The organism is Sphingopyxis sp. Root1497, from assembly GCF_001427085.1.
Classification (GTDB): domain Bacteria; phylum Pseudomonadota; class Alphaproteobacteria; order Sphingomonadales; family Sphingomonadaceae; genus Sphingopyxis.
On the sequence record NZ_LMGF01000001.1, the window covers coordinates 57,672 to 281,410 of the forward strand.

Annotated in this window: 218 protein-coding genes and 1 tRNA gene (2 of these 219 cut by a window edge); 96 read left to right on the forward strand and 123 right to left on the reverse strand. The window is 66.3% G+C overall.

Annotated elements, in window-relative coordinates; translation table 11 throughout:
• Window positions 1-366, forward strand: partial view of an SRPBCC domain-containing protein gene (locus tag ASD67_RS00245; protein WP_056341588.1) — the 3' portion only. 102 nt of this gene lie to the left of the window's left edge; only the last 366 of its 468 coding nucleotides appear in the window; its start codon lies off the left edge, out of view; the stop codon is at window positions 364-366.
• A 40-nt stretch (window positions 367-406) separates the two neighbouring features.
• Here the strand turns inward: ASD67_RS00245 and ASD67_RS00250 are convergent, their stop codons facing one another.
• Window positions 407-856, reverse strand: a complete 450-nt coding sequence (locus ASD67_RS00250) for a hypothetical protein (RefSeq protein WP_056341589.1) — start codon at window positions 854-856, stop codon at window positions 407-409.
• Between the two features lie 212 nt (window positions 857-1,068).
• On the opposite strand from ASD67_RS00250, the gene ASD67_RS00255 reads away from it, so the two are divergent.
• From ASD67_RS00255 to ASD67_RS00275, 5 genes are all read left to right on the forward strand, one after another.
• Window positions 1,069-3,477, forward strand: coding sequence for a ligase-associated DNA damage response DEXH box helicase (locus tag ASD67_RS00255; protein ID WP_056341592.1), 2,409 nt, complete (start codon window positions 1,069-1,071; stop codon window positions 3,475-3,477).
• 243 nt (window positions 3,478-3,720) lie between these two features.
• A complete protein-coding gene (locus ASD67_RS00260; protein ID WP_056342811.1) occupies window positions 3,721-4,764 on the forward strand; it encodes a retroviral-like aspartic protease family protein in 1,044 nt (347 codons plus the stop codon).
• Window positions 4,765-4,839: 75 nt separating this feature from the next.
• Window positions 4,840-5,550: a ligase-associated DNA damage response endonuclease PdeM gene (gene pdeM, locus ASD67_RS00265; protein ID WP_056342812.1), complete on the forward strand. Its 711-nt coding sequence runs from the start codon at window positions 4,840-4,842 to the stop codon at window positions 5,548-5,550.
• Window positions 5,551-5,703: 153 nt separating this feature from the next.
• A complete protein-coding gene (locus tag ASD67_RS00270) occupies window positions 5,704-8,481 on the forward strand; it encodes a TonB-dependent receptor (protein WP_056341595.1) in 2,778 nt (925 codons plus the stop codon).
• Window positions 8,482-8,615: 134 nt separating this feature from the next.
• Window positions 8,616-11,354: a TonB-dependent receptor gene (locus tag ASD67_RS00275; RefSeq protein ID WP_082544742.1), complete on the forward strand. Its 2,739-nt coding sequence runs from the start codon at window positions 8,616-8,618 to the stop codon at window positions 11,352-11,354.
• Between the two features lie 208 nt (window positions 11,355-11,562).
• On the opposite strand, the gene holA is transcribed toward ASD67_RS00275, so the two are convergent.
• The 4 genes from holA to ASD67_RS00295 are packed head-to-tail and all read right to left on the reverse strand — an operon-like array spanning window position 11,563 to window position 16,200.
• The gene (gene holA / locus ASD67_RS00280; RefSeq protein ID WP_056341598.1) at window positions 11,563-12,588 is read right to left on the reverse strand and encodes a DNA polymerase III subunit delta; all 1,026 of its coding nucleotides are present in this window, start codon (window positions 12,586-12,588) and stop codon (window positions 11,563-11,565) included.
• Window positions 12,585-13,127: an LPS assembly lipoprotein LptE gene (gene lptE, locus ASD67_RS00285; protein ID WP_056341600.1), complete on the reverse strand. Its 543-nt coding sequence runs from the start codon at window positions 13,125-13,127 to the stop codon at window positions 12,585-12,587. The genes holA and lptE overlap by 4 nt, the downstream gene beginning before the upstream one ends.
• Before the next feature lies 1 nt (window position 13,128).
• A complete protein-coding gene (leuS, locus tag ASD67_RS00290; protein ID WP_056341604.1) occupies window positions 13,129-15,678 on the reverse strand; it encodes a leucine--tRNA ligase in 2,550 nt (849 codons plus the stop codon).
• 48 nt (window positions 15,679-15,726) lie between these two features.
• On the reverse strand, window positions 15,727-16,200 hold the full coding sequence (locus ASD67_RS00295) for a DUF3576 domain-containing protein (protein WP_056341608.1): 474 nt from the start codon (window positions 16,198-16,200) through the stop codon (window positions 15,727-15,729).
• A 265-nt stretch (window positions 16,201-16,465) separates the two neighbouring features.
• Between ASD67_RS00295 and ASD67_RS00300 the strand changes: the two genes are divergently transcribed.
• A complete protein-coding gene (locus ASD67_RS00300; protein WP_056341612.1) occupies window positions 16,466-17,179 on the forward strand; it encodes a hypothetical protein in 714 nt (237 codons plus the stop codon).
• 12 nt (window positions 17,180-17,191) lie between these two features.
• Here the strand turns inward: ASD67_RS00300 and ASD67_RS00305 are convergent, their stop codons facing one another.
• Entirely contained in the window at window positions 17,192-17,806 is a 615-nt protein-coding gene (locus ASD67_RS00305; RefSeq protein WP_056341615.1) for a thiamine phosphate synthase, read from the reverse strand.
• Between the two features lie 62 nt (window positions 17,807-17,868).
• Between ASD67_RS00305 and ASD67_RS00310 the strand changes: the two genes are divergently transcribed.
• From ASD67_RS00310 to ASD67_RS00320, 3 genes are all read left to right on the forward strand, one after another.
• A complete protein-coding gene (locus ASD67_RS00310; protein WP_056341618.1) occupies window positions 17,869-18,528 on the forward strand; it encodes a YggS family pyridoxal phosphate-dependent enzyme in 660 nt (219 codons plus the stop codon).
• A gap of 238 nt (window positions 18,529-18,766) precedes the next feature.
• Window positions 18,767-21,418 carry a DNA mismatch repair protein MutS gene (gene mutS, locus ASD67_RS00315; RefSeq protein ID WP_056341621.1) on the forward strand — a complete coding sequence of 884 codons (2,652 nt, stop codon included), beginning with the start codon at window positions 18,767-18,769 and terminating at the stop codon, window positions 21,416-21,418.
• Window positions 21,415-24,174, forward strand: coding sequence for a [protein-PII] uridylyltransferase (locus ASD67_RS00320; RefSeq protein WP_056341624.1), 2,760 nt, complete (start codon window positions 21,415-21,417; stop codon window positions 24,172-24,174). The genes mutS and ASD67_RS00320 overlap by 4 nt, the downstream gene beginning before the upstream one ends.
• On the opposite strand, the gene ASD67_RS00325 is transcribed toward ASD67_RS00320, so the two are convergent.
• Window positions 24,171-25,976, reverse strand: coding sequence for a diguanylate cyclase (locus ASD67_RS00325; protein WP_056341627.1), 1,806 nt, complete (start codon window positions 25,974-25,976; stop codon window positions 24,171-24,173). The two genes, ASD67_RS00320 and ASD67_RS00325, sit on opposite strands and share 4 nt — an antisense overlap.
• Window positions 25,977-26,065: 89 nt before the next feature.
• Between ASD67_RS00325 and ASD67_RS22845 the strand changes: the two genes are divergently transcribed.
• Together ASD67_RS22845 and ASD67_RS00330 are read left to right on the forward strand one after the other, a co-directional pair.
• Entirely contained in the window at window positions 26,066-26,359 is a 294-nt protein-coding gene (locus tag ASD67_RS22845) for a hypothetical protein (protein WP_162248522.1), read from the forward strand.
• Between the two features lie 55 nt (window positions 26,360-26,414).
• The gene (locus ASD67_RS00330; RefSeq protein WP_156377517.1) at window positions 26,415-28,631 is read left to right on the forward strand and encodes a KAP family P-loop NTPase fold protein; all 2,217 of its coding nucleotides are present in this window, start codon (window positions 26,415-26,417) and stop codon (window positions 28,629-28,631) included.
• A 17-nt stretch (window positions 28,632-28,648) separates the two neighbouring features.
• Here the strand turns inward: ASD67_RS00330 and pheT are convergent, their stop codons facing one another.
• From pheT to ASD67_RS00380, 10 genes are all read right to left on the reverse strand, one after another.
• Window positions 28,649-31,045, reverse strand: a complete 2,397-nt coding sequence (pheT, locus tag ASD67_RS00335; RefSeq protein WP_056341633.1) for a phenylalanine--tRNA ligase subunit beta — start codon at window positions 31,043-31,045, stop codon at window positions 28,649-28,651.
• The gene (pheS, locus tag ASD67_RS00340) at window positions 31,042-32,139 is read right to left on the reverse strand and encodes a phenylalanine--tRNA ligase subunit alpha (protein ID WP_056341635.1); all 1,098 of its coding nucleotides are present in this window, start codon (window positions 32,137-32,139) and stop codon (window positions 31,042-31,044) included. Before pheS ends, pheT begins: the two co-directional genes overlap by 4 nt.
• Before the next feature lie 97 nt (window positions 32,140-32,236).
• A complete protein-coding gene (locus ASD67_RS00345; RefSeq protein ID WP_056341638.1) occupies window positions 32,237-33,139 on the reverse strand; it encodes a helix-turn-helix domain-containing protein in 903 nt (300 codons plus the stop codon).
• 327 nt (window positions 33,140-33,466) lie between these two features.
• The gene (gene rplT, locus ASD67_RS00350; protein ID WP_056341641.1) at window positions 33,467-33,832 is read right to left on the reverse strand and encodes a 50S ribosomal protein L20; all 366 of its coding nucleotides are present in this window, start codon (window positions 33,830-33,832) and stop codon (window positions 33,467-33,469) included.
• Between the two features lie 13 nt (window positions 33,833-33,845).
• Window positions 33,846-34,049 (reverse strand): 50S ribosomal protein L35, encoded by a 204-nt coding sequence (gene rpmI, locus ASD67_RS00355; RefSeq protein WP_056341643.1) that lies wholly within the window; start codon window positions 34,047-34,049, stop codon window positions 33,846-33,848.
• 172 nt (window positions 34,050-34,221) lie between these two features.
• Window positions 34,222-34,797 (reverse strand): outer membrane beta-barrel protein, encoded by a 576-nt coding sequence (locus ASD67_RS00360; protein WP_235535536.1) that lies wholly within the window; start codon window positions 34,795-34,797, stop codon window positions 34,222-34,224.
• Between the two features lie 134 nt (window positions 34,798-34,931).
• The gene (gene hisN, locus ASD67_RS00365; RefSeq protein ID WP_056341650.1) at window positions 34,932-35,711 is read right to left on the reverse strand and encodes a histidinol-phosphatase; all 780 of its coding nucleotides are present in this window, start codon (window positions 35,709-35,711) and stop codon (window positions 34,932-34,934) included.
• A gap of 55 nt (window positions 35,712-35,766) precedes the next feature.
• Window positions 35,767-37,311 carry a phospholipase D family protein gene (locus ASD67_RS00370; RefSeq protein ID WP_056341654.1) on the reverse strand — a complete coding sequence of 515 codons (1,545 nt, stop codon included), beginning with the start codon at window positions 37,309-37,311 and terminating at the stop codon, window positions 35,767-35,769.
• Window positions 37,312-37,441: 130 nt separating this feature from the next.
• Window positions 37,442-38,377, reverse strand: a complete 936-nt coding sequence (locus ASD67_RS00375; protein WP_056341658.1) for a ribose-phosphate pyrophosphokinase — start codon at window positions 38,375-38,377, stop codon at window positions 37,442-37,444.
• A gap of 69 nt (window positions 38,378-38,446) precedes the next feature.
• Window positions 38,447-39,232, reverse strand: coding sequence for a LytTR family DNA-binding domain-containing protein (locus ASD67_RS00380; protein ID WP_056341661.1), 786 nt, complete (start codon window positions 39,230-39,232; stop codon window positions 38,447-38,449).
• Window positions 39,233-39,382: 150 nt separating this feature from the next.
• On the opposite strand from ASD67_RS00380, the gene ASD67_RS23295 reads away from it, so the two are divergent.
• Together ASD67_RS23295 and ASD67_RS00390 are read left to right on the forward strand one after the other, a co-directional pair.
• The gene (locus tag ASD67_RS23295) at window positions 39,383-39,883 is read left to right on the forward strand and encodes a DUF2306 domain-containing protein (RefSeq protein ID WP_162248524.1); all 501 of its coding nucleotides are present in this window, start codon (window positions 39,383-39,385) and stop codon (window positions 39,881-39,883) included.
• Window positions 39,884-39,914: 31 nt separating this feature from the next.
• Window positions 39,915-41,573 carry an NAD+ synthase gene (locus ASD67_RS00390; protein WP_056341665.1) on the forward strand — a complete coding sequence of 553 codons (1,659 nt, stop codon included), beginning with the start codon at window positions 39,915-39,917 and terminating at the stop codon, window positions 41,571-41,573.
• Here ASD67_RS00390 and ASD67_RS00395 read toward each other — a convergent pair.
• Entirely contained in the window at window positions 41,570-42,778 is a 1,209-nt protein-coding gene (locus ASD67_RS00395) for a GGDEF domain-containing protein (RefSeq protein WP_082544744.1), read from the reverse strand. The genes ASD67_RS00390 and ASD67_RS00395 overlap by 4 nt on opposite strands.
• Before the next feature lie 106 nt (window positions 42,779-42,884).
• On the opposite strand from ASD67_RS00395, the gene gltX reads away from it, so the two are divergent.
• The 3 genes from gltX to rpmG all read left to right on the forward strand — a co-directional run bounded on the left by gltX (window position 42,885) and on the right by rpmG (window position 45,451).
• Window positions 42,885-44,195: a glutamate--tRNA ligase gene (gene gltX / locus ASD67_RS00400; RefSeq protein WP_056341671.1), complete on the forward strand. Its 1,311-nt coding sequence runs from the start codon at window positions 42,885-42,887 to the stop codon at window positions 44,193-44,195.
• Between the two features lie 143 nt (window positions 44,196-44,338).
• Window positions 44,339-45,067, forward strand: a complete 729-nt coding sequence (locus ASD67_RS00405; protein WP_056341673.1) for an energy transducer TonB — start codon at window positions 44,339-44,341, stop codon at window positions 45,065-45,067.
• A gap of 216 nt (window positions 45,068-45,283) precedes the next feature.
• Window positions 45,284-45,451, forward strand: a complete 168-nt coding sequence (gene rpmG, locus ASD67_RS00410; protein ID WP_056341677.1) for a 50S ribosomal protein L33 — start codon at window positions 45,284-45,286, stop codon at window positions 45,449-45,451.
• 122 nt (window positions 45,452-45,573) lie between these two features.
• Here the strand turns inward: rpmG and ASD67_RS00415 are convergent, their stop codons facing one another.
• Both ASD67_RS00415 and ASD67_RS00420 read right to left on the reverse strand, forming a co-directional pair.
• Window positions 45,574-45,972 carry a DUF7919 family protein gene (locus tag ASD67_RS00415; RefSeq protein ID WP_056341680.1) on the reverse strand — a complete coding sequence of 133 codons (399 nt, stop codon included), beginning with the start codon at window positions 45,970-45,972 and terminating at the stop codon, window positions 45,574-45,576.
• Window positions 45,973-46,334: 362 nt separating this feature from the next.
• Window positions 46,335-46,820 carry an Lrp/AsnC family transcriptional regulator gene (locus tag ASD67_RS00420; RefSeq protein WP_056342818.1) on the reverse strand — a complete coding sequence of 162 codons (486 nt, stop codon included), beginning with the start codon at window positions 46,818-46,820 and terminating at the stop codon, window positions 46,335-46,337.
• 135 nt (window positions 46,821-46,955) lie between these two features.
• Here ASD67_RS00420 and ASD67_RS22850 point away from each other — a divergent pair, with 135 nt between their 5' ends.
• Window positions 46,956-47,093, forward strand: coding sequence for a hypothetical protein (locus ASD67_RS22850; protein ID WP_156377518.1), 138 nt, complete (start codon window positions 46,956-46,958; stop codon window positions 47,091-47,093).
• Between the two features lie 38 nt (window positions 47,094-47,131).
• Here the strand turns inward: ASD67_RS22850 and ASD67_RS00425 are convergent, their stop codons facing one another.
• Window positions 47,132-47,473: a hypothetical protein gene (locus ASD67_RS00425; RefSeq protein ID WP_156377519.1), complete on the reverse strand. Its 342-nt coding sequence runs from the start codon at window positions 47,471-47,473 to the stop codon at window positions 47,132-47,134.
• 18 nt (window positions 47,474-47,491) lie between these two features.
• A complete protein-coding gene (locus ASD67_RS00430) occupies window positions 47,492-47,854 on the reverse strand; it encodes a response regulator (protein ID WP_056341685.1) in 363 nt (120 codons plus the stop codon).
• An 89-nt stretch (window positions 47,855-47,943) separates the two neighbouring features.
• Here ASD67_RS00430 and ASD67_RS00435 point away from each other — a divergent pair, with 89 nt between their 5' ends.
• Genes ASD67_RS00435 through ASD67_RS00450 form a run of 4 tightly spaced genes read left to right on the forward strand, consistent with a single transcriptional unit; the run spans window position 47,944 to window position 50,489 of the window.
• Complete coding sequence (locus ASD67_RS00435) at window positions 47,944-48,216, forward strand: DUF3572 domain-containing protein (protein ID WP_056341688.1); 273 nt, start codon at window positions 47,944-47,946, stop codon at window positions 48,214-48,216.
• The gene (locus ASD67_RS00440) at window positions 48,213-48,854 is read left to right on the forward strand and encodes a hypothetical protein (RefSeq protein ID WP_056341691.1); all 642 of its coding nucleotides are present in this window, start codon (window positions 48,213-48,215) and stop codon (window positions 48,852-48,854) included. Before ASD67_RS00435 ends, ASD67_RS00440 begins: the two co-directional genes overlap by 4 nt.
• Window positions 48,855-48,864: 10 nt before the next feature.
• The gene (locus ASD67_RS00445; protein ID WP_056341695.1) at window positions 48,865-49,329 is read left to right on the forward strand and encodes a RidA family protein; all 465 of its coding nucleotides are present in this window, start codon (window positions 48,865-48,867) and stop codon (window positions 49,327-49,329) included.
• Between the two features lie 8 nt (window positions 49,330-49,337).
• A complete protein-coding gene (locus ASD67_RS00450) occupies window positions 49,338-50,489 on the forward strand; it encodes a GNAT family N-acetyltransferase (protein ID WP_056341696.1) in 1,152 nt (383 codons plus the stop codon).
• Here the strand turns inward: ASD67_RS00450 and ASD67_RS00455 are convergent.
• Both ASD67_RS00455 and panC read right to left on the reverse strand, forming a co-directional pair.
• Window positions 50,486-50,800: a sel1 repeat family protein gene (locus tag ASD67_RS00455; RefSeq protein WP_056341699.1), complete on the reverse strand. Its 315-nt coding sequence runs from the start codon at window positions 50,798-50,800 to the stop codon at window positions 50,486-50,488. The genes ASD67_RS00450 and ASD67_RS00455 overlap by 4 nt on opposite strands.
• 251 nt (window positions 50,801-51,051) lie before the next feature.
• Complete coding sequence (panC, locus tag ASD67_RS00460) at window positions 51,052-51,891, reverse strand: pantoate--beta-alanine ligase (RefSeq protein ID WP_056341701.1); 840 nt, start codon at window positions 51,889-51,891, stop codon at window positions 51,052-51,054.
• A gap of 83 nt (window positions 51,892-51,974) precedes the next feature.
• On the opposite strand from panC, the gene ASD67_RS00465 reads away from it, so the two are divergent.
• The 7 genes from ASD67_RS00465 to ASD67_RS00495 all read left to right on the forward strand — a co-directional run bounded on the left by ASD67_RS00465 (window position 51,975) and on the right by ASD67_RS00495 (window position 58,845).
• On the forward strand, window positions 51,975-52,784 hold the full coding sequence (locus ASD67_RS00465; RefSeq protein ID WP_056341704.1) for a division plane positioning ATPase MipZ: 810 nt from the start codon (window positions 51,975-51,977) through the stop codon (window positions 52,782-52,784).
• A gap of 30 nt (window positions 52,785-52,814) precedes the next feature.
• On the forward strand, window positions 52,815-54,203 hold the full coding sequence (gene pgmG, locus ASD67_RS00470) for a phosphoglucomutase/phosphomannomutase PgmG (protein WP_056341707.1): 1,389 nt from the start codon (window positions 52,815-52,817) through the stop codon (window positions 54,201-54,203).
• 88 nt (window positions 54,204-54,291) lie between these two features.
• Window positions 54,292-55,107 (forward strand): LPS export ABC transporter ATP-binding protein, encoded by an 816-nt coding sequence (gene lptB, locus ASD67_RS00475; RefSeq protein ID WP_056341710.1) that lies wholly within the window; start codon window positions 54,292-54,294, stop codon window positions 55,105-55,107.
• A gap of 144 nt (window positions 55,108-55,251) precedes the next feature.
• A complete protein-coding gene (gene rpoN / locus ASD67_RS00480; protein ID WP_056341712.1) occupies window positions 55,252-56,709 on the forward strand; it encodes an RNA polymerase factor sigma-54 in 1,458 nt (485 codons plus the stop codon).
• A 191-nt stretch (window positions 56,710-56,900) separates the two neighbouring features.
• Window positions 56,901-57,917 carry a UDP-glucose 4-epimerase GalE gene (galE, locus tag ASD67_RS00485; RefSeq protein ID WP_056341715.1) on the forward strand — a complete coding sequence of 339 codons (1,017 nt, stop codon included), beginning with the start codon at window positions 56,901-56,903 and terminating at the stop codon, window positions 57,915-57,917.
• 87 nt (window positions 57,918-58,004) lie between these two features.
• On the forward strand, window positions 58,005-58,130 hold the full coding sequence (ykgO, locus tag ASD67_RS00490) for a type B 50S ribosomal protein L36 (RefSeq protein ID WP_003046794.1): 126 nt from the start codon (window positions 58,005-58,007) through the stop codon (window positions 58,128-58,130).
• A gap of 97 nt (window positions 58,131-58,227) precedes the next feature.
• Entirely contained in the window at window positions 58,228-58,845 is a 618-nt protein-coding gene (locus tag ASD67_RS00495) for an HAD family hydrolase (RefSeq protein ID WP_056341718.1), read from the forward strand.
• A 4-nt stretch (window positions 58,846-58,849) separates the two neighbouring features.
• Here the strand turns inward: ASD67_RS00495 and ASD67_RS00500 are convergent, their stop codons facing one another.
• Window positions 58,850-59,245, reverse strand: a complete 396-nt coding sequence (locus ASD67_RS00500; protein WP_056341720.1) for a hypothetical protein — start codon at window positions 59,243-59,245, stop codon at window positions 58,850-58,852.
• A complete protein-coding gene (locus tag ASD67_RS00505) occupies window positions 59,245-61,398 on the reverse strand; it encodes a S9 family peptidase (RefSeq protein ID WP_082544745.1) in 2,154 nt (717 codons plus the stop codon). The genes ASD67_RS00500 and ASD67_RS00505 overlap by 1 nt, the downstream gene beginning before the upstream one ends.
• 82 nt (window positions 61,399-61,480) lie before the next feature.
• Here ASD67_RS00505 and ASD67_RS00510 point away from each other — a divergent pair, with 82 nt between their 5' ends.
• The 6 genes from ASD67_RS00510 to ASD67_RS00535 all read left to right on the forward strand — a co-directional run bounded on the left by ASD67_RS00510 (window position 61,481) and on the right by ASD67_RS00535 (window position 66,541).
• Entirely contained in the window at window positions 61,481-63,307 is a 1,827-nt protein-coding gene (locus ASD67_RS00510; protein WP_056341723.1) for an aminopeptidase P family protein, read from the forward strand.
• A gap of 2 nt (window positions 63,308-63,309) precedes the next feature.
• On the forward strand, window positions 63,310-63,765 hold the full coding sequence (locus ASD67_RS00515; RefSeq protein ID WP_056341726.1) for an acyl-CoA thioesterase: 456 nt from the start codon (window positions 63,310-63,312) through the stop codon (window positions 63,763-63,765).
• 280 nt (window positions 63,766-64,045) lie between these two features.
• Window positions 64,046-64,546 (forward strand): hypothetical protein, encoded by a 501-nt coding sequence (locus ASD67_RS00520; RefSeq protein WP_235535514.1) that lies wholly within the window; start codon window positions 64,046-64,048, stop codon window positions 64,544-64,546.
• A gap of 32 nt (window positions 64,547-64,578) precedes the next feature.
• Window positions 64,579-65,526 carry a bifunctional diaminohydroxyphosphoribosylaminopyrimidine deaminase/5-amino-6-(5-phosphoribosylamino)uracil reductase RibD gene (gene ribD / locus ASD67_RS00525; RefSeq protein WP_056342823.1) on the forward strand — a complete coding sequence of 316 codons (948 nt, stop codon included), beginning with the start codon at window positions 64,579-64,581 and terminating at the stop codon, window positions 65,524-65,526.
• 5 nt (window positions 65,527-65,531) lie between these two features.
• Window positions 65,532-66,158 (forward strand): riboflavin synthase, encoded by a 627-nt coding sequence (locus ASD67_RS00530; protein ID WP_056341732.1) that lies wholly within the window; start codon window positions 65,532-65,534, stop codon window positions 66,156-66,158.
• Window positions 66,155-66,541, forward strand: coding sequence for a hypothetical protein (locus ASD67_RS00535; protein ID WP_056341735.1), 387 nt, complete (start codon window positions 66,155-66,157; stop codon window positions 66,539-66,541). The genes ASD67_RS00530 and ASD67_RS00535 overlap by 4 nt, the downstream gene beginning before the upstream one ends.
• On the opposite strand, the gene ASD67_RS00540 is transcribed toward ASD67_RS00535, so the two are convergent.
• From ASD67_RS00540 to ASD67_RS00565, 6 genes are read right to left on the reverse strand one after another with little or no spacing between them, the layout of a single operon-like run.
• The gene (locus ASD67_RS00540) at window positions 66,538-67,008 is read right to left on the reverse strand and encodes an MmcB family DNA repair protein (protein ID WP_056341737.1); all 471 of its coding nucleotides are present in this window, start codon (window positions 67,006-67,008) and stop codon (window positions 66,538-66,540) included. The two genes, ASD67_RS00535 and ASD67_RS00540, sit on opposite strands and share 4 nt — an antisense overlap.
• 11 nt (window positions 67,009-67,019) lie before the next feature.
• Window positions 67,020-67,583, reverse strand: a complete 564-nt coding sequence (gene ssb, locus ASD67_RS00545; RefSeq protein ID WP_056341740.1) for a single-stranded DNA-binding protein — start codon at window positions 67,581-67,583, stop codon at window positions 67,020-67,022.
• Between the two features lie 31 nt (window positions 67,584-67,614).
• Complete coding sequence (feoB, locus tag ASD67_RS00550; protein WP_056341744.1) at window positions 67,615-69,480, reverse strand: ferrous iron transporter B; 1,866 nt, start codon at window positions 69,478-69,480, stop codon at window positions 67,615-67,617.
• The gene (locus ASD67_RS00555; RefSeq protein WP_056341746.1) at window positions 69,477-69,743 is read right to left on the reverse strand and encodes a FeoA family protein; all 267 of its coding nucleotides are present in this window, start codon (window positions 69,741-69,743) and stop codon (window positions 69,477-69,479) included. Before ASD67_RS00555 ends, feoB begins: the two co-directional genes overlap by 4 nt.
• Window positions 69,744-69,784: 41 nt before the next feature.
• A complete protein-coding gene (locus ASD67_RS00560) occupies window positions 69,785-70,456 on the reverse strand; it encodes a COQ9 family protein (RefSeq protein ID WP_056341750.1) in 672 nt (223 codons plus the stop codon).
• Complete coding sequence (locus tag ASD67_RS00565; protein WP_056341753.1) at window positions 70,456-71,343, reverse strand: DMT family transporter; 888 nt, start codon at window positions 71,341-71,343, stop codon at window positions 70,456-70,458. Before ASD67_RS00565 ends, ASD67_RS00560 begins: the two co-directional genes overlap by 1 nt.
• Before the next feature lie 141 nt (window positions 71,344-71,484).
• Here ASD67_RS00565 and ASD67_RS00570 point away from each other — a divergent pair, with 141 nt between their 5' ends.
• Window positions 71,485-72,570: an alkene reductase gene (locus tag ASD67_RS00570; protein ID WP_056341756.1), complete on the forward strand. Its 1,086-nt coding sequence runs from the start codon at window positions 71,485-71,487 to the stop codon at window positions 72,568-72,570.
• 49 nt (window positions 72,571-72,619) lie between these two features.
• Here the strand turns inward: ASD67_RS00570 and ASD67_RS23395 are convergent, their stop codons facing one another.
• The 4 genes from ASD67_RS23395 to ASD67_RS00590 form a co-directional block, all read right to left on the reverse strand.
• Window positions 72,620-73,291 (reverse strand): hypothetical protein, encoded by a 672-nt coding sequence (locus ASD67_RS23395; RefSeq protein WP_056341759.1) that lies wholly within the window; start codon window positions 73,289-73,291, stop codon window positions 72,620-72,622.
• Window positions 73,284-73,709 carry a 6,7-dimethyl-8-ribityllumazine synthase gene (gene ribH, locus ASD67_RS00580; RefSeq protein WP_056341762.1) on the reverse strand — a complete coding sequence of 142 codons (426 nt, stop codon included), beginning with the start codon at window positions 73,707-73,709 and terminating at the stop codon, window positions 73,284-73,286. The genes ASD67_RS23395 and ribH overlap by 8 nt, the downstream gene beginning before the upstream one ends.
• Window positions 73,709-74,986, reverse strand: a complete 1,278-nt coding sequence (ribB, locus tag ASD67_RS00585; RefSeq protein ID WP_056342825.1) for a 3,4-dihydroxy-2-butanone-4-phosphate synthase — start codon at window positions 74,984-74,986, stop codon at window positions 73,709-73,711. The genes ribH and ribB overlap by 1 nt, the downstream gene beginning before the upstream one ends.
• Before the next feature lie 64 nt (window positions 74,987-75,050).
• Window positions 75,051-75,671 carry an ankyrin repeat domain-containing protein gene (locus tag ASD67_RS00590; RefSeq protein ID WP_056341765.1) on the reverse strand — a complete coding sequence of 207 codons (621 nt, stop codon included), beginning with the start codon at window positions 75,669-75,671 and terminating at the stop codon, window positions 75,051-75,053.
• 95 nt (window positions 75,672-75,766) lie between these two features.
• Between ASD67_RS00590 and ASD67_RS00595 the strand changes: the two genes are divergently transcribed.
• From ASD67_RS00595 to ASD67_RS00605, 3 genes are read left to right on the forward strand one after another with little or no spacing between them, the layout of a single operon-like run.
• Entirely contained in the window at window positions 75,767-76,414 is a 648-nt protein-coding gene (locus tag ASD67_RS00595) for an SCO family protein (RefSeq protein ID WP_056341769.1), read from the forward strand.
• The gene (locus tag ASD67_RS00600) at window positions 76,402-76,848 is read left to right on the forward strand and encodes a YcgN family cysteine cluster protein (RefSeq protein WP_056341772.1); all 447 of its coding nucleotides are present in this window, start codon (window positions 76,402-76,404) and stop codon (window positions 76,846-76,848) included. The genes ASD67_RS00595 and ASD67_RS00600 overlap by 13 nt, the downstream gene beginning before the upstream one ends.
• A complete protein-coding gene (locus ASD67_RS00605) occupies window positions 76,838-77,569 on the forward strand; it encodes a M48 family metallopeptidase (protein ID WP_235535516.1) in 732 nt (243 codons plus the stop codon). Before ASD67_RS00600 ends, ASD67_RS00605 begins: the two co-directional genes overlap by 11 nt.
• On the opposite strand, the gene ASD67_RS00610 is transcribed toward ASD67_RS00605, so the two are convergent.
• The 5 genes from ASD67_RS00610 to ASD67_RS00630 all read right to left on the reverse strand — a co-directional run bounded on the left by ASD67_RS00610 (window position 77,566) and on the right by ASD67_RS00630 (window position 83,189).
• Window positions 77,566-79,755 carry a PBP1A family penicillin-binding protein gene (locus ASD67_RS00610; protein WP_082544746.1) on the reverse strand — a complete coding sequence of 730 codons (2,190 nt, stop codon included), beginning with the start codon at window positions 79,753-79,755 and terminating at the stop codon, window positions 77,566-77,568. The genes ASD67_RS00605 and ASD67_RS00610 overlap by 4 nt on opposite strands.
• A 71-nt stretch (window positions 79,756-79,826) precedes the next feature.
• The gene (msrB, locus tag ASD67_RS00615; RefSeq protein WP_056341775.1) at window positions 79,827-80,234 is read right to left on the reverse strand and encodes a peptide-methionine (R)-S-oxide reductase MsrB; all 408 of its coding nucleotides are present in this window, start codon (window positions 80,232-80,234) and stop codon (window positions 79,827-79,829) included.
• A 92-nt stretch (window positions 80,235-80,326) separates the two neighbouring features.
• Complete coding sequence (locus tag ASD67_RS00620) at window positions 80,327-81,415, reverse strand: NAD(P)/FAD-dependent oxidoreductase (protein ID WP_056341778.1); 1,089 nt, start codon at window positions 81,413-81,415, stop codon at window positions 80,327-80,329.
• The gene (locus ASD67_RS00625; protein WP_056341781.1) at window positions 81,412-82,125 is read right to left on the reverse strand and encodes a methyltransferase domain-containing protein; all 714 of its coding nucleotides are present in this window, start codon (window positions 82,123-82,125) and stop codon (window positions 81,412-81,414) included. The genes ASD67_RS00620 and ASD67_RS00625 overlap by 4 nt, the downstream gene beginning before the upstream one ends.
• Window positions 82,122-83,189, reverse strand: coding sequence for a type III polyketide synthase (locus tag ASD67_RS00630; RefSeq protein ID WP_056342832.1), 1,068 nt, complete (start codon window positions 83,187-83,189; stop codon window positions 82,122-82,124). The genes ASD67_RS00625 and ASD67_RS00630 overlap by 4 nt, the downstream gene beginning before the upstream one ends.
• 101 nt (window positions 83,190-83,290) lie before the next feature.
• Here ASD67_RS00630 and ASD67_RS00635 point away from each other — a divergent pair, with 101 nt between their 5' ends.
• Window positions 83,291-83,806 carry a DUF4402 domain-containing protein gene (locus ASD67_RS00635; RefSeq protein ID WP_056341784.1) on the forward strand — a complete coding sequence of 172 codons (516 nt, stop codon included), beginning with the start codon at window positions 83,291-83,293 and terminating at the stop codon, window positions 83,804-83,806.
• A gap of 308 nt (window positions 83,807-84,114) precedes the next feature.
• A complete protein-coding gene (locus ASD67_RS00640) occupies window positions 84,115-86,379 on the forward strand; it encodes an NADP-dependent malic enzyme (protein WP_056341786.1) in 2,265 nt (754 codons plus the stop codon).
• A 100-nt stretch (window positions 86,380-86,479) separates the two neighbouring features.
• Here ASD67_RS00640 and ASD67_RS00645 read toward each other — a convergent pair whose 3' ends face one another.
• Window positions 86,480-86,974, reverse strand: coding sequence for an outer membrane protein assembly factor BamE (locus tag ASD67_RS00645; protein ID WP_056341789.1), 495 nt, complete (start codon window positions 86,972-86,974; stop codon window positions 86,480-86,482).
• 183 nt (window positions 86,975-87,157) lie between these two features.
• On the opposite strand from ASD67_RS00645, the gene ASD67_RS00650 reads away from it, so the two are divergent.
• Complete coding sequence (locus tag ASD67_RS00650; RefSeq protein ID WP_056341792.1) at window positions 87,158-87,685, forward strand: ubiquinol-cytochrome C chaperone family protein; 528 nt, start codon at window positions 87,158-87,160, stop codon at window positions 87,683-87,685.
• Entirely contained in the window at window positions 87,682-88,206 is a 525-nt protein-coding gene (locus tag ASD67_RS00655; RefSeq protein WP_056341794.1) for a YceD family protein, read from the forward strand. Before ASD67_RS00650 ends, ASD67_RS00655 begins: the two co-directional genes overlap by 4 nt.
• Window positions 88,207-88,210: 4 nt before the next feature.
• On the opposite strand, the gene ASD67_RS00660 is transcribed toward ASD67_RS00655, so the two are convergent.
• The 29 genes from ASD67_RS00660 to rpsL form a co-directional block, all read right to left on the reverse strand.
• Window positions 88,211-88,921 (reverse strand): hypothetical protein, encoded by a 711-nt coding sequence (locus tag ASD67_RS00660; protein WP_056341797.1) that lies wholly within the window; start codon window positions 88,919-88,921, stop codon window positions 88,211-88,213.
• A gap of 123 nt (window positions 88,922-89,044) precedes the next feature.
• On the reverse strand, window positions 89,045-89,710 hold the full coding sequence (locus ASD67_RS00665) for an adenylate kinase (RefSeq protein WP_056341800.1): 666 nt from the start codon (window positions 89,708-89,710) through the stop codon (window positions 89,045-89,047).
• A gap of 48 nt (window positions 89,711-89,758) precedes the next feature.
• Complete coding sequence (gene secY, locus ASD67_RS00670; RefSeq protein WP_056341803.1) at window positions 89,759-91,132, reverse strand: preprotein translocase subunit SecY; 1,374 nt, start codon at window positions 91,130-91,132, stop codon at window positions 89,759-89,761.
• Between the two features lie 145 nt (window positions 91,133-91,277).
• Entirely contained in the window at window positions 91,278-91,805 is a 528-nt protein-coding gene (gene rplO, locus ASD67_RS00675; RefSeq protein WP_082544747.1) for a 50S ribosomal protein L15, read from the reverse strand.
• Window positions 91,806-91,858: 53 nt separating this feature from the next.
• Complete coding sequence (locus tag ASD67_RS00680; RefSeq protein WP_056341806.1) at window positions 91,859-92,065, reverse strand: DUF1737 domain-containing protein; 207 nt, start codon at window positions 92,063-92,065, stop codon at window positions 91,859-91,861.
• 6 nt (window positions 92,066-92,071) lie between these two features.
• Window positions 92,072-92,257 (reverse strand): 50S ribosomal protein L30, encoded by a 186-nt coding sequence (gene rpmD / locus ASD67_RS00685; RefSeq protein ID WP_056341809.1) that lies wholly within the window; start codon window positions 92,255-92,257, stop codon window positions 92,072-92,074.
• Between the two features lie 4 nt (window positions 92,258-92,261).
• Window positions 92,262-92,978 (reverse strand): 30S ribosomal protein S5, encoded by a 717-nt coding sequence (gene rpsE, locus ASD67_RS00690; protein WP_056341813.1) that lies wholly within the window; start codon window positions 92,976-92,978, stop codon window positions 92,262-92,264.
• 1 nt (window position 92,979) lies between these two features.
• On the reverse strand, window positions 92,980-93,333 hold the full coding sequence (gene rplR, locus ASD67_RS00695; RefSeq protein ID WP_056341815.1) for a 50S ribosomal protein L18: 354 nt from the start codon (window positions 93,331-93,333) through the stop codon (window positions 92,980-92,982).
• Window positions 93,334-93,336: 3 nt separating this feature from the next.
• Window positions 93,337-93,870: a 50S ribosomal protein L6 gene (gene rplF, locus ASD67_RS00700; RefSeq protein WP_056341818.1), complete on the reverse strand. Its 534-nt coding sequence runs from the start codon at window positions 93,868-93,870 to the stop codon at window positions 93,337-93,339.
• Window positions 93,870-94,274: a 30S ribosomal protein S8 gene (gene rpsH / locus ASD67_RS00705; RefSeq protein WP_037556380.1), complete on the reverse strand. Its 405-nt coding sequence runs from the start codon at window positions 94,272-94,274 to the stop codon at window positions 93,870-93,872. The genes rplF and rpsH overlap by 1 nt, the downstream gene beginning before the upstream one ends.
• 12 nt (window positions 94,275-94,286) lie before the next feature.
• Window positions 94,287-94,592 (reverse strand): 30S ribosomal protein S14, encoded by a 306-nt coding sequence (rpsN, locus tag ASD67_RS00710; protein WP_056341822.1) that lies wholly within the window; start codon window positions 94,590-94,592, stop codon window positions 94,287-94,289.
• Window positions 94,593-94,642: 50 nt separating this feature from the next.
• Window positions 94,643-95,221 carry a 50S ribosomal protein L5 gene (gene rplE, locus ASD67_RS00715; RefSeq protein WP_082544748.1) on the reverse strand — a complete coding sequence of 193 codons (579 nt, stop codon included), beginning with the start codon at window positions 95,219-95,221 and terminating at the stop codon, window positions 94,643-94,645.
• A complete protein-coding gene (gene rplX / locus ASD67_RS00720; RefSeq protein WP_056341827.1) occupies window positions 95,214-95,534 on the reverse strand; it encodes a 50S ribosomal protein L24 in 321 nt (106 codons plus the stop codon). Before rplX ends, rplE begins: the two co-directional genes overlap by 8 nt.
• Before the next feature lie 2 nt (window positions 95,535-95,536).
• On the reverse strand, window positions 95,537-95,905 hold the full coding sequence (gene rplN / locus ASD67_RS00725; protein ID WP_056341829.1) for a 50S ribosomal protein L14: 369 nt from the start codon (window positions 95,903-95,905) through the stop codon (window positions 95,537-95,539).
• 60 nt (window positions 95,906-95,965) lie between these two features.
• Window positions 95,966-96,235 carry a 30S ribosomal protein S17 gene (gene rpsQ, locus ASD67_RS00730; RefSeq protein ID WP_056341832.1) on the reverse strand — a complete coding sequence of 90 codons (270 nt, stop codon included), beginning with the start codon at window positions 96,233-96,235 and terminating at the stop codon, window positions 95,966-95,968.
• A gap of 11 nt (window positions 96,236-96,246) precedes the next feature.
• Window positions 96,247-96,450: a 50S ribosomal protein L29 gene (rpmC, locus tag ASD67_RS00735; RefSeq protein ID WP_037515654.1), complete on the reverse strand. Its 204-nt coding sequence runs from the start codon at window positions 96,448-96,450 to the stop codon at window positions 96,247-96,249.
• 4 nt (window positions 96,451-96,454) lie between these two features.
• A complete protein-coding gene (gene rplP / locus ASD67_RS00740) occupies window positions 96,455-96,886 on the reverse strand; it encodes a 50S ribosomal protein L16 (protein WP_056341835.1) in 432 nt (143 codons plus the stop codon).
• An 11-nt stretch (window positions 96,887-96,897) separates the two neighbouring features.
• Complete coding sequence (gene rpsC / locus ASD67_RS00745) at window positions 96,898-97,605, reverse strand: 30S ribosomal protein S3 (protein WP_056341838.1); 708 nt, start codon at window positions 97,603-97,605, stop codon at window positions 96,898-96,900.
• 1 nt (window position 97,606) lies between these two features.
• Window positions 97,607-97,987, reverse strand: coding sequence for a 50S ribosomal protein L22 (gene rplV / locus ASD67_RS00750; RefSeq protein WP_056341841.1), 381 nt, complete (start codon window positions 97,985-97,987; stop codon window positions 97,607-97,609).
• Window positions 97,987-98,262 carry a 30S ribosomal protein S19 gene (gene rpsS / locus ASD67_RS00755; RefSeq protein ID WP_037556370.1) on the reverse strand — a complete coding sequence of 92 codons (276 nt, stop codon included), beginning with the start codon at window positions 98,260-98,262 and terminating at the stop codon, window positions 97,987-97,989. Before rpsS ends, rplV begins: the two co-directional genes overlap by 1 nt.
• Window positions 98,263-98,265: 3 nt before the next feature.
• The gene (gene rplB / locus ASD67_RS00760) at window positions 98,266-99,102 is read right to left on the reverse strand and encodes a 50S ribosomal protein L2 (protein ID WP_056341845.1); all 837 of its coding nucleotides are present in this window, start codon (window positions 99,100-99,102) and stop codon (window positions 98,266-98,268) included.
• A gap of 21 nt (window positions 99,103-99,123) precedes the next feature.
• Window positions 99,124-99,432, reverse strand: coding sequence for a 50S ribosomal protein L23 (locus ASD67_RS00765; protein ID WP_056341848.1), 309 nt, complete (start codon window positions 99,430-99,432; stop codon window positions 99,124-99,126).
• Entirely contained in the window at window positions 99,425-100,051 is a 627-nt protein-coding gene (gene rplD, locus ASD67_RS00770) for a 50S ribosomal protein L4 (protein ID WP_056341851.1), read from the reverse strand. Before rplD ends, ASD67_RS00765 begins: the two co-directional genes overlap by 8 nt.
• Window positions 100,052-100,053: 2 nt before the next feature.
• Complete coding sequence (rplC, locus tag ASD67_RS00775; protein ID WP_056341854.1) at window positions 100,054-100,833, reverse strand: 50S ribosomal protein L3; 780 nt, start codon at window positions 100,831-100,833, stop codon at window positions 100,054-100,056.
• Window positions 100,834-101,134: 301 nt separating this feature from the next.
• Entirely contained in the window at window positions 101,135-101,446 is a 312-nt protein-coding gene (gene rpsJ, locus ASD67_RS00780) for a 30S ribosomal protein S10 (RefSeq protein ID WP_003042199.1), read from the reverse strand.
• Window positions 101,447-101,594: 148 nt separating this feature from the next.
• Window positions 101,595-102,785, reverse strand: a complete 1,191-nt coding sequence (gene tuf / locus ASD67_RS00785) for an elongation factor Tu (RefSeq protein ID WP_056341856.1) — start codon at window positions 102,783-102,785, stop codon at window positions 101,595-101,597.
• 118 nt (window positions 102,786-102,903) lie between these two features.
• The gene (gene fusA / locus ASD67_RS00790) at window positions 102,904-104,997 is read right to left on the reverse strand and encodes an elongation factor G (RefSeq protein ID WP_056341859.1); all 2,094 of its coding nucleotides are present in this window, start codon (window positions 104,995-104,997) and stop codon (window positions 102,904-102,906) included.
• A 110-nt stretch (window positions 104,998-105,107) separates the two neighbouring features.
• Entirely contained in the window at window positions 105,108-105,578 is a 471-nt protein-coding gene (gene rpsG, locus ASD67_RS00795) for a 30S ribosomal protein S7 (protein WP_056341861.1), read from the reverse strand.
• Window positions 105,579-105,650: 72 nt separating this feature from the next.
• Complete coding sequence (gene rpsL, locus ASD67_RS00800; protein ID WP_037515637.1) at window positions 105,651-106,022, reverse strand: 30S ribosomal protein S12; 372 nt, start codon at window positions 106,020-106,022, stop codon at window positions 105,651-105,653.
• Between the two features lie 260 nt (window positions 106,023-106,282).
• On the opposite strand from rpsL, the gene ASD67_RS00805 reads away from it, so the two are divergent.
• On the forward strand, window positions 106,283-106,828 hold the full coding sequence (locus tag ASD67_RS00805) for a DNA-deoxyinosine glycosylase (RefSeq protein WP_235535519.1): 546 nt from the start codon (window positions 106,283-106,285) through the stop codon (window positions 106,826-106,828).
• A 39-nt stretch (window positions 106,829-106,867) separates the two neighbouring features.
• Here ASD67_RS00805 and ASD67_RS00810 read toward each other — a convergent pair whose 3' ends face one another.
• Together ASD67_RS00810 and ASD67_RS00815 are read right to left on the reverse strand one after the other, a co-directional pair.
• Window positions 106,868-107,605, reverse strand: a complete 738-nt coding sequence (locus tag ASD67_RS00810; protein WP_056341864.1) for a hypothetical protein — start codon at window positions 107,603-107,605, stop codon at window positions 106,868-106,870.
• A gap of 54 nt (window positions 107,606-107,659) precedes the next feature.
• Window positions 107,660-108,955 (reverse strand): metal-dependent hydrolase family protein, encoded by a 1,296-nt coding sequence (locus tag ASD67_RS00815; protein ID WP_056341868.1) that lies wholly within the window; start codon window positions 108,953-108,955, stop codon window positions 107,660-107,662.
• 153 nt (window positions 108,956-109,108) lie between these two features.
• Here ASD67_RS00815 and ASD67_RS00820 point away from each other — a divergent pair, with 153 nt between their 5' ends.
• Window positions 109,109-109,786, forward strand: a complete 678-nt coding sequence (locus tag ASD67_RS00820) for a pyrimidine 5'-nucleotidase (protein WP_056342845.1) — start codon at window positions 109,109-109,111, stop codon at window positions 109,784-109,786.
• Window positions 109,783-110,625 (forward strand): 2,3,4,5-tetrahydropyridine-2,6-dicarboxylate N-succinyltransferase, encoded by an 843-nt coding sequence (dapD, locus tag ASD67_RS00825; RefSeq protein ID WP_056341871.1) that lies wholly within the window; start codon window positions 109,783-109,785, stop codon window positions 110,623-110,625. Before ASD67_RS00820 ends, dapD begins: the two co-directional genes overlap by 4 nt.
• Here the strand turns inward: dapD and ASD67_RS00830 are convergent.
• Window positions 110,603-112,651 carry a DUF3857 domain-containing protein gene (locus ASD67_RS00830; RefSeq protein ID WP_235535520.1) on the reverse strand — a complete coding sequence of 683 codons (2,049 nt, stop codon included), beginning with the start codon at window positions 112,649-112,651 and terminating at the stop codon, window positions 110,603-110,605. The two genes, dapD and ASD67_RS00830, sit on opposite strands and share 23 nt — an antisense overlap.
• 192 nt (window positions 112,652-112,843) lie before the next feature.
• Here ASD67_RS00830 and ASD67_RS00835 point away from each other — a divergent pair, with 192 nt between their 5' ends.
• On the forward strand, window positions 112,844-114,937 hold the full coding sequence (locus tag ASD67_RS00835; protein ID WP_156377521.1) for a Plug domain-containing protein: 2,094 nt from the start codon (window positions 112,844-112,846) through the stop codon (window positions 114,935-114,937).
• A 103-nt stretch (window positions 114,938-115,040) separates the two neighbouring features.
• Here ASD67_RS00835 and gpmA read toward each other — a convergent pair whose 3' ends face one another.
• Window positions 115,041-115,727 (reverse strand): 2,3-diphosphoglycerate-dependent phosphoglycerate mutase, encoded by a 687-nt coding sequence (gene gpmA / locus ASD67_RS00840; protein ID WP_056341877.1) that lies wholly within the window; start codon window positions 115,725-115,727, stop codon window positions 115,041-115,043.
• Window positions 115,728-115,912: 185 nt separating this feature from the next.
• On the opposite strand from gpmA, the gene ASD67_RS00845 reads away from it, so the two are divergent.
• Window positions 115,913-116,368: an Hsp20 family protein gene (locus ASD67_RS00845; RefSeq protein WP_056341880.1), complete on the forward strand. Its 456-nt coding sequence runs from the start codon at window positions 115,913-115,915 to the stop codon at window positions 116,366-116,368.
• A gap of 274 nt (window positions 116,369-116,642) precedes the next feature.
• Here ASD67_RS00845 and ASD67_RS00850 read toward each other — a convergent pair whose 3' ends face one another.
• From ASD67_RS00850 to ASD67_RS00905, 12 genes are all read right to left on the reverse strand, one after another.
• Window positions 116,643-117,116: a GNAT family N-acetyltransferase gene (locus tag ASD67_RS00850; RefSeq protein ID WP_056341885.1), complete on the reverse strand. Its 474-nt coding sequence runs from the start codon at window positions 117,114-117,116 to the stop codon at window positions 116,643-116,645.
• Window positions 117,116-118,237 (reverse strand): M14 family metallopeptidase, encoded by a 1,122-nt coding sequence (locus tag ASD67_RS00855; protein WP_056341888.1) that lies wholly within the window; start codon window positions 118,235-118,237, stop codon window positions 117,116-117,118. The genes ASD67_RS00850 and ASD67_RS00855 overlap by 1 nt, the downstream gene beginning before the upstream one ends.
• Window positions 118,234-118,845, reverse strand: coding sequence for a DUF4136 domain-containing protein (locus tag ASD67_RS00860; RefSeq protein WP_056342851.1), 612 nt, complete (start codon window positions 118,843-118,845; stop codon window positions 118,234-118,236). Before ASD67_RS00860 ends, ASD67_RS00855 begins: the two co-directional genes overlap by 4 nt.
• A 69-nt stretch (window positions 118,846-118,914) precedes the next feature.
• The gene (locus tag ASD67_RS00865; protein ID WP_056341892.1) at window positions 118,915-119,577 is read right to left on the reverse strand and encodes a cell wall hydrolase; all 663 of its coding nucleotides are present in this window, start codon (window positions 119,575-119,577) and stop codon (window positions 118,915-118,917) included.
• Between the two features lie 193 nt (window positions 119,578-119,770).
• A complete protein-coding gene (locus ASD67_RS00870) occupies window positions 119,771-120,109 on the reverse strand; it encodes a DUF1491 family protein (protein WP_056341893.1) in 339 nt (112 codons plus the stop codon).
• A 27-nt stretch (window positions 120,110-120,136) separates the two neighbouring features.
• Window positions 120,137-120,601: a PTS sugar transporter subunit IIA gene (locus ASD67_RS00875; protein ID WP_056342854.1), complete on the reverse strand. Its 465-nt coding sequence runs from the start codon at window positions 120,599-120,601 to the stop codon at window positions 120,137-120,139.
• Between the two features lie 158 nt (window positions 120,602-120,759).
• Complete coding sequence (hpf, locus tag ASD67_RS00880) at window positions 120,760-121,332, reverse strand: ribosome hibernation-promoting factor, HPF/YfiA family (protein WP_056341896.1); 573 nt, start codon at window positions 121,330-121,332, stop codon at window positions 120,760-120,762.
• Between the two features lie 44 nt (window positions 121,333-121,376).
• Complete coding sequence (gene dnaQ / locus ASD67_RS00885) at window positions 121,377-122,081, reverse strand: DNA polymerase III subunit epsilon (protein WP_056342857.1); 705 nt, start codon at window positions 122,079-122,081, stop codon at window positions 121,377-121,379.
• 19 nt (window positions 122,082-122,100) lie between these two features.
• Window positions 122,101-122,724 (reverse strand): dephospho-CoA kinase, encoded by a 624-nt coding sequence (gene coaE / locus ASD67_RS00890; RefSeq protein WP_056341898.1) that lies wholly within the window; start codon window positions 122,722-122,724, stop codon window positions 122,101-122,103.
• On the reverse strand, window positions 122,721-123,539 hold the full coding sequence (aroE, locus tag ASD67_RS00895; RefSeq protein WP_056342860.1) for a shikimate dehydrogenase: 819 nt from the start codon (window positions 123,537-123,539) through the stop codon (window positions 122,721-122,723). The genes coaE and aroE overlap by 4 nt, the downstream gene beginning before the upstream one ends.
• Window positions 123,536-124,132 carry a Maf family protein gene (locus ASD67_RS00900; RefSeq protein WP_082544749.1) on the reverse strand — a complete coding sequence of 199 codons (597 nt, stop codon included), beginning with the start codon at window positions 124,130-124,132 and terminating at the stop codon, window positions 123,536-123,538. Before ASD67_RS00900 ends, aroE begins: the two co-directional genes overlap by 4 nt.
• On the reverse strand, window positions 124,129-124,941 hold the full coding sequence (locus ASD67_RS00905; protein WP_056341901.1) for a pyruvate, water dikinase regulatory protein: 813 nt from the start codon (window positions 124,939-124,941) through the stop codon (window positions 124,129-124,131). The genes ASD67_RS00900 and ASD67_RS00905 overlap by 4 nt, the downstream gene beginning before the upstream one ends.
• Before the next feature lie 338 nt (window positions 124,942-125,279).
• On the opposite strand from ASD67_RS00905, the gene hemE reads away from it, so the two are divergent.
• The 6 genes from hemE to ASD67_RS00935 all read left to right on the forward strand — a co-directional run bounded on the left by hemE (window position 125,280) and on the right by ASD67_RS00935 (window position 129,728).
• Window positions 125,280-126,302 carry a uroporphyrinogen decarboxylase gene (gene hemE, locus ASD67_RS00910; protein WP_056341904.1) on the forward strand — a complete coding sequence of 341 codons (1,023 nt, stop codon included), beginning with the start codon at window positions 125,280-125,282 and terminating at the stop codon, window positions 126,300-126,302.
• Between the two features lie 2 nt (window positions 126,303-126,304).
• Complete coding sequence (locus ASD67_RS00915) at window positions 126,305-126,754, forward strand: CopD family protein (RefSeq protein ID WP_056341907.1); 450 nt, start codon at window positions 126,305-126,307, stop codon at window positions 126,752-126,754.
• Between the two features lie 193 nt (window positions 126,755-126,947).
• On the forward strand, window positions 126,948-128,204 hold the full coding sequence (gene rho / locus ASD67_RS00920; protein ID WP_056341910.1) for a transcription termination factor Rho: 1,257 nt from the start codon (window positions 126,948-126,950) through the stop codon (window positions 128,202-128,204).
• 12 nt (window positions 128,205-128,216) lie between these two features.
• A complete protein-coding gene (locus ASD67_RS00925) occupies window positions 128,217-128,510 on the forward strand; it encodes an antibiotic biosynthesis monooxygenase family protein (RefSeq protein WP_056341912.1) in 294 nt (97 codons plus the stop codon).
• On the forward strand, window positions 128,510-129,238 hold the full coding sequence (locus ASD67_RS00930) for a YjbE family putative metal transport protein (RefSeq protein ID WP_056342864.1): 729 nt from the start codon (window positions 128,510-128,512) through the stop codon (window positions 129,236-129,238). The genes ASD67_RS00925 and ASD67_RS00930 overlap by 1 nt, the downstream gene beginning before the upstream one ends.
• An 88-nt stretch (window positions 129,239-129,326) precedes the next feature.
• The gene (locus tag ASD67_RS00935; protein ID WP_056341915.1) at window positions 129,327-129,728 is read left to right on the forward strand and encodes a DUF1489 family protein; all 402 of its coding nucleotides are present in this window, start codon (window positions 129,327-129,329) and stop codon (window positions 129,726-129,728) included.
• Here the strand turns inward: ASD67_RS00935 and ASD67_RS00940 are convergent.
• Genes ASD67_RS00940 through ASD67_RS00950 form a run of 3 tightly spaced genes read right to left on the reverse strand, consistent with a single transcriptional unit; the run spans window position 129,725 to window position 132,409 of the window.
• On the reverse strand, window positions 129,725-131,311 hold the full coding sequence (locus tag ASD67_RS00940) for an FMN-binding glutamate synthase family protein (protein ID WP_056341920.1): 1,587 nt from the start codon (window positions 131,309-131,311) through the stop codon (window positions 129,725-129,727). The two genes, ASD67_RS00935 and ASD67_RS00940, sit on opposite strands and share 4 nt — an antisense overlap.
• A 4-nt stretch (window positions 131,312-131,315) precedes the next feature.
• A complete protein-coding gene (locus ASD67_RS00945) occupies window positions 131,316-131,714 on the reverse strand; it encodes a nuclear transport factor 2 family protein (protein ID WP_056341922.1) in 399 nt (132 codons plus the stop codon).
• Window positions 131,711-132,409 carry a dienelactone hydrolase family protein gene (locus ASD67_RS00950; RefSeq protein ID WP_056341924.1) on the reverse strand — a complete coding sequence of 233 codons (699 nt, stop codon included), beginning with the start codon at window positions 132,407-132,409 and terminating at the stop codon, window positions 131,711-131,713. Before ASD67_RS00950 ends, ASD67_RS00945 begins: the two co-directional genes overlap by 4 nt.
• Window positions 132,410-132,518: 109 nt before the next feature.
• Here ASD67_RS00950 and ASD67_RS00955 point away from each other — a divergent pair, with 109 nt between their 5' ends.
• The 3 genes from ASD67_RS00955 (at window position 132,519) to mnmG (ending at window position 136,228) form a co-directional block, all read left to right on the forward strand.
• A complete protein-coding gene (locus tag ASD67_RS00955; protein ID WP_056341926.1) occupies window positions 132,519-132,818 on the forward strand; it encodes a DUF6489 family protein in 300 nt (99 codons plus the stop codon).
• A gap of 23 nt (window positions 132,819-132,841) precedes the next feature.
• Window positions 132,842-134,146 carry a tRNA uridine-5-carboxymethylaminomethyl(34) synthesis GTPase MnmE gene (gene mnmE / locus ASD67_RS00960; RefSeq protein ID WP_268797895.1) on the forward strand — a complete coding sequence of 435 codons (1,305 nt, stop codon included), beginning with the start codon at window positions 132,842-132,844 and terminating at the stop codon, window positions 134,144-134,146.
• 210 nt (window positions 134,147-134,356) lie between these two features.
• Window positions 134,357-136,228 (forward strand): tRNA uridine-5-carboxymethylaminomethyl(34) synthesis enzyme MnmG, encoded by a 1,872-nt coding sequence (gene mnmG / locus ASD67_RS00965; RefSeq protein ID WP_056341932.1) that lies wholly within the window; start codon window positions 134,357-134,359, stop codon window positions 136,226-136,228.
• A 55-nt stretch (window positions 136,229-136,283) separates the two neighbouring features.
• Here mnmG and ASD67_RS22505 read toward each other — a convergent pair whose 3' ends face one another.
• Window positions 136,284-137,099 carry an ATP-grasp domain-containing protein gene (locus ASD67_RS22505; protein ID WP_082544750.1) on the reverse strand — a complete coding sequence of 272 codons (816 nt, stop codon included), beginning with the start codon at window positions 137,097-137,099 and terminating at the stop codon, window positions 136,284-136,286.
• Between the two features lie 301 nt (window positions 137,100-137,400).
• Here ASD67_RS22505 and rsmG point away from each other — a divergent pair, with 301 nt between their 5' ends.
• From rsmG to ASD67_RS00995, 6 genes are all read left to right on the forward strand, one after another.
• On the forward strand, window positions 137,401-138,060 hold the full coding sequence (gene rsmG / locus ASD67_RS00970) for a 16S rRNA (guanine(527)-N(7))-methyltransferase RsmG (RefSeq protein WP_156377522.1): 660 nt from the start codon (window positions 137,401-137,403) through the stop codon (window positions 138,058-138,060).
• A complete protein-coding gene (locus tag ASD67_RS00975; RefSeq protein ID WP_056341935.1) occupies window positions 138,057-138,839 on the forward strand; it encodes a ParA family protein in 783 nt (260 codons plus the stop codon). Before rsmG ends, ASD67_RS00975 begins: the two co-directional genes overlap by 4 nt.
• Window positions 138,840-139,799 carry a ParB/RepB/Spo0J family partition protein gene (locus ASD67_RS00980; RefSeq protein ID WP_056341938.1) on the forward strand — a complete coding sequence of 320 codons (960 nt, stop codon included), beginning with the start codon at window positions 138,840-138,842 and terminating at the stop codon, window positions 139,797-139,799.
• A gap of 369 nt (window positions 139,800-140,168) precedes the next feature.
• On the forward strand, window positions 140,169-140,666 hold the full coding sequence (locus ASD67_RS00985; RefSeq protein ID WP_056341941.1) for a DUF4402 domain-containing protein: 498 nt from the start codon (window positions 140,169-140,171) through the stop codon (window positions 140,664-140,666).
• A gap of 251 nt (window positions 140,667-140,917) precedes the next feature.
• Window positions 140,918-141,745, forward strand: coding sequence for a fimbrial biogenesis chaperone (locus tag ASD67_RS00990; protein WP_056341945.1), 828 nt, complete (start codon window positions 140,918-140,920; stop codon window positions 141,743-141,745).
• A 31-nt stretch (window positions 141,746-141,776) separates the two neighbouring features.
• Window positions 141,777-144,563: an MSCRAMM family protein gene (locus ASD67_RS00995; protein ID WP_156377523.1), complete on the forward strand. Its 2,787-nt coding sequence runs from the start codon at window positions 141,777-141,779 to the stop codon at window positions 144,561-144,563.
• Window positions 144,564-144,590: 27 nt separating this feature from the next.
• Here ASD67_RS00995 and ASD67_RS01000 read toward each other — a convergent pair whose 3' ends face one another.
• The gene (locus ASD67_RS01000; RefSeq protein ID WP_056341947.1) at window positions 144,591-147,824 is read right to left on the reverse strand and encodes a CHAT domain-containing tetratricopeptide repeat protein; all 3,234 of its coding nucleotides are present in this window, start codon (window positions 147,822-147,824) and stop codon (window positions 144,591-144,593) included.
• A gap of 146 nt (window positions 147,825-147,970) precedes the next feature.
• Between ASD67_RS01000 and ASD67_RS01005 the strand changes: the two genes are divergently transcribed.
• From ASD67_RS01005 to ASD67_RS01015, 3 genes are read left to right on the forward strand one after another with little or no spacing between them, the layout of a single operon-like run.
• The gene (locus ASD67_RS01005; RefSeq protein ID WP_056341950.1) at window positions 147,971-149,506 is read left to right on the forward strand and encodes an NAD(P)/FAD-dependent oxidoreductase; all 1,536 of its coding nucleotides are present in this window, start codon (window positions 147,971-147,973) and stop codon (window positions 149,504-149,506) included.
• The gene (locus ASD67_RS01010) at window positions 149,506-149,943 is read left to right on the forward strand and encodes a GtrA family protein (protein WP_056341951.1); all 438 of its coding nucleotides are present in this window, start codon (window positions 149,506-149,508) and stop codon (window positions 149,941-149,943) included. Before ASD67_RS01005 ends, ASD67_RS01010 begins: the two co-directional genes overlap by 1 nt.
• 6 nt (window positions 149,944-149,949) lie before the next feature.
• Window positions 149,950-151,746, forward strand: coding sequence for a hypothetical protein (locus tag ASD67_RS01015; protein WP_056341954.1), 1,797 nt, complete (start codon window positions 149,950-149,952; stop codon window positions 151,744-151,746).
• Here the strand turns inward: ASD67_RS01015 and msrB (ASD67_RS01020) are convergent.
• The 4 genes from msrB (ASD67_RS01020) to ASD67_RS01035 all read right to left on the reverse strand — a co-directional run bounded on the left by msrB (ASD67_RS01020) (window position 151,727) and on the right by ASD67_RS01035 (window position 155,846).
• Window positions 151,727-152,215 carry a peptide-methionine (R)-S-oxide reductase MsrB gene (msrB, locus tag ASD67_RS01020; protein WP_056341957.1) on the reverse strand — a complete coding sequence of 163 codons (489 nt, stop codon included), beginning with the start codon at window positions 152,213-152,215 and terminating at the stop codon, window positions 151,727-151,729. The two genes, ASD67_RS01015 and msrB (ASD67_RS01020), sit on opposite strands and share 20 nt — an antisense overlap.
• A gap of 56 nt (window positions 152,216-152,271) precedes the next feature.
• Window positions 152,272-153,528, reverse strand: a complete 1,257-nt coding sequence (locus ASD67_RS01025) for a cytochrome P450 (protein ID WP_056341960.1) — start codon at window positions 153,526-153,528, stop codon at window positions 152,272-152,274.
• Window positions 153,529-153,597: 69 nt separating this feature from the next.
• Window positions 153,598-154,884, reverse strand: coding sequence for an ABC transporter permease (locus ASD67_RS01030; RefSeq protein ID WP_056341963.1), 1,287 nt, complete (start codon window positions 154,882-154,884; stop codon window positions 153,598-153,600).
• Window positions 154,881-155,846 (reverse strand): ABC transporter ATP-binding protein, encoded by a 966-nt coding sequence (locus ASD67_RS01035; protein WP_200937962.1) that lies wholly within the window; start codon window positions 155,844-155,846, stop codon window positions 154,881-154,883. The genes ASD67_RS01030 and ASD67_RS01035 overlap by 4 nt, the downstream gene beginning before the upstream one ends.
• A gap of 69 nt (window positions 155,847-155,915) precedes the next feature.
• Here ASD67_RS01035 and queG point away from each other — a divergent pair, with 69 nt between their 5' ends.
• Complete coding sequence (gene queG, locus ASD67_RS01040) at window positions 155,916-156,968, forward strand: tRNA epoxyqueuosine(34) reductase QueG (RefSeq protein WP_056341966.1); 1,053 nt, start codon at window positions 155,916-155,918, stop codon at window positions 156,966-156,968.
• Between the two features lie 7 nt (window positions 156,969-156,975).
• Here queG and ASD67_RS01045 read toward each other — a convergent pair whose 3' ends face one another.
• A complete protein-coding gene (locus ASD67_RS01045; RefSeq protein WP_056341969.1) occupies window positions 156,976-157,344 on the reverse strand; it encodes a hypothetical protein in 369 nt (122 codons plus the stop codon).
• Complete coding sequence (locus ASD67_RS01050) at window positions 157,341-158,021, reverse strand: EI24 domain-containing protein (RefSeq protein WP_056341973.1); 681 nt, start codon at window positions 158,019-158,021, stop codon at window positions 157,341-157,343. Before ASD67_RS01050 ends, ASD67_RS01045 begins: the two co-directional genes overlap by 4 nt.
• A 110-nt stretch (window positions 158,022-158,131) precedes the next feature.
• On the opposite strand from ASD67_RS01050, the gene ASD67_RS01055 reads away from it, so the two are divergent.
• Together ASD67_RS01055 and ASD67_RS01060 are read left to right on the forward strand one after the other, a co-directional pair.
• Window positions 158,132-159,130 (forward strand): adenosine kinase, encoded by a 999-nt coding sequence (locus ASD67_RS01055; protein WP_056341976.1) that lies wholly within the window; start codon window positions 158,132-158,134, stop codon window positions 159,128-159,130.
• A gap of 56 nt (window positions 159,131-159,186) precedes the next feature.
• Window positions 159,187-159,444: a hypothetical protein gene (locus tag ASD67_RS01060; RefSeq protein ID WP_056341981.1), complete on the forward strand. Its 258-nt coding sequence runs from the start codon at window positions 159,187-159,189 to the stop codon at window positions 159,442-159,444.
• A 3-nt stretch (window positions 159,445-159,447) separates the two neighbouring features.
• Here the strand turns inward: ASD67_RS01060 and ASD67_RS01065 are convergent, their stop codons facing one another.
• The 3 genes from ASD67_RS01065 to tsaD all read right to left on the reverse strand — a co-directional run bounded on the left by ASD67_RS01065 (window position 159,448) and on the right by tsaD (window position 163,122).
• A complete protein-coding gene (locus tag ASD67_RS01065) occupies window positions 159,448-161,007 on the reverse strand; it encodes a lipopolysaccharide biosynthesis protein (RefSeq protein WP_056341985.1) in 1,560 nt (519 codons plus the stop codon).
• 76 nt (window positions 161,008-161,083) lie between these two features.
• Complete coding sequence (locus ASD67_RS01070) at window positions 161,084-162,076, reverse strand: NAD(P)H-dependent glycerol-3-phosphate dehydrogenase (RefSeq protein ID WP_056341986.1); 993 nt, start codon at window positions 162,074-162,076, stop codon at window positions 161,084-161,086.
• Window positions 162,077-162,087: 11 nt separating this feature from the next.
• Complete coding sequence (gene tsaD, locus ASD67_RS01075) at window positions 162,088-163,122, reverse strand: tRNA (adenosine(37)-N6)-threonylcarbamoyltransferase complex transferase subunit TsaD (RefSeq protein WP_056341989.1); 1,035 nt, start codon at window positions 163,120-163,122, stop codon at window positions 162,088-162,090.
• A 63-nt stretch (window positions 163,123-163,185) separates the two neighbouring features.
• Here tsaD and hemC point away from each other — a divergent pair, with 63 nt between their 5' ends.
• Genes hemC through ASD67_RS01100 form a run of 5 tightly spaced genes read left to right on the forward strand, consistent with a single transcriptional unit; the run spans window position 163,186 to window position 168,115 of the window.
• Window positions 163,186-164,133: a hydroxymethylbilane synthase gene (gene hemC, locus ASD67_RS01080; protein ID WP_056341994.1), complete on the forward strand. Its 948-nt coding sequence runs from the start codon at window positions 163,186-163,188 to the stop codon at window positions 164,131-164,133.
• Complete coding sequence (locus ASD67_RS01085) at window positions 164,130-164,813, forward strand: uroporphyrinogen-III synthase (protein WP_056341995.1); 684 nt, start codon at window positions 164,130-164,132, stop codon at window positions 164,811-164,813. The genes hemC and ASD67_RS01085 overlap by 4 nt, the downstream gene beginning before the upstream one ends.
• A gap of 19 nt (window positions 164,814-164,832) precedes the next feature.
• Window positions 164,833-165,750, forward strand: coding sequence for a hypothetical protein (locus tag ASD67_RS01090; RefSeq protein WP_056341998.1), 918 nt, complete (start codon window positions 164,833-164,835; stop codon window positions 165,748-165,750).
• A 48-nt stretch (window positions 165,751-165,798) separates the two neighbouring features.
• Entirely contained in the window at window positions 165,799-167,001 is a 1,203-nt protein-coding gene (locus ASD67_RS01095) for an acyl-CoA dehydrogenase (protein WP_056342002.1), read from the forward strand.
• Window positions 166,994-168,115 (forward strand): CaiB/BaiF CoA transferase family protein, encoded by a 1,122-nt coding sequence (locus tag ASD67_RS01100; RefSeq protein WP_056342004.1) that lies wholly within the window; start codon window positions 166,994-166,996, stop codon window positions 168,113-168,115. The genes ASD67_RS01095 and ASD67_RS01100 overlap by 8 nt, the downstream gene beginning before the upstream one ends.
• Window positions 168,116-168,169: 54 nt before the next feature.
• Here the strand turns inward: ASD67_RS01100 and ASD67_RS01105 are convergent, their stop codons facing one another.
• Window positions 168,170-170,518, reverse strand: a complete 2,349-nt coding sequence (locus ASD67_RS01105) for a TonB-dependent receptor (RefSeq protein WP_056342008.1) — start codon at window positions 170,516-170,518, stop codon at window positions 168,170-168,172.
• 208 nt (window positions 170,519-170,726) lie between these two features.
• Between ASD67_RS01105 and ASD67_RS01110 the strand changes: the two genes are divergently transcribed.
• On the forward strand, window positions 170,727-171,362 hold the full coding sequence (locus tag ASD67_RS01110; protein ID WP_056342011.1) for a TetR/AcrR family transcriptional regulator: 636 nt from the start codon (window positions 170,727-170,729) through the stop codon (window positions 171,360-171,362).
• Window positions 171,363-171,467: 105 nt separating this feature from the next.
• On the opposite strand, the gene metW is transcribed toward ASD67_RS01110, so the two are convergent.
• Window positions 171,468-172,055, reverse strand: a complete 588-nt coding sequence (gene metW / locus ASD67_RS01115; protein WP_056342013.1) for a methionine biosynthesis protein MetW — start codon at window positions 172,053-172,055, stop codon at window positions 171,468-171,470.
• Window positions 172,055-173,176, reverse strand: coding sequence for a homoserine O-acetyltransferase MetX (gene metX / locus ASD67_RS01120; protein WP_056342016.1), 1,122 nt, complete (start codon window positions 173,174-173,176; stop codon window positions 172,055-172,057). Before metX ends, metW begins: the two co-directional genes overlap by 1 nt.
• A 79-nt stretch (window positions 173,177-173,255) precedes the next feature.
• On the opposite strand from metX, the gene hisC reads away from it, so the two are divergent.
• Complete coding sequence (gene hisC / locus ASD67_RS01125; protein WP_056342019.1) at window positions 173,256-174,371, forward strand: histidinol-phosphate transaminase; 1,116 nt, start codon at window positions 173,256-173,258, stop codon at window positions 174,369-174,371.
• Window positions 174,372-174,376: 5 nt separating this feature from the next.
• On the forward strand, window positions 174,377-175,285 hold the full coding sequence (locus ASD67_RS01130; protein WP_056342022.1) for a prephenate/arogenate dehydrogenase family protein: 909 nt from the start codon (window positions 174,377-174,379) through the stop codon (window positions 175,283-175,285).
• A gap of 27 nt (window positions 175,286-175,312) precedes the next feature.
• Here the strand turns inward: ASD67_RS01130 and ASD67_RS01135 are convergent, their stop codons facing one another.
• The 4 genes from ASD67_RS01135 to ftsE are packed head-to-tail and all read right to left on the reverse strand — an operon-like array spanning window position 175,313 to window position 178,224.
• Entirely contained in the window at window positions 175,313-176,044 is a 732-nt protein-coding gene (locus ASD67_RS01135) for a lysophospholipid acyltransferase family protein (RefSeq protein WP_056342025.1), read from the reverse strand.
• 11 nt (window positions 176,045-176,055) lie between these two features.
• Window positions 176,056-176,586, reverse strand: a complete 531-nt coding sequence (locus tag ASD67_RS01140; protein WP_056342029.1) for a YdcF family protein — start codon at window positions 176,584-176,586, stop codon at window positions 176,056-176,058.
• Window positions 176,583-177,488: a cell division protein FtsX gene (locus tag ASD67_RS01145; RefSeq protein ID WP_056342032.1), complete on the reverse strand. Its 906-nt coding sequence runs from the start codon at window positions 177,486-177,488 to the stop codon at window positions 176,583-176,585. Before ASD67_RS01145 ends, ASD67_RS01140 begins: the two co-directional genes overlap by 4 nt.
• Window positions 177,489-177,492: 4 nt before the next feature.
• A complete protein-coding gene (ftsE, locus tag ASD67_RS01150) occupies window positions 177,493-178,224 on the reverse strand; it encodes a cell division ATP-binding protein FtsE (RefSeq protein WP_056342035.1) in 732 nt (243 codons plus the stop codon).
• Window positions 178,225-178,393: 169 nt separating this feature from the next.
• Here ftsE and ASD67_RS01155 point away from each other — a divergent pair, with 169 nt between their 5' ends.
• Window positions 178,394-179,182, forward strand: coding sequence for a zinc-ribbon domain-containing protein (locus ASD67_RS01155; RefSeq protein ID WP_056342038.1), 789 nt, complete (start codon window positions 178,394-178,396; stop codon window positions 179,180-179,182).
• A gap of 130 nt (window positions 179,183-179,312) precedes the next feature.
• Here the strand turns inward: ASD67_RS01155 and ASD67_RS01160 are convergent, their stop codons facing one another.
• On the reverse strand, window positions 179,313-180,350 hold the full coding sequence (locus ASD67_RS01160; protein ID WP_056342041.1) for a YeiH family protein: 1,038 nt from the start codon (window positions 180,348-180,350) through the stop codon (window positions 179,313-179,315).
• Between the two features lie 130 nt (window positions 180,351-180,480).
• Here ASD67_RS01160 and ASD67_RS01165 point away from each other — a divergent pair.
• Together ASD67_RS01165 and ASD67_RS01170 are read left to right on the forward strand one after the other, a co-directional pair.
• Window positions 180,481-180,557, forward strand: a tRNA-Arg gene (locus ASD67_RS01165).
• 230 nt (window positions 180,558-180,787) lie between these two features.
• Window positions 180,788-181,891 carry an acyl-CoA dehydrogenase family protein gene (locus ASD67_RS01170; protein ID WP_056342044.1) on the forward strand — a complete coding sequence of 368 codons (1,104 nt, stop codon included), beginning with the start codon at window positions 180,788-180,790 and terminating at the stop codon, window positions 181,889-181,891.
• On the opposite strand, the gene ASD67_RS01175 is transcribed toward ASD67_RS01170, so the two are convergent.
• The 6 genes from ASD67_RS01175 to ASD67_RS01200 form a co-directional block, all read right to left on the reverse strand.
• Complete coding sequence (locus ASD67_RS01175; RefSeq protein ID WP_156377525.1) at window positions 181,866-182,537, reverse strand: TetR/AcrR family transcriptional regulator; 672 nt, start codon at window positions 182,535-182,537, stop codon at window positions 181,866-181,868. The two genes, ASD67_RS01170 and ASD67_RS01175, sit on opposite strands and share 26 nt — an antisense overlap.
• 87 nt (window positions 182,538-182,624) lie before the next feature.
• Window positions 182,625-183,809, reverse strand: coding sequence for an acyl-CoA dehydrogenase family protein (locus ASD67_RS01180; protein WP_056342050.1), 1,185 nt, complete (start codon window positions 183,807-183,809; stop codon window positions 182,625-182,627).
• A gap of 10 nt (window positions 183,810-183,819) precedes the next feature.
• Entirely contained in the window at window positions 183,820-184,728 is a 909-nt protein-coding gene (locus ASD67_RS01185) for an NAD(P)-dependent oxidoreductase (protein ID WP_082544753.1), read from the reverse strand.
• Complete coding sequence (locus ASD67_RS01190) at window positions 184,725-185,042, reverse strand: 2Fe-2S iron-sulfur cluster-binding protein (protein ID WP_056342055.1); 318 nt, start codon at window positions 185,040-185,042, stop codon at window positions 184,725-184,727. The genes ASD67_RS01185 and ASD67_RS01190 overlap by 4 nt, the downstream gene beginning before the upstream one ends.
• Entirely contained in the window at window positions 185,042-186,286 is a 1,245-nt protein-coding gene (locus ASD67_RS01195; protein WP_056342058.1) for a cytochrome P450, read from the reverse strand. The genes ASD67_RS01190 and ASD67_RS01195 overlap by 1 nt, the downstream gene beginning before the upstream one ends.
• Window positions 186,286-187,107, reverse strand: coding sequence for an enoyl-CoA hydratase/isomerase family protein (locus tag ASD67_RS01200; protein WP_327196995.1), 822 nt, complete (start codon window positions 187,105-187,107; stop codon window positions 186,286-186,288). Before ASD67_RS01200 ends, ASD67_RS01195 begins: the two co-directional genes overlap by 1 nt.
• Before the next feature lie 111 nt (window positions 187,108-187,218).
• Between ASD67_RS01200 and ASD67_RS01205 the strand changes: the two genes are divergently transcribed.
• From ASD67_RS01205 to ASD67_RS01225, 5 genes are read left to right on the forward strand one after another with little or no spacing between them, the layout of a single operon-like run.
• A complete protein-coding gene (locus tag ASD67_RS01205) occupies window positions 187,219-188,679 on the forward strand; it encodes an alpha/beta fold hydrolase (RefSeq protein ID WP_235535521.1) in 1,461 nt (486 codons plus the stop codon).
• A gap of 18 nt (window positions 188,680-188,697) precedes the next feature.
• Entirely contained in the window at window positions 188,698-190,176 is a 1,479-nt protein-coding gene (locus tag ASD67_RS01210; protein WP_056342061.1) for an acyl-CoA reductase, read from the forward strand.
• Window positions 190,173-191,183 carry an SDR family NAD(P)-dependent oxidoreductase gene (locus tag ASD67_RS01215; RefSeq protein ID WP_056342064.1) on the forward strand — a complete coding sequence of 337 codons (1,011 nt, stop codon included), beginning with the start codon at window positions 190,173-190,175 and terminating at the stop codon, window positions 191,181-191,183. The genes ASD67_RS01210 and ASD67_RS01215 overlap by 4 nt, the downstream gene beginning before the upstream one ends.
• A complete protein-coding gene (locus tag ASD67_RS01220) occupies window positions 191,180-192,727 on the forward strand; it encodes a class I adenylate-forming enzyme family protein (RefSeq protein WP_056342067.1) in 1,548 nt (515 codons plus the stop codon). The genes ASD67_RS01215 and ASD67_RS01220 overlap by 4 nt, the downstream gene beginning before the upstream one ends.
• A gap of 11 nt (window positions 192,728-192,738) precedes the next feature.
• Window positions 192,739-193,917: an aromatic ring-hydroxylating oxygenase subunit alpha gene (locus ASD67_RS01225; protein WP_200937963.1), complete on the forward strand. Its 1,179-nt coding sequence runs from the start codon at window positions 192,739-192,741 to the stop codon at window positions 193,915-193,917.
• Between the two features lie 20 nt (window positions 193,918-193,937).
• Here ASD67_RS01225 and ASD67_RS01230 read toward each other — a convergent pair whose 3' ends face one another.
• Window positions 193,938-196,148 (reverse strand): molybdopterin-containing oxidoreductase family protein, encoded by a 2,211-nt coding sequence (locus ASD67_RS01230; RefSeq protein WP_082544755.1) that lies wholly within the window; start codon window positions 196,146-196,148, stop codon window positions 193,938-193,940.
• Between the two features lie 171 nt (window positions 196,149-196,319).
• Here ASD67_RS01230 and ASD67_RS01235 point away from each other — a divergent pair, with 171 nt between their 5' ends.
• The 8 genes from ASD67_RS01235 (at window position 196,320) to ASD67_RS01270 (ending at window position 208,256) form a co-directional block, all read left to right on the forward strand.
• The gene (locus ASD67_RS01235) at window positions 196,320-197,945 is read left to right on the forward strand and encodes a GMC family oxidoreductase (RefSeq protein ID WP_056342076.1); all 1,626 of its coding nucleotides are present in this window, start codon (window positions 196,320-196,322) and stop codon (window positions 197,943-197,945) included.
• A 43-nt stretch (window positions 197,946-197,988) separates the two neighbouring features.
• Window positions 197,989-200,415, forward strand: a complete 2,427-nt coding sequence (locus ASD67_RS01240) for a TonB-dependent receptor (protein WP_082544756.1) — start codon at window positions 197,989-197,991, stop codon at window positions 200,413-200,415.
• Window positions 200,416-200,477: 62 nt separating this feature from the next.
• Window positions 200,478-201,644, forward strand: coding sequence for an NADH:flavin oxidoreductase (locus tag ASD67_RS01245; RefSeq protein WP_235535523.1), 1,167 nt, complete (start codon window positions 200,478-200,480; stop codon window positions 201,642-201,644).
• 30 nt (window positions 201,645-201,674) lie between these two features.
• Window positions 201,675-203,102 (forward strand): hypothetical protein, encoded by a 1,428-nt coding sequence (locus ASD67_RS01250; RefSeq protein ID WP_056342082.1) that lies wholly within the window; start codon window positions 201,675-201,677, stop codon window positions 203,100-203,102.
• A gap of 32 nt (window positions 203,103-203,134) precedes the next feature.
• A complete protein-coding gene (locus ASD67_RS01255) occupies window positions 203,135-204,613 on the forward strand; it encodes an acyl-CoA reductase (protein ID WP_056342085.1) in 1,479 nt (492 codons plus the stop codon).
• Between the two features lie 29 nt (window positions 204,614-204,642).
• Window positions 204,643-205,872 carry a cytochrome P450 gene (locus ASD67_RS01260; protein WP_056342088.1) on the forward strand — a complete coding sequence of 410 codons (1,230 nt, stop codon included), beginning with the start codon at window positions 204,643-204,645 and terminating at the stop codon, window positions 205,870-205,872.
• 3 nt (window positions 205,873-205,875) lie between these two features.
• A complete protein-coding gene (locus ASD67_RS01265) occupies window positions 205,876-207,315 on the forward strand; it encodes an aldehyde dehydrogenase family protein (RefSeq protein WP_056342091.1) in 1,440 nt (479 codons plus the stop codon).
• Complete coding sequence (locus ASD67_RS01270; RefSeq protein WP_056342094.1) at window positions 207,312-208,256, forward strand: NAD-dependent epimerase/dehydratase family protein; 945 nt, start codon at window positions 207,312-207,314, stop codon at window positions 208,254-208,256. The genes ASD67_RS01265 and ASD67_RS01270 overlap by 4 nt, the downstream gene beginning before the upstream one ends.
• Before the next feature lie 16 nt (window positions 208,257-208,272).
• On the opposite strand, the gene ASD67_RS01275 is transcribed toward ASD67_RS01270, so the two are convergent.
• Both ASD67_RS01275 and ASD67_RS01280 read right to left on the reverse strand, forming a co-directional pair.
• The gene (locus tag ASD67_RS01275; RefSeq protein ID WP_056342097.1) at window positions 208,273-209,505 is read right to left on the reverse strand and encodes an MFS transporter; all 1,233 of its coding nucleotides are present in this window, start codon (window positions 209,503-209,505) and stop codon (window positions 208,273-208,275) included.
• A 138-nt stretch (window positions 209,506-209,643) separates the two neighbouring features.
• Complete coding sequence (locus ASD67_RS01280) at window positions 209,644-211,824, reverse strand: molybdopterin-containing oxidoreductase family protein (protein WP_056342100.1); 2,181 nt, start codon at window positions 211,822-211,824, stop codon at window positions 209,644-209,646.
• A gap of 298 nt (window positions 211,825-212,122) precedes the next feature.
• On the opposite strand from ASD67_RS01280, the gene ASD67_RS22510 reads away from it, so the two are divergent.
• From ASD67_RS22510 to ASD67_RS01295, 3 genes are read left to right on the forward strand one after another with little or no spacing between them, the layout of a single operon-like run.
• Window positions 212,123-214,231, forward strand: coding sequence for a glycoside hydrolase family 5 protein (locus tag ASD67_RS22510; protein WP_235535524.1), 2,109 nt, complete (start codon window positions 212,123-212,125; stop codon window positions 214,229-214,231).
• Window positions 214,228-215,124 carry an aldose 1-epimerase gene (locus tag ASD67_RS01290; protein WP_082544758.1) on the forward strand — a complete coding sequence of 299 codons (897 nt, stop codon included), beginning with the start codon at window positions 214,228-214,230 and terminating at the stop codon, window positions 215,122-215,124. The genes ASD67_RS22510 and ASD67_RS01290 overlap by 4 nt, the downstream gene beginning before the upstream one ends.
• Window positions 215,121-216,620 carry a tryptophan halogenase family protein gene (locus ASD67_RS01295; protein ID WP_056342108.1) on the forward strand — a complete coding sequence of 500 codons (1,500 nt, stop codon included), beginning with the start codon at window positions 215,121-215,123 and terminating at the stop codon, window positions 216,618-216,620. Before ASD67_RS01290 ends, ASD67_RS01295 begins: the two co-directional genes overlap by 4 nt.
• On the opposite strand, the gene ASD67_RS01300 is transcribed toward ASD67_RS01295, so the two are convergent.
• The 5 genes in view from ASD67_RS01300 to ASD67_RS01320 are tightly spaced (at most 7 nt apart) and all read right to left on the reverse strand, a layout consistent with a single transcriptional unit that may run on beyond the window.
• Complete coding sequence (locus ASD67_RS01300; RefSeq protein WP_056342109.1) at window positions 216,617-217,636, reverse strand: cupin-like domain-containing protein; 1,020 nt, start codon at window positions 217,634-217,636, stop codon at window positions 216,617-216,619. The genes ASD67_RS01295 and ASD67_RS01300 overlap by 4 nt on opposite strands.
• Window positions 217,633-220,131 carry a glycoside hydrolase family 3 protein gene (locus ASD67_RS01305; RefSeq protein ID WP_056342112.1) on the reverse strand — a complete coding sequence of 833 codons (2,499 nt, stop codon included), beginning with the start codon at window positions 220,129-220,131 and terminating at the stop codon, window positions 217,633-217,635. The genes ASD67_RS01300 and ASD67_RS01305 overlap by 4 nt, the downstream gene beginning before the upstream one ends.
• Before the next feature lie 7 nt (window positions 220,132-220,138).
• Window positions 220,139-221,404, reverse strand: a complete 1,266-nt coding sequence (locus ASD67_RS01310; protein ID WP_056342115.1) for a tryptophan 7-halogenase — start codon at window positions 221,402-221,404, stop codon at window positions 220,139-220,141.
• A complete protein-coding gene (locus ASD67_RS01315) occupies window positions 221,401-222,912 on the reverse strand; it encodes a tryptophan halogenase family protein (RefSeq protein ID WP_156377526.1) in 1,512 nt (503 codons plus the stop codon). The genes ASD67_RS01310 and ASD67_RS01315 overlap by 4 nt, the downstream gene beginning before the upstream one ends.
• Window positions 222,909-223,739, reverse strand: partial view of a glycoside hydrolase family 43 protein gene (locus tag ASD67_RS01320; RefSeq protein ID WP_056342884.1) — the 3' portion only. 831 nt of this gene lie beyond the right edge of the window; the window shows 831 of its 1,662 coding nt (coding positions 832-1,662); the start codon falls outside the window, past its right edge; it ends in the stop codon at window positions 222,909-222,911. The genes ASD67_RS01315 and ASD67_RS01320 overlap by 4 nt, the downstream gene beginning before the upstream one ends.

The following is a 223,739-nucleotide window of genomic DNA, read 5'->3' on the forward strand; positions in this document are numbered from 1 at the left end:
CTGTTCGAAGTGTCGCGAAAGGGCGACGGCGCATTGCGGTTCGACCCCGCGGGTCCCGAGGGGCGGCTGGTCACGCGCTTCGCCGACGGCACCGAGTGGGAAATCGGACGCGTGAGCTGCTGGTTGCCGGGCGAACGGCTGGGCTTCGGCTGGCGGTTGCCGAGTTTCCGCGCCGATCAGACGACCGAGGTCGAGGTGCGGTTCGAGGCGGTCGGCGCCGAGACACGCGTGACCGTCGAGCATCGCGGCTGGGATACGATCCCGCAGAAACATGTCGCACGCCACGGGTTCGAACTGATGCTGTTCCAGCGGCGGCTGGGCGAGCATTGGCGCGGGTTGCTGGGGGCGATGGGGGCGCGGGTCTGAGGTGATCCTCCCCCTCCCCGTTCCGGGGAGGAGCGCTCAGCTATTGCGTCCCCGCCTGCGCCTGCGCCTTGGCCAGGGTTTCGATCGTCCGGTCGGCGCTCGCGAAGAGTTCGGGTTGGCGCTCGCGGAAGCCGGCGCAGGTGGCGATGTCGGCGGCGAAGACGTCGGTCTTGCCCTCGGCGCGCGCGAGCACGGCATCCGAATTGGCGATGGCGTTTTCGGCCTCGAACAAGGTTTTCAGCGTCTTGGCGTCAAACTTGTCGTCGGGCTTGTTCTCGGCGAGCGCGAGCATGATCATATAATATTGCAGGAAATGGCGCCCCGCGGTCAGCTGGGCCTCGCTGTCCTTCGGCGCGCGTTCGCTGGTGACCTGATAGACCGCGGCGCAGCGGAGCATGCCCGCGAGCTTCATCATCGGTTCTTCGGCGGCGACCGGCAACGGGGCGAGCAGCGCCGCAGCGCTGGTGACCGCGAGTATCGATTTAACCATGAGCATCCTTCCAACGGATGCGACCCCGGGCGGATTTATCGCGGGTTTCGGGACGGATGTCGATGGCCATCTCCCCCTCCCGCTTGCGGGAGGGGTTAGGGGAGGGGCTGTCGAGGTTGGCGCGCGGAAGGAACAAGCCCTCCCCCGGGCCCTCCCGCAAGCGGGAGGGGAGAAAGCTTGCCCCTCACCCGTCGGCACGCCACATCTCTCCAATGCTGCTCCCGCAAATCTTCACCGACTGGTTCGCCGCGCGCGGGTGGCGGGTGCGGCGGCATCAGGCCGATATGCTGGCCGCTGCCACACGCGGCGAGCATGCCTTGCTCGTCGCCGCGACGGGGGCGGGGAAGACGCTGGCGGGGTTTTTGCCGACGCTCGTCGATCTCGCTGCCAATCCGTCGGACCGGCTCCACACGCTCTATGTGTCGCCGCTGAAAGCGCTCGCCGCCGACGTCGAACGCAATTTGATCGGCCCGATCACCGACATGGACCTGCCGATCAGCGTCGAAAGCCGCAGCGGCGACACCAGTTCGGACAAAAAGGCGCGGCAGCGCAGCCGGCCGCCGAACATATTGCTCACCACCCCCGAATCACTGTCGCTGCTGCTGAGCTATCCCGACAGCTTCAACATGTTCGCCGACCTCAAGACGGTGGTGATCGACGAGATCCACGCCTTTGCGCCGGGCAAGCGCGGCGACCTGCTGAGCCTGTCGCTCGCGCGGCTGCAGGCGATCGCGCCCGCGATGCGCCGCGTCGGGCTGTCGGCGACGATCGCCGATCCGGTCCAATATGCCGGCTGGCTGGCCCCCGACAGCCGCGCCGATACGGTGACGGTGATCGAGGGCGAGGCGGGGGCCGACCCGGACATATCGATCCTGCTGCCCGAGGGTGCGGTGCCCTGGTCGGGGCATTCGGGGCGTTATGCGGTGCATCAGGTGATGGCCGAGGTGGCGAGAAACCGCACCACGATCATCTTCTGCAACACCCGCGGACTCGCCGAGCTGATCTTTCAGGACTTGTGGAAGGTCAACGACCTCGGGCTGCCGATCGCGATCCACCATGGCAGCCTCGACCGCGAGGCCCGCCAGCGCGCCGAGACGGCGATGGCCGAAGGGCGGCTCCGCGCGCTGGTCGCGACGTCGAGCCTCGATCTGGGACTCGACTGGGGCGATGTCGATTGCGTGATCCAGATGGGGGCGCCGAAGGGGTCGTCGCGGCTGCTCCAGCGGATCGGGCGCGCCAATCACCGGCTCGACGAACCGAGCAAGGCGCTGATCGTGCCGGGCAACCGCTTCGAATATCTGGAGGCGCAGGCGGCGCTCGACGCCGTCGAGGCGGGCGAGCGCGACGCCGACCGCTTCCGCCCCGGCGCGCTCGACGTGCTGGCGCAGCATGTGATGGCGCTCGCCTGCGCCGCGCCCTTCGCCGAAGACGCGCTGCTTGAGGAGATCCGCTCGGCAGCGCCGTATCGCTGGGTCAATGCCACGACCTTTTCGCGGCTGCTCGGCTTCGTTCGCGACGGGGGTTATGCGCTCAAAAGCTATGACCGGTTTCGGCGCCTCGCGCCCGACGGGCAAGGACGCTGGCGCATCGCGCATCCCAAGCTGGCGGCGCAGCACCGGCTCAACGCCGGGATCATCGTCGACGCGCCGACGCTCGACGTGCGGTTCAAGAACGGGCGCAGATTGGGCAGCGTCGAGGAATATTTCGCGAGCACGCTGACGCCGGGCGACACCTTCGCCTTCGCCGGATTGAGCCTCGAGGTCGAATCGATCCGCGACACCGACCTTTATGTCCGCGCGACGACGCGGCCGGCGCGCATCCCCTCCTATGTCGGCGCGCGCATGGCATTGACGACGCGGCTCGCCGACCGGGTGCGCGGCTTCCTCGCCGATCCGGCGAGCTGGGTCCGTTTTCCCGACGACGTGCGCACCTGGCTCGAAATGCAGGCGTATCGGTCGGTGTTGCCACGCCCCGGCGAACTGCTGGTCGAAACCTTCCCGCACGAGGAGCATCATTATCTGGTCGTCTATCCGTTCGAGGGGTGGAACGCGCACCAGTCGCTCGGCATGCTGATTTCGAAGCGCATGGAGCGCGCGGGGTTGCAGCCTTTGGGCTTCGTCGCGTCGGACTATGCGCTGGCGATCTGGTCGCTGAAGCCGGTGATCGACCCCGCCGCGCTGTTCGACGCCGCGATATTGGAGGACGAGTTTGTCGAATGGGTCGAGGGCTCGCACCTCCTGAAGCGCGCGTTCCGCGAGGTCGCGGTGATCGGCGGGCTGATCGAACGCCAGCATCCGGGCAAGCGCAAGACCGGCAAGCAGGTGACCTTTTCGACCGACCTGATCTTCGACGTGCTGCGCAAATATGAACCCGACCATCTGTTGCTCGAAGCGGCGTGGGCCGATGCGCGCGAGCGGCTGACCGATGTCGCGCGGCTGGGCGACCTGCTCGACCGCGCGGCGGGGACGATGCTGCACAAGGATTTGCCACGGATCAGCCCGCTGGCGGTGCCGGTGCTGGTGCTGATCGGGCGCGAAAATGTCGCCGCCGCCGACCTCGACGATGCGTTGCTGGGCGAGCTGGCGGATGAACTGGCCGCGGCGGCGATGGGGGACGCGTAGCGAGACGGGATGTCCGAGCGGGACGGGACAACAATCCCGTTCGTGTCGAGCAAAGTCGAGACACCCATCGGTAGCGCACGCCTTTGGGGTGTCTCGACTTTGCTCGACACGAACGGAAATATGGGCAGGCTTGGATACCCCGAACCGCCCATCACCGCACCATCCGTCCGCGCACCGCACCCCGCTTGCCGCGCACCGCCGACAGGCGTAGACTGGCGGCATAACATAATGAGGATGCCCGCGATGACCCATGTTCTCAGCCGGCCTATGATCTGGACGCTGCTGCTGTCCGCCCCGGCGCTGCTCGGCGCGAGCCAGCCGCCGGTCGCACCGCCGCCCGCGCCGGCGCCGGCCTCGACCCCCGCCGATCCGCTGGCCCAGCCGGTGACGAGCGCCGAGGTCACCCCTTTCATCCAGCCGTTCGACCTCGACGCGACGCGGCGCATGTCGGTGAAGGTGATGGTCGGCGGCAAGGGGCCGTTTTCCTTCCTCGTCGACACCGGCGCCGAGCGCACGATCATCGCGCGCGAACTCGCCGACCGGCTGGGGCTGGTCGAGGGCGGCAAGCTGCGCATGGCGACGATCGGCGGGTCGGCGACGGTCCCCAGCTTTCGCGTCGCGGCGCTGTCGATGACCGACCTGCAGATGACCGCGTTCGACGCCCCCTCCTTTTTCGGCCGCCATCTTGGGGCCGCGGGGCTGATCGGGGTCGACATGCTCGAGGACCGGCGCATCCTGATCGATTTTCGCAAGGAGAGCATGGAGATCCTGGAAACGCGCAAGCGCGCGCGGCCGATCATCCGCGACGACGACGCGATCGTCGTCACCGCGCGCAATTCGGCGGGGCGGCTGATCCTGTCCGACGCGCGGCTCGACGGCAAACGCATCGACGTGATCGTCGACACCGGCGCGCAGACGAGCGTCGGCAACCTGGCGCTGCAGAAACTGGTCGCGGCCCGGCGCGCGAACCGCCTGCCCTTCCTGTCGACCACGCTCGGCGCGGTGACCGGCGAGGCGGTGCCCGCGACGCGCACCGCGATCAAGCGCATCATCATCAACGGCATGGACGTCAACGACTTGCCGGTGAGCTTCGCCGACAGCCAGGCATTCCGCGCACTGGGCCTGCAGGAGCGGCCGGCGCTGCTGCTCGGCATGGACAGCCTGGCGCTGTTCGACCGGGTCGAGATCGATTTCCCGAACAAGCGCATCGTGTTCGACCTGCCCGATGGCGCGAGCCGCGCGACGGGGCAGCGCTTCGCCGCCAATTTCGCGAAGCCGGCGAGTTAGGACCGAAGCCTCCATTCGCCGCGAGCATGAGAACATATGCTGGACGCCGGTGACGGGCGGCGCCATAGCGGCGCCATGCCCGCCGCGCCCCTGCTCGATTTTGCCGGTCACCGGTTCGTGCCGCTCGCCGGGCGCGCGCTGTTCTGGCCGCGCCATGGGGCGCTGATCGTCGCCGACCTGCATCTGGAAAAGGCGAGCTGGTACGCGACGCACGGCCAGCCGTTGCCGCCCTATGACAGCCACGACACGCTCGACCGGCTGGCACGGCTGGTCACCGAGACCGGCGCGCGCGCGCTGTGGTGCCTGGGCGACAGTTTCCACGACCGCGCCGCCGCCGAACGGGTCGCGCCCGCGGTCGCCGAGCGGTTGCGCCGCCAGACGGGGGCGGTGCCGCTGACCTGGATCGCGGGCAATCACGATGGCCTGTCGGGCGGCGCCTGGGGCGGCACCATCGCCGAAGAGATCGAGGTCGACGGCATCGTCCTGCGCCACCAGTGCGAAGCGGGCGAGACCCGCCCCGAGATATCGGGGCATTTCCATCCCAAGCTGCGGCTGACCCTGCGCGGCCGGGCGGTGTCGCGGCCATGCTTCGCGGGCGACGCGCAGCGGCTGATTCTGCCCGCCTTCGGCAGCCTGACCGGCGGACTCGATGTCGGCGACAGCGCCATCGCGGCGAATTTCGCGGGCGATTATCGCGCGATGCTGGTCGCCGACGGAAAATTGCTGTCGCTGCGCTGTGGCAATCCTGCCACCGATGACGTTACGGCAATGCCGGGCCGCGCCTGATCGCCCGCCGGACGGGGCTTTGCCGCCTGTGGCCGAAAAGCCGCACTTGCCGAAAACATGACGCAAATGCGCCGCCTCGGCTGGATCGGGGGCGCAATTTGCGTATGCTCGCCTCCTAATAAAAACAACGAAATGTTGAGAGGAGTGCCCAATATGAAATCCTATACCCATTGTGCTGCCCGCCTGCTTCGCACGAGTGCGCTCGGCGCCTCGCTGGCGATCGTCGGCATGGCGGTGCCGGCCTTTGCGCAGGACACCGCCACCGACACGGCGACCGCCGACGACAGCAGCAACAGCGAAATCGTCGTCACCGCGCAGGGACGCGCACAACGCCTCGCCGACGTGCCGGTCGCGATCTCGGCGGTGAACGCCGAGGCGCTGCAGAACAGCGGCGCGAACGACATCCGCCAGCTCAACCAGGTCGCGCCGTCGCTGCTCGTGTCCTCGACCGGTTCGGAAGCCAATGGTTCGGCGCGTATCCGCGGCATCGGCACCGTCGGCGACAACCCCGGGCTCGAAAGCTCGGTCCCGGTGTTCATCGACGGCGTCTATCGCTCGCGTTCGGGCATCGGCCTCAACGAACTCGGCGAAATCGACCGCGTCGAAGTCCAGCGCGGCCCGCAGGGCACGCTCGGCGGCCGCAACTCGTCGGCGGGCCTGATCAGCATCTATTCGAAAAAGCCCGATTTCACCTTCGGCGCCACCGCCGAGGCGACCTATGGCAATTATGACTATTTCCGCCTCGGCGGCAGCGTCACCGGCCCGATCAGCGACACCATCGCGGCGCGCCTCGACGGCATCTGGGTCAAGCGCGACGGTTTCTATCGCGACACCACGAACAACACCGACGTCAACGACCGCGACCGCTATTTCCTGCGCGGGCAACTGCTGTTCGAACCGACCGACGCGCTGTCGATCCGGCTGATCGCCGACTATACCTATCGCGACGAGAAATGCTGCGGCGCGACCTATGTCGACAGCGCGGTCAACACCGCGGTCGGCAACCTCAACAATCCGTCGGTGCCGCTGTCGCCGCTGCAGTCCAATGGCAACAACATCATCAACGTGCTGCGCGACCTCGGCCAGCCGCTCGCGGCGTTCAGCCAGCGTTACGACCGCAACCTGTCGGTCAGCCCGGGCCGCAGCTATGCCGGCAAGACCAAGGATTACGGCTTTTCGGGCCAGATCGACTATGATCTGGGCGGCGCGACGCTGACCTCGATCACCGGCTATCGCCAATATCGGTCGAGCCAGGCCGGCGACGTCGATTATGGCGTGGTCGACATCCTCTATCGCGATCCCGACGACGACGCCTATCGCCAGTTCCACACCTTCACGCAGGAACTGCGCCTGCAGGGCGAGGCGTTCGACGGCAAGCTCGACTGGCTGGTCGGCGGCTTCTACGCCAATGAAAAGCTGACCGTCCGCGATAACCTGCGCTTCGGCAGCCAGTACGGCCGGTTCGCCACCTGCCGCGTCATTTCGGGCGGCGGCCTCGCGGCGCTTTATTCGGCGGCGAGCCCGTTGTGTGTTGCTCCGGGTGTCGGTCCGGCGACGATCGCGGGGGCGAGCGGCGGCGGCCAGACCGGCACCGACATTGTCGCGGCGTTCACCGCGCTCGACGGGCTGAACAACCGCGGCTCGATCAACGACCGCTATTATCAGAATGGCAAGAACTGGGCGTTGTTCACGCACAATATCTTCCACATCACCGATACGATCGATTTCACCTTCGGCATCCGCTACACCAACGACAAGAAGAAGTTCAACGCGAGCTTCACCAATGACAACACCGCCTGCACCACGGTCCAGGGCCTGGTGCTCGACGATCTGGTCAGCACCACGACCAACGCCACCGCCAAGGCGCTGGCGGGCGCGCTGATCGGCCTCAGCTGTCAGGGCAATTCGACCGCCGAACTCAATGGCGTGTCGATCAACAGCAAGCGCGCCGAGGACGAGTTCACCGGCACCGCGATCCTGTCGTGGAAACCCGTCGACGACCTCCTCACCTACGCAAGCTATTCGCGCGGCTATAAGGCGGGCGGCTTCAACCTCGACCGTTCGGCGCTGAAATCGCCGATCGTGCCGTTCGGCGGCCAGGCGGGCGCGCAGGCACTGGTGAACAACCTGCAGTTCGACCCCGAAAAGGTCGACAGCTATGAACTGGGCGCCAAATATTCGGCGGGCGGGTTCAACGTCGGCGTTTCGCTGTTCCGGTCGGATTTCAGCAGCTTCCAGCTGAACACCTTCAACGGCACGGTCTTCCTGGTCCAGAACATCAACGGCTGCGAGGCCGATCTGGCCGGCGGCGACCGCGACCAGAGCGCCGCGACCGGCGTCTGCGCGTCGGACAAGGTGAGCTGGGGCGTGCGCGCCGAAGGCTTCGAACTCGAATCCTCGTTCGCGCTGGCCAGCGATTTCCGGCTGGCCGCGGGGGTGACCTATTCGAAGACCAAATATCGCAGCAACCTGGTCGGCACCAACGCCGGCGGGCCGCTCGACCCCGCGCTGCGCTTGCTGCCCGGCGACAATCTGTCGAACGCGCCCGAACTGGTCGGCACCGCGAGCATGACCTGGACCCCCGAACTCGGCAGCGGCGGGCTGACCGGCCTCGTCTATATCGATGGCCGTGCGACGAGCGGGTACAACACCGGTTCCGACCTGTTCCCGCAGAAGGAGCAGGAAAGCTACACCGTGTTCAACGCCCGCCTCGGCGTGCGCGGCCCCGACGAGAAGTGGGCGGTCGAATTCTGGGCGCAGAATCTGCTCAACGCCAAATATGCCCAGGTCGCGTTCAACTCGCCCTTCCAGGCGGGCACGACCTCGGCACCGTTCAACGACGCGGGCGGTTTCCCCGGCGGGCGCCAGATCTTCTCGCAGTTCCTGGCCGAACCGCGGACCTATGGCCTGACGCTGCGCGGCAAGTTCTAGACCGCAAACTTCCTGATTTCAGGAGCTTGAGAGCCGCCCGCATCCCACCGGATGCGGGCGGTTTTCGTTGTGGATTCCCCGCTGGAATTTGTTATCATCCCTGAGAATAAAATAAGCCTTGTGGGAGGATGACGATGAAAAAGAGTGACGGGAGAATTGCGCGCTTTGCCCGTGGCAGCGCGCAGGGCGTGGCGCTTGCGGTCGCCCTCGCAGCGACACCGGCCTGGGCGCAGGATGTCGCGCCGCAGGGCGCCGAGGTCCCCGACGACGGCACGATCATCGTGACCGCGACGCGGCGCAGCGAACTCTTGTCCGACGTGCCGATCGCGGTGTCGGCGGTGTCGGGCGAGACGCTCGAAAAGACCGGCGCCACCGACGTCCGCGCGCTGGGACAGGTCGCGCCGTCGCTGCTGGTGTCGGGCGCGACCAGCGAGGTCAATTTCTCCGCGCGCATTCGCGGTATCGGTACGGTCGGCGAGAACCCCGGCCTCGAAAGCTCGGTCGGGCTGTTCATCGACGGCGTCTATCGCAGCCGCACCGGGGTCGGCCTGTCCGAACTCGGCGATATCGAGCGCGTCGAGGTGCTGCGCGGGCCGCAGGGCACCCTGTTCGGGCGCAACTCGACCGCAGGCCTGATCAACATCGTCACCAAGGGACCCGACCTCAGCGGCTTCGGCGCCAAGGGGTCGGTGAGTTACGGCAATTATGATTATTGGCGCGTCGACGGGATGATCAACGCGCCGCTCGGCGACAAGGCGGCGGTGCGCGTCGATGGCGTCTGGCAGAAGCGCGACGGTTTCATCAAGAATGTCACCGCGGGCGAACCAGATATCAACGACCGCGATCGCTGGCTGGTCAAGGGCCAGTTGCTGCTCGAGCCGACCGAGAGCGTGAAATTCCGGCTGATCGCCGATTACAGCCAGCGCAACGAAAATTGCTGCGGCGGCGTGCTGCTCAATCCGGTACGCAACCTGACGCGCGGCGCCGACGGTTTCCCGGTCGCCTCGCCCAATACGCTGCTGCCGCTGCTGCAATTTCTGGGCGCCAACCATCAGGTCGCACCGGCGGGCACCAGCTTCATCCGCCAACAGGCGACCACCCCGGGCGTCTCCTATCGGTCCGACACCAAGGACTGGGGCGTGTCGGGCGAACTCAACTGGGAGCTGGGCGCCGCGACGCTGACCTCGATCACCGCCTATCGCGACTATAAGAATGCGCAGGGGCAGGATGCCGATTTCAGCGCGCTCGACATCTTGCGCCGCACCGACCTCGACCGCCGGTTCCGGCTGTTCACGCAGGAGCTGCGGCTGCAGGGCGAGGCGTTCGACGGGCGGCTCGATTGGCTGGTCGGCGGCTATTATGCCAACGAGAAACTCGATGTCGACGACGACATCGTCTATGGCGCCGACTATCAGCGCTACGCCAACTGCCTCGCCGCCGCGAGCCTCGCGCCGACCTTGCTCAACCCCGCATCGGCGACCTGTTCGAACCTGCCCGCTGCCTCCTTCCCCGGTTTCCAGGGGATTGCGGCGCTGCTCGGCGCGGCGCCGCTCAACAACACCGGCAACAACGGATCGACCTTCCACCAGCGCAGCAGCAACTATGCGCTGTTCACGCACAACAGCTTCGACATCGTCGAGGATGTGCTGACGCTGACCGTCGGGGCGCGTTACACCCACGAACGCAAGACGCTGGCGGGCGATGCCAATTTCACCAACACGCTGTGTCCGGCGATCGTCAATTCGCCGCTGCAGGCGCTGGCCAGCCTCGCCTGCGTGATCAACGGCACCGCCCCCGACATCGTCAAGGGTGCCCCGGGGACGAAGTTCAGCGAGGGCCAGTGGACCGGCACCGCGGTGCTGAGCTGGAAACCCGATCCCGACTGGCTGGTCTATGCCTCGGCCTCGAAGGGGTACAAGGCGGGGGGCTTCAACCTCGACTATTCGGCGCTCGACCGGCCGTGCAGCACGACCGCGGGCTCAGCCGCGCAAAATGCCGCCTGCACCACCGCGCTGGCACGCCCCGCCAACACGCCGGGCAACGGCCGCCCCGAGGCGAGCGACCTGCAGTTCGCGAGCGAGAAGGTCGATGCCTATGAACTGGGCGTCAAATGGGATGGCCCGGGCATCGACATCAACGTCGCCGCCTTCTGGCAGGAATATAGCAATTATCAGCTCAACACCTTCAACGGCATCAATTTCGAGGTGACGAATATCCAGGCGTGCAAGGACGATCTGGGGACCGGGCCGATCGACAACAGCGCGGTCACCGGCGGCTGCGCGTCGGACCGGCTGACCCCCGGCGTCGTCGCCAAGGGCCTCGAGATCGAGACCTTCATCCGCCCGGCGCGCTATCTGTCGGTCAATATGGGGCTGACCTATGTCGACACCCTCTATCGCCGCAACCTCGTCGGTACCGGCGGCCGCCCGCTGTCGCCGGTGCTGTTTCAGCTGCCGGGACGCGGGGTGTCGAACGCCGCCAAATATGTCGCGACCGCGGGGATCAGCTGGACCCCGCCGATCGGCAATTCGGGGTTGAGCGGGCTGGTCTATCTCGACACCCGCCTGCAGAGCGACACCAACACCGGCTCGAACCTCGACATCGAGAAAGAACAGGACGGGTTCGCGGTGTTCAACGGCCGCATCGGCATCTTCGGTCCCGACCGGCGCTGGGGCGTCGAGCTGTGGGGGCAGAATCTGCTCAACCGCAAATATTACCAGATCGGCGCCGACATGCCGCTGCAGGGGTCGAACGGCTTCCGCTCGGTCGCGGCGCCCGCGGCGCTCGGCTTCCCCGCCACCGCGAACAAATTGTTCGTCGGTTTCCCGGGCGAGCCGCGCACCTATGGCGTGACGCTGCGCGGGCAATTTTAGCGACGCTCTCTCCCCCCTCCCCTGGCGGGAGGGGCGGGAGGTCCGCCGCGGCCGGGCACTGCCGCGGCGGACCCTCCCCAAGGGGAATAATATCCTCCCTGTGGCGAAGCCATGGGGAGGTGGCAGCGGCGGAACCGCTGACGGAGGGGCAATGGCGCTACGTCGTCGCCCCTCCACCNCGTGACAGGGAGGATTTTACCGACGCCGCTCAGCGCGCCCGTGCCGCCTGATGCGCGATGTCGGTGACGAGTTTGCGGAACAACACGCCGCCCGCGGTGCCCGACGCCTTGAGGCTGCGTTCGCAGTCGAGCAGCCGGCTCATCAGCCGCGCGATGCGCACCGAATCCCAGATATGAAGCTGCGCGGTGACCGCGCCCTGTTCCTTCCAGAACACGCCGCTGCTCCGCGCCGACACGACGGTCGCGGGGTGCGCGCCGGCATCGACCTCGGCGCGCAGCCGCGCCAATTGCGTGGCGCGGATCGCGAGGGCGCGGATGATCCGGATTTCGGCGACCCCGACCGCGGCGGCGGTGGCGAACATCGCGGGGAGATCGCCGACCTTGCCGCCGAGCGCGGTGTTGATCACCTCGCTGACGTCCTCTTCGTGCGTCGCGGCGCCCAAGGCGGCGATGTCGGCGGCGGTGACCTGGCGCTGGCGGTCGCGGCCGGCGTCGAGGTAGAGCGCGATCTTTTCGAGCTCGCGGCGCATCAGCGCCTGGTCACCCGAGACGAGGTCGATCAGCAATTGCGCCTCGGCATTGCCGAGCCGCAGCCCTTCGCCTTCCGCCGCGCTCATCGCGATGCCGACCAGCGCGCGGCGGTCGGGCTGATAGCAGATGGCGGCAACGCCATGGTCCGAGCCTTCGACGAGCTTGACCAGTTTCGACTTGGCGGTGACCGAGGCGCCGGTGGCGATCACCGGGTTGATCGCGCTGTCGGCGGCGAGCAGCGCCTCGACCGCGGCGAGGCTGTCGTCGCCGCTACCCAGGATGTCGAGCCGGATCACCCGCGCGCCGGCGAAGAGCGACATCGACGCGGCCTCGGCAGCCAGCAAGGACGGATCCTGCGACATTTGCGACGAGGTGAGGTCGAGCCGTTCGGCCTCCTTGCCGGCAAGCCCGGTCAGCCGCGTGGCGAGGGCTCCCATCGTCGCATCGTCGGGGCCGGTGAGGAGAATGAAGCGGTGGTCGAGCCGCGATACCCGTTCGAGTTCGGCGGGTTTGACGCTCTTCATTGCCCGCCGGGGGCGGGCGGCGCGTCGGACATCCGGCCACCGCCGCGATCGGCGAAGACCGCGAGGCGGGCGACGATCTGGTCGGCCACCGCCGACGAGAGGCGTTCAAGCGCGGTCGATTCGGCGGCGATCGTCGCATATTCGCTGCCGACGACGTCGATCCCCGAATCGGAAAAGGCAGTCGCGTCGAGCAGCACTTCGCCGCTCGCCGCATCGACGAGCTGGTAGCGCGCGCGCAGGGTGCGGCGTTCGCGGGTCACCGCATCGTCGGCGCGGACGCCGAAACCGGTGATGCTGTCCTCGAGCCGGACGTCGAGGCGCAGGCGCTTGCCCGCGCCCTGCCCGTTCTGCGCCGCGACGAGCCGGTCGCGCAGCGCGTTGCGGACGAGCCAGCCCTGATGCCCCTCGATCGGCGCGACATCGACGTCGGCAAGGATCGTCGCCACCGCCCCGTCGCTGCCGCTCGCATAGAGCGGGCGCAGGCCGCAACCGCCAAGGAGCAGCGAGGCGGCGACGAGGGGGGCGAGCAGCTTGCGCATATCAGGGTACGATATTCACCAAACGGTCGGGGACCACAATCACCTTCTTCGGCGACGCACCGGCGAGCAGTTCGACGATGCGCGGGCGCGCGAGCGCCGCGGCTTCGGTCGCTTCCTTGTCGAGACCCTTCGCGATCGTCATCGTATCGCGCAGCTTGCCCGCCATCTGGATCGCGATCGTCACCTCGTCATCGACGAGAAGTGCCGGATCGGCGTGCGGCCATGCGGCGTCGGCGATCATCGCGGTGGTGCGCCGGCCTTCCGGCAGCGCCGCCCAGGCTTCCTCGGCGAGGTGCGGCAGCATCGGTGCGACGAGCAGGATCAGGGTGCGGCACGCTTCGGCGCGGGTCGCCGAGGGGGCGGCCTTTTCGACGTCGTTGGCGAGGGCGTGGATTTTCGCGACCGCCTTGTTGAAGCCGAGCGCCTCGATGTCGGCGGCGACGCCGGCGATCGCCTGGTGCAGCTTGCGCGCGAGACCCTTGTCCTCGGCGCCGTCGCCGATATTTTCGGTGTCGCCGAACAGACGCCACAGGCGCTGGACGAAACGCCAGGCGCCCTCGATGCCCGCCTCGCTCCAAGGCAGGTCGCGTTCGGGCGGGCTGTCGGAGAGCATGAACCAGCGCGCCGCGTCGGCGCCATATTGGTCGAGGATGGCATCGGGATCGACGACATTCTTCTTCGACTTCGACATCTTGATCACGCGGCCGACATCGACCCGCGCGCCATCGGATTCGAGCGTCGCACCCTCGGCGCTGCGGCTGATCTCGTCGGGAGTGAAGTAGAGCGGCGGCAAGCCTTCGCCCTGATCGCGGCTATAGGTTTCGTGCGTCACCATGCCCTGCGTGAACAGGCTGGCGAACGGCTCCTTGATGTCGATCATCCCCAGCTTGTTGAGCGCGCGCGTCCAGAAGCGCGCGTAGAGCAGGTGGAGGATCGCATGCTCGATGCCGCCGATATACTGGTCGACGGGCAGCCAGCGGCGGATCACCTCGGGATCGAACGGCTTGTCCGACGGCGCCGAGGCGAAGCGCAGGAAATACCAGGAGGAATCGACGAAGGTGTCGAGCGTGTCGGTTTCGCGCACCGCTTCGCCGCCGCACGACGGGCAGGCGACATGTTTCCACGTCGGATGGCGATCGAGCGGATTGCCGGGGACCGAGAAATCGGCGTCCTCGGGCAGCACGACGGGAAGCTGCGCTTTCGGCACCGGGACCAGGCCGCAGGCGTCGCAATGGATGAAGGGGATCGGGGTGCCCCAGTAGCGCTGGCGCGAGACGCCCCAGTCGCGCAGGCGCCACACGGTCGTGCCCTTGCCCCAGCCCTCATGCTCGGCGCGCGCGACGATCGCGGCCTTGGCCTCGTCGATCGTCATGCCGTCGAGGAAGTGGCTGTTCACCAGCTTGCCGGGGCCGGTGTAGGCCTCGTCGCCGCTGAAATGCTGCGCGGTCTCGTCGCCATCGGCGATCACGCGGAGGACCGGCAGTTCGTACTTTCTCGCGAAATCGAGGTCGCGCTGGTCGTGCGCCGGGCAGCCGAAGATCGCGCCGGTGCCATAATCCATCAGCACATAGTTCACGACCCAGACGGGCAGGTGCAGCGCGGGGTCGAGCGGATGCTCGACCGCGAGGCCGGTATCGAAGCCGAGCTTTTCAGCGGTGTCGATCTGCTCGGCGGCGGTGCCCTGACGGCGGCATTCCTCGATGAAGGCGGCCAGCTCGGGCGCGTCCTTCGCCAGCTTCTCGGCAAGCGGATGGTCGGGCGAGATCGCCGCGAAGCTCGCGCCATAGAGCGTGTCGGGGCGCGTCGTGAAGACGTCGAAGCCCGGCGCGCCGCCAGCAAGCTTGAAGCTGAATTCCAGCCCCTGCGACTTGCCGATCCAGTTTTCCTGCATCAGCCGCACCTTGTCGGGCCAGCTGTCGAGGCTGCCGAGGCCGTCGAGCAGTTCCTCGGCGAAGTCGGTGATCTTCAAAAACCACTGCGACAGTTTCTTTTTCTCGACGAGCGCGCCCGAACGCCAGCCGCGGCCGTCGATCACCTGCTCGTTGGCGAGCACGGTCAGGTCGACGGGGTCCCAGTTGACGTAGCTGTGCTTGCGCGTGACGAGGCCGTGCGCGAACAGGTCGAGGAACAAGGCCTGTTCCTGGCCGTAATAATCGGGCTCGCAGGTCGCGAGTTCGCGGCTCCAGTCGATCGCGAGACCGAGGCGCTTCAGCTGGCCGCGCATCGAGGCGATATTGTCGCGGGTCCAGCCGCCGGGGTGGACGCCCTTTTCCATCGCCGCATTTTCCGCCGGCATGCCGAAGGCGTCCCAGCCCATCGGGTGGAGGACGTCGTGCCCGGTCATCCGCTTGAAGCGCGCAAGCACGTCGCCCATCGCATAGTTGCGGACATGCCCCATGTGGATGCGCCCCGAGGGATAGGGGAACATCTCGAGGATATAGGCCTTGGGCTTGTCCGCCGTCTCGGTCGTGGCAAAGCTGTTCGCGGCCTCCCACGCCGCCTGCCAGCGGGCATCGGCGGCGAGGGCGCCAAAGCGCGGTTCGCGGGTCATTCGTTTTTACCCCGTTGATGTCTGTCGGCGCGTATCCGCGCCGGGTTATTAGCCCTCGAAGGCCGAACGGCGCAGGTCGCGAGCGCGGGTGAGGATGATTTCCTCGAGCTTCTGGACCGTCGCCGCCTGAACCGGCGCGTCGACCCAAGTGCCGCCCTGCGCGACCTGGCGCGAGGCGGCGACGCGCAGCGCGTCGGCGCGCAGATCGCGGTCGAGGATCGACACGGTGACCTTCATCCGCTCGTTCGGGTTGCCGGGGTTGGCGTACCAGTCGGTGATGATGACGCCGCCCGACGAATCGGCCTGAAGCAGCGGCATGAACGACAGCGCGTCGAGGCTAGCGCGCCACAGATAGGAGTTCACGCCGATCGTCGTGACCTGCGACGCAGCGAGGTCGGCACGCGGCCGTTCTTTGCCACCGCACGCCGAAAGGCCGAGCGCCGCGACCCCGAGGAGCGCGAGCGTGGCCGAACGGCGACCGAGCGTGGCGCCGAACTTGGCAGGGACGGAAAGCTGGAACATGCCGGAACACCTTATACATCGGGCGCGGGCGACCGCCGCGCTTGCTGGATTTCCAGCGTCTCTATCGCCGTTGCCGCGCGGCGGCAAGCGCGGCAATCGGCTTGTTCGCGGCGTTCATCGGGGAGACAGCTTGGCGTCGCACTGTGGTGATCGCGCAACAGCCCCGCGAAATATGGGGCATAAAGAATTGCTTTCTCGCGAATCACTGGAAAAGTCGGTGCGTTCGGCCTATCTGATGAGGGTACTGGGGTTGGAGTCGCAGACAATGCCGCGCAGCAAGCGCCATTTCTGGAAAGCAGGGGTCGTCGTTTTGGCGACGGTTTCGCTTGCCCTGCCCCCCGCCCTCGCCGCGATGAGCCGCGCCGACCGCATCCGCGAAACAAGCCTGTCGGAAACCCTGCTGGGGCAATTCACCCCCGCTTCGGGCGATCCGCGCCTGATCGCACGCTATGCCAAGGTCTCGGCCGATGCCCGCAGCAACTTCAGCTTCACCCCCGCGCTGACCGACGAGAATCGTCAGAACCGCGCGATCACCGTGGTGATTCGCGCCCGCGACGACGCCTCGAGCGCCGCGATGACCTCGGCGCTGGTGCAGGGCCGCAAGGCCCCCGTCGCGATCACGCCCGTCGCCTACAATCTCGGCGCTTCGGTCGGGTTCGAGAAATTCGTGACCCCGACGCTGCCGCGCGGCATCGACCTGCGCAACCTGCCGCAGGCGAAGGCGCCCGAGCAGAATGAAAAGAAGTCGCGCTTCGCGACGCGCATGCTGGCACGCCCGAGCGATCCCGCCGGCGCGACCGATCGCCTGACCGCGCCGGGCGACGACCAGGCCGTCGATGTCGTCAGCAGCTATCGCCTGACCAAGAACATCGATGTCACCGCCGGGGTGCGGTACAAGAGCGAGGACAGTGTCCAGCCGCTGACCGACACCCGCCGCGACAGCCAGGCGGTATATGTGGGCACCGCGTTCCGCTTCTAACGCTGGCGCCTTCTAACTCCGGCGCTTCACCGCTTTTTCCAACCAATGATCGATCGCCGCCCACCCGGGGGGGATTTCGTGCGCGCTCGCTCGATGGAGCGCACGCGCGCGGGCGGGGGTCATGCCGCCGAGCGCGATCGCTTGCGCCTTGGCGAGCCGCGCAAGGCGCAGCCATGCGGCAGGGCCGAGCGCCGGGGCGCCGGGATGCGAGCGCGTTGGGTGCAGCGGCGAGACAAAGGCGAGGTCGGCGCGCGCGCGGCGCGCGGTGCGGGCTTCGCGGGGGTCGTGGACGGGCATCGAGACGATCAGGCCGAGGCGGCGCGCCTGCGGCGCATGCTTGGCGTGATGCCGGCGCAGGTGAACGCCGCCGGCGCCCCAGCGCCGCGCCAGTGCGGGTGGCCCAGCGAGCAGCAACAGGAGGCTGCGGGTTTTGGCGATTCGCGCGAGGTGGCGGACCAGCCGCCAGCGATCGCCCGGCGCGCGGTCGTCGTCGCGGATGACGATGCCGCTTCCCGGCGGCAGCGCGGCGGCGGCGGCGAGCACCGCATCGCCGAGCCGCGCATCGGTGAACAGCCAGCGCTGCGGCAGTCGGCCCGATGGTCTTGAGAAGGGGTGGCGCCGGGGCATCGGCTTTTCTATAGGCGCGTCGCCGCCGCGCGCAACGCGTGGGCGCCAGCGAAGGATCGGACATGGACAGTGCAGCGCAGCGATTGGCCGGGGTCGAAGCGGGAATCGCCGCCGCTGCGGCGCGTGCGGGACGCAAAGCGAGCGACGTCCAGCTGATCGCGGTGTCGAAGACGCACGACGCTTCGACGATTCGCCCGCTGATCGCCGCCGGACAGCGCCATTTCGGCGAGAATCGCGTCCAGGAAGCAGCGGGCAAATGGCCCGAACTGCGCGGCGGAACGTCCGATATCGTGCTCCACCTGATCGGGCAGCTGCAATCGAACAAGGCCGAGGAAGCCGTCGCGCTGTTCGACGCGATCCACTCGGTCGACCGGCCGTCGCTGGTCACCGCGCTGGCACGGGCGTGCGAGAAGGCGGGCGGGCAGCCCCTGCTGTTCGTGCAGGTGAATATCGGCGACGAGGAACAGAAGGGCGGCTGCGCGGTCGCCGACCTGCCCGCGCTGCTGGCGCAGGCGACCGACGCCGGGCTGAAAATCGACGGGCTGATGGCGATCCCGCCCGCCGATGTCGCACCGACCCCCTATTTCGCGCTGCTCGACGAACTCGCCGAGCGTCACGGCCTGCCGCTGCGCTCGATGGGCATGAGCGGCGATTACGAGAGCGCGGTGATGCTCGGCGCGACGCACGTGCGCGTGGGGACCGCGCTGTTCGGCGCGAGGTAAACGCCCCCTCTTTGGGGGCAGCAAACGACCGGTTGCGACCGATTGCCGCCCTATTCTTCATCGTCACCCCGGACTTGATCCGGGGTCCCGCTTGAGGTCGAAGTCTGCGGATGCTTCAAAAAGTGGGATCCCGGATCAAGTCCGGGATGACGAAATGGGGTGGGCAGCTTCCCACCCCAAAGCCGACATTCGCTACCCGCGCCTTGCCATGCGCCCCCCAATCACTAATCAGGGCGCGATGTCCGCAACCGCCGCCCTTTCCGCCGCCAAGCCCTCCGCCCCGACACCGATGATGGCGCAATATTGGTCGCTCAAGGAAAAGGCGGGCGATTGCCTGCTCTTCTATCGCATGGGCGACTTCTTCGAACTCTTCTTCGACGATGCCAAGGCTGCCGCCGCGACGCTCGACATCGCATTGACGTCGCGCGGCGAACATGGCGGCGAACCGGTGCCGATGTGCGGCGTGCCGGTGCATGCCGCCGAATCCTATCTCGCGCGGTTGATCCGCGCCGGGCACCGCGTCGCGATCGCCGAACAGGTCGAAAGCCCCGCCGAGGCCAAGGCGCGCGGCGGGTCGAAGGCGCTCGTCGCGCGCGCGATCGTGCGCTTCGTCACCGCGGGTACGCTCACCGAGGAAAGCCTGCTCGAAGGGCGCAGCGCCAACCGGCTCGCGGCGCTCGCCGAGGTCGGCAGCGAGGGCGAGGTCGCGATCGCCGCCGCCGATATCTCGACCGGGCGGTTCGAGGTCGTCGCGGTGCGCCGCGAGGCGGTCGACGCCGAACTCGCCCGCCTCGCGCCGTCCGAACTGCTGGTCAGCGAAGCCGTTGGCGAGCTTCCGGCGTGGAGCGTGCGGCAGGTGGTGCGCCGGCCGACATCGGACTTTTCGAGCGGCGCGGCGGAAAAGCGTCTCATGACGCTGTTCGGCGTCCAGACGCTCGACGGTTTCGGCCAGTTCAGCCGCGGCGAGATCGCCGCGATGGGCGCCATCGCCGCCTATCTCGACCATGTCGGCACCGGCACGACCGTCTTCCTCCAGCCGCCGGTGCGGCACCTCGCGTCGGGGCGCATGGCGATCGACGCGGCGACGCGCGAAAGCCTTGAACTCGTCCGCACCATGGCGGGGTCGCGCGACGGCAGCCTGCTCGGCACGATCGACCGCACGGTCACCGCCGCCGGCGCGCGCCTGCTCGCCGACGATCTGGCGAGTCCGCTCACCGACAAGGACGCGATCCTCGACCGGCTCGACCTCGTCGACGCCTTCGCGCGCGATGCGCTGTGGCGCGGCGAACTCCGCAGCGACCTGCGCGCGCTGCCCGACGCCGGGCGCGCGCTCGGCCGCCTCGTCGCGGGGCGTGGCGGGCCGCGCGACCTCGCCCAGCTGCGCGATGCGCTCGGCGGCGCGCGCGTCTTGCGCGAACGGCTCGGCCGCCGGACCGACCTGCCGCCCTTGCTCGCCCGCCTGCTTCCCGGCCTCGACGGCCATGGCGCACTCGTCGACGAACTCAGCCGCGCCTTGATCGAAACCCCGCCGGTCGACGCCGCGCAGGGCGGTTATGTCGCCGAGGGCTATGACCATGCGCTCGACGCGCTGCGCGAAACCGCGCGCGACGGGCGCAAGGCGATCGCCGCGCTCGAGGCCGATTATCGCGACCGCACCGGCATCGCCGCGCTGAAGATCCGCCACAATGGTGTGCTCGGCTATCATGTCGAGGTGCCCGCGAAGCACGCCGACGCGCTGATGGCGCCCGAATCGGGCTTCACCCATCGCCAGACCCTCGCCGGGGTGGTGCGCTTCAATTCGTCGGACCTGCACGAGGCGGCGAGCCGGGTGACGCAGGCGGGCGTCCATGCGATCGCCGCCGAGGCCGCGCATCTCGAGGCGCTGACCGATGCTGCGACCGCGCGGCGCGAGGCGATCGCCGCCTCGTGCGACGTTCTCGCACGGCTCGACGTCGCCGCCGCGCTCGCCGACCATGCGATGAGCCACAATTGGTGCCGCCCCGACCTCGCCGACACCCCGTGCCTCGACGTCACCGGCGGCCGCCACCCGGTGGTCGAGGCGGCGCTGGCCAAGGCGGGCGAACGCTTCGTCCCCAACGATCTGTCGCTGGCGGAGGCCGATCGGCTCTGGCTCGTCACCGGGCCGAACATGGGCGGTAAATCGACCTTCCTGCGCCAGAATGCGCTGATCGTCGTCCTCGCGCAGGCGGGGGGCTTCGTCCCCGCGGCTTCGGCGAGGCTCGGCCTCGTCGACCGCCTCTTCAGCCGCGTCGGCGCCAGCGACAATCTCGCGCGCGGGCGCTCGACCTTCATGGTCGAAATGGTCGAAACCGCCGCGATCCTCGCGCAGGCGACCCCGCAAAGCTTCGTCATCTTGGACGAGGTCGGGCGCGGCACCTCGACCTATGACGGGCTCGCGCTCGCTTGGGCGGTGGTCGAGGCGGTGCACGAAGTGAACAAGTGCCGCTGCCTGTTCGCGACCCATTATCACGAACTCACCCGCCTCGCCGAAAGCCTCGACGCGCTGTCGCTCCACCATGTCCGCGCGCGAGAATGGCAGGGCGACCTTGTCCTCCTCCACGAGCTCGCCGACGGCCCCGCCGACCGCAGCTACGGCCTCGCGGTCGCGCGCCTCGCGGGCGTCTCGCCCAAGGTGGTGAAGCGCGCCGAAGCGGTGCTCGCGAAGCTTGAAGCCGGACGCGAAAAGACCGGCGGCCTCGCCGCGGGGCTCGACGACCTGCCGCTGTTCGCCGCGACGCTTGCCGCTGAACCCGCGCCGGTGAAGGATGCGCTGCGCGAGGCGCTCGCAAGCATCGATCCCGACGCGCTCACCCCGCGCGAGGCGCTCGACGCGCTCTACCGGCTCAAGGCGACCGGGGGCGAGGTATGAGCGATATCTTCGCGCATCTCGACGGCCGCCGCGCGATCATCGATCGCCGCGCGCTCGCCGAGCGGCTCGAGGCCGTCGCCGCCGAGACCAGCGATACCGGCAAGCGCCGGCGCGCGCTCGTCGACCTGCTCAAGGTCTCGCTCGAGGAAGGGCGCGCCGAAATCGCCCGCCGCCTGCTCGAAGCGCCCTCGTCGGGCCGCCTCGCCGCCAGCGCGACCGCCTTCCTGATCGACCAGATCATCCGCCTGTCCTATGATTTCACCGTCGATCATCTCTATCCCGCCGGCAATCGTTCAGCGGGCGAGCGTATCACCATCATCGCGGTCGGCGGTTATGGCCGCGCCGAAATGGCGCCGTACAGCGACATCGACATCGGCTTCCTCACCCCGTTCAAGCAGACGAGCTGGACCGAACAGGTGATCGAGGCGCAGCTCTACACGCTCTGGGACCTCGGGCTGAAGGTCGGCCATTCGTCGCGCTCGATCGACGAGATGGTGCGCGCGGCGAAGGACGATCTCACGATCCGCACCGCGTTGCTCGAAGGGCGCTTCATCTGGGGCGACCGCGATCTTTACGATCAGGCCTCGGCGCGCTTCGATGCCGAGGTCGTCGCGGGCAACGCGCGGAGCTTCGTGGCCGAAAAGCTCGCCGAGCGTGACGAACGGCACAAGCGCATGGGCGATTCGCGCTATGTCGTCGAACCCAATGTGAAGGAAGGCAAGGGGGGGCTGCGCGACCTCCACACGCTGTTCTGGATCGGCAAGTTCATCCACCGCGTGCGCACTGTCCCCGAACTCGTCGACGCGGGGCTGCTCTCGACCCGCGAGCTTCGGCAATTCGCGCGCGCCGAGAATTTCCTGCTCGCGGTGCGTTGCCACCTCCACACGCTCGCGGGGCGCGCCGAGGACCGGCTGACCTTCGATTTCCAGCCCGAGATCGCGCGCCGCATGCATTTCGCCGAGCGCCCGGGCAAGAGCGCGGTCGAGCGCTTCATGCAGCTCTATTTCATCCATGCGAAAAGCGTCGGCGACGTCACCGGCACCTTTCTCGCCCATCTCGACGACCAGCTCGCGGCGCGCGGGCGGCGCTTCCTGCCGACGATCCGCCGCCGCCCGGGCCGGCTCAACGGCTTCGTGCTCGACCGCGGCCGCCTCGCGCTGCCGACGGACGATTTCTTTCAGGCCGACCCGGTACGCCTGATCGAAATCTTCGCGCTCGCCGACAAATATGGCCTAGAAATCCACCCGCAGGCGATGCGCCAGGCGCGCCACGATGCCAAGCTGATCGACGCGCGCGGGGTGCGGCGCATCGCGCGCGCGAACGCGCTGTTCCTCGACGTGCTGACGTCCCCGCGCGATCCCGAAACGGTGCTGCGCTGGATGAACGAGGCGGGGGTGTTCGGCCGCTTCGTGCCCGACTTCGGCCGCGTCGTCGCGCAGATGCAGTTCGACATGTATCATCACTACACCGTCGACGAACATACGATCCGTGCGATCGGGCTGCTCGCCGACATCGAGCAGAACCGGCTCGGCGACGACCATCCGCTGTCGACCGCGATCATGGACCAGATCCATTCGCGCCGGACCATCTATGTCGCGGTGCTGCTCCACGACATCGCCAAGGGGCGCGGCGGCGACCATAGCGTGCTCGGCGCCGAACTCGCGCTGCGCGTCTGTCCGCGGCTGGGACTCAGCGAGGCCGAGACCGAGACCGTCTCGTGGCTCGTGCGCCATCACCTGCTGATGTCGGCGACCGCGTTCAAGCGCGACCTCGCCGATTTCAAGACGATCCTCGATTTCGCCGGGCAGGTGCAAAGCCCCGAACGCCTCCGCCTGCTCCTCGTGCTCACCGTCGTCGACATCCGCGCCGTCGGCCCCGGGGTGTGGAACAGCTGGAAACGGCAATTGCTCACCGAGCTGTTCGACGCCGCCGAGGAAGTGCTGCGCCTCGGCCACAAGCAAAAGGGCCGCGAACAGCGGATCGCGAACAAGAAAGAGGATGCGCAGGCGCTGCTCGGCCTCGACGAGAAGAGCTTTGCCCGGCTCGCGAAGCGCCTCCCCGAAAGTTACTGGATCGCCGAACCGGTCGAGGTCATCGCCGCCAACTTGCGCCATATGCAGCAGGCGGGCGATACCCCGCTGCACATCGCGGCCGTCCCCGATCAGGATCGCGGCGCGACGCTGGTGATGGTGCTCGCCGCCGACCATCCGGGGCTTTTTTATCGCATCGCGGGGGGCATCCACCTTGCCGGCGGCAACATCATCGACGCGCGCATCCACACGACGCGCGACGGCCTCGCGCTCGACAATTTCCTCGTCCAGGACCCGCTCGGGCGCCCCTTCGCCGAGGCGGGGCAGATCGACCGCCTGACCCGCGCGATCGAGGACGCGCTCGCCAACCGCCACAAATTGCTTCCGAAACTCGAGGCGCGCGCGCTCCCCCGCGCCCGCGCCGAGGCGTTCCGCATCGCCCCCAATGTCTTCGTCGACAATAAGGCCTCGAACCGCTTCACGGTGATCGAGGTCAACGCGCAGGACCGTCCCGCGCTGCTCAATCAGCTCGCCTATGCGCTCTTCCAGTCGAAGGTGACGGTGCACAGCGCGCATGTCGCGACCTATGGCGAACGCGCGGTCGATACCTTTTACGTGACCGACCTGATCGGCGACAAGATCGACAGCGCGGCGCGGGTGAAGTCGCTCGAGAAACGCCTGCTCGAAGCCGCGGGCAGCGGCAGCGAGGAAGCGGTCGCAGCCTAGAGCGCCGCGGCCTTGCGGACCTGCGCCACTTCCACCCGGTCGCGCCCCAGCGCCTTGGCGCGGAGCAGCGCGGCATCGGCGGTCGGAATGAGGCGCGAAAAATCGCAATGCAGTGGCGCCACCGCCAGGCCGATCGACACCGACAGGCCGCCCGGCTCGCCGCCGGCATGCGCGAGTTCGATCGTCGCGATGCGGTCGCGGATGTCCTGCGCGCGCTCCGCCGCCTGTTCGGGCGACAGCGCGGGCAACAGCAACAGAAACTCTTCGCCGCCATAGCGAAAGGCGAACTCCGGCTCGCGCGTGACATTGGCCAGCACCCGCCCGACCGCGCGCAGCACCGCGTCGCCCGCCTCATGGCCATGGACGTCGTTGAAGCGCTTGAAATGGTCGACGTCGATCATCAGGCAGCTCAGCGGCTCGCCGTCGCGCACGGCCTGCGCGATCTGCGTTTCCAGCACATGGCCCAGCTGCCGGCGGTTGGCTAGCCCGGTCAGCGGGTCGGCCATCGCCATTTCGCGCAGCGAATCGCGCAGCTGTAGATTGGCGATGGCGAGGCCGATATTCTCGGCAAGCATGTCGAAATAGATCAGCTGCGCCGCGCCGCGGTTCGCCGCGCCCGCGGGCATTTCGAAATAGAGCAGGCCCAAAGTCTCGCGCTGCGCCATCAGCGGCAGGCACAGGCTGTCGACCGGCGCCTCGGCGTTCCAGTCGATGTGGTCGCACGGCACGTCGACATGGTCGCCCGCCGGGCGATGACGCAGGCCGCGCCGCAGCGCCCAGCAAGACGTCGCCGAAAACTGCGCGCTCGATCGCACCGGGCCCAGCCAGCTGCACGCCTCGACCACCAGCTTGCTCTGCTGGTCGAGCAGATAGAGCCGTCCCGGAAGGTCGGGGACGATCTCGGGAATGAAGCGCCGGACGACCTCTTTCAGGTCGTGCAGCGTGTCGCTTCCCTGCATGCGCTGGGTCATCCGCGACAACAGGTCGCGCATCGACCGGTCGGCGTCGCGCTCGACCTCGAGCCGCTGGCGTTCGATGCCGTTTTCGCGAAACAGGCGGATCGCCTGCGCCATGTCGCCGATTTCGTCGATATGTTCGACCGTAGGCGGTTCGGCGGCGAAATCCTGCACCGCCAGCCGGTTGACGACGTCGCTCAGCCTGACGACCGGGTGCAGCACGCGGCGTTTGAAGACGAAATAGAGCACGCACAGGACGAGCAGCGCGGTGAGCGCCAGCACGACCTCCGAAATCCGCTTCCACAGGATCGACACCTCGGTCGCGTCGGCGACCCGTTCCTCGATGCGGCTGTCGAGCTGGTCCTGGAACCGCTGGACCTCCAGTTCGGACCGGTCGAGCTGCCGCTCATATTCGGGGCCGAACAAAATCTGGCGCGCGGTCGCGGCATCGCCGCGCTCCTGCGCCGCCAGCGCGGTTTCCTGTTCGTCGTGCAGCGTATCGGCGAGCGCGATCGCCTTTTTCAGCGCATCGAGCTCGCTCGCCGACGCCCCGGCGTCGCCGATGTGGCGAATCCGCTGCTCGACGCTCGCCAGCGCGGCCACCTCGCTGCGATAGCCGGCCAGATAGGTCGGATCGCCCGTGTTGACATATTGCCGTGCGCGGTCGCTCAACCGATAGATTTCGTCGCCCAGCGTGCCGGTGGCCCGGTCGAGCCGATAGCGTTGCTCGACCGCCTCGCGCTCGCGCTCCTGCGCGTTCGACGCAAAGATCATCGTCGTGCTCGACACGATCGTCAGCAGGACGGTCGCGCCATAGGCCCAGTTGGTGATTGTCGCCAAGCGCATGAGCGGACCCTAGGGCGGTAATCCTTGGGACGAGGTTAACTGCAGTGGGGTGCGCTGCCGCCCGGCCTCTTGGCATCGCCGCCGACGTCTTGATCGGAAACAAGGCCTCGAACCGCTTCACCGCTATCGAGATCCGTCCCGCGCTATTGAGCCAACTCGCCTATGCGCTGTTCCAGTCGAAGGTGACGGTGCACAGCGCGCGTGAAGTTGCCGGAGAAGCGCTTGCTGGAGGCAGCGGTGAATGGGAGCGAGGAAGGGGTCGCGGTTTAAAGAAAACGGCTTTGCGTGGCGGAAGGGAATTCGCGCCGAGCTACGCGGCTAGTAGTATTGCACCGAACCTGCAAAGCGGACGCCCAACTATCAGGTATTTTTCACTGATTTGACTTTCTTCAGAAAAGCGTTTGCTTTGGCGCAATTGTCAATTGAAGGGTGACCATTGTGGCTGACAATATTGCGACCGGTGCAGGAATCCGTGGAGACCGTATATTGCGGGACGGAGACCCAGATAGGCTCGGGTTCGAAGCCCTCGCTAGGCGGCTCGCAATGATTCTTACAAATCCGACCATCGGAGATAGTTTAGTCGTAGGCCTTGAAGGCCGTTGGGGTTCCGGAAAGTCAAGCCTCCTACGTAAGATCGAAAACGAACTTGACGAGATTCGGGCCGATTACCCCCATAGTCTCGTCCACTTCCGTCCTTGGCTTATTGGGAGCCGAGACGCCCTACTCGCCGCTCTTTTTGACGACCTGTCGGTAGCAATAGACAGCATTGAGGCGGATCGTGGCGATGCATCGCGCTCAACGAAGGCCAAAGCCACTAAGGCGATAAACGCGACCCGTGACTTTGCGGCGGCACTCGGGAAGCTTGGCGGCGTCATAGAGCTTGCGGGTACTGCCACCGCTCTTGGGCCGCTGGCTGCTGCGGGCAAATGGGTGAAGGAACTGGGTGGAGCTGCAAGGCGCGACCAAGCTGCAAAGTCTCTTTCGACGCTGAAAGTCGATTTAGCGAAAGCTCTCGAAGCCCTCGGTCATCGCATCATCGTCACGATCGACGATCTCGACCGTCTTGAGCCATCGGAGACACTCGAAGTTCTCCGTTTGGCCCGTTCTGTCGCTGACCTGCCCAACGTCGTCTATCTCATCTGTTATGATAGCGAAGTGATTGCGCGGAACATCAAGCATGCGGCAAACGTGGATGATGGTCACGCATTTCTAGAGAAGGTGGTTCAGCTGACGATCATGGTTCCTCAGCCTGAGACATTCCAACTTCGATACTGGTTCGCAGAGGAGTTGAACGCACTTTGCGGAGATCTGAGCGACGAAGCCCGCACGCGGCTCCGTACAGTCGCCGATCAGGAGGGAGGAAAGCAGCTTCGTACTCCGCGTGCGGTTAATCGCGCACTTGATGCGGTCAGGCTGCTTTGGCCGCCGCTTCGAGAGGTCGGTCTCGATTTTGTGGACCTTGTATGGCTACAATTGATTAAGGACGCGAACCCGCGGCTTTACCGTTGGATTGAGGAATACTGCGCCACTGCGGCGGAAATTGCGATCGGTGCTGGGCGTGTAGACGAAGAGGACCGCACAGACATGCTACAGTCGTTGCTGGCGTGCGTGGAACCCGGATATTTTGACGATATCCACTACCGGTATAATTTCGCTGAGCAATTGCCTGGTCTCGATGTGAATTATGCAAAAGACGAGGGTATCTTTACGCTCTTTACGCGCTTCACGGGAAGGGAACGAGATCGAGCGATCGCATCACGCCGGTTGATGAGCCCAGATCATTATCGCTACTACTTTGCTCTTTCGAATCCTTCACATGCGCTACTGCAAGCTGACTATGACCGTTTCTGGGCCGCTGTTGCCTCAGGTTCGAACGGGACGGCCGCGCTGATCCTTGAGTACCATTGCACATCAACCAATCGACCGATGGGCAAGGCCGATATGTTGTTCGACCGAATCGGTGGAGCTGAAGGACGTGACTTGGTTCCTGCTGAAGCGGAGCACCTGCTCATTGCGCTCTCGAATGTCTTGGACGAGGCTTATCGCAAACGACCGTTCGACATCGGATGGGTTTTCTCGCTCTGGGATCGAGCAGAGCGCCTCGTGCCAAAACTGTTGGCGTCCCTTGATGCCGAGGAACGCCGCGCTCGCGTGATCGACACGGTTTTTCGCTATGGGAAGGCGATCTCTTGGGTCTCAAGCCTCTATAGGCACGACATCTTCTATCAGGGCAAGTTCGGGGACGAAAAGAAGCCGCCCTCAGAATGGCTCTTCACGAGCGAAGAGTTGGAACGCATTTCGCAAATCATGAATCAACGATTTGAGCAGTTGACGCTTGATGAATTTCTCCTAGCCATCGAGGCTCGGCGCATGCTGTTCACGTGGGTTCAGGGGGGTGGCGGCGACGCTGCAAAGGAATTCATTGATATCCACTTATCTAACAACGACAGCTTTTTGCGAATTCTCGAAACGCTAAGGTCTGTCGTGTCGACAAGCGACGGTCAGTTTTATGTTATAAAACGAAGCAATCTAGGAGATTTTCTCGACTATCAAACGGCGCGGGAGCGAGTCTCTGCCTTAGCAAAGATTCCAAGTGATCTGCAGAAACTGGCTGGAACCATTCTAACGGCGTTTGAAGAGGGCGAGAACTACTAAGCAGTGTCCACTTAGGATTACCCCCGCAATACCGCCCCCACCTTCGCCGCAGCAGCCACCACCTTATCCGCAATCGCCTTCAGCTCGGCCTCGGCAAAACTTTTCTCCGCCGGTTGCAACACGACTTCGACCGCCAGGCTGACCTGACCCTCGGGCACACCCTGGCCGGCGAAGCGGTCGAACAGGCGTGCGTCGGTGATGACCGCCTTGTCGGCGCCCTTGACCGCGCGCACCAGTTCGCCCGCCGCAAGGCTGTCGGGCGCGAGGAAGGCGAAGTCGCGGCGCACCGGCTGCAGCGCGGGCGGGGTGAAGGCGCTGCGCGCCGGGCCGCTCGCGCGCTTCGCGGGGATCGCGTCGAGGAAGATCTGCACCGCCATCACCGCGCCATCGACGTCATAATGCCGTGCGAGCGAAGGATGCAGCGCGCCGAATTCGGCGAGCACCGCCTTGGGGCCGAGGCGCAAGGTCGCGGCCTGCCCCGGGTGCCAGATGCCGGCCTCGGCGACGGGCTCCATCACCTGCAACCGGTCGGTCGGCGCGCCGGCGGCGTCGAGCAACGCCAGCGCCGCGGCCTTGGCGTCATAGGCGTCGAAGGGCTGCGCCTTGCCCGCCTGCCAGCCGCGCTCGCTGCGGTTGCCCGCCATCACGATGCACAAGGTCGGATGCTCGGCATCGCTCAGGTACCGGCGTCCGATCTCGAACAACCGGATGCTGTCGACGCCGCGATTCTGGTTGCGCGCCGCAGCGGCGAGCAGCCCGGGCAGCAGCGACGGACGCATGACCTTGAGCTCTTCGCTGATCGGATTGGCGAGGCTCCACGCGCCGCCACCGAAGGGCGCGGCCTCGCGGTCGGACACGAAGCTCCACGTTACCGCCTCATGATAGCCGGCGGCCGCCGCGGCGCGGCGCAGGCGGCGTTCGAGCAACTGGTCGGGGGTCGCGGTCGGCTTGGCGACGCCATCGACACGCGGCAGCGCGACCGATTCGACCGCGTCGAACCCGGTGATGCGCGTGACCTCTTCGACGATGTCGGGCGCGGCGTCGACGTCGCGGCGCCAGCTCGGCACCGCGATGCGCCAGGGAGTGCCTTCGGTCACGCCGAAGCCCAGCGATTCGAGGATCGCGCGCTGTGTCGCGGGTTCGATCGCAATGCCGCCGAGCGTCGCCGACAGCGCGGGGTCGTAATCGACCGTCTTTTCGGCGGCGGGCGGGGTGCCCGCACGCGTCACTTCCGACGGGGTGCCACCGCAGATCGCGAGGATATGGCCGGTGACGATCGCGGTCGCATCGTCGAGGAAGGCGGGGTCGACCCCGCGCTCGAACCGGCTGCGCGCGTCGCTGGTCAGGCCGAGCGCCTGTCCGGTCAGCGCGATGCGTTCGGGGGTGAAATAGGCGATCTCCAGCAGCACGTCGGTCGTCGTCTCGCTGCACCCGCTATGCTCGCCGCCCATGATGCCCGCGATGTCGTGGACGCCGCTGTCGTCGGCGATCACCGTCATCGTGTCGGTCAGGACATAGTCCTTGCCGTTCAAGGCGGTGACGGTCTCGCCTTGCTTTGCGCGGCGCGCGGTCAGCCCGCCGCTGAGCTGCGCGCGGTCATAGACATGGCTCGGCCGGCCGAGATCGAGCATCACATAGTTGGTGATGTCGACGAGCGCCGAGATCGAGCGCTGGCCGACCGCTTCCAAGCGGCGGCGCATCCATTCGGGGGTGGCGACGCGGTTGTCGACGCCGGCGATGGTGCGGCCATAGAAAGCGGGACAGCCTTCCGCGTCGTTCGTCGCGATCGGCGTCGCGATGGCGCCCGCCCCCGCGATGACTGGCACGTCGAGCGGCTTCAGCGTGCCGAGCCCGGCGGCGGCGAGGTCGCGCGCGATGCCGCGCACCCCCATGCAATCCTGCCGGTTGGGGGTGATCGAAATGTCGATCACCGGCTCGCCCGCGCCACTGTAATCGGCGAAGGCGGTGCCGATGGGGGCATCGGCGGGCAATTCGATGATCCCGTCATGATCGTCGCCGAGTTCGAGCTCGCGCGTCGAGCACATCATGCCGTTCGATTCGACCCCGCGCACCGCGGCGACCTTCAATTCCATGCCGTTCGCGGGCACGACCGCACCGGGCAGGCCGAGCACGCCGACGAGGCCGGCGCGCGCGTTGGGGGCGCCGCACACGACGGTCAGCGGCGCGCCGCCGTTGATGTCGGGGCCGGCCTCGACGGTCAGCACCTGCAATTTGTCGGCCTGCGGATGTTTTTCGGCGGTCAGCACGCGTGCGACGCGGAAACCGGTCAGCTTCTCGGCCGGATTCTCGATGCCTTCGACCTCATGGCCGATGCGGTTGAGGGTGGCGAAGACATCGGCGACGGTCGCGGAGGTTTCGAGATGGACCTTCAGCCAGTCGAGGGTGATCTTCATGCCGAAATCCCCCCGCTGAGCGTCGGGACCGACAGTGCGCCGAACCCGTAGTGCGACAGCCAGCGGAGGTCGCCGTCGAAGAAGGCGCGGAGGTCGTCCATGCCATATTTGAGCATCGCGAGCCGGTCGACCCCAACCCCGAAGGCGAAGCCCTGCCACACGTCGGGATCGAGCCCGCAGTTCGCGATCACGCGGCGGTTGACCATGCCGCTGCCGAGCAGCTCCATCCACGCATGGCCTTCGTCGTCGCCGTTGCCGCCGACGATGCGGCGGCCCTTTTCCTGTTTATAGCCGACATCGACCTCGGCCGAGGGTTCGGTGAAGGGGAAATAGCTCGGGCGCAGGCGGAGCACGATATCGTCGCGCTCGAAATAGGCCTTGAGGAAGGTTTCGAGCGTCCATTTGAGGTGCCCCATATGGATACCGCGGTCGATAACGAGACCTTCGACCTGGTGGAACATCGGGGTGTGCGTCGCGTCGCTGTCGCTGCGATAGACACGCCCGGGGGCTATGATCCTGATCGGCGGTTCTTTTTCCATCATCGTGCGAATCTGCACCGGCGACGTATGCGTCCGCAGCAACATCCGCTGCGCGGCACCTTCGCCAACTTCGGGAAAATAGAAGGTGTCATGCATCGCCCGCGCCGGATGCGTCTCGGGAATATTGAGCGCGGTGAAATTGTGCCAGTCGTCCTCGATCTCGGGCCCGGTCGCGACCGCGAAGCCCATGTCGGCGAAGATTTCGGCAAGCTCGTCCATCACCTGGCTCACCGGATGCACGCTGCCGCGCGCGGCGGCGCCGGCGGGAAGCGTCATGTCGAGGCGTTCGTTCGCGAGCTTCGTTTCGAGCGCCGCGCCCTCAAGCGCGTCCTTGCGCGCGGCGAGCGCGGCGGTCACCGCCTCGCGCAGCGTGTGGATCTGCGGGCCGACCGTCTGGCGCTCCTCGGGGGTCATGCCGCCGAGCGTCTTGAGCAGGCCGGTGACGCTGCCCGCCTTGCCGAGCGCGGCGACGCGCAGCGCCTCGAGCGCGCCCACATCGGTCGCGGCCTCGATCGCGCCGGTCAGCTCGGCCTGCATAGCCTGGTAATCGCTCATGGTCGTTTGTCCTGCGGCGGCGGAAATGCCGCGCTTTACTGCGGCGCCGCTTGCACCGAACGGGCGGCGCGGGTCAACCCCGAAGGGCCGGTTCCGGCTAGTTTCCGGGCTTGTGCAGCCCCTGTACGGCGGCTCCGATCGCGGCTGCGCGCGCGCGGGCGGCGGCACCGAGGATCGGCTTGGGGCGCGCGGCATAGGCGCGTGGACTCATCCCCATGAAGCGTTGGAAATCGCGCGTGAACTGCGCCTGGTCGTAATAATGATAATCGAGCGTATCGATCCACGCCATCGACGGGTCGAGCATGAAGCGCGCGAGGCTGCGCAGGAAGCGCTGGCGGCGTAGCAGCAATTTGGGCGGGAAACCGAAAGCGCGGCGGCTCAGCCGCTCGACCGAGCGTTCGGACAGGCCGAGCTTGTCGGCCAGTTCGGCGACGCTGCCGAGATCGTCGTCGATCAGCGCGCCGTGCGCGGCAAGGATCGCGGGATCGTCGCGCGGCGCACCGTCCAGCAGGCCGGTGAAATGATCGTCGATCGCCTGCGCTGCGGCTTCGACGTCGTTGGCCTGCCGCAATTTTCCGGCCAGCGGGGCGAGCGCGGCAAAGGCGGGGTGCGCGGCGCCATCGACGAAGCGGTCGGCCATCTCCTCGGCCGGAATCGCAAAGAATTTCGCCCAGCCCGCCGGCAGGATGCCGATCCCCCAGGTGCGCATGCTGCCGACCGAGAAATAGGTCGCCTTGCTGGTCGGACCGGTGACGTTGAAATTCGGCGCAGGCACCACCGGATCGTTCCCGATCGCGCTCAACGTCGTGTCGCCCTCTATGAAGCGCATGTTCGCCCATTCGGGGTGCAGATAATCCTCGATGCGCACACCCGCCGGCGCCTCGACCTCGGTCAGATAGATGATGCTCGAATAGGGCCGAAGCGCCGCGGACACGGGAAAAAAGCGCGTCGCCACGCGCACGTCGGTGCCTTGCCCCGAATGACTGGTCTCATCCGTCATGACGCCGCACCCTTCGCACCTATGCGAAAAAAAACAACAGGCTAAGCGATTCCTTTGTCGGGTTTTTACAATTCTTCCGCGGCGCGCGACCGCATATGTCGCGGCAAGGAACATCTTCCACCGGCCGGCGGCTTTCTGCGACCCACGGCTTTTCGGTTCGGAGGGAGGGGGGCGGTGCGTCGTTTACGATCATCGTCGGAACGGCGCGAGGGGCAACCTTCGCGCCGTTTCTGTTTGTGACGGCCCGCCGGCAAATGGTGCGGGCACGAAAAAGGGCGGCCCCTCGCGGGACCGCCCTTTTGTCTTTGTCGCGATGAAGCCCGGGGCTCAGGCCGCCTTGGGCAGTGCCGCCTTCGCCTGCGCGATGATCGCGGCGAACACGCCGCCTTCGTTCATCGCCAGGTCGGCCATGACCTTGCGGTCGAGGTCGACACCCGCCAGCTTCACGCCGTGCATGAACTGCGAATAGGTCAGGCCTTCGGCGCGAACCGCGGCGTTGATACGCTGGATCCACAGGGCGCGGAAGTTCCGCTTTTTGACCTTACGGTCGCGATAAGCGTATTGGCCGGCCTTTTCGACCGCCTGCTTGGCAACGCGAATGGTGTTCTTGCGACGGCCGTAATAGCCCTTCGCCTGTTCCAATACGCGTTTGTGCTTGGCGCGCGTGGTGACGCCGCGTTTGATGCGTGACATGGCTTAGCGCTCCTTACTTCAGGCCGTAGGGCGCCCAGAGGCGCACATGGGCCACATCCGAATCGCTCAGCACGCTGGTGCCGCGGTTGGTGCGGATATATTTGGCATTGTGGTTGATCAGGCGGTGGCGCTTGCCGGCGACGCCGTGCTTCACCTTGCCCGAGGCGGTGAATTTGAAGCGCTTCTTCACACCGCTCTTGGTCTTCAGCTTGGGCATTTTGGTCTCCTTTGGAAGTCCGTTTGCGTAGCGGCATGGCAGCCCTTTCAGCCAGCCGTTACAATCGGAAGCGGCGCGCCTAGAAGGATTCGCCCGGAAATGCAAGCCTTGCGGTCCATTCCCATGAAAGAACGGGCCGCCGTTTCCGGCGCCCCGTTCCGTCCCGCCATGCTCAGAAGCGGACGCCGAGCGCGACGCCAGCGTGGCGACGCTGGAAATTGATGCCGCCGATGCGGCCATTGTCGCCATAGCCGAATTCGACGCGGCCATAGAATTGCTCGCCGAAACCATGTTCATAGCCGACCGCGCCCTGGAAACCCGAGCCGCTTTCGGTGGCGCGCAGCGCGCCGCTCTGCGCTTCGACGCGCAGCTTGGCATAGCCGACCTTGCCATAGATCTGGCCCTTCGACCCGATCGCATAGCCGAGGTGCAGGCCGGCGCCGAGATTATCCTTGACCTTCAGCGTGTCGATGCCGTCGCTGGCCTCGACCGACGATTTTTCGAAGGTGACATAGGGGCCAACCACGAACGACGAGCCGACGGCGACGTCGAAGCCCGCTTCGCCGCCCCACGCGACCGCGCTGCCGACCTTGTAGACATCGTTGTTCTGGGCGATGCTGCTGACCGTCGGCGTTTCATAGACGGCGCGCGCTTCGATACGGAAACCCGCCTTGGCATTGCCTGCATCGTCTTCCTGCGCGAACGCGGGCGAAGCAAAGCCGGCCGCGAGGATCGCAGCCACAATCATATTTTTCACGAAATACCCCCTGTTTAGAAGACGCTGGGTTCAGCGTCGCGGGGGCGATTAGCCGTTTGGGCGACAGAGTAAAGCGACATTGCGTTCGCAATGCCAACGGCCTGCGAAGGCGATGGCCGCTCGCCTCAATGGTGGCAGGCGAGTCCCTCGACCACATCCTCGAGCCGCGCCGGATCGCCAAGCGCGATGACACGGCCCTCGCTCTCGCTGTGGAGCGGGTCTCCGTTCCAGTCGCACATCGTCCCGCCTGCGCCCTCGACGACGGGGACCAGCGCGGCAAAGTCGTGAAGCTTCAACCCGGCCTCGACCACCAGATCGATATGGCCGCTGCTCAGCAGCCCGTAATTGTAGCAGTCGCCGCCAAAGACCATGCGCTTGTGCGCGGTCTGCGCCGCCAGCGCCATGAAATGCTCGCCGTCATGGTCGCTGAAATATTGCGGGCCCGTCGTCGCGAGCACCGCGTCGGACAGGTTGCGGCAGCTGCGCGTGCGCGCTGGTTTGCCGTTGAACAGGGTCGGCTGTCCCATTGCCCCCACCCAGCGTTCGCCCGCGATCGGCTGGTCGATGATGCCCAGCACGGGCCATCCGTCTTGCAGCAGCGCGATCAGCGTGCCGAAGATCGGCCGGCCGGCCATGAAGCTGACGGTGCCGTCGATCGGGTCGAGCACCCACTGGCGCGATGCGCCGGGACGCTCGGCGCCATATTCCTCGCCGATGATGCCATCGCGCGGCGCTTCGGCGTCGAGCAGACGGCGCATTGCGGTCTCGGCCGTGCGGTCGGCCTCGGTGACGGGCGATGCGTCGGCCTTGGCCTCATGCTGATAGGCAGAACGGAACAGCGGGCGGATCGCGGCGCCGGCAGCGTCGGCGAGGCGGTTGGCGAGGGCAATGTCTTCGGCGCGCATGGGGGCTCCAATGGAGTGGCAATCAACGGCCAATGCCATGCCTGCCGGTGCGAGGCTAGAGCAGCCAGTCGATCGGCAGGTGCGACAGCAGCCACACGGCGGTGCGGTTCCACGCCGTGGTTCCCGGTTCGGTGGCCAGGATGCTTTGCCGCCCGCCGGTGGATATGCCCCATTGCAATGTGCCTTCCGGCGACAGCGTCACGGCGTAGCTGTGATCAGGCAAGCGTGCGCGCAGCCCGTCGGCGACCAGCCCGGACAGATAGGGGCTGTCGATCAGGAAGCCCATTTCGCAATTGAGTTCGGCCGACCGCGGATCGAAATTGAACGAACCGACGAACAGCAGCCGGCGATCGACGACGAAGGTCTTGGCGTGCAGGCTTTCGCCGCCGCCGCTAAAGCGGGTCGCGCTGTGGGGGCTTTCTTCGGCATGTCCTTTGGGACCGGGCCGGACCTCGAACAACCGAACACCGGCTTCGAGCAGGGGCATGCGCTTCTTGACATAGCCGGCGTGGACCAGCGGGACGTCGGTTACCGCGAAGCTGTTGGTCACCACAAGCGTATCGACCTTGCGCTGCGCGAGGCCGGTGAGCAGGTCGGTCCCGGACCCGGCAGGCACGAAATAGCCTGAAACCAGATCGAAGCTGCCCTGCGCGCCGGCGATTACCGGTTTCAACCGGTTGATCAGCAGCGATTCGGGCGGTTCGGCCCCGAGCGCCTTTGCCGGGTCGTCGCTGAACAACCGGACGTCGGTCCATTGCCAGTTCAGCGTCTGGGTCATCGCATCCCGAATGAAGGCGGTCGCCGCGATGGCCGCGCGATATTGCCGTCCGCGTTCGCTGTCCGATTCGGGTGGGTCGCGCAGCGCCGGCATCGGCTCGCCGCCATCGGCGGCGATCAGCAATTCGGCCGGATAAGCCGACCGGCTGTTCCAATAGCGGTCGAATTGCGCCGACACCTCGGGCAGCACCGCGCCGATCGCCAGCGCATCCATGTCGATGAACAAGCCGTCCTGTTCGGCGCCGAAATATTCGTCGCCGACATTGCGCCCGCCGACGATCGTTACCGCGCCGTCGATGGTCAGCGACTTGTTGTGCATCCGCCGGTTGAGGCGTGGAAAGGCGAAGAGGTAATTGGCCGCGCGGACCGACCGCAGGGTCAGCGGGTTGAACAATCGCACCTCGATATGCGGATGGGCGTTCGCGCCGGCCAGCATCGGGTCGAGTCCGGCCGTGGTGTTATCATCGATCAGCAGGCGGACGTGGACGCCGCGGTCGGCCGTCCTGACCAGTTCGGCGAGTAGAATGCGCCCCGACAGGTCGTTGTTCCAAATATAATATTGCAGGTCGACCGACCGTTCGGCGGCGCGGATCATCTCGACCCGCGCGGCAAAGGCGTCGAGCGCATCGGGCAGCAAATAGATGCCGCTTTGTCCCGGGTGCCGCGCCGACACCGGGGCGATCGCCGCCGCGATCGGCGTGCCCTGCCCGTCGAGGGCCGCGCTGGCGCGCCGGCCGTCGAGCGACGGGAGCGGGAATGCCGCCCACAGTGCGAGGGCCAGCAATGCAAAGCTTCCGGTCGCGAAAACCAGCGACGTCAACATGCGTCGCAAGAGCCTTTTCCGGCGCGATGACCGCTGTTCAGGAATTTTGTCATCGCCGTGCCCCATGTCGTGCCTTCCTCGCGCCAAGTCTGGGCGCAAAGCGGGGGCAAGGCAATCCGGCGGTCGCGCCTCAGTCGAACAGGCTGCTGACCGAGCTTTCGTCGGCGATGCGCTTGATCGCCTCACCGAGCAACGGCGCAACGGTCAGCGCGCGGACCTTGCCGCTGTCGTTGACCGCGTCGGTCGGCTGGATCGAATCGGTGATCACCAGTTCGGTGAGCTCGCTCGCATCGACGCGCGCGACCGCACCGCCCGACAGCACACCGTGGGTGCAATAGGCGACGACACCCTCGGCGCCCGCCGCCTTCAGCGCGGCGGCGGCGTTGCACAAAGTGCCCGCCGAATCGACGATATCGTCGATCAGGATGCAGAAACGCCCCTTCACGTCGCCGATGATGTTCATGACTTCCGATTCGCCGGCGCGTTCGCGGCGCTTGTCGACGATCGCCAGAGGAGCGTTGTCGAGCCGTTTGGCGAGCGCGCGGGCGCGCACCACGCCGCCGACGTCGGGCGACACGACCATCAGATTCTTGCCTGCGAAGCGCGCCTGGATGTCGGCGCTCATCACCGGTGCAGCATAGAGATTGTCGGTCGGGATATCGAAGAAGCCCTGGATCTGCCCGGCGTGCAGGTCGATCGCGAGCACCCGGTCGGCGCCCGATGTGGTGATCAGATTGGCGACGAGCTTGGCCGAGATCGGGGTGCGCGGGCCGGGTTTGCGATCCTGGCGGGCATAGCCGAAATAGGGAACGACCGCGGTGATGCGCTTCGCCGAGGCGCGGCGCAGCGCGTCGTTGATGATCAACAGTTCCATCAGATTGTCGTTCGCGGGGTAATTGGTCGGCTGGACGACGAAGACATCCTGACCGCGGACATTTTCGTGGATTTCGACGAACACTTCCTCGTCGGCGAAGCGCCGGACGCTGGTGTCGGTCAGCGGCAGTTCCAGATAGTCGGCGATGGCGCGCGCCAGCGGCAGGTTGCTGTTGCCGGAGATCAGTTTCATGGGGTGCGACGCCCTTTCGCGCGGGAATGATGCGCGGCCCTTAGCCAGCCGGGGCGCGAAGGGGAAGACCTAAAGCCACCCCGCCGCGCGCAACGCGGGCATCATATCGCGCGCGACCGGTGCTTCGTGGCCACCTTTCAGGACGATCACCGCGGTGCGGCCTTCGCGGCGCACGCTTTCGACCGCGTCCCTGGCGACCCACCAGCTGCGGTGAATACGCAGGCCGTCGGCGTCGCCGAGCCGATCGATCGCGTCGCGCATCCGCATCAGCACCATCTCCTCGCAGCCTTCGCCGATGATGCGAACATAATGATCCTCGCCCTTCAGCGCGCGCACCGGGCCGAAACCGGGTGGCAGCAGCAAGGCGGCGGCGACTGGTTCGGGTGGCGACGGCGCGGGCCCGGGAACAGGGGCTGCAGCCAACGGCGGCCCCGCCAACGCAGGGGGCGCCTCGGATGCTGCCGCATCGCGTCGGAAGACCGCGCCCATCGCGATCGAGACGACCGCCGAGACGACCCATATATAGAGGTACATCGTCCAGAAGCCCGGCCAGCGCAGCGCCGCGGCGAAATCCATGCGCATCGCCATCATCGTGATGATCAGCGTCAGCGGCACGCTCGCGACGACGAGCGCGAGCAAAGTGCCGGCAAAGCGCGGCATCCCGGTGGCTTCGCACAGCCAGCGGGCGACCACGCCGGTCGGGCGAAACAGCGCATAGCCGGCGAGCAACCAGATCACCCAGCTCAGCATCCGCTGCGCCGGCGGTGCGCCGAATGTGCCGAAGGGGCCGAGCAGCCCGATCAGCAGCCCGAGCGCCACCATCACCAGCAATTCAATCGTCAGCCTTTTCGCCATGTCGCGTCTTGTGTCTGCCATTTCACGAAGCGTCAATCGGCGAAGCAGCCTGTTTTGCGAAGAAATCCGCCGTTTTTGCGAAGCCCTGCTTGCCCGCGAACGGCGCCGAGGCAGGGACAGGGCATCGTATCGACCAACGGGGATTTCATCATGACCGCTCTCGCCGCCAAGCCCGCCCGCGCTGCCAACCTGCGCCGCATCGCCATCACCGCGCTCATCGTGCTGGGGGCGATCGTCGCGGCGGTGCTCGTCCGCTCCTTCACCGGGACATCGGACTATCGCACCCCGGCCTGGGCCGTCCAGCTCCACCTCGCGACGGTGATCCCGGCGCTGCCGCTCGGCGCCTGGCTGCTGTGGCGTCCGGCCAAGGGCGACGCGGCGCACCGCATCGGCGGGCGCGTCTGGGCACTGCTGATGATCGTCACCGCGATCGACAGCTTCTGGATCCGTACGATCACCGGCGGCATCGGCCCGATCCACCTCTTTTCAGTGCTGACGCTGGTGCAGCTGCCGCGTGCGATCTGGTTCGCGCAGAGCGGCCAGATCGATCGCCACCTCAAGACGATGCGCGGCGTCTATTTCGGGCTGCTCGCCGCCGGCTTCTTCGCCATGGCGCCGGGCCGGACATTGTGGATGCTCGTCTTCGGTTGAAATCGGAACGGTTCGGCCTAAACCGCAGGGCATGACCCAGCAGCTCTCGATCGTCCTTTCCCAGATGACGCAGGTCGTCGGTGACCTTGCCGCCAACGCCGACGCGATGCGTGCCGTTCGCGCGCGGCACCCGCAGGCCGACCTGCTCCTCTATCCCGAGCTGCAGCTGATCGGCTATCCGCCCGAGGATCTGGTGCTCAAGCCCGCACTCGCCGAGCGGGCGGCAAAAATCCTCGCCGAACTGGCCGCCGAGACCGCCGACGGTGGCCCCGCGATGCTCGTCGGCTCGGTCGAAAGAGACGGCGATGCGCTCTACAATATTGTCGCGCTGCTCGACGGGGGCCGCGTGGTCGCGACGCGGCGCAAGCATGAACTGCCCAATTACGGCACCTTCGATGAGAAACGCGTTTTCGCGCCCGGCCCGCTGCCCGATGTGGTCGAGTGGCGCGGGATCAAGCTCGGCCTGCCGATCTGCGAGGACGGCTGGCTGCCCAAGGTGTCGGCGCATCTCGCCGCGCAGGGCGCCGAGCTGCTGATCTCGGTCAACGGAAGCCCCTATGAAATCGATAAGGACGACCGCCGGCTGACGCAGGTTTTCGCGGGCCGCGTCGCCGAGACCGGCCTGCCGCTGATCTTCCTCAACCGCATCGGCGGGCAGGACGAGCTTGTCTTCGACGGCTGCTCCTTCGTGTTGAATGCCGATGGCGCGACCGCGCACCGGCTGACCGACTGGGAGGAAGAAGAGCGCGTTACGCACTGGATCAAGGGCGCGGACGGCTGGGCGTGCGACACCGGCGCGATCGCCGAGTGGGAAGCGCATCCCGCCGACATATACAGCGCGATGATCCTGTCCCTGCGCGACTATGTCGAGCGCAACCGCTTCCCTGGCGTCGTGCTCGGCCTGTCGGGCGGGATCGATTCGGCGATCTGCGCCGCGATCGCCGCCGACGCGCTCGGTCCCGACAAAGTGTGGTGCGTGATGCTGCCGAGCCGCTTCACCAGCCAGGAAAGTCTCGACGATGCCACTGGCTGCGCGGCGATGATCGGCTGCCGTCTCGACACCATATCGATCGCCCCGGCGGTCGATGCCTTCGACACGATGCTGTCGGACAGTTTCGCCGACGCGGCTGTCGACACCACCGAGGAAAATGTCCAGTCGCGCATTCGCGGCGTTACGCTGATGGCGCTCAGCAACAAATTTGGTCCGATGCTGCTGACCACGGGCAACAAGAGCGAGATGAGCGTCGGTTATGCGACGATCTATGGTGACATGGCGGGCGGGTATAATCCGCTGAAGGACGCGTATAAGATGACGGTCTTCGCGGCGGCGAAATGGCGCAACGCCCATGTGCCGCGCCTGTCGCGCAACCCGGTGACCCCGGTGATGCCCGAGACCATCATCACCAAGCCGCCGAGCGCCGAACTGCGCCCCGACCAGAAGGACGAGGACAGCCTGCCCGCCTATCCAGATCTCGACCGGATGCTCCACATGCTGGTCGAGGAGGAAAAGAGCGTCGACGATGTCGTCGCGAAATATGGCTTCGACCGCGATGCGGTGGTCCGGATCGAGCGGCTGCTGTCGATCGCCGAATATAAGCGGCGCCAGGCGCCGCCGGGGGTCAAATTGTCGACGCGCAACTTCGGGCGCGACCGCCGTTATCCGATCACCCACGGTTTCCGCACGGCTTAGCGGCGTGCTTTTCGCGATCGTCGTGGCCGGGTCGCCGCAGCGAGCGGCGCCAGCGGGCTGACCGTCGCGGTCGGCGCGGTGTCGCGCTGCGGCTTGGCGGCATAGAGCGCTTCGTCAGCGCTGCGCATCAGATCGAGCAGCGAGGCGCCGTCGTCGGGCGCACGCGCCAGTCCCGCGCTGGCACCGATGCGAATCGGCTGGCCGTCGATTGGGAAGGGCGCGGCAAGTGCGGCGAGCAGCGCGCTTGCCCGCACATCGAGCGCTTCCGCCCCGCAACCGGGAAGCCATATCGCGAATTCGTCGCCGCCGACGCGCGCGACGGTCGCCGCTTCGCCCGCCTGCGCGCGCAGCCGCCCGCCGATCGCGATCAGCAACAGATCGCCTGCGGCGTGGCCGTGGCGGTCGTTGACCGGCTTGAAGCCGTCGAGATCGATCAGGACCAGCGCCGCCCCGGCACCGCCCGCGGCGAAAAATTCCTCCGCGGCCATATGGAGCGCGCGGCGGTTGGCGAGCCCGGTCAGCGGGTCGGTCATCGCCTGGCGTTGCAGCCGGCGGCGCAGCATCAGCATCTCGACCTGCTGGCTATGCTGGTCGAGCACCAGCCGGACGAGGAACGCCGCGGCGAGCAGCGTGATCGCGACCGCGATCAGGTCCATCCAGTTGCCCGCGACGATCAGCAGCGCGACCACGGGGCCGATTCCCGCCGCCATCACCGACAATGTCGCGCCGCGCACCGGGGCGAGGCAAAAGGCGGTGGTCAGCGTGCCCATCACCACGAACATCGGATAATAGGAGCGCTGGCCGGGGACCGACAGCCACCAGCTCGACGCCGCCCAGACGCTGCACAGCGCGGCGATCGGCATGGCGATCAGGAACATCCGGCCGATCAGGCGGTGCGCGGCGGCGGCGCTCATCGGCGCGGTGCGGCGGCGCAGCCAGTGGACCAGCCGGATCGCGGCGACCCCGACCGCGGCCAGCGGCATGCCATAGCGGACCAGCCAAGGCGCCTCGTCGCCGGTCGCGAGCGCCGGCGCGTCGCCCGCGGTGGCGATCATCGCGGTGAGGATCACCGCGATCATCACCGAATAGAGGATCGGGACGAGCACCCGAAGCCGCGCGACGCGTGCCAGCGCCAGCTCGTCGGCAATCGCCGCCGGCACGCGCGGCCACAGCCGCGTCCGCCATCCTGTGGTTCCGCCCTCCATGACGAGAGGTGCTACGCAGAAAGCGGAAAGAAGCGGTTAAGCCTGACCGCGCGGCAGGCGAAGTTGGGGTCGCCATGCGGGGCGCGATGGCGCTATAGGCGCGCGCATGACCGTGATCACCCGCTTTGCCCCCTCGCCGACGGGCCATCTCCATGTCGGCAATGTCCGCACCGCGCTCCACAACTGGATGTGGGCGCGCAAAGCTGGCGGGCGCTTCCTGCTGCGCATCGACGACACCGACCGCGAACGGTCGAAGGAAGACTATGTCGCGGGCATTCGCGCCGATCTCGCCTGGCTCGGGCTCGATATCGACGGCGAGAAGCGCCAGTCGGCTCGCTTCGATCTCTATGAGCGTGAATTCGACCGGCTGAAGGACGCGGGGCGCGTCTATGCCTGTTACGAGACCCCCGAGGAACTCGACATCCGCCGCAAGGTGCTGCTCTCGCGCGGGCTGCCGCCGGTGTATGAGCGCAAGCCCGCCGACGCCCCGGTTCCCGAAGGCTTGACGCCGCACTGGCGGTTCCGGCTCGACCATGATGCGATGATCGCATGGACCGACATGGTCCGCGGCGACCAGAGTTTCGACCCGAAATCGATGTCCGACCCGGTGGTGCGCCGCGCCGACGGCAGCTGGCTCTATCTGCTGCCGAGCGTGATCGACGATATCGCGATGGGCATTTCGCACGTCGTGCGCGGCGAGGACCATGTGTCGAACACCGCGGCGCAGATCCAGATGTTCGCGGCGCTCGGCGCGGCTCCGCCCGCTTTCGCGCATGAGGCGCTGCTCGTCGGGACCGAGGGCAAATTGTCGAAGCGGCTGGGCTCGCTCGGGATGGATGGCTTGCGCAAACAGGGGATCGAGCCGGCCGCGCTCGTCGCGCTGCTCGCGCGTCTCGGCACCAGCGACCCGGTCGAGCCGGTCACCGACGCCGCGCCGCTGGTCGAAACGATCGACTTCGCCCATTTCGGCCGCGCCCCGGCGCGTTTCGACGAGGCCGAGCTGGCGCTGATCAACCAGAAGATCGTCCACCAGCTGGGTCATGACGCGGTTGCCGACCGCCTGCCCGCGGTGATCGACGCCGCGCGCTGGCACGCGATTCGCCCGAATCTGATGACCGTCGCCGAGGCGGCCGACTGGGTGGCAGTGTTCGACGGTCCGCTCGTTACGGCGTCCGCTGACGACGCCGACCGCGCGGTGCTTGCCGCCGCCGCCGCCGCGGCGCCCGCCATCGACTGGGGCGCCGATCCCTGGCACGCGCTCACCAATGCGGTGAAGGCGGCGACCGGGGCGAAGGGTCGCGCGCTGTTCCTGCCGCTGCGCCGCGCGCTCACCGGCCGCGACCATGGCCCCGACATGGGCGAACTGCTGCCGCTGATCGCGAAGGACCAGGCGATCGTGCGGCTTTCCGCGGCCTGAACCCCCCGGTATCCGGCGATGATCCGCTTGCCGACCTCTCCGCTTGACAATCACGGGTATGTTATAATATCACATTCCTGCGACCAGGCCGGATAGCAGCACAAGCGCGGCGGCCCCGGGTCGGTTCGGCAAGGAGAGAGGCCATGACCCTGATACCGTTGATATCCGCCGCCCTGTCGCCACGCTCGGCGATGGCGGCATCCGCCGGTGGCTCGCTGCTGCAGCGCGGCAGTTATAATCCCGGCGCCGGCCATCGTCCGTTCGCCGCGGTCTTCGCGGTCGGGGTGCCGATCGCGCTGCTCACCGTCGTGGCGCTGACCCCGATGATTTCGGTGATCACCGAAAAACCCGGGCCCACCACCGTCATCTCGATCCCGATCGAAAAGCCGCTCCCGCCGCCGCCGGCACCCGATCCGGCGCCGCAGCAGAAGCAGCAGCAAACGCCGCTCACCACGACCCCGACGGAACTGCCGCCGATCGCGCAGACTCCGATCTTTGTGCCGGAACAGATTTACGTGCCGCCGGCGGGAACGGGAACGGGACCTTCGATCCCCTATGATCCGCCCGTGCCGCCCATGCCCAAGCTGGTCCTCGCGCAGCTCGACCAGCGCCACCTCGCCAATTTCCAGCCCGATTATCCGGCGCGCGAACAGCGCGAAGGGATCGAGGGTGTTGCCAAAGTGCGGGTGCTGATCGGCAGCGACGGCAAGGTGAAGCAGGTCGAACTGGTCAGCACCGACAGCCCCGGCTTTTTTGATGCGACGAAGCGCCGTGCGCTCGCCAAATGGCGCTTCAAGCCCGCGACGCGCGGCGGCGTGGCCGAGGAAAGCTGGAAGGAGATGACGGTGCGTTTCGAGATCCGCAACGCCTGACGTCTCTCCCGGGCGGGCGGCGGTCGGCCTCCTGACACTGGCCGTCGCTCGTTCGTTTCGCTTGACACAAGCGCCGAATCCCGTCAGAGGCGCGCGCTTATCGGGGGCGGCGTGCTTGCGCGCTGCCCTGTCGTTTTTCACACATCAGTCGGGGTCTTCGCCCCGCGCGCCGCGACCGCCCGCCGGTTTCTGCGTCACTATTCGAGGAACAGGGCCATGGCCAAGCCGACGACCGTCAAGATCAAGCTCGTGAGCACCGCCGACACCGGCTTCTTCTATGTCACCAAGAAGAACCCGCGCACGATGACCGACAAGATGGCGCAGCGCAAATATGACCCCGTCGTGCGCAAGCATGTCGAGTTCAAGGAAGCCAAGATCAAGTGAGGCGTTTCCCCGTGCGTTGAAAGCGCGCGGGTCGGAAATGCGTCATCCCGGTGAAAGCCGGGATCCAGAGGGCGGCCTTTGCGCCGCCCTTTTTCGTGCGCTGCCGCCGCTTGCCTCGTTGCCTAGCGAGCGGCCATTAGCGCGTCGATGAAGGCTTGCGGCGGCGCATAATGATGCGCCACCACATAATGGTGGATCAGCGCCGGCGCGACATAGGTCAGCCCGCCCTGCCCCTCGACCCAGATTTCGCCATTGCCCCGGGTTTCCCGGGGCGAGTCGAGCATCGGAATACCCCCCGGCGACAGGATGGTGGGTGGGTGGGGGCAGAAGTCGCAGAGATGGCTGCCGCGATAGAGGTTGATCGGATCGGCCGCGATCTTCGCCAGCGCCGCGACGAACGCCGCGTCCGGCACCGCCGTAGCGATCGCGTGATCCGAACAGAGCCAGCCGATATTGAGAATCGCGGGGTCGGGTTCGGCGCCGCCATACACGAAGGGGGTCAGGTCGGGATAATAGGCCATGCGCCGTCCTAGAAGGAAAACCGATGGCGCGCCGCGCTTTTTTGCGCGTGTGCGAAGGGCGTTTTTGGGGAGGCTATTTCGTATAGACGGAGGCGGCGGTCTGCCCATAACGCTTCGTTGAAGGCCGACAGGGCGGGATTTTTGGTTTCGCGCAAAGGCGCAAAGATGTTGGTTTGTGGCCGCACGGTCGCCTGTCCATCTTCGCCGCGTCCGGCGCAGCGTAAAGGGAATGGAGCCGCTTCGCGGTCATCGCGACATCTTCGCGCCTTTGCGTCTTTGCGTCTTTGCGTCTTTGCGCGAAAAAATCTTACCGACGTCCGCGGCACGGCAATCCGCTCCTGCTGGCGCGCCGCGTCTTCTCGTCACCCCTCGCGCAAAGGGCGCCGTGCGATGTCGTTTTCGATGATGTTGCGGATCGCGATCATCGTCGTGAACGAATGCACCCCCTTGTCCTCGCCGAGCGCGCGGCGGGTGAAGCGGTCATAGTCCTCCATCGTGCCGACCTGAACCTTGAGCAGGAAGTCGTCGTCGCCGGTCACGTCCCACGCGCCGGTGATTTCGGGGTGATGGACGATCTCGCGCGCGAAATTGTCCATCGTCTGCGGCCCCGCCTGCTGCATCTGGACGAGCACATGCATCGTCAGCGCCGAGCCGGTCAGCGCCGGGTCGACCACCGCGATATCGGCGACGATCACCTTTTCCTCGCGCAGTCGCCGCAGGCGGCGCAACACCGCCGACAGCGACAGCCCGACCTTGTCGGCGAGGATCCGGGCGGGCTGGAGATTATCCTCGCGCACCAGCGCGAGCAGGCGGCGGTCGAAACGGTCGAGATCGGGTATTTTTCGCATGATTCCCATTATAATGCGAAAATTGGTCGTTCATATGGTCAATTTCGGCGCCAATCGGCACCGCCCCGGGACTAGAAGAATCGCGTCCGGGCCGCTCTCCCCCTCCCTTGCAGGCCCGGGCACAGGAGATATCCCATGGCTAACCACACCACCGAATCGAACTGGATCAACCGGTTGCTCGCCGCCGTGATCGACACCTCGGCGACCGCCGTGGCGGTTCATTATGCCGCGCCTTGGAATCGGCTGCAGGGCAAGCCCGCCGATCGCAACTAGTCGTCCGTTCATGGCGAGCCTGGCCGTGGCCGGGCTCGCTACTCCATCGGCAGGATCGGATTGCGACGGCGTCGCTTGAATCGGACCACTGCCACATAGCCTGCGGCGATCGTCGGCATCGCCCAGTAAAGCGCGAATAGCCCCCACGCATAGGCGCCGCCGACTTCCAGCAACCGTTCGCTATGTCCCATTTTTGTGAGCAGGCAGCCGCGTCGGCGGCACTCGAAGCCGAAGGCCTCGGGCCAGCCGAGCTTGGCGGAGAGCCAAGTCTCGAGCGCTACAAAGGCGAGGATGAACGCAAGGGTCGCTCCCATAATCGTCCAGAAGCGTAGTGGCCCCAGCGCCGCGTAAGCATCTTTCAGATCAGAAAATTTGCTCACGCCGCAAACTCCGTCGCGTCAGGCAAAAACCCCGACGCTCTCGATGAACTTGATCACCGAAATCGGCTTCGAGACATAGGCCTCGGCCCCCGCGGCGCGGATCTGGTCCTCGTCGCCTTTGCCCGCATAGGCGGTGACCGCCATGATCGGCACCGCGCGCAAGGTCAGGTCGGCCTTCATCTGGCCGATCAGTTCGAGCCCGCTGACATGCGGCAACTGGATGTCCATGATGATCAGGTCGGGCGACACCTCATGCGCCCTTGCCAGCGCATCGCGCCCGTCGCGCACCGGATGGGCGTTATAGCCATGGGCGTTGAGCAGGTCGCAGAACAGGCGCAGGTTGAGTTCATTATCCTCGACGACCAATATGGTCTTGCCCATGATATTTCACGTCCCCACCTTGCGTTCGGCGCCGGTTTAGGCGAATCGGCGCGGCGATACAATTGCCTCCCGCGAAAGGGAAAACCGACTTGCACGATGCCGACGAAGCGCTGGCGCTGAGCGCGCTGGGCTGGATCCTGACCGACGAGCCGCGCGCCGAACGGCTGCTCGCGCTCACCGGCCTGGCGCCCGACGACTTGCGCGAATCGCTCGGTGAACGCTCGACGCTCGCCGCGATCCTGTCGTTCCTGACCGCGCATGAGGCCGACCTTGTCGCCTGCGCGGTGGGGCTCGACCGGAAACCCGAAGACATCGCCGCCGCCGCCCATCGCCTGTCCGGCGACGAAAGGATCGAGATATGAACCGCCCGCTCGTCATCACCGATTGCGACGAGGTGCTGATGCACATGGTCGTCCCCTTCGCGCAGTGGGTCGACCAGGAACATGGCGTGCTCTTCCGCATCGAGGACGCGAGTTTCGCCGGAGCGCTCAAGCGCAAGGAATGCGGCACGCCGCTCGAGGCCGCCGAGGTGTGGCCCTTGCTCGACGGTTTCTTCACCACCGAAATGACGCGCCAATATCCGATTCCCGGCGCGCTCGCCGCGATGGCGGAGATCGCCAGGCACGCCGATATCGTCGTGCTCACCAATGTCGGCCCCGAACATCAGCAGCGCCGTATCGACCAGCTCGCGCTGCACGATTTCCACGCCCCCGTCATCGGCAGCCGCGGCGGCAAGGGCGAACCGGTGCGCCGCCTGATCGAGGAATATCAACCCTCGGTCGCGGTGTTCATCGACGACCTTAGCGGGCATCACACGTCGGTGGCGGAGGTCGCGCCCGAGGTCTGGCGGCTTCATCTGGTTGGCGAACCCGCGATCGCCGACAAGATCGCGCCGTCGAAACATGCCCATGCCCGCATCGACAATTGGACCGAGGCGCAGGACTGGATATTGGCGCGCCTCGCCGAAAACACTCCCGCCCCCGCCCCGCTCGCCGTATAAGGACAACGTCATGGATATCGCCGCAAAGCTCGCCGATCTCGGCCTCGAACTGCCCAAGGCCGCCGCGCCCGTCGCCGCCTATGTGCCCGTCGTCGAACAAGGCGGCCTGCTCTATGTCAGCGGCCAGCTTCCGTTCAACGACGGCAAAGTCGTCACCGGCCGCCTCGGCGCCGACGTCGATGTCGCGGGCGGTTACGACGCCGCACGCCGCTGCGCGCTGATGCTGCTCGCGCAGATCGGCAACGCTCTCGACGGCGACTGGTCGCGGATAGAGAAAGTCGTGAAGCTCGGCGTGTTCGTGAACAGCACGCCCGATTTCACCGACCAGGCCAAGGTCGCGAACGGCGCGTCCGAACTGTTCGAATCGCTCTTCGCCGACGCCGGCCGCCACGCCCGCGCGGCGGTCGGCGTCGCGGTGCTGCCACTCGGCGCCGCGGTCGAGGCCGACGCGATCGTCGCGGTGCGGCCGGCCTAAGGGCTGGCATGGCCGAAGCCGACCCGCCCGCGCGCACCATCTCGCTCGGCACCGGTGTCGATGCGATCGAGGCTGCGGCGTGGGATGCGCTCCACGACGGCGGCAACCCCTTCGTCGGCCACGCCTTTCTGTCGCTGCTCGAACGATCGGGCAGCGTCGGGCCGGGCACCGGCTGGCAGGCGGCGCCGTTGCTCGTCGAGGATGAGGCGGGGACGTTGCTCGCCGCGGCGCCCGCCTATCTCAAGACCCACAGCCAGGGCGAATATGTCTTCGACCATGCGTGGGCCGATGCCTGGGCACGCGCCGGCGGCGATTATTATCCCAAGTTGCAGATCGCGGCGCCCTTCACCCCGGTGCCGGGGCCGCGCCTGTTGTCGCAGAATCGCGACGACGCGCTGCTGCTGATTCGCGCCGCCGAGGCGGTGGTGCGCCAGAACGGCCTGTCATCGGCGCACGCGACCTTCGTCGCGCCCGACCAGATGCGGTTGTTCGAGGAGGCGGGCTGGCTCGTCCGCCGCGACATCCAGTTTCATTTCGCCAATGCCGGTTATGCCGGCTTCGACGATTTCCTTGCGACGCTGACCTCGGCGAAGCGCAAGCAGCTACGCAAGGAGCGCGCCCGCGCCGTCGAGGGTCTCAGAATCGAGGAGTTCACCGGCGCCGCGATCCGCCCCGAGCATTGGGACGCGATGTGGCTCTTCTATCAGGACACCGGCGCGCGCAAATGGGGCCAGCCCTATCTGACGCGCGAAGCGTTCGACCTGATGGGGGCGCAGATGGCGGACGATATCATTCTCGTCCTTGCCTATGACGCGAGCGACCGGCCGCTGGCCGGCGCGATGCATTTCATCGGCGCCGACACACTCTACGGGCGTTACTGGGGCTGCGTCGTCGACATCCCCTATCTGCATTTCGAACTATGCTATTACCGCGCGATCGATATCGCGATCGAACGCGGGCTTGGGCGGGTCGAGGCGGGTGCGCAGGGCGGGCACAAGCTCGCGCGCGGCTATGGCCCGGTCGCGACCTGGTCGGCGCATTATATCGCCGATCCGGGCTTCCGGCGCGCGGTCGCCGATTATCTGGAAACGGAACGCCGTGCCGAGGAAGCCGAAATGGACTGGCTCGAGGGGCATATGCCCTTCAGGCGAAAGGACTAGGCCGCAAACCGCCGGGCGGCCGGGCGGCGCGCGGTTTCGTCGAGCCAGGCGCGCGCCTGGCGCTGGGCTTCGGCGATTTCGTCGCGGCTCATTTCGTCGGACAGGTCGGCGCGGCATTGCTGGCCTTCCTTGTTGCCGCCGAGCGCCGCGAGGTTGAACCATTTATGCGCCTGGATCAGGTCGACATCGACCCCGCCGCTGCCGGTCGAAAAGGCGATCCCCAGATCGAAATAGGCATTGGCGTCGCCGCGGGCGGCATCGAGCAAGCGGCTTTCGATCAGATATTGCGCAGACTTCAGACTGTTGGCCATGATAACCCCCTGTCGCTTCCCCCCACAGGAAGCTTCGGGCCCCAACCTTGCGGATCATGGTCAACAAAGCGTTAACGACGATCAGACTTTTTCGGGGATAAAGGGAATGATTGGCGGGAAACTGACATTTTTCTTGCGAGGATTTGTGAAAGACCTGTCGCCCCCGCGCAGGTGGGGGCCGCCATCGGTCTACGCAGCGTCGTTGTAAAAAACCTTCAGCGGCCCCCGCCTGCGCGGGGGCGACGGATGGTTTAGCCGACCGGATAATTGTCGATCAGCCGCGTCTTGCCGATTCGCGCCGCCGCCAGAAGCCGCGCGGGGGTGCGGAAAACCGGCAATCTTTCAAGGCTGTCGGCGTCGGCGAGCGCGACATAGTCGACGCTGTCGAACCCGCCCGCGACGATCGCCGCTTCGGCTGCGGCCAGCGCCGCGCCGACATCGGCGCCGCCGGCGATCCCCGCCGCGGCGGCTTTCAGCGCGTCGGGAAAGGCGGTTGCCGCCGCGCGCTGGTCTTCGCTGAGATAGGCGTTGCGCGACGACAGCGCGAGCCCGTCGCGATCGCGCGCGATCGGCGCGCCCAATATGTCGAGCTTGAAATCGAGGTCGCGCGCCATGCGGCGGATGATCGCGAGCTGTTGCCAGTCCTTCTCGCCGAAGATCGCGACGTCGGCGCGCACCTGGTTGAACAATTTGGCGACGATAGTGGCGACCCCGTCGAAATGCCCCGGCCGCGCCGCGCCGCAATAATCGCCGCCCAGTTCGGCGACCTCGATATGGGTGCTGTGCCCGCCGGGATACATGACCGCGACGTCGGGCGCCCACAGCAGCGCGACACCCGCGTCGGCGAGCAGCGCGGCGTCGCGCGCCTCGTCGCGCGGGTAGGCGGCGAAATCCTCGTTGGGGCCGAACTGGGTCGGGTTGACGAAGATCGACACCACGACATGGTCGGCGACGCGTTTTCCCATCCGCACCAGCGACAGGTGGCCGTCGTGCAGCGCCCCCATGGTGGGGACCAGCGCGACGCTTTTTCCGTCCCGTTTCAGGGCGTCGACCGCGCGGTGCAAGGTGGCGATGTCACGGATGATTTGCACGGCTGCCCCGCCTCCGATAATGGCGGCTGAGACGCCACCCCATGCGGCCCCCATGCGCCGCCGACAGGAAATTCGCAACGCCCATGACGACCCCCGCGCCGCACCGCATCATCTTTGCCAATGAAAAGGGCGGGACGGGCAAATCGACCTGCGCCGTGCATTTCGCGGTGGCGCTGGCGAGCCAGGGCTGGCGGGTTGCCGGGCTCGACCTCGACCCGCGCCAGCGCACCTTCCATCGCTATCTGGAGAATCGCCGCGCGACCGAAAAGCGCCGCGACATCGCGCTGCCGACCCCCAATTTCGAAGTGTTCGAAGGATCGACGATCGAGGAACTCGACGCGCAAGTCGCGCGGCTCAGCGAAGGCGCCGATTATTTTGTCGCCGACACGCCCGGCCGTGACGATATCTTCGCGCGCCACCTCGCGACCAGCGCCGACACCCTTGTCACCCCGATCAACGACAGCTTCATCGATTTCGACCTGATCGGGCAGGTCGATCCCGAAAGCTTTCAGGTCACCCGGCCTAGCTTCTATTCGGAGCTGATCTGGGACACCCGCAAGGCGCGCGCCAAGAGCGACGGGCGGACCATCGACTGGATCATCTTGCGCAACCGCCTCCAGCATGTCGACGCGCATAATATGCGCCGCGTCGGCGAGGCGCTGACCCAATTGTCACGCCGCGTCGGCTTTCGCGTCATCCCGGGCCTTGGCGAGCGCGTCATCTACCGCGAACTTTTCCCCGCCGGCCTCACCCTGCTCGACAAGGCGCATCTAGGCGGCATGGGGATCGGCCATGTCGTCGCGCGGCAGGAGCTGCGCGAAGCAATGGCAGGGCTTAACCTGCCGGCGCGCGAGCGGCTGCATCCCGACGGCGACCTGTTCGCCGCCGCCTGACCTCCTTCTCCCCCCGAAAGCGAGCGACCCATGACCCAGACGCATGTTTTTCACCCGACGATGCTGCGCGAATATGACATCCGCGGGGTCGTCGGCGACACGCTGTCGGCCGCCGACGCCTATGCTATCGGGCGCAGCTTCGCGACGTTGATCCGGCGCGCGGGCGGCAGGTCGGTCGCGGTCGGTTATGACGGCCGCCTGTCGTCGCCAATGCTCGCCGAGGCGCTGATCGAAGGGATCAACGCCGCCGGGATCGATGCGCTGAATGTCGGGCTCGGCCCGACGCCGATGCTCTATTATGCCGCGTCAACCGAAGAGGTGGACGGCGGCATACAGATAACCGGCAGCCACAACCCCCCCGACTATAACGGCTTCAAGATGGTGTTTCAGGGTCGCCCCTTCTACGGCGCCGACATCGCGGGCATCGGGACGATGGCGGCCACGGGCGACTGGGACAGCGGCGAGGGATCGTTGCAGAGCATCGATATCGTCGACGCCTATGTCGATCGGCTGGTCGAGGGCTTCGCCGGCGCCGCCTACCGCATCGGCTGGGACGCCGGTAACGGCGCCGCCGGCACGGTCATCGAGAAATTGACGGCGCGGCTTCCCGGCGAGCATTTCCTGCTGTTTACCGACATCGACGGCCATTTCCCGAACCACCATCCCGATCCCACTGAGGAAAAGAATCTGGCGGACTTGCGCAAGCTCGTCGCCGAGAGGAATCTCGATTTCGGCGTCGCTTTCGATGGAGATGGCGATCGCATTGGCGCGATCGACGGGCAGGGCCGGGTGATCTGGGGCGACCAGCTGCTGCAAATCTATGCCGCGGCGGTGCTCCGGGATATTCCGGGCGCCACGGTGATCGCCGATGTGAAGGCCAGCCAGGCCTTGTTCGACCGCGTCGCCGAATTGGGCGGTCAGCCGATGATGTGGAAAACCGGCCACAGCCTGATCAAGGCGAAGATGAAGGAAACCGGCAGTCCGCTCGCGGGTGAGATGAGCGGCCATATCTTCTTCGCCGACCGCTATTATGGCTATGACGACGCGCCTTACGCGGCGATCCGCCTGATCGAGGCCGCGACCAAGCTCGGGCAGAGCGTCACCGAATTGCGTGGGCTCATGGCGCCGATGGTCAATACGCCGGAGTTGCGCTTCCAGGTCGATGAGGTGCGCAAGTTTGCCATTGTGGATGAGGTTCTCGCCCGCCTCGCGGCGTCGGGGGCCGAGGTAGACCGCACCGACGGCGCGCGCGTGCTCACCGACGACGGTTGGTGGCTGCTCCGGGCGTCGAACACGCAGGACGTGCTCGTCGCGCGGGCCGAGGCAAAGGACGAGTCGGCGCTCGACCGGCTGATGGCCGCGATCGACGAACAACTCGCGCTGTCGGGCGTCGTGCGCGGCGAGCAGGCCGCGCACTGATAGCCCCTGCAATAATCTTGCCAGATTGACCTTTGCGGCGCTCCTCGGGTAGTGCGGTGCCAATCTTTGGACGGACAGCGACGACGATATGACCGACGACTCTACCCTCGCGACCCCGCCGGCCAGCGGCGATCATGGCGTTTCCGAACACACCGCGCATGTCCAGGAAGAGGCGGCGGCGGGCAACGGGCTCGCGGTCGTGTCGATCGCCAAAAGCTATGACAAGCGCGTCGTGCTCTCCGACGTCTCGCTCTCGGTCGGCAAGGGCGAGGTCGTCGGTCTGCTCGGGCCGAACGGCGCCGGCAAGACGACCTGCTTCTATTCGATCATGGGGCTGGTGAAGCCCGACGCGGGACGCATCATGCTCGACGGCGCCGACATCACCGCGCTGCCGATGTACCGCCGCGCGATCCTCGGTCTCGGCTACCTGCCGCAGGAAACCTCGATCTTTCGCGGCATGACGGTGGAACAGAATATCAGTGCGGTGCTTGAACTCAGCGAGCCCGACCGCGTGTCGCGCGAACGCCGGCTCGAGGAATTGCTCGACGAATTCGGCCTGACCCGGCTGCGCAGCGCCGCCGCGATGGCGCTGTCGGGCGGCGAACGCCGCCGCGCCGAAATCGCGCGGGCGCTGGCCGCGAACCCGTCGATCATGCTGCTCGACGAACCGTTCGCGGGCATCGATCCGCTGTCGATTTCGGACATTCGCGACCTTGTCGCCGACCTCAAGACGCGCGGCATCGGGGTGCTGATCACCGACCATAATGTCCGCGAAACGCTGGACCTCGTCGACCGCGCCTGCATCATCTATGACGGCAAGGTGCTGCTCGCCGGGTCGCCCGCCGAACTCGTCGCCGACCCCGAGGTGCGCCGCCTCTACCTCGGCGAGGGTTTCTCCCTGTGAGGGAATGGGGCCGTGTCGGTGTCGAATAAGCCTGTTCTGGTTTCCGTTTGTGTCGAGCGAAGTCGAGACACGCCGAGTTCGTGCATGGCTTCACGTGTCTCGACTTCGCTCGACACAAACGGGATAGAAGGCCGCTAATTCCCAGTGGCGCTCGGTCCGCGCCTCGATCTCCGCCAGTCGCAATCGCTGGTGATGACGCCGCAGCTGCAGCAGGCGATCAAGCTGCTGGCGTTGTCGAACCTCGAACTCGACGCCTATCTGGCTGAAGCGCTTGAGGGCAATCCGTTGCTCGACACCGCCTCGCCCGACAGCGATGGCGCAGGGGACGAAGCGCCCGAGGGCGACGCGACGCCTGCCGAGGCCGCGACGCTCGACGCCGATCAGGCGCTCGCGTCCGACAGCGGCGCGACCGACGATCTCGACGTCGATCTGGGCGCGGAAAGTTTCCACCACGACAGCGCGAGCGACAGCGTCGGCCTGTCGGGCGACAGCGAAGGCATCGATTTCGACAGTTTCGCCGGGGAGGCCGACAGCCTTTACGAGCATCTGCTCGCGCAGGTCGGCGAACGCTTCTCGGGACTCGAGGCGCTGATCGCCGAACAGCTCGTCGCGATGATCGACGAAGCGGGCTATCTGCGCGCCGATCTTGCCGAGCTCGCGCAGCGGCTCGGCGTCCCGCTCGCGCTGGTCGAAACGGTGCTGGCGGGGGTGCAATGTTTCGACCCTTCGGGGGTCGGCGGCCGGGATCTGGCCGAATGCATCGCGATCCAGGCGCGCGAGGCCGATCGTTACGACCCCGCGATGGCGACGATGATCGCGCATCTCGATCTGGTCGCCAAGGGCGCCTTCCCGCAGCTCAAGCGCATCTGCGGGGTCGACGACGAGGATCTTGCCGACATGATCCGCGAATTGCGCGGCTATGATCCCAAGCCGGGGCTGCGTTTCGGTACCAGCACGTCGCAGACCGTCGTGCCCGACATCTACGTCCGTCACACCGGCAAGGGCTGGGCGGTCGAGATCAACGGCGGCACCTTGCCGCGGCTGCTCGTCAACCGTCGCTATTATAGCGAACTCGCCACCGGCGCCGCGGCGAAGAGCAAGGCGTGGCTGTCCGAACAACTCGCGGGGGCCAACTGGCTCGTCCGCGCGCTCGACCAGCGCCAGCGCACGATCGTCAAGGTCGCGAGCGCGATCGTCAAGCAGCAGGAGGGCTTTTTCCTCCACGGCGTCGCGCATATGCGCCCGCTGACCCTGCGCCAGGTCGCCGAGGAAATCGGCATGCACGAATCGACCGTCAGCCGGGTGACCAGCAACAAATACCTCTCCTGCGCGCGCGGATTGTTCGAACTCAAATATTTCTTTTCGAGCGGCATTTCGGCGATGGAGGGCGACGGCGCGGTGTCGTCCGAATCGATCAAGAGCCGGATCAAGGCGATGATCGAGGGCGAGGACGGCAAGGCGATCCTGTCCGACGAGACGATCGCGCAGAAGCTGTCGGCCGAGGGCCACGACATCGCGCGGCGCACCGTGGTGAAATATCGCGAGGCGATGGGTTATGGCTCGTCGGTGCAGAGGCGGCGGCAAAAGGCTTTGGCGGGGTAGGCCCAGTCGTCCGCGAACCCGGTTTAAACTCCATTCGTGTCGAGCGAAGTCGAGACACCTATCGGCAGCGCAAGCCTTCGTGTATCCTGACTTCGCTCGATGCGAACGGAAAACGGGCTGCTTTCAGGGCGTCGCTAACCAATTCCTAACCACGCCGCGGCTAGCTTTCCGGCCAAAGGAGCCGAAATCCTGTGACCTCGCAGCCGCATCCCTTCACCGTCCTCGTGACCGGCGGCGCCGGCTATATCGGCAGCCACGCGGTGCTCGCGCTGCTCGACGCCGACTGGCGCGTTGCGGTGCTCGACAATCTGGTAACGGGCTTCCGCTGGGCGGTGCCGAAGGGCGCGGCCTTTTACGAAGGCGACATCGCCGACGCGGCGCTCGTTACGCGGATCGTCGCCGAACAGAATGTCGGCGCGATCATGCATTTCGCGGGGTCGGTCGTGGTTCCCGAATCAGTGACCAACCCGCTCAAATATTACGACAACAACAGCGCGCGCAGCCGGTCTCTGATCGACACCGCGGTCCACGCCGGGGTGCGCCATTTCATCTTCTCCTCGACCGCCGCGACGTACGGGATCCCCGATATGATCCCGGTGCGCGAGGATGCGCCGCAGCGGCCGATCAACCCCTATGGCATGTCGAAACTGATGACCGAGGCGATGCTCGCCGACGTCGCCGCCGCGCACGACTTCAACTATGCCGCGCTGCGCTATTTCAACGTCGCGGGCGCCGATCCCAAGGCGCGCAGCGGCCAGTCGACCGCCGGCGCGACGCACCTGATCAAGGTCGCGGTCGAGGCCGCGCTCGGCCGCCGCCCTCACGTGGACGTTTTCGGCACCGACTTCGACACCCCCGACGGCACCGGGGTACGCGACTATATCCATGTCAGCGACCTCGCCGCCGCGCATCTGCTCGCGCTCGATGCGCTGATCGCCGATCCCAAGGCCAGCCACCAATTGAACTGCGGCTATGGCCGCGGCTTCTCGGTGCTCGAAGTGCTCGATGCGGTCGACAAGGCGACGAATCGCAAGATCGACCGCCGCATGGGCGATCGCCGCGCCGGCGATCCCGATGCGTTGATCGCCGACAATGGTGCGATTCGTGGCCTCCTCGGATGGGAACCGCAGCACGCCGAACTCGACACGATCGTCGCCCACGCGCTCGCGTGGGAACGCGCGCTGGAAGAACGGCGCTTCGCGGCCTGATTTCCGCGCCAAGGGCGGTTGACTTTTATCGCCCATCCCCATAGTTGCGCCGCTTCGCGTACAACGCCAGACCATCGGAATAGAGCCATGAAGATTCGCAATAGCCTGAAGTCGCTGAAGGACCGCCACCGGGACAACCGCGTGATCCGCCGTCGCGGCCGGACCTATGTGATCAACAAGACCAACCGCCGCTTCAAGGCGCGCCAGGGCTGATGCCCCTGCGCGGGGCTGAACCGCCCCGTTTGCTTTTGCTGAACCGCGTAACGCCGTCGGACCCTTCCGGCGGCGCTTTCGCGTGTCTGGCGTTTGTATGATCGATCGCTGCGTTATCTTCGACGTCGGCAAGGTCCTGTTCGACTGGGATTTGCGGCATCTGTTCGGCAAGTTGATTGCCGACGAGCAGGACCTCGAATATTTCGTCGGCAACATCATCACGCCGGGGTGGCATTTCCAGCATGACGCCGGCCGCCCTGCCGCCGAGATGGTCGCCGAGCGAAAGCTTGAATATCCCGATCACGCCGCGTTGATCGATGCCTATGGCACGCGCTTCAACGAGACGATCCCCGGCCCGGTCACCGGCAGCCTCGAGCTGGTCGAGCGGCTCGACGCGGCGGGGGTACCGCTGTTCGCGATCACCAATTTCGGGCATGATTTCTGGGAGGGTTTCCGTCCGACCCAGCCGGTGTTCGACCGCTTTCGCGATGTCATCGTCTCGGGCACCGAGAAGCTGATGAAGCCCGACCCCGCGATCTACCGCCTCGCGATCGCGCGATTCGAAATCGATCCGGCGGGGGCGCTGTTCATCGACGATGTCGCGGCCAATGTCGCGGGCGCCGAATCAGTCGGAATCGCGGGGCATCAGTTCGTCGATGCGGCGGCGCTGGAGCGCGAGTTGGTGGAGCGGCGTTATCTATCAACTGGCGATTAAACGGCTATTTCCCTAACGAATCGAACCACTCGCGGGCGAATTCTTCTTGGGCGGCCACCGAAGAGGGGATCACATCTGGGCCCTCCTCAAAAATTCCGACAAGTTGCTTGGCTTGGACGCCCATCTCCAGCTTATAGGCCTTCAGTCCGCCTCCCATATCTCGTGACATTGCCGACGGCCAAACCTTGAGGCTCGCGCCATAGCAGAATGGGACGAGGCCTTTGGGTTCAAGCACTCGTTTTCGTATGGCTTGCAATGCTGAGAAAAAATCTTGCTCGTCAGCCCGATATCCCTCCCCGCGAACCGTGCAGATAAGGCGGCAATTGTCTCCAACCTCTTCTTCGACGAAGAGAGCTTGCTCATCGCCTTCGCCGCCGATCAGGAAGATGGAGTGCTCCACTACTTCTCCACCCCCAGCTGGGTCAGCACGAAGGCGAATTCCTCGGCATCCTCGCGCAGGGCGCCCCAGCGGCCCGACTTGCCGGCGTGGCCCGCGCCCATGTTGGTGCGCAGCAGCAAAGTCGCGTCGTTGGTGCGCGTCGCGCGCAGCTTGGCGACCCATTTGGCGGGTTCCCAATAGGTCACGCGCGGGTCGTTGAGGCCTGCCGACACCAGCATCGGCGGATAGGCCTTGGCGGTGACATTGTCATAGGGGCTGTAGCTCAGCATATAATCGAACGCCGCCTTGTCGGTGATCGGATTGCCCCATTCGGGCCATTCGCCGGGGGTCAGCGGCAGCGTTTCGTCGACCATCGTGTTGATCACGTCGACGAAGGGCACCCCCGCGAGCACCGCGCCCCATAGTTCGGGCGCTTCGTTGTAGATCACCCCCATCACCTGCCCGCCCGCCGAGCGACCCTCGACCGAAATCTTGCCGGCGCTGGTATATTTCTTGGCGATCAGGCCCTTCGCGACGTCGATGAAATCGTTGAAGGTGTTTTTGCGGCGGTCGGTCTTGCCCTCCAGATACCATTCACGCCCCAGATCGTCGCCGCCGCGGACATGCGCGATCGCATAGACCATACCGCGATCGACGAGGCTGAGCCGCGTCGTCGAGAAACCCGGCGGCACGCGGTAGCCATAGGAGCCATAGGCGTAGAGATGCATCGGTGCGCTGCCGTCGAGCTTGGTGCCCTTTTTGTAGACGAGCGAGGCGGGGATCATCGTCTTGCCGTCGCGGCTGGGCAGGTTAACCCGTTCGGTTACATATTGCGTCGCGTCGTAACCTGAGGGAATTTCCTGGACCTTCAGCGTCTCGAGCTTTCCGGTCGCAATGTTGAAGTCATAGACGGTGTCGGGGGTGACCATCGATTCATAGTCGAGCCGGAGCTTGTCCTGATGATATTCGGGATTGTCGCCGAGTCCCGCCACATAAGTCGCGGCGGGGAACTGAATCCGGCCCGGGGTCAGCGGCGCGTCATATTGGCGGACATCGACCTGGTCGAGCCCGTCCTCGCGCGCCTCGAGCACGAAATAATCGCGGAACACCGAGAAACCGGTGATGTAGCTATGATCCGATCCGGGGATCAAAGTCTTCCACTCGCCGGGCGTTTTCACGCTCGCGGTGGCGACGCGGAAGTTGGGATGTTCGTCGTTGGTGTGGATATAGAGGGTGCCGTCGCGTTCATCGACGCTGTACTCGCGGCCCTTTTTCCGCGCCGACACCAATTGCATCGGCGCCTCGGGATTGTCGGCCGAGAGCAGATAGACCTCGCTCGTTTCGTTGTCGCCCGTCGCGATGACGATATAATTGTCGGCGGCGGTCTTGCCGATGCCGACCCCGAAACCGATGTCGGCCTCCTTGTAGAGCAATTTGTCGGCGCTGAGCGGGGTACCGAGCTTGTGCAGCCGGACATTGTCGGTGCGCCAATTCTCGTTGGCGAGGCCATAGAGGATCGCGTCATTGCCCGAGGTCCAGACCAGCGACGACAGGGTGCCGGGGATGACGTCGGGCAGCATCTCACCGGTTTCGAGGTTGCGGATGCGCACCTCGAAACGTTCGGAGCCATTGTCGTCGAACGAATAGGCCATCAGCTTGCCGTTGGGGCTGATCGACAGTTCGGCGAGGCGGAAATAATCCTTGTCCTTCGCCATCGCGACCTCGTCGAGGATCAGCGCGGCCTCGCCGTTGCCCGCCGCGGGCTTGCGGTACCATTTCTTATACTCGGCGCCTTCCTCATATTCGACCCAATAGGTCCAGTCGCCGTCCTTCTGCGGCACCGAGGAATCGGCCTCCTTGATCCGGCCCTTCATCTCCTGGAACAGGGTTTCGACCAGCGCCGCATGCGGCTTCATCTGCGTGTCGAAATACGCATTCTCCGCCTTCACATAATCGAGCACATCCTTGTCATCGACGACCGGATAGCTGTCATCCTTCAGCCAGTGATAGGGATCGGACAGCGTCTTGCCGTGCAGCGTCATCTCGTGCGGCCGCTTGTCCGCGACGGGGGCGGCGGACGGGGCAGGGGTCTTGTCGGTCAATGCTGTCTCTTTCTCTTCGGCGAAAGCGCCCGGGGCCGCGACAAGCGGGGTGGCAATTGCCGCCATAAACATCCAAATAGCGCGCATCAGGAAACTCCGCGGTGCCGCCCCCGATGGGCCGGATCGACCGCGATGTAGGAACAAGGAAGCCGCCATGTCCAGCCCCGTCCATGCAGAGCGACTCGCCCGCGTCCGCGCCGAACTTGCCGCGCGCGGTCTCGACGGCTTTGTCGTGCCGATCAGCGACGAGCATATGAGCGAATATGTCGGCGCCTATGCGCAGCGCATGGCCTGGCTCACCGGCTTCGGCGGCTCGGCCGGCACCGCGGCGGTGCTGCCCGCGAGGGCCGCGGTGTTCATCGATGGCCGCTACACCGTGCAGGTGCGCGACCAGGTCGATGGCGCCTTGTTCGACTATGTCGGCGTGCCGGCGTCGAGCGTCGCCGAATGGCTCGGCGCCCATGTCAGCGCGGGGCAGAAGGTCGGTTATGATCCGTGGCTCCACGGCATCGACTGGGCCAATGCGACGGCGAAGGCGCTGGCCGCCAAGGGCGCCGAACTGGTCGCGGTCGCGTCGAACCCGATCGATGCGGTGTGGGACGACCAGCCCGCGCCGAGCGATGCCGTCGTCGCGGTGCACGACGTCAAGCTCGCGGGGCAGAGCGCGATCGACAAGCGTGCGATCATCGCCGACTGGCTCAAGGACAAGGGCCTCGACACCAGCGTGATGACCGCGCTCGATTCGATCGCCTGGACATTCAATATTCGCGGGTCGGACGTCAGCCACACCCCGGTCGGCCTCGCCTTCGCGCTGCTTCATGCCGACGCGACCGCCGACCTGTTCATAGCGCCCGAAAAGATCACCGACGCGGTGCGCGCGCATCTCGGCAACAGCGTGCGTATCCACGACCGTGAGGCGTTCGAGGCGGCGCTTGCCGCGCTCAAGGACAGGAAGGTCGCGGTCGATCCCGGCAGCGCGGTCGCCGCCATCTTCACCGCACTCGAAAAGGCGGGGGCAAAGATCGCGCGCCACCGCGACCCCGCGGTGCTGCCCAAGGCGATCAAGAATGATGTCGAATTGAACGGCACCCGCGCCGCGCACGTCCGTGACGGCGTCGCGGTGGCGCGCTTCCTGCAATGGATGGAGGATGTCGCGCCGCAGGGCGGCCTCGACGAGCTTGGCGCCGCGGCGAAGCTGCGCGATTTTCGCGAGGCCGGTGGCGGCCTCGTCGACCTGAGCTTCGACACCATCTCGGCGGCCGGCCCCAATGGCGCGCTGCCGCATTACAAGGTCGATGAAACGACCAACCGCGGAATCGAGACCGGCACGCTCTATCTGGTCGATTCGGGCGGTCAGTATGCCGACGGCACCACCGACATCACGCGCACGATAGCGATCGGCCCGCCGACCGCCGAAATGCGCCGCCGCTTCACCCAGGTGCTCAAAGGTCATATTGCGCTCGCCATGGCGCGTTTCCCCACGGGCACGCGCGGCAGCCAGCTCGACATTCTCGCGCGCCAATATCTGTGGGCCGACGGGGTCGATTATGCGCATGGCACCGGGCACGGCGTTGGCACCTATCTCGCGGTCCACGAAGGCCCGCAGCGCATCGCCAAGCCGTCGGGCGGGCAGGCGGGGACCGAGGAACCGCTGCACGCCGGCATGATCCTCTCGAACGAACCCGGCTATTACAAGGCCGGGCATTTCGGCATCCGCATCGAAAATCTCGTCATCGTCGTGCCGCAGCGCATCGACGGCGCCGAGGAGGATATGCTGGGGTTCGAGACGATCACCTTTGCGCCGATCGCGCAGAACCTCGTCGAAACCGCGCTGCTGTCGCCCGCCGAGGCCGACTGGCTCGATGCCTATCATGCCGAGGTGTTCGAAAAGCTCGCGCCGGGGATGGACGATAGCGACCGAGCCTGGCTCGAATCGGCGTGCGCGCCGCTCGACCGCGCGCCCGCCGCGCTTGCCGCCTGACCATGGCCATCGAACAGGTTCCGCTCGTCGATTTCCGCGTCCACGAAACGGTTCGTGTGCGCTTCAATGAAATCGACGGGCAGAATATCGTCTTCAACGCCCATTATCTCGTCTACGCCGACATCGGGGTGACCGAATATTTCCGCGCCGTCGGCGAAGGGCAGCCGGGCCCCTATTTCCACCAATATGGCACCGACATTCGCGAGGTGCATTGCGAGATCGATTATCACGCCCCGGCGCGACTCGACGAGCTGATCACCATCGCGGCGCGAATCAGCCGATTCGGGCGCGACAATTTCACCCTGCACTGCGGTGTCTTTCGCGGGGCGGAGCGGCTTACCGATATCGAGATCAGCTATGCCCATATCGATCTCGACAGCGGCGGCGCCACCGCGTTGCCGGGCAGCTTTATCGCCGAAGTGCGCCGGTTCGAGAAACGCATGCCCGTACAGGCCTGATTGGTTCGTTAGCGTTATCAACAACGCAAATGCGTGGCCGTGACGGCTACGGGCGCAAACCAAAAAAAGGGCCACCCGAAGGTGGCCCGTGAAAGTTTTGGGAGAGGATGCCTAAAAGGCATGCTCATATTGCAGCGCACAAAAAATGTTGCAACTGCGAAATGCACATCCGCTATTGCATTTTTTGCAATCGTGACACCGGTGGGCGCCGGACGGGCTGAAAAACCGCCGCAATCGCTATCCTCTCGCAAAATGCGCGCACCTATCCTAAATTGGCGCGATGAGAGTGATGATGAACAATTGGGACGTGCGCGGCGGCGTCTCCGACTTCTGGCACTATATCCGCGCCCCGCGTCCGCACCGCTGGGCGTTCTGGACCGCGACGATCGCGGTGACGCTGGCGGTCTTTTACGGCATCGCCACCAATATCGTCCGCACCGAAGAACCCAAGGCGCAGATCATCTATTTCGAAAACTGGACCGCGGGACGCAGCACGGACGAAGTCAATGCCGGCTGGATCGAACGCGCCAAGGAAGTGAACCGCGCCAACGCCATACGCCGCGCCGAATATCAGAAGCTCGCCGACCGGATGGGGGTCGACTATGATTCGAGCGAGGCCGACAAGGAAACGCGCGAAACGCTGGGCGCCGAAGCCGACACCGTCGTGAAGGCGCCCGAACCGCCCAAACATTCGACCCTCGCCGAACGCGCCGCGCGCGGACCGAAGGCGGCGCCGGCCGCGCCGGTCCCTCCCGCAACCTCCGCTCCGACCGCCCGCTAGGCATGCGCCGCCCGCCCGCCGATGCCGACTGGATGGCGGCGGCGATCGCGCTGTCGCTGCGCGGACGCCCGGCCTCGGCGCCCAATCCCAACGTCGGGTGTATCCTGATCAACGAAGGTCGCGTCGTCGGGCGCGGCTGGACCCAGGCGGGTGGCCGCCCGCATGCCGAGGCGATCGCGCTGGCTGCTGCGGGCGACGCGGCGCGCGGCGCGACCGCCTATGTCAGCCTCGAACCCTGCGCCCATGCCAGCCCGCGCGGACCCTGCTGCAGCGATGCGCTGATCGCCGCCGGGGTGGCGCGCGTGGTGATCGCGGCGCAGGACCCCGATTCGCGGACCAACGGCAAGGGTATCGCGCGGTTGCAGGCGCCCGGGATCGCGGTCGTCGTCAATGTGATGGCGACCGAAGCGCGCCTTGCCATGGCGCCGTGGTGGACGCGGCAGGCCCAGGACCGGCCCTTCGTCACCCTCAAGCTCGCGACGTCGCTCGATGGCTGCATCGCGCGCGCCGACGGATCGAGCCGCTGGATCACCGGCGCGCGCGCCCGCGCCCACGGCCATCTCGAACGCGCGCGGCACGCGGGCATTCTCGTCGGGCGCGGCACCTTCGATGCCGATTCGCCCAAACTCGATGTCCGCCTTTCGGGACTCGAATCGCGCAGCCCGCAGCGCTTCCTCCTCACGCACGGTGCCGCCCCCGCCGGCTGGACCGCGGTCGCTTCGCCCGAATCGGTCGCGGGGGTCGATTCGCTGCTCGTCGAGGGCGGCGCCGGCGCCGCCTCGGCCTTCCTCGCCGCCGACCGCGTCGACCGGCTGTTGCTCTACCGCGCCCCGATCCTGATCGGCGGCGGCAAAGCCGCGCTTGGCGACATCGGCCTCACCGACCTCGCCGATGCGCATGGCCGCTGGCGCCTGGCCGACAGCCGCCTGCTTGGCAGCGACCGGCTCGACGTCTACGAGCGGGTCAGAGAAGGACCCTAGACCCTATGTTCACCGGCATCATCACCGACATCGGCACCGTGCGCGCGCGCGAGGATCGCGGCGACGCGCGGCTGATCATCGGCACCGCCTATGACATCGACAGCATCGCCCTCGGCGCCTCGATCGCCTGTTCGGGGGCGTGCCTGACCGTCGTCGATAAAGGCGTCGACAGCGACAGCAACGGACCCGGCGGCTGGTTCGCGATCGACGCGAGCGCCGAGACCATCGCCTGCACCGCGCCGGGCATGTGGGAGCCGGGCCGCCGGCTCAACCTCGAACGCGCGTTGAAGGTCGGCGACGAACTTGGCGGCCATATCGTCACCGGCCATGTCGACGCCGTCGGGCAGATCGTCTCGGTCACCCCGGTCGGCGACAGCTGGGGCCTTGTCATCTCGGCCCCCGCCAGCCTCGCGCCGCATATCGCCGCCAAGGGCTCGATCACCGTCGAGGGCGTGTCGCTGACCGTCAACGAGGTGACCGACCAGCCCGACGGCAGCGCCCATTTCACCCTCAACATCATCCCGCACACCCGCGCGATGACGACGCTCGACGAGGCCGCGGCGGGGCGCCCGGTGAACCTCGAGATCGATATCCTCGCGCGCTATCTGGCGCGGATGCAGGCGCGCGGATGAGCATCGAAGCCGGGCCGGGCGGCGAGGCGCGGCCGCCCGCGGCGCGCTGGCGCAACGGGCTGTGGATCGCCGCCGTCGTCCTTGCCGGACTGCAGCTGTGGCGCGACCCGACCGACGCGGTCGCCCGCGTCCTGACCATCGTCGGCCTGGTCGGCCTGCTCGTCGTCGTCGGGTTCGCCGCCCAGCATGTCGAAACGCGCACCGAGCGACCGCGCAAGACCTATCTGCGCTGGGCGCTTGGCGTCGCGGTGCTCGGCCTGGCCTTCGTCGCGATGCCGCTGGCGATCGGCGCGGGTATCGTGATCGGGCTGATGCTGTGGGTGGGCTTCGCCGCCGCCGGCCTCGTCTGGGCGGTCTATTACGAACGCAGCGAGCCGCTCTAACCCTCGCTCCACCCCGCCGCGAGTTCGGGATCGCTGGCGATCATCGACCGCCGCATCGCCAGCCGTCCGATGCGCAGAAGTTCGGCCTTGCGCCGCGCGGGGGCGAGGTCGCAGCTGACCGCCTCGCGCACCACCGCCGCGCCATAACGGTCGGCGACGATCAGCCCCGACGTCGCGGGGCGATAATCGGGGGTGTCGAGGATCGCGGGGTCGAGCCCCGCCGCCAGCGCCCAGTAAAAATGGTCGCACCAGTCGCAATAGTCGGGCCATTTGCCGTCGCCATGCAGGTCGGCGCGGCTGACCTTGATCTCGACGATGGTGATCCGGCCCCTGGCGTCGATCGCGGTCAGGTCGGTGCGCCGCCCGTTGGGCAGCGGCACTTCGGGGATCGCGACGAGTCCTTGCTGCGCGAACAACCGGCACACGCCGCGCGCGACATCGGCGGCGATCAGCAGGTCACTCGCCATGGGTCAGGCGCTCAGAAGGGGACGTCGTCGTCCAGGTCGTCGTCGAACGGCGGGCGTCCGCCGCCACCGCCGCCCGAACCGCCGCCAAAGCCGCCGCCGCCGGAACTACCGCCCGACGAACCGCCGCCGCCCTGGTTCCAGCCGCCACCCGAGCTTCCGCCCGAATCGCCGCCCCAGTCACCGCCGCCGCGCGAGGCTCCGCCGCCACCGCCGCCGCCGCCGGGCGCGCCGTCGAGCATCGTCAGCGCGCCGCCGATGCCGGCGATCACGACTTCGGTCGTATATTTGTCGTTACCGTCGCGATCCTGCCATTTGCGGGTGCGCAAGGACCCTTCGATATAAACCTTCGAACCCTTTTTCAGGTAGCGCTCGACCACCCCGACCAGCCCCTCGCCGTTGATCACGACATTGTGCCATTCGGTGCGCTCCTTGCGCTCGCCTGTCATCCGGTCCTTCCAGTTTTCCGACGTCGCGATGCGGATATTGGCGATCTTGCCGCCGTTCTGGAACGACTTGATTTCGGGATCGGCACCCAGATTGCCGATCAGAATAACCTTGTTGACGCTGCCAGCCATTGCCGCTCCGCTCCGCTAGAAAGTTGGAGGATCAGCCGAGCCCGAAAGCGACCGCCGTCCAGTAAGTGATACCAGCAGCGGCATAGGCGAGCGCGAACAAATAGCCAACCATGAACAATGGCCATTTCCACCCATTGGTCTCGCGCCGGGTGATCGCGATCGTCGAAATGCACTGCGGCGCGAACACGAACCAGGCGAGGAAGGCGAGCGCGGTGGCGAGGCTCCATTTGCCCTGCAATCGTTCGCCCAGCGTCTCGGCCATCGCATCCTCGTCGCCATTGGCGTCGATCGCATTGGCGGTCGCCATCGCCGACACCGCGACTTCGCGCGCCGCCATCGCGGGGATCAGCGCCAGCGCGATGTCGTGGTTGAACCCGATCGGCGCGACGACGACCTCGAGTCCGCTCGCGATGCGGCCGGCGACGCTATATTCGACCTGGCTCTCGCCGACCGGCGCCTTGGGAAAGGTCAGCAACAGCCACAGGATGACGGTGGTCATCGCGATGATCGTGCCGGCGCGGCGCAGGAAGATCCACGCGCGCTGCCACAGGCCGAGCGCGACGTCGCGCCACTGCGGCATCTGGTATCGTGGCATTTCCATCATGAAGCCCGCCGGGCGACCTTTTGCGACGGTACGCCGCAGGACATAGGCGACGACGAGGGCGCCGAGGATTCCCGACAGATAGAGGCCGAAGAGCACCAGCCCCTGAAGCCCCACGGGCGAGCCGCCGATCGTGCGGTTGGGGATGAAGGCGGCGATGATCAACGCATAGACGGGAAGGCGCGCCGAACAGGTCATCAGCGGCGCGATCAATATCGTCGTCAGCCGGTCCTTCTCGTCGGGGATCGCGCGCGTCGCCATGATGCCGGGTACCGCACAGGCGAAGCTCGACAACAGCGGGATGAAGCCGCGCCCCGACAATCCGACCTTCGCCATCAACCCGTCCATCAGAAAGGCGGCGCGGGTCATATAGCCCGACGCTTCGAGCAGCAGGATGAACAGGAACAGGATCAGGATCTGCGGCAGGAAGACGATGACCGCGCCGACGCCGGCAAGCAGTCCCTCGACGACCAGGTCGCGCAGGAAGTTTTCGGGGAAGGTCGCGACCACCCATTGCTGAAGCACGCCGATCCCGCCTTCGAGGAAGTCGGCGGGTGCCTCGGCGGCGGCATAGACTGCCTGGAACATGATGAACATCAGCGCGAGCAGGATAGCGAAGCCTGCGACCGGATGCAGCACCACCGCATCGACGCGTGCGGTCCAGCGGCGCACCGGGGTTTCGGACAGGGTCGCGGCGCGCGAAATCGCGCGCGCGCGACTGTGCAATGCGGCATCGCTTGGAGTCGGGACCCGAGAGATCGGCGCGACCGGACTCGCTGCCCGGATCGTTTCGTCCACCGCGGTCAGCAATTCGGCCATGCCGCGCTTGCGCACCGCGACCGTCGGGACCACCGGCACGCCCAGTTCCCGTGCCAATCGTTCGGGGTCGAGGGTGAGGCCGTCGCGTGTCGCAAGGTCGAGCATGTTGAGCGCGACCACCGTCGGCAGGCCGAGCGCGATCAGTTCGAGCGCGAAGCAGAGATGATTGTCGAGATTCGCGGCGTCGAGCACGACGATCAGCGCATCGGGCTGGCGCTCGCCATCCTGACGCCCAAGGATCACGTCGCGCGTCACCGCTTCATCGGGACTCGCGGGCGACAGGCTGTAACTGCCGGGCAGGTCGATCAGCGACAGCGGCCGGCCGTCGGCGAAGCTCGCATGGCCTGCCTTGCGCTCGACGGTAACCCCCGGATAATTGGCGATCTTCTGCCGCGCGCCGGTCAGCGCGTTGAACAGGCTCGATTTTCCGGCATTGGGATTGCCGACCAGCGCGATGGTGGGGATGGGGCCGGTCATGCGACTTTGGGCTCGCTCTCGACCGCTTCGACCACGATCATCGCCGCCTGCCGCGCGCGGATGATCACCCGCATGCGTCCGACCGACAGCGCGAGCGGATCGCGCGAGAAGAGGCTGCCACGGTGGAGCGGGGTGACCTCGACGCCTTCCATCAATCCGAATTCGCGCAGGCGGCGGCCTTCGTCCTCGGACATGGCGGTCCAGTCGATCCCGGCGATCCGCACCGCGACGCCCAGCGGCGCGCTATCGAGCAAAGCGTTCATTTGCGAGCGATTATCAATACCAACAACGAAGCGCCAGCTATTTATCGCCCCGGATAGCGCAACCGCCCGACAAAGCGCGCCAGGCTGGGGCGTTCGATCTTGCTCGCGGCGCGGCGGTGTTTCCAGCCTTCGAAGCGCATCACCTGGTCGATCCGCCGCGACAGGAAGGCGCGGGTGTCGGCGTGGCCATCGCTCTCGTCGTTCAGGAACACGGCCATCGTCGCGCCATAAACGCTGCCGAGGATCGCGCGCTTGCTGTAGTGATTATAGTCGGTCGCGGTGTCGCCCGCGAGCCGCCACATGCCGTCGGCTGCGCGCCAGCCGAGCTTTGTCGCGAACGGCACATTGGTCGGCAGCGCGAGCAGCGCCAGCGCGCGGCGCAGCGCCTCGCGATTCGGCGCGAGCAGGTCGATCCGCGTTTCGACCAGGGCGGTGATCCGCTCGCGAATCTTTAGCGCCGCGAGGGTCTCGGCGGGCCATTTTGCCGCCATCCGCGCGTCGATATCGGCGAACCAGGCGTCGACCATGTCGCGCCCGCCGCCCGGAAAGGCGAGTCGCGCGACGTCGATATCGATGCGCACGCGCGATGCGGCGTCGACGAGCGCCGCATCGCCGAACCCGTCGAACGCGGCCGAGGCGGCGATCAGCGGCGCCAGCGCGGCGCGAATCTCTTCGAGGGTAGGGTCGTCGGGCAGGATCGAGGCCATGGCCATCAGATAGGCCGCGCGCCGCGGCTCGGCAACCTTATCAACACCAGCGCCGCCCCGACCATCACGCCGCCGAGCAGGTCGACCGGCCCCAGCAGCTCGCCGAACGCCAGCCAGCCTGCAAGCGCGGCGATCGCCGGCTGGATCAGCAGGGTCAGCCCGATGACGAGCGGCGAGAAACGCGGCAGCGACCAGATCATCAGCCCCTGACCGACGATCTGGCTGGTCAGCGCGAGCAGGATCAGCGGCGTCCAGTTGTGCGGAAGGATCGTCTCGCCCAGCGCGAACGCGGTCGCGAGCAGGATCGGCGGACAGACGAGCGACGCGATGGCGAGCGCCGACCATGACCCGATCGTCCCTCGTACGCGCTGCATCAGGATGACATAGCCCGTGTAGAGCACGCCCGCGAGCAGGCTGAGCAGGTCGCCGACCAGATAGTCGGGCGACAGTTCGTAACTTTGCCCCATCAAGAGCGCCGATCCGGCGAAGGCGAGGGCGATCGCCAGCGCCTGCCACCCGCGCGGCAGGGTGCGGGTCAGGAAAATCCCCCAGATCACCAGCAACAGGCTGGCGCAATTGCCGAACAGCGTCGCGTTGGCGACCTTGGTCTGCAGGATGCCGATGTGCCAGGCGGCGAGGTCGAAAGCGAAGAAGATGCCCGCAGCAGCGGCGATCAGGATCGCGGAGCGCGGCGGCAGCCGCCCGCCGGTCTCGCGCCAGGCGAAAAACAGCAGCACCGGCGCCGCCAGCGTCATCCGCCAGAAGGCCGAGGCGGTGGGTCCGGTGTCGGCGAGGCGGACGAGCATCGCGCCGATCGACAGCGCGATATTGCCCGCCAGCAGCGCGGCGAAGGCCCAGCGTCCGGCCCCTGTTGCTGCACCCTCGTCGCTCACCGCTTGTTCCGCCTTTAGATTTTCTTTCGCTACCGATGCTTGCGTGCGCGGGCATCCGTCCATAGCTTCGCAGCCCATAGCGACGGCCCCGGGGGGCGTCGCTCGAAAAAAGATGTCCCCAAAGATATCCAGGAGAATTCCATGTCCGCATCGCTGCTCGATCCGATCAAGCTGGGCGCCATCGAGGCGCCGAACCGCATCATCATGGCGCCGCTCACCCGCGGGCGTGCCGGTCCGGGTTTTGTGCCGAACGAGCTCGCGGTCGAATATTATCGCCAGCGTGCGTCGGCGGGGCTGATCATTTCGGAAGCGACGGGCATTTCGCAGGAAGGCCTTGGCTGGCCGGCGGCGCCGGGCCTGTGGACCGAGGCGCAGGTCGAAGGCTGGAAGCCGGTGACCGACGCCGTCCACGAAGCCGGCGGGCGCATCGTCGCCCAGCTCTGGCACATGGGCCGCCTCGTCCATTCGGTGTTCAACGACGGCAAGCTGCCGGTCTCGGCCTCGGCGACGCAGGGCGAAGGCCGCGCGCATACCCCGGTCGGCCGCCGCGACCTCGAGGTCGCGCGCCCGCTCGAACTCGGCGAGATTCCGCGCCTGATCGCCGATTATGCCAAGGCGGCGGAGAATGCCAAAAAGGCCGGTTTCGACGGGGTCCAGCTCCACGGCGCCAACGGCTATCTGATCGACCAGTTCCTGCGCGACAACAGCAATTTGCGCGACGACGATTATGGCGGCTCGGTCGAAAACCGCATCCGCCTGCTCCGCGAAGTCACCGAAGCGCTGGCCGGCGTCTGGGGCGCTGACCGCGTGTCGGTCCGCCTGTCGCCGAACGGCAATTCGCAGGGTGTCGACGACAGCAACCCCGCGCCGCTGTTCACCGCGGCCGCGTCGGCGCTCGACGCGCTCGGCATCGGTTTCCTCGAACTGCGCGAACCGGGCCCCGACGGCACCTTCGGCAACACCGACGTGCCGAAGCAGTCGCCCGCGATCCGCGCCGCGTTCAAGGGACCGCTGATCCTCAACAGCGATTACAACGTCGCGCTCGCCGAAGCAGCGCTCGCCAGCGGAGTCGCCGACGCGATCGCCTTCGGGCGTCCGTTCATCGGCAACCCCGACCTCGTCGAACGGATCCGCGCCGGGGCCGAATGGTCGGCCGACAATCCGCAGACCTGGTACGCGCCGGGACCCGAGGGCTATATCGACTATCCGGCGTTGCAGCCGGCGTAGGCGGACTAATATCCTCCCTGTCGCGGAGCGATGGGGAGGATTTTTTCGGCTAATTCCGCTCGGCCAGCGCCTTGTCGACAATCCCGGCGCCGATCGGCCCCAGCACGCTGCCGCCGAAGCGGAACAGCAGGAACGCCGCGACGAACAGGATGATCGGTTCGATGAACATCACGACCATCGCCGCGATCAGCACGACGAAAAACAGCGTCACGAAACCGCCGCTCAGCGTCTGCTGACCCTTGGGTCCCAGTTCGATCGTGCGCGGTCCCTTGCTGTCCCACCATTTGCCGGTGACGATCGTCTTGCGCCCGCGTGCGGGTGGTGCCGGGCGTTGGGGAATGCGCGCGGGCGCGGCGTCGGTCTTTGGCGCCGGACGGTCGTGGGAGCCTTGGGTCCACGGCCGGCTCTGCCTTTCGGCGGCCTTCGCCGCCTTCCGCGCCTTGCCGGGATCGGCCGCGGGCTTCGCCGGCGCGGGTTTCGGGGTCTGCTGCACCGGGGCGGGCCGTGCGCTCAGCCCCGATTCGGCGCGCGCCGCGGCCGACAGGTCGGGGGCGGTGCTGGTGCGCGCGGGGCGGATCGGTTCGACCCCCAAAGCGCGGTCGTGATTGTCCATGCGCTCGGCGGCGGTTGGCGGCGTCTGGCCGGTCTGCGTGTCGATCACCACCAGCCGCCCGCCGCGTTCGACGACGGAATATCGGCTGGGGGGTGGGCGATCAACCAATGCCGAATTGTTCCTTCAGGGCCAGCATGGCGATCGCGGCCTTCGCCGCCTCGCCGCCCTTATCCTTGCGCGTCTTGTCGGCGCGCGCAAGCGCCTGTTCTTCATTTTCGACGGTGAGGATGCCATTGCCGACTGCAAGGCCATCGAGGGTCAGCGCCATCACGCCGCGCGCGCTCTCGTTCGACACCACCTCGAAATGATAGGTTTCGCCGCGGATCACGACGCCGAGCGCGACAAAAGCGTCATAGCGCCCGCTGTCGGCGCCGAGCGAAATCGCCGCGGGAATCTCGAGCGCGCCGGGGACGGTCACCGTATCATGGCTATGCCCCTCGGCATCGAGCGCGCTGCGCACGCCATCGAGCAGCATGTCGTTGAGGTGGCTGTAGAAACGGGCTTCGACGATCAATACATGCGCCATTATGCGGCCTCCCCGGGGATCGAGCGTTCGCCGACGACCGACAGGCCATAGCCCTCCAGCCCGACAAGATTATTGTGCGACGGCGTCAGCAACTCCATCGCATGGACGCCAAGGTCCGCCAGGATCTGCGCGCCGATGCCGTAAGTGCGCAGGTCCATGCCGCCCGCCGGCGGCGGCGTCGCATCGGCCTCGGCCGATCCGGGCAGCGGCCGCATCAGCATCACGATGACGCCGCCTCCGGCCTCGCCAATCGCGTCCATCGAACGCTGCAGGCGGCGCTTCTTCGCGCCGGGGCGGCCCATCAGGTCGTCGAGCAGCGACACCGGGTGCATGCGCACCAGGGTCACGCCCTCGGGGTCGATCGCGCCCTTTTGCAGCACCATGTTGATCGTTCCGTCGATCTTGTTGCGATAGGATTTCAGACGCCACTCGCCGCCATAATCCGATTCGAACGGGTCGTCGGACACGCATTCGACCAGCCGGTCGTTGCGGTGGCGGTACGCGATCAGGTCGGCGATCGTCCCGATCTTCAGCCCATGGCGCCGCGCGAAGGGCACCAGGTCGTCGAGCCGCGCCATCGACCCGTCGTCGTTCATGATCTCGCAGATCACCCCCGACGGGTTGAGCCCGGCGAGTCGCGCGATGTCGACCGACGCCTCGGTATGGCCGGCGCGGACAAGCACCCCGCCGTCGCGCGCGATCAGCGGAAAGACATGGCCGGGGGTGACGATATCGTCGCGGCTCTTGCCCGCGTCGATCGCGACCGACACGGTGCGCGCGCGGTCGGCGGCCGAAATGCCGGTGGTGACGCCCTCGCGCGCCTCGATCGAGGTGGTGAAGGCGGTTTCGTGCCGGGTGCCGTTCTGGCGGCTCATCAGTTCGAGCCCGAGCTGGTCGACGCGTGATTTCGTCAGCGTCAGGCAGATCAGGCCGCGGCCGTGGGTCGCCATGAAATTGACCGCGTCGGGGGTCGCCATCTGCGCTGGAATGACGAGGTCGCCCTCATTTTCGCGGTCCTCGTCATCGACCAGGATGAACATCCGGCCGTTGCGCGCCTCGGCGATAATCTCTTCGGGGGTTGCCATCGGCGACAGGTCGCTGCCGTGCGCGAGCCAGTTCTCGAGCTTGCGCAGCGTGTCGGCGGTGGGGTTCCAGCCGGGCGAATCGAGGTCGCGCAGGCTGTTGGCATGGAGACCGGCGGCGCGTGCGAGGCCCGAACGGGACATGGCGCCGTCATCGACGATGGCGCGAATGCGCTCGATGAGTTGCGTAGACATGCTGCGCAAATATCACATCATGATGTGATTGCAAATCCAAATATCACATTGCGCCGGGCGGAACCTAGTTGGGGCCGAACACCGCGCCAGTGTCGCGCAACGGCTTGTCGCTCTTGGCGTCGAGCAGCGCGAGCAGCTGGCCGCTGCGGTCGTCGCGCTTGGCATAGTCGCGCGCCGACATGCCCGCGACATGATCGGCCCGGTCGGGATTGGCGCCGCGCTTGACGAGCAGGCGGATCATCGCGGCGTTCTTGGCCTGAACCGCCAGGATCAGCGCGGTTTCGCCGCGCCGGTTAGTCTGGTCGACCGGCGCCTTGGTGTCGAGCAGCTCTTCGCCCGCTTCGACGAAATTCATCAGCGCGGCGTGCATCAGCGGGGTCATGCCCTGTTTGTCGCCTATTTCGGGGTTCGCGTTTTTGTCGAGCATGAAGCGCACCCAGATGATGTCGCGGCGCTTGGTGACGATGATCAGCGCGGTCTCGCCGGTGTCGGGATGCCGGGTGTTGATCAGCGTGTCGTCGTCCTTCAGCGCGTCGGTCGCCTTGGTCCCGTCGCGGCTGTCGACCGCCTGCAGAAAGGCATAGCCGCCGCGGAACTGCGCCTGAGCGGGCGGCGCGACGGCGAGCGCGACGAGCGCGGCGACGAGCGACAGGGAGGCGAAACGGAAAGCGGCGCGACGAACCATGATATGATGACCTCGGGTAGCGGGTGTCGCGCCCGTTTCCCGGCAGGCGACGACAAAGGTTGATTTTCGGCGCCTAGCCCAGCAAGGCTGGCCCGATGATGAATAAGCTGAATATGGGCCAAAAGGCGCTTCGTGCAAGCCTGCTCCTGCTGTCGGCGGCGACGCTTGCGGCGTGCAACGGTCCCGCCGCTCCGGCGCCCGACGCCAGGCCCCCGCTCGAAGGCGCGCGGATCGGCGGCCCCTTCACCCTCACCGACCAGAATGGCAAGACGGTCAGCGACAGCGATTTCGCCGGCAAATATCGCCTCGTCTATTTCGGCTACAGCTTCTGCCCCGACATCTGCCCGGTCGATATCCAGAAATTGATGCTAGGCCTGTCGCAATTCGAAAAGGCGGACCCGGCGCGCGGCGCTAAGATCGTGCCGATGTTCGTCACGATCGACCCCGCGCGCGACACCCCCGCCGCGCTGAAGCCGTTCGTCTCGCGCTATCACCCGCGTCTGCTGGGGCTCACGGGCACCCCCGAACAGATTGCTGCCGTCGCGAAGGCTTATGTCGTCAGCTATCACAAGGTCGAGGGCTCGGCCCCCGACCGCTATCTGATGGCGCACACCCAGCTCGCCTTCCTGATGGACCCCGCAGGCAAGCCGCTCGCGCTGCTGCCGCTTGACGACCCCTCGACCGACAGCGACGAGGGCGCCCCCGACAAGGTCGCCGCCGACCTTGCGAAATGGGTGAAGTGACCGCGCGCGAGAACTTCTGGGAAGCCCCACTCGCCAGCCTCGACGCCGGCGAGTGGGAAGCGCTGTGCGACGGCTGCGGCAAATGCTGCCTGCACAAGGTCGAGGATGAGGACACCGGCCGCATCTATCCGACCAATGTCGCGTGCCGCCTGCTCGACCTCGCCACCGCGCGCTGCGGCGATTACAAGCATCGCCGCCGCCATGTGCCCGACTGCCTGACGCTCACCAAGAGCAAGCTCGAGAGCATCGAATGGCTGCCGCAAAGCTGCGCCTATCGCCTGCGCGCCGAGGACCGCCCCTTGCCCGACTGGCATTATCTGGTCTCGGGCGACCGCGACGCGGTGCACCGCGCCGGCCAGTCGATCGTCGGCTGGACGGTCGGCGAACAGGTCGCCGGGCCGCTGGAAAATCACCTTGTCGAGCGTGTTGTTTAAGCGCGGGGCCCCGCCGGCGACCGAGCCGCCGCAGATTGTCGTCGGCGACGACGCCTGGCCGGTGCGCCTCGTCCACCACGCCCGCTCGCGCCGTTACCGCCTCGTCTTCGACGCCGCGCGCGCCGAACTGCGGCTGACCCTGCCGCGCCGCGGCAGCGCCGCCAAGGCGCTGCGCTGGGCGAGCGAGCAGCAGGACTGGCTTGCCGAACAGGTCGGCAAGGCGGTGATCCCGGTCGATATCGGCCCCGGCGCTTTTGTGCCGCTCTTCGGTATCGAACGGCGGATCCTGTGGGACGCCGCATTGCCGCGCGCGGTGCGGCTCGACGGCGATGTCCTGACGCTCGGCGGCCCCGCCGACAGCGTCGGCCGCCGCATCGAGCGCTGGCTGAAGGCGCAGGCGCTCGACCTGATGGCCGCCGAAAGCCGCACCATCGCAGGGCGCGCCGGCCTCGACGTCGGGCGCATCGGAGTCGGCGACCCGCGCAGCCGCTGGGGCAGCTGCACCGCGACCGGCGACCTGCGCTACAGCTGGCGGCTGGTGATGGCGCCCGACCATGTCCGCCGCGCGACCGTCGCGCACGAGGTCGCGCATCTTCGCCACATGGACCATGGCCGCGCCTTTCACGCGCTCGTCGACGAACTGCACGACGGCGACGTCGCCGCGGCGCGCGCCTGGCTACGCCGCGAGGGCCGCGGGCTGCACCGCTACCGCTTTACCTAGTCATTCTGTCCCTGCGGCTCGCGCGGCGGGACGCGCACCGTGGAGCTTTTCACCGCGGGCGGCAGCGCCTTGTTCGCGGGTGGCGGCGGTGTCCTCGGCGCCGGGTCGGTGCGTCCCGTCTGCTCGTCGAGCCAGCGCTGGTCGAGGACCGGCGCATCCTCGGGCGTCTGGGCCGGCGGGTTGCTGTTATCGGGATTCGCCGGGGGACGGCTGTCATAGGGCAGTTCGATCGGCATGCCGTTGTCGTCGACCAGTCCGCCTTCTCCGGGCTCGCCCAGATAGGCGTCCTCCTCGTCCTCGAGCTGCCATTCGGGCAATTTGACCTCGGTGTCGAAGGCTTCGACCGGACGCCGGGCCACCGCGACGCGCATGAAATCGGCAAAGGCCTTGGCGGGCGCGCGCCCGCCCTGCAGCCCGCCGACCGCCTTGGCATCGTCACGCCCCATCCACACGCCGGTGGTCAGCCCGCTCGAGAAACCGAGGAACCAGCCGTCCTTGTTGCTCGACGTCGTGCCGGTCTTGCCCGCGACCGGACGGCCGATCTGCGCCGCGCGCCCGGTGCCGGTGGCGACCGCGGTCTGCATCAGGTCGGTGATTCCCGCCGCGACCCAATTGTCGACCAGCACCGTGCCGCGCTCGGCGGCGCGCTGATACAGCAATCGCCCGTCGGCGGTGGTGACCTTGGTGATGCCATAGGGCGCCGCCGACACGCCCTTGCGCGAGATGGCGGCAAAGGCGGCGGTCATGTCGATCACGCGCACGTCGGAGGTGCCGAGCACCATCGACGGCTGGGTGTTGATCGGGGTCGAAATGCCGAACCGGCGCGCCATATTGGCGACCGACGAGGTGCCGACCTCGTCGCCCAGCTTGGCGGCGACGGTGTTGACCGAATAGGCAAAGGCGCTGCGCAGGTCCATTGCGCCCGAAAAGCGGCCCGACGAGTTGCGTGGGCTCCAGCCGCGGATTGTCACCGGCTCGTCGACCACCTCGTCGTTGACCTTATAGCCCGCCTCGAGCGCGGCCATATAGACGAAGACTTTCCACGCCGACCCCGGCTGGCGCACCGCCTGCGTCGCGCGGTTATAGTTCGACGCGACATAGTCGGTGCCGCCGACCATCGCGCGCACCGCGCCGTCGCGGTCGATCGACACCAGCGCACCCTGCGCCCCGCCCGGCACATTGGCCTGGATCGCCGCGGTCGCCGCGCGCTGCATGCCCAAGTCGATGGTGGTATAGACGTCGATCGCCTCGCTGCCCTCGTCGATCAGCATGTCGAGCTGCGGCAGCGCCCAGTCGCTGAAATAGCGCGCGCTGTTCTGCCCGGTCTCCTGTGCCATCTGGACGTCGGCGGGTTTGGCGCTGTCGGCCTGCGACTGGGTGATCACCCCGGCGTCGACCATGACGCCCAGCACCACACCGGCGCGGCCGAGCGCGGCGCTGGCGTCGGCGGTCGGCGAATAGCGCGACGGTGCCTTGACCAGCCCCGCGACCACCGCCGCCTCGGACAGCGACATCTGCGTCGCGCTATGCCCGAAAAAGCGCCGCGACGCGGCGTCGATGCCGTAACTGCCGCCGCCGAAATAGACCTTGTTCAGGTAAAGCTCGAGGATCTCGTCCTTCGAGAACTTCCATTCGAGCGCCATCGACAGGACCATCTCGCGCAGCTTGCGCGTCCAGGTATAGCTGTTCGACAGAAAGACATTACGCGCGAGTTGCTGGGTGATCGTCGACGCGCCCTGCAGGCGCCGGCCGCTGCCGCGGTTCTGCACCGCGACGACCGCGGCGCGGGTCATGCCGACCGGATCGACCCCGGGATGATAGCGAAAGCGCCGGTCCTCGACCGCGACCATCGCGTCCTGCATCACCCGCGGCGTTTCGCTGAGCGTCATCCAACGGCCGTAATTGGGACCGAGCGACAGGAAAACGGTGCCGTCGGCGGCGTGCACACGGATCGTCTGGCCGGCGGGCGATTTCTTGAGCTCCTCAAAGCTCGGGATGCGCTGCACCGCGATGCCGACCGCTACCGCGAGCGCGACCGCGCCGACGAGCGCGAGGCCGAGCCCCCAGCGGAAGGCGCGCCGCAGCCAGACGCGCCAGCGTGGCGGCTCGCCCTTCGAAGGCGACCCGCCCGATTTGGCGCTACCCGACGATTTCCCTGACGAAGCCTGCTGTCTTTCGCGGCGCAAAGCCGATTTCCTTCCCTCGCCGCGTCCCTGATCGCGTCAGCCCATAATGGTCCGCATCGAGGGTTGGCCCGTCAACCCGCGTCGGTCTTGGCGTCATCCTGCCCGCGACCCGCGAAGTCAAGCGCCGCGCTGTTGATGCAGTATCTGAGTCCGGTTGGTCCGGGGCCGTCGGGAAACACGTGACCCAGATGGCCTTCGCATTTGGCGCAGCGCACCTCGGTGCGGACCATGCCATGGCTGGTATCGGTCAGTTCCTGCACCGCACCGCCCTCGGCGGGCGCGGTATAACTGGGCCAGCCCGATCCGCTATCGAACTTGGTCTTGCTGTCGAACAAAGGTTCGCCGCACCCGGCACAGCGATAGACGCCGTCGCCCTTATGGTCGGTATATCGGCCGGTAAAGGCGCGCTCGGTGCCGCCCTCGCGCAGCACATGATGCGCCATCGGGTCGAGCGGCTTGGTCGTCTTGGGATCGGTCATCGGATGATCTCCTTCGTTGCCGCCAATATCGGACTGGATACGGGCGGCTGCAAGGGCCTCGGGCCGAATGTGGGCTGCGCGAATCTTTTCCCTCAGCCGAGCCGGGTGGCCCGGGACGTGAGGCGAACGAGCCAAGGGGCGGCCGCGGCGCAGGCCGTAAGGGGACTCGCCGTCCGGGGATTTTCGCCGAGCCGCCAGATGAGGTTCGCCAGCGCAAAGGGCCGTGTCATCCGGGCAGCGAGCGCGCGCTGGAAGCCCGGCGCCGCGCCGGCCGCGCCGTGCCGCCATGCCGTCACCGCGGCCTCGGCGCTCGCCAGCGCGATCCCCATGCCCTCGCCCGCCAGGCTCGGGATCACCCCCGCCTGATCGCCCAGGCGGAACAGTCCCGGCGTGGTGACGCCGTCGCGCCAGCCATAAGGCACATGCCCGATCGCATCGATGCCGCGCGACCAGTCGGCAAAGGCGAGCCTTTCGCCGAGCCGCGGATGCTCGTCGCCGAGTCGGCGCAGCAGCGCTTCGGGGGCGCCGCCCAGCCGCGACTTGTGGACCGCGAGGCACAGGTTGGCGCTGCCATCCTCCTGCCGCACCAGCCCGGCATAGCCGCGGTCGAACAGGTGCAGTTCGACCGCGTCGCCGACCAGCCGGTCGAGCGCGGCGGCCTGCGGCATGCGCAGCCGCAGCCCGATCACCGGGTCCTCCCGCTGCCACGCCGCCGGCTCGCGCGGAAAGCCGCGAAACCCGTGCTTGCCCGCCGCGAGGAAGACCGACGGTGCTGCCAGTTCGGCGCCGTCGCGCGTCTGCACCGCGCCGCCTTCCAGCGCTGTCGCATGGACTCCGCGCTCCAGTCCGGCGCCCGCCGCCACCGCCGCCGCCTGCAACACCGAATCGAGCCGCAACCGCGATACCCCCGTCGCCGCCTCGGGCAGCATCGTCTCGCTCGACCGCGCGCCCGCGAACAGCCGCACCCGGCGCACGACCTGTCCGCCGAGCATGGCGGCATCGATCCCCAGCGCCGCCAGCCGGGCCAACGACTGCCAGCTCAAAAACCCGCCGCACAGCGCGTCGCCGGTCTCGCGGCTTCGTTCGAGCAGCACCACCTTCGCCCCCGCGCGCGCCAGCCCGATCGCGGCTCCCGCACCCGCCGGTCCGGCCCCGATGACCAGCGCGTCCGGGGTATTCACCGCACCCGCTCGACGCACAGCCGATAGGGAAAGCTCCTGAAGATGCGGCATTGGTCCGCGGTATCGGGCAGCGCCTCGGCCAGCATCGCCGCCCACTCGCCGCGCCGGAAACTGCGCCCGACCGACAGCTGCCCGTCCCGCCGCACGATCGGATCGACCCACGCCAGCGCCGCGAGCAGCGGATAGCCGGCGAAGGGCAGCCGCTGGCGGTGGAGGTCATTGACCAGCCAGCCGCGCGCTGCCTCCCCTTCCATGAAGCGCAAAAAATCGGCGCGCTGGCCTGGCGTCATATGATGGGTGACGAGGCTCGACACGATGATGTCCCACCCGTCGCCCGCCAGATCGCGATAATCGCCGGTGACAAAGCGCGCCTGCTCGCCGAGCCGCGCCTTGGCGACGGCCATGCTCTTCGAGTTGAGGTCCACCCCGACGAGGTCGAGCGCCACCCCGCGCCAGTCGCCCCAGTGCGCGATCCGCGCCAGCATGTCGCCGGCGCCGAAGCCGACGTCGAGGATGCGCCATGGCTTTTCGCCGACGCCGCGCGCGCGCACCCGATCGAGGAACCCCAGCGTAGGGCGCGCCGCCAGCGTCAGCGCATTGATCCGCGACAGGTCGCGCAGCACCTTCGCATAGCGCTCGGCCGGCAATTCGGCCGCGTCCATCTCCTCCTCGGCCTCGATCGGCACGGCGAGGCTGGCGAAGGGGTTCATGACGCGGTGAAGCGGATCGCCTCGGCGGCGAGTCCGGGGCCGAAGGCGATCGCGATGCCCTCGCCCTTCGCACGCCGCGCCATCATCCGTGCGAGCACGAACAGGATCGTCGCCGACGACATATTGCCCCACGCGCCGAGCACCGCGCGGCTGTCGGCCAGCGCATCGGCGGGGGCATGCAGCGCCGCCTCGACCGCGTCGAGCACCGAGCGACCGCCGGCATGGACCGCAAGCAGCGGCGGCGCCGCGCCGCCGCCGAACAGCTGCGCCTGCACCCCCGGTTCGCCCAGCGCCGCGCGCAGCCGTCCCGGGACCTCGCCCGACAATTGCATCTCGAATCCCTTGTCGCCGATGTCCCAGCAGATCAACTCGGCGCTGTCCTCGAGCGCCAGGCTGCGGCCCTCGCCAAGTTGCAGTCCTTCGGCTTCGCTCGACACGATCCCCGCGGCGGCGCCGTCGCTGAACTGCAGCATCGCGAGCAGGGGCTCGGGCTGGTCGGCGAGGCTGAGGTGGAGTGTCGACAGCTCGACGCTCACCACCAGCACCACCGCATCCGGCTCCGACCGCACGATATGCCGCGCGCTCCGCAGCGCAGTGACTCCGGCGTAGCATCCCATGAAACCGATCAGCACCCGCTCGACCGTCGCCGCCAGTCCCAGCCGCCGTGCGATGATCTGGTCGATCCCCGGCGCGACGAAACCGGTGCAGCTCGCCACCACCAGATGCGTGACCCGCGCCGGTTCGAAGGCGTCGCCTAGGCCCGCGATGGCGTTGAGCGCCAGCTCGGGCGCATGTTCGGCATAAGCGGCCATCCGTGCCGAGGTCGGCGGCAATCCCGCCACATCGTAAAATCCGCCCGGCGCCACCGGGGACCCGCCATCGGCGGTCGGCGGCAGCACCGACCAGCGATGATCGATGCCCGACCGCCCCGCCATCCGCGCAAAGATCGCGCGCACCCGTTCGTCGGCCAGCCGAGGGGTCGCCCAGTCGATGAAGGCTTTGTGGATGTCATGGTCGGGCGTCGCGGTGGAAAGCGCGTTGAGCCAGGCGGTCGGCGACTTCATCGTCATGGCGCTCATGTGGAGCAAAAGCGGGAGGCAGGCCAGCGGATTAGCGCCCGCGTTGCTTTACCGCGGCTTAACCATGGATCGGCTATCGGAAAGGCGTGAAATTGCGCCTTTTCCTCCTTCTCGGTCTGATTTTCGGCGCGCCCTCCGCGGCCTCGGCGCAGTGCATGCTGTGCGGCGAGCAAGGCGCGGCGAGCGGCAGCGCGAGTCGCAAGGCCGAAACGCCGCTGCGGGTCGAGGTCGAAACCCAGCTCGACATGGGCCGCGTCGCGGTCGGCGCGGGTGGCGGAGAGGTCGAACTCGACCCGCTCTCGGGCGCGCGCCGCCTGCGCGGCGATGTCGTCGATCTCGGCGGTTTCGCGGTCACCGGGGTGGTCACCGTGACCGGCGAACCCGGCGCCGAGGTCCGCGTCATCCTGCCGACCAGCGTCGATCTCGAAAGCGATCGCGGCCGCAGCGCGCGCGTGTCGAGCCTTATCACCGACCTCAGTGCCGCTCCGCGCCTCGGCCCCGATGGCCGCCTGCAGTTTCGCTTCGGCGGCCGGCTGCAGATCGCCGGTCTTGACGACGGCGACTATCGCGGGCGGATTCCGGTGACGGTGGAGTATCAATAGCGTTCGATCGCCGACGGCTATGTCTGCTTTGGGGTGGGAAGCGGACACTCTTTAAACCGTCTTAAACCGTCGCCCCCGCGAAGGCGGGGGCCGCTAACGGCCTATTTCCGTATCGCTGCGTAAACCGACAGCGGCCCCCGCCTTCGCGGGGGCGACGTCTGGTTTCGCCCGAAACCGGACCCACTCGTGCCAGCCGGTACAAGCTTTGCGCCGAGACCCAATATTGGCGGTACCAATCGCCGCAGGGTGACGCTAGGGATCAGCGCAATGGGCGCGCGTCTGTGGAATCGAACTGAGGGGACAAACTAATGGACAGCGGCAGCAAGATACAATTCTCGGATCGCGAGGCCCTGCTCTATCATAATTACGGCCGGCCCGGAAAAATCGAGATCGTCGCGTCGAAACCGATGGCGACGCAGCGCGACCTGAGCCTGGCCTATTCACCCGGTGTCGCGGTGCCGGTGAAGGCGATCGCCGAGGATCCGGCCACCGCCTATGACTATACGATCAAGGGCAATCTGGTCGCGGTGATCTCGAACGGCACCGCGATCCTCGGCCTCGGCAACCTTGGCGCGCTCGCCTCGAAGCCCGTGATGGAAGGCAAGGCGGTGCTGTTCAAGCGCTTCGCCGACGTCGATTCGATCGACCTCGAGGTCGACACCGAAGACCCCCAACGCTTCATCGAGGCGGTCGAGCTGCTCGAGCCGAGCTTTGGCGGCATCAACCTCGAGGATATTGCGGCGCCGAACTGCTTCATCATCGAGCAGGCGCTGAAGGAAAAGATGAACATCCCGGTGTTCCATGACGACCAGCATGGCACCGCGATCATCACCGCCGCCGGGCTGATCAACGCCTGCCACCTGACCGGGCGCGACCTCGACACGGTGAAGGTCGTCGTCAATGGCGCCGGCGCCGCCGCGATCGCCTGTACCGCGCTGATCAAGGCGATGGGCGTGCGGCATGAAAATGTCATCATGTGCGACCGCAAGGGCACCATCTATCAGGGCCGCGCCGAAGGCATGGACCAATGGAAGTCGGCGCATGCGGTGCCGACCGAGACGCGCACGCTGACCGAGGCACTGGTCGGCGCCGACGTCTTCCTCGGCCTGTCGGCGGCTGGCGCGCTGAAGCCCGAGATGGTCAAGGACATGAAGCCGGCCCCGATCATCTTCGCGATGGCAAACCCCGATCCCGAAATCTCGCCGCCGGATGCGCGTGCCGCGCGCCCCGACGCGATCATCGCCACCGGGCGGTCGGACTATCCGAACCAGGTCAACAATGTCCTGTGTTTCCCCTTCATCTTCCGCGGCGCGCTCGACGTGCGCGCGACCGCGATCAACGAGGAGATGAAGATCGCAGCCGCTTACGCCATCGCCGACCTCGCGCGCCAGCAGGTGCCCGAGGAAGTCGCGGCGGCCTATGGCGGGCGGGCGTCGAGTTTCGGCCCCGAATATATCATCCCCTCACCCTTCGACCCGCGGTTGATGGAAATCGTGCCCGCCGCGGTCGCCAAGGCGGCGATGGACACCGGCGTCGCGCAGCGGCCGATCGAGGATATGGCCGCCTATCGCAATTCGCTGAAGGCGCGGCTCAACCCGACGACTTCGGTGCTGACGCTCGCCTATGAGGCTGCGCGCGCCAATCCGAAGCGGGTGGTGTTCGCCGAGGGTGAAGAAGAGGTTGTATTGCGCGCCGCGATCCAGTTCCGCGATGGCGGCTATGGCATCCCGGTTCTCGTCGGGCGCGAAGGGCTGCACGACAAGCTGCGCGACATGGGGGTCGCAGACCCCGAAAGCTTCGAGGTCCACAACAGCGTCAATTCGCCGCATGTGCCGCAAATGGTCGACATGCTGTACGAACGGCTGCAGCGGCGCGGCTACCTGCGCCGCGACGTCGAGCGCATGGTCAACCGCGACCGCAACATCTTTGGCTCGCTGTTGCTCCAGCTGGGGCTGGGCGATGCGATGATCACCGGCACCACCCGCACCTATTCGCAGTCGATGCGCGAAGTGCGGCGGGTGATCGACCCCGCCGAAGGCCAGACCAATTTCGGCATCCACGTCCTCGTCGGCCAGCACCATACGGTGTTCATGGCCGACACCACGGTCAACGAACGCCCGAGCGCGCAGCAGCTTGCCGACATCGCCGAACGCACCGCGCAGGTCGCGCGGCGCATGGGGCACGAACCGCGCGTCGCCTTCCTGTCCTATTCGACCTTCGGCAACCCGCCGGGATCGTGGCTCGACAATATCCGCGACGCGGTGGCGATCCTCGACGAACGCAAGCCGGGATTCGAATATGAGGGCGAGATGTCGCCCGACGTCGCGCTCAACCCCAAGGTGATGGCCAATTATCCCTTCTGCCGCCTGTCGGGACCCGCGAACGTGCTGGTCATGCCGGGGCTGCAATCGGGCAATCTGTCGGCCAAGCTGCTGCGCGAACTTGGCGGCAGCGCGGTGATCGGCCCGATGCTGGTCGGCATGGAAAAGCCGGTGCAAGTCGCGACGATGGCGTCGACCGCGTCGGACCTGGTGACGCTGGCGGTGCTCGCGGCGGGCGGGATCGCCGAGTAACGATCGAACGTTCGTCGTTGCGCGCGAAACGAAGCAATCCAGGGCGGTTAGCGCCGTCTCTGGATTGCCGCCTCGCTCCGCGCCTCGCGATGACGCGCTGTTACGGTCCCGAAGGGCCGCCGCTGCCGCCCATGCCCGGGGCGCCGACCGCACCGATATTGCCGAAGATATCCTGGAAGAAGCTGCGCTCGCGGCCCAGCGTCGGGGTCTTGTCGCCTTCGGGGCTGATCCGGCTCACCAGCTCGATTCCGGTGCGATCGACCGCGGCGACGTTGCCGGTGGCGTCGAAGCGTACGCGCAGCACCTGCTGCGCCACCGGACGCGGGTTGGCGAAGGCGAGCTGGCGCGTCTCGCGCGACACATAATAATATTCATTGTTGCTGAATTGGCCGACGAAGGTCGGGCGGCCGAGCGTCTTTTCGACCGATTCGCGGTTGTCGACGCCAGGCGTGATCGCATCGGTCAGCACGGGGTCGACGACATAACCCTGCCGGCCCTTGAGCTGGGCGCAGCCGCTGGTCGTCAGCGCCAGCGCGAGGCCAGCGACGATCAGGCGCGTCCGCGGCGCAGAAAAAATCGTGGTGAAGTGCGGCATCAAAAATCTCCGTTGCGCATGCCTGCCGCTCGCCCCCGCGACCGCGCTTGTTACCCGCGCCTCTTAAGCGCAAGCGGGTGCCGCATACAAGGCCTATGGCGCGCCGCTTGTGGCGCGGCAAAGCTTGCTGCAGCCTGACCGGCGGGCCTTTTCGGCAGGCACAAATGCGCCTAAGCGGAGCGCATGATCTCGTTCCGCAAACTCTTCACCCCCGATCCCGACCCGCGCGAGGCGCGCCGCCCCTTGTGGAACGCCGTGGTCGCGGCCGCGCGCGCGCCGCACTGGTACCAGGCCGGCGGCGTCCCCGACACGCTCGACGGGCGGTTCGACATGATCGGGCTGGTGATGGCGCTCGTCCTCCACCGCATCGACGAAGATCCGGCTCAGGCGCTGGCGGGGGTCCATCTTACCGAATTGTTCGTGACCGACATGGACGGTCAGATGCGCCAGATCGGTTTCGGCGACATGGTCGTCGGCAAGCAGATCGGGCGGATGGTCGGCGCCCTCGGCGGCCGGCTTGGCGCCTATCGCGCGCCCGACGGGTCCGACGACCTGCGCGCGGCGCTGGTCCGCAACCTGTGGCGCGGCAACGAACCCGGCGCGAGCGAACTCGCGCATGTCATGGAGGGGACCGCGGCGCTGCGGACCGCGCTCGCCGCGATGCCGGTGACCGACCTGATCGCCGCCGACCGCCTGCCGGACGCGGCATGAGCAGCGAATTTTCGCATGTCGTGACGCTCGCCGAGGTCGGACCCGGCAGGACAGTGACGCTCGAGGCCGACGCCGCGGCACGCGCGGCGATCGCCAAGCGGCTCGCACTCGTCGAACTCGACCGGTTCGCGGTGACCGTCGAGGTGCGCGCGGTGGCGGGTGGGATCGGGCTGCGCGGCGAAGTGCGCGCGGCGCTGGTGCAAAGCTGCGCCGCGACCGATCTGCCGGTACCGGCGACGATCGCCGAACCCTTCGACCTCAAATTTCTGCGCGACCTGCGGCCGGACGACGACGAAGAGGTCGAGGTCGAACTGGGCGCCGATGATATCGATGTGCTGCCGCTCGAACATGACCGCGTCGACCTGGGGGAGGTCGCGGTGCAGACGCTGTCGCTCGCGCTCGATCCGTTTCCGCGCCATCCCGACGCTGACCGCATCCTCGCCGAAAAGGGCGTGCTGAGTGAGGAGCAGGCCGGACCGTTCGCCGCGCTCGCGGCGCTCAAGGGCAAGCCCAAGAGCTGAGGCGTCACTCGGGGGCTTCGTTTTCCTTCGCCGCCTCGTCGGACTTCGGCGGATCGGCGAGCAGGTCCGCCATCGCGTCGTCGAGGCCCGATTCGGTTTTTTCGGACGGCGCGGGCTTGTCACCCTCGCCCGCTTCGTCCGCCGCCGCCTTTTCGGCGCGGGTCGGCGGCAGGCTGCCGCCGAGCGCCCTGGCGAGGCCGATCAGCTGTTCGCCGATCACCTTGTCGACCGCAGGGGCGATTTCGGGGACCTTGAAGCGCATATAACCGCCGACAATATAGTCGAAGCGGATCGCCGCGCCGGTCGGAGTTTCCTTGATCTGGATCGTCAGCGTGCCGGTCAGCGCCTCACCCTGCAGCGGGCCGAAGGCACCCGACAGGCGGAGCATTTCATCGGGCTTGGCGAAAAGGATGCGCGCGTGCTGGACGCTGCCGAGGCCCTTTCCGGTGTCGGGCAATTTTTCGCAGAAGCAACCTCCGGCCTGCGAATCGAGCCAGAAATTCTCGGGATCGCCCGACCAGCTATGCTCCTTCGACCACCATTTCTGGGGCATGCGGAGCATTTTCCACACATCTTCGGGGGTCGCGGCGACCTGCGCGGTGTGCGCGACGGTGAAGCCGATCTCGCTCTGGTCGATGACCTTGGCCTGTGCCGGAGCCCCGGCGAGTACGGCAACCGGCAGAACAGCCGTCGCCAGCATGATTTTCAGATTCATCGCCCATCCCCCGCCACCACCGGGCTTCGTCATGGCGAGCGAAGCGAAGCAATCCGGAGTGGCCTGTTGCCGCTCTGGATTGCCACGGGGCTGCGCCCCTCGCAATGACGATGTTGAAGCGGACTAGGGCGCTGTGGCGGAGTTGAGAATCAACTCGATCGCGTCGTTGACGACGTCGATATCGGCCATGCCGTCGACGTGGGTCACGATGCCGCGCGCTTCGTAGATCGGCAGGATCGGCGCGGTCTTGGCGCGATATTCGGCCATGCGCGTGCGCACCGTTTCCTCGTTATCGTCGGGACGGCGCTTGAAGTCATGCCCGCCGCACTGGTCGCAGGTGTCTGCGACCTTCGGCAGCTTGTAGCGGTCGTGATAGCCGGCGCCGCAGGTGGCGCAGGAGAAGCGGCCGGTGATGCGGTCGACGAGCGCATCCTCTTCGACCAGCAGTTCGATGACATGGTCGAGCTTGCGCCCGCGCACGTCGAGGATTTCGTCGAGCGCATCGGCCTGCGCAGCGGTGCGCGGATAGCCGTCGAATATCACCGACACATCGCCGCCGAGCTGGTCGAGGCGTTCGCCGATCAGGCCCGAGACGATTTCGTCCGAGACGAGCTCGCCCGCATCCATCACCGCCTTGGCCTGGACGCCGATCGGCGTTCCCGCTTTGACCGCCGCACGCAGCATGTCGCCGGTCGAGAGCTGGACCATGCCATGCTCGTCCTCCAGCCGCGAGGCCTGCGTTCCCTTGCCCGCTCCCGGCGGACCCAGCAAAATGATATTGAGCGTCATGAAGGCCCCTGTTTCCCTGCCCTGTTCGAAACTCGCGTAGCGGGCGTATCAGCGCCGCGCAACGCCGCCTTTCAATTTGGCCTTCTTGATCAGGTCGCCATATTGATGCGCGAGCATGTGGCTCTGGATCTGGGTAATGGTGTCGATGGTGACGTTGACGATGATCAGCAGGCTGGTGCCCCCGAGTTGGAAGGGCAGGCCCGACCGCGCGATGAAATATTCGGGGATCAGGCAGATCGCCGCCAGATAGGCCGCCCCGATCACGGTGATGCGCGTCAGCACATGGTCGAGATAGGCGGCGGTGTTCTTGCCCGGGCGGATGCCGGGGATGAAGCCGTTCTGGCGCTTCAGATTGTCGGCGGTTTCTTCCGGATTGAAGACGACCGCGACATAGAAAAAGCAGAAGAAGACGATGCCCGCGGCGTAGAGCGCCATGTACAACGGCTGGCCATGGGCAAGATACTGGTTGATCGTGATCAGGAAATCGCCGGTCGCGGTATCGCCCTGAACATTATTGCCCATGAACTGGGTGATCGTCAGCGGCATCAACAGCAGCGACGAGGCGAAGATCGGCGGGATCACGCCGGCGGTGTTGACCTTGAGCGGCAGATGGCTGCGGTCGGCCTGCATCCCGCCGCGCTGGGTCGCGCGCTTTGGATATTGCACGAGCACCCTTCGCTGCGCCCGTTCCATGAAGCTGATGAAGGCGATGATCGCGATCGCGCCGATGATTACGGCGAGCACGGTGCCGCCGCCCATCGAGCCTTCGCGGACCTGACTGAACATCTGGGCGAAGCTGCGCGGCAGCTGGGCAAGGATGCCCGCCATGATGATCAGCGAGACGCCGTTGCCGATGCCGCGGCTGGTGATCTGCTCGCCGAGCCACATCAGGAAAAGGGTACCGCCGACGACGCTGATCACCGTGGTGATGCGGAACAGCATGCCGGGGTCGAGGACGACGGTGATGCCTTGCGCCCCGGTCGACGCCTCGGCGGTCAGCGCGAGAAAATAGGCCTGGATCGCAGTGAGCACGACGGTGCCGTAGCGGGTATATTGGTTGAGCTTCTTGCGCCCGCTTTCGCCCTCTTTCTTGAGCGCGGCAAGGCTGGGGGCCAGCGCCGAGGCGAGCTGAACGACGATCGAAGCCGTGATATAGGGCATGACGCCGAGCGCGATGATGCTGAGGCGCTCAAGGCTGCCGCCCGAGAAGGTGTTGAAGATGTCGAGGACGCCGCCCGAGGCCGCCTGCTTATAGGCCTGCGCCAGCGCGACGGGGTCGACCCCGGGGAGCGGCACGAAGGACAGGCAGCGGAAGACGATCAGCGCGCCGATCGTGAACCAGATGCGGTTCTTGAGTTCGGTCGCCTGGCCGAACTTCGAAAAGTTCAGGTTGGAAGCAAGCTGGTCGGCGCGAGAGGCCATGGGTATTTTTCCTCGGATTTCCGGACCGCGCCCCCCGCGACCCGGCGCCTATGTGCGTTCGGTGGTCGTGAAGCGCAAGGGGAAAGGCCCGATTCAAATGCGTCGGGGGCGGCGTGGCCTGTTGCCGCGCCGCCCCCGAAAATCATCAGGCCTTCTTGGCGGCCGCCGCAGCCTTGCGCTGGGCCCGCTTGCCGTCGCCTTCGGGCTTGGCTTCGGGCAGGTCGACCTTGCCGCCGGCCTTTTCGACCGCCTCGATCGCGCCCTTCGACGCGCCGGCAACCGCGAAGTTCAGCTTGGTCGTCAGTTCACCCTTGGCGAGGAGGCGAACGCCGTCCTTGCCGCCGCGGGCAACGCCGGCGGCCTTGAGCGCCGCGTGATCGACCACGGCCTTGGCGTCGAGCTTCTTCGTGTCGATCAGCTTCTGGATCATGCCCAGATTGACGATCGCGAAGTCCTTGCCGAAGATATTGTTGAAGCCGCGCTTCGGGATACGCATGTGGAGCGGCATCTGGCCGCCTTCGAACCCGTTGATCGCGACGCCGCTGCGCGCCTTCTGGCCCTTCTGGCCGCGGCCGGCGGTCTTGCCCTTGCCCGAGCCGATGCCGCGTCCGACGCGCATCCGGCCCTTGCGGGCGCCGGCGTTGTCGCTGAGTTCGTTAAGTTTGATCGTCATGATTGCACTCGCTTTCGCTTTGTTCGCGCTGGGGACTGGCCGCCGGGGCGGGATCAGTCCGGTTCGATTTCACTCGATGGCTGAAAGCCGGGGTAGGCCCCGGCCTTGTCCATCACGATGGCCTGGGCGACATAGCCGCGGCCATCGACACTGGTGATCGACGGGCTGCCGTGAAGCTGCCACCCCCGGTTGAGCAGACCTTCGACGCGGGCGCAGAACGCGCTGTCGTCGGGACCGGTCAACAGGCGGTACAGCTTCACCGGCTTTTAGCCCTCGATCACTTCCACCATGTGCGGAAGTTTGCGGATCATGCCGCGCACTTCCGGGGTGTCGATCAGTTCGACCTCGCGATGCATCTTGCCCAAGCCGAGGCCGGTCAGGATCGCACGCTGGCTCTTGGGGCGACGGATCGGCGAGCCGATCTGGCGGATCTTGATCTTCTTGTCAGCCATGGTCTTACTCCGTCACCGCGGCGGCTTCGGCCTCGGCAGTGCGATCGGATGCACCGCCGCGCTTGATGAGGTCCGACACCTTCTTGCCGCGACGCTGCGCGACCGACTTGGGGCTGGTCTGCTCGCCGAGCGCTTCGAAGGTGGCGCGGATCATGTTGTAGGGGTTCGAGGTGCCGTTCGACTTGGTCACCACGTCGGCGACGCCGAGCGATTCGAACACGGCGCGCATCGGACCACCGGCGATGATGCCGGTACCCGCGGGCGCCGAGCGCAGCGTGACCATGCCGGCACCGAAATGGCCGAGGCCGTCATGGTGCAGCGTGCGGCCGTCGCGCAGCGGAACGCGAATCATCGCCTTCTTGGCAGCGGCGGTCGCCTTCGAAATGGCTTCGGGCACTTCGCGCGCCTTGCCATGACCGAAACCGGCGCGGCCCTTGCCGTCGCCGACGACGACGAGCGCGGCGAAACCGAAGCGCTTGCCGCCCTTCACGGTTTTCGAGACACGGTTGATGTGGACGAGCTTTTCGATCAGCTCTTCGCCGCCATCATCGTCGCGCGGACGACGATCGTCGCGGCGACCACGGCCGCCGCCATCACGACCGCCACGATTGCCGCCCGGTCCGCCGGCGCCGCCGCCACGACCGCGGCGCGGAGCCTGGGTGGTGGTTTCGGTCGCCGCTTCGGGCGCTGCGCCTTCGACGTTCTGTACTTCGTCAGCCATATTAGAACTCCAATCCGCCTTCGCGAGCCGCGTCGGCCAGCGCCTTGATGCGCCCGTGGAACAGGAAACCGCCGCGGTCGAACACGACCTGCGTCACGCCGGCCTTTTTCGCGGCAGCGGCGAGGCGCTTGCCGACGTCGGCAGCCGCCGCGGTGGTCGCGCCGGTCTTGCCGCGGACATCCTTGTCGAGCGTCGAAGCCGAAGCCAGCGTTGCGCCGGCAGCGTCGTCGATGAGCTGCGCATAGATGTGACGGCCCGAACGGTGCACCGACAGGCGTGCGCGCCCACCGGCGCGCTTGCGAAGGGCGGTACGAACGCGTTGGCGGCGTTTTTCGAATTGGGTAAGATGTGCCATGGCTTACTTCTTCTTGCCTTCTTTGCGGAAGATGTACTCGCCGCGATATTTGATGCCCTTGCCCTTATAGGGTTCGGGCTTGCGCCAACGGCGGATTTCCGCCGCGACCTGACCGACCTGCTGCTTGTCGATGCCGGTGATCTCGATCGTCGTGTTGTCCGGCGTCTTGATCTCGATCCCCTCGGGGATCGTGAAATCGACATCGTGGCTATAACCGAGCTGCAGCTTCAACATCTTGCCCTGGGCGTTGGCACGATAGCCGACACCGGTGATTTCGAGCACCTTGGTGAAGCCGTCGGTGACGCCGGTGACGAGGTTCTGGACCAGCGTGCGCTGCATGCCCCAGAAGGCGCGCGCCTGCTTGGTGGCGTTGGCAGGCTGGACCGAAATCTCGCCTTCCTTGACCTCATAGGCGATGTCGTCGGCGAGCGCGAGGGCCAGGGTGCCCTTGGGGCCCTTGACCGACAGCTGACCGCCGTCGATGCTGGCCGTGACCCCCGAAGGGATGGCGACCACTTTTTTACCAATACGCGACATCAGAACACCTCCGCCAGCACTTCGCCGCCGACATTATGTTCGCGGGCCTCGGCATCCGAGAGGACGCCGCGCGGGGTCGACACGATGGTGATGCCCAGGCCGTTGCGCACGATCGGCAGTTCTTTCGAACCCGAATAGATGCGGCGGCCCGGCTTCGAGACGCGCGCTACGTGGCGGATCGCCGGCTGGCCTTCGAAATATTTCAGCTCGATGCGGATGCCCTTGTGCTGGCCCTTGGCGCCCAGCGCTTCTTCGCTGTAGCCGCGGATATAGCCTTCGCGCTGAAGAACATCGAGAACACGGACGCGCAGGGTCGAGGCCGGCGTCAGGACGCTGTCCTTCTTCGCCTGCTGGCCGTTGCGGATGCGGGTGAGCATATCACCCAGAGGATCGGTCATTGCCATCTTGCGTCTTCCTTACCAGCTCGACTTCACAACGCCGGGGATCAGGCCCTTGTTGGCCAGATCGCGGAGCTGGATACGGCAAAGCCGGAACTTGCGATAATATGCGCGCGGACGACCGGTCATCTCGCAGCGGTTGCGGATGCGGGTCGGGTTTCCGTTGCGCGGAACTTCCGCCATCTTGAGGCGCGCGATCAGTCGCTCGCCATCGTCGAGCGACGTGTCCGCCGCAATCGCCTTCAGCTTCGCATAACGGCCGGCGTACTTCTTCACCAGCTGCTTGCGACGCTCATTCTTGTTCACGGAACTCAGTTTCGCCATGACTTAAGTTCTCTTTCCTTCTTGAAAGAGCCTGCCTGGTCCCAGAGGGATCAGGCGGCTTCCTTTTCCTGCGCTTCGATCGGGAAGGGGAAGCCGAACAGCTTGAGCAGTTCGCGGGCTTCTTCGTCCGTACGGGCGGTGGTGGTGACGATCACGTCCATGCCACGCACCTGGTCGATGCGGTCATAGTTGATCTCGGGGAAGATGATCTGCTCTTTCAGACCCATGGCATAGTTGCCACGGCCGTCGAAGCTGGTCGCCGACACGCCGCGGAAATCGCGGATGCGCGGCATTGCGATGGTGATCAGCCGGTCGAGGAATTCGTACATGCGTTCGCGGCGCAGGGTCACCTTGCAGCCGATCGGCATGCCTTCGCGCAGCTTGAACTGTGCGATCGACTTCTTCGCCTTGGTCACGACAGGCTTCTGGCCGGCGATCAGCTCCATTTCAGCAGCTGCCGATTCGACCTTCTTCTTGTCCTGCGTGGCTTCGCCGACACCCATGTTGAGCGTGATCTTTTCGATCTTCGGCACTTCCATCGCGTTCTTGTAACCGAATTTCTCGGTCATCGCCTTGACGATCACCTCGTCGTAGCGGGTGCGCATGCGCGGGGTGTAATTGTCAGCCACTGATCGTCTCCCCGGACTTCACGGCCACGCGGACCTTCTTGCCGTCCTTGGTTTCAAAGCGGACGCGAGTCGGCTTGCCGGTCTTGGGATCGGCGAGAGCGACCTTGCTCGCGAAAAGCGGCGCTTCCTTGCGTTCCAGGCCACCCTGCGGGTTGGTCTGGCTCGGCTTGCGGTGCCGCGTGATGATGTTGACGCCCGCGACGACCAGCTTGCCGTCTTTCGGCAGGCTCTGCGTCACTTCACCGGTCTTGCCCTTGTCCTTGCCGGACAGGATGACAACCGTGTCGCCCTTCTTGATCTTCGCCATACTCATGGTCAGAGCACCTCCGGCGCCAGGCTGATGATCTTCATATAGCCACGGCCGCGCAGTTCGCGGACGACGGGGCCGAAGATACGGGTGCCGATCGGCTCCTCGTTCTTGTTGACGAGCACGGCGGCGTTGCTGTCGAAGCGGATCACCGAACCGTCGGCGCGGCGCACATCCTTCGCGGTGCGGACGATGACGGCGCGATGCACGTCGCCCTTCTTCACCTTACCGCGCGGCTGGGCTTCCTTGATCGACACGACGATGACATCGCCGACGCCGGCGACGCGACGCTTCGACCCGCCCAGCACCTTGATGCACTGGACGCGCTTCGCGCCGCTGTTGTCGGCGACTTCCAATTGTGACTGCATCTGGATCATCGATGCATTTCCTTCTTGTTTGGCCTACCGGGCAATCCCGGCGGTTCCGTGAAAACCAGCTTAGGCGTCGGCAGCCGTTTTGGGCTTGCTGTGGGTGTCGACCTTGTCGAGCACCTTCCACGTCTTCAGCTTCGAAATCGGCTTCGTTTCCTCGATGCGGACGGTTTCACCAGCCTTGATGCTGTTGTCCTCATCATGGGCGTGATACTTCTTCGAACGACGGATGATCTTGCCGTACAGAGGGTGCTTCACCTTCCGCTCGACTTTCACCACGACGGTCTTGTCGCCCTTGTCGGACACCACGGTGCCGGTCAGAATGCGCTTCGGCATCGATAGTCTCCTTACTTCGCAGCCGAGCGCGTGCGCTCGGTCTGCTGCGTCTTGATGCGGGCGATCGAGCGCCGCACTTCCTTGACGCGCGATGCCTTTTCAAGCTGGCCGGTGGCCGCCTGGAAACGCAGGTTGAACGCCTCACGCTTCAGTTCGCCAAGCTGTTCGGCGAGCTGGTCGTCGGTCTTGGCCTTGAAATCTTCGGTCTTGGCCATGTCCTTAACCCTCCAGGTGGGTCGTGTCGCCGAGGCGGGCAACGACCTTGGTCTTGATCGGCAGCTTCATCGCGGCGCGTTCGAACGCCAGCGCGGCCACGGGGCCCGGAACGCCGTCGAGTTCGAACAGGATGCGGCCCGGCTTCACGCGCGCGGCCCAGAATTCCGGCGAACCCTTGCCCTTGCCCATACGGACTTCGGCCGGCTTCGACGACACGGGGACGTCGGGGAAGATGCGGATCCACAAACGGCCCTGACGCTTGATCGCACGGCTGATCGCACGGCGAGCCGCTTCGATCTGGCGCGCGGTGATGCGCTCGGGTTCCATCGCCTTCAGCCCGTAGGAGCCGAAGTTCAGGCTGGTGCCACCCTTGGCATTGCCATGGATGCGGCCCTTGAAAGCCTTGCGGAACTTGGTTTTTTTCGGTTGCAGCATGTCAGCAGTCCTTAGCGGCGATCATCGCGCGCCGGGCGCACGCCCGACGTCTGCGCGTCGAGCATCAACCGGTCGGTCGCCATCGGGTCATGACCCAGGATTTCGCCCTTGAAGATCCACACCTTGATCCCGCACACGCCATAGGCGGTGTGTGCGGTCGCTTCGGCATAATCGACGTTCGCGCGCAGCGTGTGCAGCGGCACCCGGCCTTCGCGGTACCACTCGGTGCGCGCGATTTCCGCGCCGCCCAGACGGCCGGCACAGTTGATGCGGATGCCCTCGGCGCCGAGACGCATCGCCGACTGCACTGCGCGCTTCATCGCACGACGGAACGCCACGCGGCGCTCAAGCTGGTCGGCAATGCCCTGGCCAACGAGCTTGGCGTCGACTTCGGGCTTGCGGATTTCGACGATGTTCAGCGACACGTCGCTGCCGGTCAGTTCGCCAAGCTGCTTGCGCAGCTTTTCGATGTCGGCGCCCTTCTTGCCGATGATGACGCCCGGACGGGCGGCATAGATCGACACGCGGCACAGCTTGGCGGGACGCTCGATCACCACCTTCGAGATCGCGGCCTGCGGCAGCGTCTTGAAGATGAAGTTGCGGATCTTCAGATCCTCAACGAGCATACGGCCATAGTCCTGCCCTTCGGCGAACCAGCGGCTGTCCCAGGTGCGGTTGACCTGCAGGCGCAGGCCGATCGGATTGCTCTTCTGGCCCATGTTACGCCTCTTCTTCCTGTTCGCGCACGACGATGCGGATGCGGCTGAACGGCTTGACGATCCGGGTCGACTTGCCGCGACCGCGTGCGTGCCAGCGCTTCATCGAGATCGACTTGCCGACGCTGGCTTCCTGGATGACCAGCGCATCGACGTCGAGGTTGTGGTTGTTTTCCGCGTTGGCGACAGCGCTGGCGAGAACCTTGCGCACGTCGACCGCCATCGCCTTCTTCGAGAAAGCGAGGACGTTCATCGCGTCTTCGACCTTGCGACCGCGGATCAGCGCAGCGACGAGGTTCAGCTTCTGCGCCGAGCCACGAATCTGCGTGCCGACCGACAGCGCCTCGTTATCCGCAACGCGGCGGGGGGATTTTGCCTTGCCCATTAGCGTTTGCCCTTCTTGTCGGCCGCGTGGCCGGGGAAGAAGCGCGTCGGCGCAAATTCACCCAGCTTCATGCCGACCATGTCTTCGTTGACCGACACCGGCACGAACTTGCGGCCGTTGTAGACGTTGAAGGTCAGCCCGACGAACTGCGGCAGGATGGTGGACCGACGCGACCAGGTCTTGATCGGGGCAGAGCTGCCACCGTCCTGGGCCGTTTCGGCTTTCTTGAGGAGATGAAGGTCGACAAACGGACCCTTCCAGACCGAGCGAGCCATGGCTTACCTCTTCTTCTTGGCGTGACGCGACCGGATGATCATCTTGTCGGTCGACTTGTTGTGACGGGTACGAGCACCCTTGGTCGGCTTACCCCACGGGGTAACCGGATGACGGCCGCCCGAGGTACGGCCTTCACCGCCGCCGTGCGGGTGATCGACCGGGTTCTTGGCCACGCCGCGGGTCAGCGGACGCTTGCCGAGCCAGCGACCACGGCCAGCCTTGCCGAGGTTGGTGTTCTGGTTGTCGGGGTTCGACACCGCGCCGACCGTGCCCATGCACTCGCCGCGGATGTAACGCTGCTCGCCCGAACCGAGACGCACGATGACGAGACCGCGGTCACGACCGACGACCTGGGCATAGGTGCCGGCCGAACGGGCGATCTGGCCGCCCTTGCCCGGCTTCATCTCGATGTTGTGGACGATCGTGCCAACCGGCATCTGCGACAATTCCATCGCATTGCCCGGCTTCACGTCGGTCTTCTTGCCCGCGACGACGACATCGCCGACCGCCAGGCGCTGCGGCGCCAGGATATAGGTCTGCTCGCCGTCTTCGTACTTCACCAGCGCGATGAAGGCCGTACGGTTGGGGTCATATTCCAGACGCTCGACGGTAGCCGGCATGTCCCACTTGCGACGCTTGAAGTCGATGAAGCGGTACTTCTGCTTGTGGCCGCCCGCGATGCCGCGCGAGGTCACATGACCCTTGTTGTTGCGGCCGCCGGTCTTGTTCTTGCCTTCGGTCAGCGCCTTGACGGGCTTGCCCTTCCACAGCGACGATTTGTCGACGAGGATCAGGCCGCGCTGCGCGGGGCTGGTCGGATTATAGGATTTAAGTGCCATTGTTCTTGCCTCTTCCTACAATCAGACGCCGGTGGTGACGTCGATCGACTGGCCTTCGGCCAGGCGAACGATCGCCTTCTTCACGTCGCTGCGGGTGTAGGGCTTGCCCTTCCAGCGCTTGGTCTTGCCCTTGGTGATGAGCGTGTTGACGCCGATCACCTTGACATCGAACAGCGCCTCGACGGCGGCCTTGATGGCGGGCTTGGTCGCATCGTTCGCAACCTTGAACACCACCGCGTTATTCTCGCTGAGCAGGGTCGACTTTTCGGTGATCACCGGAGCGAGGATCACGTCATAGTGACGCGCGTCGACAGTTTTTGCCTTAGCCATGGAAACGGGCCTCCAGCTTTTCGACCGCCGCGCGGGTCAGGACCAGCGTGTCGGCACGGATGATGTCATAGACGTTGGCACCCGCCGCCGGCATCGAGTCGATGCCGATGAGGTTGGCCGACGCCATGGCGAAGCTTTCATGGACCGCATCGCCGTCGATGAAGAGTGCGCGGTTGCCGAGTTCGAACTTGCCGAGCTGGCCGGCGAGTGCCTTGGTCTTGGCATCCTTGAGCTCGAGCGTGTCGAGAACGACGATCTTGCCGCCCTTCGCCTTGTCGCTGAGCGCCATCTTGAGGCCAAGCGCGCGAATCTTCTTGTTCAGCGAGTGACCGAAGGTGCGGGCCCGGGGACCGTGCGCCTTGCCGCCGCCGATGAAGATCGGTGCCTTGCGATCGCCGTGACGGGCGGTACCGCCGCCCTTCTGGCGACCGAACTTCTTGCCGGTGCGGGCGACGTCGCTGCGTTCGCGGGCGGCGCGAGCCGGACCACGGCGCTTTTCGAGCTGCCACGAAACGACGCGGTGCAGGATGTCGGCGCGCGGATCGACGCCGAAGACGTCGTCGTTGAGGTCGATATCGGTGCCGGCCTTGCCGTCGATGGTCTGAACCTTGACCTTCATGATCAGGACTCCTGCGCGCCGTCGGTGGTCGCGGTGTCGGTGACGACGGTCTCTTCGACCGGCGTTTCGACCGGCGCGTCTGCCGGGGCTTCCTGGTTGCTGTTGGCCGCGCTCTTGATGCCCGCCGGATAGGGGGCCTCGGGGTGGCGCGGCAGCTTGACCGCATCGCGGACCATCAGCCAGCCGCCCTTCGAGCCAGGGACCGAGCCCTTGACGAAGAGAAGGCCGCGCTCGACGTCGGTGCGGACGATTTCGAGATTCTGCTGGGTGCGGTTGCGCGCGCCCATGTGGCCGGCCATCTTCTTGTTCTTGAAGACGCGGCCCGGATCCTGACGGTTACCCGTCGAACCATGGGCACGGTGGCTGATCGACACGCCGTGCGTGGCGCGCATGCCTCCGAAACCCCAGCGCTTCATCGCACCGGCAAAACCCTTGCCCTGCGTGACGCCCTGGATGTCCACGATCTGGCCGGCGACGAAATGGTCGGCCGACAGTTCGGCACCGACATCGAGCGTCGCGTCGTCAGCGACGCGGAATTCGACGACCTTCGCCTTGGGTTCGACTTCGGCCTTGCCGAAAGCGCCGCGCTGGGGCTTGGCGACGTTCTTCGCCTTCGCCGAGCCGGCACCGAGTTGGACGGCAACATAGCCGTCGCGTTCTTGTTCGCGCACAGAGATAACCTGGCAGCCTTCGAGGCTCAGGACGGTGACGGGCACGTGGCGGCCGTCGTCCTGAAACAGGCGGGTCATCCCCATTTTTTTCGCGATCACGCCAGTCCGCATGATCAATACTCCTCAACAGAGGCCGGGCGGACCATTCCGCACGGCTTGCGGGAAGCCATCAAGCCAAGCCCGACGACTACCCTCCCAGCCCATAATTTCGATGCATCGCCCCGTCCGGGCTGAGGTGCCGCCATCCCGAAGGACCTGCGGCGAGACGGGGGACGCAGCCCGGACCCTGGTGCTTCCAGCGGAAGCGGTCCGGCGGTATCCACCCTATCGTCGGTCCGGATCGCTCCGGACGATGCAGGCGGCGAACCGCCTGCCGATAGAGACCCCGGTCTTCACCGGGGCTTCGCTGACCTTAGGCCAGCTTGATTTCGACGTTCACGCCCGCCGCGAGGTCGAGCTTCATCAGCGCATCGACCGTCTGCGGGGTCGGCTGCACGATGTCGAGCAGCCGCTTGTGGGTACGGACCTCGAACTGCTCGCGCGACTTTTTGTCGACATGCGGACCGCGGTTCACGGTGAACTTTTCGATGCGCGTCGGCAGCGGGATCGGGCCGCGAATAAGCGCTCCGGTACGACGCGCCGTGTCGGCGATGTCGGTGGTGGCCTGATCGAGCACGCGGTGATCAAAGGCCTTGAGGCGAATGCGAATATTCTGCGTTTCCATGACTATTCCAGTCGAATCCCGTCTGACGATGCGAAAGAGCCGAAATGGCCTGCTCCGGCTCCCGCAGGGAAGCCGGATCGGCCATCTAAATTCCTAGTGCTACGAGCCGCGCGAATCGCTTCCGAATCGCGCGGCTCGCGGCCCTATATTACTTTGTGATGGTCGCGACAACCCCTGCGCCGACCGTGCGGCCACCTTCGCGAATTGCGAAGCGCAGACCCGGGTCCATGGCGATCGGGGCGATCAGCTTGACGGCGAGCTGGACGTTGTCGCCGGGCATGACCATCTCGGTGCCCTCGGGGAGGATGACCTCGCCGGTGACGTCCGTGGTGCGGAAGTAGAACTGCGGACGATAGTTCGCAAAGAACGGCGTGTGACGGCCGCCCTCGTCCTTCGACAGGACATAGACTTCCGAGGTGAACTCGGTGTGCGGCTTGATCGTGCCGGGCTTGCAGAGAACCTGGCCACGCTCGACTTCTTCACGGCCGACGCCACGGATCAGCGCACCGACGTTGTCGCCAGCCTGGCCCTGGTCGAGCAGCTTGCGGAACATTTCGACGCCGGTCACGACGGTCTTCTTGGTGTCCTTGATGCCGACGATTTCGACTTCTTCGCCGACCTTGACGATGCCGGTTTCGATACGGCCGGTGACGACGGTACCGCGACCCGAGATCGAGAACACGTCTTCGATCGGCATCAGGAAGGGCTTGTCGAGCGGACGTTCCGGCTGCGGGATCCATGCATCGACGGCTTCCATCAGCTTCAGGATCGCGTCCTTGCCGATGGCGTCGTCGCGACCTTCGAGGGCGGCGAGCGCCGAACCCGGGATGATCGGAATATTGTCGCCGTCGAAGTCGCGCTTCGAAAGCTCTTCGCGGATTTCGAGTTCGACGAGCTCGAGCAGCTCGGGATCGTCCAGCTGGTCGACCTTGTTGAGGAAGACGACCATGGTGGGAACGCCAACCTGCTTCGCGAGCAGGATGTGCTCCTTGGTCTGCGGCATCGGGCCGTCAGCAGCCGACACGACGAGGATCGCGCCGTCCATCTGGGCAGCACCGGTGATCATGTTCTTCACATAGTCGGCGTGGCCCGGGCAATCGACGTGCGCATAGTGGCGGGCGCCGGTTTCATATTCGACGTGCGCGGTCGAAATGGTGATGCCGCGTTCGCGCTCTTCGGGCGCCTTGTCGATGTTCGCGAAGTCGACGGCGACGCCGCCCGACGTTTCGGCGAGCACCTTCGTGATCGCCGCGGTCAGCGAGGTCTTGCCATGGTCGACGTGACCGATGGTGCCGATGTTGCAGTGCGGCTTCGTCCGCTCAAATTTAGCCTTGGCCATGATTTAAGAACCTTCTTGTTCGATAGTTGAATTGATCAGTCTTGGACGAGCCTGCTGAATCAGGCGCCGCCCTTAGAGGGCTTTGCCGCGCGGCGCAAGTCCGCGCGGCTTAGACCCGTCAGGCCATCTTGGCCTTCACCTCTTCGGCGACGTTGGTCGGCACTTCCTCATAATGCGAGAATTGCATCGAGTAGCTGGCGCGTCCCTGGCTGAAGCTGCGCAGCTGATTGACGTAGCCGAACATGTTCGCGAGCGGAACAATCGCCTCGACGACCTGGGCGATGCCCCGGCTGTCGGTGCCCTGGATCTGGCCGCGGCGGCTGTTGAGATCGCCGATCACGTCACCCATGAACTCTTCCGGGGTAACAACCTCGACCTTCATCACCGGTTCGAGCAGCTTGATGCCGGCCTTTGCCGCCACTTCGCGCATCGCCGCGCGGCCCGCGATTTCGAACGCCAGCGCCGACGAGTCGACGTCGTGATACGCGCCGTCCGTGAGCTTGATTTCGAAGTCGATGATCGGGAAGCCGATCATGTGACCATTGTCGGCCGATTCGCGCATGCCCTTTTCGACCGACGGGATATATTCGCGCGGAATATTGCCGCCCTTGATCTCGTCGATGAAGGTGATGCCCGAACCGCGTTCGCCGGGGGCGACGCTGACCTTGACGCGGCCGAACTGGCCCGAGCCGCCCGACTGCTTCTTGTGGGTGTAGTCGACGTCGACCGGCTTCGCGAGCGATTCGCGGTACGCCACCTGCGGCGCGCCGACATTCGCTTCGACCTTGAACTCGCGCTTCATGCGATCGACGAGGATGTCGAGGTGAAGCTCGCCCATGCCCTTGATGATCGTCTGACCCGATTCATGGTCGGTCGAGACGCGGAACGAGGGATCCTCGGCGGCCAAGCGGTTGAGCGCGATGCCCATACGTTCCTGGTCGGCCTTGGTCTTCGGTTCCACCGACAGCTCGATGACCGGCTCGGGGAATTCCATCCGCTCGAGGATGATCGGCGCGCCGGTGGCGCAGAGCGTATCCCCGGTGGTGGTTTCCTTGAGGCCGGCGAGCGCGACGATGTCACCCGCATAGGCTTCTTCGATGTCTTCGCGGCTGTTCGCATGCATCAGCAGCATACGACCGACCTTTTCCTTCTTGTCCTTCACCGAGTTCAGGTACGTGCCCTTGTTCAGGGTCCCCGAATAGATGCGGGCGAAGGTGAGCGAGCCGACGAACGGATCGTTCATGATCTTGAAGGCGAGCAGCGACAGCGGCGCGTCATCGGCGGCCGGACGCGAATCGGGCGTCGTGCCGTCGAGCTTGAGCCCCTGAACGTCGGGAATGTCGAGCGGCGAAGGCAGATAGTCGACGACCGCGTCGAGCAGCGTCTGGACACCCTTGTTCTTGAACGCGGAGCCGCAGAGGACAGGAACGAACGCCTGCGCCAGCGTGCCCTTGCGGATCAGCGCCTTGAGCTGCGCGACCTCGGGGAGTGTGCCTTCGAGATAGGCTTCCATCGCGTCGTCGTCCTGTTCGACGGCGAGCTCGATCAGCTTTTCGCGATATTCGGCGGCCTTGTCGGCGAGGTCGGCGGGGATTTCCTCATAGAAGAATTCGGCGCCGAGGCTTTCGTCCTTCCAGATGATCGCCCGCTCGTTGACCAGGTCGACGAGACCCTTGAAGTCGCCTTCGGCGCCGATGGGCAGATAGAGGACAGCCGGGGTCGCACCGAGGCGATCGATGATCGTCTGGACGCAATAATAGAAATCGGCGCCGGTGCGGTCGAGCTTGTTGACGAAGCACATGCGCGGGACTTTGTACTTGTCAGCCTGACGCCACACGGTTTCCGACTGCGGCTCGACGCCGGCAACGCCGTCGAACGCGGTGATCGCGCCGTCGAGCACGCGCAGCGAACGTTCGACTTCGATGGTGAAGTCGACGTGGCCGGGGGTGTCGATGATGTTCAGGCGATGCTCGGGGCCCTGACCTTCGTCGGCTTTCCAGAGGCAGGTGGTCGCAGCCGACGTGATCGTGATGCCGCGTTCCTGTTCCTGCTCCATCCAGTCCATCGTCGCGGCGCCGTCATGGACTTCGCCGATCTTGTAGGACTTGCCGGTGTAGTAAAGAATACGCTCGGTCGTCGTGGTCTTGCCGGCGTCGATGTGCGCCATGATACCAAAATTGCGATAATTTTCGAGCGGATGGCTGCGGGCCATGGTCTTGTCCTTGAATTTGGGGGGAGGCCGCGAGGGCCACCCCCGATATAGGAAGGATTGTTACGAATGCGAGACGCCCGGCCACGAGGGCGGTGGCATCCCGCGTTCGATTACCAGCGGTAGTGGCTGAAAGCGCGGTTGGCTTCGGCCATGCGGTGCGTGTCTTCGCGCTTCTTCACCGCGTTGCCGCGGTTGTTCGAGGCGTCGAGCAGCTCACCCGACAGGCGCGCGGCCATCGTCGTTTCGCTGCGGTTGCGCGCGGCGGTGATCAGCCAGCGGATCGCGAGCGCCTGGGCACGGTCCGGACGGACTTCGACCGGAACCTGATAGGTCGCACCGCCGACGCGGCGGCTGCGGACTTCGATGTTCGGACGGATATTCGCCAGCGCTTCGTGGAACACGCCGATCGGTTCCTTCTTGGCACGGGCTTCGACCGATTCGAGGGCGCCATAGACGATGCCTTCGGCGGTGGACTTCTTCCCGTCCAGCATGACGCTGTTCATGAATTTCGACAGCACCACATCACCGAAACGGGGATCGGGCAGGATTTCGCGGCGTTCAGGACGACGACGACGAGCCATAGGTAATTCCTTTGTACAACAGCATCCCGGCGCCAAGCGCAGCGGGATGATCAAAAGCCGAAAAAGCGGTCCTTACTTCGGACGCTTCGCACCGTATTTCGAACGGCTCTGCTTGCGGTCCTTCACACCCTGCGTATCGAGCACGCCGCGCAGGACGTGGTAACGCACACCGGGAAGATCGCGGACACGACCGCCGCGGATCAGCACAACGCTGTGTTCCTGGAGGTTGTGGCCTTCGCCGGGGATGTAAGTGATGACTTCGCGCTGGTTGGTCAGGCGGACCTTGGCAACCTTGCGGAGCGCCGAGTTCGGCTTTTTCGGGGTGGTCGTATAGACTCGGGTGCAAACGCCGCGCTTCTGCGGGTTTGCGTCCATCGCCGGGACCTTGGACTTCACCTTCTGGGGAGTCCGGCCCTTGCGGACCAGCTGGTTGATCGTGGGCATGAATGCTTCACCTTTAAATGTCCGCCCATCAAAGCGAACGGTTACTGTACTGCGGTGGATGAAACATCGACCGGACCCCACGGAAAACCGCGGAAAACGGGCGACCTTGTAACAGCAAAAGACCCCGGCGGATCACAAGGATCTTCCGGAGGCTCCATCCGCGCCAGCAATGTTCAAGCGCTGTTGTAACCGGAAGTGGCGGTTAAGCGCCGCTTTCGATCGACGCGGCCCCTAGCGGCGATTCCCCTGAGGGTCAAGGGGTGAGCAAGATTGTTGCGCCGGGCGGGGCGAGCTATCGGGTGGCGATGCCGCCCGTCCGCCACGCCAGCTTCGCCCCGCATGTCGCGCCCGACGCACGCCTGCTGATCCTCGGCAGCCTGCCCGGCGCGCGGTCGCTGGCGGAACGGCGCTATTATGCGCATCCGACGAACCAGTTCTGGCGGCTGGTGGGGGAGGTGATCGACCGCCCGCTGGCGACAATGGATTATGACGCGCGACTCGCGGCGCTGCGCGACGCCAAGGTCGGCCTGTGGGACGTGATCCGTACCGCCGAGCGTCGCTCGAGCAGCGACAGCGAGATTCGCGACGTCGAGGCGCAGGATCTGGCGGCGCTGGTCGCGGGCCTGCCCGAATTGCGGACGATCGCGTTCAACGGCGGCAAGGCCGCGGCGATCGGGCGGCGGCAGTTGCCAGCGCTGCAAGAGATCGAAGTCGTCGACTTGCCGTCGAGCAGCGCGGCGAATACGAGTGGCTATGCCGGGAAGCTGGAACGGTGGCTGCGGTTGAAAGCCGCGATCACGGACTGAAGCCTCGTCATTGCGAGCGAAACGCAGCAATGCCGCGCATCATAGCCCGCGCACGGCCGCTTCGGAGGCGGCTGCCGCGCGTTCAGCGGCAGCGGCGACCCCGTCGGCGTCATCTTCGGCATGGGCTTGTCGCTCGCGCTCGAGAAGTTCGGCCAGTTCGTCGGCCCGGTCGGGATCCTCCGCCATCGCCCGCGCATCGGCGCGGACCCGCTCTTCCTCGCGGATCGCATCATATTCGGACCGGATATGCTGATCGAGCACCGCGGCAACCAGAAGGTCACGGACAAGACCGACGAATCTCGTCCCGCGTTCGGGCTCGACCACCGCGCCGCCGTCGCCTCCCGCGATGGAATAATCGACGTCGGTCCGAAAGGTCGTGCCCTTCAGATCGACATTCTCCGCTTTGGCAAGAGCCTGGATGTCGCCCTTGCCCAGCATCGCGGCGACATTGTCCGCCTTGGTCAGGACATCCTCCGGCACGGTGATCGACAGCCGCCCCGCACAGCGCCGCGCCGCGTCGGGACCCTTTTCGATCACCCGCGCCTTCGTGACACTCAATTCAAAGCGATCGGCGACGGATCGAAAAGCCGACAGCGTCGCGCCCGACCCGCGCATGCGGTGATCGGCCATTTGCTGCGCGCCGGTGATCGCTTTTTCTGTGATGCCCTTGGTCAGCGCCGCGATCACCGCATCGCCCTGGCATGCCGCATCGGGGTTTTCCGCACAGGCGGCGAGCGAAAGAAGGGCCAGCGCCACCACGCTCCGGGTAAAATGCATCGACCTGCCTTCGCTGTTGGACAAGGCCCGATCTAAACATCCCACCCGTTAAGATCATTCTACCACCGTCCCCCGCGCCATCACGAAATCGACCTTTTTGAGCACCCGCACATCGGCGATCGGGTCGCTGGCGACCGCGATGATGTCGGCGCTCTTGCCCGGCGCGATGGTGCCGATCTGGTCGGAGAGGCCGAGCAGGTCGGCGGCATTGACCGTCGCGGCTTTGAGCGCCTCGACAGGCGTCATGCCGTGCTGGACCATCAGTTCGAACTCGTCGCCGTTGCGGCCATGCTTCGAGACGCCGGCATCGGTGCCGAAGGCGATGCGCACCCCGTGCGGGACAAGCTGTTCGAGGCTCTTGCCGGTGATCGAAATGCGCCATTGGATCTTCGCCAGCACGTCGGGCTCATAGGCCGCGGCATTGGCGGCGATGCGTTCCTTGTACCCGTTCACGGTCGACAATGTCGGGACATAATAGGTCTTCGATTTTGCCCACAGCGCGATCGTCGCCTCGTCGAGGATCGTGCCATGTTCGATCGAATCCGCCCCGGCGACGAGCGCGAGGCGGATGCCGTCGGCGCCATGCGCGTGGACCGCGACCTTTTTCCCGAACATATGTGCCGTATCGACGATCGCCTGCGCCTCGTCGTCGAACATCTGCTTGCCGAGGCCGGCGCCGATGCGGCTGTTGACCCCGCCGGTCGAGGCGAATTTGATCACGTCGGCACCGCGCCCGACCTGATGACGCACCGCGCGGCGACAATCGTCGGCGCCGTTGCAGGTGTTGCCCGCGCCCGCGAAAAAGGGCTTGAGCTCGTCGCGATAACCGAGCGAACCGTCCATATGACCGGCGCTGCCCGAGATCGCGTTGGCGGCATCAACGATGCGCGGCCCCTGCACCTTGCCCGCAGCGATTGCATCCCTGAGCGCGAGCGTCGCGCCGTCGCCGTCGCCGAGGTTGCGCACCGTGGTGAAGCCCGCGCGCAGCGTCTTCATCCCGTTGACCTCGGCATTGAAGGCCTGCGCGGCGGGGCTGAGGGTGATTTCTTCCAGCTGCCCGGCGAGACCGCCGGCGTCGCTGGTCAGATGGACATGGCTGTCGATCAGCCCGGGGAGGACATATTTGTCGCTGAGGTCGATCAGGGTCGCACCAGCGTCGGCGGGCTGGTGGCCGTCGGCGATCGAGACGATCCGGCCGCTCTCGATGATGATCGTCGCGGCGCCCTTCGCGGGCTTGCCCGGTTCGGCGATCAGGTGGCCGGCGTGGATGACCGTGCGGGCGGTCTGCGCGGCGGCGGGCGCGGCCAGCGCGGTGCTGAGCAGCAGGAGCGGGAGGAAGGTCTTGTTCATGCAGGGTCCCCTGATGTTCGATTATGTCGTCGCCGCGGGCCTGACCCGAGGTCCCGCCGGTTTGAAGGCCAAGCGGGACCCCGGGTCAAGCCCGGGGTGCCGAAGGGGGAGGGCGGCTTGCCCGCGACGCGCCCGATCGTTAAGCGCCGCCGCATGACCGAGCGCCTCGCCGATATCGATACGTGGATCTTCGATCTCGACAACACGCTCTACCCGCCGTCGGCGCAGCTGTTCGACCTGATCGACGCGCGCATGGGCGCGTTCATCATGCGGCTGCTGGGCGTCGACGCCATCGAGGCGCGGCGGGTGCAGAAGCAATATTTTCACGACCATGGCACGACGATGGCCGGGCTGATGCGCCATCATGGCGTTCATCCCGAGGATTTCCTGATCGACGTCCATGCTATCGCGCTCGACCGCATCGCGCCCGACGCGCGGCTGCGCGCGGGACTCGAGCGGCTGCCCGGACGACGACTGATCTTCACCAACGCCGATGCCGATTATGCGGCGCGGGTGCTGGCGGCGCGCGGCATCGCCGACCTGTTCGACGGCGTCTGCGACATTCGCGCCACGCGCTACACGCCCAAGCCCGATCCGGCCGCCTATCGGATGATGGTCGACCATCTGGGCATCGACCCCAAACGCAGCCTGTTCGTCGAGGATATGGCGCGCAACCTGACCCCGGCGAAGGCGCTGGGGATGACCACCGTGTGGCTGGACAATGGCAGCGAAAGCGGCCATCGCGACCACCTGCCGGACCATGTCGATTTCCATGTGAACGACATTTCGGACTGGCTCGACACTTTGCCGACACCCTGGGGGATTTCATGACGACCGACCTGCAATCGACCATCGAAGCCGCCTGGGATGCGCGCGACACTTTGGGCCTGACGACGCAGGGCGCGGTGCGCGAGGCGGTCGAGACCGCGCTCGCCGGGCTCGACGACGGCCGCTATCGCGTCGCGACACGCGACGCGGGCGGCACCTGGCAGGTGAACCAGTGGTTGAAGAAGGCGGTGCTGCTGTCCTTCCGCCTCAACGACATGGAGGTCATCGAGGGCGGCGCCGGCGGCGCGACCTGGTGGGACAAGGTGCCGTCGAAATTCGCCGGCTGGGGCGAGAACCGTTTTCGCGATGCGGGCTTCCGCGCCGTCCCCGGCTCGATCGTCCGCCGCGGCGCCTTCATCAGCAAGGGCGCGGTGCTGATGCCGAGCTTCGTCAATATCGGCGCCTATGTCGGCGAGGGGTCGATGGTCGACGCCTGGGCGACGGTCGGCAGCTGCGCGCAGATCGGCGCCAACGTCCATCTGTCGGGCGGTGCGGGGATCGGCGGCGTGCTCGAACCGCTGCAGGCCGGACCGGTGATCATCGAGGACGGCGCCTTCATCGGTGCGCGTGCCGAGGTTGCCGAGGGCGTGATCGTGCGTGAGGGCGCGGTGCTGTCGATGGGCGTCTACCTCGGCGCCTCGACCAAGATCATCGACCGCGCGACGGGCGAAGTCTTCATCGGCGAAGTCCCCGCATATTCGGTCGTCGTGCCGGGATCGCTGCCCGGCAAGCCACTGCCCGACGGCACGCCGGGGCCGTCGCTCTATTGCGCGGTGATCGTCAAGCGCGTCGATGCCAAGACGCGCGCCAAGACCGGGATCAACGAGCTGCTGCGCGACTGATCGCCGCGGGCGACAGGCAGGGGACCTGATCGGCGGTCCAGTCGATATCATAGGTCGCCGGAACGACCTTGCGGTCCGGATTCGGACTGGCACCGCCATTGGGGCTGTAGAAGATCCACGCCATGCTGTTGTCGAAGGCGGCGATACGGCCATTGTCCTGCCGCGCGCTGGCAGCGTCGATTTCGGGGCTGTCGACGCGCCGCCCGCGGATCATACGGACCGATCCGTCGCGAACATCGAACGCGCGATAATAGTTCATGCCGAAGATGTGCGTGTCGAAACCCGACTTGTGCGTCCAGTGTGCCGGATCGGTGCCCGACGGCAGCCGGACCGTCGTCACCCGGCAATCGAATTCGGGCTTGGCATAATATGGCAGCCCCTGGTCCTGGTCGGGCGGCCGGACGCGCTTCGCGGGCGGGTTGAAGCCGCCGCCGGGCAGCGAGTAGCTTCGCCCGAAACGCGAATCCTTGTCCCAGTCGACATCCCAGCTGCCGCGAATGGTCAGAATGCTGGCGCCGGCCTTTTGATCGTAGCGCCATTTCACCTCGTCAACCGACTGCCAAGTGCTGCCGACAATCTGCTGGCGCATCCCGGCCAGCAACTGGTCGGACGTGACGCTGGATAATTGGGCCTGCTGCTGCAAACCCGCTATGCCGCGTGTGATCGTGGTGTTCGTCACCTGCGCCGGCACGTCGAAACCCGCGCGCGCGTCGATTTCATAGAGGGTGATCTCGTCGGGCGTCGCAGCAGGTTTCCAGGCGCGCTGCTCGATCGCGCTCCCCTTCGCGCTGAGCGGCAGGACCCAGCGATAGGCGATGACGGGATCGGTCGTCGGAACGGCGACAGGCGGCAGCGTGCCGTCGAGCCAATAGCTGGTCCCGTCGATCCGCGCGCGAACCAGGATATGGTCGAACAGGGCCGGATTGGCGAGCCGCGCATCGAGGCCGTCGTCGGCGCCCTGGTTGTTCACGAGCACCGGCTCGGCCTCGATCCCCAGTTCGGCAAGCAGCCCAAGCAGCAAGGCCGTCTTGCCCTTGCAGTCGCCATATCGCCGTTGCCAGGTCTCGTCCGCGCTGGCGGGGGTCAGATTCCCAGTGCCCAGCCCGACATAGATGTAGCGGACATCCTGCTGAACCAGCTTGAGCGCCGCAGCGGCACGGTCGAGCGGCTGCACATGCGCCGCAGCAATCCGGCGCGCTTCAGCCTTGAGCGGCGATCCCTCTGGAATATGCGCCGCCTTGGCGAAAAGCGGAGAAAAGTGCCGCGACACGGCTGACCAATCGGCGAAATCGCTATATTCGACGACGCGTTGCCACTGGAAACGCGGGGGCGCATCCTTCGCCGGCGTCTTGATCGGGGGGTTGTCGAACGGGAAATCTATCCCGCTGGCGCCGGAGTGCGCGACCGCGGTCATGTCCGGCGTCATCCGGATTCGCGGCTTGAACCCCTCCTCCCAGCTGAGTCCGAGCCGGGTGCGCCCGGGCGGCGGACTGTCGACGATGAACAGCAAACCCGAATCATTCTTCGCCAGCGTCGGGTCGTCTGCACGCGTCGTCAGGCCGACTTCGATTTCATCGCCGACGCGCAGGTCCGGTATGCGCAACACCGCCGTCAGCACGCCGTCGAGTTGGGCGGCTTCGAGCTGGTCCTCACGGCGCAAGATCTCGAACGAGGTGTTTTCGAGGACGTCAATCGCCTCGTCGCCGCGGTGCAGCTTGATCAGATGCACGACCGGCGGACCCGACACAGGCTTCCAACTGATCGAGATATTGCCGAGTTGCAGTGCGTTGGAATGCAGGATGCGGGTTCGATAGCCGACATATTGCGCCTGCCCCCGGGCATCGAGATGCGCCAGCACATCCTGGCGCCGCACGAAGAGCAGCCCGCCGGCGTCCTCGGGGACCGGCATCAATTCGGACGGAACAACCCAGTCGGGCACCGGCCCGCGCTCGATCTGGTCATCCTCGGCATTCGCCGGCGCCTGCGCGAGCGCAGCCACCAGCAGCATCGACCCAAAAATCCGCACCTTCACCCCCGCAATTTGCTGACATCATGTCGCAAATTTCGCCGGACGCAAGACCACATGGCGCGCCGCGCGGTCGTGTCGCTCGTCGAACAGCACGGGGCGTTGGTAGACATTGTAACGAAACTTCATTATTGCGAACTATTCGCACAAGGGACGGGCTGCACTTCGATCGCGGCGCGGTTGGGGGAAGTCATGTCGGCCTTTATCTGTCGAGCGTCGTTCGCGGCGATGCTGTTGTCGTCGGCCGCACCCGTCTGGGCGCAAGAACCGACAGGTGACGCGCCCGCCGCGATCCCCGCGCCGGTCGGCAGCGCCGAGCGTTACACCCCCGCCGACTTCACCCGCTTTGCCCCGCGCACCGCGCTCGACATGGTCGAGAAGGTCCCCGGCTTCCTGATCGTCACCGGCACCAATGGCGGCGATCGCGGGCTGGGGCAGGCGACTGAGAATGTGCTGATCAACGGCGAGCGCATCGCAAGCAAGACGACCGACGCGCGCACCGCGCTGGCACGGATCACCGCGACGCAGGTCGCCTATATCGACATCGTCGACGGTGCGAGCCTGAACGTGCCCGGGCTGACCGGGCGGGTCGCCAATGTCGTGCTGGTCGCGGGCGCAGGGGCCGGCGGCGGGTTCAAGACGACGATCCGCTGGCAGCCCGAATGGCGCCCGCGGATCGAGGACAATTGGCTGAACGGCGAGATTTCGACGACGGGCAAGCTGAACGGTACGCAGGTCACGCTGAGCCTGAAGAATGAGGCGAATCGCAGCGGCCATTGGGGTCCCGAGCAGCGGTTCGACGGCAATGGCGCCCTGTTGTTCGTCCGCGACGAATTCGGCGCTTATGACGGCGACCGGCCGCGGCTGTCGGCGGCGCTCGCGCGTACCACCGCGAACGGCAACAAGTGGAATTTCAACCTTGGCGGGCAGCTGCAGAATCTGCGCGAATCGGTGCGTGGCACATCGGTGCAGCCGCGCTTCGGGCGCGTATCGGAAGATTTCCGCTTTACCGAAGACGAGCATAATTTCGATATCGGCGGCGATTATGAAATGGGGCTGGGCAAGGGCCGGCTCAAGCTGATCGGCCTTTATCGGTTCGAGCATAGTCCGTCCGTCGATACGTTCATCGTCGATCGCGCGATCGACGGCCGGTCGGGCGAGCGTTTCAGCCAGACCGCCGACGAAGGCGAATCGATCCTGCGCGGCGAATATAGCTGGCGCACCGCGGGCGGCACCGACTGGCAGATCGCGCTGGAGGGCGCCTATAACACCCTCGACGTCGATGCCGAATTTGCGAAGTTGCAGTCCGATGGCAGCTTCCTGCCGGTCGCCTTTGAAGGCGAGCGGACCAAGGTCGAGGAAAAACGCAGCGAAGCCTCGCTCACCTGGGGCCGCGCGCTGGCGCCGAACCTGACCGCCCAGCTGAACCTTGCCGCCGAATATAGCGAACTGACCTCATCGGGGCCGGGCGGGCTGACGCGCAGCTTCATCCGGCCGAAGGGCAAGTTCGCGCTGGCGTGGAAGGTGGGTCCCAGGACGACGATCAACTGGTTCGTCCAGCGCCGCGTCGACCAGCTCAATTTCTTCGATTTCGCGAGTTCGGTCGATGTCGCGAACGGGCAGGGCAATGGCGGCAACGGCCAGCTTGTCCCGCCGATCGTCAACCGCAGCGAGCTGGAATTCGTGCAGGACATGGGACGCTGGGGCCATGCGTCGATCGCCTTCGCTTATGGCTATGCGCAGGACCTGGTCGACCAGATCCCATTGTCGTCGACCACCGAGGGGCGCGGCAATCTGCCGGGCGCGCATCTCTATCGCGTCACGACCAAGGGCACGCTGCTGCTCGACCCGTTGGGGTGGAAGGGCGCGCGGATCAACGCCGATGTGACCTGGCGCCGCAACCGTGTGCGCGACCCGCTGACCGACCAGTGGCGCGACCAGAGCTTCGGGCAGGACTATGTCGCCGACCTCAGCCTGCGCCACGACATTCCCGGCAGCAATATCGCGTGGGGCGGCGGCTATTTCGACGAGCGCTTCAGCCCCGGATTGCGGCTCGACGCGATCGAGAAGGAATATACGGTGGGACCGTTCGTCACCGCCTTTGTCGAGCACAAGAATGTCGCGGGCTTCACGGTGAAGCTGTCGTACCGCAACCTTGCGGGGATGAAGGACGGCTTCGACCGCACCGTCTTCGTCGAACGGCGCGACGGGCCGATCGCGTTCAGCGAGAGCCGACAGCGCAAGTTCGGGCAATATTTCCAGTTGACGGTGACCGGGACGCTTTAGCCGAGTCCCTCCCCGTCATTGCGAGCGAAGCGAAGCAATCCAGAGCGGTCCTGTGCCACTCTGGATTGCCGCGTCGCGTCGCTCCTCGCAATGACGAGGTCGATTATTTCTCGCTCAGATAATAGCGTTCGCGCGCGGTCAGGTCGGCGTTCAGTTCGTAGACGATCGGCTGGCCGGTCGGGATTTCCAGCCCGGTGATGTCATCGTCCGAAATGCCCGAGAGATGTTTCACGAGCGAGCGCAGGCTGTTGCCGTGCGCCGAGATCAGCACCGTCTTGCCCGCCGCGAGCTGGGGTTCGATTTCAGCCTGATAATAGGGCAGGACGCGCGCGATCGTGTCTTTCAGGCTCTCGGTCGCGGGGATCGCGATGCCGGCGTAGCGCGGGTCGGACGCGAGGTCGTAGGGCGACCCGGCCTCGAGCGGCGGCGGCGGGATGTCGAAGCTGCGGCGCCAGATCTTGACCTGATCGTCGCCATGCTTCGCCGCGGTTTCGGCCTTGTCGAGCCCGGTGAGGCCGCCATAATGGCGCTCGTTGAGGCGCCAGTCCTTGGTCACCGGCAGCCACAAACGCCCCATCGCCTCGAGCGCGAGATTGAGCGTCTTGATCGCGCGCGACTGGACCGAGGTGAAGGAAAGGTCGGGGGCGATGCCCTTTTCCTTCATCAGCTCGCCCGCGGCCCATGCCTCGGCGGCGCCCTTTTCGGTGACATCGACGTCCCACCAGCCGGTGAAGCGATTTTCGAGGTTCCACTGCGACTGGCCGTGGCGGATGAGGATGAGCTGCGGCATGGATGGTCCTTCTAGCGACGATTCGCCGCCCCCTTAGCGTGGCTTTCGGACGAAGGCCAACGCCCCTCTTGAAATGGTTTCGCCCGCCACCAGATTCGGATCATCCGGTCGCCAGGAAGGGACCGGGTGGCGATCGCGGCACGCGCCGCGGTCCCTGACTTCGCTTATCAAAGGAAGAAAGACCCATGCGCAACAGCTTCGACTGGACCCCCTATCGCCGTTCGACCGTCGGTTTCGACCGCCTGTTCGAATTTCTGGAAACGAGCGGTTCGGGCGCCGAAAATTATCCGCCCTTCGACATCGAGAAGATCGCCGACGACCATTTCCGCATCACCGTGGCGGTCGCGGGCTTCAAGACCGACGAAATCGACATTACCGCGCAGCAGAATATGCTGACCGTCAGCGGCCGCAAGGCCGTCGCAGGCGAAGGCGAAGGTCGCCAGCTTCTCTATAGCGGCATCGCGACGCGCGCCTTTGAACGCCGCTTCCAGCTCGCCGATTTCGTGCGGGTGAGCGAGGCCGACCTCGCCGACGGCCTGCTGACCATCGACCTGGTCCGCGAAGTGCCCGAGGCGATGAAGCCGCACAAGATCGCGATCGGCGGCGCGCAGCCGGTGATCGAGGACAAGAAGGCCGCGTAACGCGCCCGATTGTCCAAACCCCTCGGGGTTATGAGCGGGGTCCGGAGTTCCTTCCGGACCCCGTTTTCATTTGGGCATTGGCCTCGCCGGGTTGTGGTGTGGCGCAAGTGTCGCGTTTTTGTTTCGCGCAAAAACGCAAAGACGCAAAGAGGTCGTGCCTGCCGCGAAGCGGCCTTTTCCCACAACGCAGCGCCAAACGCATCGCCCAAGAAGAAAAGGGTCTATCGGCCCGGAGCGTCTTCTTCGTGTCTTTGCGTCTTTGCGCGAACCCCTTTCAAAGCGATCGTGTCATGAAACGACTGAACGGGTCGGGCCTGTAATCGGCGAAGGGTTCGCAGTCTTCGAAGCCGTAGCGCCGATAGAGCGCGAGCGCGGGTTCGAAGGCGGAGCTTGAGCCGGTTTCGAGGCTGAGCCTTTCGGCCCCGCGCCCGCGCGCTTCGGCGATGATATGGTCGAGCATAAGCGCCGCGACGCCCTGCCTGAGGAAAGCGTCATGCGTGCGCATCGACTTGACCTCGCCATGCCGGCCATCAAGCATCTTCAGCGCGCCGCATCCGGAAAGATCGTCGCCATGATGGATCGACCAGAAGGTCACATCGCCCGCACGCAGGCCATCGAAATCGAGGAAGTGGCAGCTGCCCGCCGGCGAATTCGCCAGCATGCCCGCGAAATGTTGTTCGAGCAGCGCGCGGATGGGGGCGCCCGACAGATCGTCCTCGACGATATGCCAGCCGCCCCCGTCGGGCATCACAGCATCTGGTCCAGCGTCGACAGGCAAGCGTGCGCAAGCAGCTTCGAGCGTTCGGGCGACCAGCCCTGCACCGGGTCGGGCAGGTCACGATTGTCCTTGAACGGCATTTCGAGCGTCATCGACACCGCGCCGAACCGTTCGGCGAGCTGGGTCGTCGACATGCTGAGGTTGGCCTTGCCCGGCGCCGATTCGACATAGCCGAGGTCGACCTGAAAATCGGGCGTCGCGGCGGCAAGCGCAGCCTGGAACGCCTTATATTTGTCCTGCTGCTCGGGCTTAAGCGACGGGATGCCTTCGAAGCCCGCGAAGAAGACCGCCGGGATCGCTTCGTCGCCATGGACATCCATTGCCCAGTCGACGCCGGTCTCATCCATCGCATTGCGGACGCAGAGCACTTCGGGACTGCGTTCGGCGGTCGGTTCGTGCCATTCGCGGTTGAGATTCACGCCGGCGAAATTGGTGCGCAAATGGCCGCGGCGCGACCCGTCGGGATTCATGTTGGGCACGATGTGAAAGCGGCATTTGGCAAGCAGCGAGCGCGCGTGCGGATCGGCGGGATCGGTGAGCTTCTCTAGCGCGCCTTCGATCCACCATTCGGCCATGCTCTCGCCCGGATGTTGACGCGCATAGAGCCAGACCTGCGTGTCGCCAGTGCCCATTTCGAGGCAATCGATCGGCTGGCCTTCGAGGCTGTGGCCGAGGCGGCGATAGGTCACGCCATCGCATTCGGCCGCCCAGGCGATCAGGTCGTGGTGCCGCTCCATCGAATAGGGTGCGAAATAGGCGACCCACAGGATCGGGCTTTCGGCGGTGTGGCGGACGATCAGCGACCCGCCGTTGGCGGCTGCGTCATAATCAGTGTCGAGCCGGAACCAATGCTCGCGGTCGGTGCTGGCGCACACCGCATAATCAGGCCAGCCGTCGGGATACGCCGAGTTCGCCAAACCCGTGATGCTGAGTTCCAGTGCATCGCCGACGGTGCAACCGACGCGGAAATGGAACCACTGGAAGAAATCGGATTCGCGGTCCTTGCGGATCGAGAGCCGGGCGGTGGTGCCGGCGAGCGACTCCACGACGATATTGCCGCTGTCGAAAGCGGCGTCGATGCTGATGGTCATGGAACGCTGATAGTGCGTCCCGATTCGCCGGGGAAGTCCTTGAATAGGGCATCGGCCAATTTTGCCGCGGCGAGCGACGGCTGCGCGGCGGGCGCCTTGGCCGGGACGGCGGCGATCGCACGGCCTTCCCATAAGGCGTTACCCGAAGCAGCATCGTCGATGCGCACCGACAGCTGCAGATCATAGATGCGGCGCGGTCCGCCGCCAAAGCTGAAACCGACGCCAAGCCCGACCCCCGAGCGATAGCCGCCCGTCGAACCGCCGACGCCGACCGACACCGGCGAGTTGCCGCCGCCGCTCACCCGTTCGCTGCGATCGAAACCGATACGCACGAGCAAGGTCGCGCTGTCGCCCGACCCCGCGGCGACAAGGCCCTGCCGCTGCAATTGCTGGTCGACTGCCGTGCGGTAGCTGTTCCACTCGATCGACGGCATGCCCGCAGCAGGGCCGTCGACAGGCGCGGTCGCGATGGCGTAGCGGGTGCCGGGTGCCCAGCCGGGAACCGCGTTGTGAAAACGCGTGACTTCGACCGGCGGAACAACAGTTGCGCAACCGCCGAGAGCCAGCGCCGCTGCACCGAGCAGGGCGGCATTAAGATGAAGCTTCATGCGCCCACCATGCGCCAGCGAATCTGGCTTGGCAATGAACGGGATGCGCGGGCGCACCCCGTGCCATCGTCAGCGATAGAAGATGTGATTATCGATCTGCGCGATGCGCGTCTTGCGCCAGCCGGGCGAGACGTGGCGGGCGTGGAAGAAGAGCGCGCCGGGCGCCTGGTTCTTCCAGCTGCCGTCGCGGGCGATCTGTGCGATCGCGACCGCGTTCGACCACAGGGTCGACGATTCGCGGATCGCCGGCATCTTGCCGCCGCGAACGAAGCTGAACTGGCTCGGCTGGTGGACGACGCCGCACAGGCTGGTCGGGAAGCGGCCCGACTGCGCGCGGTTGATCACGACATGCGCGACCGCGAGCTGGCCGACGAGCGATTCGCCGCGCGATTCGAAATAGACCGCACCGGCAAGGCAGCGCAGTTCGGGATCGAGCGTCGCCGGACGCGACGTCGTGGCGACGAGCGCGGCCAACGATTCAGCGGTCACCGGAGCCGGGATCGGTTCGACGGCGGGCCGGTCTTCGATGGTATCGGGGGTATCGACCGTCGTGTCGGTCGGCAGATCCGCCTTCTGGAGCAGTTCGGGCACATCGGCGCCGGGCAGGCTCAACACGGGCAGGCTGGCATCAAAAGCCAGATTCTTGGCGAAACCGGGTTCCGCGACGAACAGCATGGTGGCGACGGTCATGCCGACGGCGGCCACGCTGGCGACGTTCAAAATGCGACTCATAAAATCCGTCAAAAGGGCGGCTGACGGGCCAAAGAAAAACAGGCGGGGGACTTAGTTTCTGTACCCGCCTGCGGCCATCATCCGACTGCGTGTCCGAACCGTTTGCCGGGTCTCTCGACTTGAAGCCGATGCAACCCACGGGACGACCTACGCGTTAATCTGTCGGCGCCACTTATTGTGCGCCGCAACAATGTCAAGCCAGTTCGGCCCACTCGGCGACGAGTCGTGGCGCATCCGCGATGTCCAGTTCGACGATCCAGAGGTCGGGATCGGCGTTTTTACGCCGGTCGAGATAGGCGGTACGCGCCGCTTCATCGCCCGCCACCGATGCGCCGACATCTTCCCACACATAAGCGCCGGTCATGGAAAAATGCCGTTCGAGCAGCGGTCCGGCCGCGCCGCGGTCGCGACACTGGATCAATATCACCCCCGATTGGGTGTCGCCCGAGGCGAGAATCGTCGCGAAGCCGCCCGCCGCGTCGGTGCGGCGGAGCAGAAGATCGATCAGGAAGCGGCTGGTCAGCCGCGTCATGCGGGGGTTTCCGGCAGTGGTGCGGCGTCAGGCCGCGTCACGCGTTTCGCTGTCGGCGAGCAGCGCATATAGCGCTTCGTCGCTCTTCGCGCCGCGCAGCCGGTCGGCGATCGCCTCGTTGCGAAGCATGCGCGAGACGCCGGCGAGCGCCTTCAGATGGTCGGCGCCGGCATCAAGCGGCGAGAGCAGCACGAACAGCAGGTCGACCGGCAGGCCGTCGACGGCCTGGAAATCGATCGGCCGCGACAGCTGAAGGAACAGGCCGCGCACCCCGGTTAGGTCGGCCATCTTGGCGTGCGGCAAAGCGATGCCGCGGCCAAAGCCGGTCGATCCCAGCCGCTCGCGTTCGAGCAGGGCTTCGCTGACCTCGCCCGAATCGAGCCCGAGCGAACGCGCCGCGAGTTCGCCGACGAACGGGAACAGCGCCTTTTTCGAATCGAGCTGAACATGCGCGCGCACGGTCGCGGGATAAAGAAGGGAAGATAGGTTCATCTTTTTGGTCAAATCTCAAACAGCCCGGCCAGCGCCCAGGTCGCCCTGACGGCAATCGTTCACGGATCGTCGTGACGGCCCCCGCCATGCCGGCCCCGGCACCTTTGGGTGTATCGTTGGGCGCGGCCCTTAGGCCGGATGGCGGAGAAAATCCAGTCCTATTGCGGTTCGACCCAGCCGATGGTGCCGTCGGTCCGGCGATAGACCATGTTGTGTGCGCCGGTCTTGCTGTTGACGAAGAGCAGCGCGTTGGTGTTCCTGAGGTCGAGCATCATCACCGCGTCGGAGACGCTGCTGCTGGGAATATCGACGCGCGTTTCGGCGATGATCGCGGGGGCATCGCCCGCATCCTCTTCCTCGCTGCCGCTGTCGAAAACGATGTAGCTGGCATTGTCCTGGATCTCGTCGACCGTCGGCGAGGGTGCCCCCGACCCGTTGCGGTCCTTCAGCCGGCGCATGTAGCGGCGGAGCTGTTTTTCGATGCGTTCGGCCGCGCCCTCGAAAGCGACATGGGCGTCCTGCGCCTGGCCATGCCCCTTGAGCACGAGGCCCTGCATCACATGCGCGACGATGTCGCACTGAAAACTGTCGTGCGGCCCCTTGCCGAAGGTGGCGTGCGCGCCGATCGCGCGGGAGAAATATTTGTCGGCAATCGCGTTCATCCGATCCGACACGTGCGACTGCAGCGCTTCGCCGGTTTCGATCTGGTGGCCAGAGACGCGGATTTCCATTTTTCTTCTCCTTCTTGGCCGGCGCGATGGTCAGGGAATGGCCATCACACCGTATCGAGCCACAGCGGCTGGTTGAGCCCCGTGACAAATTCGGCATGGCGCGCCAGTTCGGCGGCCGATGCCATATGCGGGCGCGGTTCGCGCCATGGTTGGTCGGGTGAGGAAGATGCGGCGGCGGCGGCTGCCAGCGACGAGGCCACCTGCGCCGACGGCCTGGCGGCGAGTCCAAGTCCGATCTGCCGCCCGCCGGTCATTTCGATATAGAGATGCGCGAGCAGTTCGGCGTCGAGCAACGCGCCATGCTTGACCCGGTGGCTGCGATCGATGCCGTAACGCGTACACAACGCATCGAGGCTATGTTTGGCGCCGGGATGAAGCTTGCGCGCCATCTGCACCGTGCAGCACATACGCGTCATGTCGAGCGCCGGACGCCCGGCGCGTGCGAGTTCGGCGTTGACGAAACCAAAATCGAAGACGGCGTTGTGCGCGACCAGCGGCGCATCGCCGAGAAATTCGAGCAGATCGTCGACGCGCGCCGCGAACAGCGGCTTGTCCGACAGGAAGCCGATCGACAGGCCGTGGACGGCTTCGGCCGCGGCGGGCATGTCGCGTTCGGGGTTAAAATAGGCGTGGAAGCTCTGGCCGGTTTCGCGGCGGTCGACCAGTTCGATGCACCCGATTTCGACCAGCCTGTCCCCGGTTCTGGGGTCCAGCCCCGTGGTTTCCGTATCGAAGATAATCTCTCGCATCGAACCCGCAATATTGACCCTATCGGGCATGGAAACAAGAGGCGATGGCGCGAATCTGGCGATGCGTCGCGCTTTTCGGGCGACCCGTTTCGATGATGAAATCGGCGCGCGCGCGCTTGACGCGGTCGGGGACCTGCAGCCGGCGGATCGCCTTGAGCTTCGCGGCGGTCATGCCCGGCCGCCGCATCACACGCTTGCGCTGCATCCAAGCGGGGGCCGAGACGACGGCGATCGCGCCGACGCGTCGCCAGCCGCCCTTTTCGAACAACAGTGGGACATCGAGCACGACGACGTCGCGCGCGCGGTGCCGAGCGAGGAAGCGTTTCTGCGCCCGGCCGACCGCGGGGTGGACGATCGCCTCGAGCGCGGCGAGCTCGTGCATATTGCCAAGCACTTGCGCGCCGAGCTTTTGCCGGTCCACGCCGTTTGACCCGGTAGTGCCGGGAAAGCGCGCCTCGATCGCGGCGACGAGCGCGCCGCCGGGACCCTGCAGCCGATGCACCTCGGCATCGGCGTCGAACACAGGGATGCCCTCGGCGATGAACATCTTTGCCGCCGTCGACTTGCCCATGCCGATCGACCCGGTGAGGCCGAGAAGGAAGGGACGGCGGAGCCGCGACGCGGGACGCTTGTAGTGACTCATGCGGTGAGCAACGCGCGCAATTCCTCGTCACGTCCCTCGGGCGGCGCCTTGCCGAAGAAGAGTTCGAAGGCGAGTGCGGCCTGGCCGATCAGCATGTCGAGGCCATCGACCGTGTCGAGTCCGCGCGACTCGGCGGCGCGCAGCAAGCCGGTCTTGAGCGGCGCATAGACGAGGTCATAGACGATCGCATCTTCGGCGAGCGGCGACAGGTCGAGGTCGAGCGGCGGCTGGCCGGTCATGCCCAGGCTGCTGCTGTTCACCAGCAGCGCGGCGGGGGGCAGGGCGGCATCGAGCGCGACGACGTCGCCCTTGAGGCCGAAGGTCGCGAGCAGGCCCATGGCTTTCAACGGACTGCGGTTGAGGATGGTGACCGGCCCGACCTTCGCGCGGGCGAGCGCAAACAGCACCGCCCGCGCCGCGCCGCCGGCGCCGACGACGACGACCGGCGCGCCCTCGAGGTCGAGTTCGGCGAGTGGGGCATAGAAGCCCGCGGCATCGGTGTTGGTGCCGATCAGCGCGCCGCCCGGCTGGTGCACCACCGTGTTCATCGCGCCGATCGTGCCGCGCACGTCGCCGGGATCGTCGACGAAATCCATCACCGCCAGCTTGTGCGGGATGGTGACGTTGCAGCCGCGCCAGTCGGGATCGTTACGGCGTTCGGCGATATAGGCGGCAAGATTGTCGGGCTTTACATGCGCACGGCGATAATCGCCGTTGAGGCCCAGCGCCTTGAGCCAGAAACCGTGGATCAGCGGCGACTTGCTGTGCGCGATCGGGTCGCCGATCACTTCGGCATAAGGAACGCCGCCGCTCATGCCGGCGCCAGCCCGGTCGCGCGCAGCCACGACAGCAGCGGAAGCATCGGCATGCCGATGATGGTCCAGGGATCGCCCTCGACCCGGTCGAACAATTGCACCCCCGCCCCCTCGATTTCGTAACAGCCGACGGTCCAGCGGATGCTGTCCCAGTTTTGCGCGACATAGTCGGCGATGAAGGCGTCCGACAAGGGGCGCATCCACAGTTTCGCTTCGCCGATCGCGCGCCAAACCGGCGCCCCGTCGCGCGCGGCGACCGCGGCGCTGAACAGGCGGTGTCGGGTTCCCGACAGGCGGCGGAGATGGTCGGCGGCCTCCGCCGGGCTCTCCGGCTTGCTCAGCATCGCGCCATCATCGAGCGCAAGGGTCGAATCGGCGCCGAGTACCGTGACGCCCGGAAGCCGCGACGAAATCTTGATCGCCTTCGCCTCGGCCAGCGCGTCGGCGATGTTGCGCGGAGTCTGGCCCGCGGCGTGCAGCGACGCGGTCAGCGCCTCCTCGTCGACATGCGCGGCGCTGGTTTCGAAGGTCAGCCCGGCAGCGCGGAGCATCGCGGCGCGGCCGCTGCTTTGCGAGGCGAGGAGCAAGGTCATGCCGCGCCGCGGTCCTCGACCAGCTTGATCACCGCGGCGGCGGTTTCCTCGATCGAGCGGCGCGTCACATCGATCACCGGCCAGCCATTGTCGGCGAACATGCGACGCGCATAGGCGAGTTCGGCCTTGACGGTTTCATCGTCGACATAAGGCGTCTCGGGGGCCTGGTTGAGCGCGAGCAGCCGGTTACGGCGCACCTGCACCAGCCGGTCGAGCCCGGTGGTCAGCCCGACGACCAACGGTTTCTTGAGCTGATAGAGTGCATCGGGGGGCGGCGATTCGGGGACGATCGGGATGTTCGCGGTCTTGAAACCGCGGTTGGCGAGATAGATGCTCGTCGGGGTTTTCGAGGTGCGCGACACGCCCGCGAGGACGATATCGGCCTGTTCCCAATTTTCCCAGCCGATCCCGTCGTCGTGCGCGACGGTGAATTGGATCGCTTCGACCCGCGCGAAATAGGCAGCGTCGAGCTGGTGCTGACGGCCGGGGCGCGCCTTCGCTTCCTGCCCCAGCATTTGCGACAGCGCATCGGTCACCGCGTCGAGCGCGGCGACGAGCGGCAGGTCGCGCGCCCGCGCGCGGCGTTCGAGGCTGACGCGCAGGTCGCCGTTGACGAGCGTGAACAGGATCATCCCCGGGCTCGCCTCAACCTCGGCCATGATCCGGTCGAGATGCGATTCCGAGCGCACCATCGGCCAGAAATGGCGCACCACTTCGACATCGTCGAACTGGGCGATCGCCGCCTTGGCGATATTTTCGAGCGTTTCGCCCGTGGAATCGGATATGAGGTGAAGGTGGAGCCGGCCCATCGCCGCACATGGCGCAAAGCCGCAGAAAAAGGCAAGCGATGAAGCGTTCGGGCCAGCTGTGGATAAGTTTCGGGACAAGTGGGGGGAGCAAATCGGCACGGTGGATTCATCCCCGGCGGCGCCGATTCCACCCCACGGCTTGTCCACAGCGAAGGCATCTTATCCACAGGCTGTGAATTAGGGGGAAAGCCCGCCGCGACTCCTTGGCAAAGATCATCGCCGCGCGAGTCAAGCTGTTGGCAAAAGCGGCGGCGCTGCCTAAAGCCGCGCTATCCGCCCGCCAACAAACCACCACCATATTCTTATATATTATATTGGAAGAGAAAGAGGTCCGCGCCATGGCTTCCCGTAAGAGCTTGCTCGCGACGCTGCGCGGGGCGCGGCAAGACAGGCCGCCGCTCTGGCTGATGCGCCAGGCAGGACGCTATCTTCCCGAATATCGCGCCCTTCGCGAAACCAAGGGCGGTTTCCTCGAGCTGTGCTACGATCCCGAAGCCGCCGCGGAAGTGACACTGCAGCCGATCCGCCGTTTCGGCTTCGACGGTTCGATCCTGTTTTCGGACATCCTCGTCATCCCGCACGCATTGGGACAGGATCTGTGGTTCGAGGCCGGCGAAGGCCCACGGCTCGCCCCGCCGCTCGTCGACCATGCGCTGGCGTCGCTCGAGGCCGTGCCGCAACGGCTCGACCCCGTCTATGCCACCGTGGCGCGCGTCGCGGACGCCTTGCCGCCCGAGACGACCTTCCTGGGTTTTGCAGGAAGTCCCTGGACGGTCGCGACCTATATGATCGCTGGCGCGGGGTCGAAGGACCAGGCGGCGGCGCGGCGCATGGCGTTCGGCGATCCGGCGGCGTTTCAGGCGATCATCGACGCGATTGTCGACCTCAGCACCACCTATCTCTCCGGCCAGATCGAAAACGGGGTCGAGGCGGTGCAATTGTTCGATAGCTGGGCGGGCAGCCTCAGCCCTGCGCAATTCGAACGCTGGGTGATCGCGCCCAATGCCGAGATCGTGCGCCGGCTGAAGGCGCTGCATCCCGATACGCCGATCATCGGCTTTCCAAAGGGAGCCGGTGGCAAGTTGGCGGCCTATGCGAACGAAGTCGGCACCGATGCGATCGGTCTCGACGAGACGGTCGATCCGGTGTGGGCCGATGCCGTTCTGCCACCCCATTTGCCGGTGCAGGGTAATCTCGACCCGTTGGCGCTCGTCGCCGGCGGCGAGGCGCTCGATGCGGCGATCGACCGCATCCTTGCGGCCTTCCGTCATCGTCCCCATATCTTCAATCTCGGCCATGGGATCGTGCCCGACACCCCGATCGCCCATGTCGAACATCTGATCAAGCGCGTGCGAGGATAGGCATGGAACTGTCAGGTTTCCTGGGATCGGCGACCTTGTGGGTTAAAGCGGCCCATGTGATTTTCGTGATCTTCTTCATGGCCGGCCTGTTCATGATGCCGCGTTTTTTCGTCTATCATCACCAGTGTCCGGTGGGGTCCGAGGAAGATGCGAAATGGATCGAGCGTGAGGACCGGCTGCGCAGGATCATCCTCAATCCGGCGATCATGGTCGTGTGGATCCTGGGGCTGATGCTCGCCTTTAACGGTTCCTATTGGAACCAGGGCTGGTTTCTGGTCAAATTCGCGATCGTGATCGCGCTGTCGGGCTATCACGGCTGGATGATTGGCTATTTCAAGAAGCTCGCCAAGGGTGAGCGCCCCTTGACCGAGAAACAGCTTCGCATGCTGAATGAGGTGCCGGGCGTCGCGGCCGCGGTGATCGTCATTCTGGCAGTCGTTCGCCCCTTTTGATCCCTCGGTGCGGCGCAGCGCCGATTGACTTGGACAAAAGCCGGTTATAGGGGCCGATCAACCCCGTTTCCTGCGGGCGGCGCTTCGATGCGCCGAACTATCTGTAACGGTTGTCCCACGACCGGATAGGCACCAGCCGGTGCGACGAAACTAGTCTCCATATCTCCTTATATTCATACCCGGAATCCATCCCATGCATCTTAAAGAACTCAAAACCAAATCGCCCGCCCAACTCGTCGAAATGGCCGAGGAACTGGGCGTCGAGGGTGCGTCGACGCTGCGCAAGCAGGACCTGATGTTCTCGATCCTGAAAGAACTCGCCGAAGAGGGCGAGGAAATCATCGGTTCGGGTACGATCGAGGTGCTTCCCGACAGCTTCGGCTTCCTGCGTTCGTCGGAGGCCAATTATCTGGCTGGTCCCGACGACATCTATGTTTCGCCGAACCAGGTTCGCAAACATGGGCTGCGCACCGGCGACACCGTCGAAGGCGAAATCCGCGCCCCCCGCGACGGTGAACGTTATTTTGCGCTGACCAAGCTGATCAGCGTCAATTTCGACGATCCCGACGTCGTCCGCCACCGCGTCAATTTCGACAACCTCACGCCGCTCTATCCGAACCAGAAGCTGTCGCTCGATAGTCTCGATCCCACGGTCAAGGACAAGTCGGCGCGGGTCATCGACCTCGTCAGCCCGCAGGGCAAGGGCCAGCGCGCGCTGATCGTCGCGCCGCCGCGTACGGGCAAGACGGTGCTGTTGCAGAATATCGCCAAGGCGATCACCGACAATCATCCCGAGGTCTACCTGATCGTCCTGCTGGTCGACGAGCGTCCCGAGGAAGTCACCGACATGCAGCGCAGCGTTAACGGCGAGGTCGTCTCCTCGACCTTCGACGAACCTGCGACGCGCCACGTCCAGGTCGCCGAAATGGTGATCGAAAAGGCCAAGCGCCTCGTCGAGCATAAGAAGGATGTCGTCATCCTGCTCGATTCGATCACGCGTCTCGGCCGCGCCTACAACACCGTCGTCCCGTCGTCGGGCAAGGTGCTGACCGGCGGTGTCGATGCCAACGCGCTGCAGCGTCCGAAGCGCTTCTTCGGCGCGGCGCGCAACATCGAGGAAGGCGGTTCGCTGTCGATCATCGCGACCGCGCTGATCGACACCGGCAGCCGCATGGACGAGGTGATCTTCGAAGAATTCAAGGGCACGGGTAACTCCGAAATCGTCCTCGATCGCAAGGTCGCCGACAAGCGTATCTTCCCCAGCCTCGACGTCGGCAAGTCGGGCACGCGCAAGGAAGAATTGCTCGTCGAAAAGGACAAGCTGTCGAAAATGTGGGTGCTGCGCCGCATCCTCATGCAGATGGGCACCATCGACGCGATGGAGTTCCTGCTCGACAAGATCAAGGATTCGAAGACCAACGAGGATTTCTTCGACAGCATGAACCAGTAAGTCGTCGGGGCGATGGCCGTGATCGAACACGCGTTGCTTCCCGTGCGTGCGGGCAGTGAAGCGGCGTTCGAGGCGGCCGTCGTCGAAGCGCGGCCACTCATAGCCGCGTCCCCTGGGTTTATTTCGATGCAAATCCGCCGCCCGACAGGAACCGGACAGCCTTATCTGCTGTTGGTCGAATGGCGGTCGGTCGAGGATCACCGCGACGGGTTCCGCCAGTCCGATCGCTATCAACAGTGGCGGGCATTGCTGCATCATTTTTATGACCCTATGCCAGAGGTCAGCTATTTCGGGGACATGCTGTGATATTCGATATTTTGACGCAAGCGGCGGCCGCCGCACAGGGCCTCGGTTCGCCGGCCGAAATGTGGCAGCATATTGTCAACGATTTCAGCAATATAACCTCTCCGGCGGCCTTTTCGACCTTTCTGACGGTGATTGGTCTTGATCTGGTGCTGGCGGCGGACAATGCGATCATCGTTGGCGCTCTTGCCGCTGGGCTTCCCGCCGAACAGCGCCGCAAGGTCATCATCATTGGCGTCGTTGCGGCGCTGATCTTGCGCATTCTCTTTGCGTTGGTCGTTGTGCAACTCATGCAGGTCGTCGGTCTGATCTTTATCGGCGGACTGTTGCTGGTTTGGGTCGCATGGAAAATGTGGCGTGAAATCAATCACAACAGCGCCGTACATTCGGCCGGATCGCCCGAGATATCGGGTGATGAGACGTCTGGCATCAAACCGGCGAAAAGCTTTTGGGCTGCTGCCTGGGCTGTCGGCGTCGCCGACGTCTCGATGAGCCTCGACAATGTTCTGGCGGTGGCCGGTGCGGCAAAGGATCATCCGGGGATCATGATCGTCGGACTGATTTTTGCCGTGGCGTTGATGGGGGTAGCCGCCAATTATCTCGCGCGGTTGATCGAGCGATATAAATGGATCGCTTATATTGGCTTGGCTCTCGTCATCTATGTCGCCGTCAAGATGATGTACGAGGGTTGGATCAATCCGACCGTCGGTGTCGGGACATTGTTCGGCTAAGTCCCGTAACAGCAGTCATCGACACTAAGGGGGCGGCTCGACAGGGCGGCCCTCTTGTTCCTTGGTTCTTTCTCCTCATTTAAGACCCATGCCTTTCCTCCATCTCACCAAGGTCGCCGTTGGCTGCGCTCATGTCGAAACCTTTGCCCGGCGCGTCGCGGCGCGGGCCGACAAGGGCGAATTGCGCGTGCCGACGCGGATGCGGCCGAAACGGCAGGTCGAACTGATCGGCGGCGCGCTGCACTGGATCATCAAGCATCGCATCGTCGCGCGGCAGACGATCTTGCGTTTCGAGGATCGCAAGGATGGGCGGCTGGACATCGTCTGTTCGGACCAGCTCGAAATATTGCCGCCGACCTACCGCCGCGCGCATCAGGGCTGGCGCTATCTGGCCGATGAGGATGCGCCCACCGGCATCGGCGAAGGCGGGGAGGGCGACGAACTGCCACCGCATCTGCAGCGCGAACTCGCGGCGCTGATGCTGCTTTAGAGCACCGCGCGGAAGCTATCGGCGCGCGCCATCGCCCAATAGCGGGCGCTCGCGACCGAGTCCGGATCGTCCAGAAGCACGCCGCGCTCATAGAATTTGTAGATGCGGTCGATCGAGTCCGAGCGCGCCGAATTGAGCCGTTCGTGGAGATGGTGCGGCATGATCTGCCACGGTGTTTCGAGTCCCATCGCGCAGGTGATGTCCCACAAAGCGCCGACGGTCGCGGCCTGGAAGCGGCGCACGCGTTCGGCCTTGTCCTCGACGACCAGACCGCGCTGGCGACCGGGGTCCTGCGTCGCGACCCCGGTCGGGCAGCGGTCGGTATGGCATTGCAGCGACTGGACGCAACCGAGCGAGAACATGAAGGCGCGTGCGGCGTTCGACCAGTCGGCGCCGAGCGCGTTGTTGACCGCGAGCCCGGCGCCCGAATGGACCTTTCCCGATGCCGCGAGCTTGACCTCTTCCTTGAGTCCGCAGCCGACGAGCGCGTTGCGCACGAAGATCAGCCCTTCGCGCAGCGGCATGCCGACGCGGTTCGAAAATTCGACCGGCGCCGCCCCCGTGCCACCCTCGGCACCGTCGACGACGATATAGTCGAGCCGGACGCCGGTCTCGATCATTGCCTTCATGACGGCATAGATTTCGTGCGGTTGGCCGACGCAGAGCTTGATCCCTACCGGCTTGCCGCCCGATAGATCGCGCAGCTTCGCGGCCCATGCCAGCATCTCGACCGGAGTCGAAAAGGCCGAATGCGCGGCGGGTGAGATACAGTCATGGCCCTCGGGAACGCCGCGTGTCGCGGCGATCTCGGCGCTGACCTTCGGCCCAGGAAGGACGCCGCCATGGCCGGGCTTGGCGCCCTGGCTCAGCTTGATCTCGATCATCCGAACCTGATCGGCCTGTGCGACATCGGTGAAGCGTGCGGGGTCGAAGCGACCGGCGTCGTCGCGACAGCCGAAATAGCCGCTGCCCAACTCCCACACGATGTCGCCGCCATGCTTGCGGTGATAGGGGCTGAAGCCGCCCTCACCGGTGTCGTGATAAAAGTCGCCCATCCTGGCGCCAAGGTTCAGTGCCTCGATCGCATTGGCGCTGAGCGAGCCAAAACTCATCGCGGATATGTTGAGCAGCGCGCTTCGATAGGGCTTAGAACATTGCGAGGTGCCGACATGGACGCGATCGCCGCGATCGCCATGGGCGGTTGGCGCGATGCTGTGGCTCATCCACTCATATTCGTCCGAATAGACGTCGAGTTCGGTGCCGAAGGGATGCGAATCGAGATCGCCCTTGGCACGCGCATAGACGAGGTCGCGTTCGGTGCGTGCGAAGGGGCGCCCGTCGAGCGGGCTTTCGACGATATAGGCGTAAAGGAAAGGCCGCAATGCCTCGAACAGCCAGCGCATCCGCGCGATCAGCGGATAGTTGCGGCGGAGTGAGTGGTGGCGCTGGACGGCGTCGTAGAGCGCGATCCCGAGCAGGGGAACCCAGAGGATCAGCGTCCAGCGCGCCGGTCCCCACCAGGCCGCGAGCGCGATCGCGGCGGCGAGGATAGGGATGGCGATCCAGCGCGGAACCCGCACCATGACGTCAGCTCGCCTGCGCGGCGAGCATCGCGGCCATTTTCTCCCACACCTTGTTGATCGCCTTCAAGGGCCTCACCATCACCTTGAAATCGATGATCTTTCCATCGTCGTTCCAGCGAATGATGTCGACGCCGTTGATTTGGATATCGTCGAGCGTCGTCGCGAATTCGAGCATCGCCTGATCGCCATCGACGATCTCGCGCAGATAGCGGAAATCGTCGCCGCCAAGTGCGTGGCTCGCCGCGTGGAGATAGGCGAAGACCTTGTCCCGCCCCTCCTGCGGCGTGTGGACGACGGGTGAGTGGAAGACCGCATCCTCGGCGAGCATCGCGCGCAGCGCCTGCGGATCGCCGCCGCCGGCCATATAGGCGTGCCAGGCGGTGACTCCGGCGTGCGCGCTCATGCCAGATGCTCGGCGAAGAAGGCCTTGGTGCGCCCATCGGCGAGCTGCGCGCCGGCCTCGTTGCGGCGATTGCCCATCGTCGCGGCGAAGCCATGGTCGAGGCCCTGATAATCATGGATCGTCACCTTCGGATGCGCGTCGAGCCCTTCGTGGATCACCTTTTGCGCGTCATGGTCGACGAGATGATCCTCGGTCGGGATATGGAGCATCAGCGGATGGGCGATCGCGTGGCTTTCATTCAGCATCTGGTCGATCATGACGCCATAATAGCCCACCGACGCATTCACGTCGGTACGTGCGGCAACCATATAGGCGAGGCGGCCGCCGAGGCAGAAACCGACCGCGCCGACTTTCGACGCGCCCTGGCCGTGGAGCCAGCGGATCGCGGCTTCGATGTCCTTGACCCCGTCATTGGCGTCATATTGGCCGAAATAGCCGAAAGCTTCCTGCAATTCGGCTTCCACATCGGGGTTGAGTTCGACGCCGGGGGCGAAGCGCCAGAAGATGTCGGGCGCGATCGCTAGATAGCCTTCGGCGGCCCAGTCGTCGCATTTCTTGCGGATGCCGGCATTCACGCCGAAAATTTCGGGAATGACGATGATCGCGCGCGAGCTGTCGGCATCGGGCCGCGCGACATAGGCGGGGATGTCCCCCTCGCCGTCGAGCGCGGGGATGCTGTTGTTGGTCGCGGACATGGGGGACTCTCCTGTGACTCTTGCTTCTTGGCGGTGAAAGCGCGAAGCTAGCGGGCGCAGCGGCGCGGCTCAAGCGCGGTTCGCGGTTTTTTCGGGGCGGAGACGGACGATGAAATTCAATATCGAGATCGATTGCACCCCCGAGGAAGCGCGGCGGCTCGTCGGCCTGCCCGATCTCGAGCCGCTGCACGCCATCTACCTCGACCGCGTCAAGGAATTGATGGCGAAGGGGATCACTCCCGACATGGTCCAGTCGATGGTCAAGAGCTGGGTGCCGATGGGTGAAAGCGGGCTCGGGCTCGTGCAATCGCTGATGAGCCAGTTCGGCGGCGGATTGATGGGCGGCGCGGGCAAATCGGCCGATAAGGACGACGGCGACGACAAGCCGGCGCGGGGGCGCAAGAGCTGAACCAAGACAGAAGCAGCGACACGATCTTCGCGCTGTCGAGCGGGATGCCGCCGGCGGCGATCGCGGTCGTGCGCGTCAGCGGGGCGCGGGCGGGCGCAGCCCTTGCGGTACTGGCGGGCCGATTGCCCGAGCCGCGGCGCGCGGTGCTGGCCGATCTGAAAGATATGAATGACGCCGCGCTCGATCGTGCGCTGATCCTGTGGTTTCCCGGACCCGCGACCGCGACGGGGGAAGATCTGGCCGAGATGCACCTGCACGGCGGCCGCGCGGTGGTCGCGGCGGTAGCGGCGGCGCTTGCGGCGATGCCGGGGCTGCGCGCGGCCGAGGCGGGCGAGTTTACGCGGCGCGCATTTCTCAACGGGCGGATCGATTTGGCCGAAGCCGAGGGGCTTGCCGACCTGCTCGCCGCCGAGACCGAGAGCCAGCGGAAACAGGCGCTCGGGATGGCGAGCGGGCATGTGTCGCGTGCGGTCGAAGGCTGGCAGGAGCGGTTGCTCGGGCTGATGGCGGCGGCGGAGGCCGAGCTGAACTTCGGTGATGAGGAGGATGTGCAACTTCACGATGATTGCGCACATCGCTTAGGCGAAGGGATGAAGATGCTCGCCGCCGAGCTCGATGGCTGGCTGGCCAGGCCGGGCGCCGAGGTGATCGCCGAGGGGTTGTCGGTCGTCATCGCGGGCCCACCAAACGCCGGGAAATCGACCCTTATCAATGCATTAGCCAAGCGCGAGTTGGCGATCGTGTCGCCGGTGGCGGGAACGACGCGCGATGTGATCGAGACGGCGCTGGCGCTCGACGGGATCGCGATGCGCTTTTCGGATACCGCGGGATTGCGCGCCGAGAGTTCCGACGCGATCGAAATGATCGGAATCGACCGCGCGAAGGCCGCGGTCGAGGCTGCGGATATATTGCTGTGGCTGGGGCAGGCGAAAGACGCGCCCGAGCATGCGCGCGCGATATTGATCGCGGCGCAGGCCGACCGCTGGCGTGGCGATGCCGCGGCGGAAGCGGAGGCCGCGCGCTGCGACCTGATATTGTCGGCGGCGACGGGTGAGGGGATGGACCGGCTTCACCGCATGATCGTCGAGATGGCGCGGACCTTGTTGCCGCGCGAGGACGAGGCGGCGCTGCGCCGGCGCCAGCGCGAGGCGCTCGCCGAGGCGAAGGGCTGGCTGGAGGTTGTGCCCGGGTCGCGCGAGGCGGGCGACCTGATCCTGCTCGCCGAACGATTGCGGCTCGCGGGCGGGGCTCTCGACCGGATCACCGGGCGGGCGGGGGTCGAGGAGATGCTGGACGCACTGTTCGGGCGTTTCTGCATCGGGAAGTGATGTTCCACGTGGAACAGCGATCGATTTCGCGGTCATCCCGGACTTGATCCGGGATCGACATATTCGACGCTGCGAAAATGGACCCCGGATCAAGTCCGGGGGGACGAGGGGCGGTGACGGCTCTTCCATCGATGTATCTTGCGGCGCTCGATCGGTGGTCGAAGACCAGATGGATTTGACCGGCAGTTTCGGCTATGCGCCGCCACAATCATGCACAGCAGCGCAATATATGATGTCATCGTCGTCGGCGGCGGGCATGCCGGGACCGAGGCCGCCGCCGCCGCGGCGCGACTTGGCGCGTCGGTTGCGCTGGTCAGTTTCGATCCGGCGCTGATCGGGACGATGTCGTGCAACCCGGCGATCGGGGGGCTCGGCAAGGGGCATTTGATGCGCGAGGTCGATGCACTCGACGGATGGATGGCGCGCGCGGCCGACGCGGCGGCGATCCATTATAGGATGCTCAACGCGTCGAAGGGCGCGGCGGTGCAGGGGCCGCGAATCCAGGCCGACCGCAAACTCTATCGCCAGGCGATCCAGGATTTGCTCGCTGCCGAGGATGGCATCACCGTCGTCGAAGGCGAGGCGGCGGCGCTGCTGCTGTCGGACGACGGTTCGCGCGTTACGGGGCTGGAGCTTGGCGACGGGAGCAAGCTGGTGGCGGGGGCGGTGGTGCTCGCGACGGGGACCTTCCTTGGCGGACGGCTGTTCCGCGGCGAGGAACGGATGGAAGGCGGCCGCATCGGCGAAGCCGGCGCGCATCGGCTCGCCGAACAGTTGCGCCGCGCAAATCTGCCGATGGCGCGGCTCAAGACCGGGACGCCGCCGCGGCTCGACGGGCGGACGATCGACTGGGCACGGCTCGACGAGCAGCCCTCGGACAGCGCCGAGGGGGCAAGCTGGACCTGTTCCACGTGGAACAGTGCGCGGACGGTGCCGCAGATATTCTGCGCGATCACGCGCACCAATGGCGAGAGCCACGCGATCATCGCGGCGAATCTCGACCGCTCGCCGCTGTTTACCGGGGCGATCGGCGCGGCGGGGCCGCGCTATTGCCCGTCGATCGAGGACAAGATTCACCGCTTCGCCGACCGCGACGGACATCAGGTGTTTCTCGAGCCCGAGGGGCTCGATTCGGTGCTCGTCTATCCGAACGGCATTTCGACCTCGCTGCCCGCCGATGTGCAGCAGGCCATGCTGCGCACGATGGAAGGACTTGAGGCGGTCGAGATGGTCGTGCCGGGTTATGCGGTCGAATATGACCATATCGACCCGCGCGCGCTCGACCGGACGTTGCAGGTTCGCGCGATCGGCGGGCTGTGGTGCGCGGGGCAGATCAACGGCACCACCGGCTATGAGGAGGCCGCCGCGCAGGGGCTGGTCGCGGGGGCAAATGCGGCGCTGGCGGTGCAGGGGCGTGACCCGCTGATCCTCGACCGGTCCCTATCCTATATCGGGGTGATGGTAGACGATCTGGTGCTGCAGGGGGTGAGCGAACCGTACCGGATGCTCACCGCGCGCGCCGAATATCGGTTGCGGCTGCGCGCCGACAATGCCGCGACGCGGCTGACCCCGAAGGGGATCGCGCTGGGGCTGGTGCGGCCGGCGACCGCGGCTTTGTTCGACGCGCGGATCGCCGAGCGCGCGCGGGCGGCGATGTTGCTGGAAGCGCCGGTAACGACCGCCGACTATGCGGCGATCGGGCTGGCGCTGCCCGGCGACGGCGCGGCGCGGCGGCGGATCGATCTGCTGCGCTTTCCCGAAGTGACGATGGCAACGCTGGCGCTGCTGGCGCCCGAACTGGCCGCGATTGACGAAAGGCTGCTCGCCGAGTTGGCCGAGGATGTCCATTATGCGCCCTATATCGCGCGGCAGGAAGCCGAGTTGCGGTCGCTGGCGGCGAATGAAGCGATCTTGCTCGACCCCGCGCTGGATTATGGTGCGATTGGCGGGCTGTCGCGCGAGATGGTCGAACGGCTGACCAAGGTACGGCCCGAGACGCTGGGGCAGGCGGGGCGTATCGACGGGGTGACCCCGGCGGCGCTGACCGCGATCCTGGTGCATAGCAAGCGGCGGGCGGCTTGAGGGTGGTCGCGCTGTGAAGTCTGTGATGCGGGCTTTGGGTTTCGGAAGCGGACGTTCAAATCCTCTCCAAGATGTTCTGCCACAGCACCGCGGGTGGCAATCCGACGTATCCTGCTTCTTGAGCGTCGTTGCACTCTATGACGATCCAATCTCCGCTAGTCGTGCGTGCTATATCGACGACCAGAAACGGCACTGACACTCGCTTTGCGGCTTCTCGCGCGACAGCAACGCCTGTGTCCAAGTCTCGTGCGCCATAGACAGGTAATTGATACCAATAATGGCCGCAGCCCACCAATTCGCCGTTCCACCAAAAGGTCCGGAATTCGCGAGAAGGGCGAACCTTGTTTGGAACGTCACCCGCGATTGGTTCCAGCTCGACAAACTGGCGAATTACAGGGCGCTGCCAACTCAAAATATCGTCACGGCGATAGCCGTCACAAAGCCTTGAATAGTCGCTAGAATCGCGGGCGATTGACAAATCGGGGTTGTGCTTGCTCGTTTGCCGGGAGCCTTTTACAAATATCGGCCATTCAAACTGGGCCTCAATTTCGGACGCAGACGGGAGGCTCTGAAAGATCCGCGTGGCTGGGGTTAGGTCTTGTATCAATGGATACCAACCTTCCAACTCGCTTGCTCTGAAATGCTCTGCCGGCGAGTTGACTAGCCGCAAACCCCAATCGGCCTTTTCGTCGTATTCTGCCGCGTAGTCACGGACGGCGCCGATTCGGAGGACACACAACTCACCCTCCCTGAATTCATACGGGTGCGTGCAGGAGAAGTTCAGGTCGAAGTCAAAGTCATATACCGGCGCGCCGACAGCATGACTTATAACAAGCAGTCGATCCTCTAAGCGTGCGATATTAGGTTCCATGCGGCGCTCTTAATTCATCGCACGAATGTCCGCTATCGATCGCTGGCTGCCATTCGCCATCCCGGCCCTAATCCGGAAATCGCGGTTAGAAGGGACTCGATCAAATCCGGGGGGACGAGATGGGCGCCTGTTTTTTAACGCCGCCCTCTTTGTGTCTTTGTGTGAGAAATGCTGGACCGTGATGACCTGAGTTTCTCTTCGCGCCTTTGCGCCTTTGCGTGAGGCTTTCAAAATCTCACGCAAAGGCGCAAAGGCGCGAAGAAGGACAAAGCCCGCTTCGCGGGGAAGGTGAAGGACCGACGTGGCGGACGCCGATATATTGAACGATGAGGAGGCCGCACGGGGCTGGTTGGAGCAGGCGTTCGCGCCGAGCGCCGGGCAATGGGCGCGGCTCGAGCGGTTTGCGGCGATGCTGGTGGGCGAGAATGACCGGCAGAATCTGATCGCGGCGTCGACGATCCCGATTTTGTGGGTGCGGCATATCGCCGACAGCGCGCAGCTGCTCGCGCTCGATCGGGACGGCGAGGGGCTTTGGGTCGACCTGGGCAGCGGCGCGGGGCTTCCCGGGCTGGTCGTTGCGATCCTGTCCGAGCGGCCGATGTTGCTCGTCGAATCGCGAAAGCGCCGGTGCGAGTTTTTGCGCGACGTTGTGGGTGAGCTGGGGCTGGACCATGTCGAGGTTGCCGAGGCGCCGTTGGAGAAGGTGGCAACCCGGCCCGCGGGGACGATCAGCGCGCGGGCTTTTGCGCCGCTCGACAAGTTGCTCGACTTATCCGCGCGTTTTTCCACCGAATCGACGCGCTGGCTGCTGCCAAAGGGGCGAAACGCGGTTAAGGAACTGGCGTTGCTGCCGCCGGCGTGGCAGAGAATGTTTCACGTGGAACAGAGCCGCACCGATGCCGATAGCCAGATTTTGGTGGGATCGGGCCAGATCGCGGCGCAACAGCGAGGAAAGCGATGATCCGCATTGCCGTGGCGAACCAGAAGGGCGGGGTCGGCAAGACGACGACCGCGATCAACCTGGCGACCGCGCTTGCGGCGACCGGCTGGCGGACGCTGATCATCGACCTCGATCCGCAGGGCAATGCCTCGACCGGGCTGGGCATCGGGCAGGCGCGGCGCACGCTGTCGAGCTATGACCTGCTGCGCGGCGAGGCAACGCTGGCCGAATGCGCGATCCCGACCGCAGTGCCGCGGCTCGACATCGTCACCGCGACGGTCGACCTGTCGGGCGCCGAAATCGAGCTGATCGAATATAAGGACCGGCTGCACAAGCTGCAGCAGGCGATGACCGATGCACAGGCGGGGCAATGGGACATCTGCCTGATCGACTGCCCGCCGTCGCTCGGCATGCTGACGCTCAACGCGCTGATCGCCGCCGAATCGCTGATCGTGCCGCTGCAGTGCGAATTTTTCGCGCTCGAGGGGCTGAGCCAGCTGCTCACCACGGTCGAGCGGGTGCGCGGCAAGTTCAACCAGCGGCTGACGATCCTGGGGGTCGCGCTGACGATGTTCGACCGCCGCAACCGGCTGACCGATCAGGTGTCGGACGATGTCCGCGAGGTGCTCGGCCCGGTAGTGTTCGAAACGGTGATCCCGCGCAATGTACGGCTGTCCGAGGCGCCGAGCCACGGGCTGCCGGCGCTGATCTATGATCATCGCTGCGCGGGGTCGGCGGCCTATATCGCGCTGGCGCGCGAGCTGATCGATCGCCTGCCCAACGTCCGCAAGGCTGCATAAATGGCTGATAAACAAGACGAAACTGGCGTATCTGGCGCGATTCCGGCGAAGAAACGGCCGTCGGGGCTGGGGCGCGGGCTGAACGCGCTGTTCGGCGATGCCGCGGTCGAGGCGCCGGTGCTCGCCAGCCCCGGCGGGGCGTCGCCCGCGCCGGCGAGCGGCGAATCGGTGCAGCATGTCGCGGTGAGCGACATTCGCCCGCTGCCCGGCCAGCCGCGCCGCCATTTCGACGAAAATGCGATTGCCGAACTCGCCGATTCGATCAGCGCGCGCGGGTTGCTGCAGCCGATCATCGTGCGCGCGGCGCCGGATGGGCACGGTTATCAGCTCGTCGCGGGCGAACGGCGCTGGCGCGCGGCGCAGCGCGCCGGGCTGCACCAGATTCCGGCGCTGGTGCGCGAACTCGACGATGCGGCGACTTACGAAATCGCGCTGGTCGAGAATATCCAGCGCCAGGACCTCAATGCGATCGAAGAGGCGGGGGCCTATCGCAAGCTGATCGAGGATTTCGGGCATAGCCAGGATGCGCTGGCACGGCTGGTCGGCAAGTCGCGCAGCCATGTCGCGAATCTGATGCGCTTGCTCGAGCTGCCGCGCGCGGTACAGGACCTCGTCGGCGACGGCAGCCTCGCGATGGGGCATGCGCGCGCGCTGATCGGCGCCGAGGGCGCCGAGGGCCTCGCGCGCAAGATCGTCAAGGACGGGCTGTCGGTGCGCGCGGTCGAGGCGCTGGTACGCGCCGGCAAGGGCGGCGGGCGCAAGGCGCCGCTCGAATATAAGAGCATGGACGGCAATCGCGACCCCGACATCGTCGCGGTCGAGCGGCATCTGTCCGAGCTGCTCGGCATCGGCGTCGGCATCCAATATGCCGGCGACGGCAAGGGGGCGCTGACGCTGAAGTTCGCCTCGCTCGACCAGCTCGACATGATCTGCCAGCGGCTCTCCGGCGAATCGATCTGATTGCTGCCGAAGGCGTGAAGGGATTCGCGCAGAGGACGCGGAGTGCGCCGAGCAATCGGGCCGCTTAGCCGCTCTGCGTCCTTGGCGCCTTCTGCGCGAATCCGATTCTGCGGTTCGAATCGATTTTGTCGGACCGGGCTTAATTTGTACCGAAGCGGGCCGTTATAGGAAAAAGACGGTCCCCACCGTCCCGCTAATTTTGCGCCAAGACGCTGATTTCGCCCGCTTTCCACCGGAAATGCGGGCCAATCCCTAATGCGCCATTAACCATGGTTGTTGGGCAAAAGCTGAACCGGTCGTCGGTAGAAGGGCGACAGCGATGGGGTGGGATTTCCAATCGCTTCCGATTGACCAAGGGACCAAAAACTTATGCGCAACATTGCACTGAAGCGCGCCCTGATGGGTGCCGCTATTGCCGCTCTCGCCATGAACGCCTCGGCGGCGAACGCGGCCTCGACGACGGGTATGGCGAAGGCCAAGATCCTGCGCCAGATCACGCTCACCAACACCAGCGACCTGCAATATGCGACGGTCATCAGCGGCGCGACCGCTTCGACCGTCGTGGTGTCGACCGCCGGTGCCGCGACCTGCGGTTCGGGGCTGACCTGCACCGGCACCACGACCGCCGCGAACTTCAACATCGCCGGCACCTCGGGTGCGGTGGTGCTGGTCGGCGGCGATTCGTCGGTGACGCTCAACGGTTCGCTCGGCGGCACGATGACCTCGTCGCTGTCCTATTCGGCGAGCAACGTCACGCTGAGCGCGACGGGCGGCAGCTTTCAGGTCGGCGGCACGCTGAGCGTCGGCGCCAACCAGACTGCGGGCGACTATTCGGGGACGTTCAACGTCACCGCCAACTACCAGTAAGTTTCGACAGGGTGGGGGGACCGGCGGGCCTTCGGGTTCGCCGGCCGCAAAAGGGTCGTCGGGGTACCAGCCCCCGGCGGCCCTTTTTGCCGATTTTTTCCGACTGACGGTGGAGGAGCGGGTCGGTGCCGCGCTGCACAGCCAGCGCGAAACGCCATGGTTAGCAAAATATCAACCATGTTGGCGCAACAGGGAGGGGACCGTCGGGCGGTGTGGGCCGCCCGGTTTCACAAATGGTGGGGACCATTTCCATGTTGCGATTTTTCAAGGCCTTGCGCCTGTTTTCCGCGTTCGCGATCGGTATGGCGGCGATGCCCGCGCACGCCGCGGGCGACCTGCTCGTCGCGCCGACCCGCGTCGTCCTCGACGGCTCGCGCGGCACCGAGGTGGTGCTGAACAATATCGGGTCCGAGCCCGCGACCTATCGCATCAGCCTCGAGATCAAGCGGATGACGACGCTCGGCGGGCTCGACGAGATCGCGGAGGACGATGCCAATGCCGCCGAGAAGGCGGCGCTCGCGATGATCAGCTTCTCGCCGCGCCGCGTCACCCTGCCGCCGAACCAGCCGCAGGTGATCCGCGTCGGGGTACGGGTGCCCGAAGGCACGCCGCCGGGCGAATATCGCGCGCATATGCTGTTCCGCGCGGTGCCCGATGCGGCGCCCGCGACCGATCCGGCGAAGCCTGCGACGTCGGGCGGCGTGTCGATCGCGCTGACCCCGATCTATGGCATCACCATCCCTGTGATCGTGCGTGTCGGCGACCTGGGGGCCGAGGCGAGCATCGGCGAGGCGCGGGTGGTCGATACCGTCGATGGACCGGCCTTCGCCTTCGACCTCGCACGCAGCGGCAACCGTTCGGTCTATGGCGATATCGAGGTGACGCGGCCCGGGGTCGCCGAACCGCTGCTGCTCGCGCGCGGCATCGCGGTCTATCCCGAGGTCGGCCAGCGCCAGGTCCAGCTCCGCGTGCCCGCCGAGCTGGCGGCGAAGCTCAAGGGGCCGGTGCGCATCCGCTATAGCGAGGACCGCGAGGTCGGCGGCGGCACGATCGACGCGGTCGAGCGGGTGGTGAAATGAGCATCGGGTAGTCGGCCGAGCGGGCGCCGCGATGCTTCGCGCGCTTCTGATACGAATTCTCCCGGTCCTCGCGGCCGGGCTGGCGCTGGCGGGGCTTGTCCCGGCCGGCGCCCATGCGGCTGAAAAGGCGGATGTTTCGGACGGCTGGAAACCCAATGAGGACGACAGCTGGCTGTTCGACCTGCGCTCGGGCCAGTACCGGCTCGGCGACGGGATCCGCGGCTATCAGACGCCGACGGGGATGTGCGTCGACCTGGCCGACATGGTGATCGCGCTCGACCTGCCGATCCGCGTCGACAAGAAGTTGCGCCGCGCAACCGGCTGGGTGTTCGACGAGCGCCGCAGCCTGACGATCGACCGCGATGCGGGCGAGGTAAGGCTGGGGAGCCGCAGCTTTGCCATCGACACCACCGCGATCCGCGATACCGGCGCGGGCTGGTGCGTCGATGTGACGCAGCTCGCGACCTGGTTCGAACTGCCGCTGGTCCCGGATCTGTCGAACGCGGTGCTGCGTATCGATTCGAAGGAAAAGCTGCCCTTCCAACTCGCCGCCGAACGCCGCGCGCGCGGCGCCGGGCTGCGCCCGCAGCAGAGTTTCGACCTCGCGAGCCTGCCGCAGGCGGTGCGACCTTATGAAAACTGGGCGACGCCGTCGGTCGATGTCGTCGCCTCGGCGGGGTTCGTTAACGACAAGCGCGGCGGCTCCTATGTCCAGGCGCGCTATGAGGTCTTCGCGGCTGGCGAGGTGTTGGGCCAAAGCTTCGACGCGCGGCTGTCGTCGGACAATGAGGGGGTGCCCGACAGTTTGCGGATGCGGCTCTATCGCACCGACTCGCAGGGCAAGCTGCTCGGGCCGTTGAAGGCGACGCATTATGCGGTCGGCGATGTCAGCCTGCTGTCGACGGGGATCGTCGCGGGATCGTCGCCGGGGCGCGGCGCGGTGCTGACCAACCGCCCGGTCGAGCGCCCCGAGGCCTTCGACAAGACGGATTTTCGCGGCGACCTGCCCGCGGGCTGGGACGCCGAGCTGTATCGCAACGGGCAGTTGCTGGCGTTCACCAGCCCCAATGGCGACGGTCGCTATGAATTTCTCGACGTGCCGCTGCAATATGGCTCGAACCGTTTCGAGATCGTGCTCTATGGCCCGCAAGGGCAAATCCGGCGGGAGATCAAGCAGTGGCAGGTCGGGATCGATTCGATCCCGCCGCAGCAGACCTATTATTGGGCGGGTTTCGCGCAGGAAAATGCCGATTTGGTCGAATTCGGCAATCGGCGCCAGACCTTCCGCCGCGGCTGGCGCGGCACGATCGGGGTCGAGCGCGGGCTCGACACGCGCACGTCGGTCGCGGGCTATCTCCACAGTCTGATGATCGAGAATGTCCGGCGCAACTATGGCGAAGTCGCGCTGCGCCGCTCAATCGGGCCGACCCTGCTCGAGGTGGCGGGGGCCTATGCCGATGACAATAGTGGCGCGCTGCGTGCGAGCTGGCTCGCGGCGTTCGGCGAGACCTATGTGCGCGCCGACGCGATGCGTGGTTTTGGCGGTTTTGTATCCGACCGTTTTATCAACAATATCAATGGAATGTACCAGATTTCGGTTGACCAGTCGGTCAAGCTGGGGCGCACCGTGCTGCCACTGCACCTCGATTTGCGCCAGGTCGACCGGACATCGGGGGTGCAAAGTCTCGAGGCCTCGGCGCGCGCCTCGGCTAGTTTCCGCGCTTTGACCTTCACCGGCCAGCTCGACTGGGCGCGCACCAAGGTGCCGATCGGTCCCGACCCGCCCGACAATCTGAGCGCGACCCTGCTCGCCAACGCCCGGATCGGGCGGGTGCGTCTCCGCGGCGAGGCGCGCTTCGCGCTGTCGGGCGCCGCCGCCGATTCGCGCGCGACGGTGATCGCCGAATGGGCGGGGAAGGGCGACGGCGAATGGCGCGCCGAACTGGGGTATGACAAAGGACTCGACCGCGCGCGGGCGGGCCTGGGTTATACGCGCCGTTTCAACAAGTTGCAGCTGACGGGTTTCGGCGAAGTGGCGAGCGACGGCTCGGTCGCCGCGTCGCTCGCGCTCGCCTTCAGCTTCGGGCCGAAACCGCAGGGCGGCGGCTGGCGCGTGTCGAGCGAGAAACTCGCCAGCCGCGGCCAGGTGACGGCCGAGGTGTGGATGGACGATAATGGCGACGGCATCCGCCAGCCGGGCGAGGCGGCGTTGCCCGATGTGCCGATCACCGCGGGCAACGCCTTTGTCGACGCTGCGACCGACAAGGGCGGGCGGGCGACGGTCGACGGGCTGGAGCCTTTCCGTCCGGTGATGATTGGGATCGACGCCGGCAGCCTGCCCGACCCCTATGTCCAGCCCGCGCTGCCCGGGGTCGTTGTCACCCCGCGCCCGGGCGTGGCGACCCGAGTGATGTTGCCGATGACCGCGGCTGGTGAGATCGAAGGCACCATGATCCGTGACGGCGGCAATCCGATCGAGGGGCTGACGCTCGAACTCGTCGACGCCGAGGGCCGGGTGCGCGCGACGACCTTGACCGAGTTCGACGGATATTTCCTTTTCGAAAGCGTCGCTTACGGCCGCTACACGGTGCGTTTGGCGAAAGCGTCGGCGCAGTTGCTGCGGATTGATGGCGCGTTTGCCATCGGCGCATCGCCAGGCAAGGCGGCGCCGCGGATACGGCTGGGGACGCTGGCGCTGAAGCCGGTTCGCCGCGATCTGGCGGCGGCGAGCGACGGGGTGACGGGCGCGGGCAACAGCGCGCGCGGGCCGCCGGTTGCGGAGGACAAGGGTCCCGCGCGGGCGCCATCCGTCCCGTAATCGGGGCAGGCCGGTCGCCCCTTTGGTTCAGGACGGATCGATCGCGACATAGACCGCCCATGCCGCCGGATGCGCGAGCGATTGACCGCGCGCATCGCGCGAAGGATCGGCGGCAATCTCGCGCATCGCTTCGCGCAAGGCCGCCGCAATGTCGCCGTGCTTGTCCTTGAGCCGCGCGACCGCGGTGGTGGTCATCCGTTCGCCGACTTCGTCGTTGACCGGCGAGTAGGTCGCCAGCACGGCGCGGGCGCCGGCCAGAAGGAAAGCGCGCGTCAACCCGCTGAAACCGTCGCCACCCCTGGTGCCCGCCGCCGTGTCGCACGCCGACAGGATCACCAGCGCGGCGTTGAAGCGCAGTTCGGCGACCTCCGACGCCGTCAGCAGGCCGTCGTTCCTTGCGTTGGCGGGTTCGCCGCCCGTCCGGGCGCCTGGCGTCAGCGCCAGGGCGGGTTCGGCCAGCGTGCCGTCGAAACTGCCGCCGAGCAACGCGTGGGTGGCGAAAAGGACGATATTGCTGTCGCCCAGCGTCCCGTCGCGGCTGCTGCGCTCGATCCGCGCCTGGGTCGCATCGAGCTGGAGCAATTGCCGGTCGGGTGGGGCGCCGAGGAGCTGGGCCATCGTCCGGATTTCGGCGGCGCTATGGTCGAGGCGCGGCAGCTTGGCGAGCATCGCGGGGTCGGCGACGCCGCCGCGGTAGAGGCTTTGTCGCGGCGCCATCAGGATATTCGCCGTCGCCGAACGAGCGGCGCTGTCCACGGCGATGCGGTCGGGCGATGCCTTCGGGGCGGGATCGGCGATGCCGCGGAAGGCGGGGTCGCCGACGCCATAGAATTTGCCCGGACCCCACGCCATGGCGCGGCCCCGGCGCGCCGTGCGCAGCGCGTCGACCGACGGCAGCACGACGATCGCGCGTTCGAGGCCCAGCCAGGCGGTCGCGCGCAACATGGCGGGATCGATGTCGCCGGCTGCGCCGCCTGCGGGCGGGCGCGACACGAGCGCCGCGAAATTGAGCGCGAGCAGCGGGCCTTCGGGGACGATGATCCAGCGACCCTTGTCCTTGAGCAGCGCGGCGACGGCGGGATCGCCGAACAGCGCCTGATGCACGCGATAGGCGGCGCTGCGGTCATAGTGGAGATAGTCGAACAGGTCCTCGCCCGGCGCCCGTTCGGTCGCGCCGGAATTTTGCCGGTCGGACAATTGTCCGTGAAGGTCGACCACGATCTGCGCCAGATCGGCGCCGTCGATCGGGATTTCGGTCCAGGCCGAACCCGCGCGGGTCACCGCGAAGGCGATTCCGCGGCTCATCTCGCCGCGCGCATCGGGCATCCCGGGATAGAGGAGGATCAGCGCTTCATCCTCGCGCAGCAGCGCCGGCTTGCCCCCGCTGCCGGTCACTTCGTCCAGCGCCACCGGTTCGGGGCGGAGCGTCGCGAAGATGTCGGGCATTTGATCCTGCAGCCGGATCGTCGTTTCGGCGAGCATCTTGCCGGCGGCGGCGCGCTCTTCGAGCAGCCGGCCCCGGTCGGCGTCGCCTCCGGCGCCGCGCTGGGCGGCGCCGCCGATCGCCGCGTCGAGCGAAACGACGCGGTCGCGCGCCGCGACCCACGCGCCGAACAAGTCACCTTTGCGGGCCCGTTCGGCCAGGGTGCGGGCCGCGGTTTCGCTGATCGCCGCGCTCGAAACCGAGGGGTGCGCGAGCTGGGCGACGGCGAACCCCGCCGCGCGACTGGCCGCATCGCCGCCTTGCGCGGGGTTCGCCCGGTCGGTCCAGTAGAGTTTCAGCAGGTCGCTCGCCTTCAGGCTGATGAAATCGCTCAGGCTGCGCCGATAGTCGGCGTTCGCGCCCTCGGGGATCGCGGACAGCTCGGCGCGATATCCGGCCAGGACATCCTCATAATAGGGCCTGGCTTCGCTCGGCCGGCGCTGGATCCACAAAGCGACCCCCAGATTCTGCGCGAGCCGCAGCGTTTCGCGGTGGCTGGGGCCGAACCGCGCCTTTGCGATCTCGACCGCATGCCGGCGGATCGGCAGGGCATCGTCGAACCGGTCGAGAATCTGCAATGTATTGCCGAGATTTTCGATCAGCGCGGGATTGTCGGGATCGCCAGCGAGCGCGCGGCGATAGATGGTTTCAGCCTCAGCCGCCGTATCGCGCCTTTGCTGCAACAGGCTGGCCAGTTCGAGTTCGAAGCTGTTGCCCTGTCCGGGACCCATCGCCGCGATGACGCGCCGCTGATAGGCGATCGCTTCGCTCAGGTCGCTGCGGAAAACATTGTTTTTCCACCCCCGTTCGAGCGAGGTCGATTTGGCGAGATTCCACAGCGTCATCCAGTTGCGCTTGTCGCTGCTGGCCGGGTCGGCCTCCTGCCGGGCGAGCACCGCACGGTACAGCGCCTCGACCCGTGGCGGATCGGCCCCGTACAGCCGCTGCGAATAGAGGATGATGTTGCTGAGGTCGTTGGCATTGGCGGTAGAAAGGATCGCTTCGAAGATGTCGAGCTCGCGCGAAAACCAACTCGCGGCATCCTTGGCGCGCAACTGTGCTGTGAGGTTGTTGCCGAGCGCTTCATAGACGTCGACCAACGCGAGCCGATTCACGTCGGGCATCGTCTGGATCAGCGTGACCGCCTCCTGTCGCAGCGGCTCGGCATCGACCGGGCGGCCTGCGGCCTCGAAAGTCGCGGCGAGTGCGCCGGCGCTCGATGCGACGATGGCCGGATAGTCGGCGAAGTGACGGCGTGCCAGCGCGAGCGCCTCGGTGGCGTCGGCGATGGCGGCGTCGGGCTTTGCCTGCTCGCGTCGCAGCCCTGCCTGCGCGGTCAGCGCGGCAAACAGCGTGGCGGGTTGCGCGCGCTTGCGGCCGATCGCGATGAGGCGTGCGATGATTTGCTCGTTCTCGGCGCGTCCTTCGGGGGTCTTGCCATTATAGGCGAAGTGACAGAGCAGCGACAGCAACGGGCGGGCGGTGGCCGGATGGTCGGGGCCGTAGGTGCGTTCGTAGAGCTGAAGCAGCGCGCGTCGCGGGGCTTCCAGCGCGGGCTGCCAGGTCGTGTTGCAGGCTCTGTCGATCCCGACCTGGCTTTCGAGCGTGGCGATCTGGTCCTGTTCGGCGGATGTCGGCGCCGCGCGGTCGGGCGCGAGTTGCCGGGCGGCCTGTTCGGCCGGGATCATCGCCTCGCGCGGGACGAATTGCGCGGCCGACGGCGCAGCATATGTCGCAAGCGACACCGCAAGCCCCAGCAAAAGGCGGCGTCCGATCATGACCCTGCTTAGCGCCGGGCCAGAGCCGAGTAAACGGGCCGGAAACGCGGCCGCGCGGTGATATTCCCGCGCGGCATTAACCAATTTTTATCCATGATTGCCCACAGCAATCGCTGAGCATGAATTTGCCTGTGGGGAATCAAATTATGTCCGACGCATCCGCGCCGAAAAATCGTCCGACCAGCGCCGATGTCGCGATCATCGGGGCAGGGCCGGCGGGACTGACCGCCGCCTATCTGCTGACCAAGGAAGGCTTTTCGGTCACCGTGATCGAGAAGGATCCGACCTATGTCGGCGGGATCAGCCGCACGGTCGAACATGAGGGATTCCGCTTCGATATCGGCGGGCATCGCTTCTTTTCGAAGAGCCGCGAAGTCGTCGACCTTTGGAACGAGATCCTGCCCGACGATTTCATCGAGCGGCCGCGGATGAGCCGCATCTATTATGAAGGCAAATTCTATTCCTATCCGCTGCGCGCGTTCGAGGCGTTGTGGAATCTGGGCATTGTCCGTTCGACCCTGTGCATGGCGAGCTATGCGCAGGCGAAGCTGTTTCCGAACAAGACGGTCCGCAGTTTCGAGGACTGGACGATCAACCAGTTCGGGCGGAAGCTTTATTCGATCTTTTTCAAGACCTATACCGAGAAGGTGTGGGGCATGCCGTGCGACGAAATGTCGGCCGACTGGGCGGCGCAGCGCATCAAGGGGCTGAGCCTTGGCGCCGCGGTGCTCGACGGGCTGAAGCGCAGCCTGGGGCTCAACAAGGCGCCGAATGACGGCATGGCGACCAAGACGTTGCTCGAAACCTTCCGCTATCCGCGGCTGGGGCCGGGCATGATGTGGGAGGCGGCGCGCGACAAGATCGTCGCGGGCGGCAATTCGGTGCTGATGGGGCACAGCTTCAAGCAGGTGACGCAGGATCAGGTCAGCGGCCGCTGGCGGCTGACCGCGACCGGATCCGACGGCGATGTTATGATCGATGCGGGCCATGTCATCAGCTCGGCGCCGATGCGCGAGCTCGCGGCGCGCATCCATCCGCTGCCGGCGTGCGCGCTCTCGGCCGCGCCGTCATTGAAATATCGCGACTTTTTGACCGTCGCGCTCAAGATTCGCTCGGAGGACCTGTTCCCCGACAACTGGATCTATATCCACGACAGCAAGGTGCAGGTCGGCCGGGTGCAGAATTTCCGCAGCTGGTCGCCCGAAATGGTGCCCGATCCCGAACTCGCCTGCGTCGGCCTCGAATATTTCTGCTTCGAGGGCGATGGGCTGTGGGCGTCGAGCGACGAGGATCTCGTGGCGCTGGCAACGAAAGAAATGGCGATCCTCGGCCTCTGCGATCCCAAGGATGTGGTCGGCGGCGCGGTGGTGCGGCAGGAAAAGGCCTATCCGGTCTATGACGACCATTATGCCGCGCATGTCGAGACGATGCGGTCCGAACTCGAGGCGCGTTATCCGACGCTGCACATGGTCGGGCGCAACGGCATGCACCGTTACAACAACCAGGATCATGCGATGATGACCGCGATGCTGACGGTGCGCAATATCGTCGCCGGCGAGCGCATTTACGACATCTGGGGCGTCAATGAGGACGCCGAATATCATGAGAGCGGCACCGAGGGCGAGCAAGCGGCGCTGGCGTCGGTCCGCGACGTCCCCGCGCGCGTGAGCAAGGCCGCCTGATGCTCGGCGAGGCCGGCATCGGTCGTCTCGGGCAGCGGCTGCTCGCGCGGCTGCACCAGATCACCTATTTGCGCTATATCGGCGCGAGCGCGCTGGCGCTGGCGGCGGATATGGGGCTGTTCCTGCTGCTGCTCGCGGGCGGCTGGCATGCCGCCGCGGCATCGGCGATCAGCTATAGCGCCGGGATCGCCGTCCATTGGCTGATCTCGACGCGGCTGGTGTTCGTCGCGGGCGCGCGGACCCAAGGGGTCGAGCGTGCGCGGCAAAAGGCGTTGTTCCTCGGGTCGGCGCTGGCGGGACTCGGTATCACCGTCGGCATCGTGTGGATCGGCGACGCCTTCGGCCTCGACCCGCGGCTCGCCAAGCTCGCGGCGATCGCGATCAGTTTCCAGACCACCTATGTGCTGCGCAAGACGATCGTCTTTGCGCGCGGCTGACCCGCGATGACCGGCGCCTCCGCCCCGGCCCCGCGCCCGCTCACCCGCGACCTGTGGCTCGCGGCCGCGCTGGCACTTGGCGTCATGGCAGTCATGCTGGCGATCTATTGGCCGGCGATCGCGACGATGGGCTTTCGCGACGGCGACGACGCGCTGCGGCTGGTGCAGGTGCGCGACCTGATCGCCGGTCAGTCCTGGTTCGACACGACGCAATATCGCATCAACCCACCATCGGGCGGTCTGATGCACTGGTCGCGGCTGATCGATGCGCAGATCGCCGCGCTGATCCTGATGCTCGAACCGCTGATCGGCCGCGCCGCCGCCGAGCAATGGGTGGTCGCGCTCTATCCGCCGCTGTTGCTGTTGCCGCTGTTTCTGGCGATCGCGCTGGTGCTACGGCGTCTGTCGGACGACCGCGCGGTGGTCGCGACCGGGCTGCTGTTCGCGGCGACGACGGTGACCTTCCTCCATTATTTCGTGCCGCTGCGCATCGATCATCACAATTGGCAGACGATCCTGTCGACGCTGATGCTGGCGATCGCACTCGGCGCCGCCGACCGGCGCCACGGGCTGCTCGCGGGGGCGGTGATGAGCCTGCACCTCGTCGTCTCGCTCGAGGCCTTGCCCTATCTGCTTCTGTTCGGCGGTATTTTTGCGCTCGCCTGGCTGCGCGACGCAGCCGCGGGCGCGCGGTTCCTGAGCTTCGTCGCGACCTTGGCGCTCGGCGCGCCGCTGCTGCTGCTCGCGACGCGCGGCTGGGACGGCGTGGCAGGCGACTGGTGCGACGCCTGGTCGCGCCCGTTCCAGAGCGGTGCCGCCGTGGCGGCGCTGATCCTGATCGGCGGGGCGCGGCTGGCGCCGGTACGCCGTGACTGGCGCGTCCGGTTCGGACTGATCGCGGTCGCCGGAGCGGCCGGTGCGGCGGTGTTCGCCTGGCAGAATCCGCTCTGCCTCGCGGGGCCGTTCGGCGCGCTCGAGCCGCTGGTGCGCGACTATTGGTATGTGAATGTGCTCGAAGGGCGACCGGTGTGGCGGCAGGCGGCGCCGGCGATGGCGCTGCTGCTGGCGCCGTCGCTCGTCGGTCTGGCGCTGTGCTGGCGCATCTGGCGAAGGGCCGCGCCGGGACCCGCGAAAGCACGCTGGGAGACGATGCTGATCGTGCTCGCGGCGAGTTGCCTGTTGTCGGTGCTGATCGCGCGGACCACCGCGGTCACCCATGTCTATGCGCTGCCCGCGCTTGCCCTCACCGGGGTGGCGCTCTGGCGTCATGGCCAGTCGCGACGTTCGCCGCTGGCACGGATCGGCGCGTCGCTGGCGGTGCTGCTCGTCGTGCCGCCGGTACTCGGCCAGATTGCGACTTCGGCGGTGGGTATGATCGCGCCCGCGACGCGCACGGAGAAAAAACCGGTCGCGCCGTGCCCGGCGCCCGCCGATCTGGCGCTGCTCGCGCGGCGGGCGACGGGACTCGTGCTATCGGGGATCGATATCGGCCCGATGCTCCTCGTCGCCACGCCGCACGCCGTCGTCGCGACCGGCCATCACCGTAACCATGCGGCGATGAACCGGGTGATCGGGGCCTTTGCCGCAACCCCCGCCGATGCCGAAGCGATCGTCGCGGCTGCGCGCGCCGATTATCTGTTCGTCTGCCCGGGCCAGCCCGAAATGGAGAATGTCGCCAAGTCCTTCCCGGCCGGGCTCGCGGCGGTGCTGGCGTCGGAACGCGTGCCGTCGTGGCTTGAACCCGTGGCGATGCCGCAGAGGTCGGCGGGGCGGCTCTATCGCGTCAGGCGGGGCGGAAGCTGAGCGCGGCGCCGTTCATGCAATAGCGCTTGCCTGTCGGCTTGGGGCCGTCGTTGAAGACATGGCCGAGATGACCGCCGCAGCGGCGGCAATGGACCTCGGTCCGCGCATAGCCGAGTTCATGGTCGGTCGACAGGCCGATGGCGCCTTTCAGCGGCTCCCAGAAGCTCGGCCAACCGGTCTTGCTGTCATATTTGGTCTTGCTCGAATAGAGCGGCAGCGCGCAGCCGGCGCAGGCGAAGGTGCCGGCGCGATGCTCGTTGTTGAGCGCGTTGGTGAAGGGGCGCTCGGTCCCCGCTTCGCGCAATATCCTGTACTGGAAGGGCGTCAGTCGCTTTTTCCACTCGGCCTCGCTGAGTTGCCAGCCCGGCTGCGCCTTCGGACGCGGCGAGGCCTTGGCAAAGAGCATCGGCGCGCCAATGAGCGCGCCGCCGAGCGCGATGCCGCCGATAATGTAACGCCGTTCGATCATGGCAGGGCTCCTCTACCCTGGATACGTTGGCGCCGGTGCGGAGGTTTCAATCCCCCTCAATATTTTTCGAGCTGCACCGGCATATGGCGATAGCCGTGGACGAAACTGGCATGGACGCGTTCGGGCTCGGCAAGGACGTTCACGCGCAGGCGGCGCTTCTGCATTTCGCTGATCAGTGTCGTCAGCTGCAGCTCGGCGACACGCGCGCCGACGCAGCGGTGGATGCCGTAACCGAAGGCGAGGTGACGGCGCGCGTTTTCGCGGTCGACGATGATGCGGTCGCCGTCGGGGAAGACGCTCTCGTCGCGGTTCGCCGAGGCGTACCAGAGCGCGATCTTGTCGCGCGCCTTGATCTGGTGGCCGAACAGCTCGGCATCCTCGGTCGCGGTGCGGCGCATATGCGCGAGCGGGGTCTGCCAGCGCAGGATTTCGTGCATCGCGTTGACCGCGAGTTCGGGGTCGTGATTCTTCTCGAGCTTCGCGCGCTCCTCTGGGAAGCTGTGCAGGCCATAGGCGTAGGCCGACATCGAATTGCGCGTCGTATCGTTGCCGCCGACGATCAGCAGGATGAGATTCCCCATGAACTCATTCTCGCTCATATGCTTCATCGCGTCGGACTGGAGCATGATCGAGATCAGGTCGTGCTTGCCGGGATTCTGCGCCTTGGCGTCCCATAATTGCTTGAACGCGGCGCCCATTTCGAACGCCTTGCCGAGCCGGACCTGGCGCTTTTCGAGCGTGTCGAAGCTTTCGATGTCGCCGAGCGCGTCGGACCAGCCGGTGAGCCGGTGGCGCTCTTCCCACGGAAAATCGAACAGGATCGCGAGCATGTCGGTGGTGAGTTCGATCGACAGCCGTTCGACCCAGTCGAAGGTCTCGCCGATCGGCAGCGTGTCGATCAGCGCCGCGGTGCGCGCCTGGGTGTCGGCGCGCATGCGCTCGATTTCCGACGGGCCGAAGGCGGGAGCGACGGTGCGGCGCTGCGCGGTATGTTGCGGCGGATCCATCGCGATGAACATCGGCATCGGGATCTCGCCCTCCTGCAGATGTTCGATGCCGTCGCCGGCGACGGTGATGCCGCCATATTCCCAGGAGGAGGAGAATATCTTGGGCAGCGCCTCGATATGCTGGATCGGCTTGTAGGTGGTCACGGACCAATAGGGACCGAATTTCGAATCCTCGCAGCGATAGATCGGCGATTCGGCGCGCAGCTGGCGCATCGGTTCCTGCCAGCGGTCCTCGCTCCACAATTCGGCGCGGGAGACGTCGAGCGGATTGGCGATTTCGGGGGCGATACGGACTTGGGTGGCCATGGGCTGCTCCTCTGGAGGGCCGTCTGACGCGGCCGATTCAGTTGCAGAATGCCACTATTTACAATTCTGTCAATGGCGGTCGAGCGACGTGGCCTGTGCCGCCGCCGCGGCGGCCCGACCGGCGCGTCGCCAGAAGCGCCAGTCGCTGCGGCCGCTGAGGACGCCGGCGCGGAAGAGGCGGACCGAGAGGAAGATGACGAGTGCGACCCAGATCGCCTGCCAGCCGAGCGCAGCCAAGTGGACGCCGATCGAGTCGTCGGTCGCGGCGCGGGCCGCCATCGCGAGCGGCGAGGAGAAGGGGAATATCTGCGCAAAGGTTGCAAGATTGCTGCCCGGCGCGCTCGCCGAGGCGGCGCACAGGCTGAACATGCCGACCTGGAAGATGGTGATCGGCAGGCTGAGCATCTGGATTTCGCGCACCGTCGCCGCCTGCGCGCCGACCCCGAGGAAGACCGCGCCGAGGAGCAGGAAGGACATCACGAAATAGGCGAAACCGATGCCGAGGAAGAAGGGCCAGCCGACGGCGGGCGCGGCGGTGAGGGTCGCCGCGGCCTTGCTGGCGCCGCCCGCGGCGGCGATCGCCGCCGGGTCCATCTGGGTCATCGCGACCAGCCCGCCGCCGACCGCCATCACCATCCAGAAGGCGATGAACAGCACCGCGACGCCGAGGAAGCCGAGCAATTTGCCAAGGAAGACGCTTTCGAGCGGCACCGCGGCGGCGAGGATTTCGATGACCTTGTTGCCCTTTTCCTCGGCGAGCGAACTCACCGTCTGGCCGGCGAGGAGCAGGGTAAGCAGGAAGATGGCGAACACCGCGCCGAACCCGAGCGATTGCTGGGCCGCAATGCTGGTGCCGCCGCTAGACAGGTTTTCATAGGTCGGGGTTACCGGCGGCAGCGGGCCGGCGGCGCGGGCGCGCAGCACTTCGCCCGCGAGCAGCGCGAGATAGCGCCCCGAACTGCTGCCCGGTTCGCGCTCGACGATGCGCGGCGACGCCAGCGGGCCGCTGAGCACCGCATAGGTGTCGCTGCCCTTTTCGCGCGCGATCGCCAGCGAGTCGCGGTTCGCGGGGCTTGCGACGCGCAGTTCGAGCAGCGCGGGTTCGCGCGGCATCGCGGTGCGCAGCCTTGTGTCGGCGGCGCGCAGTGCCTCGACATTGGCGGCGTCGGCGACCGCGACGATGCGGCCGGCGCCGCGCGCGCTGTCGGCGAGCTGCGATGCGCCCATGCCGCCGACGAGTCCCATGCCGACCATGAACAAGGGCGCGAGCAGGAAGAGCAGGAAGGTCGGGGTGGCGACGATCGCGAGAAAGTCGCGCCGCGCAACGACGAGCATATTCTTGATAAAGGCGTTCATGCGCCGGTCTCCCCGTCGATCCCGCCGATGTCTCCGGCCGCGTCGGCGTCGAAGCTCGCGTCGACCTGGCGGACAATATGGACAAAGGCGTCGTGGAGCGCCGGGCGGCTGATCGAGAGGCCAGTGACGCCAAGATGGCTCGTCGTGATCCGCGACAGCAGCGGCTCGACGTCCCCGTCCTCGATCGCGAAATGCCAGGCCTCGCCGCGCAATTCGGCGCCGGCGGGGAGCAGCGCGGCGACGGCGTCGCGGCCGGCCTCGCTCCGCGGGGTGTAGCGGACCTGCATCGGCAGCAGCGCGCGCGCTTCGTCGACGGTGCCTTCGAAGCGGCGTTGCGAGCGCGCGATGATCGCGAGCCGGTCGCACAGCCGTTCGGCATGCGCCATGACATGGGTCGAAAAGAGGATCGTCGCCCCGCGGTCGCGTTCGCGCCGCACGAGCATCTCCAGCCGTTCCTGATTGACCGGGTCGAGCCCCGAGAAAGGCTCGTCGAGGACGATGAGGTCGGGGGCGTGGACGATCGAGCCAATCAGCTGGATCATCTGCGCCATGCCCTTCGACATCTTGCGGATCTTTTCGTCGATGACGCGTTCGAGCCCGAGTTCGGTCATGAAGGTCGCGGCGCGGCGGCGCCCCTCCGACCAGTCGAGTCCGCGCAGCGCGCCCATGAAGGCGATCGCCTCGCGCGCCTTCATGCCGGGATAGAGTCCGCGTTCCTCGGGCAGGTAACCGATGCGGTGGCGCACCGATTGCGGTTTGTGGCCGCCGAGCAGCCGGCTGGTGCCCTCGTCGGGGTCGATGATGCCGAGCATCATGCGCAGGCTGGTGGTCTTTCCCGCGCCATTGGGGCCGAGCACGCCATAGATGCTGCCCGCGGGGACCTGCAGCGAAACATGGTCGACCGCCTTATAGGCCTCGAAATATTTGGTGAGGCCGACGGCCTCGACGCTGAGATCGGTCAAATGCTGGTCCTGCGAAATGTCGGCACCGCCCCCTATGACATGCGAAGGCCGCTCGCGTATAGGGCGCCAATGGTTGCCGAAGCCTTGCCCTCTCTCGAACAGCGGCTCGAAGCGGTGGCGCGCGAGCATGGCTTCGTCGCGTTCGGCATCGCGCGCGCTGATGCCGCGCCGCAGACCGCAGCGCGGTTGAACCAGTGGCTGGCCGAGGGGCGTCACGGCGAGATGATCTGGATGGAAAGCCGCGCCACGCAGCGCGGGTCGCCGCAGGGGCTGTGGCCCGAGGTGAAATCGGTGATCGCGCTGGGGATGAGCTATGCGCCCGATGTCGATCCGCTGGCGCTCGCGGCGCACCCCGAGCGCGGGCGGATCTCTGTCTATGCGCAGGGCGGCGATTATCATGACGTCGTCAAGAAGGCGCTGAAGCATGTCGCACGCTGGCTGGTCGCCGAAGCGGCGGACGCCGAGGTCAAGGTGTTCGTCGACACCGCGCCGGTGATGGAAAAGCCGCTGTCGGCGGCGGCGGGGCTCGGCTGGCAGGGCAAGCACACCAATTTGGTGAGCCGCCAACACGGCAGCTGGCTGTTCCTGGGGGCGATCTACACCACGCTCGACCTGGTGCCGGCGGTGCCGGGGCGCGATAGCTGCGGCAGTTGTTCGGCGTGCCAGGATGCCTGCCCGACACAGGCCTTTCCGGCGCCGTACCGGCTCGATGCGCGGCGCTGCATCTCCTATCTCACGATCGAACATGCGGGGCCGATCCCGGTCGAATTCCGCCGCGCGCTGGGCAACCGCATCTATGGCTGCGACGATTGCCTCGCGGTGTGCCCGTGGAACAAATTCGCCGAAAGCGCGGCGCGCCACCGCGCCTTCCTGCCGCGCGCCGAGCTGGCCGCGCCGTCGCTGGGCGACCTGCTGGTGTTGGACGATGCCGAGTTCCGCCAGGTCTTCGCGGGATCGCCGATCAAGCGCATCGGACGCGGCCGCATGGTTCGCAACGCGGCGATCGCGGCGGGGAACAGCGGCGACCAGCGCTTCCGGCCCGCGCTCGAACGGTTAAAAAGCGACGAGTCCGCTGTGGTTGCCGAGGCGGCGGCGTGGGCGCTCTCCGAGCTGGCGTCCTGACGTCATCTTAGCGCCGCAGCGTCTCCGCGCAGCTGCCCAATTCGGCATTGCGCCCGTCGGGGGTGCGCGCGTCGACATGGGTCGCGACCGGCGCGGCGCCGGCGCGCGGGGCGTAGAAATAGATATCGATGACGCAGGCCGACCCTTCGAACTGCAGCTTGCGCGCGGCGCCTTCGGTGACGTCGAGGCGCGGTTTGCCGAACATCCGGCCGATGGCATCGGCGCTTTGGCCGATCAGGCTGTTGGTCTGGACCGGGCGCACGATGGTCGGCGGCGGCGCCGCGGCGACCGGCGGCGGGACGTTGCGCGGCGAGGGGACGGCGGCGGTGCAGCCGCCGAGCAGGGCGAACAGCAGGACGGCGGAAAGGCGGGTCATGGATGGTCCCTGTTTCGCAGGTGAATGAGGTGGACGGCCATAGCCGCGCCGAGGATGGGCGCCAACAGGTTGACGACGGGTACCACAAAGGCTGCGGCGGACAGAATGCCGAGCGCCCAGCGGTCGCCGCGCGCGAGCCGCGGCGCGTCGGGATGGCGGGCGAGCACCATCGCCTCTAGATCGCGGCCGAGCAGCGCGGCGTTGATCGCAAAGGCGAGCAGGGGCGCGCCGATCGCGGTGAACAACAAGGGGATATAGAGTGGCAGCGCGACCAGATTGACCGCGATCAGCCGGACGACCGAGACGAGGCCGAGGCGCAGGCTCTTGGCCAGGCTGACCGGCACCGCGCGCCGCGCCGCCTCGGGATAGCGGCGCCCCTCGACGTCGGCGACGATGCCGTCGGCAAACAGGCCGACGACGGCGATCGCGACGGCGCGGAACAGCAGCCAGCTCGCGCCGACAAGCGCAAGCGCGATCAGGATGCCAGCCATGTCGAGTTCGACCTCGCCGAGCCATTGCCAATGGTAGAGCGCCCAGCGCGCCGCAAAGAAGATCGCGGCACCCACGGCCACGAAGATCAGCAGCGTCAGCGCGAGGCTTTGCGCGAGGACGCGAAGGACGCGCGGCTGCGGCAGGTCGCGAAACGCGAGGAGCAGGGCGTGGACGGCGCGGGCCATGACACGCGATGGCGCGGCGACGGGGGCGGCGTCAAGCGTCGCGCTTGCCTTGGCGCGTCGCCATCCCTAAAGCCGCGCGCAATCTTTTCCCATCACCGACTGGAATTTTCATGGCCTCCACCGCCCGTTTCGACGTCGTTGCCATCGGCAATGCCATCGTCGATGTCATCGCCCGCGCCGACGATGCGCTGATCACCGCCGAAGGACTGACCAAGGGCTCGATGCGGCTGATCGATGCCGACGAGGCCGAACGGCTCTACGCGGCGATGGGGCCGGCGATCGAGATGTCGGGCGGCAGCGCGGCGAATACGCTGGCGGGCATGGCGGCGCTCGGCGAACGCTGCGCCTTCATCGGCCAGGTCGCCGACGACCAGCTCGGCCATGTCTTCACCCACGACCTGCGCGCCTTGGGCGTCGCTTATGAAACCCCGCCGCTCGCCGAGGGCGCGCCGACCGCTCGCTGCCTGATCCTTGTCACCCCCGACGGCCAGCGGACGATGAACACCTTCCTCGGCGCCAGCCACCTGCTCGAACAGGCGATGATCGACGAGGCGTGGATCGCCGATTCGGAAATCCTCTATCTGGAGGGTTATCTGTGGGATCCCGAGCTGTCGCGCGCCGCGATGCGCCGCGCGATCGACGTGTCGCGCGCGGCGGGGCGCAAGGTCGCCTTCACCCTGTCCGACGCCTTCATCATCGACCGCCATGGCGAGGATTTCCGCAACCTGATCGCCGAGGGGCTGTTCGACATCCTGTTCGCGAACGAGGTCGAAATCTGCGCGCTCGCCGAGACCGAGGATTTCGAGGCGGCGGTCGCCAAGATCGCGCCGCAGGTGCCGCTGCTGATCGTCACGCGCGGCGCGCATGGCGCGATCGCGCTGCAGGGCGGGACGCGTACCGAAGTCGGCGCCGAGCCGATCGAGACCGTCGTCGACACGACCGGTGCGGGCGACCTGTTCGCCGCCGGTTTCCTCGCGGGCCTCGCCGACGGCCGCAGCATTTCGGACTGCCTGACGATGGGCGCGGTGTGCGCGTGCGAGATCATCGCGCAGGTCGGCCCGCGCGCGCAGACCGACCTGAAGGCGAAGGTCGCCGCACGCCTCGGCTAGGAACTTCGCGGTCGTTGAAGCGTCCTATGCCCCATCACTGGCACAGGAGGCTTCACATGGCCGATGAAATCCATACCACGCGCGATCCCGACGGGACGACGCACACCACGACGATCGTCGATCGCGAACCGCGCCGCGGCGGCGGGATGGGCATGATGCTGATCCTGCTCGTCGCGCTCGCGGTCGCGGGCTTCGTCGCCTTCCAGTTCCTCGGCAATGAAAAGGCCGAAACCGGCGCGATCACCGAGGCCGCGCAAAAGGTCGGCGATGCCGCGCAGGATGTCGGCGACGCGGCGCAGAAGGCGGTGGACTGATCTTCAGCCGGCGGCGGTTTCGGCCATTGCCGGTTCGGGATGCTTCTTGAACAAGGCGCGATCGGCGGGGCCGAATCCGCGGGTCCAGATCAGCCAGCTATAGATTCCCAGGATGACGGGGACCCCGATCAGCAGTTCGGCCCATTCGGGGAGCTGCGTCGCGCCCCAGCCGAGCACCGCGGCGCCCGCGGTCGCCCACACCAGCGCCCAGCGCAGGCTGTTGACCGGGGTGCCGAGGATGCGGCCGAGCAGCCAGGCCTTGGCCACCGACGCGAAGCCCAGCGCGATCATCAGCGCGAGCGCGACAGCCGCGGCGTAGTAGAGCGGCGGCCAGCCCATCGCCTCGGCGGTCTTGATGAAGAGGATGCTGAGCGCCGCCTGCAGCGCGAGGGTGGCGAGGCTGATCAGCAGGTTGCGGTGGCGCGCGACATAGACGAGCGCCGCCTCGCTCACCACCGCGGTCGCGGCGACAACCTCGGCGGCGAGCAGGAAGGCGAGCGCGGTGCTGCCACCGACGAAGGCGGGGCCGACGAGGCCCATCACAGCCTCGCCCGGGATGCCGAGCGCGAGCGCGACGCCCGCCTGCGCCGCGATGATCCAGAAACCGACCTGGCTGACCTGTGCCGCCACGGCGCCAAGGCGATTCTCGGCAAGGTTGCGGGTGATGACGGGGCCGAGGATCGGTTCGAAACTGGTCTTGAGCTTCTGCGGCAGCGAGGCGACCTGCTGCGCCATATAATAGATGCCGTAGATCGTCGGCGAGGTGAACTGGCCGAGGATGAACAGGTCGAGGCGGCGGGTGCCCCATTCGATTGCGTCGGCGGCGGCGAGCGGCGCATTGCGGCGCGCGACCGCCATCAGATGCACCGGATGCGGCTGCCACCCGCGCGGTCCGCCATAGTGGCGCAGCATCGGGTAGAGCGCGGTCAAAAAGGCGCCGATCATCGCGGCGGCGTAGGACAGCATCAGCCCGTCGCGCACCGACACGAACCAGAAACCGGCGGCGGCGATGCTGATCACCCAGGGTTCGACGACCGCGCGGGCGCGGACCGTCGCGCCGATGTCGAATTTATAGGCGCAGGCGGCGAGCGCGATGTCGGTGCCGGCGATCGCGAAGACGAGCCCGGCCATCCAGCGGTCGGTGCTGTCGATGCCGCCGGCGGGGAACATCAGTTGCGGAAAGGCGAGGAGCAGCGCCGACCCCGCAGCCGAGGCGAGCAGCGCGACGAACATGCCGTCCCACACGACCATGCGATGGTCGGCATCGGGCGCGCTCAGCTGTTCGGCGAGGCCGCGCTTGAGGCCGAGGGTGGCGAGTTGGGCGACGAGTTCGATGACGAGCACCGCGAAGGCGAAGCGCCCGACCGCTTCGGCGCCATACCAGCGGCCCGCGACGTAGAGGAAGGGCAGGCGCGCGACGAGGCGGAGGATGAAGCCGAAGAAATTGGTGCGACCGCCCTTGGCGAGCGCAGCGGTATCGGCGTCGCGCGGCGGATCGCCGGGTGAAGGGGAAGGCGACGCGCTGTCGGGGGCGGGCGCGGCCGCGCTGTCCGTCTGGGTCAAACCTGCGGTCCCCCTTGCTCCTCGCCCTGCCGCTTTCTAGCGCGGCAGGGGGGGAGTGGCAAATGTCGTCGCTGGCTCACCGGCCCTCGCGTCGCAGCGGGCGGCTGAGCAGCGCCTGAATGGCTTCGCCGGCGCGGATTTCGCCCGCGACGAGCCGCGCCACCGCGTCGGTGATCGGCATGTCGATGCCGTCGGCGCGCGCCGCGGCGGCGACCACCGGGGCGCTGAACGCGCCCTCGGCGACGGTGCGGCGATCGGCCATCAGCGCCTGCGCCTCCTCGCCGCGCCCGAGGCCCTGGCCGAGCGAGAAGTTGCGCGAATTGCTCGAGGTACAGGTAAGCACAAGGTCGCCGAGTCCGGCGAGCCCGGCGAGGGTTTCGGCCTGCGCGCCGCGCGCGAGGCCGAAGCGGGTCATTTCGGCGAAGCCGCGGCTGATCAGCGCGGCGCGGGCGTTGAGGCCGAGCCCGGCGCCGTCGACGATGCCGCAGGCGATCGCGAGGATATTCTTCACCGCGCCGCCGATCTCGGCCCCGATGACGTCGGCTGAGACATAGGGCCGGAAATGCGGGCGCGCGAGCGCGCGGGCGAGGTCGTCGGCGACCGCGGGGTCGGCGGCGGCGAGGGTGATCGCGGTCGGTAGCCCGGCGGCGACCTCGTGCGCGAAGGTCGGCCCCGACAAGACCGCGACCGCGCGGCCCGGCGCGACATCGCGTGCGATGTCGACCGGGAAGGCGAAGCTTTCGGCCTCCATGCCCTTGCTGCACAGGATCAGCGGTGCATCGCCCGGCGGCAGCGCGGCGAGCACGGAACGCAGATAGGGAGCGGGGACAACGATCAGCAGCGCGTCGCATGCCGCCAGGTCGGCGAGGGTGCCGGTGGCACTGAGCGAGGGTGACAGCGCCGCGCCGGGCAGGAACAGCGTGTTGCGATGTTCGATGTTGACCGCCGCGACGACCTCGGCCTCGCGTGCCCAGAGCCGGACCGGGGCGCCATCGGCGGCGAGCAGTTGCGCGAGCGCGGTGCCCCAGGCGCCGCCACCGACCACGCCGAAGCTTTGATATGACGTCATGCTTTCACGAGTCATGCTTTTACTCCGGCGCCGCGCACGGCTTCGGCCTCGGGATCGAGCGGCCAGCGCGGGCGGGCGGCGGTGTCGAGCGGATCGGTGAGCCCCGCGGCGAAGCGTTCGGCGCCCGCCCAGGCGATCATCGCGCCATTGTCGGTACACAGCCACAAGGGCGGAGCGACGAAAGGCCTGTCGTGGCGTGCCGCCAGATCGGTCAGCGCGGCGCGGATCGCGCCGTTCGCGGCGACCCCGCCCGCGACGACAAACGCGGTGGCCTCGGGGCAGGCGGAAAGCGCGATGCGGCTGCGGTCGACCAGGCAGTCGACCACCGCCTGCTGGAAGGAGGCAGCGAGATCGGGGACGCTGTGCTGGCCCGACGCCGCCGCGCGCGACACCGCGCTCTTGAGCCCGGCAAAGGAGAAATGCGGTTCGGCGCTGCCGACGAGCGGGCGCGGTAGCGGCACGGCCTTGGGGTCGCCGTTTTTCGCGATGCGCTCGACCGCGGGTCCGCCCGGGTAACCGAGGCCGAGCAATTTCGCGGTCTTGTCGAAGGCTTCGCCCGCGGCATCGTCGATCGTGGTGGCAAGGCGGCGATAGTCGCCGACCCCGCGCACAAGCAGCAGCTGGCAATGGCCGCCCGACACGAGCAGCAGCAGATAGGGAAATTGCAGCGACGGATCGGCGAGGCGCGGGCTGAGCGCGTGGCCCTCGAGATGGTTGACCGCGATCAGCGGCTTGCCCGCGGCGTGGGCGAGCGCCTTGCCGGTGACGAGCCCGACCATGACGCCGCCGATCAGCCCCGGGCCGGCGGTGACGGCGATCGCGTCGACGTCGGCGAGCGTCTTTCCGGCATCGGCGAGTACGCGTTCGACGATCGGCGCGAGGCGGTCGACATGCGCGCGCGCCGCGATCTCGGGCACGACCCCGCCGAAGGGGGCGTGATCCTCCTCCTGCCCGGCGACGCGGTGCGCGAGGACGCGCCTGTCGCTGTCGACGAGCGCTGCCGCGGTTTCGTCGCAGCTCGATTCGAGGCCGAGGATCAGAGTCATATTGTTGCGCGCCCCTTTACGCGCCCCTTGGCGGGCAGGGCAAGGGAGGCTAGCAGCAAGCCGATGAACAGGCTTCCCACTCCCGACGCTCCGCTGCGGATCGGCACCCGCGCCTCGCCACTGGCGATGGCGCAGGCGCATATGGCGGCGGCGGCGCTCGCGCAGGCGCATGGCCTGACCGAAGATTCGCTCTTCCTGGTGCCGATGACCGCGACCGGCGACCGCATCCAGGACCGCGCGCTCGCCGAGGTCGGGGGCAAGGCGCTGTGGACGCGCGAACTCGATGCGGCGCTCGATGCGGGGGCGATCGACATCGCGGTGCACAGTCTGAAGGATGTCGAGACGCTACGCGATCCGCGCTTCGCGCTCGTCGCGATGCTCGAACGCGCCGACCCGCGCGATCGGCTGGTGGTGCGCGAGGGAATCATGGCGGCGACCATCGACGCGTTGCCGACGGGCGCAAGGCTGGGGACGAGCAGCCCGCGCCGCGCGGCGCAGGTCAAGCGGCGCCGGAGCGACATCGAAACGCTGTTGCTGCGCGGCAATGTCCAGACCCGGCTCGCTAAGCTCGCGGCGGGCGACGTCGATGCGACCTTGCTCGCGGCGGCGGGGCTCGACCGGCTGGCGATGTTCGATATCGGTGTGGTGCAGGATGCCGCGACCCTGCTGCCCGCCGCGTCGCAGGGCGCGATCGGGATCGAATGCCGCAGCGACGACGATCGGGTGCGCGCGCTGCTCGTCGCGGTCGATCATGTGCCGACGCACCGCGCGGTGATGGCCGAGCGCGAATTTCTCGCGGCGCTCGGCGGCGATTGCCGCTCGCCGGTCGCGGCGCATGCGCGTTTCCTGGATGATGGCACGCTGCGGCTCGATGCCGAGCTCTATTCGGAGGATGGCGCCGAGCATGTCGTCGGGCATGCGGCGGTCGCGGGTCCCGACGCCGCGGTCGAACTGGCGCGCGACCTGCTCGGCCGCGCGCCCGATGCGGTGCGGCGCCTGTTCGGGGTATGATGCTGCCCGTCATCGTCACGCGTCCCGAACCGGGCAATGCGGCGACGGTGGCGCGGGCGCGGGCGGCCGGCCTCGACGCCTTTGCGATGCCCTTGTTCGCGGCGGTGCCGATCGAGTGGCGTCCGCCCGACGCGGGCGAATATGACGCGCTGCTGCTGACCAGCGCACAGGCGGTGCGGCTGGCGGGGTCTGGACTGGACCGGCTCGTGTCGCTGCCGGTCCATGCCGTCGGCGCGGCGAGCGCGGCGGCGGCCGAGGCGGCGGGGTTGCGCGTCGCGGCGACGGGAACCCGCGACGCACAGGCCTTGATCGACGCCATGACGTCATCAGGAAAGCCCCGGATCCTGTGGCTTTGCGGGCGCGAGCGGTCCGATTTCGACGCGCGCGGTGCGCGGCTCGATGCCCTGCCTTGCTATGCCGTCGATCCGGTCGCGCCGCCCGCCGGCTGGGATCGGCTGATCGGCGATTCGGCGGTGATTCTGGCCCATTCGGCGCGCGGCGCGGCGCGGATCGCGACGCTGACCGAGGGGCGGCGCGGGCGCCTGTCGCTCGTCGCGATCGGCCCGGCGGTGGCCGAAGCCGCGGGCGAAGGCTGGGCGGCTGTTACCGTTACGGACCGTCCCGAAGACGCGGCAATGGTGACAGCGGCTTATGCTTTGTGCCAAAAGGCGCAAAAATAGGGTCGTTCGAAAGAGGTTTATGGCAATCGACAGCAGCGATACCCCCGTCCGCCCGGGCGAGGAAGGCGCGAGAAAAGGGCCGTCCTTGCGCAGTCTGGCGATCTCCGGACTGATCCTGCTCCTGATCGGGGTCGGCGGTGGTGGCTGGGCGATGAACCGCTGGCTGGCTGGTGGCGATAGCGCGCCGACGACCAAAGTCATCGATACCGCGACCCCCGGCGGGGTGCTCGCGGTGGTCGGCGCCGGTGAGGCGGCCACCCCGACCGGCGGTGCGGCCGCGCCAATGATGGTGGCTCCGGTCGACGGGGCCAGCCCGCTGACCACACGCGTCGCCGAACTCGAACAGCGCCTGTCGCGCATCACGCTCGAAGCCGCCTCGGCGTCGGGCAATGCGTCGCGCGCCGAGGGGCTGCTCGTCGCCTTTGCGGTCCGCCGCGCGCTCGATCGCGGGCTGTCGCTCGGTTATCTCGATGCGCAGCTGCGGCTACGCTTCGGCGACGACCAGCCCAATGCGGTGAAGACGATTATCGAAACTTCGCGCGACCCGATCACGCTTGAACAATTGCGCGCCGAACTCGACGCGATCGCCCCCGAACTGGTCGGGCGCAGCGGCGACAGCGGCAGCCTGTGGACCGGTTTCCGCCGCGAACTCAATGAATTGTTCGTCGTCCGCGAGGCCGGGACCCAGTCGCCGCGCGCCGCCGAACGGCTCGAACGGGCGCGGCGCTATCTGGCGAGCGGCATGGCCGACAAGGCGATCGCCGAGGTCGAGGCGATGCCCGGCGCCGCCAATGCCAACGCGTGGCTCATCGACGCGCGGCGCTATCACGAAGCGCGGCGCGCGCTTGACCTGATCGAGACCGCAGCGATATTGGAACCGCGCGACAGCCCGGCTGCCGCGATGGCCGGAAAAGCCCCGGCCGCAACCGCCCCCTAGCGCGCGTCCCGACAGGGGCGCTCGCCGTTAGAGAGAAAGCCCCGTCCCATGGCCCTCGCCGATCCGCAGCGCGTCGTCGCGCTCGACCCGCTCGATCCCCTGCTGCTCGACGCGCAGCTCAGCGACGAGGAGCGCATGGTGCGCGACACCGCGCGCGCCTATGCCGAGGGCGAGCTGCTGCCGCGCGTGACCTCGGCCTTCCTCGACGAGCGCTTCGACCGCGAGATCATGTCGGAAATGGGCGCGCTCGGCCTGCTCGGCGCGACGATCGATCCCGAATATGGCGGCGCTGGCCTGAGCTATGTCAGCTACGGCCTGATCGCGCGCGAGGTCGAGCGAATCGATTCGGGTTACCGCTCGGCCTGCTCGGTGCAGAGCAGCCTCGTGATCCACCCGATCAACGCCTATGGCAGCGAGGAGCAGAAGCGCAAATATCTGCCCGGGCTGACCTCGGGCGAGCTTGTCGGTTGCTTCGGGTTGACCGAACCCGATGCGGGCAGCGACCCCGGCGGCATGCGCACCCGCGCCGAAAAGATCGAAGGCGGCTACCGCCTCAAGGGCGCGAAGATGTGGATCACCAATTCGCCGATCGCCGACGTCTTCGTCGTCTGGGCAAAGTCCGACGCGCACAACGGGGCGATTCGCGGTTTCGTGCTCGAAAAGGGCATGAAGGGCCTGTCGGCGCCGAAGATCGAGGGCAAGGTGAGCCTGCGCGCCTCGGTCACCGGCGAGATCGTGATGGATAGCGTCGAGGTCGGCGAGGATGCGCTGCTGCCGCATGTGTCAGGCCTCAAAGGCCCGTTCGGCTGCCTCAACCGTGCGCGCTACGGCATCGGCTGGGGCGCGATGGGCGCGGCCGAATTCTGCTATGAAGCGGCGCGCAATTACACAGGCGAACGCAAGCAGTTCGGTCGCCCGCTCGCGGCGAACCAGATCGTGCAATTGAAACTCGCGAACATGCTCACCGAAATCGCGCTTGGCCTGCAGACCGCGCTGCGCGTTGGGCGGCTGATCGACGAGGGGCATGTCGGCCCCGACATGATCAGCCTGCTCAAGCGCAACAATTGCGGCAAGGCGCTCGATATCGCGCGCGTCGCCCGCGATATGCACGGCGGCAACGGCATTTCGGCCGACTATCATGTCATCCGCCACGCGGTGAACCTCGAGACGGTCAACACCTATGAGGGCACGCACGACGTCCATGCGCTGATCCTGGGGCGCGCGATCACCGGCATTTCGGCCTTTGCCTAAGCCGCTGGAGGGCATCCGCGTCGTCGAACTGGCGCGGGTGCTCGCGGGGCCGTGGTGCGGGCAATTGCTCGCCGATCTGGGCGCCGAGGTGATCAAGGTCGAGCGCCCGGGCGCCGGCGACGACACGCGGCTATGGGGTCCGCCGTTCATCGCCGGCGCCGCAGGCGAGAATCTCGGCGCCGCTTATTATCACAGCACCAACCGCGGCAAGTCGGGGGTGGCGATCGACATCGCGACCGGCGAAGGGCAGGCCGAGGTGCGCGCGCTGATCGCGGGCGCCGACGTCGTGATCGAGAATTACAAGCTCGGCGGGCTCGCCAAATATGGGCTCGATCCCGCGACGCTCCGGGCCGATTTCCCCGAGTTGATCGTCTGCTCGATCACCGGTTTCGGCCAGACCGGACCCTATGCGCACCGCGCGGGCTATGATTTCATCATCCAGGCGATGGGCGGCGCGATGTCGCTGACCGGCGAACCCGACGGCCCGCCGCAAAAGGCGGGGATCGCCTATGCCGACATCTTCACCGGCATGTATTCGACGGTGGCTATCCTCGCTGCCCTGCGACGCCGTGACGTCACAGGGGCCGGCGCGCATATCGACATGGCGCTGCTCGATTGCCAGGTCGGGGTGCTCGCCAATCAGGCAGCCAATTATCTCGCGAGCGGGGTGTCGCCGAAGCGCATGGGCAATGGCCATGCCAATGTCGTGCCCTATCAGGCCTTTGCCACCGCCGACGGCCAGCTGGTGATCGCGGTCGGCAACGACGGGCAGTTCAGGAAGCTGTGCGCGGTGCTCGGCGAACCGGGCTGGGCCGACGATGCGCGTTTCGCGACCAATGCGGCGCGACTGGCGAACCGGGCTGCGCTGATCCCGCTGCTCGCGGCGAAGATCGCCGGCTGGGAGGCGCAGCCGCTGTCGCTCGCGCTTGAGGCCGAGGATGTACCGGCAGGGCCGATCAATGACCTGGCGGGCGTGTTCGCCGACCCGCAGGTGCAGGCGCGCGGGATGCGCTTCCGTCCCGAGGGCGCGTTCGTCGATGGCGTCGCGAGCCCGATCGTCATCGACGGCGAGCGCATGGTCGCGCCGGGCGGCGCGCCGGTGCTCGCCCGATAAAAAAAAGGGGCGCCGTCGCCGACGCCCCTTTCCCCCTTTTTTCGTTTCCTGCGGTCAGAATTTGACCGTGCCGGTGACGAAGACCTGGCGCGGATTGCCGTAGAAGGCGGTCAGCGTGCCTTCGGTGCCGAGCGCCGAGGTCGGCAGGCCGTTGCCGCCGATGACCGGAACTCCGGTGACCGGGTTGATGTTGATGAAGGTATAGCCCGACGTCTTGTAATGCTTGTTCGTCAGATTCTTGCCGAACACGCCAAGGCTCCAGCGGCCCTCGGGCGCGGTGTAGACGAGGCTGGCATCCAGCAAAGCGAAGCCTTTCTGGTCGATATAGGGGTTCGGAATCTCGAACTGGTAGGTCTTGCTGCGGTACGACAGCGTCGTGCCGAAGCTGAGGTCGCCGTCGCCGATCGGGGTCGCATAGGCGAGCGTGCCGCTGGCGGTCCATTTCGGCGTGTTCTGCACCCGGCGGAAGTCGGCGACGTCGGTGGGTACGCCGCCGATGTTGGAGACGAAGCGCTTGTACTGCGCATCGATATAGCCAAGCGCGGTCGACAGCGTCAGCCGGTCGCCTGACGCCGCCATATCCTCGGCGAGTCGCGCGCGTCCTTCGAACTCGAGGCCCTTGAAGGTCGCCTTGCCGGCGTTCGACACGATGCCGCAGAAGCTGGGCAGGCCGCCGACGGTGCAGGCGACCGATCCGGGAATCTGGACGTCGGTGTAATCGGCATAGAAGCCGGCGAGCGCGACGTTCAGGCGGCCGTCGAACAGGCTGCCCTTATACCCCAGTTCATAGCTTTCGACCTGTTCGGGACGGAAGCTGAGGAAGGCCGATATTTCGGCATCGGTCGGCTTGCCCGGGATGGCGGCGGGCGCATTGGCGCCGACCCCGCGCGGGTCGAAGCCGCCGCCCTTGAAGCCCTGTGAATAGCTGGCGTAAATCGTGTGGTCGGGGGTCGGCTTGAAAGTTAGCGAGGCGCGCGGAGTGAATTTGTTGAACTTGCGGCTGCCTTCGAAATCGGTGCCGGGGGCGCCGAAGGGCACGCCCGCGCCGCCGAACACCGGCGAGCCGCCGCCGAGATAATTCTGGCGCAGGATCGACGCTTCGCGCTTGTCCCAGGTGTAGCGGCCGCCGACCGACAGGCTGAGCTGGTCGGTGAAATCATAGGTCGCATCGCCAAACACGGCCATGGTCGTGGTGTCGACATCGGCCTCGGTGAAGGCGGTCAGCCCGGCGAAGGTGTTGAAGATGCGCACGTCGAACAGCGTGTCGGCGGTCGCGTCGAGATAATAGAAGCCGAGCAGGCCCTTCAGCTTGTCGCCTTCGTAGAGCAGCTGGAATTCCTGGCTGATCTGTTCGTTGAAATAGAAGCCGGGGACGTCGACGTCGACCGCGGGCAGCGCGTCGAAATCGATCGGGGTCGCCGACTTGTCCTTGCGCCAGGCGCTGATCGAGCGCAGCGTCACCGTGTCGCTGAGGTTGGCGGTGACGTTCATCGCTAGACCATAGGCCTCGATCTCCTGCTTCGGATCGACGAGGCCGCCGCGGCTGTCATAGACGCTGTCGAGCACCGGGGCCTTGGTCGCGAGGCTGGGGATCAGGCGGTGGCCGCCGCGCGGATCGCTCTTGTCCTTGCTGTAATCGCCCGAGATGCGGATCAGCACCGGTTCGCCATAGCCGCCGAGTTCGACGGTGCCACGGCCGGCCCAGACGTCCTTGTTGTAATTTTCGAGGCCGGTGGTGAGATTGTCGCCGAAGCCGCCGCGCGACAGGCGCGCGACCGAACCGCCAACGCGGAGCAGGTCGCCGATCGGCGCGCTCGCGGTGACGACCAGGTCGGCCTGGTCATAGGTGCCGTAAGTGCCCTTGATCTTGAGCGAAAAATCCTGCGGCAGCTGTTTCGTCACATATTTGACCGCGCCGCCGATGGTGTTGCGGCCATAGAGCGTGCCCTGCGGTCCGCGCAAAATCTCGATCCGCTCGACGTCATAGATGTCGAGCACCGCGGCCTGCGGGCGGTTGAGATAGACGTCGTCGAGATAGAGGCCGACCCCCTGTTCGAACCCCGACACCGGATCCTGCTGGCCGACGCCGCGGATGAAGGCGGTCAGCGTCGAGTTCGAGCCGCGCGATACTTCGAGCGTGGTGTTCGGCGTTATCTGGCCGATTTCGGTGATGTCGATCGCGCCGGCCTTTTCGAGCGCTTCGCCCGAAAAGGCGGTGACCGCGATCGGCACGTCGATCAGCCGCTCGTCGCGGCGGCGCGCGGTGACCACGATCTCGTCGTCGCCGGCGTCGGTGCTCGCGCTCACGTCCTGCTGGGCAAAGACCGGCGGAGCGAAAGCGAGCAGGCCGAGAGCGCTGGTGGCGCAGACGGCACGGTGAAGGCGGCGGGCGAACGGTCGCATGATTGTCTCTCCCATGTCGCGGGCGACCCCTCGTCGCCCGGTTGATTTTCTTGGGCCTGGTCCTTGCCAAGCCGCGCGGCCTCCAATAATGAAACATGAACCAAGTTTCAACTTGGAATATGACGCTGTCGTTTTTTGCTTGCCACTGGTGCGAAAAAGCCACGATGCAAGGAAGGGCCGAACGGCATGGGGGAACGGAAAGGCAGCGATGGATCAGCCGCGATCAGCAACGGAGGCCGACGGGGGCGCCGCACGCGACAAGACCCCGCGCACGGAGCGCGGGCGGCGGACGCTGCGCAAACTGCTCGACGCCGCGGCGATCGAGTTCGGCGAGCGGGGATTCCACGAGGCGTCGATCAGCGGCATCACGCGCCGCGCCGGCACCGCGCTCGGCAGTTTTTACACCTATTTCGATTCGAAGGATGAAATCTTCCAGGCGCTCGTCCGCTATATGAGCGAGCAGTTGCGCGACTATGTGACCCCGATCGTCCAGGCCGCGCCCGACGGCATCGCCGCCGAACGCATCGGGCTTGAATCCTTCCTGCGCTTCGTGCGCGATCACAAGGAAATCTATCGCATCATCGACGAGGCCGAATTCGTCGATTACGCCAGCTATCGCCGCCATTATGAAACCACCGTCGCACGCGTCCAGCAGCGGCTCGAGGCCGGCGCGGCGCGCGGCGAGATTCGCGCCGACGTCGGCGAAATCCATGCCTGGGCGATCGGCGGCATGAATGTCTTTCTCGGCATGCGGTACGGGCTGTGGGACGAGGGCGTCGATATCGAGGAAATCGCGCGCGTCGCCAACGACCTGCTGGCGAACGGGCTGGCGAAGAAGGATTGATATCGTCGCCCCCGCGAAGGCGGGGGCCGCTATCGGCCTTGCACTGCTACGCAGGAACGAACCTCCAACAGCCCCCGCCTTCGCGGGGGGCGACGGTCAGAAAGATCAGGAGCGCCCGATCAAAAAGATCGCATGTTCGGCGCGCCAGCTGGCGGCGGCGTCGCTCGTCGGCTTGTCGCCCGACAGATACCAGGCTGCTCCGATGCCGATTCCCTTGGCGCCGATCAGGTCGCGGAAATCGCTTACCGTGACATGGTGGATGTTCGGCGTCTCGTACCAGGCGACGGGCAGCAGCCGCGTCACCGGCATCCGTCCACCCCACAAAAGTGCGAGCCGCACGCGCCAATGCGCGAAATTGGGGAAGCTGACAAAGGCACGCGGCGCGATGCGCAGCAGCTCGCCAACGACGAGGTCGGGGCGCTCGGTGGTCTGCAGTGTTTGCGAGAGGATCGCATAGTCGAAGGCGTCATCGGGATAGTCGGCAAGGTCGCGGTTGGCGTCGCCCTGCACCACCGACTGGCCGCGCGCGATCGCCGCGGTGACGTTGGCGGGGTCGATCTCCAGCCCGCGCGCATCGACGCCCTTGGCGCGCAGCGCCTCCATCAGCTCGCCGTCGCCGCAGCCGACGTCGAGCACGCGCGCCGATGACGGTACGGCGTCGGCGATGATCGCGAGGTCGGGACGCAAGGCCATCAGTATCCGCTTCCCAAAGCGCCCGCGACGAGCCGGTCGAGCGCGGGCACGTCGAGCAGAAACGAGTCATGGCCATAGGGCGCCGACAGCTCGACGAAGCTCGCGGCGGCGCCGACGCTTTGCAGCGCCTGGACGATGCGGCGCGATTCGGCGGTCGGATAGAGCCAGTCGGTATCGAAGCTGACGAGGGTGAAGCGCACATCCTTCGCCTTGGCAAAGGCGCCCGCGAGGCGGCCGTCGTGCGGATCGGCGAGGTCGAAATAATCCATCGCGCGGGTGATGTAGAGATAGGCGTTGGCGTCGAAGCGATCGGTGAAGGCGAGCCCCTGATGCCGCAGATAGGATTCGATCTGGAAATCGGCGTCGAAGCCGAAGCTCTTGATGTCGCGCGCCTGCAGCCGGCGGCCGAATTTTTCGGTCAGCCCTTCTTCGGACAGATAGGTGATGTGTGCCGCCATGCGCGCGACCGCGAGGCCTTTCGTGGGCATGCAGAATTTGTCGTAATAATTGCCGTCCTGCCAGTCGGGATCGGCCATGATCGCCTGCCGCCCGACCTCGTGGAACGCGATATTCTGCGCCGAATGGCGCGCCGCGCTGGCGATCACCAGCGCGCGTTCGAGCCGTTCGGGATAGTGGGCCGCCCAGGCGAGCGTCTGCATGCCGCCCATCGAGCCGCCGACCACCGCATGGAGCCGGTCGATCCCGAGATGATCGAGCAGCATCGCCTGCGCGCGCACCATGTCGCCGATGGTGATCACCGGGAACGCCATGCCGAGCGGCGCGCCGGTCACCGGATCGGGGGTCGCGGGGCCGCTTGACCCCATGCAACTGCCGAGCACATTGGCGCAGATGACGTGAAAGCGGTCGGTGTCGATCGGCTTGCCGGAGCCGACCATGCGCGCCCACCAGCCGGGCTTGCCCGTCGCGGGATGGTCGCTCGCGACATATTGGTCGCCGGTCAGCGCGTGACACAGCAGGACCGCGTTCGACTTGTCGGCGTTCAGCGCGCCATAGCTTTGCCAGGCGATCGTCACCGACGGCAGCGACTGGCCGCTGTCGAGCGGCAGCGGGGTCGGGATCGTCACGCTCTGGTGCGATATCTGGTGGAGCGCGCTCGCCATGATGCGCGCGGGGCTAAGCGGGTGTGCGGGGGCTGTCAACGTGCTGGACTCGCGACGCTCAGACGTTAAACGCCGCGGCATGACCGACACGACCCCGACCCTCACCCCCAAGCCGTGGATCAGCGGCATCGCCCCCTATGTGCCCGGCAAATCGGCCGGCGCCGACGGTCGTCCGCTGATCAAGCTCAGCGCCAACGAAAATCCGCTCGGTACCGGCGCCAAGGCGCGCGAAGCCTTCGCCGCCGCGCAGGCCGATTCCGATGCGCTGTCGCGTTATCCCGATCCGGGGTCGATGGTGTTGCGCGAGACGATCGCGGCGAAGTTCGGGCTCGATCCGGCGCGGATCATCTGCGGCAACGGGTCGGACGAATTGCTCCACCTCGCGGCGGGCACCTATGCCGGGGTGGGCGACGAGATCCTCTATGTGCGTTATGGTTTCGCGGTCTACGAGATCGCCGCGCGGCGTGTCGGGGCGGTGCCGGTCGAGGCCGACGACCGCGACTATGCGACCGATGTCGATGCTTTGCTCGCGGCGGTGACCGACAAGACGCGCGTCGTCTATCTCGCCAACCCGAACAATCCGACGGGTACGCTCGCGACGCGTGAAGAGGTGGCGCGGCTTTACGCCGGACTGCCCAAGGACGTGCTGTTCGTGATCGACCAGGCCTATAGCGAATATCTGTCGGCCGAAGAGGACGACGGCGGTCTCGACCTCGCGAAGAGCGAGCCCAATGTGTTCGTGACGCGCACCTTTTCGAAGATTCACGGGCTGGCGGCCGAGCGGATCGGCTGGGGCTATGCTGCTGCCGACGTGATTTCGGCGCTGCACCGCATTCGCCTCCCGTTCAACGTCACGCGTGCGGGACAGGCGGCGGCGGTCGCGGCGCTCGGCGACGAGGAATTTGTGCGCCATAGCCGCGAGCATAATGCCGAATGGCGCGCCTGGCTGGCGGGCGAGATCGAAAGCCTCGGCAACCATGGCCTGCGTGTCGTGCCCTCGGCGTGCAACTTCCTGCTCGTTCTGTTCGAAGGTGATGTCAGCGCCGAGACGGTGTACAACCGGCTGATGGACGCGGGTTATATCGTCCGCTGGCTGCCGGGGCAGGGACTGCCGGGGGCGCTGCGCATGACGATCGGTACCGAAGACGAGACGCGCGGACTCGCGGCGGCGATCCGCGCCGCGGTCGAAGGCTGACGCGCATGGCGCGCAGCGTCGAGCGGGTCGCGATCGTCGGACTGGGGTTGATCGGCTCATCGATCGCGCGCGCGGTCAAGGACCGGCTGCCGGGCGTGATGGTGACCGGCCATGACGCCAGTGCCGATGTGCGCGACCAGGCGCGGACGCTTGGCCTGTGCGACCATATCGCAGATGCCGCCGACGCGGCGGTTGCCGGCGCCGACCTGGTCATTCTGGCGGTGCCGGTGGGGCGGATGGCCGACGCGGCAGCCGCGATCGCGCCGGGGCTGAAGGCCGAGGCGATCATCTCCGACGTCGGATCGTCGAAGACGAGCGTTGCCGAGGCGCTGGCGAAGGCGCTGCCCGATCATGCCGTCATTCCGGCGCATCCGGTCGCGGGAACCGAGAACAGCGGCCCGGCGGCGGGTTTCGCGAGCCTGTTCGACGGACGCTGGTGCATCGTCACCCCCGGCGCCGATGCCCCCCCCGATGCGGTGGTTGCGCTCACCACTTTCTGGGAAGCGCTCGGCGCCAGGGTCGACGTCATGGACGCCGCGCACCATGATCTGGTGCTCGCGGTGACCAGTCATCTGCCGCATTTGATCGCCTATACGATCGTCGGCACCGCGAGCGAACTCGAAGAGGTCACCGAGAGCGAGGTGATCAAATATTCGGCGGGCGGTTTTCGTGACTTCACCCGCATCGCGGCGAGCGATCCGGTGATGTGGCGCGACGTCTTCCTCGCCAACAAGGATGCGGTGCTCGCGACCTTGCAGCGCTTCAACGAGGATCTGACCGTGCTGCAACAGGCGATCCGCCGCGGCGACGGCGCGAAGCTCGAGGAGTGGTTCACGCGGACGCGCGCGATAAGGCGGTCGATTATCGCACAGGGCCAGGATGATGCGGCGCCTGACTTTGGGCGGCGGCACTAAGCCAAGCGTTCAGCCTCCGAACGGCAATCAGGGGGCTTTGTAGCCTGCCAACAACGCTTCCGGCGGGTTCAACGCGTTGATCGCGCGCCAGACGCGCTCCTCGGCTTCCTCGCGCGGCAGGCCGGCGGGAATGGTCTCGCCGATCTTGTAGGTGATCGTGCCCGGCCATTTGACCCAGCGGCGCGGCGGATAGGAGAGGCCGCTGTTCACCGCGACGGGGATGACGTCGATGCCGAGCAGCCGATACATGCCCGCGAAACCGGGGCGCAGCGGCGGTGCTTCGCCGTGCGGGACGCGTGTTCCCTCGGCGAACAGCACCAGCGGGCGTCCCGCGGCGAGCGCAGCCTTGGCCGCACCGAGCATCGCGCGCATCGCCTTGCCGCCGCCGTCGCGGTCGACGGGGATCAGGCCGTAAAACTGCGCCGCCTTGCCCCAGACGGGGATGTTGAACAGCTGTTCCTTGGCGAAGACCGCGGGGTGCTTGAACAGCCCGGGCTGTTCGATCGTTTCGAACGCGCCCTCATGTTTGAAGACGTAGAGGACGGGGATGTCGGGCATTGCGCCCTCGACGACGATGCGGTGGCCGAGGACGAAGCGGCAGAAGAGGCGGTGCCCCTTCGCCCAGACGCGCACGAACCAGATCGTCGCCTTGTGCGAGATCGGCAGCGAGATGACCGCGCCGATCGAGCTGAAGCTGCTGATCAGGAAGAACAGCATCCAGAAAAGGATCGAGCGGAGGAGGGCGACGGTGTAGCGCATCGGCGCCGCTCTTAAAGGCCCAAGAGCCCGCCCGCCAGCCCGGCGAGATATTTATGATATTCGCGGAACAGGGTCGCGAAGCTCGGCTGGCTGCGCACCGCGTCGGGGACGATCGTCACCTTGTCGCCGACCGCGCGGCCGAGTTCATATTCGGCGCGGCGCATATGCCAGTCGGTGGTGATCAACCGCACGCTCTTGTAGTTGCGCCGCGCAACCCAGGTAGCGACCTCGGTGGCGTTCGAGCGCGTATCCTCGGCCTCGAAGCCCAGCGCGATGCAGCAATCGAACAATTCCTGCGGTCGTTTATATTCGGCGGCGAGTTCGCGGGGCTTCACCTCGCGGGCGACGCCGCTGATCAGCAGGCGCTTGGCATCGCCCGCCTCGAGCCGCTCGAGCGCGCGGTCGATGCGCCCCGGGCCGCCGGTCAGCACGACGATCGCGTCTGTCTTCTGGTCGCCGGCGGGCAGCGGCGGCAGCAGCGCGAACCACGCGAAGCCGAGCACCCAGGCCAGGAACAGGAGGGAAATGAGGCGCTTGATCATAAAATCTTCTTGAGCGCGGAGAGCAGGGTCAACCGCGCGGTCAGGGCTGCGAGCGCGATAGCCAATAGCGGCAGCGCCAGCAAGAGTGCCCAGCCCATCGGCCCCAGCGAGGCGGTCGCCGCCAGCCCCGATGTCACCCCTGACCATTGCCAGCCGATCAGCAGCATGATCGCCGCGGCGACGACGGTGCCGAGCGCGATGCCGTAGGCGGTGTCGATCGCGATGCGGCGCTGGAACAGGCGGGTGATCTGGCGGTCGGTGGCGCCGATCAGGTGGAGCATCTCGATCGTCGCATAATGGGTGCCAAGCGCGGCGCGAGCGGTCATGATCACCACCGCGCCGCTGGCGAGGGTCATGAGCAGCACCATGCCAGCCGCGATCCAGGCGAGGCTGCGGATCAACCGCGCGACGGGGCCGAGCCATTCGGCGTGCGGGATGACGCGAGCACCGGGGGCGGCGCGCGCGACGAGCGCGCGGAGCTGCGCGAGCTGGCCCGCGCGCTCGCCGCCGACGAAGTCGATATCGACCAGCGCGGGCAGGGGGAGCGAGCGCAGCACCGGGTCGTCGCCGCCGGCGCTGCCGAGCCACTGGCTTAGTGTCGCGAGCAATTCGTCCTGCCCGACGTTACGCGCGGTGCGGACATAGGGTGCGGCAAGCGCCTGTCGGCGCAGTTCGGCGGCCTGCTCGGCGCGGGTGACGGGGTTGGCGGTAACGATCTGCACCGTTACCCGCCCCGCGATCGCGTCCCCGATGTTGTTCGCGGCGCGCGCCAGCCCGACCCCCGCACCCGCCGCGAGCAGGGTGAGCATCATCAGGATCGCGATCACCCACGGCGTCGGCCCCGACAGGCGGCGGTCGGGCAGCAGGCGGCGGTGCTGGACGGGAACGCGCGGAATGATCAAGACGTCACACCTTGTTCGCCGGCGGATAGCGCAGCGCCCCGGTCGGGTCGGCGAGCCGCCCCTTTTCCAGCCGCATCATCTGGGCATTGTCGATGCGGCTGATCAGGTGGATGTCGTGGGTCGCGACGACGACGGTGGTGCCGAGCCGGTTGAGCGCCTCGAACAGTCCGAGCAGGCGCATCGCCATTTCGGGGTCGACGTTGCCCGTCGGTTCGTCGGCGACGAGCAGTTGCGGGCGGGCGATCACCGCGCGCGCGATCGCGACGCGCTGCTGCTCGCCGCCCGACAGCGTCGCCGGGCGCGCATGGGCGCGGTCGTCGAGTCCGATCCAGCTCAGCATTTCGCCGACCGGACCCGACAGATCCTCTTCGCTGACCCCGGCGATGCGCAGCGGCAGCGCGATATTGTCGCGGGCGCTCAAATGCGGGATCAGCCGGAAGTCCTGGAACACCACCCCGATGCGGCGGCGAAAACCGGGCAGGCGCTGGCGCGGCATCGACACCAGATCCTCGCCGAACAGCCGCACCAGGCCACGGCTCGGGCGCTGCGCCAGATAGAGCATCTTCAAAAGCGACGTCTTGCCCGCACCCGACGGGCCGGTGAGGAAATAGAAGCTGCCGGGTTGCAGGTTGAAGCTGATGTCGGCGAGGACCTCGGCGTCGGGGCCGTAGCGCAGCCCGACGCGGTCGAATTCGACCATCGCGCCGCCGGGGCGCGGGCCGGCGCTGTCCGTCATGGCGTCACCCCGGGGCGGCGCGCGCCCCGATCCGCGCTAGGCAAAGGTGCAGCGTCGGCGTCCATGATGCCGCCTGTTACATGGCTTTCCCACAGTGACAAGCGCCGAGTAGGCCGCCCGGGATGACGCGGCGCTTGCAACCCGCGAATCGGCGTGTTTAGAGGGATTCATGATCCTCGCCTGCCCGTCCTGTCACACCCGCTATGTCGTTCCCGATACGGCGATCGGCGCCAACGGCCGCACCGTGCGCTGCGCCAATTGCCGTCATAGCTGGTTCCAGGAACCCGCGGCGCCGGGCGAGATGCTGTTGACCGACGCGGCGGTTGCGGCACCCGATGCGCCCGCCGCACCGGCGGTGCCCGAGGCCCTCGTCGCGGCGCCGCCGCCGCCCGCCTCGCCGCCGCCGACACCCGCGATCGCGCGCGAGCCGGCCGAAACCCCGCCGTCCGCCGCGTTCGCCGCGCCCCCGGTCGAGCAGAAGGTTACGGTCACCGACGCCGAGGCGCCGCTGCCTTTCCGCCGCCCGCGCCGCAACCCGGCGAAGCGCTGGACGCTGATCGCCGCGGGCGCCGCCGCGCTGATGGTCGCCGCGACCGCGGGCCTTTATTATTTCGGGCTGCCGAGCTGGGCGCAGGGGCTGGGCATTCCCGGCCTCGCCGACGAACCCGACCTCGTCATCGAATTGCCGCCGAACCAGGATCATCGCGAACTGGCCGACGGGACGATCTATTTCGCCGCGTCGGGGGTGATCATCAACCCGACCGACCGCGAACAGCGCGTGCCGCCGATCCTCGCCGAGCTGCGCGATGCGCAGGGGACAATCGTTTACAGCTGGACGATCAAGCCGCCGGTGCGGATGCTGCCCCCGAACGAGAAGGTCAATTTCAGCGAGGCCAAGCTCGACATCCCGCGCCGCGCGTCGCAGCTGACGGTCAGCTGGGCGCTGCCGAAGAACTGACAAACGTCGTCATTAAGAGCGTAGCGAAGCAATCCATGGCGGTTACCGCCTGCTCTGGATTGCCGCGTCGCCGTCGGCTCCTCGCAATGACGAAGGTTATATCTCAGTATCTTACGTTGGCGTCACGCCGTCACAGCAACAGTGCGCCCCCCAACGACAGCAGGAAACTCGTCACCGTCGCGACGATGATCGGCGCGAAGCTGCGCCAGCCCTGGTCGAGCAGCAAATGCAACCGCGCCTTCATCGCGGTCGCGACGATCGCGAGCAGCAACAGCGCCTGCGCCGCGGTGGCCGCGCCGTCGGTGACCGGCTTGGGAATCGCGACGAGTGAATTGATCGCGGCGATGGCGAGGAAACCGAGGATGAACCAGGGCAGGCGCAGCGGGATGCGCGCCTTGCCCGCCGCATCATCCTTGCTGCGCGCCAGCCACAGCCCGACAAGCATCAGCATCGGCGCGAGCAGCGCGACGCGGGTCAGCTTGACGATCGTCGCGACCTCGCCGGCGGGCGCCGAGAAGGAAAATCCGCCGCCGATCGCCTGCGCGACGTCATGGATCGACGCGCCGATCAGGAATCCCGCCTGCGCGTCGGTCAGCCCGAGTTGCGCCGCGAGCACCGGATAGAGCGTCATCGCGAGCGCGCTGGCGACCGTGATGCCGACGAGGGTCAAAGTGAAGCGCGCCTGGTCGACGCGCTTGTCGCCGATCAGCGAATAAAGCGCGAGCGCCGCCGAGGCGCCGCAGATCGCGGTCGCGCCGCCCGCGAGAAGCGCGGCGTGGCGGTCCTGCCGGAACAGTCGCGCGCTGGCGACGGTGATGACGATCACCGCGATCATGATCGCGACCAGCAGCGCGAAGGGCAGCGGCCCCAGATCGACGAGCTGCGCGGCGGTGATGCGGGCGCCGACGAGGACGATGCCGATGCGAAGCGCGGTCTGCGACATCAGGTCGAGCCCGGCGTGGGTGCGCTTGTCCTGCGACAGGAAAGAGAGTGCCAGCCCGATCAGCAGTCCCATCAGCACCAGCGGTACGGCATAATGGTCGGCGAGCCAGGCGGCGGCGAGGGCGGCGATCGCGGTGACGAGGACGCCGTGCAGATAGTCGCGCGCGCTGTGCCGCGCGGGCGGATGCGCCTCGAGCTGCATTTCGCCATAAAGGTCGGCGGCCATCGGCCAATTATGCTCGGATGCTTTCACCTGCGCTCCCCTGCGCCATCTTGGGTTCGCTTCGCACATCCGCGGCGCAGCGTCGATAGGCCATTGCTGGCGTGCCGCTCCCTTGCTAGAGGCCGCCGTCTGCGCACCCGTAGCTCAGCTGGATAGAGCGCTGCCCTCCGAAGGCAGAGGCCAGGGGTTCGAATCCCTTCGGGTGCGCCATTTTTCGCAGGAATCCTGCGATTCTCAGCGCAACTCATCGTCGCCCCTGCAGAATTTTTCAGCAACAAGGGGCGATTTACGCGCCTCATCCGTACAATTCCGGAACAGGCTGTTCCCGGCCGTGTGCCGCGCTCTCCGATCGCTCCGGCTGCGGGCCGCAATTCCGCGCTTGCCAAGTCAGCGATCCTCATTGATACATTTGTTATAAATTGTTTCATTTTGGGGGCGGTATGCATTTCCAGCTCGACGAACAGCTTTCGATCCTGCGCGATGTGGTGCACGCCTGTCTTCATGGACTGTCCGGCACGGACCCCGAGGAACAATGGCGCGCATTGGTGCGTGATCTCGATCTCTTCTCGTTGATCGAGGCGGCCGGGGATGACGGCGACGGGAGCAATCTTGAGCTGATGCTGGTCTTCGAAGAGGTCGGCGCGGCGCTGCTGCGCGCTCCGCTGCTTGACACGCTGGTCATCGCGCCGCTGCTTCTCGGCTGTCGTGAAAGCGCCATCGCCGGGGGTTTGAGGCAAGCGATCCGTGCGGGTGAGGCCCGCGTCGGTTTTGCCTGGCAGGAAGATGGCGCATCAGATTTTGCGGCGCCGGTCGCCACGCGCATCACCGAACGCGGCACCCGCCTGTTCCTGTCGGGGAGCAAGAAGGCGGTCCCGGCGGAGCTTCCGCTCACGCACCTCCTGGTGACCGCCCGTGCCGAGGACGAGGACGGCGTATCGATCATCGTCCTGCCCGTCGCGGGCCGCGATTTGCGAGAGGAGGTCTACCAGTCGTTCGATGGCCGGCGCATGATGGACCTGCGCTTCGACGATATCGAAATCGACCGGGCGACGATCCTGCACGGCGGCGCCGGGGGTCGCCTGCTGGTGCAGCGCGTCGCCGAGCACGCGATCGCCGCGAGCTGTGCCGAAAGCGTCGGCGTCCTGCGGCGGCTGGTCGATCTCACGGTTGCGCATATCACCGAGCGCAAGCAGTTCGGGCGCCCGCTTTCCGAATTCCAGGCGCTCCAGCACCGGCTCGCCGACATGCTGGCCCATCTCGAAATGGCGGCTGCGGCGAGCCTGCGTGCCACGCTCAGCCTGGCCGACGACGACCTGCGAACCAGGGCCGTGCTTGCGGCGAAAATAACCGTCGGGCGCGCCTGCAAATTCATCGGAGAAAATGCGATCCAGCTTCACGGCGGTATGGGAATGAGCGAGGAAACGGCAGCGGGTGGTTATTTCAAACGCGCGCTGACCCTTGCCGGTCTTTTCGGTTCGTCCGATCAGGCGGTGCGCAAGCTCGCCGAAGCCGGCCCGATCATGCCTGTCGTAGCATACGGCTGAAGTCGGCGTCGGCAGGCCCTCGCTTGCCGAATGCCGGGAGCACAAAGCGCCGCACATAACGGCGCAGGCGAGGCAGCGGCATCTTCGTGTCGAGCGCCAGGCGGCAGATGGTCACCTGCGACACGAGTATCCACTGAACGATATCCTCGTCGTCGAGGGTATCGAGGTTCGGTTCGTCCTTGCGTGCCAGCGCGAGCGAATCGCGCCACACGCGCGAGGCAATGACATGCAGCGGTCGGCCCGGCACGGTGAACAAAAGCGATCCGCGGACAAGCTCCTGCGTGACCGGATTGCGAAGCGCAATCATGACCGAGGCGAGGAAATACATCTCAAGTTTCTCGGCGAGCGTCGTATCGGGGCTGATGCGGGCGAAGAAACGGTGGCAGAACCGCTCGAAGCGGTGCGCGGTGACGGCGCCGAGCATGCTCGACCGGCTGCTGAACTCGCGGTAGATCGTCGCGCGCGTCACGCCCGCCTCGGCTGCGATCGCCTCCATCGTCGCCGCGGGGGCGCCAAGTTTGCGGATGCACCGCATCGCGGCGTAAAGGTAGGTTATCCGCCGTTTGTAAGCCCGCCGCGATTGCGGCGGCGCCATCTGGTCATCCCCCGCCTCGTCGGTCCAGTCGGTTTCTTCCAATGCACTCACCCCTGCGTTTTTCGCGTCTGCGGTTGCTTAGCAATGATCCTCCCCCGTGGAAATGGGCGGACGAACGTACCGATTTGCACCAATCGCTCAACCAGGCTGCCAGTGGCGAAGGAAAGACGTCGCGACGATGGTCCGCTGGATCTCGTTGGTTCCGGCGTAGATCGATGCCGCCCGGTCGTTGAGATAGATGCCGCTCGCGTCGGTCGAGGCCGCATGGCGTTCGAGCGGGCTTCGCGCCGGAAGGGCGCCGGCTCCCTCGATATCCAGTGCCAGAAAACCCATGTCCTGGCGCAATTCGGTTCCGACGAATTTGTTCATCGAAGTCGATGCCGACGCCAGCGGCGTCCCCTCGGCCTGGCCGCTGATCATCTGCAGTTCGCACATCTCGAACGCCGACAGGCGCGCGCCGGTCTCCGCCATGCGCAGTTCGAGCATCTGTTGATCGACGGGGTGGCGGCCGACGGCTGTTTCGGCAAGCCGGTGCTGCATGCGTTTCAATCGCGCGTGGAGCAAAGGCGACCAGCAGTGCGACCGCTCGTGCTGGAGCAGATATTTGGCGACGGTCCAACCGTCATTCTCCTCGCCGACAAGGCTTGATTTGCTGACCCGGGCGTCGGTGAAGAATATTTCGTTGAGTTCATGGTCGCCCGATATGGAGATGATCGGCCGAACTTCGATTCCCGGCCGGTCGAGGCTGAAAATCAGGAACGAGATGCCGATCTGCGGCTTGCCTGTCTTCGCGGTGCGAACCAGGCAGAAGATCTGGTTGGAAAAATGGGCATGGGTCGTCCAGATCTTGGACCCGTTGATGACATAATCATGGCCGTCGGCAACCGCGGCGCAGCGCAGCGAAGCCAGATCCGAACCCGAACCCGGTTCAGAATATCCCTGGGCCCACCAATCATCGCCCGATGCGATACGGGGCAGATACTGCGCCTTCTGTTCGGGCGTGCCGAACGCGATCAGCACCGGCGCGACCATATGGGTCGCATTGGGCGTGATCGAGGGGGCGCCCGCGATCGCGCTCTCATAGTCGAAAATATAGTGCTGGACAGGCGACCAGCCGCAGCCGCCATGTTCGACCGGCCAGTGCGGAACGCTCCAGCCGCGCTGCGCGAGGATGCGATGCCAGGCATTCGCCTCGGGATAGTCGTTGTAGATCCCGGTGCAGCGGCGGCCCGCTTCGGCAAGGTCCGCGGGCAGCTCGGCCGCCAGAAAAGCCTGTACCTCGGCGCGAAACGCCCGGTCTTCCGCTGATAATCTCAGGTCCATCGCTTCGGCTTCACTTTCCTGTCAGAACCGGCGCGATATGCGCGGGGTCGGTCGTTGGCGGCAGCATCGGCAACAGCGCAGACAGCGCGCGGTCCACCACGCCGCGCAGGAGCGGGCAGTCCGCCTTCTCGCTCTCCTGAAGGAAGAGATCGGCATCCTTGCGCATGATCGCCACCGCTCCGCCCGGATAGACGCTTGCGGTGGACAAGAGCTGGCGCCCGGTCTCCACCGCATCGAGATAATAGCTTGCCGCCCAGCTTGCCCCGGTGCCCGTGGTCACGAAACGAAGCTGTGCGTCGGACGAGATCCCCCACGCCTCGCCCGTCTCGACCATCTCATGGACGAGCGCGAGCTGCGCCAGCATCACCGCATTGTTGAGCAGCTTCGCGCGCTGGCCATTTCCGGTTGCGCCGACGCGAACCACCTCGCTCGCCCCGTCGGTCAGCACGGCGAGACAGCGGGCGACGTCGGCGTCGGCACCGCCGACGGCGATGGTGAGCGTTCCTGTCCGGCCGCGTGCCGCGCCTCCCGATACCGGCGCATCGACGAGGCCGATCCCTCGGTCGTTCAGCTGCGCGGCGAGATCGATGCAATCGCGCGGGCTGATCGTCGAATGAATGACGACGACCGATCCCGGCGCCAGGGTTTCGACCGCGCCGCCAGGACCGAACAGAATGTCGCGGATCTGGGCGATGTCGACCGGGCAAAGGCAGAGGATGTCGCATTGGGCGGCGACCTCTGACACCGAATCCGCAATGCGTGCGGCAAGCCCGTCAAGTGGATCGAGCGAGGCGGCGCGGCGCGCGTAGACGACGGGGTTCCAGCCGCGATCGGCGAGATTGGCGGCCATGGCGGCGCCCATGTTGCCTAGGCCGATATAGCCTATTCTCGCGCGCGCCGATGCTGCTTGCGGCGTCATGACAACCCGGGAACGGCAAGGATGAGGCCGTCCATCGCGTCATCAAGGACGATCTGGCACGACAGGCGGCTGGTCGCCCCGATCGCGTCGGCGAATTCCAGAATCTCGCGTTCCTCGTCATTCGGCCCACCCACCGCGCGGCTCCATTCTTCGGCAACATGAACATGGCAGGTCGCGCAGGCGCAGGCGCCGCTGCAATCGGCATCGATCCCCGCGACGCCGTTCGCGCGGGCGGCTTCCATGGCGGTGATGCCGCTTTTCGCCTCGACGCAGAGGCGCTGGCCGTCGGGCTGGACAAAGATGATCTGCGGCATCACTGGTCTCCATCGGTCGGGTGTGACCTTGCGGTCGCCGCGGGCGTTCGCGGCGCGAAATGGGCCGGCAGCGCGATCAGCGAACGGGTTTCGTTGACCCAATATTCGAGCCGGGCGTCGCTATCGATCCGGATGTCGGGAAGGCGCGAGAAGAGGATCCGGAGGCCTTCGGTAATCTCGAGCCGTGCAAGGTTGCGACCGAGGCACAAATGGGCTCCGCGCCCGAACGCCACATGGTCGACCGGGCACCGATCGATCTCGACCTTACCGGGATCGGGATATTTGGCGGGGTCGTGATTGGCGGCCGCCAGCAACATCATGATCTTCTCGCCCTTGCGCATCGCGAAGCCGCCTGCTTCGGTGTCCGCGAGCAGCGTGCGGGCCGCACCCTGCGTCGGCGAGGTGAAACGCACGAACTCCTCGACCGCATCGGGCCACAGCGCCGGGTCGGCGGCGAGGCGCGCGACATCTTCGGGATGCGCCGCGAGGTGACGGGCGCCCTCGAGCATCGCAGCGGTCGTGGTATCAAGCCCGCCGAAAAGAATGATCGTCAAGGTCCGGTAGATATCGTCGTCGCTGAGCGGCGCGCCCGCCAGTTCGGCATCGATCAGATCGCCGAGCACATCGTCGCCTTTCGGGGCTGCGCGGCGTTCGGCGATCAGCGCGAGCAGATAGTCGCGGATCTGCAGTTGCGCGGCGCGCGCCTTGTCCATGTCGGCGCGCCCGCGCAGCGACGCGGCGATCCATTCGCGCAGTTCGCGAATCCGGGTACGCGGCACGCCGATCAGCGGGAGGACGGCTGCAAGAGGCGCCTCGAGGAACAACTCGCTCGCCAGCTCGACGCGCCCGCGCGCTTCGAAGCCGTCGATCAGCCGATGCATCTCCGCCGCAAAGGGCGCGCGCCAGCGTTCGACCGCGTCGGCCGAGAAGCGCGGATTGAGGATTTTGCGGAACCCCGTCTGGCGCGGCGGATCGAGGTGGATCGGGAACAGGGGAACATAGGCCCCGCGCGGGATTCCCGCCCCATCGGTGCTGGAGAAGATCTTGTGGTTCATGGCCACATCGACGACCGCCGCATAGCTGCCAGCCACCCAGAAACCGCCATAGGCGGACGACCAGTTGACCGGGCACTCCGCCTGCATCCTGCGGTACAAGGGGTAGGGATCTCCCATCACCGCGGCCGAGCTGTGATCGAAGCCGATGTCCGGCCGCGCGTCGGCGCCTGTCTCTTGTGCGCGCTCCATCATGCTTTACGCTTCGAAAATTGTTCGATCCGTGCCGCCATGTCGGGCGCGGTTCCTGCGTTGCGGTGCAATTCGTGCGAAAGGCCGTCGGCGAGGCGCAATCCATCGGTCTCGATCGTCAAACGCTTGTTGGCGGCGTTGCTGAACCACGAATTGCGGAGGATCGCTTGCGCGACCTCGTCGACGCCGGCTTCGAAGGCATTTTCCTCGAAACAGCGATTGGCGAGGTCTATCGAAAGCGCTTCGCGTCCGGAGACCGTCCGGCAGGTGAACATCAGTTCGCGCGCCTTGGCAACGCCGACGCGGCGCGGCAGGCGCTGGCTCATGCCCCATACCGGCGTCAGCCCCCACCGGGCGTGGGTGTCGGCGAATTTGGCGGTTTCGCAAGCGATGATCAGGTCGGCGGCCAGCGCCAGTTCGAGGGCCCCGGTGTAACAATGACCGCGCACGGCGGCGATGACCGGTTGCGGCAGGTTGGCCAGCCTTTCGACCACAAGGCCCTGAAAGCGAAGGTGGCCGACACTTTCGCCCTCGCCGATGTCTTGCAAGTCATGGCCGGCGGAAAAATTTTTGCCTGCGCCGCGGATCACGACGCATCCGACATGGTCGGCTTTTTCGATCTTGCCGATTTCTGCCTCCAGTCGTTCGAAGATCGCCGTGTTCAGGCTGTTCAGCTTTTCGGGACGATTGATCGTTAAGATACACAGGCCATCCGATGTATCTTCTCGAAGCAATATTTGTGCCGGTGAATCGCGCATTTTGCTGACCTTCTCGCCTCCCTGCCGGTCCGAATGGCCGACAATAGGCATTGACTTATACATATTACGATGTTTGTATCAATAGGAGGTAAGCGGTCGCGGGACGGCCAGGGAGAGTGGAATGATTCAGGAACCGATGGGCATCGCAGGGCGTGACAGGATGGGCCGCGCAAGATGAGCCTGGTTTCGACCATAACGCAGCAAGGCATCGGTGCGGACGCCTTTGTCGCGGCGATGGTCGCGGATCCCGCGACCTATCCCGATTTGCCGATCGACGTTGCGTTCACGCTCAACAGGTCCCAGCGCGACGAGATCGCGCTCAAGGGTATCGCCGGCCGATTTGCCGCGATGCGGCATTCGGTCGGCGTGCTCGAGCAATTCGCCAGAGAGCAGGGGATCGACGCGATCGATTCGATCGAGCGCGGGGCGTTTCTGCTCTTTCCGCATACCGCCTATAAAAGCTATCCGCTCTCGATGCTCGAGCAGGGGCGTTTCGACCGCCTGACGCGCTGGATGCAGGGGCTCACCCGCATCGATCTTTCGCGCTTCGACGCGACGGGGATCGAGCTCATCGACGAATGGATCGAGCGGCTCGAAGACCAGACCGGCCTGCAGATCGTTCATACGTCGGGAACGACGGGGAAATTGTCCTTCCTGCCGCGAACGGCGGCCGACGAGGTCCCGCGGCTCAAGCTGCTGGCGCGCAACTATCGCGACTTTGGCGGGGCGAATAGCGGACCCGATCTTCTCGCGACACCTTATCCGGTCATCTATCCTTCGTTTCGCGGCGGCTCGAGCGCGCCGCTGCGCAGCGTCGCGACGATGGCCGAACATGTCGCGCGCGACTGGAACGATGTCCTCACCCTTTATCCCGACCGGTTAAGCGCCGATGTCGCGTCGCTCGGGGGACGCCTGCGGGTCGCCGAAGAGCGGGGAGAACTCGGCCGGCTCGCGATCTCCCCGGCCTTGCTCGCGCGCCGCGACGATTTCATGCGGCGCGACGCCGAGCGCCCGCAACTGATGGACCGCTTTTTCGACGAGGCGCTGGCGCGCTTTGCCGGACGCGACGTGCTTGTTTTCGGCGTGCTGCCGTTCATCTACGACTGGGCCGACGCGGGCCTCGCCCGCGAGCTTCGCGGCGTTTTCGGCAGCAACAGCATCGTATCGACCGGCGGGGGGCGAAAGGGGCGCGACCTGCCTGACGACGCGTTTTCGCGCATCGGAGAGTTCCTGGGTTTCGATACGATTTTCGATACCTATGGCATGAGTGAAATGACGAGTATCGCACCGCTCTGCGACGAGGGTCATTATCATATTCCCCCCTATATCATTCCCTATCTGCTCGACGGCGACAGCGGCGAGCCGCTCCCGCGGACCGGCCGGCAGACCGGGCGTTTCGGGTTCATCGATTTGTTTCCCAGCGAGCATTGGGGCGGGTTCGTCAGCGGCGACCGGGTGACGGTCGCCGGCTGGGACGACGACGCAAGCTGCCGGTGCGGGCGGACCGGCCCCTTTATCGAATCCACGATCCAGCGGTTCAGCGAACTCAATGGAGGCGAGGACAAGATCACCTGCGCGGGCGCGCCCGCGGCACAGGACAAGGCCATCGAATATCTCGCCCGCATCGGCGGCTGACGACGAGGATAATAGACCATGACCAACGCCATCGAGGTTCCGCTCGTGATCCGGGGGGAGATTTTCTCGGGCCAGTCGCACTTTGCCGGTCGCCGCGGCAACGAGGGATTCGTCACCGCCGACGTGCGCGATCATCTGACCGCGCTTCCTCTCGCACAGCCGAGCCAGCTTGCCGATCTCTACGATCTCAAGTTCGACGATATTCTCGATTATTGCGCGCGGCTCGGCGAGCGGCTGGTACTCGATCGAAACGACAATCTTCGCCGCGCCTTCGCTTTGTCGAAACAGACCTCGGGCCTGTCCGATTCGATCCTCGAGGCGCAATATCGGTCGATACCCTTTTTCTTCGCACGCGACGCGGTTCGCGAAGCGGCCGAGCTTTCGGTGGGGATCGATTATCTTGAGGGATGGGTTCCCCAGCCGTCGGACCCGGCGCTTCCGACGCGGACCAAAATCCGCGCCTTTGGCGCGCGCGCGGTGCACATCATTGCGGGCAATGCGCCGGCGATCGCGATCAATACGATCGTACGCAACGCCTATACGCGGTCCGACGCGATCATAAAGACGCCGTCCAACGACCCGCTGACCGCGACCGCGGTGGCGATGACGATGGTCGAAATGGACCCGACCCACCCGCTGAGCCGTCATTTGACCGTGGCCTATTGGAAGGGCGGCGACGAGGAAATCGAATCCTATCTCTATGACCCGCGGCGCATCGAGAAGATCATCGCCTGGGGCGGCTTCGCAAGTGTCAAACATGTGACGCGCTATCTGCAGCCGGGGATCGATCTGATCACGCTCGACCCCAAGCAAAGCGGGACGATCATCGGCGCCGAGGCCTTTGCCGACGACCAGGCGCTCGACGACGTCGCAACGCGCCTGGCGCTCGATGTGGGAAGTCTGAACCAGGAAGCCTGCGTCAATGCCCGCGTGATATATGTCGCGAGCGGGACCAACGAAGACGGGCTGCGCCGCGCCGGCGAACTCGGCGAGCGTGCCTTCCGCGCGATGCAGAATCTGCCGTCGACGATCAGCACACCGCATAAGGCGATCGATGTGTCGCTGCGCGAGGAGGTCGACGGCCTGCGCTTCGCCAGCAACGAGTATCAGCTGATCGGCGGACGCGGCGACGAGGGCGCGGTCATCGTTTCGCTGACCGACGCGCCCGTCGATTTCGCGTCGTCGCTGATGGGGCGCGTCATGAACATCGTCCCGGTCGACGATGTCGAGACCGCGGTGCGTTCGACCACCTCCTACACACAGACCGTCGGCGTCTATCCCGACAGTTTGAAGGAAGCGCTGAGAGACCGGCTTGCCTTCCATGGCGCACAGCGGGTGGTTTCTCTCGGCACCGCCGTTCCGATCGTCATGCGATCGGGCCCGCACGACGGAATCGAACCTGTTCGGCGCATGTGCAAATGGCTGACCGATGAAACAACCGATGCCGCGCCGCTGCTTCAGCGCGCGCGGGCCAATCTGGTGGAGCCGGCGCAATGAGGGGCGATCCGGAAGCCAAGCCGGCGGCCGGCGAACGCCTGACGTCGCGCTTCGGCCGCGAATCGACCGCGGCCGAGGTTGCCGAAGGCGTGGACCTGAACGGCACGTCCGCAATCGTCACCGGGGGGGCGTCGGGCCTCGGGCTCGAGACCGCCCGCGTGCTCGCAGCGCGGGGCGCCGCAGTCCATCTTGGCGTGCGCGACCTTGCGGCGGGCGCCGCCGCCGCGCGCGAAATCAACGACGCGATCGACGCCGAACGGGTGACGTTCAGCCGCATCGATCTGTCGGACCTTTCCTCGGTCCGCGATTTCGCCAAGCGGTGGGGCGATGCACCGCTGTCGCTGCTCATCAACAACGCCGGGGTCATGGCCTGTCCCTTGCAGCAGACCAAGGATGGCTTCGAATATCAATTCGGCACCAACCATCTCGGGCATTTCCTGCTGGCGACCCTTCTGGTTCCGGCCTTGAAGAAGGGCGCGCCGTCGCGGCTCATCTCGCTTTCCTCGTCGGGGCACAGGGCAAGCGCGGTCGATTTCGAGGATATTCATTTCGAGCGACGTGCCTATGAACCCTTCGTCGCATATGGCCAGTCCAAGACGGCCAATGCCCTTTTCGCGGTCGAATTCGATCGGCGCCACAAGGCCGACGATATTCGCGCCTTCTCGGTGATGCCGGGGGTGATTTTCACCAATCTCGGCCGCCACATGAGCGAAGACACCCGAGAACAGATGGGCTTCACGCCGGAAGCGGCCGAGGCGGCGCCGGATTTCTTCAAATCCATCCCGCAGGGTGCCGCGACCACCGTCTGGGCCGCGATTGCCCCCGAGCTTGACGGCGCGGGCGGGCTCTATCTCGAAAATTGCGGGGAGGCGCGTCCGTCCGGTCCCGAAACGCCGCGCGGGACCGGGGTGATGGCGCACGCGCGCGATCCGGAAGCGGCCCGCCGGCTTTGGCTCGTATCCGAGGCCATGGTCGAGGCGGCGCTGGCGAGGGAGACCGTCCGATGAGCGGCGCGTTGCTATATGACGGCCTCGACTATTGGGCGCGTCACGCGCCGGACCGGTCAGCGGTGGTTCTCGATGGCGAGGAAGGCCTGAGTTATCGCGAACTGTCGCTTTGGAGCGATGGCATCGCCGAACTTTTGCAGCAGTCGGGGGTGGTGGCGGGCGACCGCGTCGCGATCACCGGCGCAAACATGCTGGCGTGGCCGGCATCGCTCACCGGAATCCTGAAGGCCGGCGCTATCCCGGTGCCGCTCAACGAGCGCTTCGTCGCCGCCGAATTCTCCGATCTGATCGATCGTGTCGCACCGGCGGTGGTCATCGCCGATGAACCGCGCGCCGCGCTTTTGCGAGAAGCGGCGCCCGAGGTGGCGGTCTTGTCGATGGAGCAACTGGCCAGCGTGCGCACCGGGGCGCAGCCGGGCTGGGTTCCGGTGCGGGTCGAACCGGGCGCCCTGTCCCTGATCGTGTTCACGAGCGGCACGACGGGGCGGCCCAAGGGGGTCACCTTCACGCACGAACGCCAGATGGCGAAATATGCCGAGTTCCGGCTGATCGAGGCAACGATGGTTGCCGGGATGAACATCCTGATGCCGTTCGCCATGCAGTCGGGTCCGGGAAGCCTCTGGGCCTTCCCGCTGACGACGATCTATGGCGGGACCATGCATTTCGTGCGCAAGTTCGATGCCGAGCGGCTGCTCGAGATCATCGTCCGGCACCGTGTCTCTTACGTCAATGGCATGCCGGTCCTGTACGAGCAGCTCGCGCGGCTTCCGGCGTTCGAGACCGCCGATCTGTCTTTCTTGACGATGGCACAGGTTGGCGGCGCGCGCGTATCGAAGGAACTGACCGCCCGCTGGCGCGCGCGCGGCGTCGCGCTGCGCCAGCTTTACGGCATGACGGAAGCGGGAGGCCTGGCGATCGTCGCCAGCGAAGCCGATGCGATGGCAAGCCCCGATGCCTGCGGCCGGGGCGGCATGTTCACGCGTGTGCGTATTGTCGATGCGGAAGGTCGCGACTGCCCTCGCGGCGTCCAGGGCGACGTGCGGATCAGCGGGCCCGGCTTTACCGCAGGCTATTGGATGGATCCCGACGGCACCAGGCAGCTATTCGATGCCGACGGCGCGATGATCACCGGCGATATCGGTCTGATCGACGAGGAAGGGCATTTCTTCTTCGTGGACCGATCGAAGGATCTGATCATTTCGGGCGGTTTCAACATCGCCCCGAGCGAAATCGAGCATGTGATCACGGCCTTTGAGGGGGTGGCGGAGGTCGCTGTCTTTGCCGTTCCGGATGCCAAGTTCGGCGAAGCGCCGGCGGCGTGCATCCATGGCACGGGCGGCCTCGATGCAGACGCGATCCGAGAACATTGTCGCCAGCGGCTCGCCGGCTTCAAGCAGCCGCGGCATATCTTTTTCCACGATGGTCCCTTGCCACGGATGGCGAGCAACAAGATCGCCAAGCGGGACCTCGCCGCCCGATACGCCGACAAACTTGACACCGAGTCCGCCGCCGCCGCTCCGGCCGCGACGGTCGATAGCGCATAGGGAGAATGACCATGCCGACTGCCGCCGCTGCCCGCATACAGGATGTCCCGACGATCGAAAGCCTGAGCGCCGACCAGATCGCGACGATCAAGGCTATCCCGCCGCATGTGGACGACGAAGTCAGGGCTATATCGGACTCGCGTCCGCTGTCCTTCTTTCTCGGTGAAGACCAGTTCGCGCTGGAGCAGGAACGGGTCTTTCGCCGGTTGCCGGTTCCGATGGCGCTATCGGCGCTGCTGCCGAACCCGGGCGATGTGCTTGCGGTCGACAGCTATGGCCCCGATGTCCTGTTGACCCGCGCGAAGGATGGCGTCGTGCGCGCGTTTCTCAACGCCTGCACGCACAAGGGCGCTTCGCTGGTGGAAACCGGCGAGCCGGGCCGCGCCCCGCGTCTCGTCTGTCCCTATCACGCCTGGACGTTCAGCCTTGAGGGGCAATTGATCGGCGTTCCCCGGCAGGAGGGCTTTGCCGGCCTGTGCCGCGAAGAGCGGAATCTCGCCGAGTTGCCGTGCCGCGAGATCGGCGGCGTCATCTGGGTCGGGCTGACCCGTGACAGCGAACCCGATTTTTCGGATATCGAAGGTCAGTTGATGATCGACTTCGAGGCTTTGCGGATACCGGAGATGCATGCCTATGGCCGTCGGCGTTTCGAGCTGAAGGCGAACTGGAAGCTTGTGCTCGAACCGTTCCTCGAACCCTATCATGTGAAGAGGCTGCACGCCAATTCGGTCGCGCCGCTGTTCGCCGACGTCGCCGGCCTGTCGCACCGCCTCGGGCGCAATATCCGGCAGATTTCGGGCAAGGTCCAATTCTCGCCGGACAAGGTGGGCGGCGGCGAAAATATCCACAAATCGATCACCCACGCCTATACGGCATTTCCCAATCTGGTCGTCGTCACCAGCCCCTATTATATCAGCATGATGATCCTTGCACCGCAGGCGATCGACCGGACGATCGTCGACTATGTGATGCTGACCCGCGGCGCCCCGGACAATCCCAAGGCGGAGGAGCTTTTCGCCAAATCCTATGCGATGATCCTCGACGTTTTCGGCAACGAAGATTTCAAGGCGGCGGAGAAATGCCACCGCGGGCTGGTGCAAGGGGCCATGCCCGATGTGATCTATTGCGGCCTCGAAGAGATGATTCCGCTCTATTATTCCATTCTCGACGCCGAAACCGGCGCCGCCTGACCGGTGCCGGCCGGGCGCCGCTAAGCCGGCGCCCGTTCGACCCGAACCGGCAGGCAGTCGATCAGCGACATGCCGGATACGGTTTCGACCCATTCGGCGCCCGCGCCGGCGAGGAGGTTGGCGTTCGCGCCGCCGGTCCTGTTGGCCCGGTTCCAGCCCGCGCGGTGACCCCATCCATGCGGATAGCTCGCGGTGCCGGCGACGATGTCGTTGCAGATCTCCGCCGCCAGCGTGAGCGAGCCGTTCGCATTGGACACCGTCACCTGGTCGCCATCTTCGATCCGGCGCGCGCGGGCGTCGTCGGGATGGATGAGCAGCGTTGGCGCCCCCGCGCGGACGAGCTTGTCGACATTGTGCATCCATGAGTTCATCGAACGGATATCGCGGCGCCCGATCAGGATCAGATTTGCCGTATCGCCCGCCATGCCCTCGGGAGCGGCGCTGGCCAGCAGGCGGTCGAACTCGGCGGCGATCAGGGGATGCCAGAGCCTGAGCCTGCCGTCGGCATGGGCGATGCGCTCCTGCCATTTGTCAAAATCATCGGGAATATTCTCCACCATGACCCCATGCGGATAATCGCGTAACCGGTCGCGCGACCAACCGTCGGGATTGTCGCCATAGCGGTCACCCGCCGGCCCCTGGCGAATAGCGGCGTCGAGCTGGCCGACCGGATCGGCAAGCTCGCCGCGCCGCGCCGCCGCCTGCTTTTCCGGCGAGGGCGAGGGCGCGTCCAGTCCAAGGCGCCGGGCAATCTCGCAATAGATCCAATAGTCGTCGCGCACCTCGCCGACCGGTTCGATGACGGCATCGGTATATTGAAGAAAGGGCTGCAGCAGCTTGCCCATGCCGACAAAAGGCCAGTCCGCCCGTTCGAGAAAGGTCGGCGTCGGTAGGATGTGCGTTGCAAGCCGGTTCGACTCGTTCACATAAAAGTCGAACGAGACGAAAAGCTCCAGCTGGCTCAACGCGCGTTCGAGCACGGCCCCGCCAGGTGCGCTCAGGACGGGATTTCCGGCGGACATCAGCAGCGCGCGGACACGGCCCTCGCCGGGCTCTTCGATGTCGGCGGGCAGCATCGCCGTCGCGAGCATCCCCGCGATGCTCGGGATATGGCCGATCCGCGTGTACGGCGCGCCATGTCCGCCCCCGAACGGCTTGACCGCCCCGATGAGGTTCAGCCCGAATCGCGTTCCGCCCGGCCTCCCGTAGCGGCCGGTCAGCGCGTTGAACGCATTGTACAAAAAGGCGCCCAAGGCGCCATGATAACCGCGGCAAAGACCGAGGCCGGCGTAGAGGGCGGCGCGCTCGCTTGTCGCAAAATCGCGCGCCAGCGCGGCGACGTCATCGAACGCCAGTCCGGTGCGCGCCGCCGCGGCGACCGGGTCGATCCGCGCGATCGCGTCGAACAATTCCCCCCAGCCCTCGCTGTGCGCGGCCAGCCAGTCGGTGTCGGCCAGCCCTTCGTCGATGATCACCCGCATCATGGCGAGAAGCAGCCAGGCATCGCTGTCGGGCCGGACCATCACATGCTCATAGGGCCGCGCTGTTTCGGTGCGCCGCGGATCGACGACGACGACGCGTCCGCGCGCGGCGATCGCGTCAAGGTCGTGCCTCATGCGAGGTGCGCAGATTCCCCACCCGTTCGAAACAAGGGGATTGGCTCCGACGATCATCAGGAAATCGCATCGCGACAGATCGGGAATGTTGAATGGATAGGGCGCGCCATGCACCACATAATTTCCCAGCATACGGGCGTTGGTGTCCTGCGACGCGGCGCCGTAGAATTTTCGGCACCCTATGGCGCCCAGAAATTCGCCAAACCCCATGATGGCATTGGTCGAGAAGGCTGTGGGATTGCCCAGATAGCTGGCCACGGCTTCGGTCCCATGCTCTGACATAATCGATCGCAAGGCATCGGAAATCTCGTCGAGGGCCTGCTCCCATTCGATTTCGATAAATTCTCCGACGTTACCTTTACGCTTGAGAGGTTTTGTCACACGATCGGGGTCGTGGGTTACCGCGTGCATATTGACGCCTTTTACGCAAACATGACCCCTGGAATGAGGATTGCTTCGGTCCGGGCGGAGCGCGACGACCTTGCCGTCGGCAACCTCCGCGACGAGTCCGCAAAAGGCCTCGCATATACGGCAAAAGGTGAAATGCTCGCCATTTTGGCCAGTTTTGACTCGCATTCGACGGTCTCCCTGCTGAAGATCGGGCCAGATGCCCATGGTCGCCGACTATGTTTTATACATAATCAATCTAATGTCACATTTTTCTTGCTTGACGCCGAGACCTCTCGCATAGGGGGCGCATAACAATAGGAGCGGCACTGGCCGCGTCGGTGGGCAGGGAATGGGTAAGTGGTGCCAACACAGCGTCCCGAACCAAAGCGTCCGCGGATGACCGCCGCGGACTATATCATCGTCGGTGCCGGCGCGGCGGGCTGCGTGCTTGCCGAGCGCTTGACCGCGGACGGGACGACGCGGGTGACGCTGATCGAGGCTGGAGGCGAAACGCGGCACCCCTTTTTTCGCATCCCCAAGGCGGTCGGAAAGCTTGCGATGCGGCCGGCCAGCCTGTGGGCCCACCGGACGCGGGCCGAGCCGAGCACCGGCGACAAGGTCGAGAGCTGGCGGCGCGGCAAGGCGCTGGGCGGGTCGACCGCGATTAACGGTCTTGTCTATGTGCGCGGTCAGCCCAGCGATTTCGAGAGCTTCGCGGAACTGAGCGGGTCCGACTGGGGCTGGGATCATATCGGCCCGGCCTATGAAGCGATCGAGCGTCACGAAATGGGCGAAGGCGAAGGGCGCGGAACGAAGGGGCGCTTGGGGATTTCGCTTCCCGGATCCGATGTGCGGATGGCGTGGCATGACCGCGTGCTTGCAGCGGGCCGCGCCTTCGGTCTTTCCGAGAAGGCCGATATCAACGCGCCCGACGATATGCCGGCGGTCGGCTATTGCCCGCGCACGATCGCGAATGGGCAGCGCCAGAGCGCCGCAACCGCCTTTCTCCAGCCCGCGCGGCGCCGGTCCAATCTCACCGTCATCACCGGCGCGACGGTCGACCGCATCCTGTTCAATGGGACCCGCGCGACCGGCGTCGCCTTTGTCCAGCGCGGGCAGTCGCGCGAGCTGGCCGCCAAGGGCGAAATCATCATTGCTGGCGGTGCTCTGTCGTCGCCCGGGCTTCTCGAGCGGTCGGGGATCGGCGATCCGGAGCGGCTCGCCCGGCTCGGCATCGACCTCGTTGCCGCCAGTCCGCAGGTCGGTGAAGGCCTGCTCGAGCATCGCGCGCTGCTGATGCAATGGCGCATGGCCAACGCCGCGGATAGTTACAACCGCAACCACCGGAGCCTTGGTCTTCTCCATAGCGGGTTTCGCTATATTCTCGGGCGGCGTGGCCCGCTTGGGTCGGCGACGTTCGACATGGGCGCATGGCTCAAGAGCCGCCCCGACCTCAATCGCCCGGACGTCCAGTTCCTGATCGCTCCGCACAGCATGGACAGGGTGGCTGGAAAGCCGATCACGGAGCCGTTTCCGGGCATGTCGATGGTCGTTTATCCGCTGCGCCCCAGCTCGGCGGGGAGCATCCATATCGATTCGCGCGATCCAGAGGCGCTGCCGGTGATCGCCCCCAACCATCGCGCAAGCGAAAGCGACCGCCGCGAGATGATCGCCGCCGTCCGCGCGGCGCGGCGTTTCGTGGCGACCGCTCCGCTGGCGGACTGTGTCGCCGGCGAAACGCTGCCCGGTCCGGCTTTCGAGACCGATGACGAGATCATCGCGGCCTATGATCGCTTTGCCACATGCGGCTACCATGCGGTTGGCAGCTGCCGGATGGGCAAGGACGACCAGTCGGTTGTCGATCCGAAACTGCGCGTGCGCGGCGTCGAGAACCTGCGTGTCGTCGACACGTCGGTCATGCCGGTTATCCCGTCGGGGAACACGCAGGGGCCGACCATGGCCTTCGCCTGGCGCGCGGCAGACGTCATCCAATCCGAAAATCGAGAACGAAGCGGTCAATGAGCCGCAATTCATCAACGCAAAACCATATGGGAGGGGTTAAAAAATGAAGACCAATGCACAAATGCGCCGCATCAGGCGCCACCTGGTCGCCGCCGGATCGGCGATGATCCTTGCGGCAGCCCTCGCGGGACCGGCTTATGCCCAGGACTCGGGTTCGAACGTGGCGCCCGTCGGCGCCGAGGAAAGTAAGGGTTCCGAAGACATCATCGTGACGGCACGCCGCCGCGACGAACGTCTCCAGGATGTGCCCGTCGCGATCAGCGCGATCACCGGCGATACGCTTCGCGAGCAGAATATCACCAATATCCAGGACGCGGCGAAGCTGGTCCCGACGCTGCTCGTCGGCCGATCCTCGTCGGGCGCAGGCTCGGTCATCTATATGCGCGGCATTGGCACGGGTTCGCTCAGCCGCGGTTTCGAGCAGTCGATTTCCATCAACATCGACAACGTTCAGATCAGCCGCGGCAATGCGATCAACATCGGCTATCTAGATCTCGCGCAGATGGAAATATTGAAAGGCCCCCAGGCGCTCTTCTTCGGCAAGAACAGCCCGGGCGGCATCATCACCATGACCTCGGCCGATCCGACCGACCGGCTCGAACTGTCGGTCAAGGCGGGCTATGATTTCGAATCGCGCCAGGCTTATGGCGAAGCCGTGGCGTCGGGTCCGCTGTCCGACACGCTCGGCGCACGCGTCGCGGTCCGCGCCTCGGACGGACAGGGTTATTTCCACAATGACGCGGTCGCCTTCACCGACGGTCGCGGGCTGATCATGGGAACGTTCGGCGGACGCTACCCGCGCCAGCGAGAAATCGCGGGGAGGCTGACCCTTCAGTTCGAACCGAGCTCGGACTTCAAGGCCCGCTTCAAGCTGTTCGCCTCGAGCAACGATGCGCAGCCGGTGGTCCGTCAGAATCTCTATTGCCCGAACGGCACGCCGCAGCCCGTGTTCGGCGTGGTCGACCTGCGCGAGGATTGCCGGGTCAATCGGAGCGCTTCGATCTACTCGTCGCCCGCGGCGCTGATTGTTGGATATCCCGATCCGCGCGGCGGCGTGCCCTACACCAGGAACCGCGTATTGTTGACGTCGCTCGACATGAACTACAGCCCCGGGGATATCGACCTCACCTCGGTGACAGCCTATTTCGTCAACGACCAGAAGCAATATTCGACCTTCTCCTTCGGTCAGTTCGGGGCGAACGAGCTGCAGAAATATTCGGCCTTCAGCCAGGAGTTTCGTCTCGCGACGGATTTCGACTTCCCGCTGAACGCGACGGTCGGGACCTATTATCAGAAGACCGATTTCCCGGTCACCAATGCGGCGCTGTTCCAGAACACGCCCGTCGACCCCGTGACCGGTCGTCGCTTCTCGGCGCAGCAGGACATGGACCTCGATACGCGAACCTATTCGATCTTCGGCGAGCTCTCGCTGAAAATCGGCGACACGATCGAGATCAACGGCGGTGCCCGCGCGACATGGGAGCGCAAGGATTTCGATTATACGTTGAGCTATGTCGCGCCGGCCTTGCGCGGCGTGTTTCCGATGGGCCGCAACGTCAACGACACGCTCAAGGAAAATGACGTCTCCCCGCAGGTCACGATCGCGTACAAGCCGAGCCGGCAGCTGACGATCTACGGCGGTTACCGGACGGGGTACAAGTCGGGCGGCTACAACCAGAGCCAGTATCTGCGCAACGCCACGACCATCCGCGATCTCATCTTTCGCGCGGAAACCGCTTCGGGCTTCGAGCTTGGCGCCAAGGGGCAGCTTGCCGATGGCCGCATGACGTTCAACGTCGCGCTCTACGATTACGACTATAAGAATTTGCAGACCCTCGTGTTCGATGCCGCGACCGTGTCCTACAATGTCGCGAACGCCGGCCTGCTGACGACGCGCGGGATCGAAATCGACACCAGCTACAACGTCCTCGACGGCGATAGCGACCTGCGCCTGAATCTGGCCGGAAGCTATAATGATGCGAAGTTCCACGACTATGTCGGCCAATGCTATGGTGGCCAGACCATCGCGCAGGGCTGCAACCTGAACCCCAATCCCACCGGCATCTTCACCGGTCAGGACTATGATGGCCGCACACCGCCGCGTGCCCCCGAGTGGAGCCTTGGCGGCGGGTTCAACTTCGGAACGCCGGTCGGCGAGAACCTCCGCTTCAAGCTGGCGGGCGATGTCCGCTACACGAGCAGCTTCGACACCCACGATGCCCTCAACCCGCGCGCGAAGCAGCCCGGCTACGCGCTGATCAACGGAAGCGTGACGCTCGGGCAGGACGAAGATGGCTGGGAGCTTTCGCTGATCGGGCGCAACCTCACCAACAAGATCATCTATTTCGCGACGATCGACCAGACGGGGCAGGGTTCGGGGACCGGCACCGCCGCCAGCGTCTATCCCGACCTTGTGTCGACGACCGAGGTGGGCCGTTCGGTGAGCCTGCAGTTCAGCTATAAATTCTGACTTTTCCGGGCCTGCGCCGCGCCGCGCCGCAGGCCCGGACCGATAATGGAGCAAAAGCGAAGATGGCCAGTCTGGACGATTTCACCGCATCGGTCGGCGTCGAAACCGAAATGCGATCCCGATCGCCCGAGCCGCTGTTCAAGCCCTATTCGCTCAAGTCGCTGAACCTGAAGAACCGGATCGTGATGGCGCCGATGACGCGCTATTTCTCGCCCACCGGCGCGCCGGGCGACGATGTGGCGCGCTATTATCGGCGGCGAGCCGAAGGCGGGTGCGGGCTGATCATCACCGAGGGGACGACGATCGAGACGCGCGATGCCGGCGGTTACAAGGCCGTGCCCCACTTTTGGGGACGCGCCGCGCTGGACGGATGGCGCCGGGTCGCCGACGAAGCCCATGCGGGCGGCGCTAAAATCATTCCGCAGCTGTGGCATGTGGGATTGCAGCGCGATCCCGCCATCTGTCCCGATCCCGAGCTTGTTGGCGTCGGTCCTTCGGGTCTCAACCGTCAGTTGGAAGTCGTCCGGGACCCCGCGACGCCGGGCGAAATCCAGGAGGTTGTCGATGCATTTGCGCGCGGTGCCACGGCCGCGATCGAGACCGGTTTCGACGGCGTGCAGCTGCACGGCGCCCATGGTTATCTGATCGACCAGTTTTTGTGGGCGCGCACCAATTTGCGCGAAGACGAATTTGGCGGCAGCATCGAACGGCGGGCCCGCTTCGCCGTCCAGGTCGTCGAGGCCGTACGCCGCGAGGTGGGTCCTGACTTCCCCCTGCTGCTGCGTATCTCGCAGTGGAAAGGGCATGATTATGCCGCGAAGCTCGAGGATACGCCCGAGCGCCTCAAAGCGCTGCTGGCGCCGATCGCTTCCGCGGGCGTGGACATGTTCGACTGTTCGCAGCGCCGCTTCTGGGAACCCGAATATACGGGTTCGTCGCTCAACCTTGCTGGGTGGGTCAAAAAGCTGACGGGCATTCCTACGATTACGGTCGGCAGTGTCAGCCTCGACAGTGACTTCATCGGCGGCATGCTGCGCGCCGAGACCGCCGGCACTGGCGACCTCGGCCGCATCGACGAACTCGTCGACCGGCTTGCGCAAGAGGAATTCGATCTGGTCGCGGTCGGCAGGGCGCTGCTCTCCGACCCGGGCTGGCCCGAGAAGATTCGCGCCGGGCGCTACGAAGAGCTTCGACCCTTCGACCCCGCCATTCTCGGCTCATTGGAATAGACGGCTATCCAAGCCGGAAAGGGACTTAGCATGACGGACTCTCCCCATGGTCTTGGCGATTTCATCGCCGACCCGGTCGAATTTTTCGACTGGTCGGCGACGCGCTTGTGGTCGATGCCCGATGCCGATCGGCTGACCTTCCAGCGGGCCGGAATGAAGGCGCGCTTCGCGCAGCATCGCGACGCCATACCCTATCTCAAGAAGCTGGCGGACGCCGAAGGGGTCGATGCTGTCGAAGATTTCGACGACCTTGTGCCGCTGCTCTTCGAACATACGGTCTACAAGAGCTATCCGGCCTCGCTGCTCGCCAAGAGCCAGTTCCGGATGATCAACGGGTGGCTCGAGAAGCTCACGACGCTCAAGCTCGGCGACATCGACGTTTCCGCCTGCGACAGTATCGACAGCTGGCTCGACGTGATGGACGCGCAATCGCCGCTCGTCATTCACCATAGCTCGGGGACGAGCGGCACGGTCTCGCTGTTTCCGAAAGGCAAGCGCGAGGTCGATTCCTTCGGCAAGCAATATCCGCTGCGCTTTCAGAAATTCGGGGATCCGCGGCCCGACGACCCCAGTCCGAAGGCGCATGTCATCATTCCGAGCTACAGGGCGGGAGGATCGGCGCATTTTCGCGTCAACGATGCCTATTTCAAATATATCGCCAAAGGCGACGAAGCGTTCATGCATGTCGCGCTCCCCGGCAAGATGAGTGCCGATATTCTCTATCTGGCGGGCCGTTTGCGCGCGGCGAAGGCGAAGGGCGAACTCGACAGGATCGAAGTCCCCGAGGCCCTGCTGGCGCGGCTCGAGCAGTTCGAAACGAACCAGTCCGACCGCACCGCCCGGATGCATGCGTTTCTTGCCGATGTGAGCCGCGACCTTTCGGGCAAGCGCATCTTCATGACCGCGGCGCCGAGCTATCTGGTGCCGCTGGCCGAAAAGGGGTTGGCGGACGGGATGCGCCAGGTCTTCGCCGCCGATTCCTGTGTCTCTACCGGTGGCGGAGCGAAGGGCATGACGCTGCCCGACGACTGGCGCGGTCGACTTTGCGAGTTCGCGGGCGTGCCGAATGTGCAGATGAACTACAGCATGACCGAACTCAGCAGCAGCAATCTCGACTGCGCGCATGGCCATTATCATATCGCGCCGTGGGTCATTCCTTTCATCCTCGACCCCGATACGAGCAAGCCGCTTCCACGGACGGGGACGACGACGGGGCGCATGGCCTTTTTCGACCTGCTTCCGGACATTCACTGGGGCGGCTTCATCACCGGCGACGAGGTCACGATGACATGGGACAAGCCCTGCGTTTGCGGCCGTACGGGTCCCTATCTTGCGCCGCGGATCGGGCGGTTCAGCGAACAGCGCGGCGGCGACGACAAGATCAGCTGCGCGGCCTCCTATGACGCGCATGAAGAAGCGATGGAGTTCCTCGTAGGGATGCAATCGACCGCGGTGTGAACAGCCCGCGACCATGAGAAAGTGAATTCGAGATGGCCTCAGTCCTCTATACAGAAACCCTGCCGCTCGCGCCGGCGATCATCCGTGGCGAGGTGGTCTCCGCGGGTCTCGTGCCCTTCGGGGGCCGGAACGGCGACCTGCAATTCGCCGCGCCCGATCCCATGACGCTGCTCCGCCGCCTGCCGATGGGCAATCCCCAGCGGCTCGCCGACCTGCATGCGATCTCGGTCGACGAGATCGTCGAATATCTGCGGTCGCTGGGCGACGCGCTGACCCTCGCGCGCAACGAGCATTTGCAGGCTTCGATCGAGCTCAGCATGCAAACCGCGCCCACGACGCCGCCGCTGGTGCGCAACCAATATGAGCGTTTGCCTTCGCTCTTCACGCGCGACGCGCTCGAAGACACGATCGACCAGATCGGACGGCCATTCCTCGACGGCTGGGTCCATACGCGAACGGCGGCAACCGGCGCGAAGCGTTATGTCCGCGCGTTCGGCGCGCGGTCGATCCATGTGGTCGCCGGGAACAGCCCGGTGCTTTCGGCGGTCACGGTGATCCGCAATGCCGTCGCGCGCAGCGATGCCATCATCAAGGCGCCGTCGAATGATCCCTTCACGGGCATCGCGATCGCACGGACAATGATCGACATGGCGCCCGATCATCCCATCACCCGCCACCTGAGCGTCGCCTATTGGCGCGGCGGCGACGAAGCCTTCGAAAGCCAGCTTTACCAGCCGCACAACATCGACAAGATCGTGGCCTGGGGCGGCTTCGCGTCGGTCAAGCATGTCTCGCAATATCTTCAGCCCGGCCTCGAGCTCGTCACGCTCGACCCGAAGCGCAGCATCAGTATCGTCGGAAAAGAGACGTTTGCGGAGGGCGCTTCGATCGACGAAGCCGCCCAGCGCATCGCCGCCGATGTCGGCGCGCACAACCAGGAAGTCTGCGCCAGCGCGCGCGTCATCTATGTCGAATCGGGAACCGACGAAGCGGGAATCGCACGCGTTTCGGATCTCGCGAAGCGCGTTTACGACCGGATGATGGTCCTTCCCGAGCGGATCAGCACCAAGCCCAAGCATGGCATCGATCGCGAACTTAAAAAGGCGATCGACGCGGCGTCTATGCTCGACGATTTCTACGAAGTCGTCGGCGGCGGCGATGGCGAAGGGGCCATGATCGTGTCGAAGCTCCCCGAGCCCGTCGATTTCGCGCCGACACTGATCAATCGCGTGGCCAATCTCGTACCGGTCGACAGCCTCGACGAAATCTTTCCCCGCATCGACAGCTACACCCAGACCGTCGGCATATATCCCGAACAACTGGCGCCGCAGATCGCGGACAAGGTGGCGATCGCGGGTGGCCAGCGGCTTGTTTCGCTGGGTTTTGCCGGAGCGACGATGACCGGGTTCGGCGGACCCCAGGACGGGCTCGAGCCGACGCGGCGCCTCGTCAAATGGATATTCCGCGAAGAAGTCGATCCCAAGATTACCCGCCCGATCTGGGTTGATTGACCGAGCCGCACCAACTCACGGAGAGAAATATGGATACCATGGTTAGCGCGGTGCCGCCGCATGTCGATCCGGCGCTTGTCGTCGATTTCGATATCTACCGCGATGCGGGCCTGCTTGAGGACGTCCATCTCGCCTATTCGGCGTTACAGCGGCGCGTGCCGGACGTCTTCTACACGCCGCGCAACGGCGGCCATTGGGTCGCGACGCGCCATGATATCATCGCGCAAATCGTCCGCAGCCCCGAGCATTTCTCGACGCAGCAGATGAATATCCCCTACAATCCCAACCCGCCGGTGTTTATCCCGCTGTCGCTCGATCCCCCGGACAATATTCCCTTCCGCCAGCTGCTCCAGCCCATCTTCGCCGCCAAATCGGTTCGCGAGATGGAGCCCGACCTGAAAGCCTTCGCGGACGAGCTGATCGACCGGGTGGCGGACCGCGGCGAATGCGACTTCCTCGAAGATATTGCCGCCCATTATCCCGTCGGCGTTTTCATGCGCTTGATGGGGCTGCCGATGGAAAAGCACGGCATTTTTCGTCGTCTCGCCGAAGAACATTTCGCCGTGTCCTCGCACGAGGAAATGCGCGCTTCGATGGTCGACATCACCGGCGAACTTGGTCTGTGCATCGCTGAGCGGCAACGCGAACCGCGCGACGACCTGCTGAGCCAACTGATCGCCGCCGAACTCAAGGACGGGCGCCGTCTCACCGATAACGAACTGATGTCGATGGTGCAGCTGCTCTTTCTCGCGGGGCTCGATACGGTGACCAATGTCATGACCTTCGGATGCCGTCATGTCGCCCGCGACCCCGCCTTGCAGGAGCGGCTTCGCGGCAATCCGGCCGAGGCGGGCGCCTTTGCCGAGGAGGTGATCCGCATGTTCGGTGTCGTCAATACGCCGCGCCTGGTGGTCGACGACATCGATCTTGCGGGAGCACGCTTCCGGAAAGGCGATATGGTGCTGAGCATCCTGAGCCTCGCGGGGCGTGACGATCGCCACAATGACGACCCGCTCCGCTTCGATCTCGATCGGGAAGCGCGGACCCATCTGACGTTTTCGACGGGCCCCCACCTCTGCCTCGGCCACGCGCTGGCGCGTACCGAACTGCGCATCTTCTACGAGCAATGGTTCAGCCGCATGCCCGCGTTCCGGGTTGCCGACGATCGCGATCCCGGCAGCCGCGCCGGACTGGTGATGGCACTCGACAGCCTTCCGCTCCGCTGGGACGCCGACGTGGCACCAGTCCGCGCGGCCTGAGCCATGGCAGGCTCAGAAACGCTCGCCCAGACCCTGCAACTGACGATCGACGGACGGGGCGTCGACGGGGCCGGGCCAGCGCTCGATGTCGTCGATCCCTCGACGGGCGCCGTGTTTGCGCAGGCGCCTTGCTGCTCGGCCGAACAGTTCGACCATGCCGTCGCCGCGGCCAGGGCCGGCGCGCGCCTGTGGGCCGCGGTGCCTTTCGATGACCGCAAGGCGAAGGTGGCGGAAATCGCGCCGTTGATCCTTGCGCATGCCGAGACATTTCTGAACCTGCTGGGCCAGGAACAGGGGAAACCGCGATGGCTCGCCGAGGGCGAAGTGCGCGGGGCGGCGGCCTGGGCCGCGGCTGCGGCGGGCTTCCACTTGCCAGAGGAACGCATGGAGGACGGTCGCGGGGGGATCGTCACCATCCAGCGCGTCCCGGTGGGCGTCGTGGCGGGGATCATTCCGTGGAACTATCCGCTGCTGACGGCAATCATGAAGATCGTTCCGGCCTTGACCGCGGGGAATGCGCTGCTGCTGAAACCGGCCCCGACGACGCCGCTGTCGGCACTGTATCTGGGCGAACTGCTCCGCGACCATTTTCCTCCCGGTGTGTTGAATGTGCTGAGCGGGGACGATGGACTTGGGCCCTTGCTCGTCGACCATGAGGGGGTCGACAAGATTTCTTTCACCGGATCGACCGCCGTCGGCAAAAAGATCATGCGGGCCGCCGCGGACCGGCTGAAACGCGTGACGCTCGAGCTTGGCGGCAACGACCCCGCGATCATCCTCGCCGATGCCGATATCGCGGCTGCCGCCGAACAGATCTTCTGGGCCGCCTTCCGCAACTCGGGGCAGGTGTGCGTGGCGACCAAGCGCGTTTATGCGCATGCCGACATTTTCGACAGCCTGTTTGCGGCCTTGACGAAGCTTGCTGAGGCGATCCCGATGGGGCCATGGACCGACCCCGAGGCGCGTCTCGGTCCGATCCAGAACAAGGCGCAATTTGAGCGAGTGAAGGCCCTTGCCGACGGGGCCCGCGCGGCGGGGCTTACTCTCGTCCAAGGTGCTCGTGGCGGCGACGCCAATGGCTATTTCTTTCCCGTCACGCTGGTCGAAGACCCGCCCGAAGAGGCCCCCGTCGTGCAGGAAGAGGCTTTCGGGCCGATCCTGCCGATCCTGCGCTTTACCGATGTCGAGGAGGCGATCGCGCGCGCGAACGGCACCCGCTTCGGTCTCGGCGCCTCGGTCTGGTCGCGCGATGTGCAAGCGGCCGAGAAAATTGCCGCGCGTCTGGAAAGCGGGACGGTCTGGGTGAACCAGGCCGGGGGCGGCGGACCGAACCAGCCGCTGGCGGGACACAAGGAGTCGGGCATCGGCGTCGAGAATGGCGCGATCGGCATGCTCGACTATATGCTCGTTCGGGTGACGACCGTCCCCGGCGCGACGGCATGATCCGGGGAAAGCGCATCGTCCTGACCGGGCTGACCGGAAGGCTGGGCGGAGCCATCGCTGATGCACTCGCGGCGGATAACGAGCTGTTCGGGCTGGCGCGCTATTCCGCGCCGGATTCCGAAGCCTATTGGAAATCGCGCGGGGTGCACACGGTGCGCTGCGACTATGCGAGCGGCGATTTTGCCGGAGCACCCGAGGCGGCCGACTATGTCCTCCACGCTGGCGTCTGGACCGGTGAGGGCAGCCCGGGCGGCGAAGCGGGCCATGCGATGGTGCAGAATGCCGAAGGTACGGGCCTCCTGATGGCGCGTTACCGCGACGCGGCCGGCTTTCTCGCCTATTCGACGATGGGGGTCTATCACCCCGATCCGCCCGGCCGCGGCTATGACGAGGATGATGATCTGGGTCCGGGACCGGCGAGCATCAATTATACCGCGAGCAAGCTTGCGGCCGAGGGCGTCGTGCGGACGCTGTGCCGAATCCATGGCATTCCGACGACGATCGCCCGGCTGACGTGCCAATATGGCGAGCATGGATCGGGCGGCATTCCCAAGATGTTCGCGCTCGATCCGCTGGTTTCGGGGCAGCCGATCATCATCGCCCCCGACGGCGAGAAGTTGCGGTCGCCGATCCACAATGACGATGTCATCGCCTTCATCGAACCGATGCTCGCGGCGGCGTCCGTCCCCGCCACCATCGTCAACTGCGGCGGCGACGAGCCGGTCAGCGTCGAAGCCATGGCACGCGAGTTCGCAAGGCTCACCGGACTCGCGCCCCAATTTGCGGTGCGCGATCCCTATCCCTATCCTTATGGCCACCTTGATCCGACGAAGCGCATTGCGATCACCGGACCGTGCCGCGTCCGCTGGACCGAGGGGATGCGCCGGCTCCTGCTCCATTCTTACCCGCATCTTCTCGCCGCCGATCCCACGCCGGACTGAGCGGCGCGCCGTGCCGTCAACCGTGCGCCGCGCCTTCGCCGGTGCCGAAATCGGGCGCCCGGCCCATCAGTAGAAGGAGCAGCGCGGACATCAGCAGCGCGGGTATCGCAAGGTAGAAGAGCAGCTGATAATCGCCATTATTGTCGTAGATCAGCCCGGCGATTAGCGGCCCGGTCCCCGAACCCAGGGCGATCAGTCCGACGACGGTACCCCAGAGCAGGCCATAATTCTGCAAACCGAAATAGCGTGCCGAGAGAAAGGCGAGGACATCGATCTCGGCGCCGATCGCCAGTCCGAGTAGCGCCGCCGCGGTCGCCGCCCACAGCATCGATCCATCATATCCCAGCAGGATGACCGGAGCGAGGGCCGGTATGCTGAACGCCAGGACGCCGATCATGCGTCCGTCGATGCGGTCGAGCGCCAGCCCGGTCACCAGCCGGGCGATCAGCGCGGCGACGCCGAATGCGCCGGCGGCCACCGCCGCCGAAGCCCGATCGAGCCCGCCCCCCGTCACGATCGGCACGAAATGGACGAGCATCGCGGTTCCGGCCGCGGTCGCGAGATAGCCCGCGGTCGCGAGATGATAGAAGGAGCGCGAACGAAACCCCGCCGCGGCGGACAGGCCGGGCCGCAGGCCGGGGTCGATCGCGCGCTGCTTGCGCGTGCGCAGCAGGTCGCTCGCGTCGAAGAAAAGGAACCACACCAGGGGGAGAATGACGAAAAGGCCCAGCCCGCCGATCGCGAAATAGGCGCTTCGCCAGCCATGAATGCCGGTCAGCCAGTTGAGAATGGGGGGACCGATCATCGACGCGATGCCGCTGCCGCAAAGCGCGAAGGCAAGCGCGATTCCGCGGTGCCGTTCGAACCGGCTGACGACGGCCGCCGACCAGACGGTCGGCTTGATCAGGATCGAGCCGCTGGCCACGAAGAGCCACCCCAACCACCAGGTCCAAATGGACGGGCCGGCGAATGGCAACGCCAGCATCGCCGCCGAATAAAGAAAGACCCCGGTGAGCGCGATTCTTCGGGCGCCCAGCCGGTCGATGAGCCGTCCGACAAAGGGCGAGCCGAGGACGGTTGTCACGCTGACGATGGTCAGGCCCGACGAGATCGCCGCACGCGACCAACCATATTCCTGCTGGATCGGGGCGATAAGAACGCCGAGACTATAAACATAAAGGGTGCCGAGCCCGAGCCCGACACAGGCTGCGAATACGACCGAGGCGCCGGCATCCCTGATCATATTCATTCCCGTTCCCTGCACCGCTCGCCTCGCCGGAGCGGCGCGCGATGCGAATGACAATTTCATACATTTTATGCAATTTGTATCAGGGCGACGCTGCGCGATGTCAAGCGGCCTTGCGCGCGGCTTGCGAAGGCTGGTCGGTCAGTGCGCGGTTTCGGCGACGAGGCTGAGTTCGACGTCGAGACAATCGATCAGCGTCATGCCCGTCGACCGTTCGGTCCATTCGGGGCCGACGCCGAGCAGAATGTTCATATTGCCGCCCGCGGTTCGATTCGCGCGGTCCCATCCCCCACCATGGCCCCAGCCATGCGGATAGCAGATCGTGCCGCGCACGATGTCCGGCGAGACCTCGGCTTCGAACGCGACCGCTCCGTTCGGCGATCGCACGCGCACGATATCGCCCGACGCTATCGATCGGGCCTCCGCATCGGTGGGATGGACGAGCAGAACCGGTCGTTGCGAGCGGACGAGCTTGTCGACATTGTGCATCCATGAGTTCATCGAACGGATGTCGCGCCGACCGATAAGGCGCAGCGTCGAGGTGTCGCGGGGCGCTGACATCTCGGCGACCAGCCGGGCGATTTCTTCGCCGATCAAAGGGTCCCATAGCCGGAGCAGGCCATCGTCGTGACTGATCCGCAGACGCCATTCATGCGCGTCGTCGGGAAGATCGTCGACCATCACGCCGTGTGGAAAGTCGAGCAACCGCTCGCGCGACCAGCCATCTTCGCGTGCGCCGAACCGGTCGCCCGCGGGCCCTTCGCGCAGCATCGCATCGATCTGATCGCGCGGCGAAGGCAGATGCCCGGCCTGCGCCAGCGCGATTTTCTCCGGTGAGGCCGTCGGCGCCGCCATGCCCAGGCGGTGCGCGATCTCGCAATAGATTTGATATTCATCGCGGGATTCACCCTGAGGATGAACCACCGCCTCGCTATATTGCAGGAAAGGCGACTGAAGTTCGCCGAACGCCACGAACGGCCAGTCGCCGCGCTCGAGAAAAGTGGTGGTCGGGAGGATATAATCGGCGAACGCGTTCGTCTCGTTGCGGTAGAAGTCGAACGATACGAACAGGTCGAGCGCCGCCAGGGCCCGTTCGAGCATCTCGCCGCCGGGCGCCGACAGCAGCGGGTTGCCGGAGGACATGAACAGCGCGCGGACGCGGCCCTCGCCGGGCTCCAATATGTCGCCGGGCAGGACCGCGAACGGCATCTTGCCGCCGATCGAGGGAAGGTTCCCGATGCGGCTGAACGGCGCGCCATAGCTGCCGCTGAAAGGCTTGGCGGTCGATGCCAGCATCTGCTGGCCGAACCGCGTGCCGCCCGGCGCGCCATAGCGGAGCGTCACGGCGTTGATGGCGCCGAGCAGAAAGGCGCCGAGCATCCCGTAACGGCCTCGGCACAGCCCGAGCCCGCCATAGATCGCCGCCCGGGGCGCGCGGCAGAAGTCCGCGGCAAGCCGGCGGATCGCGTCGGCCGCGATCCCCGTCCGCGCTGCCGCGGTCTCCAGATCGATCCGCGTCACCGCGGCGAGGAGATCGGGCCAGCCGTTCGATATTTTTGCGATTTTCGCGTCGTCGAGCAGCCCGTCTTCGGCCATCGCCTTGAGCATGGCGAGGAGAAGCCAGACGTCGCTGTCCGCTTCGATCGGCACATGCTCATAGCGCGAGGCGGTCTCGGTCCGCCGCGGATCGACCACGACGACGCGGCCCTTTGCCGCGACGCCGTCAAGATCATGCCGGATCCGCGGGGTGCACATCAGCCAGCCGTTCGACACCAGCGGATTGGCGCCCATGATGATGAGGAATTCGCAATCGGCAAAGTCGGGGAATGTCACCGGGAAGGGGGCGCCATGCAGGATGTTCGTCGCCACCATCCGGGCGTTGGTGTCCTGCGACCCCGCGCCATAGGGCTTGTGGCTTCCCAGCCCGCGCATGAAGTCGAGAAAGGTCATCACGCAGTCGCTCGAAAAGGCGGTCGGGTTGCCATAATAGGACGCGATCGCGCCGGCATCGCCCGCGGCCTGGATATCCGCGATACGCTGCGCGATGTCGTCCAGCGCGTCATCCCAGCTGACTTCGACGAACTCCCCCGGCGCGCCGGCGCGTTTGAGCGGCGCTTGCACGCGGTCCGGATCATGGGTGACGCGGTGCATGTTGACGCCTTTGACGCAGGCGTGCCCCCGCGACAGCGGGTTGTCCTTGTCGGGGGCGATCGATTCGATCCTGCCGTCCTTCACCCGCGCGACGAGACCGCAATGCGCCTCGCAGATCCGGCAAAATGTCGCATGATCGCCGTCGCATCCGGTGTTTGGGTTGCGTGTCACTCGCCTCTCCTCGCATCGTCATGAGACGAAACAGCCTCAAATATGATACAAATCAGGAAAAAAGTATAGAAAAAGTGCAAACGGGATAGCGCGCGCCGCGCCATCGTCGGCCAAGCGCGGTGGTCGTCACCACGCACACCTCCGCGCCCGCTCCCGTTGCCTGTCGGTCCGCGGTGCGGCGCGCGCGCAACGATGCCGCGATCGGATCGCGACAGTATCGCTTTGACCTGTCGCGCTGGTAGCGCTACCAAATATCACCGAACTGCGAGTGATATGACAGTCGAAGGGAGAAACGGGGATGAAGAAGGCGATGGTCCTGATCGCGGCGATGACGTGCCTGTCGTTGCCCGCCGCCGGTCTGGCGGCGCCGCGCGGCCTGCCGGTCGGCCAGTGCATCAACATGGGCAACAGCCTCGAGCCGCCGACCGAAACGGGATGGGGCGGGCATGCGATCGCCGATGCGGATTTCGCCAATATCGCCGGGGCGGGTTTCAAGACGATCCGCCTGCCGGTGCGGTGGGACAGCCATGCCGCGAAGAATGCCCCCTATACGATCGAACCCGCCTTCCTCGCGCGCGTGAAGCATGTCGTCGGCGCGGCGCAGGCGGCGGGGCTGAACGTCATCCTCGACAGCCATAATTTCGAATCGATGCACAGCGACCCGATCGGCAGCGCCCCCCGCTTCGCCGGCATCTGGAAACAGATCGGGGTCGCCTTTGCCGGGCAGCCGACCGCGACGCTGTGGTTCGAACTCGAGAATGAACCGCACGACAAATTCACCAACGCCAACCTGCTCGAAGCCTTGTCGCCGGCGCTCGCCGCGGTGCGCGCGACCAATCCCGACCGGCCGGTGATCATCGGCGGCGAATATTGGAGCGGGATCGATTCCCTCGCGACGCTCACGCTGCCCGACGATCCGAATGTCTATCCGACTTTTCACTATTATGAGCCGTTCCAGTTCACCCATCAGGGCGCCGAATGGGTCGATCCGTCGCCGCCGCTCGGTCGCGCCTATGGCATCGGCGACGATGCCGAACGGCTGGTGCGCGATGTCCAGAAGATTCGCGATTACACCGCGCGCACCGGCCTGCTGCCCTTCATGGGCGAGACGGGCGCGCATACGACGGTGCCGCTCGACCAACGGGTGCAATATCATGCCGCGGTGACCAAGGCCTTCGCCCCGCTCGGCGTCGGCATGTGCATGTGGGCCTATACCAACACCTTTCCCTTCTATGACAGCGACAAGAAGGCGTGGCTGCCCGGACTGCGCGGCGCGGTCGGGCTTCCCGATGCGACCACCGCGCCGGCATCCGCCGCCGCGTCGCCGGCCCCTGTCGCGGCCGGCGAGCGGCAACCTACAGCCGAACTGCAGGCGCTCGACGACAGTCTGCCGGGCACCCTGATCAACGACCCGTCGGCGCTCGACTGGTCGACCTTCGGCACGATCATGAAGGCGAAGACCGTCAAATCGGCGGACATCCCCGGCGGCGGCGCGGCGATGCAATTCACGCTGCAGTCGCTGGGCGTCGCGGCCTATGACGCCGGCGCCAATGTCCCGATTCGCACCGCGTTGCGCGGCAAGGGCGAGTATGTCGCGGCCTTCTGGGCGCGCACGGTCAAGTCCGACGCGCCCGACGGCAAGGGGCGGATCGGCGTCCGCTTTCAGCAGAATGTCGCGCCCTATGCGGGGTTCGGCGACACCGTCCTGACCGTCGGGTCCGAATGGCAGCTCTACGAAATCGCCGCGACGGCCGATCGCGATGTGCCCAGGGGGCAGGCGGTGCTCGGACTCCAGTTGGCGGGTGCGCGGCAGACGGTCGAGATCGGCCAGATGATCATCGTCGAGGGCGCCAAATCGATCCGTCAGGCCGCGGCACCGGCGGCGTCCGCCGCCGACCCCGAACTGCCGCCGCAGCTGGTGGGCAAGGGCGACCTGCTCAACGATCCGGCGAACCGCGACTGGCTGCTCTATGGCGAGAAACAGGTGGCGAAGGCGACGACGACCAACGTCTATGGCCGCGTCGCGACCTTGCTGACGGTCAGCGCGGCGGGGGCCAACGCCTATGACGCGGGTGCCGCCGTCCCGCTGCGCGATGGAATCGCGGTCGGCGACCGGCTGCGCATCGCGATCCTCGCGCGCACCGTGTCGGCATCGACCCCCGACGGGCAGGGCAAGCTGGCGATCCGGCTGCAGCAGAATGGCGCGCCTTACGATGGCTTTGCCGACAATATATTGGTCGTCGGGCCGAACTGGCGGCTTTACCAGATCGGGACCACGGCATCGCTGGCGCTCGCCGCGGGCCAGGGGCAGCTCGCGCTGCACACCGCCGGAGCGGCGCAGGCGATCGAGATCGGCCCCGTCTATGTCTTGCGCGAAGGGACGCCTTCGGCTGGAATGGGGGAATGAGGCCAGCGCCGCCGTTCGACACATTGCGATTGACGACGGGCGCGGCGGAACTGGTGCTGGCCCCCGCCGCCGGCGGCGCCATCCTGTCGTGGCGGGTTGATGGTCAGCCGATGTTCCACGGCGCGCGAGCGGCGGCGGCCCCGGGTTGGAACCCGCTCGACATGGCGAGTTTCCCGCTCGTGCCCTTCTCGAACCGCATCGGCAGCGGCGCCTTTCTGTGGGATGGTGTCCGTCACCAACTGCCGCCAAGCGCCTTGCCCGACCGCCATGCGATCCACGGCGTCGGTTGGCGGCGGGCGTGGCGGGTGATCGAAAGCGCCGCCGACCGCGCGCTGCTGCGTCACGAACATGACGCCAGTGCCGACTGGCCATGGGCCTATGCCGCCGAGCAGCGGTTTCGGCTGACCGAGTTTGGACTGGAGATCGCGATGACCGCGACCAATGCCGCCGATGGCCCGGTGCCGCTGGCGTTCGGCCTGCACCCCTATTTCGACGCGGCGGGGGCGCATCTGCGATTTGCCGCATCGCCGATCTGGCGGTCGGGCGTCGACGGCCTGCCCGCGTGGTCCGAGCCGCCCGGCGCGGACAGCGATTTTCGCGAGGGCCTGGCGGTGGCGGCGACCGACCTCGACAATGGTTATGACGGCTGGGACGGGCGCGTCGCGATATGGTGGGCCGATCGCCCCTATGCGCTGCGCATCAACTCCGACCTGCCGTGCGCCGTCGTCTACACCCCGGCGTCGGCGGACTTCTTCTGCTTCGAGCCGGTGCCGCACAGCAACAATGCGCTGAACCTTGCAGGCGAAGGCCGCGCGATGCCGGTCGTGACGCCCGGCGAGCCCTTTTCCGCCGATGTCCGCTTCGAAGTCCTGCCCCGCGAGGCCGTCCAATGACCGATCCCATCCGCACCATCGTCATCGTCGGCGGCGGCACCGCCGGCTGGATGGCCGCCGCCGCCGCGGCGCGCTTTCTGAACGACGGCCAGCGACGCATCCTGCTCGTCGAATCCGATGCGATCGGCACCGTCGGGGTCGGCGAGGCGACGATCCCGCCGATCCGCGATTTCAACAACATGCTCGGCATCGACGAGGCCGAGTTCCTCCGCGAAACCGGCGCGACCTTCAAGCTGGGGATCGAGTTCGTCGACTGGGGCGCGCTCGGCGAGCGCTATCTGCATCCGTTCGGCGATCCGGGGCATAATTTCGAAGGCATCGCCTTTCACCAATATTGGCTGAAGCACCGCCACGATCCGCGCATCGGGCCGTTCACCGACTATTTCATCACCGCCGCCGCGGTGCGCCATCGCGGCTGTGCGCCGCAAAGCGGCGACCCGCGCTCGCCGCTCCACCAGATGGCGGCGGCCTATCATTTCGACGCCGCGCTTTACGCGTCCTATCTTCGCCGCCGCGCCGAGGCGCAGGGGGTCGAGCGGATCGAGGGGCGGATCACGGGCGTCGCGCGCGATGGCGGGAGCGGTCATGTCGCGGCGTTGCGCCTCGCCGACGGGCGCGATGTCGCGGGCGATTTCTTCATCGACTGCTCGGGTTTCGTCAGCCTGCTTCTGGGCAAGGAAATGGGGGTCGCCTATCGCGACTGGTCGCGCTGGCTGCCCTGCGACCGCGCGTTCGCGGTGCCGTCGGCGCGGACCGATCCGCTGATCCCCGCGACGCGCGCCACCGCGCATGGTTTCGGATGGCAATGGCGCATCCCGCTCCAGCACCGCACCGGCAACGGCATCGTCTGGTCGAGCGCCCATGCCGGCGACGACGAAGCGCGCGACACGCTGCTCGCCAATCTGGACAGCGAAGAACTCGCCGAACCGCGCCAGCTGCGCTTCACCGCCGGGGTGCGCGAGCGTTTGTGGGAGGGCAATGTCGTCGCGCTGGGACTCGCCGGCGGCTTCATCGAACCGCTCGAATCGACGAGCATCCATCTGATCCAGACCGGGATCAACAAGCTGTTCTGGCTTTTCCCCGACAGGCGCTTCAGCGCGGTCGAGCGCGACGAATATAACCGGCTGATGATCGATCAATATGAATATGTCCGCGACTTCATCATATTGCATTACAAGGCGACGGCGCGCACCGACACGTCCTTCTGGCGCGACATGGCGGCGATGGAGATCCCCGACAGCCTGGCACAGAAGATCGAACTGTTCCGCACCAAGGGCCGCATCCGCCGTTTCGACCACGACCTGTTCGGCGTCGCCAACTGGGCGGCGGTGATGCTGGGGCAGAATATTGTACCCGACGGCTATGACCCGCTGGTCGATGCGACCGACGACGACCGGATCATCGCCGCGATGCAACGGATCGCGTCGGTGTTCGATCAGCAGGCCCGCGCGATGCCGCCGCACGCCGACTATATCGCGCGGCTGGTCGCGCGTTAACGCGGCCCCATCAGCCCGCGCAGCACGAAGTTGCGGATCGTCTCGTCGCGTTCGGGCGATGCCGCGCCCTGCACGCCGCGCGCATGCGGCGGTAGGTGGTCGGCGGCCGCCGCGCCGTCGTCGCCGAAGATATAATGGTCGAACCAGGTCCGCCACGCCGCGCGCTCGGCGGCGGGCAGGTCGCGGATCGCGAGCAGCGCATGGGCAAAGGCGAGCAGCGGCGAACTCCCCGCGCGCGCGTCGAGCCAGTAATTGACCATCAGGTTGAGCGGCCCCGTGGCGCGGATATTGTGCCACCACAGCGACGGGATGAAGATCGCATCGCCGGGGCCGAGGGTCGCGACCTGGGCCGCCTCCATCGCGCCGGCGAAGCGCGGGTAACGCGCGAGGTCGGGGTCGTCGACCGCGACCATGCTCACCGGCTGCCCCGCCGGGGTCTTGTTGAGCGGGCCGAGGTAGAGGTTCGCCACCTGCTCGGGCGGGAAGAGGACGAAGCGGCGGACACCCGACACGACAACGGCGACATTGTCCGACTGGTCGAAATGCGTCGCTATATGGCTGTCGTTGCCGATCCACATCCGCGGCGTCGCCCCCGGGGTGTCGAGGGGAAGGCGGTGGTCGGCAAGGAAGCCCGGCATGAAATCGGCCGCCGCGACCGACCCGGCGTAAAAGCTCGGCGGGGCGGCCTGTTCGCGTGCCCACAGCAGCCGGTCGAGCAGCGGCCCGACGCGCGCCTGTTCGGTGCGGAAATTGAATCCCGCCATATCGTCGCGATAGAAATAATGGCCGGCCATGCCCGGCGGCGCGGTGAAGACGTTCATCGCCGCGCCCTCGCCATAGCCTTTGAGCAATTGCGCCATCGCATCGGGTCCGGCGCGGCCCGCAGCGACCGCGGGCCAGTGGGCGGCCAGCCCGCGCAGCACCAGCGGACGCGCCGCCGCCTCGGCCAGCGCCGCCGCGGCCTTGGGCGCCTCGACCGCGGCAACCGGCGCGGCGCTGGCCAGCCAGTCGCTCATGGGCAGGGGATCATGACATCCGCGGTCGACGCCAGCCGGACGTCGGCAAGGCTGAAGCGCGCCGCGCCCTCGGTGGTCAGCCGGAAGGGGGTTTCGACCCGGGTCATGTCGGCGCCTTTAGCAGCAAAGCATTTGAGCGGCACGCCATAGCTGCGCCATTCGCCGAGCGGCGCGGTCGCCAGCGCGGCGAAGGGAATCGCGGTCCGGTTGAAGACCAGCATCGCCGTTTCTGCCGGGGGCTGGTCGACGCGCATCGTCGCGACCAGCAGCAAGTCGCCATTGCTTTCGCGCGTCAGTTCAACGGGCGCGTGGCTCGACACTTCGACCGTCGCGGGGCCGCCCGCGATCGCGAACTGCCGGGCGCCTTCCTGCACGATATGGTCGGTCGCGGTGACGGTGACCCGGCCGCCGAGCGCCTTGGCCGGGACGCTGCTGATCCGTGTCGTGTCGCCCGCGCCGTCCATCACGCGTAGCGACCAGGACGCAGCGGGGACGCCGCGCGCGAACCAGTTGGTGCCGCTGTCGCTGTCCGCGACCCCGGGGTCTTCGGACAATCGGGTCCATGCCCTGTCGTCCGCCAGTCCGAGCCCATAGCCGAAGGGGAACAGCACCGGTCCGTCGGCGCGCGCGGTGGCGGGCCAGGCGGTGGGCAATTTGCCGGTAAAGTCGAAGCGCGCTTTGCCGTCCTGGCCCGCGATCAGCAGGTCGGCGACGCCCGCGCCTTCGGAACCCGGAAGCCACGCCGCGACAAAGGCGTCCGCCGTGTTGAGTTCGGGGTTCATGAACAGCGGGCGCCCGCTGATCATCACCGCGATGACCGGTACGCCCTGCGCCTTCAGTTTCTGCATCGTCGCGAACGGCGCGCGCAGTTCGGGGCGGAGCTGGAGCGTTTTCAGGTCGCCCTGGAATTCGGCATAGGGCGTCTCGCCGAACACGACGATCGCCGCGTCGGGCTTTTTCCGATAGGCGCCGTCGGGGGCCAGTTCGGCGCTGCCGCCCGCGGCCGTCACCGCATCGTCGATCCCCTTCCAGATCGATGTTGCGCCGGGGAAGTTGGCGTTGGTGACGTCGGTGCCCTGCCAGCTGATCGTCCAGCCGCCCGACTGGCGCCCGATGTCGTCGGCGGCGTCCCCCGCGACCAGCACATGGCTGCCCGGCTTGATCGGCAAAACGCCGCCCTGATCCTTCAGCAGCACCAGCGACTTGCGCACCGCCTCGCGCGCGATCGCGCGGTGATCGGGCGCACCCAGCAACTCCCACTGCCCGGCATAGCGCCGGCTCGACGGCTTGCCGGCCTCGAACAGCCCGAGCCGCATCTTGACGCGCAGGATGCGCGCGACCGCATCGTCGAGCCGCGCCATCGGCACCGTGCCGTCCTTCGCCTGCGCGACGAGCGAGGTCCACATCGCCTTCCAGCTGTCGGGCGCCATCACCATGTCGAGTCCGGCGTTGATCACCTGCGGACACGACGCGTTGGTGCATCCGGCAACCTGGCCATGCGCGTTCCAGTCGCTGACCAGAAAGCCGTCGAAACCCATATGATCTTTCAGCAGATCGGTAAGCAGTGACTTGTTGCCGGTGTTCTTGACCCCGTTCCAGCCTGAGAAGCTGACCATGATCGTCGCGACGCCCTCACCGAGCGCGGGCACATAGGGGGCGCCGTGAACGTCGCGCAATTGCTCCTCGCTGATCCGCGCATCGCCCTGGTCGCGCCCGTCGACCGTGCCGCCGTCGGCAAGAAAATGCTTGGTTGAGGCTATGACATAGGGGCCCTTGAGCAAATCCTTGCCATCGGCGGGGCCCTGCAGCCCGCGCACCATCCGCCCGACATAGTCGCTGACCAGCGCCGGGTCCGAAGAATAGCCCTCATAGGCGCGGCCCCAGCGATAATCCTGCGGCACGGTGACGGTCGGGGCGAAGGTCCATTCCATGCCCGTGGTGCGAATTTCGAGCGCGGTCGCGCGCGCGATGCGCTCGATCAGATCGGGATCGCGCGCCGCGCCCAGTCCGACATTGTGCGGGAACAGCGTCGCGCCGATGATATTGCTGTGGCCGTGCACCGCGTCGGTGCCCCAGATGATCGGGATCGCGACCCCGCCGCCGCTGCTGTCCACCGACGCCGCGTAGAAGGCGTCGGCAAGCGCCAGCCATTTTCCGGGCGCGGCGAAATCGTCGCCCCCGGGGCCGCTGCTGCCGCCGTTGAGGATCGATCCCAGATGATAGGTTTTGGCGTCGGCGGGGGTGGCGCTGCCGATATCGGCCTGGACGATCTGCCCGACCTTTTCCTCGACCGTCATGCGCGCGATGAGCGCCGCGATGCGCGCCTCGGTCGCGGCATTGCGCGGCAAAGGCCATGTCGGCGCCGGCCATTTTTCGGGGTGCGCGGTTGCCTCGGGCGGGACCGGGGCGAGCAGCAGCGGCGCTTCCCGAGCGCCGCTCTGGACCGCGCAGGCCGATAGCATCAGGGAAAGCAGCCAGATATGCTTGCGCATCATGATCCTCTCATTGGGGTGCCGCGCGGGCGATGGTCGTTCGGACGATGTCCTCGGACAGCGCCAGCGCGGTTGGGTCGATGCGGCGCGGCGGCGGGCGCAGCGCCATCAGGCGCGCGAGCCACTGGCCGGGGGCGATCGGGTCGAGTTCCGTCGTTGCGATACGACCGCGCGCGTCGAACGCCGCCAGCATCGCGACCAGGCTGTCGGATCGCGCCGCGCCGTCGGGGGCGAGGCACAGGCTGCTCCAGTCGCCGAGCGCATCCTGCGCGATGGCGGCCCGCCGGACATATTCGCGCGTGTCGCGGCTTTGGCCGTTGGGGCGCGGCAGCAGCGCGATGAACCGCAATATGTCCTCGAGCGCGTTGCCCAGCAGGCTGCCGTCGACGACCGGGACGCGGACCGCGGCCTCGCCGATCGCGACGGCATTGCCTTGCCAGCTTTGCACGAGACGGCCGGGAGCGTCGGCGTCGCCGCCCGCCGCGATGGTCGCGCTCCACGGGCGCGTTTGCCAGTGCAGCGCGTCGGATGCCGTCGTCAGCACCTCCTCGCCGATCGCGCCATCGCCTCCGGGCGCGACGGCAAGCGTCAGCGCCGGAAGCGATGGCGACCAGTCAAGCCAGCCGACATCCAGGGCCGACAGCAGGCGCGAGCGGGAACCGGCGGCGTCGATGTAAAGATCGGCGGTCAGTGTCTCGCCCGCCGGGGTGACGATGCCCTGGATGACCTCGCCGCCGGTTTCGACCCGAATGTCGGCGGCGGCGTGCCGGACGATGTTCAGCGTCGCCGCCATGTCGCCGAGCAAGGCGGCATAAGCGGCGGCATCGAAACGCGCGCCGAAGCCGCCCTCGTCTCCGCGCGCATCGCGCAGCGCGAGCAGCATCGCGGCGAAATCGGGCGTCGCGTCGCCGCTCTCGGCGCGGTGGCGGAGCCATATCTGGTGGAGCGCGACGCCTTCGACGAAGGGAATCGCGGCGGTGGCCGCCTCGCGAATCGCGGTACCATCCGCCGCGACATAGCGACGCAGATGAACCGGTTCGGCCCTGGCGCGCTGGGCGAACAGCCGGGGGTCGAGCCCGATCTGGCGGTGGAATTTGTGGATGACCGGGGTGGCCGCGCCGAGCCGGTCGATCCAGCCTCCCCGATCGGTCGGCAGCTCGACGAGCGTGACGACCGCGCCCGGCAACGCCCGGCGCAGCGCGATCGCGGCGGCGAGGCCGACGATGCCGTCGCCGACGACGAGGACCGAGCGGGTCAGGGTGCGCGCGCCGGTCATGCCGCCTCCCACGCCCCGGCTTGGCGCAGATATTCGGCATGGTCGGGCCAGGCGGCGACGCGCTGGCGGATCGCGCCGCCGAGCTCGGCGAGCGAAGCCGCGATGCGATCCTGCGGCGGGATATCGGCGCGCTGGTCGTAACCCTGCGGCACCACCCCCTGGCCGAGATAGACGGCGATCCAGCTCGCTTCGAGGAACAGCCCCTCGGTATACAGCTCGACGCGCCCGCTCTCCTTCCACAGCGCCATCTTGCGCGCCAGCTCGTCGGGCAGCGCCATGGTGCGGACATGGCTCCAGAAGTCCGAATCGTCGCGCCGCGTCGCGTGATAATGGAGGATCAGGAAATCGCGGATGCGGTCATATTCGCGATCGACCAGCGCGTTGAAGCTGTCGCGGTCGGCGGGGTCGATGCGGCGTTCGGGGAAGAGTTCGACCAGCCGCGTGACCGCCTGCTGGACGAGGTGAATGCTCGTCGATTCGAGCGGTTCGAGGAAGCCGCTGGCGAGCCCGATCGCGACGACGTTGCGATCCCAGCTTTTCGTCCGCCGCCCGGCGCGAAAGCGCAGCACGCGCGGGTCGGCGAGCGGCTCGCCCTCGACTGCGCCGAGGATCGCGGCGCACGCCTCATCCTCCGACACATGGTTACTCGAAAAGACATAGCCGTTGCCGACGCGGTGCTGGAGCGGGATGCGCCAGCGCCAGCCGGCGGGCATCGCGGTCGCGCGCGTATAGGGTTCGATCGGACCGTCGGGCGCGGCGCAGGGCAGGGCGGCGGCGCGGTCGCACGGCAACCATTCCGACCAATCCTCCCATGGCGATTTCAGGGTTTCACCGATCAGCAGCGCGCGAAAGCCCGAGCAGTCGATGAACAGGTCGCCTCCGATCACATCGCCGCGATCGGTGCGCAGCCGCGCGACATCGCCGCTCGCCCCGTCGCGTTCGACCGCGACGACCTTGCCCTCGGTGCGCCGGGTGCCATGCGCCTCGGCGAAGCGGCGCAGCATCGGCGCCATGCGGGTAGCGTCGAACTGATAGGCATAGCTGTAGCTGCTATCGAGGAGGTCACCGCCCTCCGGGACCGGGGCGAAGCGTTTGCCGCGCGCCGCGACGATCGGCAGCGAGAAATCGCAGATCGGCGGCACCTGCCCCGCGGCCTGCATCCGCAGCCAATAATGGTGGAAACCGACCCCCGCTATGTCGGTACCATAAGCCCCGAAGGGGTGGATATAACGCTCGCCAATCGCCCCGAAATCGACGAAGTCGATGCCGAGCTTGAAGGTCGCGCGGGTGGTGCGCATGAATTCCATCTCGTCGAGCCCGAGGCGGCGGATGAATTCGCGCAGATGCGGCAAGGTCGCTTCGCCGACCCCGACGATGCCGATTTCCTCGGACTCGATCAGCTGGATGTCGGCCTGTCCGGGCAGCAATTTGGCGAGCGCGGCGGCGGTCATCCAGCCGGCGGTGCCGCCGCCCAATATGACGACGCGGACGGGGTCGGGGGCGTTCAAGGCGCCGTGTCCGCGCGCGCGGCGTGCGGGCCGATCACCGCGCCGGTGAACAGGCCGGCGCCGACGGTCGCGAGGATCGAGGCGTCGACTCCGGCCGCGAGTTGCTGCCAGTCGGCGGCGCCGTGCACGCGCCACCGCAGGTCGGCCTTGTCGCGCCTGATGCGGACCTGCAGGTCGATCGCCGCCGGCGCCTTGTCGCCGAGCGCAACCCGGCCTGTCACCACACCGTCCGCCGGTTCGCCGGCGCCGGCGCGTCGGCGCACGACGATCGCGTCGCCGTCCGCCAGCCGCTCGCGGCCGAGGAAGAGGAAATGATTCTCGTCGGTGAGCGCGAGCAGTCCGGCCCGGTCGCCGACCGCCTGCGGCGCGAACACGACGCTGGTCTCGATCACCGCGTCATGGTGGCGCAATCTCTTGCCGACGAAGCTCGGCTGACCCAGCGATCCCGCGGCGACCGGCCGCGCGTTCAGATACAGCGCGCCGCGCTGGTCCGACAGGCTCCACCAGTTTCGTCCGCGCGGCGTGCGCAGCATCAACCAGTCGAGCGCGAGCCGGCTGTCGTCGAATTCGTCGCGCCAGTCGTCGAGGCTGTCGCCTGCGAACGCCGGCAGGGCGGGGCGCCTGGCGGTCGGCAGCACCGCCGCCCCCGGCGGCAATATCTCCGGCCAGCCGGCCTTCCATGTCACCGGCAACAGGAAGGTCTCGCGCCCCAAATTGGTCTGCTGTCCCGCATAGGGGCGCGTCGCGAGGAAGGCCGCCCACCAGCTGCCGTCAGCGATCTGCACGAAGTCGGCATGGCCGGTCGCCTGCACCGGCCACGCGCGGCT

What these genes read in the sequence shown, in the direction of transcription:
- rpsC (WP_056341838.1), bottom strand. Translation starts at nt 97,605, where the DNA reads ATGGGCCAGAAGAGCAATCCGATCGGCCTGCGCCTGCAGGTCAACCGC.
- ASD67_RS01295 (WP_056342108.1), top strand. Translation starts at nt 215,121, where the DNA reads ATGACCGATCCCATCCGCACCATCGTCATCGTCGGCGGCGGCACCGCC.
- ASD67_RS00815 (WP_056341868.1), bottom strand. Translation starts at nt 108,955, where the DNA reads ATGAACAAGACCTTCCTCCCGCTCCTGCTGCTCAGCACCGCGCTGGCC.
- ASD67_RS01090 (WP_056341998.1), top strand. Translation starts at nt 164,833, where the DNA reads ATGGCAATCGACAGCAGCGATACCCCCGTCCGCCCGGGCGAGGAAGGC.
- hpf (WP_056341896.1), bottom strand. Translation starts at nt 121,332, where the DNA reads ATGGAAATCCGCGTCTCTGGCCACCAGATCGAAACCGGCGAAGCGCTG.
- ASD67_RS00510 (WP_056341723.1), top strand. Translation starts at nt 61,481, where the DNA reads ATGTCCAGCCCCGTCCATGCAGAGCGACTCGCCCGCGTCCGCGCCGAA.
- ASD67_RS00570 (WP_056341756.1), top strand. Translation starts at nt 71,485, where the DNA reads ATGTCCGCATCGCTGCTCGATCCGATCAAGCTGGGCGCCATCGAGGCG.
- ASD67_RS00950 (WP_056341924.1), bottom strand. Translation starts at nt 132,409, where the DNA reads ATGTCCGCGACCAACAACAGCATCCCCGCGCTCGACGGCGAGGGGGAC.
- ASD67_RS00440 (WP_056341691.1), top strand. Translation starts at nt 48,213, where the DNA reads ATGAACCGCCCGCTCGTCATCACCGATTGCGACGAGGTGCTGATGCAC.
- gpmA (WP_056341877.1), bottom strand. Translation starts at nt 115,727, where the DNA reads ATGCCGCAGCTCATCCTCATCCGCCACGGCCAGTCGCAGTGGAACCTC.
- metX (WP_056342016.1), bottom strand. Translation starts at nt 173,176, where the DNA reads ATGGCGAGCGCGCTCCACCAGATATCGCACCAGAGCGTGACGATCCCG.
- ASD67_RS01060 (WP_056341981.1), top strand. Translation starts at nt 159,187, where the DNA reads ATGGCCGATGAAATCCATACCACGCGCGATCCCGACGGGACGACGCAC.
- gltX (WP_056341671.1), top strand. Translation starts at nt 42,885, where the DNA reads ATGACCGTGATCACCCGCTTTGCCCCCTCGCCGACGGGCCATCTCCAT.
- ykgO (WP_003046794.1), top strand. Translation starts at nt 58,005, where the DNA reads ATGAAGATTCGCAATAGCCTGAAGTCGCTGAAGGACCGCCACCGGGAC.
- hemC (WP_056341994.1), top strand. Translation starts at nt 163,186, where the DNA reads ATGAACAGGCTTCCCACTCCCGACGCTCCGCTGCGGATCGGCACCCGC.
- dnaQ (WP_056342857.1), bottom strand. Translation starts at nt 122,081, where the DNA reads ATGCGAGAGATTATCTTCGATACGGAAACCACGGGGCTGGACCCCAGA.
- queG (WP_056341966.1), top strand. Translation starts at nt 155,916, where the DNA reads ATGGTTGCCGAAGCCTTGCCCTCTCTCGAACAGCGGCTCGAAGCGGTG.
- ASD67_RS00640 (WP_056341786.1), top strand. Translation starts at nt 84,115, where the DNA reads ATGGACAGCGGCAGCAAGATACAATTCTCGGATCGCGAGGCCCTGCTC.
- ASD67_RS01005 (WP_056341950.1), top strand. Translation starts at nt 147,971, where the DNA reads ATGTCCGACGCATCCGCGCCGAAAAATCGTCCGACCAGCGCCGATGTC.
- rplF (WP_056341818.1), bottom strand. Translation starts at nt 93,870, where the DNA reads ATGTCGCGTATTGGTAAAAAAGTGGTCGCCATCCCTTCGGGGGTCACG.
- pdeM (WP_056342812.1), top strand. Translation starts at nt 4,840, where the DNA reads ATGCCCGCCGCGCCCCTGCTCGATTTTGCCGGTCACCGGTTCGTGCCG.
- ASD67_RS01240 (WP_082544756.1), top strand. Translation starts at nt 197,989, where the DNA reads ATGAAGACCAATGCACAAATGCGCCGCATCAGGCGCCACCTGGTCGCC.
- rplV (WP_056341841.1), bottom strand. Translation starts at nt 97,987, where the DNA reads ATGGGCAAGGCAAAATCCCCCCGCCGCGTTGCGGATAACGAGGCGCTG.
- rpmD (WP_056341809.1), bottom strand. Translation starts at nt 92,257, where the DNA reads ATGGCTGACAAGAAGATCAAGATCCGCCAGATCGGCTCGCCGATCCGT.
- lptE (WP_056341600.1), bottom strand. Translation starts at nt 13,127, where the DNA reads ATGCGCAAGCTGCTCGCCCCCCTCGTCGCCGCCTCGCTGCTCCTTGGC.
- rplN (WP_056341829.1), bottom strand. Translation starts at nt 95,905, where the DNA reads ATGATCCAGATGCAGTCACAATTGGAAGTCGCCGACAACAGCGGCGCG.
- ASD67_RS00935 (WP_056341915.1), top strand. Translation starts at nt 129,327, where the DNA reads ATGCCTTTCCTCCATCTCACCAAGGTCGCCGTTGGCTGCGCTCATGTC.
- ASD67_RS01025 (WP_056341960.1), bottom strand. Translation starts at nt 153,528, where the DNA reads ATGGCCACCCAAGTCCGTATCGCCCCCGAAATCGCCAATCCGCTCGAC.
- hisC (WP_056342019.1), top strand. Translation starts at nt 173,256, where the DNA reads ATGACCGACACGACCCCGACCCTCACCCCCAAGCCGTGGATCAGCGGC.
- ASD67_RS00905 (WP_056341901.1), bottom strand. Translation starts at nt 124,941, where the DNA reads ATGGGCCGGCTCCACCTTCACCTCATATCCGATTCCACGGGCGAAACG.
- ASD67_RS01095 (WP_056342002.1), top strand. Translation starts at nt 165,799, where the DNA reads ATGGCCCTCGCCGATCCGCAGCGCGTCGTCGCGCTCGACCCGCTCGAT.
- ASD67_RS01220 (WP_056342067.1), top strand. Translation starts at nt 191,180, where the DNA reads ATGAGCGGCGCGTTGCTATATGACGGCCTCGACTATTGGGCGCGTCAC.
- dapD (WP_056341871.1), top strand. Translation starts at nt 109,783, where the DNA reads ATGACGACCGACCTGCAATCGACCATCGAAGCCGCCTGGGATGCGCGC.
- ASD67_RS00645 (WP_056341789.1), bottom strand. Translation starts at nt 86,974, where the DNA reads ATGCCGCACTTCACCACGATTTTTTCTGCGCCGCGGACGCGCCTGATC.
- ASD67_RS01130 (WP_056342022.1), top strand. Translation starts at nt 174,377, where the DNA reads ATGGCGCGCAGCGTCGAGCGGGTCGCGATCGTCGGACTGGGGTTGATC.
- rpmC (WP_037515654.1), bottom strand. Translation starts at nt 96,450, where the DNA reads ATGGCCAAGACCGAAGATTTCAAGGCCAAGACCGACGACCAGCTCGCC.
- ASD67_RS01135 (WP_056342025.1), bottom strand. Translation starts at nt 176,044, where the DNA reads ATGCGCTACACCGTCGCCCTCCTCCGCTCGATCCTTTTCTGGATGCTG.
- hemE (WP_056341904.1), top strand. Translation starts at nt 125,280, where the DNA reads ATGGCTTCCCGTAAGAGCTTGCTCGCGACGCTGCGCGGGGCGCGGCAA.
- ASD67_RS00345 (WP_056341638.1), bottom strand. Translation starts at nt 33,139, where the DNA reads ATGACGGATGAGACCAGTCATTCGGGGCAAGGCACCGACGTGCGCGTG.
- ASD67_RS00915 (WP_056341907.1), top strand. Translation starts at nt 126,305, where the DNA reads ATGGAACTGTCAGGTTTCCTGGGATCGGCGACCTTGTGGGTTAAAGCG.
- ASD67_RS01200 (WP_327196995.1), bottom strand. Translation starts at nt 187,107, where the DNA reads ATGTATAAGTCAATGCCTATTGTCGGCCATTCGGACCGGCAGGGAGGC.
- ASD67_RS01255 (WP_056342085.1), top strand. Translation starts at nt 203,135, where the DNA reads ATGGCCTCAGTCCTCTATACAGAAACCCTGCCGCTCGCGCCGGCGATC.
- ASD67_RS01215 (WP_056342064.1), top strand. Translation starts at nt 190,173, where the DNA reads ATGAGGGGCGATCCGGAAGCCAAGCCGGCGGCCGGCGAACGCCTGACG.
- ASD67_RS00655 (WP_056341794.1), top strand. Translation starts at nt 87,682, where the DNA reads ATGAGCAGCGAATTTTCGCATGTCGTGACGCTCGCCGAGGTCGGACCC.
- rpmI (WP_056341643.1), bottom strand. Translation starts at nt 34,049, where the DNA reads ATGCCCAAGCTGAAGACCAAGAGCGGTGTGAAGAAGCGCTTCAAATTC.
- holA (WP_056341598.1), bottom strand. Translation starts at nt 12,588, where the DNA reads ATGAAGAGCGTCAAACCCGCCGAACTCGAACGGGTATCGCGGCTCGAC.
- ASD67_RS01260 (WP_056342088.1), top strand. Translation starts at nt 204,643, where the DNA reads ATGGATACCATGGTTAGCGCGGTGCCGCCGCATGTCGATCCGGCGCTT.
- ASD67_RS00845 (WP_056341880.1), top strand. Translation starts at nt 115,913, where the DNA reads ATGCGCAACAGCTTCGACTGGACCCCCTATCGCCGTTCGACCGTCGGT.
- ASD67_RS00260 (WP_056342811.1), top strand. Translation starts at nt 3,721, where the DNA reads ATGACCCATGTTCTCAGCCGGCCTATGATCTGGACGCTGCTGCTGTCC.
- ASD67_RS00560 (WP_056341750.1), bottom strand. Translation starts at nt 70,456, where the DNA reads ATGGCCATGGCCTCGATCCTGCCCGACGACCCTACCCTCGAAGAGATT.
- ASD67_RS01170 (WP_056342044.1), top strand. Translation starts at nt 180,788, where the DNA reads ATGCATTTCCAGCTCGACGAACAGCTTTCGATCCTGCGCGATGTGGTG.
- ASD67_RS00380 (WP_056341661.1), bottom strand. Translation starts at nt 39,232, where the DNA reads ATGGCGAAAAGGCTGACGATTGAATTGCTGGTGATGGTGGCGCTCGGG.
- rpmG (WP_056341677.1), top strand. Translation starts at nt 45,284, where the DNA reads ATGGCCAAGCCGACGACCGTCAAGATCAAGCTCGTGAGCACCGCCGAC.
- rpsG (WP_056341861.1), bottom strand. Translation starts at nt 105,578, where the DNA reads ATGGCTCGTCGTCGTCGTCCTGAACGCCGCGAAATCCTGCCCGATCCC.
- rho (WP_056341910.1), top strand. Translation starts at nt 126,948, where the DNA reads ATGCATCTTAAAGAACTCAAAACCAAATCGCCCGCCCAACTCGTCGAA.
- lptB (WP_056341710.1), top strand. Translation starts at nt 54,292, where the DNA reads ATGACCGACGACTCTACCCTCGCGACCCCGCCGGCCAGCGGCGATCAT.
- ASD67_RS01015 (WP_056341954.1), top strand. Translation starts at nt 149,950, where the DNA reads ATGACCGGCGCCTCCGCCCCGGCCCCGCGCCCGCTCACCCGCGACCTG.
- ASD67_RS01045 (WP_056341969.1), bottom strand. Translation starts at nt 157,344, where the DNA reads ATGACCCGCCTTTCCGCCGTCCTGCTGTTCGCCCTGCTCGGCGGCTGC.
- ASD67_RS00995 (WP_156377523.1), top strand. Translation starts at nt 141,777, where the DNA reads ATGCTTCGCGCGCTTCTGATACGAATTCTCCCGGTCCTCGCGGCCGGG.
- tuf (WP_056341856.1), bottom strand. Translation starts at nt 102,785, where the DNA reads ATGGCCAAGGCTAAATTTGAGCGGACGAAGCCGCACTGCAACATCGGC.
- ASD67_RS00275 (WP_082544742.1), top strand. Translation starts at nt 8,616, where the DNA reads ATGAAAAAGAGTGACGGGAGAATTGCGCGCTTTGCCCGTGGCAGCGCG.
- ASD67_RS00465 (WP_056341704.1), top strand. Translation starts at nt 51,975, where the DNA reads ATGACGACCCCCGCGCCGCACCGCATCATCTTTGCCAATGAAAAGGGC.
- ASD67_RS00505 (WP_082544745.1), bottom strand. Translation starts at nt 61,398, where the DNA reads ATGTTTATGGCGGCAATTGCCACCCCGCTTGTCGCGGCCCCGGGCGCT.
- ASD67_RS22850 (WP_156377518.1), top strand. Translation starts at nt 46,956, where the DNA reads ATGGCTAACCACACCACCGAATCGAACTGGATCAACCGGTTGCTCGCC.
- rpsE (WP_056341813.1), bottom strand. Translation starts at nt 92,978, where the DNA reads ATGGCTGACGAAGTACAGAACGTCGAAGGCGCAGCGCCCGAAGCGGCG.
- ASD67_RS01190 (WP_056342055.1), bottom strand. Translation starts at nt 185,042, where the DNA reads ATGCCGCAGATCATCTTTGTCCAGCCCGACGGCCAGCGCCTCTGCGTC.
- ribB (WP_056342825.1), bottom strand. Translation starts at nt 74,986, where the DNA reads ATGTCTACGCAACTCATCGAGCGCATTCGCGCCATCGTCGATGACGGC.
- ASD67_RS01155 (WP_056342038.1), top strand. Translation starts at nt 178,394, where the DNA reads ATGATCCTCGCCTGCCCGTCCTGTCACACCCGCTATGTCGTTCCCGAT.
- rplB (WP_056341845.1), bottom strand. Translation starts at nt 99,102, where the DNA reads ATGGCACTTAAATCCTATAATCCGACCAGCCCCGCGCAGCGCGGCCTG.
- ASD67_RS00495 (WP_056341718.1), top strand. Translation starts at nt 58,228, where the DNA reads ATGATCGATCGCTGCGTTATCTTCGACGTCGGCAAGGTCCTGTTCGAC.
- ASD67_RS01210 (WP_056342061.1), top strand. Translation starts at nt 188,698, where the DNA reads ATGACCAACGCCATCGAGGTTCCGCTCGTGATCCGGGGGGAGATTTTC.
- leuS (WP_056341604.1), bottom strand. Translation starts at nt 15,678, where the DNA reads ATGACCCGCGAACCGCGCTTTGGCGCCCTCGCCGCCGATGCCCGCTGG.
- ASD67_RS00520 (WP_235535514.1), top strand. Translation starts at nt 64,046, where the DNA reads ATGAGAGTGATGATGAACAATTGGGACGTGCGCGGCGGCGTCTCCGAC.
- ASD67_RS00450 (WP_056341696.1), top strand. Translation starts at nt 49,338, where the DNA reads ATGGCCGAAGCCGACCCGCCCGCGCGCACCATCTCGCTCGGCACCGGT.
- ASD67_RS00660 (WP_056341797.1), bottom strand. Translation starts at nt 88,921, where the DNA reads ATGAATCTGAAAATCATGCTGGCGACGGCTGTTCTGCCGGTTGCCGTA.
- pheT (WP_056341633.1), bottom strand. Translation starts at nt 31,045, where the DNA reads ATGAAGATCACCCTCGACTGGCTGAAGGTCCATCTCGAAACCTCCGCG.
- ASD67_RS00595 (WP_056341769.1), top strand. Translation starts at nt 75,767, where the DNA reads ATGATGAATAAGCTGAATATGGGCCAAAAGGCGCTTCGTGCAAGCCTG.
- ASD67_RS00590 (WP_056341765.1), bottom strand. Translation starts at nt 75,671, where the DNA reads ATGGTTCGTCGCGCCGCTTTCCGTTTCGCCTCCCTGTCGCTCGTCGCC.
- ASD67_RS00295 (WP_056341608.1), bottom strand. Translation starts at nt 16,200, where the DNA reads ATGTTCCAGCTTTCCGTCCCTGCCAAGTTCGGCGCCACGCTCGGTCGC.
- ASD67_RS00900 (WP_082544749.1), bottom strand. Translation starts at nt 124,132, where the DNA reads ATGACCTTGCTCCTCGCCTCGCAAAGCAGCGGCCGCGCCGCGATGCTC.
- ASD67_RS01070 (WP_056341986.1), bottom strand. Translation starts at nt 162,076, where the DNA reads ATGACGTCATATCAAAGCTTCGGCGTGGTCGGTGGCGGCGCCTGGGGC.
- ASD67_RS00835 (WP_156377521.1), top strand. Translation starts at nt 112,844, where the DNA reads ATGTCGGCCTTTATCTGTCGAGCGTCGTTCGCGGCGATGCTGTTGTCG.
- ASD67_RS01250 (WP_056342082.1), top strand. Translation starts at nt 201,675, where the DNA reads ATGACGGACTCTCCCCATGGTCTTGGCGATTTCATCGCCGACCCGGTC.
- ASD67_RS00985 (WP_056341941.1), top strand. Translation starts at nt 140,169, where the DNA reads ATGCGCAACATTGCACTGAAGCGCGCCCTGATGGGTGCCGCTATTGCC.
- ASD67_RS00555 (WP_056341746.1), bottom strand. Translation starts at nt 69,743, where the DNA reads ATGAACGCTTTGCTCGATAGCGCGCCGCTGGGCGTCGCGGTGCGGATC.
- ASD67_RS01195 (WP_056342058.1), bottom strand. Translation starts at nt 186,286, where the DNA reads ATGGAGCGCGCACAAGAGACAGGCGCCGACGCGCGGCCGGACATCGGC.
- ribH (WP_056341762.1), bottom strand. Translation starts at nt 73,709, where the DNA reads ATGGCGCATGTATTGATCGTCGAAGCCCGTTTCTACAGCCACCTCAAC.
- ASD67_RS01235 (WP_056342076.1), top strand. Translation starts at nt 196,320, where the DNA reads ATGACCGCCGCGGACTATATCATCGTCGGTGCCGGCGCGGCGGGCTGC.
- msrB (WP_056341775.1), bottom strand. Translation starts at nt 80,234, where the DNA reads ATGACCGATCCCAAGACGACCAAGCCGCTCGACCCGATGGCGCATCAT.
- ASD67_RS01245 (WP_235535523.1), top strand. Translation starts at nt 200,478, where the DNA reads ATGGCCAGTCTGGACGATTTCACCGCATCGGTCGGCGTCGAAACCGAA.
- rpsL (WP_037515637.1), bottom strand. Translation starts at nt 106,022, where the DNA reads ATGCCCACGATCAACCAGCTGGTCCGCAAGGGCCGGACTCCCCAGAAG.
- ASD67_RS00625 (WP_056341781.1), bottom strand. Translation starts at nt 82,125, where the DNA reads ATGAACCCCTTCGCCAGCCTCGCCGTGCCGATCGAGGCCGAGGAGGAG.
- ASD67_RS00360 (WP_235535536.1), bottom strand. Translation starts at nt 34,797, where the DNA reads ATGATTGTGGCTGCGATCCTCGCGGCCGGCTTTGCTTCGCCCGCGTTC.
- ASD67_RS01205 (WP_235535521.1), top strand. Translation starts at nt 187,219, where the DNA reads ATGAGCCTGGTTTCGACCATAACGCAGCAAGGCATCGGTGCGGACGCC.
- ASD67_RS00390 (WP_056341665.1), top strand. Translation starts at nt 39,915, where the DNA reads ATGACCCAGCAGCTCTCGATCGTCCTTTCCCAGATGACGCAGGTCGTC.
- ASD67_RS00940 (WP_056341920.1), bottom strand. Translation starts at nt 131,311, where the DNA reads ATGGTGCGGGTTCCGCGCTGGATCGCCATCCCTATCCTCGCCGCCGCG.
- ASD67_RS01055 (WP_056341976.1), top strand. Translation starts at nt 158,132, where the DNA reads ATGGCCTCCACCGCCCGTTTCGACGTCGTTGCCATCGGCAATGCCATC.
- ASD67_RS00875 (WP_056342854.1), bottom strand. Translation starts at nt 120,601, where the DNA reads ATGAACCTATCTTCCCTTCTTTATCCCGCGACCGTGCGCGCGCATGTT.
- ASD67_RS00270 (WP_056341595.1), top strand. Translation starts at nt 5,704, where the DNA reads ATGAAATCCTATACCCATTGTGCTGCCCGCCTGCTTCGCACGAGTGCG.
- ftsE (WP_056342035.1), bottom strand. Translation starts at nt 178,224, where the DNA reads ATGACGGACAGCGCCGGCCCGCGCCCCGGCGGCGCGATGGTCGAATTC.
- ASD67_RS00455 (WP_056341699.1), bottom strand. Translation starts at nt 50,800, where the DNA reads ATGGCCAACAGTCTGAAGTCTGCGCAATATCTGATCGAAAGCCGCTTG.
- ASD67_RS01305 (WP_056342112.1), bottom strand. Translation starts at nt 220,131, where the DNA reads ATGATGCGCAAGCATATCTGGCTGCTTTCCCTGATGCTATCGGCCTGC.
- ASD67_RS00530 (WP_056341732.1), top strand. Translation starts at nt 65,532, where the DNA reads ATGTTCACCGGCATCATCACCGACATCGGCACCGTGCGCGCGCGCGAG.
- coaE (WP_056341898.1), bottom strand. Translation starts at nt 122,724, where the DNA reads ATGAGTCACTACAAGCGTCCCGCGTCGCGGCTCCGCCGTCCCTTCCTT.
- ASD67_RS00540 (WP_056341737.1), bottom strand. Translation starts at nt 67,008, where the DNA reads ATGGCGAGTGACCTGCTGATCGCCGCCGATGTCGCGCGCGGCGTGTGC.
- ASD67_RS01225 (WP_200937963.1), top strand. Translation starts at nt 192,739, where the DNA reads ATGCCGACTGCCGCCGCTGCCCGCATACAGGATGTCCCGACGATCGAA.
- ASD67_RS01160 (WP_056342041.1), bottom strand. Translation starts at nt 180,350, where the DNA reads ATGGCCGCCGACCTTTATGGCGAAATGCAGCTCGAGGCGCATCCGCCC.
- ASD67_RS00955 (WP_056341926.1), top strand. Translation starts at nt 132,519, where the DNA reads ATGAAATTCAATATCGAGATCGATTGCACCCCCGAGGAAGCGCGGCGG.
- ASD67_RS00860 (WP_056342851.1), bottom strand. Translation starts at nt 118,845, where the DNA reads ATGAAGCTTCATCTTAATGCCGCCCTGCTCGGTGCAGCGGCGCTGGCT.
- ASD67_RS01300 (WP_056342109.1), bottom strand. Translation starts at nt 217,636, where the DNA reads ATGAGCGACTGGCTGGCCAGCGCCGCGCCGGTTGCCGCGGTCGAGGCG.
- ASD67_RS01030 (WP_056341963.1), bottom strand. Translation starts at nt 154,884, where the DNA reads ATGAACGCCTTTATCAAGAATATGCTCGTCGTTGCGCGGCGCGACTTT.
- ASD67_RS22510 (WP_235535524.1), top strand. Translation starts at nt 212,123, where the DNA reads ATGAAGAAGGCGATGGTCCTGATCGCGGCGATGACGTGCCTGTCGTTG.
- ssb (WP_056341740.1), bottom strand. Translation starts at nt 67,583, where the DNA reads ATGGCTGGCAGCGTCAACAAGGTTATTCTGATCGGCAATCTGGGTGCC.
- mutS (WP_056341621.1), top strand. Translation starts at nt 18,767, where the DNA reads ATGTCCGCAACCGCCGCCCTTTCCGCCGCCAAGCCCTCCGCCCCGACA.
- hisN (WP_056341650.1), bottom strand. Translation starts at nt 35,711, where the DNA reads ATGCGCGCCGAAGACATTGCCCTCGCCAACCGCCTCGCCGACGCTGCC.
- ASD67_RS01140 (WP_056342029.1), bottom strand. Translation starts at nt 176,586, where the DNA reads ATGATCAAGCGCCTCATTTCCCTCCTGTTCCTGGCCTGGGTGCTCGGC.
- ASD67_RS01110 (WP_056342011.1), top strand. Translation starts at nt 170,727, where the DNA reads ATGGATCAGCCGCGATCAGCAACGGAGGCCGACGGGGGCGCCGCACGC.
- rpsH (WP_037556380.1), bottom strand. Translation starts at nt 94,274, where the DNA reads ATGGCAATGACCGATCCTCTGGGTGATATGCTCACCCGCATCCGCAAC.
- ASD67_RS01310 (WP_056342115.1), bottom strand. Translation starts at nt 221,404, where the DNA reads ATGACCGGCGCGCGCACCCTGACCCGCTCGGTCCTCGTCGTCGGCGAC.
- ASD67_RS00650 (WP_056341792.1), top strand. Translation starts at nt 87,158, where the DNA reads ATGATCTCGTTCCGCAAACTCTTCACCCCCGATCCCGACCCGCGCGAG.
- ASD67_RS00320 (WP_056341624.1), top strand. Translation starts at nt 21,415, where the DNA reads ATGAGCGATATCTTCGCGCATCTCGACGGCCGCCGCGCGATCATCGAT.
- ASD67_RS01010 (WP_056341951.1), top strand. Translation starts at nt 149,506, where the DNA reads ATGCTCGGCGAGGCCGGCATCGGTCGTCTCGGGCAGCGGCTGCTCGCG.
- rplO (WP_082544747.1), bottom strand. Translation starts at nt 91,805, where the DNA reads ATGACGATCAAACTTAACGAACTCAGCGACAACGCCGGCGCCCGCAAG.
- metW (WP_056342013.1), bottom strand. Translation starts at nt 172,055, where the DNA reads ATGGCCTTGCGTCCCGACCTCGCGATCATCGCCGACGCCGTACCGTCA.
- ASD67_RS00255 (WP_056341592.1), top strand. Translation starts at nt 1,069, where the DNA reads ATGCTGCTCCCGCAAATCTTCACCGACTGGTTCGCCGCGCGCGGGTGG.
- ASD67_RS01085 (WP_056341995.1), top strand. Translation starts at nt 164,130, where the DNA reads ATGATGCTGCCCGTCATCGTCACGCGTCCCGAACCGGGCAATGCGGCG.
- pgmG (WP_056341707.1), top strand. Translation starts at nt 52,815, where the DNA reads ATGACCCAGACGCATGTTTTTCACCCGACGATGCTGCGCGAATATGAC.
- ASD67_RS01180 (WP_056342050.1), bottom strand. Translation starts at nt 183,809, where the DNA reads ATGGACCTGAGATTATCAGCGGAAGACCGGGCGTTTCGCGCCGAGGTA.
- ASD67_RS00305 (WP_056341615.1), bottom strand. Translation starts at nt 17,806, where the DNA reads ATGCCCCGGCGCCACCCCTTCTCAAGACCATCGGGCCGACTGCCGCAG.
- ASD67_RS01230 (WP_082544755.1), bottom strand. Translation starts at nt 196,148, where the DNA reads ATGGGCATCTGGCCCGATCTTCAGCAGGGAGACCGTCGAATGCGAGTC.
- ASD67_RS00975 (WP_056341935.1), top strand. Translation starts at nt 138,057, where the DNA reads ATGATCCGCATTGCCGTGGCGAACCAGAAGGGCGGGGTCGGCAAGACG.
- ASD67_RS00250 (WP_056341589.1), bottom strand. Translation starts at nt 856, where the DNA reads ATGGTTAAATCGATACTCGCGGTCACCAGCGCTGCGGCGCTGCTCGCC.
- ASD67_RS00820 (WP_056342845.1), top strand. Translation starts at nt 109,109, where the DNA reads ATGACCGAGCGCCTCGCCGATATCGATACGTGGATCTTCGATCTCGAC.
- ASD67_RS01265 (WP_056342091.1), top strand. Translation starts at nt 205,876, where the DNA reads ATGGCAGGCTCAGAAACGCTCGCCCAGACCCTGCAACTGACGATCGAC.
- fusA (WP_056341859.1), bottom strand. Translation starts at nt 104,997, where the DNA reads ATGGCCCGCAGCCATCCGCTCGAAAATTATCGCAATTTTGGTATCATG.
- rplD (WP_056341851.1), bottom strand. Translation starts at nt 100,051, where the DNA reads ATGAAGGTCAAGGTTCAGACCATCGACGGCAAGGCCGGCACCGATATC.
- ASD67_RS01185 (WP_082544753.1), bottom strand. Translation starts at nt 184,728, where the DNA reads ATGACGCCGCAAGCAGCATCGGCGCGCGCGAGAATAGGCTATATCGGC.
- ASD67_RS22505 (WP_082544750.1), bottom strand. Translation starts at nt 137,099, where the DNA reads ATGGAACCTAATATCGCACGCTTAGAGGATCGACTGCTTGTTATAAGT.
- msrB (WP_056341957.1), bottom strand. Translation starts at nt 152,215, where the DNA reads ATGATCGAACGGCGTTACATTATCGGCGGCATCGCGCTCGGCGGCGCG.
- rpsQ (WP_056341832.1), bottom strand. Translation starts at nt 96,235, where the DNA reads ATGCCGAAGCGCATTCTGACCGGCACCGTGGTGTCCGACAAGGGCGAC.
- ASD67_RS00420 (WP_056342818.1), bottom strand. Translation starts at nt 46,820, where the DNA reads ATGCGAAAAATACCCGATCTCGACCGTTTCGACCGCCGCCTGCTCGCG.
- rplX (WP_056341827.1), bottom strand. Translation starts at nt 95,534, where the DNA reads ATGAGTATGGCGAAGATCAAGAAGGGCGACACGGTTGTCATCCTGTCC.
- rpsN (WP_056341822.1), bottom strand. Translation starts at nt 94,592, where the DNA reads ATGGCGAAACTGAGTTCCGTGAACAAGAATGAGCGTCGCAAGCAGCTG.
- ASD67_RS00325 (WP_056341627.1), bottom strand. Translation starts at nt 25,976, where the DNA reads ATGCGCTTGGCGACAATCACCAACTGGGCCTATGGCGCGACCGTCCTG.
- ASD67_RS23295 (WP_162248524.1), top strand. Translation starts at nt 39,383, where the DNA reads ATGACCGCTCTCGCCGCCAAGCCCGCCCGCGCTGCCAACCTGCGCCGC.
- ASD67_RS00925 (WP_056341912.1), top strand. Translation starts at nt 128,217, where the DNA reads ATGGCCGTGATCGAACACGCGTTGCTTCCCGTGCGTGCGGGCAGTGAA.
- ASD67_RS01290 (WP_082544758.1), top strand. Translation starts at nt 214,228, where the DNA reads ATGAGGCCAGCGCCGCCGTTCGACACATTGCGATTGACGACGGGCGCG.
- ASD67_RS00855 (WP_056341888.1), bottom strand. Translation starts at nt 118,237, where the DNA reads ATGACCATCAGCATCGACGCCGCTTTCGACAGCGGCAATATCGTCGTG.
- ASD67_RS01270 (WP_056342094.1), top strand. Translation starts at nt 207,312, where the DNA reads ATGATCCGGGGAAAGCGCATCGTCCTGACCGGGCTGACCGGAAGGCTG.
- rpsJ (WP_003042199.1), bottom strand. Translation starts at nt 101,446, where the DNA reads ATGGAAACGCAGAATATTCGCATTCGCCTCAAGGCCTTTGATCACCGC.
- rplR (WP_056341815.1), bottom strand. Translation starts at nt 93,333, where the DNA reads ATGGCACATCTTACCCAATTCGAAAAACGCCGCCAACGCGTTCGTACC.
- ASD67_RS00310 (WP_056341618.1), top strand. Translation starts at nt 17,869, where the DNA reads ATGGACAGTGCAGCGCAGCGATTGGCCGGGGTCGAAGCGGGAATCGCC.
- ASD67_RS00630 (WP_056342832.1), bottom strand. Translation starts at nt 83,189, where the DNA reads ATGAAGTCGCCGACCGCCTGGCTCAACGCGCTTTCCACCGCGACGCCC.
- ASD67_RS00665 (WP_056341800.1), bottom strand. Translation starts at nt 89,710, where the DNA reads ATGACGCTCAATATCATTTTGCTGGGTCCGCCGGGAGCGGGCAAGGGA.
- ASD67_RS00870 (WP_056341893.1), bottom strand. Translation starts at nt 120,109, where the DNA reads ATGACGCGGCTGACCAGCCGCTTCCTGATCGATCTTCTGCTCCGCCGC.
- ASD67_RS00945 (WP_056341922.1), bottom strand. Translation starts at nt 131,714, where the DNA reads ATGAGCGCGCACGCCGGAGTCACCGCCTGGCACGCCTATATGGCCGGC.
- ASD67_RS00600 (WP_056341772.1), top strand. Translation starts at nt 76,402, where the DNA reads ATGGGTGAAGTGACCGCGCGCGAGAACTTCTGGGAAGCCCCACTCGCC.
- rplP (WP_056341835.1), bottom strand. Translation starts at nt 96,886, where the DNA reads ATGCTGCAACCGAAAAAAACCAAGTTCCGCAAGGCTTTCAAGGGCCGC.
- ASD67_RS00810 (WP_056341864.1), bottom strand. Translation starts at nt 107,605, where the DNA reads ATGCATTTTACCCGGAGCGTGGTGGCGCTGGCCCTTCTTTCGCTCGCC.
- ASD67_RS00370 (WP_056341654.1), bottom strand. Translation starts at nt 37,311, where the DNA reads ATGTTGACGTCGCTGGTTTTCGCGACCGGAAGCTTTGCATTGCTGGCC.
- ASD67_RS00865 (WP_056341892.1), bottom strand. Translation starts at nt 119,577, where the DNA reads ATGAGTCGCATTTTGAACGTCGCCAGCGTGGCCGCCGTCGGCATGACC.
- ASD67_RS01050 (WP_056341973.1), bottom strand. Translation starts at nt 158,021, where the DNA reads ATGGCCCGCGCCGTCCACGCCCTGCTCCTCGCGTTTCGCGACCTGCCG.
- ASD67_RS00990 (WP_056341945.1), top strand. Translation starts at nt 140,918, where the DNA reads ATGTTGCGATTTTTCAAGGCCTTGCGCCTGTTTTCCGCGTTCGCGATC.
- ASD67_RS00430 (WP_056341685.1), bottom strand. Translation starts at nt 47,854, where the DNA reads ATGGGCAAGACCATATTGGTCGTCGAGGATAATGAACTCAACCTGCGC.
- pheS (WP_056341635.1), bottom strand. Translation starts at nt 32,139, where the DNA reads ATGAGCGATTACCAGGCTATGCAGGCCGAGCTGACCGGCGCGATCGAG.
- ASD67_RS01275 (WP_056342097.1), bottom strand. Translation starts at nt 209,505, where the DNA reads ATGAATATGATCAGGGATGCCGGCGCCTCGGTCGTATTCGCAGCCTGT.
- ribD (WP_056342823.1), top strand. Translation starts at nt 64,579, where the DNA reads ATGGCGGCGGCGATCGCGCTGTCGCTGCGCGGACGCCCGGCCTCGGCG.
- feoB (WP_056341744.1), bottom strand. Translation starts at nt 69,480, where the DNA reads ATGACCGGCCCCATCCCCACCATCGCGCTGGTCGGCAATCCCAATGCC.
- ASD67_RS00405 (WP_056341673.1), top strand. Translation starts at nt 44,339, where the DNA reads ATGACCCTGATACCGTTGATATCCGCCGCCCTGTCGCCACGCTCGGCG.
- ASD67_RS01105 (WP_056342008.1), bottom strand. Translation starts at nt 170,518, where the DNA reads ATGCGACCGTTCGCCCGCCGCCTTCACCGTGCCGTCTGCGCCACCAGC.
- ASD67_RS00395 (WP_082544744.1), bottom strand. Translation starts at nt 42,778, where the DNA reads ATGGAGGGCGGAACCACAGGATGGCGGACGCGGCTGTGGCCGCGCGTG.
- ASD67_RS00415 (WP_056341680.1), bottom strand. Translation starts at nt 45,972, where the DNA reads ATGGCCTATTATCCCGACCTGACCCCCTTCGTGTATGGCGGCGCCGAA.
- rplT (WP_056341641.1), bottom strand. Translation starts at nt 33,832, where the DNA reads ATGTCACGCATCAAACGCGGCGTCACCACGCGCGCCAAGCACAAACGC.
- ASD67_RS00300 (WP_056341612.1), top strand. Translation starts at nt 16,466, where the DNA reads ATGCCGCGCAGCAAGCGCCATTTCTGGAAAGCAGGGGTCGTCGTTTTG.
- ASD67_RS00375 (WP_056341658.1), bottom strand. Translation starts at nt 38,377, where the DNA reads ATGAAACTGATCTCCGGCAACAGCAACCTGCCGCTGGCGCGCGCCATC.
- ASD67_RS00980 (WP_056341938.1), top strand. Translation starts at nt 138,840, where the DNA reads ATGGCTGATAAACAAGACGAAACTGGCGTATCTGGCGCGATTCCGGCG.
- ASD67_RS00765 (WP_056341848.1), bottom strand. Translation starts at nt 99,432, where the DNA reads ATGGCTAAGGCAAAAACTGTCGACGCGCGTCACTATGACGTGATCCTC.
- tsaD (WP_056341989.1), bottom strand. Translation starts at nt 163,122, where the DNA reads ATGACTCTGATCCTCGGCCTCGAATCGAGCTGCGACGAAACCGCGGCA.
- rpsS (WP_037556370.1), bottom strand. Translation starts at nt 98,262, where the DNA reads ATGGCTCGCTCGGTCTGGAAGGGTCCGTTTGTCGACCTTCATCTCCTC.
- ASD67_RS00535 (WP_056341735.1), top strand. Translation starts at nt 66,155, where the DNA reads ATGAGCATCGAAGCCGGGCCGGGCGGCGAGGCGCGGCCGCCCGCGGCG.
- ASD67_RS00850 (WP_056341885.1), bottom strand. Translation starts at nt 117,116, where the DNA reads ATGCCCGACGGGGGCGGCTGGCATATCGTCGAGGACGATCTGTCGGGC.
- secY (WP_056341803.1), bottom strand. Translation starts at nt 91,132, where the DNA reads ATGGCCTCTCGCGCCGACCAGCTTGCTTCCAACCTGAACTTTTCGAAG.
- aroE (WP_056342860.1), bottom strand. Translation starts at nt 123,539, where the DNA reads ATGAGCGGCGGCGTTCCTTATGCCGAAGTGATCGGCGACCCGATCGCG.
- ASD67_RS01000 (WP_056341947.1), bottom strand. Translation starts at nt 147,824, where the DNA reads ATGATCGGACGCCGCCTTTTGCTGGGGCTTGCGGTGTCGCTTGCGACA.
- ASD67_RS00445 (WP_056341695.1), top strand. Translation starts at nt 48,865, where the DNA reads ATGGATATCGCCGCAAAGCTCGCCGATCTCGGCCTCGAACTGCCCAAG.
- rplC (WP_056341854.1), bottom strand. Translation starts at nt 100,833, where the DNA reads ATGCGGACTGGCGTGATCGCGAAAAAAATGGGGATGACCCGCCTGTTT.
- ASD67_RS00515 (WP_056341726.1), top strand. Translation starts at nt 63,310, where the DNA reads ATGGCCATCGAACAGGTTCCGCTCGTCGATTTCCGCGTCCACGAAACG.
- mnmG (WP_056341932.1), top strand. Translation starts at nt 134,357, where the DNA reads ATGCACAGCAGCGCAATATATGATGTCATCGTCGTCGGCGGCGGGCAT.